General features: G+C 69.5%; 185 protein-coding genes, 1 tRNA gene, 1 pseudogene and 1 riboswitch (2 of these 188 running past the window's edge). Of the genes and pseudogenes, 77 read left to right on the forward strand and 110 right to left on the reverse strand.

Features of this window, described 5'->3' with window-relative positions:
• From thiI to ACOGXI_RS04720, 27 genes are all read right to left on the reverse strand, one after another.
• Positions 1-1,372, reverse strand: the 5' portion of a protein-coding gene (gene thiI, locus ACOGXI_RS04590) for a tRNA uracil 4-sulfurtransferase ThiI (RefSeq protein WP_419937705.1). Its footprint begins 116 nt before the window's first position; 1,372 of the gene's 1,488 nt are visible here — the first part of the coding sequence; its start codon is at positions 1,370-1,372; its stop codon lies beyond the left edge, outside the window.
• Positions 1,373-1,378: 6 nt separating this feature from the next.
• A tRNA-Met gene (locus ACOGXI_RS04595) sits at positions 1,379-1,452 on the reverse strand.
• Positions 1,453-1,531: 79 nt separating this feature from the next.
• A complete protein-coding gene (locus ACOGXI_RS04600; protein ID WP_419937706.1) occupies positions 1,532-1,876 on the reverse strand; it encodes an FtsB family cell division protein in 345 nt (114 codons plus the stop codon).
• The gene (eno, locus tag ACOGXI_RS04605) at positions 1,876-3,168 is read right to left on the reverse strand and encodes a phosphopyruvate hydratase (protein WP_419937707.1); all 1,293 of its coding nucleotides are present in this window, start codon (positions 3,166-3,168) and stop codon (positions 1,876-1,878) included. Before eno ends, ACOGXI_RS04600 begins: the two co-directional genes overlap by 1 nt.
• 149 nt (positions 3,169-3,317) lie before the next feature.
• Positions 3,318-4,049: a lysophospholipid acyltransferase family protein gene (locus ACOGXI_RS04610; protein ID WP_419937708.1), complete on the reverse strand. Its 732-nt coding sequence runs from the start codon at positions 4,047-4,049 to the stop codon at positions 3,318-3,320.
• On the reverse strand, positions 4,046-5,059 hold the full coding sequence (thiL, locus tag ACOGXI_RS04615) for a thiamine-phosphate kinase (RefSeq protein WP_419937709.1): 1,014 nt from the start codon (positions 5,057-5,059) through the stop codon (positions 4,046-4,048). The genes ACOGXI_RS04610 and thiL overlap by 4 nt, the downstream gene beginning before the upstream one ends.
• On the reverse strand, positions 5,056-6,591 hold the full coding sequence (locus ACOGXI_RS04620) for an NAD(P)H-hydrate dehydratase (protein WP_419937710.1): 1,536 nt from the start codon (positions 6,589-6,591) through the stop codon (positions 5,056-5,058). Before ACOGXI_RS04620 ends, thiL begins: the two co-directional genes overlap by 4 nt.
• Positions 6,592-6,712: 121 nt before the next feature.
• On the reverse strand, positions 6,713-6,880 hold the full coding sequence (locus tag ACOGXI_RS04625) for a hypothetical protein (RefSeq protein WP_419937711.1): 168 nt from the start codon (positions 6,878-6,880) through the stop codon (positions 6,713-6,715).
• Between the two features lie 60 nt (positions 6,881-6,940).
• Positions 6,941-7,303: a Minf_1886 family protein gene (locus ACOGXI_RS04630; RefSeq protein WP_310780407.1), complete on the reverse strand. Its 363-nt coding sequence runs from the start codon at positions 7,301-7,303 to the stop codon at positions 6,941-6,943.
• 101 nt (positions 7,304-7,404) lie between these two features.
• Positions 7,405-8,709 (reverse strand): serine hydroxymethyltransferase, encoded by a 1,305-nt coding sequence (gene glyA / locus ACOGXI_RS04635; protein WP_419937712.1) that lies wholly within the window; start codon positions 8,707-8,709, stop codon positions 7,405-7,407.
• A complete protein-coding gene (locus ACOGXI_RS04640) occupies positions 8,706-9,899 on the reverse strand; it encodes an acyl-CoA dehydrogenase family protein (RefSeq protein ID WP_419937713.1) in 1,194 nt (397 codons plus the stop codon). Before ACOGXI_RS04640 ends, glyA begins: the two co-directional genes overlap by 4 nt.
• Positions 9,896-10,762 carry a 3-hydroxybutyryl-CoA dehydrogenase gene (locus ACOGXI_RS04645; protein ID WP_419937714.1) on the reverse strand — a complete coding sequence of 289 codons (867 nt, stop codon included), beginning with the start codon at positions 10,760-10,762 and terminating at the stop codon, positions 9,896-9,898. Before ACOGXI_RS04645 ends, ACOGXI_RS04640 begins: the two co-directional genes overlap by 4 nt.
• Positions 10,749-11,660 carry a CPBP family intramembrane glutamic endopeptidase gene (locus ACOGXI_RS04650; RefSeq protein WP_419937715.1) on the reverse strand — a complete coding sequence of 304 codons (912 nt, stop codon included), beginning with the start codon at positions 11,658-11,660 and terminating at the stop codon, positions 10,749-10,751. The genes ACOGXI_RS04645 and ACOGXI_RS04650 overlap by 14 nt, the downstream gene beginning before the upstream one ends.
• Positions 11,657-12,868, reverse strand: coding sequence for a thiolase family protein (locus ACOGXI_RS04655; RefSeq protein WP_419937716.1), 1,212 nt, complete (start codon positions 12,866-12,868; stop codon positions 11,657-11,659). The genes ACOGXI_RS04650 and ACOGXI_RS04655 overlap by 4 nt, the downstream gene beginning before the upstream one ends.
• On the reverse strand, positions 12,865-13,788 hold the full coding sequence (locus ACOGXI_RS04660; RefSeq protein ID WP_419937717.1) for a PolC-type DNA polymerase III: 924 nt from the start codon (positions 13,786-13,788) through the stop codon (positions 12,865-12,867). Before ACOGXI_RS04660 ends, ACOGXI_RS04655 begins: the two co-directional genes overlap by 4 nt.
• On the reverse strand, positions 13,785-14,432 hold the full coding sequence (locus ACOGXI_RS04665; protein ID WP_419937718.1) for a redox-sensing transcriptional repressor Rex: 648 nt from the start codon (positions 14,430-14,432) through the stop codon (positions 13,785-13,787). Before ACOGXI_RS04665 ends, ACOGXI_RS04660 begins: the two co-directional genes overlap by 4 nt.
• Positions 14,433-14,486: 54 nt before the next feature.
• The gene (gene rsmA, locus ACOGXI_RS04670) at positions 14,487-15,323 is read right to left on the reverse strand and encodes a 16S rRNA (adenine(1518)-N(6)/adenine(1519)-N(6))-dimethyltransferase RsmA (RefSeq protein WP_419937719.1); all 837 of its coding nucleotides are present in this window, start codon (positions 15,321-15,323) and stop codon (positions 14,487-14,489) included.
• The gene (locus ACOGXI_RS04675; RefSeq protein WP_419937720.1) at positions 15,320-17,125 is read right to left on the reverse strand and encodes a PP2C family protein-serine/threonine phosphatase; all 1,806 of its coding nucleotides are present in this window, start codon (positions 17,123-17,125) and stop codon (positions 15,320-15,322) included. Before ACOGXI_RS04675 ends, rsmA begins: the two co-directional genes overlap by 4 nt.
• A gap of 53 nt (positions 17,126-17,178) precedes the next feature.
• Positions 17,179-17,511 (reverse strand): STAS domain-containing protein, encoded by a 333-nt coding sequence (locus tag ACOGXI_RS04680; RefSeq protein WP_419937721.1) that lies wholly within the window; start codon positions 17,509-17,511, stop codon positions 17,179-17,181.
• Positions 17,508-18,362: a phosphate acyltransferase gene (locus ACOGXI_RS04685; RefSeq protein ID WP_419937722.1), complete on the reverse strand. Its 855-nt coding sequence runs from the start codon at positions 18,360-18,362 to the stop codon at positions 17,508-17,510. The genes ACOGXI_RS04680 and ACOGXI_RS04685 overlap by 4 nt, the downstream gene beginning before the upstream one ends.
• Positions 18,363-18,860: a pantetheine-phosphate adenylyltransferase gene (gene coaD, locus ACOGXI_RS04690; protein ID WP_419937723.1), complete on the reverse strand. Its 498-nt coding sequence runs from the start codon at positions 18,858-18,860 to the stop codon at positions 18,363-18,365.
• A 35-nt stretch (positions 18,861-18,895) separates the two neighbouring features.
• Positions 18,896-19,471 carry a 16S rRNA (guanine(966)-N(2))-methyltransferase RsmD gene (rsmD, locus tag ACOGXI_RS04695; RefSeq protein ID WP_419937724.1) on the reverse strand — a complete coding sequence of 192 codons (576 nt, stop codon included), beginning with the start codon at positions 19,469-19,471 and terminating at the stop codon, positions 18,896-18,898.
• A 13-nt stretch (positions 19,472-19,484) separates the two neighbouring features.
• Positions 19,485-20,204 carry a zinc ribbon domain-containing protein gene (locus ACOGXI_RS04700; RefSeq protein ID WP_419937725.1) on the reverse strand — a complete coding sequence of 240 codons (720 nt, stop codon included), beginning with the start codon at positions 20,202-20,204 and terminating at the stop codon, positions 19,485-19,487.
• 17 nt (positions 20,205-20,221) lie between these two features.
• A complete protein-coding gene (gene dnaG / locus ACOGXI_RS04705) occupies positions 20,222-22,027 on the reverse strand; it encodes a DNA primase (RefSeq protein WP_419937726.1) in 1,806 nt (601 codons plus the stop codon).
• 60 nt (positions 22,028-22,087) lie between these two features.
• The gene (locus tag ACOGXI_RS04710; protein WP_419937727.1) at positions 22,088-24,484 is read right to left on the reverse strand and encodes an endonuclease MutS2; all 2,397 of its coding nucleotides are present in this window, start codon (positions 24,482-24,484) and stop codon (positions 22,088-22,090) included.
• 5 nt (positions 24,485-24,489) lie between these two features.
• Entirely contained in the window at positions 24,490-24,825 is a 336-nt protein-coding gene (locus ACOGXI_RS04715; RefSeq protein WP_419937728.1) for an HIT domain-containing protein, read from the reverse strand.
• Positions 24,822-25,664 (reverse strand): RsmE family RNA methyltransferase, encoded by an 843-nt coding sequence (locus tag ACOGXI_RS04720; RefSeq protein ID WP_419937729.1) that lies wholly within the window; start codon positions 25,662-25,664, stop codon positions 24,822-24,824. The genes ACOGXI_RS04715 and ACOGXI_RS04720 overlap by 4 nt, the downstream gene beginning before the upstream one ends.
• A 197-nt stretch (positions 25,665-25,861) precedes the next feature.
• Between ACOGXI_RS04720 and tkt the strand changes: the two genes are divergently transcribed.
• The 3 genes from tkt to tal are packed head-to-tail and all read left to right on the forward strand — an operon-like array spanning position 25,862 to position 29,571.
• Entirely contained in the window at positions 25,862-27,922 is a 2,061-nt protein-coding gene (gene tkt / locus ACOGXI_RS04725) for a transketolase (protein WP_419937730.1), read from the forward strand.
• Complete coding sequence (rpiB, locus tag ACOGXI_RS04730) at positions 27,919-28,380, forward strand: ribose 5-phosphate isomerase B (protein WP_419937731.1); 462 nt, start codon at positions 27,919-27,921, stop codon at positions 28,378-28,380. The genes tkt and rpiB overlap by 4 nt, the downstream gene beginning before the upstream one ends.
• A 39-nt stretch (positions 28,381-28,419) precedes the next feature.
• A complete protein-coding gene (gene tal / locus ACOGXI_RS04735) occupies positions 28,420-29,571 on the forward strand; it encodes a transaldolase (RefSeq protein ID WP_419937732.1) in 1,152 nt (383 codons plus the stop codon).
• On the opposite strand, the gene dnaJ is transcribed toward tal, so the two are convergent.
• From dnaJ to rpmE, 16 genes are all read right to left on the reverse strand, one after another.
• Positions 29,561-30,730: a molecular chaperone DnaJ gene (dnaJ, locus tag ACOGXI_RS04740; protein WP_419937733.1), complete on the reverse strand. Its 1,170-nt coding sequence runs from the start codon at positions 30,728-30,730 to the stop codon at positions 29,561-29,563. The genes tal and dnaJ overlap by 11 nt on opposite strands.
• Entirely contained in the window at positions 30,727-31,770 is a 1,044-nt protein-coding gene (hrcA, locus tag ACOGXI_RS04745; protein ID WP_419937734.1) for a heat-inducible transcriptional repressor HrcA, read from the reverse strand. The genes dnaJ and hrcA overlap by 4 nt, the downstream gene beginning before the upstream one ends.
• A complete protein-coding gene (hemW, locus tag ACOGXI_RS04750; protein ID WP_419937735.1) occupies positions 31,767-32,921 on the reverse strand; it encodes a radical SAM family heme chaperone HemW in 1,155 nt (384 codons plus the stop codon). Before hemW ends, hrcA begins: the two co-directional genes overlap by 4 nt.
• A complete protein-coding gene (gene dprA, locus ACOGXI_RS04755; protein ID WP_419937736.1) occupies positions 32,921-34,135 on the reverse strand; it encodes a DNA-processing protein DprA in 1,215 nt (404 codons plus the stop codon). Before dprA ends, hemW begins: the two co-directional genes overlap by 1 nt.
• The gene (gene obgE / locus ACOGXI_RS04760; protein ID WP_419937737.1) at positions 34,132-35,178 is read right to left on the reverse strand and encodes a GTPase ObgE; all 1,047 of its coding nucleotides are present in this window, start codon (positions 35,176-35,178) and stop codon (positions 34,132-34,134) included. The genes dprA and obgE overlap by 4 nt, the downstream gene beginning before the upstream one ends.
• On the reverse strand, positions 35,163-36,158 hold the full coding sequence (locus ACOGXI_RS04765) for an asparaginase (RefSeq protein ID WP_419937738.1): 996 nt from the start codon (positions 36,156-36,158) through the stop codon (positions 35,163-35,165). The genes obgE and ACOGXI_RS04765 overlap by 16 nt, the downstream gene beginning before the upstream one ends.
• Entirely contained in the window at positions 36,158-36,847 is a 690-nt protein-coding gene (locus tag ACOGXI_RS04770) for a TIGR04282 family arsenosugar biosynthesis glycosyltransferase (RefSeq protein WP_419937739.1), read from the reverse strand. The genes ACOGXI_RS04765 and ACOGXI_RS04770 overlap by 1 nt, the downstream gene beginning before the upstream one ends.
• Before the next feature lie 31 nt (positions 36,848-36,878).
• Positions 36,879-37,325 carry a hypothetical protein gene (locus ACOGXI_RS04775; RefSeq protein ID WP_419937740.1) on the reverse strand — a complete coding sequence of 149 codons (447 nt, stop codon included), beginning with the start codon at positions 37,323-37,325 and terminating at the stop codon, positions 36,879-36,881.
• Between the two features lie 81 nt (positions 37,326-37,406).
• Entirely contained in the window at positions 37,407-39,089 is a 1,683-nt protein-coding gene (locus ACOGXI_RS04780; protein WP_419937741.1) for a S41 family peptidase, read from the reverse strand.
• 85 nt (positions 39,090-39,174) lie between these two features.
• A complete protein-coding gene (gene tmk / locus ACOGXI_RS04785; protein ID WP_419937742.1) occupies positions 39,175-39,855 on the reverse strand; it encodes a dTMP kinase in 681 nt (226 codons plus the stop codon).
• A 12-nt stretch (positions 39,856-39,867) separates the two neighbouring features.
• On the reverse strand, positions 39,868-41,193 hold the full coding sequence (locus ACOGXI_RS04790) for an inositol-3-phosphate synthase (RefSeq protein WP_419940158.1): 1,326 nt from the start codon (positions 41,191-41,193) through the stop codon (positions 39,868-39,870).
• A gap of 38 nt (positions 41,194-41,231) precedes the next feature.
• Entirely contained in the window at positions 41,232-41,888 is a 657-nt protein-coding gene (locus ACOGXI_RS04795; protein WP_419937743.1) for a CDP-alcohol phosphatidyltransferase family protein, read from the reverse strand.
• Positions 41,885-42,253, reverse strand: a complete 369-nt coding sequence (locus ACOGXI_RS04800; RefSeq protein ID WP_419937744.1) for a YlbF family regulator — start codon at positions 42,251-42,253, stop codon at positions 41,885-41,887. Before ACOGXI_RS04800 ends, ACOGXI_RS04795 begins: the two co-directional genes overlap by 4 nt.
• 182 nt (positions 42,254-42,435) lie before the next feature.
• Positions 42,436-43,353 (reverse strand): peptide chain release factor N(5)-glutamine methyltransferase, encoded by a 918-nt coding sequence (gene prmC, locus ACOGXI_RS04805; RefSeq protein WP_419937745.1) that lies wholly within the window; start codon positions 43,351-43,353, stop codon positions 42,436-42,438.
• Positions 43,353-44,438, reverse strand: coding sequence for a peptide chain release factor 1 (gene prfA, locus ACOGXI_RS04810; RefSeq protein WP_419937746.1), 1,086 nt, complete (start codon positions 44,436-44,438; stop codon positions 43,353-43,355). The genes prmC and prfA overlap by 1 nt, the downstream gene beginning before the upstream one ends.
• Before the next feature lie 106 nt (positions 44,439-44,544).
• Positions 44,545-44,835, reverse strand: a complete 291-nt coding sequence (rpmE, locus tag ACOGXI_RS04815; protein WP_419937747.1) for a 50S ribosomal protein L31 — start codon at positions 44,833-44,835, stop codon at positions 44,545-44,547.
• Between the two features lie 162 nt (positions 44,836-44,997).
• Here rpmE and ACOGXI_RS04820 point away from each other — a divergent pair, with 162 nt between their 5' ends.
• On the forward strand, positions 44,998-45,495 hold the full coding sequence (locus ACOGXI_RS04820; protein ID WP_419937748.1) for a DinB family protein: 498 nt from the start codon (positions 44,998-45,000) through the stop codon (positions 45,493-45,495).
• Positions 45,496-45,685: 190 nt separating this feature from the next.
• On the opposite strand, the gene ACOGXI_RS04825 is transcribed toward ACOGXI_RS04820, so the two are convergent.
• The 3 genes from ACOGXI_RS04825 to ACOGXI_RS04835 all read right to left on the reverse strand — a co-directional run bounded on the left by ACOGXI_RS04825 (position 45,686) and on the right by ACOGXI_RS04835 (position 50,565).
• Positions 45,686-47,008, reverse strand: coding sequence for an IS1182 family transposase (locus ACOGXI_RS04825; protein ID WP_419937292.1), 1,323 nt, complete (start codon positions 47,006-47,008; stop codon positions 45,686-45,688).
• A 132-nt stretch (positions 47,009-47,140) separates the two neighbouring features.
• Entirely contained in the window at positions 47,141-49,660 is a 2,520-nt protein-coding gene (locus ACOGXI_RS04830) for a penicillin acylase family protein (protein ID WP_419937749.1), read from the reverse strand.
• 62 nt (positions 49,661-49,722) lie between these two features.
• On the reverse strand, positions 49,723-50,565 hold the full coding sequence (locus ACOGXI_RS04835; protein WP_419937750.1) for a Ku protein: 843 nt from the start codon (positions 50,563-50,565) through the stop codon (positions 49,723-49,725).
• Positions 50,566-50,755: 190 nt separating this feature from the next.
• Between ACOGXI_RS04835 and ligD the strand changes: the two genes are divergently transcribed.
• Positions 50,756-53,338 carry a DNA ligase D gene (gene ligD, locus ACOGXI_RS04840; RefSeq protein ID WP_419937751.1) on the forward strand — a complete coding sequence of 861 codons (2,583 nt, stop codon included), beginning with the start codon at positions 50,756-50,758 and terminating at the stop codon, positions 53,336-53,338.
• The gene (locus tag ACOGXI_RS04845) at positions 53,335-54,519 is read left to right on the forward strand and encodes a pyridoxal phosphate-dependent aminotransferase (protein WP_419937752.1); all 1,185 of its coding nucleotides are present in this window, start codon (positions 53,335-53,337) and stop codon (positions 54,517-54,519) included. The genes ligD and ACOGXI_RS04845 overlap by 4 nt, the downstream gene beginning before the upstream one ends.
• A 107-nt stretch (positions 54,520-54,626) precedes the next feature.
• Here ACOGXI_RS04845 and ACOGXI_RS04850 read toward each other — a convergent pair whose 3' ends face one another.
• Genes ACOGXI_RS04850 through ACOGXI_RS04860 form a run of 3 tightly spaced genes read right to left on the reverse strand, consistent with a single transcriptional unit; the run spans position 54,627 to position 59,462 of the window.
• A complete protein-coding gene (locus ACOGXI_RS04850) occupies positions 54,627-55,406 on the reverse strand; it encodes a glutaminyl-peptide cyclotransferase (RefSeq protein WP_419937753.1) in 780 nt (259 codons plus the stop codon).
• A gap of 10 nt (positions 55,407-55,416) precedes the next feature.
• The gene (locus ACOGXI_RS04855) at positions 55,417-57,363 is read right to left on the reverse strand and encodes an FAD-binding protein (RefSeq protein ID WP_419937754.1); all 1,947 of its coding nucleotides are present in this window, start codon (positions 57,361-57,363) and stop codon (positions 55,417-55,419) included.
• Positions 57,360-59,462, reverse strand: coding sequence for a prolyl oligopeptidase family serine peptidase (locus ACOGXI_RS04860; RefSeq protein WP_419937755.1), 2,103 nt, complete (start codon positions 59,460-59,462; stop codon positions 57,360-57,362). The genes ACOGXI_RS04855 and ACOGXI_RS04860 overlap by 4 nt, the downstream gene beginning before the upstream one ends.
• Positions 59,463-59,550: 88 nt before the next feature.
• Between ACOGXI_RS04860 and mtnA the strand changes: the two genes are divergently transcribed.
• Positions 59,551-60,648 (forward strand): S-methyl-5-thioribose-1-phosphate isomerase, encoded by a 1,098-nt coding sequence (gene mtnA / locus ACOGXI_RS04865; RefSeq protein WP_419937756.1) that lies wholly within the window; start codon positions 59,551-59,553, stop codon positions 60,646-60,648.
• Between the two features lie 168 nt (positions 60,649-60,816).
• Positions 60,817-61,740 carry a restriction endonuclease gene (locus ACOGXI_RS04870; RefSeq protein WP_419937757.1) on the forward strand — a complete coding sequence of 308 codons (924 nt, stop codon included), beginning with the start codon at positions 60,817-60,819 and terminating at the stop codon, positions 61,738-61,740.
• Between the two features lie 17 nt (positions 61,741-61,757).
• Here ACOGXI_RS04870 and ACOGXI_RS04875 read toward each other — a convergent pair whose 3' ends face one another.
• Positions 61,758-62,672, reverse strand: coding sequence for a RelA/SpoT domain-containing protein (locus ACOGXI_RS04875; RefSeq protein ID WP_419937758.1), 915 nt, complete (start codon positions 62,670-62,672; stop codon positions 61,758-61,760).
• A gap of 267 nt (positions 62,673-62,939) precedes the next feature.
• On the reverse strand, positions 62,940-63,494 hold the full coding sequence (locus ACOGXI_RS04880; protein WP_419937759.1) for a DinB family protein: 555 nt from the start codon (positions 63,492-63,494) through the stop codon (positions 62,940-62,942).
• Between the two features lie 203 nt (positions 63,495-63,697).
• On the opposite strand from ACOGXI_RS04880, the gene ACOGXI_RS04885 reads away from it, so the two are divergent.
• On the forward strand, positions 63,698-64,606 hold the full coding sequence (locus ACOGXI_RS04885) for a hypothetical protein (protein WP_419937760.1): 909 nt from the start codon (positions 63,698-63,700) through the stop codon (positions 64,604-64,606).
• Positions 64,607-64,614: 8 nt separating this feature from the next.
• Here the strand turns inward: ACOGXI_RS04885 and ACOGXI_RS04890 are convergent, their stop codons facing one another.
• Positions 64,615-65,013: a type II toxin-antitoxin system VapC family toxin gene (locus ACOGXI_RS04890; RefSeq protein WP_419937761.1), complete on the reverse strand. Its 399-nt coding sequence runs from the start codon at positions 65,011-65,013 to the stop codon at positions 64,615-64,617.
• A complete protein-coding gene (locus ACOGXI_RS04895; RefSeq protein WP_419937762.1) occupies positions 65,010-65,294 on the reverse strand; it encodes a type II toxin-antitoxin system Phd/YefM family antitoxin in 285 nt (94 codons plus the stop codon). Before ACOGXI_RS04895 ends, ACOGXI_RS04890 begins: the two co-directional genes overlap by 4 nt.
• 205 nt (positions 65,295-65,499) lie before the next feature.
• On the opposite strand from ACOGXI_RS04895, the gene ACOGXI_RS04900 reads away from it, so the two are divergent.
• Entirely contained in the window at positions 65,500-66,453 is a 954-nt protein-coding gene (locus ACOGXI_RS04900; protein ID WP_419937763.1) for an aldo/keto reductase, read from the forward strand.
• 73 nt (positions 66,454-66,526) lie between these two features.
• On the opposite strand, the gene ACOGXI_RS04905 is transcribed toward ACOGXI_RS04900, so the two are convergent.
• From ACOGXI_RS04905 to ACOGXI_RS04915, 3 genes are all read right to left on the reverse strand, one after another.
• Complete coding sequence (locus tag ACOGXI_RS04905) at positions 66,527-69,799, reverse strand: WD40/YVTN/BNR-like repeat-containing protein (RefSeq protein WP_419937764.1); 3,273 nt, start codon at positions 69,797-69,799, stop codon at positions 66,527-66,529.
• 88 nt (positions 69,800-69,887) lie between these two features.
• A complete protein-coding gene (locus ACOGXI_RS04910) occupies positions 69,888-70,295 on the reverse strand; it encodes a Bor family protein (RefSeq protein WP_419937765.1) in 408 nt (135 codons plus the stop codon).
• A 74-nt stretch (positions 70,296-70,369) separates the two neighbouring features.
• Positions 70,370-71,587 carry a hypothetical protein gene (locus ACOGXI_RS04915; RefSeq protein WP_419937766.1) on the reverse strand — a complete coding sequence of 406 codons (1,218 nt, stop codon included), beginning with the start codon at positions 71,585-71,587 and terminating at the stop codon, positions 70,370-70,372.
• Positions 71,588-71,798: 211 nt separating this feature from the next.
• On the opposite strand from ACOGXI_RS04915, the gene pheA reads away from it, so the two are divergent.
• Positions 71,799-72,677, forward strand: coding sequence for a prephenate dehydratase (gene pheA / locus ACOGXI_RS04920; protein ID WP_419937767.1), 879 nt, complete (start codon positions 71,799-71,801; stop codon positions 72,675-72,677).
• Positions 72,678-72,689: 12 nt separating this feature from the next.
• Here the strand turns inward: pheA and ACOGXI_RS04925 are convergent, their stop codons facing one another.
• Genes ACOGXI_RS04925 through metH form a run of 4 tightly spaced genes read right to left on the reverse strand, consistent with a single transcriptional unit; the run spans position 72,690 to position 80,739 of the window.
• A complete protein-coding gene (locus ACOGXI_RS04925; protein WP_419937768.1) occupies positions 72,690-74,072 on the reverse strand; it encodes an amidase in 1,383 nt (460 codons plus the stop codon).
• A gap of 13 nt (positions 74,073-74,085) precedes the next feature.
• Positions 74,086-75,051, reverse strand: a complete 966-nt coding sequence (locus ACOGXI_RS04930; RefSeq protein ID WP_419937769.1) for an outer membrane protein — start codon at positions 75,049-75,051, stop codon at positions 74,086-74,088.
• Entirely contained in the window at positions 75,023-76,945 is a 1,923-nt protein-coding gene (locus ACOGXI_RS04935) for a bifunctional homocysteine S-methyltransferase/methylenetetrahydrofolate reductase (protein WP_419937770.1), read from the reverse strand. Before ACOGXI_RS04935 ends, ACOGXI_RS04930 begins: the two co-directional genes overlap by 29 nt.
• A complete protein-coding gene (gene metH / locus ACOGXI_RS04940; RefSeq protein ID WP_419937771.1) occupies positions 76,942-80,739 on the reverse strand; it encodes a methionine synthase in 3,798 nt (1,265 codons plus the stop codon). Before metH ends, ACOGXI_RS04935 begins: the two co-directional genes overlap by 4 nt.
• Before the next feature lie 38 nt (positions 80,740-80,777).
• Positions 80,778-80,851: riboswitch (SAM riboswitch) on the reverse strand.
• A gap of 94 nt (positions 80,852-80,945) precedes the next feature.
• Here metH and ACOGXI_RS04945 point away from each other — a divergent pair.
• The 7 genes from ACOGXI_RS04945 (at position 80,946) to ACOGXI_RS04975 (ending at position 89,959) form a co-directional block, all read left to right on the forward strand.
• A complete protein-coding gene (locus ACOGXI_RS04945) occupies positions 80,946-83,741 on the forward strand; it encodes a DUF5916 domain-containing protein (RefSeq protein ID WP_419937772.1) in 2,796 nt (931 codons plus the stop codon).
• 145 nt (positions 83,742-83,886) lie between these two features.
• Positions 83,887-85,041, forward strand: coding sequence for an o-succinylbenzoate synthase (menC, locus tag ACOGXI_RS04950; RefSeq protein WP_419937773.1), 1,155 nt, complete (start codon positions 83,887-83,889; stop codon positions 85,039-85,041).
• Positions 85,038-85,850 (forward strand): GNAT family N-acetyltransferase, encoded by an 813-nt coding sequence (locus ACOGXI_RS04955; RefSeq protein WP_419937774.1) that lies wholly within the window; start codon positions 85,038-85,040, stop codon positions 85,848-85,850. The genes menC and ACOGXI_RS04955 overlap by 4 nt, the downstream gene beginning before the upstream one ends.
• A 4-nt stretch (positions 85,851-85,854) precedes the next feature.
• Positions 85,855-87,981 (forward strand): S9 family peptidase, encoded by a 2,127-nt coding sequence (locus ACOGXI_RS04960; protein ID WP_419937775.1) that lies wholly within the window; start codon positions 85,855-85,857, stop codon positions 87,979-87,981.
• On the forward strand, positions 87,978-88,757 hold the full coding sequence (locus ACOGXI_RS04965) for an SDR family NAD(P)-dependent oxidoreductase (RefSeq protein ID WP_419937776.1): 780 nt from the start codon (positions 87,978-87,980) through the stop codon (positions 88,755-88,757). The genes ACOGXI_RS04960 and ACOGXI_RS04965 overlap by 4 nt, the downstream gene beginning before the upstream one ends.
• A gap of 158 nt (positions 88,758-88,915) precedes the next feature.
• The gene (locus tag ACOGXI_RS04970; RefSeq protein WP_419937777.1) at positions 88,916-89,494 is read left to right on the forward strand and encodes a PadR family transcriptional regulator; all 579 of its coding nucleotides are present in this window, start codon (positions 88,916-88,918) and stop codon (positions 89,492-89,494) included.
• Positions 89,495-89,497: 3 nt separating this feature from the next.
• Positions 89,498-89,959 (forward strand): hypothetical protein, encoded by a 462-nt coding sequence (locus tag ACOGXI_RS04975; RefSeq protein WP_419937778.1) that lies wholly within the window; start codon positions 89,498-89,500, stop codon positions 89,957-89,959.
• On the opposite strand, the gene ACOGXI_RS04980 is transcribed toward ACOGXI_RS04975, so the two are convergent.
• Entirely contained in the window at positions 89,956-91,653 is a 1,698-nt protein-coding gene (locus tag ACOGXI_RS04980) for an alanine/glycine:cation symporter family protein (protein ID WP_419937779.1), read from the reverse strand. The two genes, ACOGXI_RS04975 and ACOGXI_RS04980, sit on opposite strands and share 4 nt — an antisense overlap.
• A gap of 273 nt (positions 91,654-91,926) precedes the next feature.
• Here ACOGXI_RS04980 and ACOGXI_RS04985 point away from each other — a divergent pair.
• Both ACOGXI_RS04985 and glgP read left to right on the forward strand, forming a co-directional pair.
• Positions 91,927-92,091: pseudogene (locus ACOGXI_RS04985) on the forward strand (DUF3417 domain-containing protein); the annotation flags it as partial.
• Between the two features lie 113 nt (positions 92,092-92,204).
• A complete protein-coding gene (glgP, locus tag ACOGXI_RS04990; protein ID WP_419937780.1) occupies positions 92,205-94,061 on the forward strand; it encodes an alpha-glucan family phosphorylase in 1,857 nt (618 codons plus the stop codon).
• A gap of 27 nt (positions 94,062-94,088) precedes the next feature.
• Here the strand turns inward: glgP and ACOGXI_RS04995 are convergent, their stop codons facing one another.
• From ACOGXI_RS04995 to ACOGXI_RS05015, 5 genes are read right to left on the reverse strand one after another with little or no spacing between them, the layout of a single operon-like run.
• On the reverse strand, positions 94,089-94,841 hold the full coding sequence (locus ACOGXI_RS04995; RefSeq protein WP_419937781.1) for an alpha/beta hydrolase-fold protein: 753 nt from the start codon (positions 94,839-94,841) through the stop codon (positions 94,089-94,091).
• Positions 94,838-96,133 carry an ATP-grasp domain-containing protein gene (locus ACOGXI_RS05000; protein ID WP_419937782.1) on the reverse strand — a complete coding sequence of 432 codons (1,296 nt, stop codon included), beginning with the start codon at positions 96,131-96,133 and terminating at the stop codon, positions 94,838-94,840. The genes ACOGXI_RS04995 and ACOGXI_RS05000 overlap by 4 nt, the downstream gene beginning before the upstream one ends.
• On the reverse strand, positions 96,130-97,326 hold the full coding sequence (locus ACOGXI_RS05005) for an alpha/beta hydrolase (protein ID WP_419937783.1): 1,197 nt from the start codon (positions 97,324-97,326) through the stop codon (positions 96,130-96,132). The genes ACOGXI_RS05000 and ACOGXI_RS05005 overlap by 4 nt, the downstream gene beginning before the upstream one ends.
• 7 nt (positions 97,327-97,333) lie before the next feature.
• Positions 97,334-98,329, reverse strand: a complete 996-nt coding sequence (locus ACOGXI_RS05010; protein WP_419937784.1) for a hypothetical protein — start codon at positions 98,327-98,329, stop codon at positions 97,334-97,336.
• Positions 98,326-99,549: an ATP-grasp domain-containing protein gene (locus ACOGXI_RS05015; protein WP_419937785.1), complete on the reverse strand. Its 1,224-nt coding sequence runs from the start codon at positions 99,547-99,549 to the stop codon at positions 98,326-98,328. Before ACOGXI_RS05015 ends, ACOGXI_RS05010 begins: the two co-directional genes overlap by 4 nt.
• A 123-nt stretch (positions 99,550-99,672) precedes the next feature.
• On the opposite strand from ACOGXI_RS05015, the gene ACOGXI_RS05020 reads away from it, so the two are divergent.
• Both ACOGXI_RS05020 and ACOGXI_RS05025 read left to right on the forward strand, forming a co-directional pair.
• Positions 99,673-100,896 carry an ATP-grasp domain-containing protein gene (locus ACOGXI_RS05020; protein ID WP_419937786.1) on the forward strand — a complete coding sequence of 408 codons (1,224 nt, stop codon included), beginning with the start codon at positions 99,673-99,675 and terminating at the stop codon, positions 100,894-100,896.
• On the forward strand, positions 100,893-102,110 hold the full coding sequence (locus ACOGXI_RS05025) for an ATP-grasp domain-containing protein (protein ID WP_419937787.1): 1,218 nt from the start codon (positions 100,893-100,895) through the stop codon (positions 102,108-102,110). Before ACOGXI_RS05020 ends, ACOGXI_RS05025 begins: the two co-directional genes overlap by 4 nt.
• On the opposite strand, the gene glgB is transcribed toward ACOGXI_RS05025, so the two are convergent.
• On the reverse strand, positions 102,098-104,044 hold the full coding sequence (gene glgB / locus ACOGXI_RS05030; RefSeq protein ID WP_419937788.1) for a 1,4-alpha-glucan branching protein GlgB: 1,947 nt from the start codon (positions 104,042-104,044) through the stop codon (positions 102,098-102,100). The two genes, ACOGXI_RS05025 and glgB, sit on opposite strands and share 13 nt — an antisense overlap.
• Positions 104,045-104,202: 158 nt before the next feature.
• Between glgB and ACOGXI_RS05035 the strand changes: the two genes are divergently transcribed.
• From ACOGXI_RS05035 to ACOGXI_RS05080, 10 genes are all read left to right on the forward strand, one after another.
• Positions 104,203-105,714: a glycogen synthase gene (locus tag ACOGXI_RS05035; protein WP_419937789.1), complete on the forward strand. Its 1,512-nt coding sequence runs from the start codon at positions 104,203-104,205 to the stop codon at positions 105,712-105,714.
• A gap of 14 nt (positions 105,715-105,728) precedes the next feature.
• Complete coding sequence (locus ACOGXI_RS05040) at positions 105,729-107,141, forward strand: DUF3536 domain-containing protein (protein WP_419937790.1); 1,413 nt, start codon at positions 105,729-105,731, stop codon at positions 107,139-107,141.
• A complete protein-coding gene (locus tag ACOGXI_RS05045; RefSeq protein WP_419937791.1) occupies positions 107,138-109,123 on the forward strand; it encodes an alpha-amylase/4-alpha-glucanotransferase domain-containing protein in 1,986 nt (661 codons plus the stop codon). The genes ACOGXI_RS05040 and ACOGXI_RS05045 overlap by 4 nt, the downstream gene beginning before the upstream one ends.
• A complete protein-coding gene (locus tag ACOGXI_RS05050) occupies positions 109,120-110,526 on the forward strand; it encodes a hypothetical protein (RefSeq protein WP_419937792.1) in 1,407 nt (468 codons plus the stop codon). The genes ACOGXI_RS05045 and ACOGXI_RS05050 overlap by 4 nt, the downstream gene beginning before the upstream one ends.
• A gap of 2 nt (positions 110,527-110,528) precedes the next feature.
• Complete coding sequence (locus tag ACOGXI_RS05055) at positions 110,529-111,026, forward strand: DinB family protein (RefSeq protein ID WP_419937793.1); 498 nt, start codon at positions 110,529-110,531, stop codon at positions 111,024-111,026.
• Positions 111,027-111,091: 65 nt separating this feature from the next.
• Positions 111,092-111,997, forward strand: a complete 906-nt coding sequence (locus tag ACOGXI_RS05060; RefSeq protein ID WP_419937794.1) for a hypothetical protein — start codon at positions 111,092-111,094, stop codon at positions 111,995-111,997.
• On the forward strand, positions 111,994-112,650 hold the full coding sequence (locus ACOGXI_RS05065; protein ID WP_419937795.1) for a hypothetical protein: 657 nt from the start codon (positions 111,994-111,996) through the stop codon (positions 112,648-112,650). The genes ACOGXI_RS05060 and ACOGXI_RS05065 overlap by 4 nt, the downstream gene beginning before the upstream one ends.
• Positions 112,647-113,912, forward strand: a complete 1,266-nt coding sequence (locus ACOGXI_RS05070) for a DUF4350 domain-containing protein (protein WP_419937796.1) — start codon at positions 112,647-112,649, stop codon at positions 113,910-113,912. The genes ACOGXI_RS05065 and ACOGXI_RS05070 overlap by 4 nt, the downstream gene beginning before the upstream one ends.
• Positions 113,909-114,856, forward strand: coding sequence for an AAA family ATPase (locus ACOGXI_RS05075; RefSeq protein ID WP_419937797.1), 948 nt, complete (start codon positions 113,909-113,911; stop codon positions 114,854-114,856). The genes ACOGXI_RS05070 and ACOGXI_RS05075 overlap by 4 nt, the downstream gene beginning before the upstream one ends.
• A gap of 11 nt (positions 114,857-114,867) precedes the next feature.
• On the forward strand, positions 114,868-116,175 hold the full coding sequence (locus ACOGXI_RS05080) for a DUF58 domain-containing protein (RefSeq protein ID WP_419937798.1): 1,308 nt from the start codon (positions 114,868-114,870) through the stop codon (positions 116,173-116,175).
• On the opposite strand, the gene ACOGXI_RS05085 is transcribed toward ACOGXI_RS05080, so the two are convergent.
• From ACOGXI_RS05085 to ACOGXI_RS05120, 8 genes are all read right to left on the reverse strand, one after another.
• Positions 116,153-117,910: a stage II sporulation protein M gene (locus tag ACOGXI_RS05085; RefSeq protein ID WP_419937799.1), complete on the reverse strand. Its 1,758-nt coding sequence runs from the start codon at positions 117,908-117,910 to the stop codon at positions 116,153-116,155. The two genes, ACOGXI_RS05080 and ACOGXI_RS05085, sit on opposite strands and share 23 nt — an antisense overlap.
• Positions 117,903-118,973 carry a hypothetical protein gene (locus ACOGXI_RS05090; protein ID WP_419937800.1) on the reverse strand — a complete coding sequence of 357 codons (1,071 nt, stop codon included), beginning with the start codon at positions 118,971-118,973 and terminating at the stop codon, positions 117,903-117,905. The genes ACOGXI_RS05085 and ACOGXI_RS05090 overlap by 8 nt, the downstream gene beginning before the upstream one ends.
• A 330-nt stretch (positions 118,974-119,303) precedes the next feature.
• Positions 119,304-120,137, reverse strand: a complete 834-nt coding sequence (locus ACOGXI_RS05095; protein WP_419937801.1) for a hypothetical protein — start codon at positions 120,135-120,137, stop codon at positions 119,304-119,306.
• Entirely contained in the window at positions 120,134-121,069 is a 936-nt protein-coding gene (locus ACOGXI_RS05100; RefSeq protein WP_419937802.1) for an ABC transporter ATP-binding protein, read from the reverse strand. The genes ACOGXI_RS05095 and ACOGXI_RS05100 overlap by 4 nt, the downstream gene beginning before the upstream one ends.
• On the reverse strand, positions 121,066-121,356 hold the full coding sequence (locus ACOGXI_RS05105) for a hypothetical protein (RefSeq protein WP_419937803.1): 291 nt from the start codon (positions 121,354-121,356) through the stop codon (positions 121,066-121,068). Before ACOGXI_RS05105 ends, ACOGXI_RS05100 begins: the two co-directional genes overlap by 4 nt.
• 117 nt (positions 121,357-121,473) lie before the next feature.
• A complete protein-coding gene (locus tag ACOGXI_RS05110; protein WP_419937804.1) occupies positions 121,474-123,537 on the reverse strand; it encodes a M1 family metallopeptidase in 2,064 nt (687 codons plus the stop codon).
• Between the two features lie 64 nt (positions 123,538-123,601).
• Positions 123,602-124,132, reverse strand: a complete 531-nt coding sequence (locus ACOGXI_RS05115; RefSeq protein ID WP_419937805.1) for a DUF418 domain-containing protein — start codon at positions 124,130-124,132, stop codon at positions 123,602-123,604.
• An 81-nt stretch (positions 124,133-124,213) separates the two neighbouring features.
• A complete protein-coding gene (locus ACOGXI_RS05120) occupies positions 124,214-124,915 on the reverse strand; it encodes a DUF418 domain-containing protein (RefSeq protein WP_419937806.1) in 702 nt (233 codons plus the stop codon).
• An 80-nt stretch (positions 124,916-124,995) separates the two neighbouring features.
• Between ACOGXI_RS05120 and ACOGXI_RS05125 the strand changes: the two genes are divergently transcribed.
• The 3 genes from ACOGXI_RS05125 to ACOGXI_RS05135 are packed head-to-tail and all read left to right on the forward strand — an operon-like array spanning position 124,996 to position 129,241.
• A complete protein-coding gene (locus tag ACOGXI_RS05125) occupies positions 124,996-127,176 on the forward strand; it encodes a prolyl oligopeptidase family serine peptidase (RefSeq protein ID WP_419937807.1) in 2,181 nt (726 codons plus the stop codon).
• A gap of 23 nt (positions 127,177-127,199) precedes the next feature.
• Complete coding sequence (locus ACOGXI_RS05130; protein WP_419937808.1) at positions 127,200-128,033, forward strand: SprT-like family protein; 834 nt, start codon at positions 127,200-127,202, stop codon at positions 128,031-128,033.
• Entirely contained in the window at positions 128,030-129,241 is a 1,212-nt protein-coding gene (locus ACOGXI_RS05135; protein ID WP_419937809.1) for a winged helix-turn-helix domain-containing protein, read from the forward strand. Before ACOGXI_RS05130 ends, ACOGXI_RS05135 begins: the two co-directional genes overlap by 4 nt.
• A gap of 26 nt (positions 129,242-129,267) precedes the next feature.
• Here ACOGXI_RS05135 and ACOGXI_RS05140 read toward each other — a convergent pair whose 3' ends face one another.
• A complete protein-coding gene (locus ACOGXI_RS05140; RefSeq protein WP_419937810.1) occupies positions 129,268-130,530 on the reverse strand; it encodes an amino acid ABC transporter substrate-binding protein in 1,263 nt (420 codons plus the stop codon).
• A 169-nt stretch (positions 130,531-130,699) separates the two neighbouring features.
• On the opposite strand from ACOGXI_RS05140, the gene ACOGXI_RS05145 reads away from it, so the two are divergent.
• Together ACOGXI_RS05145 and lhgO are read left to right on the forward strand one after the other, a co-directional pair.
• Complete coding sequence (locus ACOGXI_RS05145) at positions 130,700-130,885, forward strand: hypothetical protein (RefSeq protein WP_419937811.1); 186 nt, start codon at positions 130,700-130,702, stop codon at positions 130,883-130,885.
• Positions 130,882-132,081 carry an L-2-hydroxyglutarate oxidase gene (lhgO, locus tag ACOGXI_RS05150; RefSeq protein ID WP_419937812.1) on the forward strand — a complete coding sequence of 400 codons (1,200 nt, stop codon included), beginning with the start codon at positions 130,882-130,884 and terminating at the stop codon, positions 132,079-132,081. The genes ACOGXI_RS05145 and lhgO overlap by 4 nt, the downstream gene beginning before the upstream one ends.
• Positions 132,082-132,250: 169 nt before the next feature.
• On the opposite strand, the gene ACOGXI_RS05155 is transcribed toward lhgO, so the two are convergent.
• Positions 132,251-133,033 carry a class II aldolase/adducin family protein gene (locus ACOGXI_RS05155; RefSeq protein ID WP_419937813.1) on the reverse strand — a complete coding sequence of 261 codons (783 nt, stop codon included), beginning with the start codon at positions 133,031-133,033 and terminating at the stop codon, positions 132,251-132,253.
• A 221-nt stretch (positions 133,034-133,254) separates the two neighbouring features.
• On the opposite strand from ACOGXI_RS05155, the gene ACOGXI_RS05160 reads away from it, so the two are divergent.
• Positions 133,255-134,229: a YpdA family putative bacillithiol disulfide reductase gene (locus tag ACOGXI_RS05160; RefSeq protein WP_419937814.1), complete on the forward strand. Its 975-nt coding sequence runs from the start codon at positions 133,255-133,257 to the stop codon at positions 134,227-134,229.
• Between the two features lie 76 nt (positions 134,230-134,305).
• On the opposite strand, the gene ACOGXI_RS05165 is transcribed toward ACOGXI_RS05160, so the two are convergent.
• Positions 134,306-135,739 (reverse strand): amidohydrolase family protein, encoded by a 1,434-nt coding sequence (locus tag ACOGXI_RS05165; protein ID WP_419937815.1) that lies wholly within the window; start codon positions 135,737-135,739, stop codon positions 134,306-134,308.
• A 151-nt stretch (positions 135,740-135,890) separates the two neighbouring features.
• On the opposite strand from ACOGXI_RS05165, the gene ACOGXI_RS05170 reads away from it, so the two are divergent.
• Entirely contained in the window at positions 135,891-137,270 is a 1,380-nt protein-coding gene (locus ACOGXI_RS05170; RefSeq protein ID WP_419937816.1) for a M24 family metallopeptidase, read from the forward strand.
• Positions 137,271-137,582: 312 nt separating this feature from the next.
• On the opposite strand, the gene ACOGXI_RS05175 is transcribed toward ACOGXI_RS05170, so the two are convergent.
• From ACOGXI_RS05175 to ACOGXI_RS05185, 3 genes are all read right to left on the reverse strand, one after another.
• The gene (locus ACOGXI_RS05175; RefSeq protein WP_419937817.1) at positions 137,583-137,855 is read right to left on the reverse strand and encodes a hypothetical protein; all 273 of its coding nucleotides are present in this window, start codon (positions 137,853-137,855) and stop codon (positions 137,583-137,585) included.
• Positions 137,848-139,083 (reverse strand): CaiB/BaiF CoA transferase family protein, encoded by a 1,236-nt coding sequence (locus ACOGXI_RS05180; RefSeq protein WP_419937818.1) that lies wholly within the window; start codon positions 139,081-139,083, stop codon positions 137,848-137,850. Before ACOGXI_RS05180 ends, ACOGXI_RS05175 begins: the two co-directional genes overlap by 8 nt.
• Before the next feature lie 79 nt (positions 139,084-139,162).
• The gene (locus tag ACOGXI_RS05185) at positions 139,163-141,181 is read right to left on the reverse strand and encodes a prolyl oligopeptidase family serine peptidase (RefSeq protein WP_419937819.1); all 2,019 of its coding nucleotides are present in this window, start codon (positions 141,179-141,181) and stop codon (positions 139,163-139,165) included.
• A gap of 170 nt (positions 141,182-141,351) precedes the next feature.
• On the opposite strand from ACOGXI_RS05185, the gene ACOGXI_RS05190 reads away from it, so the two are divergent.
• Positions 141,352-143,073 carry an N-acyl-D-amino-acid deacylase family protein gene (locus ACOGXI_RS05190; RefSeq protein ID WP_419937820.1) on the forward strand — a complete coding sequence of 574 codons (1,722 nt, stop codon included), beginning with the start codon at positions 141,352-141,354 and terminating at the stop codon, positions 143,071-143,073.
• Here the strand turns inward: ACOGXI_RS05190 and ACOGXI_RS05195 are convergent.
• Entirely contained in the window at positions 143,070-143,507 is a 438-nt protein-coding gene (locus ACOGXI_RS05195; RefSeq protein WP_419937821.1) for a type II toxin-antitoxin system VapC family toxin, read from the reverse strand. The two genes, ACOGXI_RS05190 and ACOGXI_RS05195, sit on opposite strands and share 4 nt — an antisense overlap.
• The gene (locus ACOGXI_RS05200; protein ID WP_419937822.1) at positions 143,488-143,742 is read right to left on the reverse strand and encodes a type II toxin-antitoxin system Phd/YefM family antitoxin; all 255 of its coding nucleotides are present in this window, start codon (positions 143,740-143,742) and stop codon (positions 143,488-143,490) included. The genes ACOGXI_RS05195 and ACOGXI_RS05200 overlap by 20 nt, the downstream gene beginning before the upstream one ends.
• A gap of 198 nt (positions 143,743-143,940) precedes the next feature.
• Here ACOGXI_RS05200 and ACOGXI_RS05205 point away from each other — a divergent pair, with 198 nt between their 5' ends.
• The 6 genes from ACOGXI_RS05205 to ACOGXI_RS05230 all read left to right on the forward strand — a co-directional run bounded on the left by ACOGXI_RS05205 (position 143,941) and on the right by ACOGXI_RS05230 (position 149,558).
• A complete protein-coding gene (locus ACOGXI_RS05205) occupies positions 143,941-144,240 on the forward strand; it encodes a type II toxin-antitoxin system Phd/YefM family antitoxin (RefSeq protein WP_419937823.1) in 300 nt (99 codons plus the stop codon).
• A complete protein-coding gene (locus ACOGXI_RS05210) occupies positions 144,237-144,656 on the forward strand; it encodes a type II toxin-antitoxin system VapC family toxin (protein ID WP_419937824.1) in 420 nt (139 codons plus the stop codon). Before ACOGXI_RS05205 ends, ACOGXI_RS05210 begins: the two co-directional genes overlap by 4 nt.
• Positions 144,657-144,749: 93 nt before the next feature.
• A complete protein-coding gene (locus ACOGXI_RS05215; protein ID WP_419937825.1) occupies positions 144,750-146,876 on the forward strand; it encodes a PQQ-dependent dehydrogenase, methanol/ethanol family in 2,127 nt (708 codons plus the stop codon).
• Between the two features lie 64 nt (positions 146,877-146,940).
• Entirely contained in the window at positions 146,941-147,387 is a 447-nt protein-coding gene (locus tag ACOGXI_RS05220; protein WP_419937826.1) for a RidA family protein, read from the forward strand.
• A gap of 42 nt (positions 147,388-147,429) precedes the next feature.
• Positions 147,430-148,362: a Kdo hydroxylase family protein gene (locus tag ACOGXI_RS05225; protein WP_419940159.1), complete on the forward strand. Its 933-nt coding sequence runs from the start codon at positions 147,430-147,432 to the stop codon at positions 148,360-148,362.
• A complete protein-coding gene (locus ACOGXI_RS05230; protein ID WP_419937827.1) occupies positions 148,359-149,558 on the forward strand; it encodes an HIT domain-containing protein in 1,200 nt (399 codons plus the stop codon). The genes ACOGXI_RS05225 and ACOGXI_RS05230 overlap by 4 nt, the downstream gene beginning before the upstream one ends.
• 475 nt (positions 149,559-150,033) lie before the next feature.
• Here ACOGXI_RS05230 and ggt (ACOGXI_RS05235) read toward each other — a convergent pair whose 3' ends face one another.
• Genes ggt (ACOGXI_RS05235) through ACOGXI_RS05250 form a run of 4 tightly spaced genes read right to left on the reverse strand, consistent with a single transcriptional unit; the run spans position 150,034 to position 154,506 of the window.
• On the reverse strand, positions 150,034-151,881 hold the full coding sequence (ggt, locus tag ACOGXI_RS05235; RefSeq protein ID WP_419937828.1) for a gamma-glutamyltransferase: 1,848 nt from the start codon (positions 151,879-151,881) through the stop codon (positions 150,034-150,036).
• Positions 151,882-152,520 (reverse strand): thymidine kinase, encoded by a 639-nt coding sequence (locus ACOGXI_RS05240; RefSeq protein ID WP_419937829.1) that lies wholly within the window; start codon positions 152,518-152,520, stop codon positions 151,882-151,884. It lies immediately after the preceding gene.
• A 3-nt stretch (positions 152,521-152,523) separates the two neighbouring features.
• Complete coding sequence (locus tag ACOGXI_RS05245; RefSeq protein ID WP_419937830.1) at positions 152,524-153,195, reverse strand: hypothetical protein; 672 nt, start codon at positions 153,193-153,195, stop codon at positions 152,524-152,526.
• A 15-nt stretch (positions 153,196-153,210) separates the two neighbouring features.
• Positions 153,211-154,506 (reverse strand): pyridoxal phosphate-dependent decarboxylase family protein, encoded by a 1,296-nt coding sequence (locus ACOGXI_RS05250; protein WP_419937831.1) that lies wholly within the window; start codon positions 154,504-154,506, stop codon positions 153,211-153,213.
• Between the two features lie 238 nt (positions 154,507-154,744).
• Between ACOGXI_RS05250 and ACOGXI_RS05255 the strand changes: the two genes are divergently transcribed.
• Positions 154,745-156,196, forward strand: a complete 1,452-nt coding sequence (locus ACOGXI_RS05255; protein ID WP_419937832.1) for a sodium:solute symporter family transporter — start codon at positions 154,745-154,747, stop codon at positions 156,194-156,196.
• Here ACOGXI_RS05255 and ACOGXI_RS05260 read toward each other — a convergent pair.
• From ACOGXI_RS05260 to ACOGXI_RS05280, 5 genes are all read right to left on the reverse strand, one after another.
• A complete protein-coding gene (locus ACOGXI_RS05260; protein WP_419937833.1) occupies positions 156,186-156,665 on the reverse strand; it encodes an NUDIX domain-containing protein in 480 nt (159 codons plus the stop codon). The genes ACOGXI_RS05255 and ACOGXI_RS05260 overlap by 11 nt on opposite strands.
• Positions 156,662-159,169, reverse strand: a complete 2,508-nt coding sequence (locus ACOGXI_RS05265) for a CehA/McbA family metallohydrolase (protein WP_419937834.1) — start codon at positions 159,167-159,169, stop codon at positions 156,662-156,664. The genes ACOGXI_RS05260 and ACOGXI_RS05265 overlap by 4 nt, the downstream gene beginning before the upstream one ends.
• Before the next feature lie 63 nt (positions 159,170-159,232).
• Positions 159,233-162,253, reverse strand: a complete 3,021-nt coding sequence (locus ACOGXI_RS05270; protein WP_419937835.1) for an Ig-like domain-containing protein — start codon at positions 162,251-162,253, stop codon at positions 159,233-159,235.
• A gap of 249 nt (positions 162,254-162,502) precedes the next feature.
• On the reverse strand, positions 162,503-165,763 hold the full coding sequence (locus ACOGXI_RS05275) for a leucine-rich repeat domain-containing protein (protein WP_419937836.1): 3,261 nt from the start codon (positions 165,761-165,763) through the stop codon (positions 162,503-162,505).
• A 106-nt stretch (positions 165,764-165,869) separates the two neighbouring features.
• Positions 165,870-167,891 carry a prolyl oligopeptidase family serine peptidase gene (locus ACOGXI_RS05280; protein WP_419937837.1) on the reverse strand — a complete coding sequence of 674 codons (2,022 nt, stop codon included), beginning with the start codon at positions 167,889-167,891 and terminating at the stop codon, positions 165,870-165,872.
• Between the two features lie 163 nt (positions 167,892-168,054).
• Here ACOGXI_RS05280 and ACOGXI_RS05285 point away from each other — a divergent pair, with 163 nt between their 5' ends.
• The 5 genes from ACOGXI_RS05285 (at position 168,055) to ACOGXI_RS05305 (ending at position 175,064) form a co-directional block, all read left to right on the forward strand.
• Positions 168,055-168,672: a DUF6962 family protein gene (locus tag ACOGXI_RS05285; RefSeq protein WP_419937838.1), complete on the forward strand. Its 618-nt coding sequence runs from the start codon at positions 168,055-168,057 to the stop codon at positions 168,670-168,672.
• A gap of 29 nt (positions 168,673-168,701) precedes the next feature.
• Positions 168,702-170,741 carry a S9 family peptidase gene (locus tag ACOGXI_RS05290; RefSeq protein ID WP_419937839.1) on the forward strand — a complete coding sequence of 680 codons (2,040 nt, stop codon included), beginning with the start codon at positions 168,702-168,704 and terminating at the stop codon, positions 170,739-170,741.
• Between the two features lie 134 nt (positions 170,742-170,875).
• Positions 170,876-171,646 carry a c-type cytochrome gene (locus tag ACOGXI_RS05295; RefSeq protein ID WP_419937840.1) on the forward strand — a complete coding sequence of 257 codons (771 nt, stop codon included), beginning with the start codon at positions 170,876-170,878 and terminating at the stop codon, positions 171,644-171,646.
• Entirely contained in the window at positions 171,643-173,277 is a 1,635-nt protein-coding gene (locus tag ACOGXI_RS05300; RefSeq protein ID WP_419937841.1) for a pyrroloquinoline quinone-dependent dehydrogenase, read from the forward strand. Before ACOGXI_RS05295 ends, ACOGXI_RS05300 begins: the two co-directional genes overlap by 4 nt.
• A 41-nt stretch (positions 173,278-173,318) precedes the next feature.
• On the forward strand, positions 173,319-175,064 hold the full coding sequence (locus tag ACOGXI_RS05305; RefSeq protein ID WP_419937842.1) for a serine hydrolase: 1,746 nt from the start codon (positions 173,319-173,321) through the stop codon (positions 175,062-175,064).
• A 28-nt stretch (positions 175,065-175,092) separates the two neighbouring features.
• Here ACOGXI_RS05305 and ACOGXI_RS05310 read toward each other — a convergent pair whose 3' ends face one another.
• From ACOGXI_RS05310 to ACOGXI_RS05340, 7 genes are all read right to left on the reverse strand, one after another.
• Complete coding sequence (locus tag ACOGXI_RS05310) at positions 175,093-175,299, reverse strand: hypothetical protein (RefSeq protein WP_419937843.1); 207 nt, start codon at positions 175,297-175,299, stop codon at positions 175,093-175,095.
• A 106-nt stretch (positions 175,300-175,405) separates the two neighbouring features.
• The gene (locus ACOGXI_RS05315; RefSeq protein WP_419937844.1) at positions 175,406-177,343 is read right to left on the reverse strand and encodes a prolyl oligopeptidase family serine peptidase; all 1,938 of its coding nucleotides are present in this window, start codon (positions 177,341-177,343) and stop codon (positions 175,406-175,408) included.
• Between the two features lie 29 nt (positions 177,344-177,372).
• Positions 177,373-179,127 carry an N-acyl-D-amino-acid deacylase family protein gene (locus ACOGXI_RS05320; RefSeq protein ID WP_419937845.1) on the reverse strand — a complete coding sequence of 585 codons (1,755 nt, stop codon included), beginning with the start codon at positions 179,125-179,127 and terminating at the stop codon, positions 177,373-177,375.
• The gene (locus ACOGXI_RS05325; RefSeq protein WP_419937846.1) at positions 179,124-181,091 is read right to left on the reverse strand and encodes a prolyl oligopeptidase family serine peptidase; all 1,968 of its coding nucleotides are present in this window, start codon (positions 181,089-181,091) and stop codon (positions 179,124-179,126) included. The genes ACOGXI_RS05320 and ACOGXI_RS05325 overlap by 4 nt, the downstream gene beginning before the upstream one ends.
• A gap of 32 nt (positions 181,092-181,123) precedes the next feature.
• Positions 181,124-181,687: a hypothetical protein gene (locus tag ACOGXI_RS05330; protein ID WP_419937847.1), complete on the reverse strand. Its 564-nt coding sequence runs from the start codon at positions 181,685-181,687 to the stop codon at positions 181,124-181,126.
• A complete protein-coding gene (locus ACOGXI_RS05335; protein ID WP_419937848.1) occupies positions 181,684-183,501 on the reverse strand; it encodes a M66 family metalloprotease in 1,818 nt (605 codons plus the stop codon). The genes ACOGXI_RS05330 and ACOGXI_RS05335 overlap by 4 nt, the downstream gene beginning before the upstream one ends.
• Before the next feature lie 61 nt (positions 183,502-183,562).
• Positions 183,563-184,576, reverse strand: a complete 1,014-nt coding sequence (locus tag ACOGXI_RS05340) for a M14 family zinc carboxypeptidase (protein WP_419937849.1) — start codon at positions 184,574-184,576, stop codon at positions 183,563-183,565.
• A 179-nt stretch (positions 184,577-184,755) separates the two neighbouring features.
• Here ACOGXI_RS05340 and ACOGXI_RS05345 point away from each other — a divergent pair, with 179 nt between their 5' ends.
• Both ACOGXI_RS05345 and ACOGXI_RS05350 read left to right on the forward strand, forming a co-directional pair.
• Positions 184,756-185,343, forward strand: coding sequence for a hypothetical protein (locus ACOGXI_RS05345; protein WP_419937850.1), 588 nt, complete (start codon positions 184,756-184,758; stop codon positions 185,341-185,343).
• Between the two features lie 113 nt (positions 185,344-185,456).
• Positions 185,457-186,680 carry an IS110 family transposase gene (locus tag ACOGXI_RS05350; protein ID WP_419937851.1) on the forward strand — a complete coding sequence of 408 codons (1,224 nt, stop codon included), beginning with the start codon at positions 185,457-185,459 and terminating at the stop codon, positions 186,678-186,680.
• Here ACOGXI_RS05350 and ACOGXI_RS05355 read toward each other — a convergent pair.
• Both ACOGXI_RS05355 and ACOGXI_RS05360 read right to left on the reverse strand, forming a co-directional pair.
• Complete coding sequence (locus ACOGXI_RS05355) at positions 186,640-190,290, reverse strand: UvrD-helicase domain-containing protein (protein WP_419937852.1); 3,651 nt, start codon at positions 190,288-190,290, stop codon at positions 186,640-186,642. The two genes, ACOGXI_RS05350 and ACOGXI_RS05355, sit on opposite strands and share 41 nt — an antisense overlap.
• Complete coding sequence (locus ACOGXI_RS05360; protein ID WP_419937853.1) at positions 190,287-193,451, reverse strand: PD-(D/E)XK nuclease family protein; 3,165 nt, start codon at positions 193,449-193,451, stop codon at positions 190,287-190,289. The genes ACOGXI_RS05355 and ACOGXI_RS05360 overlap by 4 nt, the downstream gene beginning before the upstream one ends.
• Positions 193,452-193,575: 124 nt before the next feature.
• On the opposite strand from ACOGXI_RS05360, the gene ACOGXI_RS05365 reads away from it, so the two are divergent.
• From ACOGXI_RS05365 to ACOGXI_RS05375, 3 genes are all read left to right on the forward strand, one after another.
• Positions 193,576-195,000: an amidohydrolase family protein gene (locus tag ACOGXI_RS05365; RefSeq protein WP_419937854.1), complete on the forward strand. Its 1,425-nt coding sequence runs from the start codon at positions 193,576-193,578 to the stop codon at positions 194,998-195,000.
• Between the two features lie 21 nt (positions 195,001-195,021).
• Entirely contained in the window at positions 195,022-196,251 is a 1,230-nt protein-coding gene (locus ACOGXI_RS05370) for a CapA family protein (protein ID WP_419937855.1), read from the forward strand.
• A 159-nt stretch (positions 196,252-196,410) separates the two neighbouring features.
• A complete protein-coding gene (locus ACOGXI_RS05375; protein ID WP_419937856.1) occupies positions 196,411-198,081 on the forward strand; it encodes a serine hydrolase domain-containing protein in 1,671 nt (556 codons plus the stop codon).
• 50 nt (positions 198,082-198,131) lie between these two features.
• Here ACOGXI_RS05375 and ACOGXI_RS05380 read toward each other — a convergent pair whose 3' ends face one another.
• A complete protein-coding gene (locus tag ACOGXI_RS05380; protein ID WP_419937857.1) occupies positions 198,132-199,127 on the reverse strand; it encodes an NADPH:quinone reductase in 996 nt (331 codons plus the stop codon).
• A 207-nt stretch (positions 199,128-199,334) separates the two neighbouring features.
• Here ACOGXI_RS05380 and ACOGXI_RS05385 point away from each other — a divergent pair, with 207 nt between their 5' ends.
• Genes ACOGXI_RS05385 through ACOGXI_RS05400 form a run of 4 tightly spaced genes read left to right on the forward strand, consistent with a single transcriptional unit; the run spans position 199,335 to position 202,714 of the window.
• Positions 199,335-200,120: an SDR family NAD(P)-dependent oxidoreductase gene (locus ACOGXI_RS05385; RefSeq protein WP_419937858.1), complete on the forward strand. Its 786-nt coding sequence runs from the start codon at positions 199,335-199,337 to the stop codon at positions 200,118-200,120.
• Positions 200,120-200,491 (forward strand): dihydroneopterin aldolase, encoded by a 372-nt coding sequence (gene folB, locus ACOGXI_RS05390; RefSeq protein ID WP_419937859.1) that lies wholly within the window; start codon positions 200,120-200,122, stop codon positions 200,489-200,491. The genes ACOGXI_RS05385 and folB overlap by 1 nt, the downstream gene beginning before the upstream one ends.
• Positions 200,488-200,997: a 2-amino-4-hydroxy-6-hydroxymethyldihydropteridine diphosphokinase gene (folK, locus tag ACOGXI_RS05395; RefSeq protein ID WP_419937860.1), complete on the forward strand. Its 510-nt coding sequence runs from the start codon at positions 200,488-200,490 to the stop codon at positions 200,995-200,997. Before folB ends, folK begins: the two co-directional genes overlap by 4 nt.
• Positions 200,998-201,025: 28 nt before the next feature.
• On the forward strand, positions 201,026-202,714 hold the full coding sequence (locus ACOGXI_RS05400; protein ID WP_419937861.1) for a hypothetical protein: 1,689 nt from the start codon (positions 201,026-201,028) through the stop codon (positions 202,712-202,714).
• Between the two features lie 8 nt (positions 202,715-202,722).
• Here ACOGXI_RS05400 and ACOGXI_RS05405 read toward each other — a convergent pair whose 3' ends face one another.
• Complete coding sequence (locus tag ACOGXI_RS05405) at positions 202,723-203,244, reverse strand: hypothetical protein (protein ID WP_419937862.1); 522 nt, start codon at positions 203,242-203,244, stop codon at positions 202,723-202,725.
• Positions 203,245-203,425: 181 nt separating this feature from the next.
• On the opposite strand from ACOGXI_RS05405, the gene ACOGXI_RS05410 reads away from it, so the two are divergent.
• The 6 genes from ACOGXI_RS05410 (at position 203,426) to ACOGXI_RS05435 (ending at position 211,250) form a co-directional block, all read left to right on the forward strand.
• Positions 203,426-204,337, forward strand: coding sequence for a DUF3810 family protein (locus ACOGXI_RS05410; RefSeq protein ID WP_419937863.1), 912 nt, complete (start codon positions 203,426-203,428; stop codon positions 204,335-204,337).
• On the forward strand, positions 204,334-206,286 hold the full coding sequence (locus tag ACOGXI_RS05415) for a cation:proton antiporter (protein ID WP_419937864.1): 1,953 nt from the start codon (positions 204,334-204,336) through the stop codon (positions 206,284-206,286). Before ACOGXI_RS05410 ends, ACOGXI_RS05415 begins: the two co-directional genes overlap by 4 nt.
• The gene (locus tag ACOGXI_RS05420) at positions 206,283-207,449 is read left to right on the forward strand and encodes a pyridoxal phosphate-dependent aminotransferase (RefSeq protein WP_419937865.1); all 1,167 of its coding nucleotides are present in this window, start codon (positions 206,283-206,285) and stop codon (positions 207,447-207,449) included. Before ACOGXI_RS05415 ends, ACOGXI_RS05420 begins: the two co-directional genes overlap by 4 nt.
• Positions 207,446-209,299 carry a DUF4153 domain-containing protein gene (locus tag ACOGXI_RS05425; RefSeq protein ID WP_419937866.1) on the forward strand — a complete coding sequence of 618 codons (1,854 nt, stop codon included), beginning with the start codon at positions 207,446-207,448 and terminating at the stop codon, positions 209,297-209,299. Before ACOGXI_RS05420 ends, ACOGXI_RS05425 begins: the two co-directional genes overlap by 4 nt.
• A gap of 119 nt (positions 209,300-209,418) precedes the next feature.
• Positions 209,419-210,090: a hypothetical protein gene (locus tag ACOGXI_RS05430; protein WP_419937867.1), complete on the forward strand. Its 672-nt coding sequence runs from the start codon at positions 209,419-209,421 to the stop codon at positions 210,088-210,090.
• A 35-nt stretch (positions 210,091-210,125) separates the two neighbouring features.
• Entirely contained in the window at positions 210,126-211,250 is a 1,125-nt protein-coding gene (locus ACOGXI_RS05435) for a hypothetical protein (protein WP_419937868.1), read from the forward strand.
• Here ACOGXI_RS05435 and ACOGXI_RS05440 read toward each other — a convergent pair.
• Positions 211,213-212,856, reverse strand: coding sequence for an amidohydrolase (locus ACOGXI_RS05440; RefSeq protein ID WP_419937869.1), 1,644 nt, complete (start codon positions 212,854-212,856; stop codon positions 211,213-211,215). The two genes, ACOGXI_RS05435 and ACOGXI_RS05440, sit on opposite strands and share 38 nt — an antisense overlap.
• 346 nt (positions 212,857-213,202) lie before the next feature.
• Between ACOGXI_RS05440 and ACOGXI_RS05445 the strand changes: the two genes are divergently transcribed.
• Both ACOGXI_RS05445 and ACOGXI_RS05450 read left to right on the forward strand, forming a co-directional pair.
• Positions 213,203-213,823 (forward strand): hypothetical protein, encoded by a 621-nt coding sequence (locus tag ACOGXI_RS05445; protein ID WP_419937870.1) that lies wholly within the window; start codon positions 213,203-213,205, stop codon positions 213,821-213,823.
• 114 nt (positions 213,824-213,937) lie between these two features.
• Positions 213,938-215,008: a PA0069 family radical SAM protein gene (locus ACOGXI_RS05450; RefSeq protein WP_419937871.1), complete on the forward strand. Its 1,071-nt coding sequence runs from the start codon at positions 213,938-213,940 to the stop codon at positions 215,006-215,008.
• A 16-nt stretch (positions 215,009-215,024) separates the two neighbouring features.
• Here the strand turns inward: ACOGXI_RS05450 and ACOGXI_RS05455 are convergent, their stop codons facing one another.
• Both ACOGXI_RS05455 and ACOGXI_RS05460 read right to left on the reverse strand, forming a co-directional pair.
• The gene (locus tag ACOGXI_RS05455; protein ID WP_419937872.1) at positions 215,025-215,993 is read right to left on the reverse strand and encodes a PDZ domain-containing protein; all 969 of its coding nucleotides are present in this window, start codon (positions 215,991-215,993) and stop codon (positions 215,025-215,027) included.
• A 108-nt stretch (positions 215,994-216,101) separates the two neighbouring features.
• Positions 216,102-216,947: a prohibitin family protein gene (locus ACOGXI_RS05460; protein WP_419937873.1), complete on the reverse strand. Its 846-nt coding sequence runs from the start codon at positions 216,945-216,947 to the stop codon at positions 216,102-216,104.
• A gap of 191 nt (positions 216,948-217,138) precedes the next feature.
• Here ACOGXI_RS05460 and ACOGXI_RS05465 point away from each other — a divergent pair, with 191 nt between their 5' ends.
• The gene (locus ACOGXI_RS05465) at positions 217,139-218,803 is read left to right on the forward strand and encodes an N-acyl-D-amino-acid deacylase family protein (RefSeq protein WP_419940160.1); all 1,665 of its coding nucleotides are present in this window, start codon (positions 217,139-217,141) and stop codon (positions 218,801-218,803) included.
• 49 nt (positions 218,804-218,852) lie between these two features.
• On the opposite strand, the gene ggt (ACOGXI_RS05470) is transcribed toward ACOGXI_RS05465, so the two are convergent.
• Positions 218,853-220,589: a gamma-glutamyltransferase gene (gene ggt / locus ACOGXI_RS05470; RefSeq protein ID WP_419937874.1), complete on the reverse strand. Its 1,737-nt coding sequence runs from the start codon at positions 220,587-220,589 to the stop codon at positions 218,853-218,855.
• Positions 220,590-220,714: 125 nt separating this feature from the next.
• Positions 220,715-221,584 carry a cyclase family protein gene (locus ACOGXI_RS05475; protein WP_419937875.1) on the reverse strand — a complete coding sequence of 290 codons (870 nt, stop codon included), beginning with the start codon at positions 221,582-221,584 and terminating at the stop codon, positions 220,715-220,717.
• 100 nt (positions 221,585-221,684) lie between these two features.
• Here ACOGXI_RS05475 and ACOGXI_RS05480 point away from each other — a divergent pair, with 100 nt between their 5' ends.
• The 7 genes from ACOGXI_RS05480 to ACOGXI_RS05510 all read left to right on the forward strand — a co-directional run bounded on the left by ACOGXI_RS05480 (position 221,685) and on the right by ACOGXI_RS05510 (position 227,114).
• Positions 221,685-222,569, forward strand: coding sequence for a DMT family transporter (locus tag ACOGXI_RS05480; RefSeq protein ID WP_419937876.1), 885 nt, complete (start codon positions 221,685-221,687; stop codon positions 222,567-222,569).
• Positions 222,570-222,648: 79 nt separating this feature from the next.
• Positions 222,649-223,230 carry an RNA polymerase sigma factor gene (locus tag ACOGXI_RS05485; protein ID WP_419937877.1) on the forward strand — a complete coding sequence of 194 codons (582 nt, stop codon included), beginning with the start codon at positions 222,649-222,651 and terminating at the stop codon, positions 223,228-223,230.
• A gap of 8 nt (positions 223,231-223,238) precedes the next feature.
• On the forward strand, positions 223,239-224,003 hold the full coding sequence (locus ACOGXI_RS05490) for a zf-HC2 domain-containing protein (RefSeq protein ID WP_419937878.1): 765 nt from the start codon (positions 223,239-223,241) through the stop codon (positions 224,001-224,003).
• Positions 224,003-224,854: a DUF4097 family beta strand repeat-containing protein gene (locus tag ACOGXI_RS05495; protein ID WP_419937879.1), complete on the forward strand. Its 852-nt coding sequence runs from the start codon at positions 224,003-224,005 to the stop codon at positions 224,852-224,854. Before ACOGXI_RS05490 ends, ACOGXI_RS05495 begins: the two co-directional genes overlap by 1 nt.
• Before the next feature lie 87 nt (positions 224,855-224,941).
• Positions 224,942-225,682 carry a DUF4097 family beta strand repeat-containing protein gene (locus ACOGXI_RS05500; protein WP_419937880.1) on the forward strand — a complete coding sequence of 247 codons (741 nt, stop codon included), beginning with the start codon at positions 224,942-224,944 and terminating at the stop codon, positions 225,680-225,682.
• A 98-nt stretch (positions 225,683-225,780) separates the two neighbouring features.
• Entirely contained in the window at positions 225,781-226,356 is a 576-nt protein-coding gene (locus ACOGXI_RS05505) for a PadR family transcriptional regulator (RefSeq protein WP_419937881.1), read from the forward strand.
• Complete coding sequence (locus ACOGXI_RS05510; RefSeq protein WP_419937882.1) at positions 226,353-227,114, forward strand: hypothetical protein; 762 nt, start codon at positions 226,353-226,355, stop codon at positions 227,112-227,114. Before ACOGXI_RS05505 ends, ACOGXI_RS05510 begins: the two co-directional genes overlap by 4 nt.
• Positions 227,115-227,122: 8 nt before the next feature.
• On the opposite strand, the gene ACOGXI_RS05515 is transcribed toward ACOGXI_RS05510, so the two are convergent.
• Positions 227,123-228,775 carry an amidase gene (locus tag ACOGXI_RS05515; RefSeq protein ID WP_419937883.1) on the reverse strand — a complete coding sequence of 551 codons (1,653 nt, stop codon included), beginning with the start codon at positions 228,773-228,775 and terminating at the stop codon, positions 227,123-227,125.
• 108 nt (positions 228,776-228,883) lie between these two features.
• Positions 228,884-230,686: the 3' portion of a sialidase gene (locus ACOGXI_RS05520; protein ID WP_419937884.1), read on the reverse strand. 1,419 nt of this gene lie beyond the right edge of the window; 1,803 of the gene's 3,222 nt are visible here — the last part of the coding sequence; its start codon lies off the right edge, out of view — the gene reads right to left on this strand; its stop codon occupies positions 228,884-228,886.

The following is a 230,686-nucleotide window of genomic DNA, read 5'->3' on the forward strand; positions in this document are numbered from 1 at the left end:
CGCCCTCGGTACAGCAGAGCACGTACGTCGCGTCGCGATCGAGTTCGCCGAAGCCCCGCTCGAGTTGCGGCAGATCGCGGAGGGTCGCGCCCGGCCAGTGCCAGGCCTCGAACGCGGCGCTGGAGCGGGTGTCGAGGATGACCGCTCCGTCGGGCACCTCCGTCACGTACAGGGACGCTCCGACCATCGATTCCGGGCGCAGCGCCCGCACATCGTGCACGGTCGCGCCGGCGACCGCCTCGACCAGTTCCTCGAAACCCACGGCCGACTCCTGCGTCTCGGCGGCCTCCGGCGACGACGCGGTGACCGGTCGGTGCGGCACGAGGTCGCAGTACTCGCGCACCCGGGCGGACAGGTCGTGGGTGCCGATCTCCCGCGCCCGGTCGAGGATCTCCTCCTTGTGGAATCCGAGCAGGGGCCGGAGCACCGGAAGGGAGGAGGCGTTCTCGATCGCTCGGAGATTGCTGAGCGTCTGCGAGGAGACCTGCCCGACCGACTCGCCCGTGACGATCGCCTCGGCCCCGATGCGCTCCCCGATCTCCGCGGCCGCCCGATACATCATCCGCTTGAGGACGACCTGGAGGTATGCGGGCTTGGCGCGGGCCCGCATCGCCTCGACGACCGGGCCGAACTCGAGCACATGCAGCCGGGGCCGCGTCCCGTAGCTCCAGCGGTCCGCCAGCACCTTCGTCACCTCCACGACCATCCGCTCGTACGCGCTCCCGCCGAGATTGCAGAAGACGTAGTCGAGCCGAATCCCCCGGCGCAGCGCCATCCAGGCGGCGACGGCCGAATCGAAGCCGCCGGAGATGAGACCGAGCGCGTGTCCCTGGACTCCGAGCGGCAGGCCCGACGGTCCCGGAATCCTGTCCTCGTGGAAGAAAACCCGGTCATCGCGAACCTCGACGAACACGGTGATGTCCGGATCTCCGAGGTCGACGGTGGCCCCGGGGTTGAGGGCCGCCCCCAGGCGCTGTTGGATATCCGAGGAGGAAAAGCCGTGGGAACCGGAGCGGCGCGCCCGCACCGCATAGCTCCGGCCACGCACGGACTTGGCGAAGAGGGCCGTGCCCGTGGCGACGATCGTGTCGAAGTCCGCCTCGCACTCGCCGGCCAGCACGGAACAACTGGACACACCGAAGGTCCGCAGGAGCGGGTCGAGAAAGGCCGGATCCGGGCCCTCGATGTGGAAGCGGCTCCAGCCGGACTGGAGCACGGCGTCGATCCCCTCGGCATCGAACGCGTCGCGCAGGTTGGCCGCGAGCCGATTCTGGAAGCGCGACCGCGTCCGGCGCGCCTTGGTCGAGAGCTCGCCGGAGAACCGTACAAGGGCCCGAACGGGCCCGGCTCCGAGTTCGTGTTGCGCCGCCATATCGAGTGGCAGGGGGGGGATTTGAACCCCCGACCCAGGGCTTATGAGTCCCTTGCTCTACCAGGCTGAGCTACCCTGCCATGCTTGTGGGTCCGCTATCCTACACGTCGTGGCGCGCGGGGCAAGCCGCCCGCCCCGACGTATCCGACCGGTACGACGCTAGGGCACGTTCGCCTGCGGGGGCGTCACGAAAGGCGGATCCTCAAGGTCGCCCAACTCGACGAACCGCACCAGGATCTCTCGGGGACGGACGAACCCGTACCGTTCCCGCGCGACGCGCTCGATCGCCCAGGAGTTCGACACGAGACTGTCGCCCCAGGCCCGAATCGACGCGAGTTCGTCTTCGCGCACCGTCATCTCCGCCCTCCGCGACTCGATCTCCCTCTCGAGCCGGACCAGGCCCGCCCGCGTGTATTCTCCGCCCACCATCCAGTAGTAACCCGCTCCGATCAGGGCGATGAACGTGATGGTCCGCGTGAGCCGACGGTTGGCCGCCTCCGCCATCATCGGCCTCCGTACACGGCGGACCCCGGATAGGTCGCCCTCGGTCCGAGCCGTTCTTCGATCCGCAGCAACTGATTGTACTTCGCGACGCGTTCCGACCGGCAGGCGCTGCCCGTCTTGATCTGTCCGGCGTTCGTGGCCACTGCGAGGTCCGCGATGAACGTGTCGGACGTCTCCCCCGAGCGGTGCGAGATGACCACGCCGAAGTTCGCCTCCGCGGCCATCCGGATCGCATCCAGCGTCTCGCTCACGGTCCCGATCTGATTGAGCTTGATGAGGATCGCGTTCCCGGTCCCGCCCTCGATGCCGCGCGCCAGACGATCGACGTTGGTCACGAAGAGGTCGTCCCCGACGAGCTGGGCGCGGTCTCCGACCCGGGACGTGAGGGCTGCCCAACCCTCCCAGTCGTCTTCGTGGAGCCCGTCTTCGATCGAGACGATGGGATACGCGTCAAGCCAGTCCTCGTAGAGCGACACGAGGCCCTGCGCGTCGAATTCTCCGGCCTCACCGGCGCTCTCGAGCCGGTACACGCCGGCTTTCGCATCGTAGAATTCCGACGCGGCGCAATCGAGAGAGAGCGCGACCTCCGCTCCGGGCTCGTAACCGGCATCGACGATCGCGGCCATAATGAGGTTCAGAGCCTCGCGGTTCGAGGACAGGTCCGGGGCCACCCCGCCCTCGTCCCCGACGGCGGTCGCATACCCGGCATCCGACAGTCGGCGCTTCAGCGCGTGGAACACCTCCACGCCGACCCTGAGACCGTCGGAGAAACTCCGCGCGCCGAGCGGCAGAATCATGAACTCCTGTATGTCGACCGTGTTGTTGGCGTGCACGCCCCCGTTGAGGATATTCAGCATCGGGACCGGGAGGACGCGCGGATCTCCGGCGCCGAGATGTCGGAACAGGGGCGTCCCCGCCGAGGCCGCGGCCGCGCGCGCCGCCGCCATGGAGACCGCAAGGATCGCGTTCGCCCCGAGGCGACCCTTGTTCGGCGTGCCGTCGAGCGCGATGAGCGCGGAGTCGAGCCCGCGCTGGTCCGAGGCGTCGCGGCCTCGCACCGCGGCCGCGATCTCCCCGTTGACGTGCGCGACCGCACGTAGCACGCCCTTGCCGTCGTAGCGGGCGCGGTCAGGGTCGCGCAGTTCGGCCGCTTCGTGCTCTCCCGTCGATGCGCCGCTCGGTACGGCGGCGCGGCCGACCGCGCCGCTCTCGAGATGCACGTCGGCCTCGACCGTGGGGTTGCCGCGCGAATCGATGATCTCGCGGCCCACAATCCGGACGATGGCCGTCACGGAACGCGTCGGCTTCGGTGATGTTTGGGGCGGTTCATGCAGGCGTGTCCCCTCCCCCCGGCGATCGCGACGATCGCATCTTCTTCCACCCGCGTCCGAAGATAGGGCCCCGCGGCCCGGGAACAAGTCGCGCGCGGACGACCCGCAAGCTACCCGGACGCGCCGCCGCCGGATCCCCGTTCCGGGAGCATCGCCTCGATCGCGGTGCGGGTCTTGCGCATCAACGTCCTCCGGTCGGCCGGCTCCGCTCCCTCCGGTCGAATCGCCGGTCCCAGCCGGACCGTGATCGAACCGGGCCTCACGCGCTTCGCCCCGGGCGGATAGACGTGTCGGCCGCCATCGATCGCCGCGGGAACCAGGGACGCCGGCGTCTCCAGGGCGAGGGCGAAGGAACCGCGCAGGAAACGCCCCAGTTGGCCGTCACGCGACCGGGTCCCCTCCGGAAACAGCACGAGAGTCAACTGCTCGGCCCCCATCCGGTCGCTTGCCTCCCGAAGCGTTTCCCTCGCGCTGCGGGCGCGGTCGCGGTCGATGAGCACGTGCCCCGCGGAACGCATCCCCACCGAGAGCATCGGAATGTTCGCCAACTCCCGCTTCGCGATGAAGCGCACGGACACGGGGAGGCCCGCGATGAGCGCCCAGATGTCGAAATACGACTGGTGGTTCGCGGCGATGACCTGGGTCCCGGACGGGTGGAGATGCTCGAGGCCGTGGACCGTGACGCGCACACCCGCGGCCGCAAGCACGGAGCGAGCCCAGCCGCGGTTGGCCCGATCCATCCACACCCGGCCGCCGCCGACGAGGCCGGCGATGGCCGCGAGGGCCCCGAAGAAGATCGTTGAGAGCACGAGCGTGACGTAGAAGAACGCCGTCCTGATCAACGCCCGACCTCGAAATGGTCGAACCCGGCGGGGAGCGCCGGATCCGACCGTCCGGTCACGGTCAGCCCCCGCCCTTCGCGCGCGCTCCCGACGCGTGTGAGCGGGAGATGGAAGGCGTCGGCGAATGCCCGCTCCGTCCCGTGCATGGCGCCGGCCGGAACGGCGAAGAGCAGTTCGTAGTCCTCGCCGCCGGCAAGGAGGAGGCGTTCCCCGGCCGGCGCCTGACGAAAGCCGTCGAGGGCGGGCGCGGCCGGGAGGCGATCCGCCTCGATTTCCAGGGCGACTCCGGAAGCCGCCGCAAGATGTTGCGCATCCCGCGCCATACCGTCCGAAAGGTCGATCGCCGCGTGGATCCCGACTCGGTCCCGGAGCCACAAGGCCTCCTCGATCCTGGGGCACGGGCGTTCGAACGCCCGACGAGCCCCGGGGTCGGGCTCCAGCCCCCGCTCCAGATCGCGCAGGGCCGCCGCGGCCCCGCCGAGTTCGCCGGTCACCCACAACTCGTCACCCGGACGCACCCCGCGCCGCGTCGCCGGGGCCGTCGCGTGACCGAGCACGGTGACGTCGAGAAAAGCGGGCCCCGGCGACGCGACGAGGTCGCCGCCGAGGACCTCCGCACCGGCCCGGCCGGCGATCTCTCCCACGCCCCGTCCCAGGGCCGCGGCGATCTCGACGTCCAGTTCGGGGGGCAGGGCCGCCGCCACGACGAGGCCGACAGGGGTCGCGGCCATGGCCGCGAGGTCGCTCAGCGCCGACGCGGCCGCACGGTACCCGATCGTTTCCCACGTCATCCATTCGCGGCGAAAGTGCACCCCCTCCACGCTCGCGTCGCAGCTCACCACGACCTGCGCGCCATCCGGAGGACGAAAGGCCGCCGCGTCATCCCCGACCGGCAACGTGACGGTGGCGGCCGGGTCCGCACGGCGGCTCTTCGCGCCCGCTCCGTCGAGGAACGCCCGAATGCGCGCCGTTTCCGGCCCCTCCGCGAGCGCCGGACCGGTGAAGTTCACCCGGCGCGGTCCCCGCTTGCGGCGGCCGGCACCGCCGGGAGGGCGAGGTTGACGCCCGCCCAGGCTCCGGACCGGAGGCTTCCCAGCGCCCGGCGCGCGTCCGGCAGCGCGTCCGGCACGTCCGCCGCGGACCCGCCGATCTCGTCCACGCCGCGCAGAATGGCGAGAGCGGTGAGCGTCAGGGCGGCGGACGCGGCGTCGGCGGGGCGGAGGCCGGACGCCAGGCAGGCGCCGCAGACGCCGGTCAGCACGTCGCCCATGCCGCCGCTCGCGAACGCCGGGCTCACGAGCGTGGTCGCGCGCAGATCACCTCCCGGCCGCGCCACCCAGGTCGGTGCGCCCTTGAGCAGGACGGTCGCCCGCGTCGCATCGGCCAGCCGCCGGGCCGCCGCCGGCGCATCCTCGCGGACCTCGCCGATGGACGCGCCGAGCAAGCGGGCCATCTCGCCGGGATGCGGCGTCAGGAGGACGGATCGGCCCGGAGCCGGTGGGCCGAGCGGCGCGGCGGCCTCCGCTGCTTCCGCTGCTCCCGGCGAGAGCACGTTCAGAGCGTCGGCATCGAGGACCAGCGGGACGGGCGCGCTCTCCAGCACGCGCCGCACCAGCCTTGCCCGCTCCGGCGCCGTTCCCAGGCCCGGTCCCACCGCAAGCGCGCCCGCCCAGTCCAGCGCCGACTGCACCGCCTCGGGTGCGGACCAGTCCACGAAGACGGCCTCGGGCACGCTGGCCTGCACGATCTCCCGGTTCTCCGGGGCACTCACGACGCGGACGATGCCGACCCCCGCCCGGATCGCGGCGCGGGCCGCAAGCACCACGGCGCCGGCCATGCCCCGCTCTCCTCCGACGATCGCGAGATAGCCCGCGTCGCCCTTGTGACCATCGGCGGGCCGCACCCCGAGCAGGCTGGCCACCCATGCCGCCGTCACCGCCCGGGCCGACGGCGGCGGGTCCGGCCGCGGAAAGCCAATCTCCACCGAAACCAGGTCGCCGATGCGCTCGCGGGCCGGGAAACTCAGAAGGCCGGTCTTCGGCCATCCGAACGTGACGGTGAGGTCGGCCCGAATCGCGGCACCCGGCACGCGGCCCGTCGTAAAGTCCACCCCGCTGGGACCATCGGCGGAGACCACGGTGACTCCGGCGGCATTCACGCGTTCGATCACCGCCGCCTGGAGCGGGCGGGGCGCCGTCGTCAGGCCCGTCCCCAGAATGCCGTCGATGACGGTGTCGGCCGCGGCGAGTTCCCGATCCAGCGCTTCGATCGGCTCGAGAGTCAGTCCCCAGCCCGCGAGAACGTCCGGATCCGGGGCTCGGCTTCCGCACTGGACGAACCCGACGGATCGCCCCCAGGCGGAAAGGGTCCGTCCGGCAACCAGGGCGTCGGCGCCGTTGTGGCCGCTTCCCGCGAGCACCGCGACCCGGCCGGCCGGGAACCGTTCATGCACATGGCGCGCCAGGGCCCGACCCGCGTTCTCGATCAGCGCGCGTTCGGGTATCGCCCCCGATTCGATGGCGACGCGATCGATCTCGGCCATCTCGGCCGCAGTGGGCAGCCACACTTCCCGCGCGGCACAGCGCCACCAGTCCGATGACGGGAAGACGGGAACCCGGGTGGCGGGGCGCCGCGCTGCCTCGGCGGAGTCTCCGCCGGGGAGGCTACTTGTAGGACTGCTGGACGCTGCGTCCGAAGCTGATCTCACCGTTGTCGATCCGGATGTTGAACCCGCAGTCGGGCTTCGAGCAGACCCATGCCTTGTACCGGATCGGCGCCCCGTCGCGTCCGTAGTCCGACAGCGGGAGCAGGACCCCCTTGGTGCAACTCAAGCACTCCGTAAAAGACCCCGAATCGGCCACGCGCTCACCCCTCCCCTTCCAGTTCCTCCCCTACGCGCTCCAGGGGTAGCTGTCCTCAAAAGCTTCGTCGAAGCTGAAGAGCCCCTCGAAGTCCTCTCGCGAATCGTCGGGTTGTTTGATCAGCACTCCACATTCAACCAGCGCGAAGACGATCTCGCCGATGTCCGTCGTGCCATGCACACCCCAATGCTCGAGTACGGTCCTCGCCAGAGGGCCGAACCGCTCCAGCGCGAGTTCCCGGACCGCGTCGGCGACTTCAGCGCCGCTGATGTGACGAGGCAGCTCAAGGCTGGACAACCGGCGCTGGAGGGCGGAGAGCAGGAACAGGTATGCGGCTTCCGTATACCTGGGGTTGCCCTTCCTGATGCCCGTCAGAACGCCCGCTGTGTCCACCTCTTCTCACCTCGTCCCAGGTCCCTTTCCCCGACCGCAATGCGCACTGCCCGCAAGGACATGAACGGCAAAGTTAGACGGGGGAAAAAGTTGGCGTCAAGCTACGCCCTCGCGGCAACGCCGTCATTCTCCGGATAGAGTGGAAAATCCGCACACAGCGCCCGGACCTCGGAATCCACCGCCGCGAGCGTCGCATCATCGCCTGCCGAGCGCAGCGCGCGGTCCATGAGGTCGGCGATTCGCTCCATTTCGTTCTCGCCCATGGATCGGGTCGACAGCGCCGCCGTCCCGATCCTTATGCCGGACGCCACAAAGGGCGAACGGGTCTCGAACGGCACGGTATTCTTGTTGACCGTGATGCCCGCCCGACCCAGGAGAGCCTCCGCATCCCTGCCCGTGAGATCCGTCGTCCGGAGGTCCACGAGGAGCAGGTGCGTATCCGTCCCGCCGGCCACGAGATCGTAGCCGTGTTCGGCGAGCCGCCGTCCCAGGGCGCGGGCGTTGCGCACGACGAGATCCGAGTACTCGCCGAACTCCGGGCGCAGAGCCTCTCCGAGCGTGACCGCCTTCGCGGCGATCACATGCATCAGGGGACCGCCCTGGAGTCCGGGGAACACGGCCTTGTCGACTGCCTTCGCGTGCTCCTCCCGGCACAGGATGAGCCCCCCCCGCGGCCCGCGCAGCGTCTTGTGCGTCGTCGTCGTCACGACATCCGCGTGCGGTACCGGGGACGGGTGGTGCCCGGTCGCCACGAGACCGGCGATGTGCGCCATGTCCACGAGGATGCGGGCGCCGCATTCCGCGGCGATCTCCGCGAAGCGCTCGAAATCGATCCGGCGGGGGTAGGCGCTGGCCCCGGCGATGATGACGGAGGGACGCACGTCCAGCGCCGTCGTTCGGAGGGCGTCGTAGTCGATCGTCCGGTCCGAGGCTCGCACCCCGTAGGGGACGACGCGGTACCAGAGACCCGAGAAGTTGACGTGCGAACCGTGGGTCAGGTGCCCTCCGTGCGAGAGGTCCATCCCGAGGAGCGTCGCCCCCGGTTCGGTGAGCGCCTGGAGCGCCGTCATGTTCGCGCCGGAGCCGCTGTGCGCCTGGACGTTGCTGTGATCCGCCCTGAACAGCCGGCGCGCGCGCTCACGGGCAAGGTTCTCGACCTCGTCCACGAACTCGCAGCCTCCGTAATAGCGGCGCCCGGGATAGCCTTCCGCATACTTGTTCGTCATCACGCAGCCGGTCGCCTCGAGGACCCCCCGGGACACGAAGTTCTCGCTCGCGATCAGCTCGAGACCCGTCCGCTGTCTCTCGAGCTCCCGGTCGATCGAAGCCGCCACCGCGGGATCCGTCTCGCGGAGCGGGCGCGGGTCCAGGGCGCCGATGGCTCTGCCTTCCGCCGTCGCACTCACACGTATCCCCTCTCTCTGTAGAGTTGTCGCGCGATCAGGCTGCGGTGCATTTCGTTGGCTCCCTCGTAGATCTCGGTGACCTTCGCGTCCCGGAACAGACGTTCCACGGGATATTCCCGCGAGTATCCGTAGCCCCCGAACACCTGAACGGCCTCGCGGGCGTTCGTCATCGCGGTCTCACTCGCAAACAGCTTGGCCACGCTGGAGAGGCGGCGCGCCCGCGGGTCTCCCAACGTGTGCGCGGCGGCCGCACGCTCGAGCAGCCCCCGCGCAGCCTCGAGCCGGGTCACCATGTCGCCGAGCTTGAATTCCATCCCCTGGAACTCCCGCAGCGAGCGGTCGAACTGGCGTCGCGTATCCGCGTATTCGAACGCCGCGTCCACCGCGGCCGAGGCGATGCCGAGCGCCTGGGCCGCGATCCCGAGCCGGCCCGCCTCGAGGCCTTCGAGCGCGTAACTGAAGCCCCGGTTTACCTCTCCTACCATAAGTTCTTGCGGCAGAAACACATCCTTCAGAGACAAAGCGACCGTCTCCGACCCTCGCTGACCCATCTTTCTCTCTTTCCGGCCGACCGACAGTCCGTCCGTCCCGGCCGGCACGAGGAAGGCGCTGATGCCGCTCGATCCACGCCGATCCTCCGCCGTGTCCGTCCTGGCGAACATGAGCACCACATCCGCGGACGCGCCGTTCGTCACCCACATCTTCTCGCCGTTGAGAATCCAGCCGCCTTCCGTGGGCACGGCCTGCGTCCGGAGCGCCGAGGCATCCGTGCCGGCGCCGGCTTCGGAGAGCGAAAAGGCGCCGAGCACCTGTCCGCCGGCCATCCGCGGGAGCCACTCGGCCCGCTGCGCCTCGCTTCCCCGGCGGAGGAGAATCGAAGCGGGGAGCGAGTTGTGGATGCTGACGGAGACCGCGACCCCCGCATCTCCCCACGCGAGTTCCTCCAGCACATAGAGGTACGTGACGAGATCGAGCCCGAGACCGTCGTACCGCTCCGGCACCCGCATGGCGAGGAATCCGAGTTCGCCCAGTTCACGGTGGATCTCGGCATCGAAACGATCCTCGTTCGCGTCCCGGGCTTCCGCCGTGGGCCGCAGCCGCTCTTCGGCGAACTGGCGCGCGAGCGTGAGAATCTGCTCCGCCTCGGACGAAAGCTCGAGCGCAGACCAGGAGCGGCGACCGGTCGTCATGCCGAGGTGTAGTCGTAGAAGCCGCGCCCGGTCTTCCGGCCCAGCCTCCCGGCGGCGACGTACTTCGCGAGCAGTGGACACGGGCGGTACTTGGAGTCGCCGAGTTCCGCGTGCAGGACGCGCATGATCGCGAGGCACGTGTCCAGTCCGATGAGGTCTGCAAGCGCGAGCGGTCCCATGGGATGGTTCATGCCGAGCTTCATCACGGTGTCCACCGCCTCGGCCTCCGCCACCCCCTCCAGGAGGCAATACACGGCTTCGTTGATCATCGGCATCAGGATCCGGTTGGCGACGAAACCCGGGTAATCGTTCGCCAGGACCGCCGTCTTCGAGAGCCGCTCGCAAAGGCCGAGCGTAAGGTCGGCCGTGTCGTCGGAGGTCTCGAGTCCCCGGATCACCTCAACCAGACGCATGACGGGCACGGGGTTCATGAAGTGCATCCCGATCACGCGCTTCGGGTCGCCGGCGTGCGAGGCGATGCGGGTGATCGAAATCGAACTCGTGTTCGAGGCGAGGAGCGTTTCCGGACTCACGACGGCGGCCAGTTCCTCGAACAGCCGGAATTTGAGCGTCGGATCCTCGCTGGCGGCCTCGACGACGACTTCCGCGTCTTCGAGCGCCGTCAACGACCGCTCCGTCGCGATCCGTTCGAGTGCGGCCTCGGCCTCTCCGGCGGAGATCCGGTCCCGGCGGACCTGGCGCGCGAGGTTTCGCTCGATGGAGGCGCGGGCCCGGTCGAGCACGTCCGGGGCCACGTCCACGAGGCGGACCTCGACGCCGGCGACTGCGAAGACGTGGGCAATGCCGCTCCCCATCGTACCCGCGCCGACGATTCCGACCCGCGATACCTCAGACGCTCGCATCGATCCTCCCGTAGTTGTCGCCCGCGCCTGCCGCTGTCGTCGACGCCCGGGCGCCGGAGCGGCGTTGCGACCCCACGACGCGCCAGAGCCAGACGGTCGCCAGTGCGGTCACGAACGTGGTCACCAGCCCGCCCTCGGGCCCGAAGGCGCCGCCCGTCCACAGCGCCGGCCCGGAGAGGACGCCTTCGATGCGGCCGGAGACCGGCACGTCGAGTCCGCTCACGGGCAGTCCGCTCACGGCCATGGCCAGGTTCCACCCGAAGTGCACGCCGGTGACGAACCACAGGCTGCCCGAACGCCAGTACGCCACGCCGAGCAACACGCCGGCAAGGGTCAGGTTGACCAGCGCGAGTGGTGTCAACCCCGGGTTGGCGCCGTGCATGAGACCGAACGCCACCGAGGTCGCGACCACGGCGGGGACGGGCCCGAACCGCAGGTGGAGGACGCGGAAGGGATACCCCCGGAAGAGGAGTTCCTCCGTGAACGCGGCCGCCAGAAGGAGAAGGGAGATGGCCCCTCCCGCGAGGACGGGCCCGACGGCCGGCGTTGTCCACGAGACCCAGCCCGGAATGGCCAACGCGAGCATGACGGCGCCGATGATCGCAATGCCCGCCAGCGCGCCGGCGCCGAGTTCGGCAAGGGACGGACGTCCACGGTACAACCCGAGGGCGGACAGGGGACGCCCGTCGATCCGGACGGCCAGCACCCAGGTCGCCGCAAGCGCCGCTGCGAGGACGGGAGTGACATTCCACCAGTCGAGCGCCGTGGCCCCCTGGGCACCCGCAAAGCCGGCGATGCTCGCGGCCGCGAACCCGAACACGAGTCCAAAGGCGATGAAGAGACCGGCGAAGGCGGTCAGCCGCCCGGCCCAGGCCCAGCCTTCGGGCTTCGCGTTCATCGCCGCTCCACGCTCAGGGCGACGGCGTTGCCCCCGCCCAGACACAGGGTGGCCATCCCCCGCTCGACGTCGCGGTCCCGCATGGCGTAGAGGAGCGTCGTGAGGATCTTCGCGCCCGAAGCCCCGATCGGGTGGCCGAGGGCGATCGCCCCGCCGCGGACATTCACGCGATCGAGATCCAGTCCCAGCGCGCGGGCATCCGCCAGACACTGCACGGCGAACGCTTCGTTCATCTCCACGAGTCCGTAGTCGGCGACGACGGTTCCATCGAGCGTCATGAGCTTCCGCACGGCGGCGACGGGCGCGAAGAAGAGATCGCGAGGCGCCGTCGCGCCCACGGAATAGGCCCGGATCCGCCCCAGGATCGGAAGCCCGTGCGCCGTGGCGTACGCTTCGGACGTCACGAGCGTGGCCGCGCCCCCATCGTTGAGCCCGGGCGCGTTTCCGGCCGTCACGCTGGGCTCGGTCACCTCGGGGGGAGCGTCTCCGGCAAAGGCCGGCCTCAGCCTTGCGAGCGCCTCGAGCGACGTGCCGCGCCGCGGAGGCTCGTCCGCCTCGATCGTCACGGTTCCCTTGCGAGTCTCGATGTGGACCGGGACGACCTCCTCGGCGAATTCCCCCTCATCGATCGCGTGGATCGCCTTCTCATGGCTGCCGAGCGCGTAGGCGTCCTGGTCCTCGCGGCTCACGCCCGCCTTGTGGGCCGTGTACTCGGCGTGGCCGCCCATGTGGCAGGTACCGAAGGCGCACCACAGACCGTCGTGTACGAGGCCGTCGACGAGCGACCGGTCCCCGAACTTCACGCCCTCCCGGTATCCCCGGAGGTAATAGGGGGCGTTCGACATCGACTCCATCCCGCCGGCCACCACGGCCCGGGCGTCGCCGGCCTTGATCGCCTGCGCCGCCAGCATGACGGCTTTCAGGCCGGAGCCGCAAACCTTGTTCACGGTCACCGCCGGGACCGTCACGGGCACCCCGCCCCGGATCGCGGCTTGGCGGGCCGGCGCCTGCCCGACGCCTGCCTGCACGACATTCCCCATGATCACATCGTCGATTTCCTCCGGGTCGACCCCGGCCCGGTCGACCGCCGCCGAGATCGCGAGACCGCCGAGATCCGGGGCCGCGAGGGACGAAAGGCCGCCCATGAAGCGGCCCGTGGGGAGCCGCGCCGCGGAGACGATGACCGGGACTCTGTTGTGATCGCTCATGTTCTATGGCTCATGCCGTCGTTCGGGCTGTTATCGCCGTTATCGTGCTGTTCATGCTGTGCGGGATTACGACCCCTCCGCTTGCCGCGCCCGCGCCGCGGAACCGGCCCGAGAGCCTTTCGGAGCGCGGGCCACGTCGTCCAGCCCCGCCGCTCCGCATCCTCGAGCATGCGGACAAGGATGCGGGCCGTCGCGACCGCATCGCCCCGGGCACGGTGCCGTTCGCGGATCTCGATCCCGTAGTAGTCGGCGACCGAGTCCAGGCCTCGACGCTCGAGCCCCGGCAGCAGTCGACGCGCCATGTGGATCGTGCACAGACGAGGTCCGCGCGGGATACCGGCCCCCGCCCGCCGCATCTCGGCACGCAGGAAGCCCCAATCGTACGCCGCGTTATGTGCGACGAAAACCCGGCCACGGAGGTGCTCGCGCACCGGATCGCAGATCTGCGAAAAACTCGGCGCTCCGTGCGTCATTTCCGTGCGGATGCCGGTGAGGCGCGTGATCCACGGCGGAATCGTCACGCCGGCGTCCACGAGCGTCGAATAGCAGCCCCCGATGGCCCCGCGATCCACGTCCACGATCGCGATCTCCACCACCCGGCCATTCTGCCCCGCGACCCCGCCGTTCGTCTCGACATCCACAACCGCGTAGCGGAGGTCGCGCAGCCGCCGGGCCGCCGGCTTCCGGGCCCGCCGTGCCGCCGTGGCCAGCCGCCAGGCATCGCCGCGCTCCCCGTCGCGGGCCACCTCGGGGATCCCTTCGAGCAACTGTGTAACGAGCCGGCGCGCCATGGCCGGCGGACACCCGTGCACCCCGAGGACCTCGGCCGCGAGATCCACCGACGAGCGGGGACCGTCCTCGAGACGACGCAGCGCCTTGCGCACCAGCACCCCCTCGCGCGCGAAGTGCAACCCCGTCACGGGCCGCTCCCGGCACGCCGACCCTCCTCGGACATCAGGTAGCTCAAGCCTTCCAGTTCGAGCACGATGTCCACCGTCCGGATCGGCACCCCGTTCACCTCGGAGAGTTCGATCGGCGCGAAGTTGAGGATCGCCCCCACGCCCGCGCGCTCGAGTTCCGCGGCGATCTCGGCGGCCACCTCCGTGGGGGTCGCGACGACCCCGATCTCCGCCCCGCACTCCGCGATGACCGGCCCGAGGTCCGTCATGGGACGAATCCTGAGCCCGTGGGCCCGCGTCCCGATCTTCGCCTCGTCGACGTCGAAAGCCGCGACGACATCGAATCCGCGCGCTGCCAGCCCGCCGTACCCGAGGAGGGCGGAACCGATCTTCCCGACACCGACCAGCGCGAGCCTCCAACTGCGCGAGAGCCCGAGGATCTTCTCCAGTGCCCGCACGAGTCCCTCGACCGAGTATCCACGCCCGCGTTTCCCGAACGAGCCGAAGTGGCTCAGATCTTTCCGGACCTGGGCCGAGGTGGCCCCGGAAGGCTCAGCAAGCTGCGAACTGGACACGAACTCCGCGCCGGCTCGTTCGAGGTCGCGCAACATGCGGAGATACAGGGAGAGGCGCCGAACCGTCGAATCGGAAATTCTGCCGCTCATGCCCGCCCTTGTGAAAGGTTTCACAAACCAAGATAGGGCCGGACCGCGCTCAACTCAACGCTCCGCGCCACCTCCCTGTCTCGCCTGAAGCGCCGCCGCCAGGCGCACGAAGGTCGGGGGATCCAGCATCTCGGGCCGGACCGCGGGATCGATCGAGAGTTGTGCCAATACCTCCTCCACATCTCCCGCGAAGCTCAGCTCCGGAGCCGTGCGCAGCGTCTTCTGCAGTTGCTTCCGGCGGCGGTTGAAACAGGCGCGCGTCAACGTCCGGAGCGCCGCGCGGTCCACGGCGGCGGCGTCCGGCCGCGGTTCCAGGCGCACCACGGCCGAGTCGACCGCGGGGACGGGCCGGAACGCCTGGCGGCCCACCCGGAAGGCGAGCGAGGCGCCCGCAATCGCCTGCACGCCGACGGAGAGCGCGCCATACGCCTTGATGCCCGGCGGCGCGACGATCCGCTCCGCCACTTCTCTCTGGACCGTGAGCACGATACGGGTGGCCGCCGGATCGAGTCGGAGGAAGGCGAAGACGAGCGGCGACGTGATGTTGTAAGGGACGTTCGACACCACGCGCACCGCAGTGGCCTCCCGCACGAACTCCGAGAGCTCGAGACGAAGTGCGTCACCTTCGACGACATCCACGTCCTGCCGGTCCCCCCAGCGGTCGCGGAGCCCGGCCGCAAGGTCGCGATCCTTCTCGATGAGAATGAGGCGACGGCAACATCCGACGAGGTATTGGCTCAGCTCTCCGTGCCCCGGTCCGACTTCGAGCACGACATCCACGGCCTGCGGGTCGAGTTCCCGCACGATCTTGCGCTGGATGTTCGGGTCGACCAGGAAGTTCTGGCCGAGCGCGCGCTTCGGCCGGGGGCGTTCGGCCTTCCCCGCGGTCACAGCGAAGCCGCGACGGCCGTCCGGTCGTCCAGTCGCATCTCGTCATCGCTGTCCGCGAAGAGTGCGGCCACGAGAACTTCGGGATCGAGATTCCCCCGGTCGATTCGCCTCCGCACGCGGGCATCCGGAGTGTCGAGGGGGTCGCTGAGTTCGGCGAGGCCGTCGGTGAACGCCAACAGCGTTTCGCCCGCGGACGGAACCCTTGCCTGCCGGTAGGACCGGACGGGGGCGACGCCGACCGGGGGATCGAGCGCGCCGAGACGGCGTATCCCGTCGGATCCGAGCAGATACGCGTACGGGTGGCCCGCGTTCGCGTAGCGCAGTTCTCCGCGCCCGGGATCGATGACCCCGTAGAAGAGCGTCATGTACATCTCGGTCGCGTCGAGCGCCGCCCGGAGCTGCCCGTGCATGGCGTCCAGGACGGCCGCGGGTTCGGCCTCGACCCCCGTCGCCAGAACCACCGCACTCAGCGTGCGGGCCATGATGAGGGCGGCGGAGGGGCCATGCGAACTCACGTCGCCGAGCATGACGCCCAGGCATCCGCCGGCGAGCCGGACGAGGTAATAGAAGTCGCCGCCCAGGGAGAGCGCCGGATCGCAGCGGGCGGCGATCCGGCCGAGATCGCGGAAGTCCTCCGGGGGCGGCAGGAGTTTCAGTTGCAGGTCCCGGGCGATTTCCAGCTCGGCCAGTACCCGCTCGCGACGCAACCGTCGCGCGAGGAGCCGCTCCCGCGACTGTTCGCCCTCGGCCACGGCGCCGATCCAGCCCGCGAGCAGCGTCGCGGCGGCATCGCCCCTGCTCGCCGGCTCGTGGACCAGGCGCAGCCGTCCCGCATCGCCCAGCGGCCACGTCTCCCGAACCTCCGGCGGACCGTTCGACTCCTCGTCATTCTCCCAGCTGTCGAACAGCACCTGTGAACCGTCCTCGAACAGTCGGTCGAGCCGAAATCTGAGACCGGTGACGTCCGCGAAGCGCCTCAGGAGAGGTTCGATCCTCACAAGCGGATCCGGCGCACCCCGGAACGAGAGCGTGACCCTGTTGCCGGTCTCGTTGAACGCAACGTCATCCGCAAGCTGCCTCAGAAGGAAGAGGCCGCGGCCCCGGGGCCGGCCGATGCCTTCCGCCGAGACGGGGTCCGGCACGGCATCGGGGTCGAATCCGCTTCCTTCGTCCGAGACCTTCACGCGCAGGCCGTCCGGATACGTTTTCGCCGTCACTCGCACGATGGCGCCGGGACGGTCCCCGCTCCCGTAGAGGATCGCGTTGGCCACGGCCTCGCCGAGCGTGACCCGGAGTCTGAACGCCGTCTCGCCGTCCAGATCGGCGAGGTGTCGACATGCCACGACGACCCTTTCCACCACCGCACGCTGGTAGCGCACGCTCGACGGAAACACGACGCGTATGCGCCCCGACTCGTCGACATCCACGTTCAGGTCGGGCGCTTCGGCGGGCGAGGTGTGTTTCTGCCACACGAGCCCGAGTTCGGCCGCGTTGAGAGGGTAGAAGAGGTAGTCGGTCCAGTCCTCGGCCAGCGCCGAACCCAGACGATCGACCCATGCTCCGTCGATGAGCGCCACGAGAGGCGACGTAGCGCCGAAGCGTCGGTGCAGATACGGCATCGTTGCACGCGGCTCGGCGATGTCCACCAGGACGAGATCCGTCGGGAGCACCGTCAGGGGGCGCCCGAAGAGCCCTCTCACCTCGGGAGGCGGATCGATCTCGGCGGCGGCGTCCGCCACGGCCTGGAGAATGTCCGGCCGGCTGGAAAGGACCAGGATGCGCGCCGGGTCGCCGTCCTTCATGCCAGACTCATGCTTGACTCATCCCGGAACTCATTCCGGCACTGCGACTCGGGTCAGGACTCGCCGAGCGCGGCCGCCCTGGACTCGACGATTTCGAACAGCGAATCCAGTCTGGTCAGGGCGAAGAGACGCTGCAGATCCTCGTTCAGCCCGGCCAGCGTCAGGCGGCCCCCTGCGTCGCGGATGTGCTTGGAGAGACTGACGAGTACCCCCAAGCCGGAGGAATCGATGTAGTCGGCCTCGCTGAAATCGATCACGAAGTCGGTGTCCCCATCGGCGACGCGCGCGAGCACGCGCTCCTTGAATTCGCCGCGGTTGTTGATCGTGAGCTGGCCGCCCACGGCGACGAGGGTACTGGTTCCCAACGTTTCGATCGAAAACGTCATCCTTCGCTCCCGGGTGACATGAGGGCCGTGATGCAAGCGACATCCACGATATCGGAGACGGAGGCGCCGCGGGAGAGGTCGTTCAGCGGCCGTCGCAGTCCTTGAACGATCGGCCCCAGGGCGCGCGCTCCACCGAATCGCTCGAGCAGTTTGTACGCGATGTTCGCAGCGTCGAGGCCGGGAAAGACGAGCAGGTTCGCGCGGCCGGCGACCGGAGATCCGGGAGCCTTCAGCGCCGCGACGTCCGGGACGAGCGCCGCATCGGCCTGCAGTTCCCCGTCCGCCGCGATTTCGGGTCGGCGGCGGCGGAAGTTGTCCAGCGCCTCCCGCACATGCTCGACCGCCGGCCCCGCAGCGGAGCCGAGAGTGGAATACGAGAGAAACGCGACGACCGGTTCCTCTGCCGCAACGGCTCGGTGCGCGTCGCAGGCCGCCGAAGCGCTTTCCGCCATCTGGGCCGGGGTTGGCGCCGGGACGACGGCGGTGTCCGTGAGGGTGAGCACCCGCTCGCCGGGAGCAGGAAAGACCATATGGAACGCGGCGGAGACCGTCTCGACTCCGTCGGCCAGGCCGACGACCCTAAGGCCGGCCCGGATCACGTCCGCGGTCGCATGCACGGCACCCGCCACAACCCCGTCCAGTTCCCCCGCCGCGAGGCGTTGCGCGGCCTTCGCGAGGCCACCCGCGCCGGCGCCGATCTCGACCGGACGCACCCACTTTTCCTCCCGCAGCCGGCGGATCGCCAGCGCGGTGCGGGCCTCGTCCGCCTCCGGAAAGCCGATGCGCCGCTCGAGGGTGGCTGCCCGCGCCCTCAGCCCGTCGATGAAACGGGGCCGGGTCGGCGGCGTCACCTACGCGTCGCGCCCGAACACGCGGTCCATGCGGGCCTTCACGATCGGACTCACGAAGTCCGTTACATCGCCGCCCAGGCGTCCGACTTCGCGGACGAGCGAGGAACTCAGGAACGTGTGGCGCGTGGAGGGGGCCATGAAGAGCACCTCGACTTCGGGCCAGAGCGAGCGGTTCATGAGCGCCATCTGAAACTCGTACTCGAAGTCGCTCACGGCCCGCAGCCCGCGGACGATGATCCGGGCCTTGCGGGAGCGCGCAAAATCCACGAGCAGGCCGGAGAAGGAGGTCGCCTCGACCCTGCGTTCGTCCGCGAACACTTCGCGGATCAGGTCGACGCGTTCCTCGATCTCGAACAGTCCCGACTTGGCCTGTGTGGCCGTCTCCGCCACGGCGACGATCAGCCGGTCCACGACCCCCAGGCTCCTGCGTACGATGTCCTCGTGTCCGACCGTCAGCGGGTCGAAAGACCCCGGGTACACGGCGACGGCATTGTTCATCGAGTTCCCCGTCAGAGCGTTCGTCAGAGTGTTCGTCAGAGTGTTCGGGTTGACGCGCCGGCAGCGGCCCGGAACCGGCTGACGCAGGTGTCACCGTATGCCCGCGTCCAGTCGGCCGCCGCCGCCCACTCGGCGTCGGGACCGTGCTCGACCCACAGCTGCGAGGCAAACGGACGGGCCCGGAAGCGCTCGACCAGGCGTGCGCCGCCGGTGGAAGCATACGGTGGATCGGCCAAAACCAGGTCGAGGGGCGCGCCAGGGCCGGCCGAGTCTGCCGGTTCGTCGAGACGGTCGACCCAAGCGACCGCATCGTCGCGCACCACCCGCGATCGGTCCGCGAGATCCAGCGTCGCGACATTGCGGTGCAGCAGCGCCACCGCCCGGCGGTCCGACTCGACAAAATGGACGTGCGCCGCACCTCGGGACAACGCTTCGATTCCCAGCGCCCCGGAGCCGGAGTAGAGGTCGGCGACCCGGGCGCCATCGACGTCGCCGGCAAGCGCGGAAAACCAGGCCTCCCGCACGCGCTCGGCCGTGGGACGGGTGCGCCGTCCACGGGGGGCGTCGATGAAGCGGCCGCCCAGCTCGCCCGCAATGATGCGAAGCCTCAACTGACGGGGCGCGTCAGACGAGAGACCCCGGGTAGAGGATGATCCCGCAACCTTCGCAGACGGCGAGGTGCCGCCGCGCCCGGATCTCGGCCTGCCGCTGCTTCGGTATCGCCGTGTAGCACCGGCCGCACACCCCGTCGCCGGTGAGTTCGGCAAGCGCCGCCTCGCGCCCTCCCCCACCCGCGGTGCGGTACAGTTGCAGCGCCCGGCGGTCCAGCCGGCTCTCCTGCGTTCTCCGGCTGTCGCCGCAGTGCCGAAGGTCCCCCTCCAGAGTGGCGCGCAGCTCCTCCACGGCGGCGCTCCGTTCCGCCAACTGCGCGGCGGCCTCCCCCAGTTCCGCTTCCGCCGAGTGCAGCGTCTCGCGCGCGGTCTCCACGTCCTGCATCGCGTCGAGTTGGTCATCTTCGGCCGCCCGCAGGTTGCGCCGGGCCGTGTCCGTTTCGCTCCGAACCGCGAGATGCTGCTGCATGTTCGCGACTGCGACGGAGCGCGCCTCGAGACGTTTGAGCGTCGCTCTGCCTGCTTCCACGGCCCGGTGGAATTGTCGCACCCGACCGTCCGCTTCCTCCAGTTCCGCCCGGATCCGCATGACCTGCGACTCCAGCGTCTCCACGGTCTCCCGGAGTTCGGCCACCTCCCGGCCGAAACTCCCGAGTTCATCTTCTATCTTCAGGATCCTGTGATCGATTTCCTGAAGAGCGAGTAACTCCTCGACGATATCGGTCGCTTGCATACTCTCCCCGGCTGTGGTCACTGCGTGGCCGTAGTCTGCCGGCGTCTCGCTTCGGCTGCCGGCATGAAGGCCCCGGACTCGCCCGCGGCACGAAGTTCGCGCACGAGTTCCTGTTTCTCACCCAACAATCGACGTTGCTGCTCCGGCTCCGCAAGCTCGATCGCGCGACCGATCTCCTCGATCCGTTCACGATGCCGTCGATAGAGGAGACGGCGCACCACGGCATCGAATACCCGAGCGGCGTCCGGCAGCTCCCGGTCGGACTCTCGAAGCGCCTTCGCCAATTCCCCCGCGTCGGCGGAGGCGGACGTCCAATCCGGAGAATCGACGCCCTCGTCCGATGCCGCCGACAGGATCTCGAACAGTTCCCGGCCCCGCGGGTCGGACATGTGATCGGGGGCGAGTCCGACGCGCACGGCCTGCCGCACGAGCCCCGGGTCGCGAACGAGCAGAAGAAGAAAATCGTGCTCCGTCCGCGGGGCCGGAGAGGGTCCGCGACCGGGGCGTACCGCGCGGGCGGCCGGGGAATGGCGGCGAAGCCGCGAACTCTCGAGGCGCGCGACCTCGTCCACGAGCGTCTCGCGCCGGATCCCCAGTCCTTCCACCGCCCGGTCCACGTAGATGTCGCGGAGCGCCGGATCGGAGACCGCCCTCAGCGTGCTGAGCAGGCCGTCCACCGCGCGCCGCCGCCCCTCCACCCGGTCGAGGTATCCCTCGCGGCGAAGGATCTGGAGCTTGCGCTCGAGAAGGTCCACGGCATCGTCGAGGAGGTGCCGGATGGCGGCCGGACCGTCCCGGCGGATGAGGGAATCGGGATCTTCGCCGGAAGGGAGCGACACGACCATCGGGTGGATGCCCGCGGCGAGCAGGATGTCTCCGGTTCTGAACGTCGCGCGCAGCCCGGCGAGGTCGCTGTCGTAGAGCAGGTAGGCCCGTTTCGTGTACCGGCCGATGCGGCGCGCCTGGTCCCCGGTGAAGGACGTCCCCAGCCCGGCGACCGCAAAGCCGAGGCCGGCCCGGTGCAGCGAGATGACGTCGGTAAACCCTTCCGCGATCGCGGCGTGGCCTTCGCGCCGCATGGCGTGCCGGGCCCGGTTGAGTCCGTAGAGTTCCTCCCCCTTGTGGAAGACGGGAGATTCGGGCGAGTTGATGTACTTGGGCGCCTCGGAAGAGGCGTCGAGGATGCGGCCACCGAAGCCGACCGGCCGGTCGCGCAGGTCGTGGATCGTGAACATGAGACGCCCGCGAAAACGATCGTACGGCTCCTCGGCTCTCTCGCTCGTTGCAAGAAGCCCGAGTTCGAGCAGCGTCCGCTCCTCGATCCCGTGTCGAGCCGCGGCGGACCGGAGCGCCCGCCACTCGTCGTCCGCGTAGCCGACCCCGAAGTCGAGCGCCTCCTCCAGCGACAGTCCGCGCCCCTGGAGATAGTCGCGCGCGCCGGCCCCGGCGGGTTCGCGCAGCCGCCCCTGGAACCACTCGGCCGCGAACGCGAGCACTCCGCGCAGCGGCGCGTGCGGATCCTCGCGTCGCTCCTCCCGGTCGGGAACCTCTATCCCGACTCTCGCGCCCACGTGGCGCACCGCCTCCGGGAACTCGAACCCGAGATGCTTCATCATGAAGCCGAAGACGTCCCCGCCCTCCCCGCAGACGAAGCACTTGAAGATCTGGCGCTGCGGGTCGACGGCGAAGTTCGGGCCGTCCCCGCCGTGCAGGGGGCAGGGTCCGCGGTAGCTCTTGCCCGATCGTCGAAGCTGGACGTGCTCTCCCACGATCTCGAGAAGGTCCGCCCGTGCGCGGATGTCCTCGACGAGGCCGTCGCTCACCACGAGCCCACCCCCGAGCCGGAGCGCCCCGTCATCCGATGCACCGCGCGCACCCCGCGTTCAATCGAATTCCACGACTGTGACGCCCGTGCCTCCCTCGTTCGATTCACCGGTCCTGAAGAGCCGGATCCGCGGATCCGCGGCCAGCAATTGTCCGACCCTTTCCCTCAGCGCTCCCGTTCCCTTTCCATGAATGACCCTGAGCCACGGGAGATCGCCGACCACGGCCGCATCGACGGCCGGGTTGAGCGTTCCCTCCACCTCGTCGACGCGCAGGCCCCTGAGATCGATCTCCGTGGCGATGCGGAAATCCGGTCGGCTCGGCGACGATCGGCCGGCCTCGCGGACCCCGGCCGACCGGGACGGACGGGTCGACGAACGCGTCTCCGGTGCAGAATGGGGAGTCAGGTCCCGCAGCGGTACCGTCAGCCGCAATTCGCCCACCTCGATGAGGCCGCGATCCTCCCGAATCTCGACGAGGCGCGCCGGCCGGTCGGACGCGTTCCACCGCACGGCATCGCCGGCTCGCACCGTTGGCGCGGCCGATGGAGGCGTGGACTCGCCCAGCGCGCGAACCGCGCGGGAAGACGCCCGGAGGGCCCGTTCGACTTCCCCCCGCGCGGCCCGCTTCGCCTCCCGTCGGCGCGCCTCATCCCCCGTGGCGAATTCGGCCTCGAGACGGGAGATCGCTGCCTCCACCCGCTCTCGCGCCTCGCGCAGCGCCGCCAGCCGCTCCGCCTCCCGGCTGCGAGCGGCGGCGCGCTCGGAATCGGCCAGCGCGGTCTCCCTGGACGCGAGGTCGCGTTCGCGCTCGGCCGTCTTTCCGGCCCGGCGCTCGAGTTGGGCGCGAAGGTCCTCGACCTCGCCCCGGTCGGCTTCGAGGCGGGCGAGGAGCGTGTCCAGCGAGACGTGCTCCGGCCCGAGTCGGTCGCGCGCATCGGCGAGGACGTCTTCGGGGACCCCGAGCCGCGCCGCGATGATGAGTGCGTAGCTGCGGCCGGGCCGATCCCTTACGAGACGGTACGTGGGCTCGAGCCGGGTTCCATCGAACTCCAGCGAGGCGTTCACGGCCGCGGCCTTTTCGTCGCCGAGGCGTTTGAGGTCGCCGAGGTGCGTCGTGGCCACCGTGAGACGCGCCTGCCGAGCCAGCCGCCCCAGCGACGCCGCCGCAAGCGCGCCCCCCTCGGCCGGGTCCGTGGCGCTGCCGATCTCGTCGAAGAGGACGAGGTCCCGGTCTCCCGCCTCGTCCAGAATCTCGGCCAGGTTACGCGCCTGCGCGCCGAAGGTGGAGAGCGATGCCTCGATCGACTGTTCGTCTCCGATGACCGCGAAGAAGCGACGGAAGAAGGGGATCCGGCTCCCGCCGCCGAGCGGCGGCAGGACCCCGCTCTGCGAGAGCGCGGACAGCAGGCCGAGCGTCTTGAGAAACACCGTCTTTCCCCCCGCGTTCGGGCCCGACACGAGGAGGACGCGCTCTCCCGCCGAGAGATCGAGGTCGAACGGGACCGCTCCGCCCGCATCGAGGGCGAGGAGAGGATGACGGGCGCCACGGATGTGGATCCCTTCGGAGGCCGCCTCGACAAAGGCCGGGGGCGATGCGTCCATCTCGCCGGCGAAGAGGGCGCGGGCGCGCAGCGAATCCAACTCCACGAGGGCGGCATACGAGGTGGCGAGGTCGGGCGCGCGGGCGCGCACGGCAGAGGAAAGGTCCCGCAGAATCCGGTCCACCTCGCGAGCCTCGCGGAGTTCCAGTTCGCGGATCTCGTTCATCGCCTCGATGGCGCGCGACGGCTCGACGAACAGGGTCCGGCGGCTGGCGGACGCGTCGTGTACGAGACCGCCCGCGATCCCCTTTCCCTCGCGGCGTACGGGGATGCAGTAGCGGCCGTTCCGGACGGTCACCGAGCCGTCGGGCACGCGAACGCGTTCGGGAAGCGAGCGGGCGTAGCGCGTGAGTTCGTCGACGAGCCGGCCGCGCCGCGTGGCGAGCGCTCGACGAAGGCGCCGAAGCTCCGGAGAGGCTCCGTCCGCGACCCCGCCCGTCGCATCGAAGGTGCGGGCAATCCGCTTCTCGAGGGCCGCCTCCCCCCACAACCGGCTCACGTGCTCCGCCGGGAGGCCATCCGGATCCAGGCGCGCCTCCAGTCGCCGCACGGCGCGAGCGACAGCCATCACCTGTCCGCACGCGAGCAATTGAGGGGGCTCCAGCGCCGCGTCTTCGATCGCGAGCCGCCGGAGGGCCCCGTCCAGCGGCGCGATCGGGTCCAGCACCCACCCGTCTCCGCTCCCGAGAAGCTCTCGAAGTTCGTGCACCGCCGCGAGCGAGCGGCCGGCGGATGCCGCATCCGGAAGCGGCCGGAGCCCGCGCACGGCCGTGCGACCCGCTTCCGACACGGCGCGTTCGCCGACCGCCGCCAGCACACGGTCGAACTCGATCACCCTGAGCGCGTGATCCACGGCAATTACCCCGGCGGCCAGCCCATGCGGCGACCGCCCAGCACGTGGAAGTGCAGGTGCGGAACCGCCTGGCCGCCGTCTTCGCCGACATTCGTGACGATGCGGTACCCGCCGTCCAGCCCCTCCGAGCCCGCGACGGCCGCGCACGCCAGCAGGAGTTGCGTTCCGAGCGGCCCCTCCGACAGCGCCGCGAGGCTCGACACGTGCGCCCGCGGGACGACGAGCGCGTGCACCGGGGCCTGGGGTTCGAGATCCCGGAACGCGACCCATTCGTTGGTCTCGGCGACCATCTCCGCTCCGATCGCCCCCGACGCGATGCCGCAGAACACGCAATCCGTCATGTCATCCCCTCGTCATCTGCCTCGTTTTCGTCGTCCGCCAGCATGGCCGCCGCCGACGCGACGGCGACCACCGCGGCCGTCTCGAACCTCAGTGTCGCCCGGCTCAGGGAAACGGACTCGAAGCCCGCCTCCGAGCAGCGACGCCGCTCCGAACTCGTCAGGCCTCCCTCCGGCCCGACCGCGACGGTCAGCGGGCGCCCGGCAGGTCTCCCCTCCGATCCGCGGGCGACCGCGCCGCCGCGCAGCGGCCGCCCCACCGCGTCAGCGAGCCACCCGGCTCCCTCCTGGCGCCCATAGCGCCCGAACGCCTCCGCGGGCGTCAGGGGGCCTTCCAGCCGGGGGAGCCAACCGCGGCCCGATTGCTTCAGCGCCGCCCTGGCGCGGCCTTCCGCCCTTCGCAGAAAGCCGTCGGAGCGACCGGCATCGGCCACGGAACGCGACCGCTCCCACTCGATCCACGTTATCGTGGCGGCGCCCAGTTCCACGACCTTCTCCACGAGCCACAGGGAACGATCGCGATTCGCCACGGGGGCCCAGAGGTGCAGCGGGAGCGCGGGCTCCGGCGGGAGGGGAGCGAGCAGCCGACAGCTTGCGCGGCGCCGGTCCAGTGCCGCGAGTTCCGCCTCCCAGCGGCTCCCGGCGCCGTCGATAACCACGAGACGACCGCCGCGCCGGATTCGGGCGGCACGGATATGGCCAACTTCATCGCTCGCGAGGCTGGCCCGCGCGCCGGCTTCCAGGCCCGCAAGGCCATCGGCGAAGAACGTCTGCGGCGACGTTCGCGACGACGTCCGCCACCGTATCGATTCCCTGCCCGCGCCGTCTTCTGGATCGCTCACGAGGCGCAACGTATCCGTCGTCGGCGAGCCATCGCCACCAACGTCGCGCGCTTCGCGACGGAGCCTTTTCCGGCGGCGCCTCGAACCCTTATGTTCGCTGCGCCGAAGCGGCCCGCCCAGCACGAGTTGTCTCGCGCGGCCTCCGGCTTCCCGGCATTGGGCCAGCCAAGGGCGATTCAACTCGCGCGAGGGTGCGATTGAACGAGACAAAGACCGCCGAAGCCGTTTCCGGGTCCGCCGCTCCGAGCGTGGGTCCCTCCGTAGAATCCCGGTCCATCGACACGATCCGCACGCTCGCCATGGACGCGGTCCAGCGAGCCGGCTCCGGACACCCCGGCACCGCGATGGCGCTCGCCCCCGTGGCGTACACCCTGTGGATGCGCCACATGCGGTACAGCCCGCGAGATCCCGCCTGGTTCGATCGGGACCGGTTCGTGCTCTCCGCGGGCCACGCGGCGATTCTCCAGTACGCCGTTCTCCACCTGACCGGGTTCGATCTGCCGCTGGAGGAAATCCGCAATTTCCGGCGCGCGGGGAGTTGCACGGCGGGCCATCCGGAGTACGGCCATGTCGACGGCGTCGAGACGACGACGGGCCCCCTGGGCCAGGGCGTCGCGAACTCGGTGGGGATGGCGATCGCCGAAGCGCACCTCGCGGCGGTGTTCAATCGGCCGGGCCACTCGATCATCGATCACCGGACGTACGTCATCTGCAGCGACGGCGACCTCATGGAAGGCGTCTCGTACGAAGCCGCCTCGCTCGCCGGGCACCTGGGACTCGGCAAGCTCCTCTGGCTCTACGACGACAACAAGATCACGATCGATGGCGACATCGATCTCGCCTTTTCCGAGGATGTGCGCGGGCGATTCGAGTCGTTGGGATGGCATGTGCAGTCCGTCGGAGACGCGAACGACGTGGCGGCGCTCGATGCGGCGATCGAAGGCGCGCGGAGCGTGGATGACCGTCCATCCCTGATCATCGTCCGCTCGCACATCGGCTACGGCGCCCCCAACAAGCAGGACACGGCCACCGCGCACGGCGCGCCGCTGGGCGAGGAGGAGATCCGGCTCACCAAGGAGGTATACGGCTGGCCGGCGGAACCTCCATTCCTCGTGCCGGACGCCGTCCGGAGCCACATGGGTCGGCAGATCGCGCGCGGCGAAGCGCTCGCTGCGGAGTGGGGGGAGCGCTTCGAGCGCTATCGCGCGGCGCACCCGAAGCTGGCTGCGGAACTCGAACGCCGCGTCCGGTCGGATCTGCCGGTGGCGTGGGATGAGGATCTGCCGGATTTCGGCCCGGACGACGACACGATCGCCACCAGGGCCGCCTCCGGCCGGATCCTGAGCGCGCTGGCTCCCCGCCTCCCCGAACTCATCGGCGGGAGCGCCGATCTGTCGGGCTCGAACAATACGTTGATCGACTCGCCGAACTTCTCCAGGGAAGCGCCCGAGGGCCGCAACCTGCGGTGGGGCATCCGCGAACACGCGATGGGCTCCATCGCGAACGGACTTGTCCTCCACGGCGGCATCCGACCGTACATCGCCACGTTCTTCACGTTCACCGACTACGCCCGACCGTCGATGCGGCTCGCCGCCCTGATGGGGCTGCCCAACATCTACGTGATGACGCACGACTCGATCGGCCTGGGGGCCGACGGGCCGACGCACCAGCCGATCGAGCACCTCGCCTCCTTCCGGGCGATGCCGGGCGTCGTCGTGCTGCGGCCCGCCGACCCGGAGGAGACCGTTCAGGCGTGGCGCGTCGCGATCGAGCGCGGCTCCGGGCCCACGATTCTCGTGCTCACGCGCCAGAAGGTCCCCCACCTCGAGCGTGCGGCCGGCGCTGCCCGCGACGGGGTGGACCGCGGCGCCTATGTCCTCAGAGCGGAGCCCGGCCCCCTCGAGGTCGTACTCCTCGGCACCGGTTCGGAACTGCAGGTGGCGGTCGAAGCGGCGGAAGCCCTCGAGGCCCGGGGCGTATCGGCGCGCGTGGTCTCGTTTCCGAGCTGGGAACTCTTCCGGGCGCAGCCGCGGGCATACCGGGAAGAAGTCCTCCCGGCGGGGGTTCCGCGGGTCGCGATCGAAGCCGGGGCCACGCTCGGGTGGACGGAGTGGGTGGGGGCGGACGGCGCCGTGATCGGGATCGACCGCTTCGGCCAGTCCGCGTCGGCGGCCGACAACTTCGCCCGCTTCGGGTTCACGGCGGAGGCCCTCGTCGCGCGAGCCCTGGAGGCGCTGGCCGCGGAGCGCCCGGCGTGAAGCTGGCGCTCGGCGCGGACCACGCGGGCGTCGGCTACAAGGACGCGCTCGCCGCGGAGCTTCGCGAAGCGGGCCACGAAATCGTCGACGTCGGCACGCACGGCACGGATTCCGTCGACTACCCCGACTTCGCCGTCGCCGTCGCCGAGCAGGTGGCTCGCGGCGACGTGGAACGGGGCATCGTCATCTGCGGATCCGCCGTGGGCGTCTGTATCGCCGCAAACAAGGTGCCGGGAGTACGGGCGGGCGTCTGCCACGACACGTATTCGGCGGCGCAGGGGGTCGACCACGACGACATGAACGTCCTCTGCATGGGGGAGCGCGTGATCGGGATCGCCCTCGCACGCGCGATCACGGACGCGTTCCTGAGCGCGGCTTTCTCCGCCGAGCCGAGGCATCGACGCCGGCTCCAGAAGGTCCTGGACATCGAAGCTCGACACCTGAAATCGGACACCTGAAATCGGACATCCGAGACACACGACGGGAGGGGAGAAGAGATGAGCGCGCTGCTTCAACTTCAGGAGCACGGCCAGAGCTATTGGCTCGACAACCTCACGCGCGGGATGCTGGTCGACGGAGAGCTGGCTCGCCGGGTCGAGACCGAAGGGTTGAGAGGGGTCACGTCGAACCCCGCGATTTTCCATAACGCCATCACCCGCGGCGCGCAGTACGACGAAGACATCGCCCGGTTCACCGCCGAGGGGCTCGACGTCGAAGATGTCTATGACCGGCTCACGATCGCCGATGTGCGCGGCGCGTGCGATGTCCTGCGGGGCGTGTGGGAGAGCTCCGGAGGGGTCGACGGATATGTTTCCCTCGAAGTTTCCCCCCACCTGGCGAACGATACGGAGGGCACGGTGCGGGAGGCCCGCCGCCTCCACGATGAGGTGGCGCGCGAGAACGTCCTCATCAAGATCCCCGGGACTCCGGCCGGAGTTCCGGCCATCCGGCAGGCGTTGTTCGAAGGCGTGAACGTGAACGTGACGCTCCTCTTCTCCATCGCGGCATACGAGGCGGTCGCCGAAGCGCACACCGAGGCGCTGGAGCAGCGGCTCGACGCGGGTCGCCCCGTCGACGATGTCGCCTCGGTGGCCAGCTTCTTCGTGAGCCGGATCGACGCGCTGACCGACCGGAAGCTCGGCGAGCTGGCCGATGCCCCGGAGGGCGACCCCCCTCGCTGCGAGGCCCTGCTCGGCAAGGCGGCGATCGCCAACGCGAAACTCGCGTACGTCGGCTTCCAGCGACGGCTCGCCACGGACCGCTGGGCCCGTCTCGCAGGGCGCGGCGCCCGTCCGCAACGCATGCTGTGGGCGAGCACGAGCACGAAGAACCCCGCGTATTCCGACGTCAGGTACGTCGAGCCGCTCATCGGCGACCTGACTGTCAACACGCTGCCGGAGAAGACGATCGACGCCTTCCGGAACCACGGGCGCGCAGCCCGCACGCTGACGGAGGGTGTCGACGAAGCCCGGCGCACGATGGCGGAGTTGGCTGCCGTCGGGATCGAGTTGGACGCGGTCACGGGCCAGCTGCTGGCGGAGGGCGTCGAGAAGTTCGCCGTCCCCTTCGATCGGCTTCTCGCGAGCCTCGAGGAACGGATGGCGCGGCAGCCCGCCGCGGCCGTCGCGTCGGCGGCCGCTACGCGGTAAACGCCGCCCTTACTCGCTCCCAGAAGCTCGGATCCTCGCCGCGGCGCGGCTCGGGCGGCGCATCTTCGACCTCCCGCAGCGACTCCAGGATCTCGCGCTGGCGCCGGGACAGTTCGCTCGGCGTCCATGTGTGTACCCGCACCAGCTGGTCCCCGTGCCCGGCGGCCCGCAACCGCGGCATCCCCTGCCCACGAAGTCTCAGGATCTGCCCCGCCTGGATTCCCGCGGGCACCTTGAGCCGGGCCTGTCCGAGGATCGTCGGAACGTCGAGTTCGTCGCCCAGCGCCGCCTGGGAGAACGTGACGGGCAGATCGAGAACGAGGTCATCGCCCCTGCGCTCGAAGCGGTCGTGCGGCTCGACCTCCACTTGCACGATGAGGTCCCCCGGCGGCCCGCCGCGCGGACCCGCATTCCCGCGCCCGCGCAGCTTCAGGTAGTCGTCGGACGAAATACCGGCGGGAATCTCGATGTCGACGGAGCGGTCGACCCGCACATGCCCGGTTCGCCCGCAGTCGCGGCACTCGTCCGCGATCCAGGTGCCCTCCCCGCCGCAGGCGGAACAAGGGCGCACCGAGACGAACTGTCCCAGCATCGAGCGCTGGACCATGCGAATCTCGCCCGCCCCCTGGCACGTCCCGCACGTTGAAGCCGTGCTTCCCGGTTCGGCGCCCGTCGCATCGCAGCGCTCGCACGCATCCAGACCAGAGACGCGGAGCGAGCGCCGGGCCCCCTCCGCCGCCTCTTCCAGCGTGATCGTGACGGAGATCTTGAGGGTCGAGCCGCGCCGCGGCTGGTTCGGGGATCGCGCATCCGCGAACAGGTCGCCGAAGCCGCCGCCTCCGAAGCCGCCCCCCCCGAACTCCCGCATGAACACGTCGAACGCGTCCGAGAAGTCGTTGAACCCGGAGAACGGCGCCTCGCCTCCGCCGCCGCGCCGCACGCCGGCCTCGCCGTATTGGTCGTACAGCTTGCGCTTCCCCGGGTCGCGGAGCACTTCCCACGCCTCCGTCACCTCCTTGAACCGTTCCTCCGCGTCGGATGCGGAATTGCGGTCCGGATGGTACTCCATGGCGAGGCGTCGGTACGCCTTCTTCAACCCGTCCGCGTCGACATCGCGGGAGACGCCGAGCAGCTCGTAGTAGTCGCGGTGTCCGCTCACGGCGTCAGCCGCGTGAGAAGATCGGAGGTCCAGTCGACGATGGAGACGACCTTGTCGTACGGCATGCGCGTGGGCCCGATCACGCCGACCGTGCCCTGCAGGCTGCCGACGACATAGTTGGCCGTGACGATGGTCAGGTCATCGAGCTCGGGCTGGCCGTGCTCGGCTCCGATCGTGACATGCGGACCGTCCGAGCCGCCGCGGTCCCCGAGCACGGAGGCGAGCAGCTCCCGGCGCTCCGTGAGGAGCAGGAGATCGCGCAGGCGCTGGCTCGTCGTAAACTCCGGCTGCTCGGTCAGCGCCGCGGCGCTCCCGAGGTGGATCTCACGCTCGCGGCGGGCCCAATCGAAGATGTCAGGACCGCTGTGCACGAAGATGTTCATCAGTTCCTGGGCGCCGCGGTTGTTGAAACTCAGGTCGCCCAGCCGCTCGTGCAGCGTCGCCTGGATCTCGGAGATGGCGCTGCCCGCCAACCGCTCGTTCAGCGCCCGCGACACCGCCTGGAGCGTCTCCCGCGGCACCCGGGTCGTCACGTCCACGTACACGGTGCGAACCACGCCGGACTCGATCGTGAACACCAGGAGCACCTTCTCGCTCGAAAGCGGCACGAGTTCAAGCCGCTCCAGCGTGGCCGTGGCGAGCGTCGGACCCACCGCGAGGCCGAGTTCTCCCGTAAGCAGGCTGAGGACACGCGCCGCCTTGCCCACGAGATCCTCCACACCGCCCGTGTCGGCGTCCGCGAGTTCGCGTTCGATCGTCGCCCGGTCCCGCTGCCGGATGCTGCCCCAGCGCATGAGCGCGTCGACGTAGTACCGGTAGGCGAGGTCCGTGGGAAGCCGTCCGGCGGAAGTGTAGGGGTGGGTCAGCAGGCCCTTCCTCTCGAGGTCCGCCATCGTGTTGCGAATCGTCGCAGGCGACACGCCGAGCGCGTACTCCTTCCCGATCCGTCGCGAGCCGGCCGGGGCCGCCGTGCGGATGAAGGAGTCGATGACCGCCGCGAGGACGGCCCGTTCGCGCTCTGTCAGTGTTGGCAGGGTCATGCTCTCTCGGCCCCGGCGAGTTCGGCGGCGATCGTGTCCAGGCGGAGCCAGCCTTCGATCGTCGCCATCCAGCGTCCGTTCCGCTTCTCCATCCACCCGGCGTCGGCCCAGTCGTCGAAGCCGAGTCCGCCCGACGAGATCTCGCGCACGGAATCGGGCGTCAATCCGCGATTCGTACGAAGGTCCAGCCAGATCCGTTCCAGTTCCTCCTCTTCCGGCCCCACGCGTTCCCAGCCTTCGAGCGGGCCGCGGCCCTCCTGCAGCGCGCGTTCATACCGGTCCCAGCGGAAGACGTTCCAACTGCGGATCGGCGGGAGGAATCCATGCGCGGACGGGCCGAGGGCAAGATACGACGTTCGGTTCCAGTACGACCAGTTGTGGCGGCACTGCTCTCCCGGCCGGGCGAAGTTGGACACCTCGTACTGCTCATACCCGGCCGCACGCAGGTCGCGCGAAAGGAGTCGGTACTCGCTCGCGTAGCGCTCCTCATCCGGCGCCCCCACCCGGCCCAGGCGGATCCATTCGGCCAACGGCGTGCGAGGTTCCACGGTCAGGCCGTAGAGACTCAGGTGAGACACGTCGAGCGTGGCGACGGCTTCCACCTCCGCCTCCAGGTCTCGCGTCACTTCCGGGGGGAGACCGAAGATGAGGTCCACGCTCACGCGTTCGAATCCGGCGTCGCTCGCCTCCGCGACGGCTTCCGTGGCCCGGCGCCGGTCGTGAAGCCGGCCCAGCCACGTCAGAACCGCATCGTCCAGGGCCTGCACGCCGAGACTCAGGCGGTTCACGCCGGTCGCCCGCCAGCTTGAACCGAGGCGCGCATCGAAGGACGCGGGGTTCGCCTCGGCCGTCCATTCCGTGTGCGCGGGGTCGATGCGGAACCAGGCGGAGATTCGCGAGGCCAACTCTTCCATCCCGGCGGCCCCCATCAGCGAAGGCGTTCCGCCTCCGACAAAGATCGTGTCGAGTGTGTCCCCCGGATCCCATCCGTTGCGCTCGAACCACCAGGCGAGTTCGACCTCGATCGCGGCCAGCCAGCGGGACACCGGCGGGGCGGACGCGCGCTGGACGGAGAAATCGCAGTAGTGACAGCGATGCGCGCAGAATGGAAAGTGCACGTACAGGGAGCGTGGCGGGCGCCGGCCGGACATCAGCGGCCGCCCCGCCGCCGGACGGCGGCGAAGTTCCCTCCCGGCCGGCGCTCGACCCAGCCTTCGAGTTCCAGCTGTCCCAGTCCGCCAAGCACCTTAGCGACGGGCATCTCGAGGCCGACGGCCAGTTCATCCGGCGAGCGCGGTCCCCGAGACAGCGCTCCGAGCAGGCGCCGGTCGCCGGAGGGCCCGTCGACCGCCGGGGCGGAGCCTTCTCCCGATTGCGGCGATTGCGGAAATTCCGGCGATTGCGGCTCGAGGCACAGCCAGCCCAGGGCGTCGAACACGTCCTGCACCCCGGCCACGAGCCCGGCGCCCTGACGGAGGAGGCGAAGGCACCCGGCCGCGCCCGGATCATCGATCCGCCCGGGCACCGCGAGCACCTCACGCCCCAGGTCCAGCGCATGGTCCGCCGTGTTCAGGGCACCGCTCCTTCCACCCGCCTCCACGACGATGACGCCCCGGGCGAGGGCGGCGATCACCCGGTTGCGGCGCGGGAACGCCGAACGCGTCGGGGGCGTCCGCGGCTCGAACTCGCTCAGCAGGATGCCGTGCGAACGCATCCTCCGGTACAGGTCGCGGTTCTCCGGCGGATATTCGCGATCGTGCCCGGTCCCGAGAACCCCGATGGTCGGCCCCCCGGCGTCGAGGGCGCCGGCGTGCGCCGCGGCATCGATGCCGCGCGCCATGCCGCTTACGACCGTCCAGCCCCAGCGTCCGAGTTCCCTTCCCAGGGTGTATGCCGTACGCAGCCCGTAGGACGAAGCCGACCGCGTGCCGACGACCGCGATCGTCCGCTCGGAATCCGGCACCCCGGCGCCACGCTGGAAGAGCACGGGGGGCGGATCGAGGAGATCGCGCAGCCCCGCGGGATATGCGGCCTCCCCACAGCCGGTGTATCCCGCCACGCAGAGCCCTTTCGCCCGCGCTTCGCGCAGGAGCGACCGCGCCCCCCCCTCGCCGGCAGGGCCGAGGGCTCCGGCCGTTCTCGCGACGGGAATCCGCCCGCCCCCGCGGAGCGCGCGCAGCTGGTCCGGCGAGAGGCGGCGCAGCGCCTCGAGCGCCTTCGACGCGCCGCCATGGCGGTCGACCAGACGCCGGACGCGACGCAGCCCGATGCCGGGGGCGCGGGCCAGGACGACGAGCGCCGCCAGTTCCCCATCCATCGCGCGCTCCGCCACCGAACGCTGCCCCGCCGAACGCTTCTCCGTCACGGACGCCACGCTTCGCTGCTCTCGAACGGGTCCGCTTCGGTCTCCTCCGCCGCGACCTCCTTCTCCCTCTTCACGCGCGCCCAGAGACCCTCGAGCGCGCCATCGATGCCGGATCCCGTCACGGCCGAGATCGTGAACTGGCCCCAGCTCCCGGGAGCATCGACCGACACCGGCGGTTGCGGCGCGCCGGGACTCAAATCGGCTTTCGTCAGGAGCACGCAGTGCGAGATGCCGGCCAGCGCCGCGTCATGCGCCCGCAGTTCCTCGCGCAGCAGATCGTACGTCGCCTGCGGATCTTCGTCGTCCAGCGGCACGAGGAGGGCGAGGGTGCGCGTCCGTTCGATGTGCCGCAGGAACTGCGTGCCCAGACCGCGCCCCTCGTGTGCTCCTTCGATGATGCCCGGGATGTCCGCCATCACGAACGAGCGACTCCCGCTCAGGCCCACGACCCCCAGGTTGGGCGTCAGCGTGGAGAAGGGGTACTCCGCGATCCGGGGCTTCGCCGCCGTGACGCGGGCGAGGAGCGTGGACTTCCCCGCGTTGGGCTCCCCTACCAGACCCACGTCGGCGATGAGCTTGAGTTCGAGTTCGACGTGCCGCTCCTCCCCCCACTCCCCCGGTTCCCATTCGCGCGGCGTCTGTCGGGTGGGCGAAGCGAAGCTCGCGTTGCCCCGTCCCCCCCGGCCGCCGCGGGCCACGACGAGTTCATCTCCCTCATCGAGCAGTTCACCGATCCGCTCTCCCGTCTCCACATCGCGCACGAGCGTCCCGAGAGGTACCGGCAGCCGAAGGTCTTCTCCCGAGGCGCCATCCCGGTTCTTCCCCTCCCCGTGACCGGCGCGGCCGGCCTTGTAGTGCTCGCGGTACGAGTAGTCGAGCAACGTGTCGAGTCGGCCATCGGCAACGAGGACGACGCCGCCGCCGTTTCCGCCCCGACCGCCGGCGGGCCCTCCCCGGGGCACCCCCCTCTCGCGCCGGAAGGCGACGGCGCCCGCGCCGCCCGCCCCTCCCGTGACGTGTATTCTCGCTACGTCGACGAACAAGATTCCCCCTCCACCGACAGCACCCCGACCTCGTTCCCGCATGTGTTCCGGACCACCGGGCGAGCGAAACCCTCCAGGTGGACGATCTCCTCGGGCGCCAGCAACGACAGCGTCGCCAGCGCGTGCACGACCGCCGGCCCGAGCGGCCGCGTGGCCCCATCCAGCACCTTGAAGGCCGCGCCCCACGCCCCCTCCGCGCTCGCGAGGCAGAAAACTCCCTCCGCCCCTTCCTTGGCGAGGATCCGACCCGAACTCGCCCGCATCAGGTTCGCCGAGAGCGCCGTGGGACCCGACACCAATGTCGGATGCGTCGTCATCGCGGTCACAACGGACCGCACGGCCGCCTCCGGCGAGGCGCCGACCTCCGCGAACACCCGCGCCATGTCCCGCAGGGTAAGGGCAGGGGTCGGCAGGCCGCAGCCATCCGTCCCCCAGGGCAGGCGTTCGCAATCTTCGCCCAGCCACGCCGAGAGTTCGCGGCGGACCGCGCGCTGCAGCGGGTGCTCCGGTTCCTGGTAGCCCGCCACGGGCCAGCCGCGCGCGACACAGAACGCCAGCAGCGCCGCATGCTGACCCGAACAGTTGTTGTGGATCCTCCCCGGCAGGCGCCCCGCCCGATCCATCCCTCGGGCCGCCCCGTCGTCGAACGGCCGATGCGGCCCGCACGCGAACATCTCCGGCGTCAACTCCGCCGCATCGATCACCGACTGCACGATCGCCAGGTGCCGCGGAGTGCCATGATGGGAGGCGCACGCCAGCGCGAGCGCCTCCGCCCCGAGCCCGAGACGCTCGAACACGCCGTCTCTCACCGCCGGAAGGATCTGGACCGGCTTCATCGACGAACGCCAGAAGGCCGTCAATCGGGGATCGCCGAAGGCGTGACGGCGGCCGGAGGACCCGGTTTCGCGGACGATGCCGTACACGAGATGCGACGATTCCGGCGTCCCGGACCGATCCACCGTGACACGGATCGGTTCCATCACCGCGCCCCTCCGGCCGTCGGCGGCGCGACCCGGGCCCAGGCTCCGGCCGTCGCGCTCCCTTCGGTCAAATCGTCGGCCATGCGGGCCAGGTCGGCCGGACGGTCCACATCGTACCACGGCGGCAACTGCACACAATCGAGCCGCAGCGACGCGGCGCGCGCGCGCGTCCAGGCGAACAGCCCGGACGTCGACCACGGGGCTCCGGCGAAGAGACCACCGGCTCGCGGCCAGGCCGACTCGTGCAGGCCGACCGCGTAGTATCCGCCATCGAGGCTCGGGCCAAGGGCCAGCGGGCTATCCGCCAGGGACTCGAAAGCCCGCACGACGAAATCGGCCGGGAGCGTCGGATGGTCGCTGCCGAGCGCGACCGCGCGATCCGCGCCCTCGTTGAAGACGCAGGCGAACGCCATCTCGAGCCGGTCACCGAGCGAACCTCCGGACTGCAGCCGGATGCGAGCCGCGGGGTACCGGGAACTCAGCCGCTCCAGAGCCCCCGGACGATCGGGGACCCACAACTCCACGGCCACCCCGTCCGGCGCGAGCTTCATGGCGTCATCGAGGAACGCCTCGTACAGGACGGCGCTCCCCTCTCCCGTCAGCTCGGGATGGAGGCGCGTCTTGACGTAGCCCGGCTCGGGCAGGCGGCCGAAGACGAGGAGTCTTCGACGCGAACGCTCTCGGTTCAAGGCGGGGTTCAGGCGCGCACCGACCCGCCGTTTAGCGGGTGTTGACCTCGATCACTCCGCCCTCGGCGCCCGGCCTCTGGTAGCGGACCGGAACCATGCTCTGGTGATACAGCCGGATCGACACGATCTCCTCCGCGGGGATCCGCCGCAGCGTGGTGACCGCGTCGTTCAGGTTGAAATCGCCATCCACGACCAGCAGCGGCACGTAGTAGTCCTGCGTCTGCCGCCCGAACAGATTGGAGCTGTCGTTGCCTCCCCGGAAGCCGATCCGGTCTTCGAAGATGATGAGTTCCCGGTGATGGGTGAGCGCCTCGTAGGCCGAGCGATACCCGGCGTCGCGGATCTCGCTGCCGGTGATGATGAGCCGGCTGTACGTGCCGGGGCGAGGGTTGCTGGCGCACGCCGCTACCGCCATCAGAGCCGCCATAAGAGCCATCGTGGTTGCCATCACGGCCGACCGTCGCGTGCGCTGTCTCATAACTCGTCTCCTCCCATCCTGAATCTCCCGCCGGCGCGATGCCCTGTCCTCGGCGCCGACACGAGGTGTTTCGCGGAACGCCTAGCGATCCCCGTCGGACTCCCCGCTCTCCGCGTCCGCGCCGTCCGCACCATCCGCCCCATCCGCGCCCCGCTCCTCGGCGACGCGCGCCGCAACCGTGAGCAGCGCATCCGGCGAATCCGCCTGCATCAGGAGGTCCATTGCGACCTGTATCTGCGCATCACGGACGACCCGGCTGCGGAGCTGGGGTACCTCCCCGAACTCCGCGCCGGCCAGCTCATCCGCGATGAGCCAGTCGACATAGGTTTGCGACTGGTCGAAGAGTTCCCTCTCGATCTCGGCCCCCGCGGCCACGAGCGCCGTCCAGACTTCCTCCCGCATCCCCTGCGTGACGGAGAACCCTTCGTCGAAATCGTAGTCGTTCGAGTACTCGACCGCCCACCGGAAGACGACGTTCCGCGGGATCGCCCCGGAGCGCGTCGCGAGACGCCGCAGTTCCTGTTCCTCGGTCGAAAGCGTATCGCGGTAGACGACCAGGTCCGGCGTAATCCCGCCGCCTCCGTACACCGTCCGGCCGCCCGTCGTGCTGAACTCCTCCCGGTCTCCCGGCTCCGACCGCGCCGCGACCGGTTCCCCGGAAATCGCCACGGCGCTCGCGGCCAGGTCGCGGAGCGCGCTCTCGCGGTCGAAGTCCTTCGTGATGGAGCGGCCGGCCGGCGTGTACCAGCGGGCCGTCGTGACCTTCATGCTGTTGTTCCCGGAGAGCCGGTACAGCGTCTGCACGGATCCCTTGCCGAACGTCGTCGTGCCGACGACGACGGCGCGGTCGTGGTCCTGGAGCGCGCCGGCCACGATCTCGGACGCGCTCGCGCTGAGGCCATCCACGACGACGACGAGGGGAATGTCGGCGTAGCGGTCCTCGGAGGAGGCGCGGAACAGGTAGTTCTGCTCGTCCAGCCGGGACCGAGTTTCCACCACGGACTTGCCACGTTCCAGGAAGAGATCCGTGACATCGATTCCCGCCGGCAGCAGGCCGCCGGGGTTCCGCCGCAGGTCCAGGATCAGTCCGCCGGCCCCTTCCTCGACGAGGCGGTCCAGCGTCGCGACCAGTTCCTCCTTCGCCTCGCGGCTGAAGCCGCGCAGCGTCACGTAGCCGACATCGCCGTCCAGGACGAAGCCCTGCGCCTGCGCCACCTGGATGACGTCGCGCACGATACGAATCGCAAGCGGCCGGTCCACGCCGACTCTCGCGATCGTGATGTCGACCGGCGCCCCCCTCTCACCCCGCAGGGTGTCCACGGCTTTGTCCACCGACCACCCCTCGGCGGATTCGCCCTCGACCTCGATGATGCGGTCGCCGACCTCGAGTCCCTCGCGGACGGCCGGCGAGTTCGGGAGCACCTGAACGACGGTGATCCAGTCGTCCTTCACGTCGATGCGGACGCCGAGTCCACCGTAGTTGCCCGTCGTGGTGAAACGAAGATCCTCGGAATCCCGGGGTTCGAGGAACGTGGTGTACGGGTCGCCCAGATTATCCAGCATCCCGTCGATCGCCATGCGATACAACTCGTCGGACGAGATCTCGTCGACGAATTGGGCGGAGATCAGGCGGTGGATCTCATCCAGGAGCCGGCGGCTTTCTCCGCCGCTCGCGTCCCCGCTCTGATTTATGAGCCAGCCGCCGGTCGCAAGGGCGATGGCGCCGACCAGCACTCCCGTCGTCCAGGATCGCTGCATTCTCATGCATCCTCCGTGGTGGCAAGCCCGTATCGCGCCGGGCTCCGTTCGAGCGGCACGCCGCCGCTACCGTCAATGTCACACCGCACCGTCAAAGAGGAAAGTTCGCCGCTGCGAAGCGGTCCGGGGACCTCTCCTCCAGCAGCGCCAGAATCCGGGCTTCCACCTCATCCGGCGTCCCGGAGCCGTCGACGAGCACGATCCTCTCGTCTTCGGCCGCCAGTTCTCGATACCCTTCCCGCACGCGCTCGCGGAACGATCGCTTCTCGAGTTCGATGCGGTCCGGAGCGGGCCCGAAGAAGGCCAACTGGCCGGGGTCGTCCTCGTCCTGCCATTGGCGACCCAGGCCCACCTTCACGGGTACGTCGAGCACAAGGTAAAGATCCGGAAGGAGGCCACCCGTCGCGGCGCGGGTGACCCGCTCGATCGTCTTCGCGTCGACTCCGCGCGCCCACCCCTGGTAGACCCGCGTGGACAGCTCGAAGCGGTCGCAGAGGACGACCTCGCCACGCTCCAGCGCGGGCCGGATCACCTCCTCGACATGAGCGCGGCGGGACGCCGAAAACAGGAGCAACTCGGCAATCCCGTCGAGCCGCAACTCCGGCCGGTCGAGGAGCACGCTCCGAATCGCCTCCGCCGCCGCCGTGCCGCCGGGTTCCCGCGTCACCGTGTGCGGCGCGCCGCACGCGGACAGCCGCTCGGCCAGCCGGCCGATCTGGAGCGATTTTCCCGCCCCCTCCGGTCCCTCGAATACGAGGAAGCAGCCGTTCATTCAGCCCTTCATTCAGTCGTAGTACTCCACGCCGAGGTGGGTGATCTGCTCCTCCCCCATCAGCCAGCGCAACGTGTTCTTGAGTTTCCAGTGCTGGATGAAGATGTCGTGTTCCGGATACAGGTCCGGAGCGGTCTGCGGCGCCTTGAAGTAGAAGGACAGCCATTCCTGGACCCCCGACAGTTCGGAGCGCGCCGCGAGGTCGAGAAAGAGCGCCAGATCCAACACAATGGGGGCGGCCAGAATGGAGTCGCGGCACAGAAAGTCGATCTTGATCTGCATGCCGTACCCCATCCAGCCGAATATGTCGAGATTGTCCCAGCCTTCCTTGTTGTCGCCCCGGGGCGGATAGTAGTTGATGCGGACCTTGTGATACATGTCCCCATAGAGGTCCGGGTACATGTCCGGCTGCAGGATATATTCGAGCGCCCCGAGTTTCGACTCTTCCTTCGTCTTGAAACTCTCCGGGTCGTCGAGCACCTCGCCGTCCCGGTTGCCGAGGATGTTCGTCGAGAACCAGCCGTTGAGGCCGAGCATGCGCGCCTTGAGGCCGGGAGCCAGAATCGTCTTCATCAGCGTCTGGCCGGTCTTGAAGTCCTTGCCCGCGATCGCGACGCCCCGTTCGGCGGCGAGCGCGAGCAGCGCGGGGATGTCGCAGGTCAGGTTCGGCGCCCCGTTCGCGAACGGCACCCCCTCCATGAGCGCGGCCCACGCATAGAGCATCGAAGGCGCGATGTCGGGGTGGTTCTCCTCCATCGCGCGCTCGAAGGAGGCCACGCTGTCGTGCGCCGGACTCGCCTTCATGAAGATTTCGGTCGAAGCCGCCCACACCATCACGAGACGGTCGCAGCCGTTCTCCGCCTTGAACCGGCGGATGTCCTCGCGGAGTTGCTCGGCAAGCTCCCGCTTGTTCGCGCCCGTCTTCACGTTCGAGCCGTCGAGCTTCTTCACGTAGGCGCGGTCGAAGGCGGCCGGCATCGGCTCGATTCCGCGCATGAAGTCCGCGAGCGGATCGACATCCTCGGGCCGGAGGACGCCGCATACCTTGGCGGACTTGTAGGCGTTGTCGGGAATCGGATCCCACGCGCCGAAGACGAGATCGTCGAGTCCGGCCAGCGGCACGAAGTCGCGGATGAGCGGGGTTCGGTTCTCCGTTCGCTTCCCGAGCCGGATCGTGTTCATCTGCGTGAGCGATCCGATGGGCCGGTTCCGCCCCCGGCGCGCCGCCTCCACGCCCGCGATAAAGGTGGTCGAGACCGCCCCGAGCCCTACGAGGAGAACGCCGAGCGTTCCTTCGGCGGGGGCAATGGTTGCAGGTGATCTATCCGAATCCACGATGCCGGTTCACTCCGTGTCTGGTTCAGTTCGTGTCTGGTTCAGTTCGACTGCCGGGGCGGCTCGCCGTCGGGCCGCGTATTCCGGTACACCCACCAGATCCGCTGGAAGGCGGTCAGGTTGGTGAGGATCGCGAGCACGATGATCACGACCCTGAGGACGAGACCCTGGTGCCCGAACATGGTCGTCTCGCCGAAGATGAGCGCCGCGAAGCCGATCAGGATGACCCGTTCCGGCCGCTGCATGAGCCCGACGTGGCAGGCGATGCCGAGCGCCTCGGCCCGGGCGCGGGTGTAGCTGATCATCAGCGAGCCGGCCAGCGCGAGCACGATCCAGTAGATCATCCCCACGTCGCCCAGTTCGAGACGGTAGTCGTTGTACAGGGAGAGGAGTCCCAGGTAGACGACGATCTCGGACAGCCGGTCGAGGGTGGAGTCGTAGAAGGCCCCGAAGGACGAGGCCAGACCCGTGCGGCGCGCGACCGTGCCGTCGAAGAGGTCGAACACGCCGCCGAGGAGGACGAGGAAGCCGGCCGTGCTCACATGGTGCTGATGAAAGAAGTAGCCGGAACTGCAGGTGATGATGAAACCGAGCGTGCTGATGACGTTGGGGTGGACGCGGCGTCGCGTGAGCCACGCCATGGCCGGCTCGAAGATCGCGCGCAGCGCGCGTTCCCCCAGGTCGCGAGCCGCTCTCATGTCGGGAGGATGATCCTGCTTTCCTCGCCCTTCCGGACCCCCTCCCCGATCGCCCGGTCCACCCGCTCCATGAGCTTCTCGAAGTTCGCCTGGGAGGAGACGAGGGCCTGGTAGCGGGTGTTCGTCTGGATCTTCTCCTGCAGTTCGGCGAACTCCCGTTCCTGCTCCTCGCTCGGCTGCTCGCCGCGGCCGACTTCTTCCATGAGCGTGCTCTGCAGGTCGCGCATCCGGTTGAGCAGTTCCGTCGCGTCACGGTCCTCGTCGATCTCGCGGCGGGCCGCGCGCAGGTAGGCGTATTCGGGCAACTGGGAGATGATGCGCCCCACCTCCTGCGCCTTCTCCAGCATGCGGTCTCGTTCGTCCATGTCTCCGGCTCGAAACGGAAGTCGGGAAGCACCCCGGGCCGACGCGTCGGGCCGGCGGCGGGCGGAGGCTCGAATCGTCCGCGCCTTGACCGCTCGCCATCCGCGGGCCGAGGCCGATGATTCGACGCCCGAGTATAACCCGGCCCCGACCCCCACGCGACTTGAACGAGCCGGCGACGCGACTAGCCGGAAACGGCCTTCCGCGCGCTCGCAAAGCGGGGACGGCCGGCAAGGTCCATCCCGATGCGGCCGCCGGAGAGCGATGCTTGAGCCTCAAGGAGATGGAGGACGGCGGAGCCCTGCGACATCCCGATCTCGAGAAACAGCGCGCCGCGTTCACGGAGCCGTGCCGCGGCGACGGACACCACGGTTCGAATCACGCCCAGTCCGTCTTCTCCGCCATCGAGTGCGACACGGGGCTCGTGATCCCGGACGACGGGGTCGAGATCGGTCCATTCCGGGGACGTGACGTAGGGTGGATTGGAGATGACGAGGTCGAAACGTTCGTCCGGAGCGAGCGCGGACCGAATGTCGGGCGCGCAGAGGCGCAGTTCGAGCCCCTCTGCCCCCTCCACGCCCGCACGGCGGGCGTTCGCGCGGGCCAGGTCGAGGGCGTCCTCCGACACGTCGAGCCCGACGACGCGCGTGGCGATGCCCTCGTCGAGGAGCGCGATCGCGATGGCGCCCGAACCAACGCCGATGTCGAGGGCGTCCACGGGCGTCCCCCGGTCGCGATGCCAGGCGGCGACGAGGTCGAGCAACTGCTCGGTCTCGGGACGCGGGATGAGGGCGCGGCCATCCGACACGAGGCGCACACGCCGGAAGTCGACCGTGCCCTCGATGTGCTGGAGCGGCTGCCCCTCGAGACGCCGGGAGACCGCGCGCGCCACCGACGCCGCACCGGCCGGATCGACCCGCTCCCCGCCGGAGACGCCGAGTTCGCTCCGCGACAGGTCGAGCGCCGCCGCCACGAGCCGCTCGGCCTCGACCCGCGGGGTCTCGAGCCCGGCCAGCTCGAGTTCGCGCCGCACGCCCTGCACGATCTCGCGGCGCGTCGGACCCGCCGGGCGGCGTCCCGCCCCACCCGGCGGCGGTTCCATCACCCGCCCTCCGCCGCCATCCGCTCCTCCGTCCCGGCCAGCCGCAGCGCCTCCACGATCTCGTTCAGGTCCCCGGCGAGGATCGCCTCGAGCCGGTGGCTCGTGAGGTGAATCCGGTGGTCCGTCACCCGGTTCTGCGGGAAGTTGTACGTCCGGATCTTCATGGAGCGGTCGCCCGTCCCCACCTGGGTGCGCCGCTCGCGGGCCCGTTCCGCCTCCTGCTCGGCGACCATCCGGTCGAGCAGCCGGCTGCGCAGCACCTTCAGCGCCCGCGCCTTGTTCTTGTACTGCGACTTCTCGTCCTGGCACGACACCACGAGCCCCGTCGGCCCGTGCGTGATCCGCACCGCGGAGTCGGTGGTGTTCACGGACTGTCCGCCCGGGCCGGAAGAACGAAACACGTCGATCTTGAGGTCCGCGGGATCGATCTCGAGGTCCACTTCCTCGGCTTCCGGGAGGACGGCCACCGTCGCCGCCGACGTATGCACCCGACCCTGGCTCTCCGTCTCGGGCACGCGCTGGACGCGGTGGACGCCGGACTCGTAGCGAAGACGGCCGTAGGCGTCGGATCCGCGCACGACGAAGACGATCTCCTTGAGGCCGCCCAACACGCCCTCGCTCGTGCTCACGAGTTCCACGTCCCAGCCGGACTCCGCGGCGAAGCGCGCATACATTCGGTAGAGGTCCGCGGCGAAGAGCGCGGCTTCGTCGCCACCCGTCCCGGCGCGGATCTCCACCACGGCGGGACGGTCGTCCAGCGGGTCCTTCGGGACGAGGAGGTGACGAAGCTCGTCCCGGGCGGCCTCGCGCTCGGCCTCCAATTCGGCGACCTCGGCCGCGGCCAGTTCCGCCAGTTCTCCGCCGGATTCCGCGGCGACTTCCCGCGCCTGCCGCAGATCGTCGAGGAGCTTGAAGTGGCGCTCCGCCGCGCGCGCCAGCGGCTCCAGCCCCGAGTGTTCGCGCGCCAGGTCGCGCAGGAGGGCCATGTCCGACAGCACCTCGGGCTCCGCCAGCCGGCGCGCCAGCGTTTCGTATCGCTCGGCGGCGGCGCGCAGGCGATCCTCGAGCGTGTCCCGATCCGACATCGTTCGTTCCCTACATGAAAACGGGGTCCGCGAGGAACCCCGTCATTTGAGCTTGCATTTCAGCTTGCCGTAGAGCTGGCAGTGCCGTGCGCCGGACGGCTCCGGCTCAGGCATCCGCCACCACTGCCTCCGCCTCTTCCGGCGCTTCCTCCTGCGCCTCTCCCCGCGCCGTCTCCTCCTTCGCGCCGCCGCGGGCCTTCCCGTCGCCGTACTTCGCGATGAAGCGCTCCACCCGGCCCGCGGTGTCGACGAGCTTCTGCCGCCCAGTGAAGAAGGGGTGGCAGTGCGAACAGATCTCGACGTGGATCTCGCCCACGGTCGAGGAGGTTTCCGTGTCCCGGCCGCACGCACAGGTGATCTTCGCGGGTGCGTACTCCGGATGTATGCCTGCCTTCATGTCTTCCCCACGTGCTGGGTCTCTGCTTCCCGGCGAAGCCGTCTTCTGCGGAACAGCCAAATAATCTAGCCGGAGCGGGGCGGCCGCTGCAAACGGGCGACGAGCCCGCGCCCGTGCCGCCGGGATCGTGCGTCCGGCGTTCTCGGCGGGTAGACTCCCGCCATGACCCTGGACGCGCTGACCGCACTTCTCGATTTTCACTACTGGGCCCGCGACGGAACGCTCGACGCCGTCGAGCGGATCTCGCCCGAGGATTTCCGCCGGAACCTGGGGAGCAGCTTCGGCTCCATCCGCGACACGCTCACCCACGTCGTATCGGCCGAATGGGTCTGGTGTTCACGCTGGCGGGGACACTTCCCGACGGAGCATCTGCCCGCTGCCGGCTTCGAGACGGTGGGCGACATTCGCGCGCGCTGGCTGGCGGAAGAGGCGCGCGTCCGCCGCTTCGTCGAGGCACTCGGCCCCGAGGACATCGACCGCGTGATGGACTACCGGTTCTTCGATGGCGAACCGATGCGTGCGGTCTTCTGGCACATGCTGCAGCACGTCGTCAACCACGCGACCTACCACCGCGGACAGGTGACGACGATGCTGCGCCAGCTCGGCGCCGAGCCGCCCCGGAACCAGGGCCTCATCGGCTTCTATCTCGAGCAGGCCTAGGAGCCTGCGCCGCAGGAGCGCGGCGGAAGCGATCGGATGCCGCCCGCGGGGTCCCGCGAGCCGAAGTATCGGTCGTTTTCCGGGCGGGAACGCGTTGTTGGCGGGGAGACGGCCCGGCGGGCGGCGTTCGGGCGGGGTCGCGGACCCCTTCTTGTGCCCCGGGGAACGCCCGACACGGGTTTCCGGCCCCTCACGCGGCCCGAAGGATGTGGAGGCGCCGCACGTTGAGCGCCAGACACACGAGATCCCACTCGCCGCGCACGTTCTCCAGGCCCCTCATGCTGAACCGCCGGAACCCCATCGCCTCCTTGATCCACCCGATGGGAGCCTCCGCGATCCACTTGCGCTTCGCGTACACCGCCCGGCCCTCCGGAGTCTTCAGCCTCTTCGCCATGCGCGCCCTCGCCGGGCACGTCTCCGGGTCGGGCTCCGCGGCCGCCCCGCCCTCCCGGCCCAGCGCCACGTAGCCGTCGATCCCCCGCGCATCCAGAGCCGCCAGGTCCTCCTCGTTCGAGTAGCCCGCGTCGGCCAGCACCTCGCCCGGCGTCTCCCCCAACCGCCCGGACACCTCGTCAACCCGTTCCACCAACTGCCCCTGGTCGCTCGCGTTGTCGGTCACCTCCGCCCCCAACACCAGCTGGCTCTCGCCGTCGACCACCGCCTGCGCGTTGTAGCACTGCTGGTAGCCCTCCGTGCTCGTCCGCATGATCCGGCTCTCCGGATCCGTGAAGTTCGTCTGCGAGTCCGCCTCCGGCTCCCCGTAGTCCAGCTTGTACGGACTCCCCCCCTTCGGGTTGCGATCCCACTCCGGCTCCCGGCCCCGCGCGTCGTCGCGCTCGCGGGCCTCCGCCTCCAGACGAGCCTGCGCCGCCCGGATCGCCGCCAGCCGGTCCTCCCGCCGCTTCAACTCCTTCGGCAGCTCGTCGCCCCGAACGTCCTCCCCGTGCCGCTCGTCCTCCTCCGCGTCGGCCGCCTCCGCACGCGCCAGCAACTCCGCGATCTCCGCCTCCAGGCGCGCCTCCTCCGGACCCATCCGCCCGTAGCTCATCGCCTTCCGCTTGCTCGCGTTCGCCCGAACCTTCGTCCCGTCCACCGCCACCCGGCCCAACCCCGCCAGACCCAGTTCCCGCGCCAGAAGCACCACCTCCGCGAACAACGCACCGAACGCCTTCAGGTTCCTCTTCCGGAACTCGCACAGCGTCCGGTGCGCCGGAAAGTTCCCCGCCGCCAGCATCCTGAGCGGCACGTCCTCCTCCAGCTTCCGCGCCAGCTTCCGAGACGAAAACACCCCCGTCGCGTACCCGTACACCAGCACCTTCACCATCATCCGCGGATCGTACGGACTCCGCCGCCGCCCGTCCCCCTCGTAACGCGCGTAGAAAGCCGACAGGTCCGCCGCGTCCACCAGATCGCTCACATGATGCGCCAAGTGCCCCGCCGGCACCCACTCACGAAGATCCTGAGGCAGCAGCAACTGCTGGTCCGGATCGTACGGACGGAACCTCGTCCTCATCCTCTCCGGATCGTACGGTAGAGACCTCGCACTCATCGCCAACTCCCCGCGCCGAACGTGAACCCGTCACAGCACGGCATCACCATAGCCAGCCGAACCGCGCCGCACCATCGGCTTCTACGGCGCAAGCTCCTAGTTGGGCGTCAGCATCACCCGGTCGGCGACCGCGGCTTCGACTCGCTCCCGCGAGTAGTAGAGCGGGAAGAAGCGGTCCTTCGCCCAGCCCTCGAACAGGTTCCGGTACATCGGGTCGTCCGGGTCTCCCCCCTGTCCCGGCGTGTTCGTGAACACGGCCGTGTCCCAATCGCCCGCCTCGGCGATGATCCGGAAGGAGGGGCCCGACGTCTGGTTGTCCCCGCCTCCCGTCTGGTTCACGGTGAAGCCGTTGCCGCCGCGCGGGAGCGGTCCGACCTCGAGGCGCGCGCGCATTTCCGCGTTCACGATCCCGGACAGCGGGTGCCGGAACCGTGCGTGCTTGAAGCGCACGTCGCCGTAGCGCCAAGGGTCGCCGCCGAAGCGATCCTCCAATCCGTCCAGGGCGTCGGCCAGCGTGCGGGAGAGGAAGGCGTCGCGACCCGCCACCGGATCCCCGTCTCCGAGCGCCGCGAACCAGGCCGGGGGCGAGCCGAGCCAGTCGATGATCTTCTTCATGGACAGACGACCGAGCGACGCGCGGACTTCGGCGGGGACGACGAGCGGCACCATCTGTCGCTGAATCTCACGCTCCCAGGAGACGTAGATCGCCGCCTCGCGGGACTCCGGGGCCAGCGCGAAGTCCCAGTTGAGCAGGTCGCCCCGTGCCGCTTCCGCCCCCGGGGGCAGGTCGACGCCGCGCAGCATCGGCACGAGCGAGCGGGCGGGGAGCGACACGTAGTCGGTCGCCAACTGCATCATCTCCGACATCGTGAAGCGCCGGCCGGTCGCCAAGACCTCGTCGATGCGGGCGCTCCGGAACGGATCGCTCCAACTCCAGCCGACCGCGTCGCGGTGCTCGTAGCCGGGCGGCACGAGGTTCTGGTTGGCCGTCGACCAGAACCCCTTCTCCGGATTGAACACGTGCGGCTTGTGTCGGATCTCGAGGTAGCCGTCCCACTCGTAGCGGCCGTCCCCCGGCACCGGGACGAGGCCCGACCAGTTGCGGCGGATGGGCGCGATCCCCACGGACTGCCAGCCGATGTTCCCGTCCACGTCGGCCCACACCATGTTCTCGCCGGGGATGTTCGAGTAGTTGCAGGCGTCCCGGAACTCTTCCCACGTCTTCGCCTGGTTCATGCGCAGGCTGGCGAGGTACGGCGCGCCGCCGATCTCCATCCACCCGGCGCGCACCGCGTAGGCGAGGCCGTTGTCCCGATCCTCGTACACGACGGGTCCGTGCCGCGTGTACCGGTGCCGGACGCGCTCGGCCTCCCGCCCTTCGACCGGGATCTCGTCGTCGATGACCCGCATCGCCTCCCAGGCGCCGCGGTACCAGTAGCGGTCGGGGTCGTCCGGATGGGTTCGGTAGACGTAGAGGTCTTCGGCGTCCGTCTGGAAGACGGTGAGTCCCCACGCTCCATGCCCGTTGTGCCCGATCGAGATGCCCGGGAGGACCGGCTCACCTCCGCCGATCACGTTCCATCCCGGTCCGACGAGGTGGACGAGGTAGCGCAGCGACGGGGCCGCCTGCACCCGGTGCGGGTCGTTCGCCATCAGCGCGTGTCCGCTCAGCGTGCGGCTCCCCGCCACGACCCAGTTGTTGCTTCCCGTCCCCATCTGCTCCGCCTCGAGGCGTTCCGCCTCGTACGTTTCCGCCTCGGCTTCCGCTTGGAGCGTCTGCGGGGCGAAGGCCTCCGCGTCCGAGGCGGTGGCGCGGAAGCGGGGTTCGATGTCCTCGGGCCGGAACCGGATGGGCCCGCGGAAGGCGCGGTACACGTCGAGGATCTCGGGCCGCAGGAGCGAGCCGTCGATCGCGGGGTCGAGATCGATGTCCGGCTCCCCCGGGTGGAAGTAGGAGACTTCCCTCACCTTCTCCGGCCCCACCGCCGCGACGGCGATCCCCAGATCGAGTTCCTGCCCGATGTTCATGAGCAGGCCCTGGTGGCGGGAGATGACGACCTCCGGCGTCCACGGCTGCGGCCGGATCCCCAGCATCTCGAACTCGACCGGCAGGAGGCCGGGGTCGCGCTCCGTCTCGGCGATGTACGCGTTGATGCCGTCCGTGAAGGCCCGGATGATCTCGGCGCCGCGCGGGTGATAGTGGTTCAGTTCCGCCTCGAGATCGCCGCGGAACCGGAACAGCCGGGCGCCGCGGTCGCGCTCCAGCTCACGGGGACCGAGGATTTCGGCAACCGTGCCCGTGGCCTGGCGGCGCCAGACTTCGAACTGGAAGAGGCGGTCCCGCGCCGCGCTGTACCCCTGCGCGAAGAAGAGGTCGTGCTCCGTCTCGGCGTAAATGTGGCTGACACCCCACAGGTCCTTGAGGATCTCGACTCCGGCCTCGAGCCCGGTGACCCGCAGGGTCTCCGTGTCGACCGCATCGACGGCGGCGATCCGATCCGGGACGCCGGCCCGTAGGTCGTCGACGGTCGGTGCGCCGGGCAGGTGTGCGCCGGAACTCCGGAGGACCGGCAGCAGGAGGATGAGCGCGAACAGGGCGACGGATCGAACCCGCATCGGATTCTCCTTGGGTAGTCTTCTCTCGTGACTCCGGCGTGAGTCCGGTCTCGCAGGTCCGCCTACGACCCGGTGGCTTTCTTCTTCTCGGGCTCGCCCTTCGCCTGGTCATCGGCCCCGGCCTCCGTCTCCTCGGTGCCGGAGACGCTCGCGCGCAGGGCGGCCATGAGGTCGATGACCTGCGCCGTCGTTTCCTCCTCCGCGGGCGCGGCGATCTCGGTGCCGTCGGCGACCTTCCGCTCGATCGCCTCGAGCATGCGCTGTCCGACCTCATCCTCGTACTTTGACGGATCAAAGCTCTCCGAGGCGATCTGCTCGATCAACTGGACGGCGAGCCCGAGTTCCGCATCGGCGACCTCGCCCTCTCCCGACGGCACGTCGGCGATGTCCCGCACCTCGTGCGCGTAGTGCAGTTGTTCCAGCACGAGGTGATCTCCGACCGGCCGCACCAGGACGAGATACTGCTTGCCGCGCGCCGCATACTTCGCGAGCGCGGCCCAGCCCGTCTTCATCATCGCCGCCCCGAGCAGGCGGTAGGCCTTGTCCCCCCCCCGCGCGGGCCCGAGGTAGTACGTCTTCCCGATATACGCCCGCTCGACCTGGTCCAGCGGCACGAATTCGACGATCTCGATCGCCCGCGTCGCCGCCGTCTCGAGTGCCTTCAGTTCCTCCGGCTTGAACGTCACGTACTGGTCCTTCGCGAACTGATAGCCCCTCACGAGATCGCCGCGGGGGATCGGCTCCCCGGTCTTCGCGTCCACGTACTGCTGCTTCACGCGGGCCCCGTCGGGGGAGAGGAAGTTGAAGCGGACTTTCTGCGAGTTCTCGGCGGACGAATAGAGCTGGCACGGGATCGAAACGAGCCCGAACGAGATCGTCGCCGTTGCGATGGGTCGAGGTGACATCCTGTGCCTCTCCGTGTGCGCGCCGAACCGCCGGCGCGATGCCGGCTCCGGCGCCGGCCCCAATCCCGGCCCCGATGCCGGCCCCCCGGCGTGATGCCGGACGGGGGGGCGGAATAATAGGTTGCGGCCGGGATTGTCGCACAGAGCGGGAGCGACGCGAAGCGGGCAGCGACAGGGGGCGCCTGCAGGCATGCCACCAGAAAAACTCGAGGAATACCGGGACAAGCGCGCGTCCGAGCGCACGCCGGAGCCCTTCGGCGGGGCGCCCGGGACGGGGCTCGGCGTGTTCGTGGTCCAACTGCACGCGGCGACCCGGCGGCACTACGACCTTCGCCTCGAGATCGGGGGCGTCCTCGTCTCATGGGCGGTGCCGAAGGGCATCTCCGCCGATCCCGCCGACAAGAAGCTCGCGGTCCACGTCGAGGATCATCCGGTCGAATACATCGAGTTCGAGGGCGTGATTCCGGCCGGCGAGTACGGCGGGGGCGAGATGATCGTGTGGGACATCGGTCGCTGCATCATGCTCGAGGACCCGGAGGATGGACTGGAGACGGGCAAGCTCCTGTTCGAGCTTCGGGGCCACAAACTCAAGGGCGTGTGGACGCTCGTGCGGCTGGAGAAGGGGGAGACGGGAAAGGAATGGCTGCTCATCCGCGAGCGGCGCGGCGGGCACCCGATTCTCGAGGACGGGTCGCTCCCGGAGAGTTCCATCCTGTCCGGGCTCACGGTCGAGCAGATGGCGGAGCGGGAGCGCGGCTGGTACCCGGGAGAAGATCTGACCGCGGCCCTCGCGGAGGCGGGGGCGCACGAGGCGCCGGTCGACCCCGCCGACATCCGGTTCATGCTCGCCACCCCTCGCGAGGACGCGTTCGACGACCCCGCGTGGCACTTCGAACTCAAGCTGGACGGCTACCGCATGCTGGCCTCGGCGGTCGAGGGCGGGGCGAGTCTCCTGACGCGCAACGGACACGACGCGCTCCCCACCTTCCCCGACATCGCGCGCTCCCTGCGCAAGCTCCCCTACCGGCGGGTCGTGCTGGACGGCGAGGTTGTCGTCCACGACGCGGCGGGATACCCAAGCTTCCGGCGCCTGCAGAAGCGCGCCCGGCTCTCGCGTTCGATCGACATCCGGCGGGCCTCCTTCGAGGCGCCGGCGAGCTTCTACGCCTTCGACCTCCTCGCGTTCGACGGCCGCGACCTGCGCGACCTTCCGCTCGCCGAGCGGCGCCGCTTCCTGCGCGACGTGGTGCCGGAAGCGGGTCCGATCCGCTTCAGCGAGCACTTCGAGGGGTGCGGGGAGGCCCTGCTCGGGCAGGTTCAGGGGATGGGTCTGGAGGGGATCATGGCCAAGCGCGCCGACTCGCGGTACCTCGGAGGCCGCTCCCCCGACTGGCGGAAGATCCACGCGGCGCGCCGGAACCGCTTCATCATCGTCGGCTTCACGAGCCCGGCCAGTTCGCGGACGGGCTTCGGGGCCCTCCACCTGGGCGCCTACGGTCCGGCCGACTCCGCGCCGGAAGCGCCCACCGGTGACGACGACCTCGCCCTCCACTACGTCGGCCGCGTCGGGACGGGCTTCGACGACAAGACGCTTACAGTCCTCCATGCCCGGCTCGACGACCTTAAATCGGATGGGCCCGCGTTCGTGACTCCGGCTCCGGCGGGAGACGAACACACCTGGGTCGAGCCCCGGCTCGTCGCCGAGATCCGCTACAAGGAAGTCACCGAGGGCGGCCTCCTCCGGCACGCCGTCTTCGTCGAAGTCGCGGACGTGCTCCCCACGGACTGCCGGCTTCCCCGGGACCCGCGCGCGGCGCTGACCGATCCCGTGCGCGTGGACACCTCTCCCCCGCCGGTCGAGGAACTGCCGCTCTCGAATCTCGACAAGGTCTTCTGGCCCGGGGAGGGGTACACGAAGGGGGACCTGATCGCGTATTACGGCGACATCGCGCCGTGGCTGCTGAAGTTCCTGAAGGACCGGCCCCTCGTGCTGACGCGGTACCCGGACGGGATCGACGGGAAATCCTTCTTCCAGAAGAACGCGCCCGGATTCCAGCCCGAATGGGTGCGCACGGAAGCGATCCGGAGCAAGGGGTCCGGGCGGGACATCCACTACTTCATCGCCGACGACCCCGCGACGCTCGTGTTCGTGGCGAATCTGGGCGCCATCCCTCTTCACGTGTGGGCGAGCCGCATCGGGAGCCTGGACCGCCCCGACTGGTGCCTTCTCGACCTCGACCCGAAGCACAAGCGCGACGACGAGGAAGTGTACGCGCCGTTCGGGGATGTGGTGGAAGTCGCGCGGACGATCGGCGAGTTGTGCGAGGAGATCGGACTGCCGAGCTATCCCAAGACGAGCGGATCTTCGGGGATCCATGTGATGATCCCGCTCGGCGGACAACTCGACTACGAGCAGTCGCGCACGCTCGCGCTCCTGCTCGCGAAGACGGTGGCGGCGGAGATTCCCGAGCGGGCCACGATCGTGCGGAACCCGGCGGGACGAGACGGCAAGATCTATATCGACTACGTCCAGAACGGCCGCGGACGGCTCGTGGTGGCGCCCTATTCCGTGCGGCCGCGGGCGGGAGCCACGGTGTCCGCGCCGCTCCGCTGGGCCGAGGTGGGACAGGGGCTCTCGATGGAGGACTTCACGATCCGGACGATGCCCGGGCGGGCCCGGGATCTGGACGCCGATCCGCTCCTGGGCGTGTTGTCGGACGAGCCCGACCTCATGGCGGCACTCGACGCCCTGCAGCGGAAGTTGGGCGGGTGAGCGCCGCGGAGGGCGGCGCGCGCACACCGCCCGGGCGGCTGTCCGGGATCCCGGGGTTCGACATCGACGGGGTGGCGCGGGCGGCGGAGCACGGCTCCGGCATCCTCCGGCTCGAGAACCTCGACACCGACCTGCGCCCGCCCGCGGCGGCGGTGGCCGCCACCCGCGCGGCGCTCGAATCGCCGGCCGCCAACAGCTACCTGCCCTTCACGGGCCGGGCTGAGCTCCGCGCGGCGGCCGCCCGGCACGTCGGCCGACTCGCCGGGCGCGAATACGACCCCGACCGGGAGTGCGTGATCACGGCGGGCGGCACGGAGGGCCTGTTCAACGCCCTGCTCGCCACGGTGGATCCGGGCGACGAAGTGGTTGTCACCGACCCCACGTACGCCGGCATGCTCCAGCGCGTGCGGCTGGCCGGCGCGGTCCCGCGGCTCGCGCCCTGGGCCTTCGATCGCACGGAGGGCTGGCGCCTCGACCTCGACGCCCTTGCCGGATGCGTCGGCCCCCGGACCCGGGCGCTCTTCATCATGAACCCGTCCATGCCGTCCGGCGGCGTGCTCGACGCTGGCGACTGGGCGGTCGTGGCGGAGCTCTGCCAGCGCCACGACCTGTGGCTCCTCTACAACGCGGCGATGGAACGGATCCTCTACGACGGCCGCCCGTACGTGCATCCGGCGTCGCTCTCCGGAATGCGCGAGCGGACGCTCACGATCGGCTCGGTCTCCAAGGAGCACCGCATGATCGGCTGGCGCGTGGGCTGGGTGGCGGGACCGGCCGCGGTCCTTGCCGCTGTTGCCAAAGTCGGGATCTACAATGTCGTGACGGGCGTCGGGATCGGGCAGCCCGGCGCGCTGGCGGCGCTGGCCGCTGGAGACGAAGCCGAGGATGTGGCCGCGAGCGTGGCGCGCTGGGAGCGACGGCGCGACGCGGTGATCGAGGCGCTGCGGGACTACCCCGTTCGGTCCCCCGGCGGCGGCTGGTCGCTCCTCGTGGACACGCGGCCTCTGGGTCTCACGGCCCGTGAACTCTCGAATCGGCTCCTGGCAAGGGCCGGCGTCGCCGCGACACCCATGGACGCCTGGGGCGGCCCCGGCGCGGAGTACCAACTCCGCCTCGTGTTCAGCAACGAACCGGTCTTTCGCCTCCAAAGCCTCCGAGATCGCTTCGCAGGCGTCCTGTAGCTACCTCTCAAGCCGTTTCGTAGCGCCTGACATGGATGGCCCCCTGGCTGGATCCCGACGAAGTCGACGAGGGGCCCAGTCTCATCGCTTTCGGCCTGCGACATGAGCTAATCGTCGAGGCGGAGGGCGAGCAGCTTGGGCCAGAGCTTGCCGGTCACGAGGAAGACGCCGGTCTCGGGGACGTAGGCGATGCCGTTGAGCACCGCGTCGATGTCGCCCGCCCGACGGGCATCGAGGGGGACGCTCGAGAGGTCGATCTCGCCGAGGACCTCGCCGGTGGCCTTGTCGATGCGGACGATGACGTCGGTCTGGTAGACGTTGGCGTAGATCCAGTCGTCCACACATTCCAGTTCGTTCAGCCGGTTTTGCGGCGACCCGTTGCGCGTGACCTCGACCGTCGCCAGCACCGTGAAGTCCTGCGGGTTCCGGCGTTCGAGCGCGTTCGACCCGTCGGACATCCACAGCGCCTCGCCGTCGTAGCAGAGTCCCCACCCGTCGCCGTCGTAGGTGAACTCCCGGAGCACCGCGAAGGTCTCGAGGTCGTAGACGAGAGCCCGGCCCGCCTTCCACGTGAGCTGCACGAGTTCGGAGCCGACGCGCGCCAGACCCTCCCCGAACAGCGCCGAATCCACCGCCACGCGTGCCTGGACCTCTCCCGTCGGCACGTCGACCCGGCGCACGCTCGACTCGCCGTAGCGGCCCGTGCTCTCGAAGAGGTGCCCGTCGTGGAAGAGGAGGCCCTGCGTGTACGCCGCGGGATCGTGCGGGAACGTGCCCAGCATCTCGTAGTCGATGGACGGGACGGTCGAGGACGCGCAGCCCGCCAGCGCGCCGAGCGCAAGCGTCCACAGGCCGCGGTAACCGGCTCGCCGCGGCGGCTGAGGCATCACCGGAGCATCAGATGAGATCGAGGACGGTCTCGACGGCTCGACGGCCCTCGGCGGACGCGCCGGTCCAGTTCTGGTGCCCCCGCAATTCGGAATGCCCGACCGCCACGCGGCCGAACGGCTCGCGGATCACGTCGGGCGGCGCCGGCCGGCCGTCGCGTCCGAAGAAGAAGCCGGGGCCGGGCGCCACGTAGGCGTGCCCCCAGCGATTGAGCACGAGGCCGGCGATATCCTCCGCCGGATCGAAGCCCCCCTCCGCGAAAAGCTCGACCATCTGCGCCCGCAGCCGTCTCTCGTACTCGGTGAAGGAGGTGCTGAGCATCTCCGTGCGGCCCGTCATCCCCTGGTCCGCCGGCGATGTGCCGGGTGACTCGTACGTGATGTAGAAGGTCAGCATCGTGGGGTGATCCGGCGCGTGGACCGGCCGGTAGTCTCCCGCGTACATGGGCCGCCGGATGTTGCACGAGAAGCCGAGATCGCCCTCGTAGAAACAGCCGGCGATGCCCAGGCGGTCGAGGAAGCGCCAGTTCCGGAGCGCCACGTTCGCGACGAGGATCGGCCCGTGGCGGAAGCTCTCGTAGGCGGCGCGGTGCCCGTCGGGGAGGTCCGCCGCGATGTGGCGGTTCATCCATCCCCCGCTCGCGAGCACGACCCCGTCCGCCTCGACGGAGTACGCTCGGCCGTCGTGGACGTAGGTGACCCGCACGCGACCGTCCCCGGTCCCCGCATGGCGCACGTCGATCACGGTGCACGCCAGGCGAAGGCGCACGGGCTGGTCCGGGCGGTCGAGGGCCCCGAAATCGATCGGTCTGTTCAGCACGTCCCCGAGCGCGAGTTCGCCGGCGATCCCGTCCGGCACGATGTCCTTCACGAAATACCGCGCGATCCCCGCGTTCCCGCCGGGAAAAGAGTGGAAGGTCATGCCGTCGTAGCGGGAGGGGAGCCCGAAGCCGGGGAGGTCGAAGTGCATCCCCCACCAGGCCGAGATCGCGTCGCAACCGAGTCCGATGATGCTGGCGAGGATCGGGTCCACGTACGCCGTCACCTCGGGCGGCAGGCCGAGCACGTCCTCGTAGTAGGCCTTGAGCGTCATGCCGTCGAGCCACGGCCCGGGATTGTCCGGCCCCCCCGGCGCGTCCGGGGGCACATGGTCCGCGACGCGGGCCTTGCGCCAGCGCTCGAAGCCTTCGCGCACCTGCGGCGTCCACGGCGCGCGGGAGGTATCTCCGAACAGGCCGTTGACCCAGCCGCCCGCCCCGCCCGACCAGCCCGGGCGTCCGCCGCGGCGCGTTCCGCCGAAGTAGTGCCCGATGGAGAACTGGTCCTGCACCCAGTGCATGAATCCGTAGTTCTCGAACGGAGCCTTCACCTGTCCGGCGTCCGGCGCGTACTCGAACTCGCGCGGGATGCCCAGCGTCGTGAAGTAGTCGTCCGGCTCCCCCGTGGGCGGACGCACGCCGAAGTCGTTCGAGCCCTGCGGCCCGGCCAGCCGCACGCCATCGACCATGATGTCGTTCCGCTTGGCCTCGCCGCCGAACACCGGGTGGTTCTCGATGACGAGACAGCGGCCCGCCGGCCGGTGCCGCTTGAAGTGGTGCGCGGCGGAAAGGCCCGCGAGCCCGCCGCCCACGATCACGACGTCGAAGCGCTCCCCGGTGTCCGTCACCTCCCCGCCCGGCGCCCGCCCGTCACGAACCCAGTGCGCCGAGCGCACCACCTCCGGCGTGTTCCCGTGCGAGGACGCGTAGTCCCCGACCCCTCCGGGCCCGTACCAGTCCGGCCCGAGCGCGTCGGACCACGGCTCGGAGGCCAGCCCCGGGACGGCGCCGCCGCTCCCGTCCGCCGAGCCGCCCGTCCCGCATCCGATGAGCGCGGAACCCGCGATCCCGGCCCCCGCCAACTGGACGAAGTCGCGGCGCGTGATCTCCCGGTCGAGCCCGAGTTCGCGGTCCTTCACTGCGTCGTCGTCCCGCCGGTGCGGTAGCGCTCGAACCAGGCGAGGATGTGCTGCACCTTGCTGATCAATCCGCTCGGACGAGCCCCAATGCTGTGGTTCGCCTCCGGAATCCGCACGAGCACCGACGGCACCTTCTGAATCCGCAGCGCCTGGTAGAACTGCTCGGACTCCGACATCGGCGTCCGCCAGTCGACCTCCCCCGTGATCAGCATCGTCGGCGTCGTCACGTTCGCGATGTGATGGACCGGCGATCGCTCCATGTAGTGCTCGAGGTTGTCCCACGGCGCGCCCGGGAACCAGTAATTCATGCCGCTCGAGCCGCCCATGTCCGCCGTCAGGACCCAGCTGTACCAGTTGATGACGGGCTTCTGCGACGCGGCCGCCGCGAAGCGATCCGTGTGGGTCACGATCCAGGCCGTGAGCACGCCGCCCCCGGATCCGCCGGTGACGAACAACTGGTCTTCGTCGATGTATCCGCGCGAAATCACTTCATCGACGCCCGACATCAGATCGTCGAAGTCGTGGCTCGGATAGGCGTGGTGGATCTCGTTGCCGAAGTCCTCGCCGTAACTCGTGCTCCCGCGGGGGTTCGTGTAGAGGACGACATACCCCGCCGAGGCGAACAACTGGACTTCCGCGCTGAAGCGGTCTCCGTAGTTGGCGAACGGCCCGCCGTGGATCTCGAGCACGAGCGGATACTTGCGGCTCGGGTCGAAGTCGGGCGGCTTCACGATCCAGCCCTGAATATCGAGCCCGTCGTGTGAGGACTTGTACCAGACTTCCTCGGTTTCCCCGATCGCCTTCTGCGCGAAGAGATCCTCGTTCAGATGCGTGAGCCGCTGCCAGTCGCCGTTCCGGTTCGTCACGGCAAGATCCGCTGGATGGTCCGGGGTCCCGTAGGTAAAGGCGAAGTGGTCGTTCGAGGAGGCAGTGAAGGCGCCGCCTCCGTAGGGACGACCGATGGACAGACCCTGAACGCTGGAAACGATGTCCGTCACGGTCCCGTCGAGGTCGACGTGGGCGAGTCGCGTGTTCCCCTCGGTGTCGTACTGGAAGAACAGCCCCTCCCCGTCGCTCGCCCAGTGCAGATTCCCGATCGAGCGGTCGAGGTCGTCGGCGATGAGACGCGAACCGGACCCGTTCCGGCTCATCACGTAGAGCTTCGACACCTGGTGGCCGAGGTAACGATCATCGTAGCCGGTGTGGGCGATCATGCTGCCGTCGGGCGACACCGTCGGGCTCGAATCGGGCCCGCGGCGGTCGGTCAGTTGTCGCACCGCGCCGTCGGCCACGGAGAACTCGAAGATCTCGGAGTCCCGCACGTACTCCCAGTCGTCGCGCCGGGTGGCCGAAATGAGCAGGTGCTGCGAATCGGGCGTCCACGCGGGCGTCCCGCCGTGGTTGTAGGGGCCGTGCGTGACCTGGCGGGGCGTCCCGCCCTCGACCGGCAGGACGAACACATGGGAGTAGCCGACGGGCAGGAAACCCTGGCTGTCCGAGCGGTAGTAGAGCCGCTCATAGGTCGTCGCGGGTGGCGCCCACGTCGCGCCTTCGGGCTTGGCCGGCATCTGCGCGAAGGGCGGCGGCGTGTCCGGAACGAACATGCTGAAGGCGATCATGCGCCCGTCGGGGGACCAGGAGAGCCCGCCCGGGCCTCGCTCCAGTTGCGTGAGCAGGGCCGTCTGTCCGGTGTCCATCCAGCGCAGGTAGAGCTGCGACTTGCCGTGCTCGTCGCTCGCGACGTAGAGGAGCCGCGTGCCGTCCGGCGACCAGCGCGGAGAGGAGAAATTGCTCTGCCCGGTGAGAAGCGGTCGGTGATTCGAACCGTCGTAGTCGACGATCCAGAGGTTGCTCCGCTGGCGGTCCGTCATGATGTCCATGGAGGAGCGCGCGTAGACGACCCGGGAACCGTCCGGCGAAATCCGTGGATCGCCGGCGACTTCCAGTTCGAATACGTCCGCGGGGCCGAAGTGGTCCGGATCCCGCTCCTGCGCGGCGAGTGGCGCGACGGGGGCGAGGATGGCGAGCGCGAGCGTGGCGGTCGCGACCTTGAGAGCGACCGGGGAGCCGACGACCCTGTGTTCTCGTGACGGCGTCATGATTCCTCCTGGACAGCATTCGATCTCTGCGGGACGTCCCGTAGCAGCCAAGGTAGCGCCTTTCCCGCCGCCGGATAGGTTGCGCGGCATGAACGATCGCGAGTTTTCGGTCCCGGAAACGATCCGCTGGGCCCCGGCGGGCCTGAGCGCCCTGATCCTCGACCAGACGCTGCTTCCCGGCGTCCATGAGGAGAAGGAGCTCTCCACCCTCGAAGACTTCATTGAGGCGATCCGGAGCCTGCGTGTGCGGGGTGCGCCGCTCATCGGGATCACGGCCGCGATCGGCCTCGCGGCCCTGGCCCGGCGGTCCGCCGCCGAAGGCGTCTCGGCGCAGGAACTGCGGACGCGGTTCGCCGGCTGGGCCGAACGCCTCGAGGACGCACGGCCGACAGCGGTCAACCTCGTGTGGGCCAGCCGCCGCCTGCGAGCCCGACTGGAGGCGGCCACCGGGGACGCCGGAGAGCTGGCCGCGGCCCTCGTGGCGGAAGCCGACGCCATCCACGAGGAAGACCGCCGCATGTGCCGCGCGATCGGGGAGCACGCCTCTACCCTCCTCACGGGCGGCGAGGCCGTGATCACGCATTGCAACGCGGGATCGCTCGCCACGGGCGGCATCGGGACGGCCCTCGCCCCGGTCTACGTCGCGGCGGAGACCGGTCGCCGCGTCCGCGTGTTCGCCGACGAGACCCGGCCCCTGCTCCAGGGGAGCCGCCTGACCGCCTGGGAGCTTTCCCGCGCCGGGATTGACGTCACGGTGCTGGCCGACAACATGGCCGGGTCGCTCTTCGCCACGACGCCGCCGGACATCGCCTTCGTCGGCTCCGACCGCATCGCGGCCAACGGCGACGTGGCGAACAAGATCGGCACGTATCCCCTCGCCGTGCTGGCCCACCGCCACGGCGTCCCGTTCTACGTGCTCGCGCCGACCTCCACCGTCGACCTCGGGACACCGACCGGCGCCGACATCCCGATCGAACACCGGGACCCGGACGAGGTCCGCCGCGGCTTCGGCCCCCTCCTCGCCCCCGAGGCGGCCGACGTCTACAGCCCCGCGTTCGACATCACGCCGCACGACCTCGTGACCGGCATCATCACCGAGCGCGGCATCCACCGCCCGCCCTACACGAAGTCCCTCGCCGCGGCCGTCGGCCAGGCGGAAGCTGAGCGACGGCGGCAAAGCGGATGACGGGACGACGAAACGCCGATTATCGATGGTGCGAGTGTTCGGAAGCACGGCCGCGACCGTCGATTCGGCTGGAAGAGTTGGCCTCGGTAACTCCGGGCACTAGATCGCGGGATTCTCGAACTCCGTCGGAACTGAGAACCGGACAGCAAGAACAAAGGACCCAAACCCATGAGCGTGCCTGACTTTCAATCGTTGATGCTGCCCGTCCTCACGGCGCTCTCGCATGGACAACCAACCACGGTCTCAGAGATTCGGAAGCAGGTTGCGATCGCCGAAAAGCTCTCGGCCGACGACATACAACAGTTGCTTCCGAGCGGTCGACAAGCGGTGTTCGCCAACCGTATCGCCTGGGCGCTGGTTCACATGCAGCGAGCCGGCTTGGTTGCGCGCGTCAGCCGCGGTGTTTACGAGCGCACGAGAACTGGGGACGAACTCCTGCGTAGTAAGCCAAGCCGGATCGATATGAAAGCGCTTAGAGAGTATCCGTCGTATGCCCAGTGGAGAACAACGGAGCGAGAAACGAGTTCCACGGGAGAGAAGCTTGAGCAATCAACGGAAGAAGCCACCCCCGAGGAAATCCTGGATCAGGCGGCCAAAGCGCTGGACCACGCACTGGAGGCGGAGGTGCTCGATCGAGTGCGAAACGCGGAGCCGGGTTTTCTCGAACAGGTGATCGTGGATCTTCTCGTAGCTATGGGATACGGCGGTGGCGATGGAGCCATGGGACAGGTGACGGGCGGCTCGGGAGACGGTGGTATTGACGGAAAGATCCGTGAGGATGCGCTCGGCTTGGATGAGCTCTGTCTCCAGGCCAAGAAATACGCGGCCAGCAACGCGGTTGGCGCTTCGGATCTTCGCAACTTCGCTGGCGCTATAGCGGCCGCAGGTACGACCAAGGGTGTGTTCGTCACGACTTCCGACTTCACCAGAGCCGCCAGGGAGTTCGTTAGCCTGAGCCCTACGCGCATCGTACTGATCAATGGACCAGACCTGGCGCGGTTCATGGTCGAACACGGTATTGGGGTACGCCTCAAACGGACGCTCGCGATCAGGCGGATAGATGAGGACTACTTTCGGCCGGACGACGAATGAGTCCACTACCGTCACGGCTACCGCCTGTGCAGAGGGTGTCCGGGCAAGTGTACCTGTCGCCGCGTCGCGAGGTCGAGTTCCTTGATGAACAGATCCGTATCGAACAGGTAGTTCGGGTAGGCCGCACGCAAGTTTGCCCCGGAGTCCATCGCGACGAGGACGACCTCGGCGCCATCGATCCCGCGGATCTCTTCTTCTCGCTCTTCGTATAGTTTGGCGGCTCCGGCCAGTCGCGACTTTCTGAAACCCGAGACTGTCATGGATCGTTCATCGGGCCTTCGCTCGAGAAGAAAATAGTGGCAGTGGGACGGAAGGCGCTCGGGAGCATAGCTGATGAACGTTCGATAATCGTCAAGCGTGCCGACCACGTTGAGATCGGTCGCGAGCCGTACCAACGAGTCGCGTAGAGTCACCGGGTCCGACGGGGTTTCCGGGACCACAGGAGAGCGCTCCTTTATGGCCAGCCACGAGCCTGCCAGCGCAAAGAACCGCAACCAGCCCGCGTTCCCTTCACTGGACTTGAGCGCTTGGTCCTTGATGGCGCCGGCCGTCTCCACCGCGGTCGCCCAGGCGTGCTGGAGCTTTGAACGGAGTTGGATCTCGACCTGGAGTCCGTTGTAGGTCTCGTTTCTGTCGCTTCGATAACGGTATACCAGATGAATGCCACGGTAGCCGGACGATTTGGGCCACTGGATATAATCCACTTCCCGGATGAGTTTGTGTTTCATCTTCGAGCGATGGTGTGCACTCCACAGTTCGCGAACCGCGACGGGGCTGCCGACGATCGCACGACAACCAGCGATGTCCTGCATCCGGGACAACTTCATCCCGGGAAACCGTCGGAGCTTGGCGATCGTGGCGGGTGCCCGCTTCAGGCGCTGTGAGACGATGGCTTGGGATTCTCTGCTCCTGGTCCGTCGCAGCAGGCCCATCTGTATCGTGTTGAGCGGAAAGCTGTGCGCGGCGCGCCAGTTGTTCAGGACCGCGAGTTCGTGTCGGGTGTCCGGCTCGCCGCGCCCGCTACTCACCCATCCCGTGGCGGCCAGTTTCTCCCCGGCGCGGTCGACTTCGCTTCGCGTGTAGAGCGGTTGAATCCAGTCCATGATGCTGGGAGGCCATCTCCGTATGTTCGCTCTCGCCACCGTGTGACGACGTCCCCGTCGCAGGGTTCAGTCCGTCCTGGCCGTATCGCGATGCCGCTACCGGTCGTGGCGCAGGATGGGGAGGTAGGCCTTCCAGGGACCGACCTCGTTCTCGAACCGGTGCGCGACGACCCGCGCGATCTGGGCGATGTGGTTGAGGTCGTGGACGGCCCAGGTGGTGAGCAGTTGCCGCAGCGTGACCTCGCCCAGTTCCGGGTGAAGGCCGCCCGCATCCAGATCGGCCTCGCCTTCGACCACTTCCCCGAGCGCCGCGAGTCCGGTCTCGCGCAGGGTCTCGAATTCGGTCAGCAGTTCATCCAGCGTGCGGCCGCGAGTGCGCTCGACGTGCGCGAAGCGGTCGAAGGGCGGAAACGCCCGTTCGCGGCCGTGTGCCAGAATCCACCGCGCCCGCGGAATCCAGTCGTCGATCTCGCCCTGAACGAGATGTCCCAACACGCTGAAGGGGCTGAACGTCCCTTCCCCCTCATCCGCGTGCAGGAGACCGGGCGGCAGGTCCTCGAGTAGCACGCGCACCGTCCCCGGCGTCCGCGAGAGGAGGGTGAGGATCTCCTCCGCCAACTGCTCATCGCTCACGACAATTTCTTCCGTCACGGTCTTCCGTCACCCGGTTTCTCCGCCAAATGTCGCCCGGACCACACGGGGCTCCGCCTGCGTTGCCGACGCGCCGGCCCGCGACCCGAAACGGAACGCGACCTCCGCGGCTTTGCAACGGGGCTCCGCCTGCGCATCCTCTCCCGGTCCGTGAACCGGCCCGAAACGGGAACCACCAACGTCCGAGCCAGGATCTTGCCGTCGTGAGCGAACCGCCAGTCCATACGGAAACGTCGTCCCGGAGCCGCTTCGTCCGGCGGTTGCGGGGAGACAAGCCGACGATGACGGTCGAACTCCGGCCGCCTCGCAGCGGACTCACGCGCGGCGGGGCGATGGACATGTGGATCGACCTCTCCCATGCCATCCGGGGTCTCGCGGCGCGCGACGCGTTCCTCATGCTCACGGACAGCGCCGTGGGCGAGGAGGAGGAGGAGAACCTCCAGCACCTCACCGCCAACCTCGCGAACGAGGTGGACCCGTGGCGGGTCGTACCCTTCCTCACCTGCCTCCACCCGCTCGACTACTGCCTGCGCTACGTCGACCGCGCGCGAGCCCGCGGCGTCGAGAGCGTGACCGTGACCGGCGGAGACAAGGTGCGAGGGGTCGAGCGCTGCCTCCCCCACGGGTATCAGCTTCGACGGAGATTCCGGGAGCGGGCGCCGCGCCTGTCACTCGGGGGCTGGGTCAACCTGCACCGTCCCATCGCCGAACAGATCGGCTTCGCCACGGACCCGGAGTACCAGGCGGACTACTACCTCACGCAGGTCGTCTCACACCACGACCTGGCGCTGGCGGAGGGTTGGCTGGAGAGCGCGGAACGAGAGGGCCTCGCGATCCCCGGCTCATTCGGCGTCTTCTACTATCGGAATGGCCGTCGCAGCGTACTCGAACGGCTGTCGCGGTTCTTCCCGGTTCCGGTCGAGGCGGTGGCTTCGGCTTTCGAGGCGGGGGTCACGGCGGATCGTCACTGCGCGGAGACCATCATCGCGCTTCGGCGCGCCGGCGCCGCACACGTCTATCTGTGCAACCTCGCCCCGCACCGCGCCGCCACCCAGTTCAACCGCGTCATGGCCGAGGTCGCCCGGCTGGAAGCGCATGGTGGCCGAGCCTGAAATCCGCCTTACTCGGTCGCGTCGATCCGGCTCAGCTTGCCGGGCCAGTCGAGGATGCGCCGATCCGCTGTGAGCAATTCGTGTCCCTCGAGGGCCGTGGCGACGATCAATCGGTCGGCAGGATCCCCATGAAGCTCCGGAAGTACGCCTGCTCGAATGCCAATCACGCCGCTGACCGGGATTTCAACGAGGCCTTGAGCGAGAAGGTCGCGACGCAGGGCCTCCGGATCCATGAGGACATCGAGCCGTCCGCTGTGGATCCGCATGGCAATCTCCCAGAACGAGATGGCGGAGACCGCGGCACGCCGCCGGGGCAAGGCGCGCTCGACCACCCGGCGGGCACGCCGACCGAGCCGACGGTCTCCGCGCCCGTGCCACACCAAGACATGTGTGTCGAGCAGGATCAAAAGAGATCCTCCCCTTCGTCATCCCCGATGTCCCACCACTCTCTGGGCATGGGCCCCACAATATCGCCGCGGATCCGGATCACATCGCGATACCGTCCGAACAGGGTCTCCGGCCTCTCGGTACATGGGACGAGCTTCGACACGGGGCGGCCGTTCTTCGTGATGACGATCTCCTCGCCGGTCTCGGCGACCTCATCCATGAGTCTGAGACATTTCGCCTTGAACTCCGATGCCTTGATGGTCCGCGGCCCACCCGCGGGCCGCTCGTGGTCTGCTTCCATCCGTCCGCTCCGAGCATGTCCGACGTCTTCAACGGACTCTCAATAGAACCATGGTCATGACCATGGTCAACGTGTTCTCCGACCCGGCGCCCGAGAGGGGGCAGCGGTTGGGCCGCGTAAGGTGTTACCCGACCGTCGGGCCTGTCCGGCATGCCTGATGCGACAGTTACACGACAGTCCAACTCCAGCACGAGGAAACTTGAAGATGGTCACTCGACGCGACTGGCTCCGTTCGACCGCCGCCGCGGGCGCCGCCCTCTCCCTGAACCCCCGCATCCTGCGCGCCTTCCAGGGCCAGGAGATGATCACGCGGCCCGTTCCCTCCACCGGAGAGGAACTGCCGATCGTCGGCCTCGGGAGTTCCGCGACCTTCCAGCGCGTGGCGCGCGGTGACGACGTGACGCAGCTCGAGGGGGTGATGCAGGCGCTCGTCGATGGCGGCGGCTCCGTGTTCGACACCGCTCCCGGCTACGGCTCCTCCGAGGAGGTGGCGGGGGACATCTGCCAGAGGCTCGGCATCTCCGATCGCGTCTTCTGGGCGACCAAGGTGAACGTGGCCGGGCGGGGCGGCGGTTCCGCGGATCCGGACGCGGCGCGGGCCCAGATCGAGCGCTCGTTCGAGTACTTCGGCGTTCCCGTCATCGACCTCATCCAGGTCCACAACCTGGGAGATCCGCCGGTACAACTGGGGATTCTCGAAGAGCTGAAGGCGGCCGGGCGAGTCCGCTACATCGGGATCACGAGCACGAGCGCGCGACGGTACCCGGTGCTTGCGCAGGTGATGCGGGATTACCCCCTCGACTTCATCGGTGTCGACTACGCGGTCGACAATCTGGGCGCGGCCGAGGAGATCCTGCCGCTCGCGGCGGAACGGGAGATCGGCGTGCTCGTGTACGTGCCGTTCGGGCGCACCCGGCTGTGGTCGCGCGTGGGGGACCGCGAGGTGCCCGAGTGGGGGAGCGAGTTCGACGCCCATTCGTGGGCCCAGTTCTTCATCAAGTTCGCCGCCGCGCACCCCGCCGTGACCGTGGTCACGCCCGCGACGAGCCGCGCGGAACACATGGTGGACAACCTCGGCGGCGGCATGGGGCGCCTCCCGGACGAGGATCAGCAGCAGCGCATGGTCGAGTACGTGAGCCAGCTCCCCGAGGCCGGCTGATCACCCTGCCGCCGACCGCTTGAGCGGAGGCCCGGGGCGTTCCCGCGGGAACGTCGCCCGGGCCTCCAGCGGTTTACGAGACGAGTTCGACCGTTTCGTCGGCGGGATCGACCGGGGCGAGTCCGAGACGCTCCAGTTCGCGGTTCACCGCGGCCAGTTCCACCCGCCACACGTCATCGAGGCGGGTCGTGTGGCCCTCGAGTTCGGCCACCATGATCCCGAACACCTCGTACATCCCGCTCCCGGGCCGGCCGTCGCCGCGCTCCGACATCGAGAGCAGGTTCGCGAGCCGGTTGTTCACGCGGATCGGGAAGTTCAGCGGATCCTGGTTGCTGCGGTTCCGCACCTGGTAGATGTCCCCCTCCACCGCGGAAGCCGCCGTTCGCAGCGCGCCCGCGGCCTCCGCCAGCGCGGCGTCGTCCGAGGCTTCCAGCCGGTCGTCAAGCTGCGACTTCACCCGCCGGATGGCGATCACGGCCGAGTTGGCCTCGTCCACCCGCGCCCGGATCCGCATCCCGAACTCGAACTGCTCCTGGAGATCCTCGTCCGTCACGCCCTCGATCCAGGGGTGGCGGGCAACCTCGATCTCCGTCGTCCGCACCGTGCCATCGGCCGTCAGCCGCACGGTGTACGTCCCCGGCGGCACGGCCGGCGCCATCGTGCGCACGCCCCACAGGATCATGCCGGGGAAGGTCGCGGCGGGCGCGACTCGCAGGTCCCACTGGAGCATGTTGAGCCCCGCCTCGGCCGGCAGCGCGGGTCCGGCCCAACGGTCGCGGGCCGGGGTCGGCGCTGCCTCGCCCTCAGTCTCGCCCTCCCCCTCGCCCTCCACAGCCGTCGAATCGCCTTCGGCGGACGGGTCCGGGCGCGCAGCCGGCTCGTAGGTGCGCAGCACGGTGCCCGACGCATCGAGAATCTCGAGCCGGGCCTCCTCCGGCGCCTCCCGGAACCACCACGAGAGCGTCGCCCCGTTGGCGGAGCGGTGCGCGGGGGCCGGGTCGAACAGCGCGACCGCCTCCTCCGTCAGCCCGGAGCGCGCCTGCCGCAGGGGCGCCAGGTTGTCGAGCACCCAGAACCCGCGGCCGTGGCTCGCGATCGCCAGTTCGTTGTGCTCCACGATGACGTCCGAGACCGGCAGGTCCGGGAACCCCGGGTTCAACTCCTGCCAGTTCGCCCCGTCGTCGTACGACACGTACATGCCGTGCTGCGTCCCGGCGTACAGCAACCCCTGCCGGTTCGGGTCTTCGCGGACGGCATGCACGTAGGCGTCGTCCCGGATCCCGCCCACGATCTTCGTCCACGTCGCCCCGTAGTCGTCCGTCTTCCAGATGTAGGGCGAGAGGTCGTTCAGGAGCGGCTTGCGCACGGAGACGTAGGCCCGCCCCGCGTCGAACGCCGAGGCGTCGATCTGGCTCACGCGCCCGAAGTCCGGCATGTCCGGCGGCGTCACGTCCGTCCACGTCGCGCCGCCGTCCCGCGTCACGTGCACGAGGCCGTCGTCCGACCCCGCCCAGATCACGTCGATGTCCACCTTCCCCGGCCCGACCGAGAAGATGGTGGCGTAGACCTCCGGTCCATTCATGTCCCCGGTGATCGGCCCGCCGGAATGGCCGAGCGTCATCGGGTCGGCGCGCGTGAGGTCGCCGCTGATCGCCTCCCAGTCGTCACCCCCGTTCGTCGTCTTCCACAGCCGGTTCGAGGACGTGTAGAGGACGTTCGGGTCGAGAGGAGAGAAGATGATGGGGAACGTCCACTGCCAGCGTTCCACCATCTCGCTCGCCGGCTCGCCCGAGTAGAACCACGGGTAGGGGTTCACCTCGCGCGAGGTGCCGAGGCGCCGGTTGAAGCGGTCGATGTAGCGCCCGTTGTTCGTTCCCGAGAAGAAGACGTCGAGGTCCCGGGGGTCCGGCGCGATGTAGCCCGGCTCCCCGCCCCCGGCACGGTACGCGACCTCCATGGAGCCCTCCGTGATGCTCGCCGGCTGACCGCCGAACGGAGGCGCCTGGCCGAAGCCGAGCCGGTTCGCGTTCCAGGCTGATGGCAGACACAGCGTGCTGTTGTCCTGCTGCGAGCCGCAGACATGGAAGGGCACGTGGGCCGTGGTCACGCCGTGGTAGAACTGCGCGGTCGAGAACTCCTGGTCCGTCCAGTGCTGCCCCGTGTCGAAGCTGACCGCCCCGCCGCCGTCGTTGGCCACGATGAGGTGGGCGGGGTCCTCCGGGCTGATCCAGAAGTCGTGGAAGTCCCCGTGCGTCCCGTTGTTGATGACCTCGTACGTCTCGCCGCCGTCGGTCGAGTGGAAGAGCGAGGTGTTCTGCACGTACACGACATCGGGGTCGTGGTGGTCGGCGAACACGTGCGTGTAGTAGAAGGCGCGCTGCCGAATGCGGCGCTCGTCGTTGACCAGTTCCCACGTGTCGCCGCCGTCGTCGCTGCGGAAGAGGCCCCCGTCCGCGTGCTCGAACAGGGCGAAGACGCGCCCGGAGTTCGCGCTCGAGACGGCGAGGCCGATCCGCCCCACGACCCCCTCCGCCGGCATGCCGGGGTTCCGCGTGATCTCCGTCCACGTGTCGCCCCCGTCGGTGCTCTTGAACATCCCGCTCCCGGGACCGCCCGAGGACATCGTGTATTCCTTGCGGAAGGCCTCCCAGAGCGCCGCGTAGATGACGTCCGGGTCATTGCGGTCGAGGGCGATGTCCACCGCCCCCGTGCGCTCGTCGCGGAAGAGGATGCGCGCCCAGGTGTCGCCCCCATCCGTGCTGCGGAACAGGCCGCGCTCCTCGCTCGGCGCGCCGTATTTTCCGAACGACGCGACATAGACGATGTTCGGGTCCGTGGGATGGATGCGGATCTTGGCGATGCCGTGCGACTCGGAGAATCCGACGTGCTCCCACGTCTCGCCGGCGTCGCGGCTCCGGTACACGCCATCCCCCGGCATGATGTTGCCGCGGATGCACGTCTCGCCGGTCCCGATGAAGACGAGGTCCGGATCGGTCTCCGAGACGGCGACCGCCCCGACGGAGGCAGAGGTGATCTTGAAGTCGGTGACCGGGAACCAGTTTTCTCCGCCGTCGGTCGTCTTCCACAGTCCCCCGCCGGTGGCGCCGAAGTAGCCCTCCAGCGGCCGCCCCACGACGCCGCTCGTCGCAATGGAGCGCCCTCCCCGGTCGGGACCAAGGTTGCGCCAGCGGTACCCCGCCAGGAACGCGGAATCCAGCGTGACCGCCCCGGGGGCGATTTCCTGCGCGGTCAACGCGGCGGGCCCGGCGGGACGCGGCAGCGGTGTGAGGAGTGCGAAGAGGGCGAGCGCCAGCAACACGGAGATGCGACGCGGGATGCGGTTCATGGCGAGGCTCCGTACCTGATCGTCGACGACGGCAGATGATTGTCCGTCGAAGATAGGCGCGGATCGAGGCGCGGCGGAAGGCGGCCCGTCAGCCTCCGCCGGAACCGTTGGAGCGCTTGTTCGGCCCGTCCGGGGCCAGCGAAGGCGAGCCGGGAGCTTCGTCATGCTCCGATTCCGTCTCCTCCGTCTCCTCCATCTCTTCGGCGCTCCCACACGTCACGACGATTTCCATGGGCGAGTAGATGCCGAGGGTGAGCGTCGAAACGAGCCCGTTCAGGAAGGAGATTCGCGTTTCGACCATCGCCACCCCGCCCTCGCCACACCCCGGCTCGGCGTCCACGGAGTCCGGCGGCACGAGGCCGCCGACCCAACTGTCCGCCCATTTGTCTTCGACCTTTCGGGGCCCGGGGTCGATGCCGGTCTTCACCACCGCGTGGTAACTGGCACAGCCCGTGAACAGCGAGACTGCGGCAATGGTCGTGATGATGCGGATCATGGCAACCGCCCTTGTGGAGGTTCGAGTGGTGCGTCGGTCAACTCGGAGACGATCGGCAGGATCCGGAAGTCACGCTACTTCGTCGAGTTGTCGGTCGCACCGGGAAGCGGTCGATCACGGCGAGTGGGCGTGATGAGTTCGTACATGGCGACCGACTCGATATCCAGAACGTCGCCGCGGACGCCGAGGATGTAATCCGCCCCGAACTCGTAGATGTCCAGGCCCGGAACCGGCGCGAAGTGGCAGAAGAAGTCACCGCCGGGCTCGAAGACGAGCCAACCCGTCATCTCCCGCGGGCGGGGATAGCGTCTCACCCAGATACGCCCGTCACGACCGACCTGGACGGAAGAAGCAGCGGGAAAGCGGTCCGCGACCGGACGGTCGTCACTGATGAGCGCCCTGTCCTCTGGCCGCAAGCGCTCGGCACCGGCGCGTTGCCGCCGTTGCACGTACTGCTCGCGCCACGCCCGAACGTCGTCGCGAGACACATCGCGGGCCTCGTCGAGCCAGCGGATGATACGCCGCAGATGAAACTGCTCGTCATGGATTCGGACCTCGGGATCCCGGCCTGGAGCGATCGCGATCGTCGCGCCTTCGGCGTCAACGTCGGGTTGGCCGTCAAAGACGGGACTGAAGTAGAACCTCGGCACATCGCGCGCGGAGCCGTACCGTCGGCCGGGGAGCGTCGCCAAGGTACGGATGAGATCCCCATCCGGCCCGTGAGCCTCAATGAAGATCCTTCTCGGGGTCCGAAAATCGGTCTCCTGCTCCCGGTCTTCCCGCACGTTTACCGAGGCTCCGTTCGACAACACGCCGCCTCCCCGACTTGGATTCTGATACAACGGGTTCAGGTTGACGAGCCGAACGAACTCTCCCTCGGGGGAGAAGACGTGGAATCGCTGCGGGCGGTAATCACCGACCTGAATTGTGTCTCCGGGAAGAGCCCACAAGAACCATGGGTTACGGAATTCGCCCGGTCCCTCACCCCGTCCGCCCATCGATCGCAGGAACTCGCCGTCCGCGCTGAAGATGCGGACGCGCTGGTCGCGCCGGTCGATCGCGGCCACGGACCCGTCCGCGAGGCGAGCCATTCCGCGCAGGTTATAGAATTCGTAGCGCTCGTCGCCGAACGCCTCACCCACCGAGAGAGAGGGTTCCGAGCCCACGGTGCAGCGCCGATCCGATCGCAGCGGATCGCTCGTGACGATGGTCACGCCGGCACTATCCACGGCTGAAATGCGCTGCGCCTCCGCGTCGCGCGGACAGAGTCCAGGCACAAGCACGCCGATCATTGCGATGCCTCTCCACGAGAAGCGATGCGCGCTGGCGCTTGTCTTCATCCCAAAGCTCCTCATTCCCTTCTGCGGACGATCAACAAGTACCCTCATCGTCCACCTAACCTCGGGTCCCGGAGTCCGCAGCGCACCTGAGCCCCACGCCGCATTCCGCGGCGGGCACGTATGTTGTCGGATGACGACACCAGCGGCGGAGGACCGAAGCGTGTTGGATCTGACCAGACGGATACGCACGGAACAGGCAAAGGGGAAACGGGCAAGAGTGGGGTATCTGGGCCCTCCCGGGACGTTCAGCGAGCAGGCGGCGATGCGTTACAATCGCATGGCGCGTCACGTCGCGTTCGGGGATATCGCGGGTGTCGTCCGGGCCGCGGAAGCGGGGGAAGTGGACGAGGCCATCGTCCCGCTGGAGAACAGCACGGAGGGCGCCGTCACGCTGACGACGGACCTCCTCGTCCACCAGACGGACCTCCGGATCCGCCACGAAGTCATCCTCCCGATCCAGCACTGCCTGCTGACGGAGGGCGTCGTCGGTCTCGATGAGGTGAGGGTCGTCTATTCGCATCCGCAGGCCCTCGCCCAGTGCCGGAAGTACCTGGCGCGTCATCTTCCGCAGGCGGAACCCGTGGCTTCGTTGAGCACGGTGAGGGCCGTTCAGGACATGAAGATAGATGGGCCGGGGGCGGCGGCCATATCGAGCTGGCGGGCGGCCGAGATCCTCGGCGCCTTCGTGTGCGCGACCCCCATCGAGGACTCCCCGGGGAACCGCACCCGGTTCGTCGTGCTGGCGCCCGAGGATCACCGGTCCACGGGAAGGGACAAGACATCGATCTGCTTCGACTTCTCGGCGGACGGTCCGGGGACGCTCTACCTCTCGCTCGGCGAGTTGGCGAACCGGCGGATCAACATGCTCAAGATCGAATCGCGCCCCGCGAAGAGTAGCCTCGGGCGGTACATCTTCCTCATCGACTTCGAGGGGCACCGCACCGACCCGGTCGTAGCGGAAGCCCTCGCCTGCATCAGGAAGCGCGCATCGTCGTTCAAGATTCTGGGCTCCTATCCGCGGGCCTCCGAACCGGCCCGGTAACGTCCGGGTCCGCTATCGGGAGACCCTCGGCGGCATGCCCAGGCGATCCAGGTTCGTCCCGAGGACTCCCTCGATCGCGGCCGCCTCGGCCAGGAGTTTGAGATCCCCGCCGGACGGTCCCATCAACTGCAGACCGGCGGGCATGCCCTCTCCGTCCAGCCCGGCCGGAAGCGAGATCGCGCACATGTCGAGCATGCTGGCGGGGCAGGTGCCGGAGAGCATGGCGCGGTTGGCCTTCCGGTAGGCGTCGAGCCGGGCGAGGGCGGCGAGCGGCGGCGGCGAGATCGGGAGCGTGGGCGCCGCGAGGAGATCGATCCGCTCGGCGGCAAGGCGGTCGTGCATGCGGGCCGAGAGTCCGCGGCGGTGCTGGTGCGCGGCGATATACTCGAGCGCGGGCACGCCGGCCGCCGCTTCCAGCCGAGTGCCGATGATCGGATCCAGGAGCGGCATCCAGTCGGGCAACTCGCGCTTGAGGAACTCCACGAACTCGGGCTGGACGATGGGTCCGGAAAGGTAGCGCTCCCCCGCTTCGTCCAACTCGGGAGCCTCGAGTTCGAGCACATCCGCGCCGGCGGCGCGAAGCTCTTGCAGCGCACGCTCGACGGTGGCCGCGATCCCGGAGTCCGCATCCGTCCACAGCCGGGAAGCGGGGACGCCGATCCTCAGCCCCGAGACGCCTTCCGGGGTCGGGGCATCCGGCTCGTCCTCGGATCGCGCGGACGGGTCGATGGCGCGGAAGGCGTAGCGCAGGTCCTCCACGGTGTGCGCGAGCAGCCCCACGGTGTCGAGTGAGGTGCTGAGGGGAACGACGCCCGTCGTCGGCCAGCGGCCCGTCGTGGGACGGAAGCCGACGACTCCGGTCGCCGAAGCGGGGATGCGGATCGAGCCCCCCGTGTCCGTGCCGAGGGCGATCCGGGCCGACCCTTCCCACAGACTTACCCCGGCGCCCGCGGACGAGCCGCCGGGGGCCCGGTGCTCGACCGGATCCCACGGATTCACGGGCGTCCCCGTGTTGGGGTTCAGTCCGACCCCGCCGAAAGCGAACTCGACCGTGTGCGTCTTGCCGGTGAACATGGCGCCCATCCGGCGCAGCGACGTCACGAGGAAACCTTCGGACCAGGCGGGGAGCGCTCGTCTGGTCCCGGCGCGCAGCGCGTATCCTTCGAGGCCGTACAGATCCTTGACGGAGACCGCGACACCGGCGAGAGGACCCGGGTCCCGGCTGCGCGAGACCGCATCATCGATGGCGTCGGCCTGCCGCCGCAGCGCCCCGGCATCGAACGCGATGTACGCGTTCAGATCGCTGGCCTCGTGGCGGCGGATCGCCGCCTCGGCCTCGCGCCGCGCTCCCCCGCGACCCGCTCGGACGTCCTCCGCGACGCGCCGGATGGGCACGCGAGTCACTGCGCTACGGCCGAACCTTCATGTTGGCGCTCACCGCCCAGTACCCCAGCCGGGCGAAATCCAGCGTCGAGACGAAGGGTGTCACGGCGTCCGCATGCACCGGCGCGTGGCTCCGGATGGTCGTCCACTGCGTGTCCACGCTCACGTCCGGAGTCTGCATCCAGCGGCCCTTCAGACCGATGGAAACCTGGTCGGAGAGAGCGTAGTCCACGCCGGCCAGAAGCTGGAATCCAAAGCCGATTTCGGACACATCCGCCGTCAACTCGCTCACGGTTCCCGCCGCGGCGCGTTGCCAGTCGGGCGAGGCGCCGGGCTCGGCGCGCGATCCGCCGAAGACCTCGAGGTAGCCCTCCGCGATCGACTTGCGGGCAAAGCCGAGGTAATGGCGGTAGGCGACCTGTGAGAGTCCCCCTCCCACCCCGACGTAGGGCGTCAGGCGGCTTCCGGTCGGCAGCGAGTAGGTGAGGTTGGCGAACAGCTGCCGGCCGCGGAACTCGGAGATATCTCCCCACGGCGGCCGGTCCGGGCTCCACTCCGTCTCCTTCCCCGTGATCGCGGCGCCCGACTGCGTACCGAGCGTCAGGAGCGTGTTGTGGATGACCTGGTGCCGCTGGAACGCTTCCACCTCGATGTTCAGCGGCCCGAGGGTGTAACCGACAGCGAGGCTGCCGCCGAGTCCCGGCTCCGGGTCGTACGAGTACAGGCCGCCCAACTCGGAGCCCGCGAGGCAGCCCGCGTCCCTGGGCGCATCGGCCAGATTGGGGTACAGCAGCCGGTCGCAACGGGTGGCGCTGTTCGGCCCGGACAGCGTCGACTCCGTTTCGGCTCCCTGCACGAAGCCCACACCCATGGACACGTAGAACCCGCGCGAACTCTGAGCGGAGAGCGTCGAGCCCCCCGCCAGCATGGCCGTGGCGAAGAACGCCGCAGCCGCGAGGATTCTACCCCTGGTCGATTCTGTATCCAGCATGATTCTCCACTCTCTCTTCGGTTAGCCTGCCTTTGGCTGGTCTGCCTTCGGCCTGGTCTGCCAATACGGCGGCGGCGCGGTCGACTTGGTGACCCGGGGTGCTGACCAGGGCGCCGGCAACATGACGCCGAACCGCTTCCAGCACCTCCCGGGCGACCGCCACGCCTTCCTCCGCAGCGGCTTCGGTTCCTCGCTCCTGCGCCCGCGCCATCCGGTCCAGCACCGCCGGGGGCACGTCGACGCCCGGCACTTCATGCGCCAGAAACTCGGCGTTCTCCAGCGACAGCGGGGGCCAGAGCCCCACGAGCAGCGGCACGCCGAAGTCCTCGATCTCGCGCGCGAAGGCGAGAAACCTCTCCGCGTCGAAGATGGGCTGGGTGACGGCGAAATCCGCGCCCGCCTCGGCCTTCCAGGCGAAGCGCCGGATCTCCTCCTCCGGGTCGACGGCTCCCGGATTCACGGCGACCCCCTTCACGAACGGGGTCGGGGCGCCGATCGAACTCCCTCCCGGATCGAGCCCGAGGTTCAGCTGCCGCACGACGTTGGTGAGTCCGATGCTGTCGATGTCGTACACGCCGCCCGTGTCGTAGGGTCCGCCCCGCGGGGGGTCGCCGGTGATGAGGAAGACGTTGCGGAGACCGGCCGCGGCGGCGCCGAGGAGGTCGCTCAGCATGCCGAGCATGTTGCGGTCGCGGCAGCCGTAGTGCGGGACGGTTTCCATGCCGAGTTCGCGTTCGATGACGATCGCGGCGGGGAGCGAGGCGATGCGGCTCCTGTGCGCGGGGCCGTCGACGATGTGGACGGTGTGCACGCCGGCGTCGCGGAGGCGGCCGGCGCCCGCCAGCAGTTCGCCCGGATCCCACCCGTGGGGCGGCGTCAACTCCACCGCCCGGACGAACTCGCCGCGCGCGAGACGGCGGCCGAGGGCCGAGCGATCGGCGAGCGGAGGCGGCTCGGCCGCCGCCTGGCCAACCTCGTCGCCGCGCGAGGAGACGGACACGCGAGCCGGCCCGGGTCCGCGGGTCCCGAGCAGCGTCGCGGTCAGGCGCGTGTGTTCGGGCGACGTGCCGCAGCACCCTCCCACGAAGCGGGCGCCCGCCTCCGCCATCCGCCGGGCGTAGCGGGCCATGTACTCCGGACTCGCGAGGTACATCTTCCGGTCCCCGATGTCGCGCGGCAGTCCCGCGTTGGGCAACGCGGACACCGGGCGCGATGTGGCCGCCGCCATGCGTTCCACGCCGAACAGCATGGAGGAGGGACCGACCGAGCAGTTGAGGCCGATGACGTCCGCACCGGCCTGCTCCAGCGCCGCCGCCGCGGCTTCGATCGTGGCGCCGTATTCCGTGTGGCCCGCGTCGCCGAACGTCATCTGCGCGAAGACCGGCGCGGCGCCCGCCACCGTCCGCACCGCCCGCACCGCCTGCAGCAGTTCGTCGAGATCGGAGAACGTCTCGAGCATGAAACCGTCGACGCCGCCTTCCGCGAGCGCGGCGACCTGCCGCCCGAAGAGGTCGGCCGCCTCGTCCACCGAGGTGGGGCCCCAGGGTTCGATGCGAATCCCGAGCGGGCCGACCGCTCCCAGGACTTCGGCGCGCTCCCCGGCCGCCTGCCGGGCCAGGCGCGCGGCCGTCACGTTGATCTCGTGCGCGGACGGCTCGAGGCCGAACGGTTCCAGTTTGACGGGGTTCGCGCCGAAGGTGTTCGTCTCGATGAGTTGCGCCCCCGCCCGCACGTAGTCGGCGTGGACGCCCAGCACGAGGTCGGGCTCCGAGAGGTTCAGTTCGTCGTAGCACTGATTCACGAACACGCCGCTCTCGTACAGCACGGTCCCCATCGCGCCGTCGATCAGGTGGACCTCGTCTCCCCCGATCCACTCCCGCAGCCGGTCGCTCATGCCGTGGCCTCAAGTGCCGGATCCCGGTCGTACCCGAGGTTGGGCGACAGACGGCGCTCCGCCTCGGCAAGAGAGATGCCGCTGCGCGCGGCGTAGTCCTCCACCTGGTCGAGCCCGATGCGGCCCAGACCGAAGTACCGGGCCTCCGGCCTCGCGAAGTACCACCCGGACACGGAGGCGGCGGGGTGCATGGCGTAGTTCTCCGTAAGGCGGATCCCGACACGACGCTCCACGTCGAGCAGGTCGAACAGAAGCGCCTTCTGCGAGTGGTCGGGACACGCCGGATAACCGGGGGCCGGGCGGATCCCGACGTAGCGCTCCGCGATCCGGGCCTCGTTGTCCAGCGCTTCCTCCCGGGCGTACCCCCAGAGTTCCGTCCGCACGAGCTCGTGCAGGCGTTCGGCCAGCGCCTCGGCCAGCCGGTCGGCGAGCGACTTTGCGAGGAGGCTCTGGTAGTCGTCGGCGGCCGCCTCGAAACGGGCGCAGAGTGCCTCCAGGCCGATCCCGGCCGTCACGGCGAAGGCGCCGCTCCAGTCGGTGGCCCCGGCCGTCTCGGGCAGGACGAAATCGGCCAGGCTGACGTTCGCGCCCGACGAGCGATCCATCTGCTGCCGGAGGTGCGGAACCCGCAGCAACTCGCCTCGGGCGCCCTCCAGCGAGCCCTCCGGAGAGTTCTCCGGGGAGAAGAAAACGAGATCATCCCCCCGCGCGCTGGCCGGAAACAGTCCCGCGATCGCTCGCGCCGTCAGGGATCCGTCTTCGAGAATCTCGTCGAGCAGCCGTCGGGCATCGTCGTACAGCGCCCGCGCCGCCGCACCTCGTTCGGGGTGGTCGAGCAGCCCGGGGAAGCGACCCTTCATCTCCCAGGTCTGGAAGAACGGGGTCCAGTCGATGTATTCGACCAGTTCCTCCAGCGGGAATGGATCGTACACGTGCACTCCGGGTTTCCGCGGGGGCGGCACCGTCACGGCCGCATCCACCGAAAGCCGGTTCGCGCGGGCTCGCCCGAGCGTCGCGAGCGGGCGCCTCCCTCCCCGGTACTCGGCGCGCAGGCGCCGGTATTCGGCGCGCGTCTGCTCCACGAAGTCGGCCCCGCCGCCATCTCCCAGGAGCTTCCGCATGACTCCGACCGCCCGCGAAGCGTCGAGCACATGCACGGTCGCCCCCGAGTACCGCTCCTCGATCTTGACCGCGGTGTGCTTCCGCGAAGTCGTCGCGCCTCCGATGAGGAGAGGCACCGCGAACTCCTGCCGTTCCATCTCGCTCGCCACCCGCACCATCTCGTCCAGCGACGGCGTGATCAGGCCGCTGAGCCCGATCACGTCCACGTCATGGGCCCGCGCCTCCGTCAGGATGCGGTCCGGGGGGACCATGACGCCGAGATCCACGGTGTCGTAGCCGTTACACTGCAGGACGACGCCGACGATGTTCTTCCCGATGTCGTGGACGTCTCCCTTCACCGTCGCGAGGAGGATCGTCCCCTTCCCCTTCCGGGCCGCCCCGGCGGAGCCGGAGTTCGTGCCCGCCGCGGAGGACGCCCGTGCCGCCTTCTCGGCCTCCAGGTGCGGGACGAGGAAGGCGACCGCCCGCTTCATCACGCGCGCCGACTTCACGACCTGCGGCAGGAACATGCGCCCGCTCCCGAACAGGTCGCCGACCCGGTTCATCCCGGCCATGAGCGGCCCCTCGATGACCTCGAGCGCCTTGCCGAACAGGAGGCGGGCCTCCTCGGCGTCCTCCTCGATGTGCTCGACGATCCCCTCCACGAGGGCGTGCTCGAGCCGCGCCTCGACATCCTGCGAGCGCCAGGCGTCGTCCACCCGGGTCTCGATTCCCTCGTCGCGAATCCGGCCCGCGAGGTCCGTCAGCCGCTCCGTCGCGTCGGGCCTGCGGGCGAGGAGGACATCCTCCACCGCTTCGAGCAGTTCCGGGTCGATGTCGTCGTAGAGGGGGAGCCGCCCCGCGTTCACGATCCCCATGTCGAGTCCGGCCGCGATCGCCTGATACAGGAAGGCCGTGTGCATCGCCTCCCGCACGGCATCGTTCCCCCGATAGGAGAAGGAGATGTTGCTGATGCCGCCGCTCGTCATCGCGCCGGGGAGTTCGCGCTTGATCCGGCGGACGGATTCGATGAAGGCGACCCCGTACTCGTCGTGCTCCGCGATGCCCGTCCCCACGGCGAAGACGTTGGGGTCGAAGATGATCTCCCCGGGGCGGAAGCCGGCGCCGAGGAGGAGGCGGTAGGCGCGGGCGCAGATCTCCAGCTTGCGGTCCACCGTGTCCGCCTGCCCCTGTTCGTCGAAGGCCATGACGATGACGCCGGCCCCGTAGCGGCGGATGCGGGCCGCCTGCTCGAGAAACGCCTCCTCCCCCTCCTTGAGCGAAATCGAGTTCACGACCGCCCTCCCCTGCGTACACTTCAGCCCCGCTTCGATGACCTCCCAGCGCGAGGAGTCGATGACGGTCGGGACGCGGGCGATGTCGGGTTCCGCCGCGATGAGGTTCAGGAAGCGCGTCATCGCGGCTTCGGAGTCGAGGAGACCCTCGTCCATGTTCACGTCGAGGAATTGCGCGCCGTTCAGCACCTGGTCGCGCGCGACCTCGACCGCTTCGTCGAAATCGTCGTCGCGGATCAGCCGCGCGAAGCGGGCCGAACCCGTGACGTTCGTGCGCTCGCCGATGTTCACGAACAGCGTGTCGGGCCGGATCGCCAGCGGCTCCAGACCCGAGAACCGGGGCAGCGGCTCGAGCGCGGGAATCGGTCGCGGGGTCGCGCCTTCGATGCGCTCCGCGATGGCCCGGATGTGTTCCGGCTCCGTCCCGCAGCAGCCGCCGACGAGGTTGAGGAGCCCGCGGTCCGCGAAGTTGCCGAGCAGTCCGGACACGTGATCGGGCGTGTCGTCGTAACCGCCGAACTCGTTCGGGAGACCCGCGTTGGGGTGGCAGCTCACGGGGACGTCGGCCACGGCCGAGAGTTCCGCCACGTAAGGCTCGAGTTCCTCGGCTCCGAGCGCGCAGTTGAGACCGACGAAGAGGGGGTCCGCATGACGGATGGAGAGCCAGAACGCCTCGACCGTCTGCCCGGAGAGCGTGCGTCCCGACAGGTCCGTGATCGTCCCGGACACGGCGATGGGCAGCGCTTCGCCGACCTCCGCGCCGAGTTCGAGGATGCCGTAGATCGCGGCCTTCGCGTTGAGCGTGTCGAACACGGTCTCGACGAGCAGCACGTCGGCGCCGCCCTCCAGCAGCCCCTCCGCCTGGGCGCGGTACGCTTCGGCCAGTTCGTCGAACGTGACGGCGCGGAAGGCGGGGTTCTCCACGTCCGGCGAGAGGGACGCGGTCCGGTTCGTCGGACCCAGGCTCCCGAGTACGAAGCGGGGGCGGGTCGGATCATCGCGCGTGAAGTCGTCGGCGGCCCGGCGAGCGAGCCGTGCGGCCGCCACGTTGAGTTCGCGGATCAACCCCTCGTTGCCGTGCGCGGGAGAGATGCCGTAGTCCGCCTGGGAGATGGCCTGGGCATTGAAGGTGTTCGTCGTGATGAAATCGGCCCCTGCCTCCAGGTAGCCCCGGTGGAGGGACGCGATCTCGTCGGGACGCGTGAGGCACAGCACATCGTGGTTCCCGAACAGAGGCTGCGGATGATCCGCGAGCGGACCCCCGCGGTAGTCCGCCTCGGCGAGGTCCAGCCGCTGGATCATCGTACCCGTGCCGCCATCCATCAGGAGGATGCGCCGGTTGAGCGCCTCCCGAATCTGTGCGACCCGTCTTTCTCTGCCTTCTCGGCCTTCGGACACCGCGTTCACCTCAAAAAAAAGCCCGGCCGCCAAAGAATCGCGCCCGGAGCGTGGCTCTTTAGCGATTGTTTTGCGTGGCTGCAATCCGCCTCAAATCACCACGTCCGGATTCCCCGGCGGTGTCCAAACTAGTGCCCTTCGAACCCCGGGGAAACTTGGATCGGACTCCATTAAACGATGAGGCGGGAGAACGTGTCTGGCCTTACATGCAAAACTGGCGTCTGGCGGGCCGCGCGGTGTTCCTCCCCGCGGCTCTCGCAATAAATGGGGTGGGGTGGGGGCTTTCCGGGCAGGAGACGCTCTCGCCGCCCGAAGGGCCGGAGGCGACCGTCTTCAGGGGCGGCGTGGCGCCGGTGGCCGTGGAGGCCGTGCGCCGCGAGGGCGCGCTCTCGATCGACGGCCGGCTCGACGACCCGGCCTGGCAGCCGGCTCCCATCATCACCGACTTCGTCCAGGGCGTGCCGCTGGAGGGCGGGGAGCCATCCCAGCCGACCGAGGTCCGGGTCGTGTTCGACGACGGCGCGATCTACGTCGCCGCCCGCATGTACGAGGACGACCCGGGCGTGATCCGCGCGCGCCTCACCCGCCGGGATGAACGGGGCTCCTTCGATTCCTTCAAGCTCTCGCTCGATCCCAACCGGGACGGTCTGACCGGCTACGAGTTCGAGGTCAGCGCCGCCGGCGCGGAGACCGACCGGTACCTGTTCGGCGACACGCAGGAGGACACGAATTGGGACGCGATCTGGGACTCCGGCGTCCAGGTCGACGACCAGGGGTGGACGGTCGAGATGAGGATCCCGCTTTCCCAGATCCGCTACGAAGCCCGTCCCGGCCTGCAAACGTGGGGGATCAACTTCGAGCGGCGGCGCCTCGAGACGAACGAGACCGACTACTTCGCCCTTCAGTCGCGCACCGCCCGGGGGCGGGTCAGCCAGTTCGGCACGATCGACGGACTGCATCTCCCGCAGTCGAGCCGCAGGTTCGAGGTGCGGCCCTTCGCCGTGTCCCAGTACCACACCGCGCCCGCGACGGCGGGGAACCCCCTGTTCGACGGCAGCGAGATGGAACCCCGCGGCGGCCTGGACATCAGCATGGGGATCGGCTCCGCATTCAGCCTCGATGCGACCGTCTACCCCGACTTCGGCCAGGTCGAGGTGGACCCCGAGGTCATCAACCTCACGGCGTTCGAGACCTTCTTCCCGGAGAAGCGCCCGTTCTTCGTGCGGGACGCGCAGATCTTCACCTTCGCCGGCTCGCGCGGCGGACGCTTCGGCGGCGGCAAGGCCCTCTTCTTCAGCCGGCGGATCGGTCGCGAGCCGCGGGGATCCGGACCTTACGAGGCCGACTACCGCGAGACGCCGCATCTGACGTCGATCCTCGGAGCCGCGAAGCTGACCGGCCGCACGACCAGCGGTCTTTCGGTCGGGGCGCTCGCGGCGGTGACCGGGCAGGAGCGCGGGCAGGCGTACTTCGCACAGGCCGATTCCCTGGGCCGGTTCGTGGCCGAGCCGCAGGCCGAGCACGCCGTCGTCCGGCTCCAGCAGGATTTCCGCGGCGGCGCGAGCAAGGTCGGTGTCATCGGCACCGGGTTGAAGCGGGAACTGCCGGGCGACGGATCGTTCGATTTCCTCCCCTCCGAGGCGTTCAGTTTCGGGCTCGATTTTGAGCATCAGTGGGGCGGACGCCGCGGCCGCGATTATCGTCTGTGGGGCTTCTACTCGGGCAGCCTCGTGCAGGGGTCGACCGAGGCGCTCGCGCGCGTGCAGCGGAGTCCGATCCATTACTTCCAGCGCCCGGACGCCACGTATCTCTCGGTGGACTCCACCGCCACGTCGATCTTCGGGAGCGACTGGCGCGTGCAACTCGAGAAGGAGGGCGAGCACTGGACGTGGGGCACGTGGGCCGGCCAGCAGACCCCCGGCTTCGAGGTCAACGACTTCGGCTTCCTGACCTCCGGTGAGCGGCTCGACGTGGGAGCCCGCATCGGATACCGGGAGATCCGACCGGGCAACCTTTTCCGCAACTACAACATAAGCCTCTTCACCTACCACAACTTCCGTCATTCGCTGCTCGAAAAGGTGCGGGGTCCGGACCACTTCCGCCGGTCCTACGACACGGGCGCCGCGTGGATGAGCGGAAGGTTCACCTTCCTGAACAACTGGGGGCTCAACCTCAACTTCTCGTACTCGCCGGAATCCCAATCCGACACGCAGACCCGCGGCGGTCCGTTGATGACCGAACCCGCGGAGTTCAACGTCCGGATGGACGCGAACACGGATCGGAGCCGATCGCTCCACGTGTCGCCGCGTTTCTCCTACCGCGTCGCGGCGCAGGGACGCGGGCACGATTTCAACACGGGTCTGAACATCTCCTACCGGCCGCTCCCGAACTGGCGGTTTTCGCTGGGCCCGAACTACACGGACCGGCGGGACGCGGCGCAGTACGTGACGCGCTCGGACGTGCTGGACTTCGCGCCGACGTACGGCACGCGGTACCTGTTCGGGGATCTCCGCCGGACGGGGTTCTCGATGGAGACCCGGCTGAACGTGTCCTTCACGCCCGACCTCAGCCTCCAGCTCTATGCGCAGCCGCTGCTCTCCGCGGGCGACTACCTCGGCTATCGACAGCTCGAAGCCCCCGGATCGTTCGACTTCGTCGAATACGGCGAGGGGCAGGCCCATCGCTTCAACGGCGTCGTCACCGGATGCACGGACGGGACGACGTGCGCCTTCGGCGGCTCGCGCTACTTCGACTTCGACGGGGACGGCACGCTGGACTACTCCACCCGTGACCGCGACTTCAACATCCGTTCGCTGCGAGGCAACGCGGTGTTCCGCTGGGAATACCGCCCGGGCTCCGAACTCTTCCTCGTGTGGCAGCACGCGCGCCGCGACAGCGTCCTGCTCGGCAACTTCGACCTCAATCGAGACCTCGAGGGACTGTTCCTCGCGCCCGCTGAGAACGTGTTCATCGTGAAGGTGAGCCACTACCTCTCGATCTGACTCTCCAGCCGACTCTGCAACTGGCCGGTCCCGCCAGGCTCGCATTCTGGCGCGACCGGTGTCGTAACGGCTAACGTCCCGCCTCCTGATGGGGTCCTGCCGCGGGGTCGACGCCGACCCCGCCCACCGCGCGGAGACGAACGCCTTGCCGACGAGCCCTCTGTGCCTGACGGAAGTCACGCTGCGGGAGATCGAACTCCCGCTCCGGGAGCGGTTCATCATCTCATCCGGATGGGTCGAGAACCGCCGGATCCTGCTCCTCGAACTGCGCGACGAGAGCGGGGCCACGGCCTGGTCGGAGTGCGTGTGCGGGGAGCAGCCGAACTATTCTCCCGAGACCGTGGACACCGCGCGGCTGGCGTTGCGGCGCTGGCTCCTGCCGCGGGTGCTGGGACGGAAACTCAAGGGTCCGGAGACGGTCAAGCCCCTTCTGGATGAGGGCGTACAGGGCCACCCGATGGCCAAGGCCGCGATCGAGATGGGCATCTGGGGACTCGCCGCGGAGACGTCGGGCGTCTCGCTCTCCCGGCTCGCCGGCGGGACCCGGGACCGGGTGGCGACGGGCATCTCGCTCGGCCTCCAGCCTTCTCCCGCCGCGCTCGTCGAGAAGGCGCGGCAGGCGGTCGACCAGGGCTACGGGAAGGTCAAGCTCAAGATCTGCCCGGAGAAGGACATCGAATACGTCGGGGCGGTGCGTGAAGCGCTCGGGCCCGCCCGCGCGCTCGCGGTCGACGCGAACGCCGCGTACACGCTGGAGGACGCGGATCGCCTCGCGGAACTCGATGCGTTCGGCCTGATCATGATCGAGCAGCCGCTGGCGGCGGGCGACCTCGTGCGCCACGCCCGGCTCCAGGAGCGGCTCGCCACGCCCATCTGTCTGGACGAGTCGATCGTGGACCCCGCTTCGTGCGAGGACATGCTGGCGCTCGGCAGCGGGCGGATCGTGAACATCAAGCCGGGCCGCGTCGGCGGGTTCCGGAACTCCCGCGAGATCCACGACATTTCGGCCAGGGCCGGGGTCCCGGTCTGGTGCGGCGGCATGCTGGAGAGCGGGATCGGCCGGGCCTACAACGTCGCGCTCGCCTCGCTGCCGAACTTCGGGCTTCCGGGCGACCTGTCGCCGAGCGCCCGGTACTGGGAACGCGACATCGTCGTCCCCGAGTGGACGATGAGCGCGGACGGCCTCGTGACGGTGCCGCGCGACCGGCCGGGTCTGGGCGTGGAAGTGGACATCGAGCGTGTGGAGGCGCTCACGCGGCGCAGCGAGACGTTCGCCGCCGGCGTCCGCGTCCCGGCGTGACGGAGTTCCGGGCTATCGAGACCCTCGAGGAGTGGCGTGCCTGCGTGCGCCTGCAGGAGACGACGTGGGGGAAGGGATTCTCCGACATCGTGCCTGCCTCCGTGCTTCAGGTATCGCGGAAGATCGGCGGCTTCACCGGAGGAGCGTTCAAGGACGGACGCATGATCGGCTTCGTCTATTCCCTCCTGGGGCGGTTCGAGGGCATCGCGTCTCACTGGTCCCACATGCTCGCCGTCGAACCTTCCGCGCGCGGGCGCGGGCTGGGCCGCGACCTGAAGCTCTTTCAGCGGAAGTCTGTCCGCTCGGACGGCATCCGCACCATCTTCTGGACGTACGATCCGATGGTCGCGCGCAACGCACACTTGAATCTGAACCGGCTCGGCGCGACGGTGCTGCGCTACGCGCCGAACATGTACGGCTCGGATACGGGGAGCCCCTTGCACGGCGGCGGCGAGACCGACCGGTTCATCGTGCGCTGGGATCTCGACGGCCCGGAGACCCGTCGGGCCCTCGATGAGGGATCCCGGCGCTCGGCCCGGCGGCTCCACGCACCGCTTCCGGACCCGGCGTGCGTCTTCCCCCGGCCGGGGGGAGACGGCGCGGCGGACGGCGAACCGCCCCGGGGGGACGAGGTTTTCGTCGAGATCCCGGCGGACGTCGAATCGCTGCCCCATGACGGGTCGCTCGTGCGGTGGCGCGAAACGGTGCGGGACGCGTTCCTGGCCTATCTCAGGAGGGGATATGCGGTGGAGAGCCTTGTCAGAAGTCCCTCGGCGAATCGGTGCTTCTATGTCCTGCGCCGGAACTGATGCCGTGAGCCCGGCGGTCGCCGCGTCCACCGGGCGGGTGTGGGCCGCGGGCATCCTGGGGCTCCTCGCTCCGCTCGTTCCGTCCGCGGCTGCGGCCCAGAGCCCGTATTCCGTCGAGGACATCCTCTCGGCGCCCTTCGCCACGGATCTCATCGCCGCCCCGGCCGGGGCCGCTTTCGCCTGGGTCCGATACGACCGGGGCGTCCGCAACCTCTGGGTCGCCGAGGGCCCGGAGTACGTGGGGCGCCAGCTCACGAACTGGACCGAGGACGATGGCCAAGACCTGTCCCAGCTCCGGTTCACGCCCGACGGCCGTCAGGTCGTCTTCGTGCGGGGAGGCGGGCCGAATCGGTCGGGCGAGATCCCGAACCCGCGCTCCGATCCCGAACCGGCGACGCAGATGGTGTGGGTCGCCGGGCTCGACGGAACCTCACGGCCGCTCGCCGAAGGGAGTTCCCCGGTTGTCGCGCCGGACGGACGCACGCTCGCGTTCCTCAACCGCGGCCAGATTTTCACGCTTACGCTCGATGGCTCGGCGGCGCCCGGTCCACTCCTCCGCATCCGCGGGAGCGCGAGCTCGCCGGTGTGGTCCCCCGACGGCGACCGGCTGGCTTTCGTGAGCAACCGCGGGGATCACGCGTTCGTCGGCATCTTCTCGCTGGACGATCGATCCGTCCGCTACCTGGATCCGAGCCTGGATCGCGACGGCAGCCCGACCTGGGCGCCGGACGGCTCGGCGGTCGCGTTCATCCGGATTCCGAACGAGGGCGGGCGGCTTCCCTTTGTGCCCGTCCGCAGCGCCCTGCCCTGGTCGATCCAGGTGGCGGATCCCGTGACGGGAGAAACGCGCGAGGTGTGGCGCGCACCGGCCGGCCGCGGGAGCGCGTTCCAGGCCATGACCGGACCTTCCCTGATCTGGCTCGCGTCGGGTCGGCTCGTGTTCCCGTGGGAACGCGAGGGCTGGCACCACCTGTACTCGGTTCCCGTCGCCGGCGGCCCCGCCACGCACCTCACGCCGGGCGAGTTCGAGGTCGAGTCCGTGCTCCCGTCTCCCGACGGAGCGTCCGTGTACTACGCTTCGAACGCGGGCGACATCGATCGCCGACACGTGTGGCGGGTGAGCGCCGAGGGCCCGCCCGAAGCGCTGACGTCGGGGAACGGCATCGAGTGGAACCCCGCGGTCACCCCCGGCGGCGTGCTCGGATACCTCGCCTCCGACGGCCGGACGCCGGCCCACGCCGAAGTGGAGAGCGGGGGAGAGAGACGACCGTTCGTCGGCGGATTCATGCCGGACGCCTTCCCCTTCGAGAGCCTCGTGGAACCGCAACAGGTGACGTTCGAATCGGAGGACGGACTCCTGATCCACGGGCAACTCTTCCTGCCGCCGACGTCGGTGGAGGGGGGACGCCACCCGGCCGCGGTCTTCTTCCACGGCGGGTCGCGGCGGCAGATGCTGCTCGGCTGGCACTACATGCGCTATTACCACAACGCGTACGCATTGAACCAGTACCTCGCGAGCCGGGGCTACGTCGTCCTCTCGGTGAACTACCGCAGCGGCATCGGCTACGGGCTGGAGTTCAGGGAGGCGCTGAACTACGGCGCTCGCGGCGCGAGCGAGTACCGCGATGTCGTCGCGGCGGCGCGCTTCCTCGCGGAACGGGATGATGTGGACGCGACGCGGGTCGGGCTCTGGGGCGGCTCCTACGGCGGCTACCTCACGGCGCTCGGCCTCGCGAGAAATTCCGATCTCTTCGCGGCGGGCGTCGACGTTCACGGCGTCCACGACTGGAACATGGTCATCCGGAATTTCGTGCCGTCCTACGAGCCGGAGACGCGCGAGGCCTTCGCGCGGCTCGCGTTCGAGTCCTCGCCGATGGCGTGGATCGACGGCTGGCGTTCCCCGGTGCTGCTGATCCACGGCGACGACGACCGCAACGTGCCGTTCTCGGAGTCCGTGAACCTCATCGAGTCGCTGCGGAAGCGGGGCGTCGAGGTCGAGCAACTCGTCTTCCCCGACGAGGTCCACGGTTTCCTCCTGCATCGGAACTGGGTCACCGCCTTCGAGCGGTCGGCCGAATTCATGGACGCACACCTGCGAGGAACGCCGGCCGCGGGAGGCGCCAGGCCGTGACCCCCCGCATCGCGGGACAGCTGGCGCTCGTCACGGGCGCGAGTTCGGGGATCGGCGAGGCCATCGCCCGCCGCCTGGCCGGTGAAGGCGCGAACCTCGTGCTCTGGGCGCGCCGGGCGGAGCGGCTCACTCGCCTGGCGGAGGAGATCGCGGCGCAGAGCAGGGTCACCGTGGACACGGGCGTCGTCGATGTGCGCGACTACGACTTGGTCCGCGGGGAGGCGGAGCGGCTCATCGCCGCGCTCGGCGCCCCCGACATCCTCGTCAACAACGCGGGTCTCGCCGCGGGCATGGCGCTGGTTCACGACGCCGATGTCGACGACTGGGACCGGATGATCGACACGAACGTGAAGGGGCTGCTCTATGTGACGCGCGCCTTCCTCCCCGCCATGGTCGAGCGCGATTCGGGCCAGGTCGTCAACATCGGAAGCATCGCCGGCCGGCAGGTCTACCCCGGCGGGAGCGTCTACGCCGCCTCCAAGTACGCCGTGCAGGCGATCACCGAAGGGACGAACCTCGACGTCCTGGGCACCGGCGTCCGCGTGTCGGGCGTCCACCCGGGTCTCGTCGAAACGGAATTCGCGCTCGTGCGCTTCAAGGGCGACGAGGGCCGCGCGCGAGCCGTCTACAAGGGGATGGAGCCGCTCACCGGGGCGGACGTGGCCGAGGTCGTGTCCTACGTCCTCAACGCCCCGCCCCACATCAACGTGGCCGACGTCGTCCTGTTCGCGAAGGCCCAGGGAAGCGTACACCACATCCACCGCGACGGGCGCTGAACGTCGCCCGAGTCGGCGGGCTCCACGTCGCCTGCTCCGAGCCCCCGCAGCTCCGCGAGTCTTCTTCCCTGCATCGGTCCTGCGCCAGCCTTGCACCGTTTCGATATATCGGATACTATTTCGATATATCGAGACCGGTCGGATGCGGGAGGGGATAGATGTTCACGAGCAAGGATGGATTCGGCGCCTGGGCGAACTGCTGCGGCCCGGGCGTTTTTCGTTTCGGAGGGACATTCGGGGGCACCCGTCGCGTGGTTCGGAAGGGGGAGTTGAAGTTCGTCCTCCTCCGCCTCCTCTCGGACGAACCCATGCATGGCTACGAGCTGATGCGGCGGCTGGAGGAGGAGTCCGGCGGCCTCTACACGCCGAGTCCGGGTTCCGTCTACCCTACCCTGCAGTTGCTCGAGGACCAGGGGTACGTGTCCTCGACGCAGGGCGACGGGAAGCGCGTCTACCGGCTGACATCCGAGGGTCGCGACTTCCTCCGGGAACACCGGTCCCGGACCCGCGACATCTTCGGCCGCTTCGTCAACATGGGCGAACGCTTCACGGGATCCGCGATGCGCGATGTGACGCGCTCGTTCATCCACCTCGCGCAGGTGAGCTTCGAGTGCGCGACCGGCGGACAGGGTGACCCCGAGACGCTCGCGAGGGTCAAGTCGATCCTGGACCGCGCGGCGCGCGAGATCGAGAGCGCGTGGCCGGAGCCCGGGGCCGCAGCCTCACGGGAGGGTTGAGCGATGTTCGAGATCGTCTTCCTGGGAGGCATCGTCGCCGTCATCTACCGCAGGCGTGTGCGCGCCGGCGACTGGAGCCGGGGGGATTTCCACCGCCTCCTCGTTGGCCTCGGTCGAGCGGTGAGCCGTGCGGTGGCCGCGGTCTTGAAATCATGGCCCGGTCTTCTGCGACAGTGCGCCGCCGACATGAAGAGCCTCGTGCGGGACGTGACGGGCGCCGTCCGGATCGGGACCCGGAGACCGCGCGCCATCCGCGTTCGGCACTCCCGGCTCGAAGCGCCGGCGGCGGATGTCCCCGCGCCGACCGAAGCCCCGACGGGAGCGGAGAGCCGAATCGTCTCCCGGCTCCAGCGTCGCTATGTCGCGGGCAGGATCAGCTTCTCCGAGTACGTGGAGGGAGTCCGGCGCCTCCGAAACGACGGCGCCGGACTTCAGCGTCTGGGCGGCAAGGCCCCGCCGCACTAGCCCTTGCGGTGCCTCTCCCACGGACTGCGCGTGAAGTAGGACTCCGTCATCTCCCTGATCTGAGGCGCGAGGAAGATCAGCGCGATCAGGTTCGGGATGATGACGATGGCCAGGAAGATGTCCCCGAGCGACCACACCACGGCGAGCGGAAGCACCGCGCCGATGAAGTGCATCGCGACGAACACGAGCTTGTACGGGATGATCGCGCTCTGCCCGAACAGGTAGTTCGCGCAGCGGTCGCCGTAGTAGCTCCATGAGATCGCCGTCGAGATCGCGAACAGGAAGACGGAGAAGATCACGATGTAGTGGCCCCAGTCGCCGAGCGGCGCCAGACCGCGCTGGAAGCCCATCTGCGTCAGGGGCGCGCCCGTCTCGTAGGCCTGTCCGTAGAGGACGGCCAGTTCCCGCCCGTCGTCGGCGATCGCGACGGTTCGCGCCGGATCGACGGCCCCGCTGAACGGCTGCGTCTGCGCCTCATCCTCGAACAGTTGCGGCACGGATACCTCGTGCCACGCGAGGTGCGGCTCGCTCGTCACGCCCGGCCGTCCGAGCGTGTAGCGGATCGTCCCCGTGGGCTCCGTGGGCACCGAGCTTCCGCCCTCGTCGAGCACCACGTAGCTGATGTCCCCGCCCCCGAGTTGGATCGCGGTCGGAACCTGCGAGTTCCAGGCGCCGGTCATGATGATGACGAGCGCGGTCATCGTGACGATGACGATCGTGTCGATGAAGGGCTCGAGCAGCGCGACCACGCCCTCGGAGACCGGCTCGTCGGTCTTGGCGGCCGCGTGCGCGATCGGCGCGGAGCCCTGCCCCGCCTCGTTCGAGAAGAGCCCGCGCCGCACCCCCCACATGAGGGTGACGAGGAAGGCGCCGACACCGGTGCCCGCCACGCCGGCGGTCGGGTTGAAGGCTTCGCGGAAGATGATCGCGAAGGTCTCCGGCACCTGACCGAGGTTGAGGATGATGATGATCATGGCGGCGGTCACGTAGACGATCGCCATGAACGGAGCCAGGATGCTCGTCACGCGGCCGATGCGCTTGATCCCGCCCAGAATCACGAGCGCCACGATCGTCGAAGTGACGAGGCCCGTGACCCACGTCGCGATCCCGAACTCGGCCCGCATCGCGTCCGCCACCGTGTTGGCCTGGTTGGCGTTCCCCGTCATGAACGCCGTGAGACCCAGCATCACCGCGAAGAACGCCGCCACCGGCTTCCAGCGCGGCCCGAGCCCCTTCTCGATGTAGTACATCGGTCCGCCCGACACCGTCCCGCTGTACTTCGCCGACGACTCGTCGACCTCGCGGTATTTCTGCGCAAGCGTGACTTCGCTGTACTTCGTCGCCATGCCGAGGAAGGCGGTCATCCACATCCAGAACAGCGCCCCCGGCCCCCCGAGGTGGATGGCGATCGCGGCGCCCGCGATGTTTCCGATGCCCACCGTGGCGCTGAGCGCGGTCGTCAGCGCCTGGAAGTGCGACACGTCGCCCGGGTCGTTCGGGTCGTCGTATCGGCCCGTGGCCACCGCGACCCCGTGCGCGAACTTGCGGATCTGCGGCAGGCCCAGCCGGAGAGTGAGGTAGGTCCCGATGCCGAGGAGAAGCAGGACCTGAAGCGTCAGGCGCTCTCCTCCGATCGTGATCCCGAACTGCGCGACGTTGCGGTCGAGCCAGTCTACGATTGTGGCGAAGTCCATGCGCTGTCCCCGTTAGCGGCGAGTGTGAGGGAGGTGGCTGAGTTTGGCCCCGTGCCGCTGAGGCTGCAACGGGTGGAGTTTGCGGAGGGAAGGATCGGGGTCGCCGAAGAGAGGATGTTCGGAGTCGGCGACGGGGTGTGTCGCGCACGTCACGGTGCGGTAACTTCGTTCGCGCTCCGGGAGCCCCGGAGCCCCGCTGCGCCCCAACCCGGCCGTGACGAGAACCCCCGAGGAAACAAGGAGACAGAGAGGGACGTGGGTCCGGAAAACAAGATGCCCGGCCGCCTCGGGCGGCTGTGGGAACTCGCCAACGACCTGTCGTGGACCTGGAACCGGGAGGCCCCGGCCCTCTTCCGGGCCATCGATCCGCCGCTATGGCGCCGCACGCGGCACAACCCCGTGGCGCTGCTGCGAACCGTCGGAGCCGAGCGCCTTCGCGGTCTGGCCGAAGATGCCGGCTTCCTCCGGAGATACGACGCGGCGCTGGGCGCCCGGCGTGACGCCGCCCGACCTGGTTCGGCACGCGCTACCCCGCGCTCCGCGATCTCCCGGTGGCGTACTTCTGCGCGGAATTCGCGCTGCACGAATCCATCCCCATCTACTCCGGGGGGCTCGGCGTGCTCGCGGGGGACCATCTCAAGGCGGCCTCGGAACTCGGCGTCCCCCTCGTCGGCGTCGGGCTGATGTACGCGCACGGCTACTTCGACCAGACGCTGGGACCGGACGGCTGGCAGGAAGATGCGGACGACCCGCTCGACCCCGACCTGACGCCGCTGGAGCGGTTGCACGGCACGGATGGCGTCCCCTGGCTCGCTTCGATCCGCGGCGGAGGACGCCGCATCCGGATCGGGGCCTGGAGGCTGCGCGTCGGGCGCGTCTCCCTGTATCTCCTCGACACGGACCTCGAGGAGAACGACCCCGCGGACCGGGGTCTCTCCCACCAACTCTACGCCGGCGGCGCGGACCACCGGCTGCGGCAGGAAGCGATCCTCGGCGTCGGAGGCGTGCGCGTGCTCGCCGCGCTCGGGATCGATCCCGGGGCGTGGCACGCGAACGAGGGCCACGCGGCGTTCATGATGGTCGAGCGCGTGCGCCGGCTGATGCAGGACGGCCGCTCCTTCGCGGCGGCGGTGTCGCGGGTCCGCGCCTCGACCGTTTTCACCACCCATACCCCCGTCTCCGCGGGTCACGATGTGTTCTCCCACGCGCAGATGCGGGAATGGATCGGCGAGACGTTCTGGGAAGAGATCCCTCACCGCGAGGAGTTGCTCGCGCTCGGGCTCCACCCGGACGACGGGACGCAGGACAGGTTTCACATGACGGCGGCGGCGATCCGCCTGTCGCGGCGAGTGAACGGCGTTTCCGCGCGGCACGGGCGCGTGAGCCGGGAGATCTGGCGCGGCCTCTGGGAAGGCCGGGCAGTCGGAGAGGTGCCGATCCGGCATGTGACGAACGGCGTCCACCTCGCCACGTGGATGAGCGACGACATCGCGCGCCTGCTGGACGAATGGCTGCCGGCCGAGTGGCGGTGCCTCCCGGGCGACGAAGCCATGTGGCGCGCGGTCCGCGACGTTCCGGTGGAGGCGCTGTGGCGCGTGCGACGCCGGCTGAAGCTCCGGCTCCTGGACCTGATGCGCGACGAGGCCCGGCGCCGGTGGCCGGACCATTGGCCGGAATCGGCCCACCTCGCCGGAGCCGGCACGCTGATGAGCCCCGGGCCGCTCACGATCGGCTTCGCGCGGCGGTTCGCAACCTACAAGCGGGCAGATCTCATCTTCCGCGACCCCGACCGTCTCCTGGCGCTGCTTTCGGACCCCGCCCGCCCCGTGCAGCTGATTTTCGCGGGAAAGGCGCACCCCCGGGACGACGACGGCAAGCGCGTCCTCCAGCGCGTGTACGAGCGTACGCGCGATCCGGAGTTCGAGGGGAGGATCGCCCTCATCGAGAACTACGGACTCCATACGGCACATGGTCTCGTCGAGGGCGTCGACCTGTGGCTCAACCTCCCCCGGATCCCGCTGGAAGCGAGCGGGACGAGCGGGATGAAGGCGGCGCTCAACGGCGTCCCCCAACTCGCGACCACGGACGGCTGGTGGGAGGAGGGGTTCGACGGAGACAACGGGTGGATCATCCCTCCCGCGCCGGCCGGGGCGAGCGAGGAGGAGGTGGACGAGCACGACGCCGAACACCTGTTCCGGCTCCTGGAGGAGGACGTCATCCCGCTCTACTACGACCGCACCGGCGCGGATGGCGCGGACGGCGCGGACGACGTCCCGGCGGGCTGGCTCGCACATGCGCGGCGCGCGATCGAGGTGGCCGGCGCGCGATTCACGGCCGGCCGCATGGTGCGGGACTACACGCGCGACTACTACGTCCCGGCGCTGCGAGATTCGCGCGGAGACGACTGAGCGCCGCTCCAGGGAGCGAACGCGGCTCTAGGTGACGGGGAGCAACTCGTCCAGGTAGCGGAGGAGCATGTGGCGCCATGTGGGCCAGTCGTGGTGCCACTCTTCGCCCCAGTCGTCCATCCGGTTCGGCACGCCTTTCCGCCCGAGGAGCGAGGCCGCGCGCCAGGACTCGCCGATGTCCTCCGCCCGCCCGCGCCCGGAGGCGAGGAGGACGAAGCGTTCCCGCAGACGGTCGAGCGTCTCGCCCGCGAGTTGCGGCAGATGGTGCACGGGGGAGGCGCGGTAGAAGTCTCCCGTCGCGCTCGCTTCGATCCCCGTCTCGTGTTTCAGGAAGCGCTGGAGGTCGTACGTGCCGCTCATGCACAACGCGTGTGAGAACGCGTCGGGAAAGCGGCACACCATGGCCAGCGCGTTGAACGCCCCGATCGAGGAACCCGCGACGATGACCTCGATCCCGGGATCGTTGCAGTCTTCCCGGATCATGGGGACGAACTCGCGGTAGACGAACTCCTGAAACCGGTTGAGGACCGTCATGCGGTGCTCGGGGGTCCCCTCCCCGCCGAGCATGACGCGGCCCGCGACGCTGTCGCACGAATAGACCTTGAGCCGTCCGTCCGTCAGGTAGTCCGCGACCGTGTCGATGACGAGGAAGCGCTCGATCTCCTCCGCATCCCCTCCCGCGGTGGGAAACATGAGGAAGGGGACGCCGACCTCGCCCCAGCGGGCGACGTTCACCTCCTGGCCGAGGCGGTCGGACCGCCAGCTTCGGTTGATCTTCATGAGGCGAGAATCGGCACGGCGCCGGGGGGTTCCTCGCGGCGGGCCGCCTGTATGCGATCGAAGAAGAGCGCGGTGAACTCTTCGACTTCGTGGTCGGGGTAGAGCGATGCCACCTTCGCGCGCACCGCGTCGCGGGCGGCTTCGCCGCCGAAGAACTCGTGCGCTATCTCGTCGAGTTCCGCGAGATGGGTGTCGCAGAACTCCACGAAGCGGTCGGTCTCGAACCGCGCCTCCGCGATCGCGGCGCACGCCCGGACCCTCTCTCCCACCGACATCCCGGGGCGGCAGGCATCGAAGAACGGCTGCCAGTCGAGGTTGATGCGCATCTTGCGCCGCGTCGCCGCGCAGAAGAGAGACCAGCGGAGGTTCGCCTTGATGAGCCACGGAAAATGGTAGTGGAGCGACGTGACCTGCGAGTCCGGACAGGGGTTGGCGAAGTCGATCGGCACCCACTGCCCGCCGTTGCGCAGGACCTCGCACGAGTTGAAATCCCAACCGAAGAAGGCGTTGATCGTGAGCGTCGTGTCCCGGATCGCGCCGGTGTCGGCGGGCTCGAGGTGATCGCGCTCGACGGTGTAGCGGTCGTGCGCGGGGGCCTCGGGATCGTAGAGGACGGCGCGCGTCTGGGGCCCCAGCCCGATGCAGCGGACGAAGCGATCGTGCGCCACCCCCTGCTGAAGGTGCATGACGAACTTGCCGCTCTCGTCGTAGGCGGCGCCGAGCGCCTCGTCGTCCTCGATCCGCGACACGCCGCGCCAGCCTCCGCCGTCGTAGGGCTTCATGAACGCGGGATAGCCCAGGTCGTGCGCCACGGCGGGAAGATCGAACAGCCGCGCGTAGCGCTTCAGGGTGACCGCCAAGTCGTCCTGCGGGTCGTAGGACTTGGGCGGGATGAGCCATGTCCGCGGAACCGGGAGACCCAGCCTCATCATCGCGCAGTAGGTGGAGTGCTTCTCCATCGACTGGACGCTCCACGGATTGTTGAACACGTAGAGCCCGTCCATGATCACGGACTTCTTGATCCATTCTCGCGTCGGAAAATACCAGTGCGTGAGGCGGTCGATGACGATGTCGTATTTCCCCTTCTGCTGCAGGTCGAAGGGCTCGATCGTGACATCCTCGAGATGGAACCGGATCGTGCCGTCGGACGACGGGATCCGGGGGTTCAGCCGCTCCAGGATCGCGCGGTAGGCGATGGGCCAGCAGAGGTCCGCCCCGAGCGAGAGGCCGATGCGGCGCGTGACCTCGGGCGCCGGGGCCGGTGGGGGCGCGGAGGCCGCAGGGACGGTCATTCGTACACCATCCAGAGGGGACCCGGGAAGAGCCACGACAGGCCCTCGCGCAGCCGGTCGCGCCAGTTCTCCCAGTTGTGGCCATCGCGCGACTCGACGAAGCGCACGTCGGCGCCGCCGCGCCGGAGGGCGGGGATCAGGGCTCGATTCTCCGAGACGAGCGGTTCGTAGACGCCCACGGAGACGAAGACCTTCTGCGCGACGGCGGTCGGCGCGTCCCGGTACGCGTTCATCATCTCGACGATGCGGTCGAAGACGGGGCCGCTCTCGCTGGCGCCGATGTCCGTGAACAGGAACGAGCCGGACTGCAGCAGGAGGCGGCCGAAGCGGCCCGGGTGTTCGAGCGCGGCGTGGAAGGAGGCGACCGCACCGAGACTCGCGCCCATGAGACCGCGCGACTCCGGCTCCGGGAGGAGCGGGTAGTCGCGCTCGAGGCGCGGCAACAGTTCCTTGACGACGAACCGCGCGTGCGCCGGATCTGCCGAATACTCCGACATGCGGTCGCCGGGATGCAGCAACGCGACGATCATCCGCGGGATCTCGAAGCGGCCTATCAACTGGTCGAACACCGCGCGCAGGCTGGCGTACTCGAGGTAGTCCGCGCCGTCGTGGACGACGAGCAGCGGGTAGCTGCGGTTCGCACGGAACGCCGCCGGACGGTACACCGTGACGTGCCGGGCGGAATCGAGCGCCTCGCTCTCGACCACGAGTTCGTCGATCGCGCCGCGGGGGGCTTCCTCGCTCTCACGAGCCCAGCCGGGGATCTCGTAGCCGCGTGCCTGCACGACGGAGTTCGCGCCGAACGGATCGCGGGCGCGGTGCGGATTCAGCGGATCCTCGATCCACTCCGCGCGGCCGTGGGCGAGCACCTCGATCTTGTACTCCACCCGCGACTCATCGGGGAGTTCGAGGGTGTAGCACCAGAGATCCGTTCCGTCCAGGCGGCGGAAGGGCGCCGAGGTCTGGAGTCCGCGCACCCAGTGCCGGAGGCGGACGGCGTCCGCGGGACCCCGATACACGAAAGTGTAGAGGGGCGGCTCGGAGAGCGGGAACTCGTTGGCCTCGAGGAAGGCGTCCACCGCGGCCGCCGCACCGGGACCCGGGACGAGCTGCCTCTCGAGCGCCGCGATGGCCGGCGAACGCGGCATGGACAGGTCGTGCCCCTGTTCGCGGAGGTTGGGGTCGAATCGCATGGCCGGACTACGCTGCCGCGCGGAAAAGGACCCGGCGGCCCGCCAGGTCGAGACGCTCGACGCCGTCCCCGCCGCTCCAGCCGTCGCCGTCCCGGTCGAGGCGGCGGCCCGGGTCGAGGAGGACGCAGGATGCCGGGGCGAAGCGGGCCGCGAGCCGCGCGCTGCGCGTCCGGTCGTCCAGCGCCAGGCGGGCCGAGGCGTGGGGAAGCGCGACGATCCCCGCGGCAAGCCCGAATCCCGCATCGAACACCTCGGGGTTCCCCTCCCCCCAGGGCGGCCGATCGTGAAAGAGGACGATGCGCTCCGTCAGCACCATCGCGCCGGCCGAGCGGGCGATCACGGTGCGGCTTCCGAGGAGTTCCCGTCCGCCGAAGAGACGCAGCCGGCTGAGGAGATTCGAGACGTGCCCGCCCTCGAGGAGGATCGCCTCCGCCCCCTCGAGACGCGCGTCTACCTCCCGTCGCTGCGATCGCACGGCGTCGCGCTCGCCGGGCGCCATGCGCCGTTCGAACGCCGAGCGAATCTCGACCACGCGGTCGAGATGGCGCGCATCGAGGCGCCGAATCGCTTCGAAGGCCTCATCCCGTTCCTCGGCGAGCACCGTCTCGTCGCCTCGCAGGTCGGCCAGCCGCCGATGCGCCTCGATGAGACGGTGGAGCCGCAGGTTGTAGGCGCGCCGCAGCGCCCTGAGCCGGTCGCGGCTCGCCCGGTGCGCCCGCGCGAGTTCCGCGTCCGCTTCGGCGATCCGGTCGGAGCGCCGATAGAGTTCAAGGTCCACGACGCGGTCGGCGAGGCGGGGATCGACCAGGCCTTCGTTCGCCTCGCGGTCCCGCCACCCTGCCGTGACGGCCGCGATCCGCGCGCCCGGCGACAGCGCTCCCTCGGCCTCCAGTTCCCGGACCACGTCCCGGAGCGTGAGGCCGCCTCCTCGCGGACCCAGGAGGACGAGCGGCGACCGGGACGCGGCGCCGTCGGCCGTCCGACGCCTTCTCGACGCCCTCATGCGGCGCGCACCCGCACCCACCGCCCCACGGCGTCGAGCATCGCGCGGAGTTCGTCGTAGTCCGGGTGCCGCAGGCGGAGCCAGGCGTTCGCCATGTATCCGGCCTCCACCGGTTGGGTGGGCGTGCCGGGCGGCGGCAGGTGCGTGTCGATGATCCACTCTCCGAAACGGGCTTCCACCTTCTCCAGACCCTCGTACCCCGCGATCCGTCCATCGTTTTCGGGCCGCAACGTCACGATCCCCGCGGAGTACCGGCGCGACGCGTCCTGCGATTTGCGGCCGTGCACGAGGCAGGCCGCCCACTCGCGGTACACGTCCATTTCGTTCGCCGCTCCATACAGGTCCCAGGCCCGCACGCCGGGGGGACGACAACCGATCTCGGAGAACTTGAGCCCCTTGTCGCCGAAGAACCATTCCATGTGGGTCGCCGAGGTCCCGATCTCGAGCGCATCGATGACCCGCCGCCCCAGTTCCCTGACTTCGGCGTATGCATCGGCGGTGTCGATCCGGTTCGTGGCGATGAACTGGGGCGACACGTCACGGGTCCGCATGGCCTCGAGCACGTTCGGGTAGTAGTGGGTCATGAAGTCGTGGACCACCGTGCCGCCCACCGTCAGCGTGTCGTAGAAGGCCTCGTGTCCGTCGACGAACTCCTCGACGGCCACTTCGGCTCCATGCCCCACGCCGAGGCGCGGGAGCAACGCCGCGAGTTGGGCCTCGTCGTCGACGCGATACGTGCCCGAGGCGCCGGCCCCGGCGCGAGGCTTGACGATGAGCGGATAGCCGACCCGTCCGCCGAAACGCACGATCTCCTCCGCGTCGCCTCCACCCATGGACTGCGCCGTCGTGATCCCCGCATCGCGAAGGGCGTCCTTCATGGCCGGCTTGTCGCGGCACAGGTGCGCGGTGAGCACGGAGGTCCCGGCCAGCCCCGCGGCTTCCCGCACACGGGCGGCCGGGAGGATGTGGGCTTCGACCGTGGCCTCGAGGCGATCCACGGGCCGCCGCCGGTGGATCTCGTGAAGCGCGTGTGCGAGCGCGCCCTCGTCGCACACGGAACCGACCTGCTCGTAGCAGGTGAGCCACCGGTGCAGGTCGGCGCCCAGCGCTTCCGGCGGGGCTTCGCCCACCGCGGACACTTCCGCGCCGATCTCGTGCAGGCCGCGCACGAAGTCCTTCTGGTTCCCGGGGAACAGGGGTTCAACGAATACGACGTGCATGCTTCGCCAACGACTCGCGGGGAAAACTTCACTTTGGGGGCTCGACATAGTACAGTCCCTGCTCTCGAACGCCAGCCCGTCCGGCGGCGGCCGGCCGGCCCGCCACGGCAACCTGGAAGATCCATGCCCAACGTCGCATTCGTCGCCCCGTTCTATCTTCCCACCACGCTGCGCTTTCTGGAAGCCGCCGCGGGGCTCGCCGACGTGCGCCTCGGGGTCGTGACGCAGGAGCCGCTCGAGCGAACGCCGGCCTCGCTGCGGCGGGGGGTCGCGTCGCACGTCCGGGTCGAGGACGCCCTGTCGGCGGAGGGAATTCACAGCGGGCTGCGCCGGCTCTCCGCGGAACTCGGCGGGATCGACCGCCTCCTGGGCGCGCTCGAGGAACTTCAGGTCCCGCTCGGGGAGCTGCGCGACGCGCTGGGAATCGCGGGCATGGGCGCGGCCGCCGCGGACAACTTTCGCGACAAGTCACGCATGAAGGACGTGCTCCGGGCGCACGGTCTGCCCTGTGCCCGACACGCGCTGGTCCGCGGCGAGGGCGAGGCGACCGCCTTCTCGGATGCTGCCGGCTTCCCGCTCATCGTGAAGCCGCCGGCCGGTTCCGGCGCCCGCGGCACGTTCCGCGTGGAAACGCCGGCGCAGTTGCGCACGGCGATCGCCATGTCCGGGCCGAGCGCGGAGCGGCCGACGCTCATCGAGGAGTTCGTCGTCGGCGAGGAACACTCCTTCGACGCGGTCTCGGTCGGCGGGCACGTCGTCTGGCATTCGATCAACCACTACCTGCCCTCGCCCCTCGAGGTGCTGCGCGAGCCGTGGATCCAGTGGTGCGTCCTCCTTCCGCGGGAGGTCGATTCGCCCCGGTACGAGGAGATCCGGCGCGTCGCGGGACCCGCGCTCGATGCGCTCGGGATGGAGACGGGGCTGAGCCACATGGAGTGGTTCCGGCGGCCCGACGGCTCGGTGGCGATCTCCGAAGTCGGAGCCCGGCCGCCGGGCGCCCAGTTCGTCACGCTGATCTCCCAGGCGCACGACTTCGACCTCTACCGTGCCTGGGCCCATCTCCTGGTCTTCGATGAATTCGATCCCCCGCCCCGCCCCTACGCGGCCGGCGCGGCCTATCTCCGGGGACAGGGCCGGGGCCCCGTGCGACGGGTGGCCGGCATCGAGGAGATCGCGAGGGACCTCGGGCCGCTGTGCGTCGAGTGGCGCCTCCCCCGCACGGGACAGGCGCAGAGCGCGTCGTACGAGGGAGAGGGCTACATCATCGTCCGCCACCCGCGCACCGAGGTCGTCGAGGAGGCGCTGGGGCGCATCATCACCGAGGTAAGGGTGGAGTTGAGTACATGAACGTGCTGATGATTTCGCCGGGGTACCCGGCCGAGATGACGTACTTCACGCGCGGGCTCGCGGTAGTGGGCGCGAACGTCATCGGCCTGGGCGATCAGCCCGGGTCGGCGCTGCCCGAGATCGCCCGGAAGAGCGTGTCCACCCACCTGCAGGTGAGATCGCTGGCGGATGAGGCGGACGTGATGCGGCAGGTCGCCGCGCTCGCCGCGAGAACCCGGATCGACCGCGTGGAGTGTCTCTGGGAACCCTTCATGATCCTCGCGGCGCGGCTGAGGGAGATGCTGGAGTTGCCCGGGCCGACCGTCGAGCAGACGCTCCCCTTCCGCGACAAGGAAGTGATGAAGGACGTCCTCGACGGGGCCGGGATCCGGACGCCGCGCCACGGGAGGGCCACGAGCAACGCCGAGTGCCGCGAGGTCGCGGAGCGCGTCGGATTCCCGCTCATCGTGAAACCCGTCGACGGCGCCGGCTCGGCCGACACCCATCGCGTCGATTCGGCGCGGGAGCTGGAGCGGATCCTTCCCGCCCTCCGGCACGTCCCGCAGGTCACGGTCGAGGAGTTCATCGAGGGCGAGGACATGACGTTCGACACGGTCACCGTCGGAGGGGTCGTCGCGCACTACAACATCTGCCGCTACTGGCCCCGCGCGCTCGAGTCGAAGACGCACGAGTGGCTCAGCCCCATCACGTATGCGCTGCGCGACGTGGAGGCGGACGACCTGGCCGTCGGACGCGAGATGGGCTTCGCCGTGCTCGCCGCGCTCGGATTCGAGACCGGCTACACGCACATGGAGTGGTACCGGACGGCGGACGGGGAAGCCGTGTTCGGCGAGATCGCCGCGAGGCCTCCGGGCGTGCGGACGGTCGATCTGATCAACTTCGCGAGCGACATCGACACCTATCGCGGGTGGGCCGAAGGGGTCGTGCACGCGAAGTGGTCGCAGCCGGTGGAACGGAAGTACAACGCGTGCTGGATCGTCAAGCGGGCGCGCGGGCAGGGCCGGATCCAGCGCATCGAAGGGCTCGCCCCGCTGCTCCAGGAGTACGGCGAGCGGGTGTGCAGCCTGGATCTGCTCCCGGTCGGGTCACCCCGGCGGAACTGGCAGGCCACGCTCGTATCCGACGGGATGATCTTCCTCCGCCACCCGGACCTCGAGACGCTGGAGACGATCGCCGGCGAGTTCGCGACGCGGCTGCAACTCTACGCGGCCTGATCCCCTTCACCCGACCCTTCCGAGCGCGTGAGCACGAGAAACCCCAGCGGCGGGAGATCGACCGGGACCGAGGCGGGACGTCCATGGCGGGGCGCCTCCTCGGCGCTCGGCGGCAGTGCGGTGCGCCCGCCCCCCCCGAAGGCCGGATCGCCGCTGTCCAGCAGGACGCGGTAGGGTCCGGCTTCGGGAAGTGCGACCCGGTAGTGCGGCCACGCGGTGGCGGAGAAATTCGCCACCACGACGAGACACCCCTCCCACTCCGGCCGCCAGCGCACGTAGCTCAGCACGCTGTGCCGGGCATCGTGTACGTCGAGCCACTCGAACCCTTCCGGCGCGTGGTCGAGCGCGTGTAGCGCTGGTTCTTCCGCATACAGGCGGTTCAGCGCGCGCACCCAGCGCCGGAGCCCGCGATGCGACCGGTACGCCGGGTTCGATGATGCATCCGGAAGACTCCAGTCCAGCTCACGGTCTTCGTGCCATTCCCGCCGCTCCCCGATCTCCCCTCCCATGAAGAGGAGTTTGGCTCCCGGGTGCGTCCACATGTAGCCGAGGAGGAGGCGGAGACCGGCGAACTTCTCCTCTTCCGTCCCCGGCATCTTCTCTACGAGAGAACGCTTGAGGTGAACCACTTCATCGTGCGACAGGGGAAGGAGATATCGTTCCGTGTGGGCGTAGTGAAGAGAGAACGTCAGGCGCCGGTGCAGGTGCGGCCGCCGCTCCGGCGGGGCGGCCAGGACCCGGAGCGTGTCGTTCATCCACCCCATGTTCCACTTGAAGTCGAACCCGAGCCCGCCCTCGTCCACCGGCGCCGTCACGCCCGGCCACGCGCTGCTCTCCTCCGCGAACAGGAGGACGCCGGGGAAATCCCGGTGGACCGTCTCCGAGAGCCCTTTGAGGAAGGCGATCGCGCCGAGGTTCTCCCGTCCCCCGAGTTCGTTCGGCTCCCAGTCGCCCTCGTCCCGCGAATAGTCCAGGTGGAGCATCGACGCCACCGCATCGACGCGCAGGCCGTCCACGTGGTAGCGCTCGATCCAGTAGCGGGCGCTCGAGAGGAGGAATGAGACGACCTCCGGCCGGCTGAAATCGAAGGCGAGCGTGCCCCAATCCGGATGCACGGCCCGCGATTCCTCCCCCATCTCGTAGAGCGGCGCGCCGTCGAACGTCCTCAGGCCGTGGAGGTCGGGGCCGAAGTGGCCCGGCACCCAGTCGAGCACGACGCCCAGCCCCAGGCGGTGGGCTTCATCCACGAAGTGCGCGAAGTCCTCCGGAGGCCCGTAGCGGGAAGTGGGAGCGAAATATCCGACCGTCTGATACCCCCAACTCCCGTCATACGGGTGCTCCATGACGGGGAGGAGTTCGATGTGCGTGAAACCCAGGTCGGCGGCGTAGGGCAGCAATTCCCGGGCGAGCGCGCGATACCCCGGCCACGAGCCGTCCGCGTTGCGGCGCCAGGAACCGGGATGGACCTCGTAGATGGAGATGGGGACGCCGGGGGCCGCGCGTTCCCGACGTGCCTCGACCCACGCCGCATCCGTCCAGTCGTACGGGCCGGTCGACCGGACCCGCGACGCCGTGCCCGGCCTGACCTCGGCGGCGCGTCCGAGGGGATCCGCCTTGTCGACCGGGCCGGAGGGCGGGGCCACCGCGCCGTCGGTCCCGGAAGCTACCCGAAACTTGTACAGGTCTCCGGGCCCGACGCCGGGGAGAAAGCGTTCCCACACGCCGGCGTCTCCCACCGGAGACATGTGATGCGCCTCTCCGTCCCAATCGTTGAACGAGCCCACGACGCTGACCCGGCGGGCGCGCGGGGCCCAGACGGCGAACCGCGTACCCGCCTCTCCGCCGCGCTCGCACGGGTGCGCGCCGAGGAGGTCGTGGAGCGTGGACTCCCGTCCCGCATGGAACGCCTCGAAGTCGGACGCCTTCAGAGGCAACGAAGGGTCGCGCGCCGGGGTTTGGAGAGGTCCGGGCGGGCCGCTAGCTTTTTTGTGTTCGATCTGCCACCTCATCACGGTGCGTCGCGCGTCCGTCCGGACCGGGCGCCGTCCCTTGCAGCCACACACTCGCCACTTCGCGACGAAGTATGAGCCGCATGCCTACAATCGCCAAGCCAGCGCCGGCACGACCGCGGACGGGGGTCAAGCCCCCGGAGGAACTCGCCGTCGTGCATCTCGTCGCCGAGTACTGGCCGTACGCCCGTACGGGCGGCCTCGCGGAGGCGGTGCGGGGCATCGCCACCTTCCAGGCCGCCCAAGGCACCCCCGTCACGGTGTTCATGCCGCTCTACCGGTCGGTGCGTGAGGCCTTCCCGGACCTGGAGCCGATTGCGGACAGCTTCCACGTGCGCGTGGGCCGTCGGGTGGAGGAGGTCCGGATTCTCCAGCATCCCGGCCCGCGCCGGAACCCGCGGGTGCTCTTCGTCGACCATCCCGGGTGCTTCGACCGCGATGGGATCTACGGGGACGACGGGGCGGATTACGAGGACAACCCGCTGCGCTTCGCGCTCTACAACCTCGCGGCGCTCCAGATTCTGCCGGAACTCGCCAACGTGCCCGTCGTCGTCCACGCGCACGACTGGCATGCGGCCCTCGCCCCCGTCTTCCTGCGCACGCGGTTCGCGGGACGCGAGGCGCATGACCGCATGGCGGCCGTCCTCTCCATTCACAACGCCGGCTACCAGGGACTTCAGCGGCCGGAGGTGCTCGATGAGATCGGGCTTCCGCGCGAACTGTTTCACTGGCGCCGCATGGAGTTCTACGGCCACCTGAACCTGCTCAAGGGGGGCCTCGTGTTCGCGGACTACGCGACGACCGTGAGTCCCACGCACGCGGTCGAGCTTCGGACCGCGGCCGGAGGGTTCGGTCTCCACGGTTCGTTCATCGAGATGGGCGACCGCTTCCTCGGAATCCTGAACGGAGTCGATCTGGAAGTCTGGAATCCCGGAACGGACGAGGAGATCGCCGCGACGTTCTCGAGCGCGGATCTGGCCGGGAAAGCCGTGTGCAAGCGGGCGCTGCAGCGGGAGTACTTCCTGGCCGAGGCGCCGCGCGAACCGCTGTACGGGATGACCGCGCGGCTCGTCGGGCAGAAGGGGCTCGACCTGCTCATCGACGGCGGGCCCCTGGAGCGGGCCCAAGGCCAGTTCATCTTTCTCGGCCAGGGCGAGGAACGGTACGAGACGGCGCTGCGTGAGTTGGCCGGGCGGTATCCCGACCGGATCGCCGTGGACACCGAGTTCACCGAACCCAAGGAGCACCGGCTCCTGGCGGGCATCGACCTCCTCCTGATGCCGTCGCTCTACGAACCTTGCGGCCTCACGCAGATGCGGGCGCAGCTTTACGGCGTGCTCCCGGTCGCGCGGCGCGTCGGGGGGCTGGCCGACACCATCGAGGACCAGGTCACGGGCTTCCTGTTCGACGGATACACGCCGGAAGATCTCGAGGTCGCGCTCGGGCGGGCGGCCGCGCTGTACGCGGGGAGTGCGGAGGCGTGGAACGAGCATGTGGTTCAGGCCATGACCCGCGATTTCGGCTGGGCAGGGAGCGCGGCCCGCTACCTGGACGTGTACCGGCGCGCGCTCGCCGCGCACGCTCCGGACGACTGAACCCGTCGTCGGCCGTGGATCGCGCCACGGTGGTCCTGCACGGCCATTTCTACCAGCCGCCGCGGGAGGACCCGTGGACGGACCGGATCCGCAGCGAGCCGAGCGCGGCCCCGTTCGGGAACTGGAACGAACGGATCACCGCCGAATGCTACGAACCCCTGGCGCGGGCGGGGGCGTTCGAGTGGCTGAGCTTCGACCTCGGCCCGACGCTCGCGCGCTGGCTCGAGGGAGAGCGCCCGGACGTCCACGAGGGCTTCGTCCGCGGGGACCGGGCGAGCCGCGAACGGCTGGGCTACGGCAACGCGCTGGCCCAACCCTACCACCACATCATCCTTCCGCTCGCCTCCCGCCGCGAGAAGGAGACGGAGGTGCGCTGGGGGATGGCCGACTTCGAGCGGCGCTTCGGGCGGCGCGCCGACGGCATGTGGCTCCCGGAGACGGCGGTCGACACGGCCACGCTCGAGGTGCTGGCGGCGGAGGGCGTGGCTTTCACGATCCTGGCTCCGCACCAGGTCGCGGACGTCCCGGACGGCGGGGCGGGGCGGATCCGGCTCGGCGGGGGCCGCGAGATCGCGATCTTCGTCTACGAGGGCGAACTCTCGCACGGCGTGGCGTTCGGGGCTCTGCTCGATGGTCGTGACGCGTGGTTCGAGGCGCTCCGTTCGGCGGCGGGCCGCGGGGCTTCCGTCGTCGCGCTGGCGGCGGATGGCGAGACGTTCGGACACCACCACCGGGGCGCCGACCGCACGCTCATGCGGGTGATCTCCCGCGCCCGCGAGAGCGGAGAAGTGGAGATCGGAAACTTCGCATCGGCGCTCGCCGGCGGCGGCGAACTGCCGTTCGTGACCCTGGAGGCGCCCACCTCCTGGAGTTGCGCGCACGGCGTGGAGCGATGGCGCTCGGAGTGCGGGTGCCGAATGGCGCCTCACCTGGATTCGCGGCAGCAGTGGCGGGCGCCGCTGCGCGAGGCGCTGGAGACGCTCGCCGCCGGCTTGGATGAGGCCTGCGCGACCCTCGCGCCGGGCCGGTTGGCGGAGCCCCGGCAGGCGCTGGCAGCGCTGGGCGGCGCCCTCGGCGACCCTTCGGGGCTGGCGGACTTCGCCGCCGGAGCTGCCCGCGAGGACTGCGGGGACGAGGCCCTCGCCCTCCTTGAACTCGCCCGCGACCGGGCGGCGATGTTCACCTCGTGCGCTTGGTTCTTCGACGATGTGGCGGGGATCGAGGCCAAGCAGGTGCTCGGCTACGCGGCGCACGCCCTCGACCGCCTGCACGGGCTCGCGCCGGAGCGCGCGGAGGCCTTGGAGGCCGCTTTCGTCGCGGACCTCGCGAGGGCCCCGGCCAACGACGCCGACATCGGGAACGCGGCGGAGGTGTACGAGCGCGAGTTCAGGTCGGGCGCCGACGTCCGGGTCCCGGCGGACGCGTGAGTCGAGACCCGCTGCGCTTCGCGTTCGCGATCCACCTTCACCAGCCGGTGGGGAACTTCGACCATGTGTTCGAGGACCACCTGACGGGGGTGTACCGGCCCCTCCTCGAGGCCCTCCATGCACACGGCACATATCCGATCTCGCTGCACCTTTCCGGCCCGCTCCTCGACTGGCTCGAGGACGGCGCACCGGAGTTTCTCGATGACCTCGGGGCGCGGGCGGCGCACGGCGACATCGAGTTCCTCGCCTCCGGGCGGTACGAGCCCATCCTCGCCGCGCTCCCGGCGGAGGACCGAGTGGAACAGGTCGAGTGGATGCGGGCGGACCTCCGCAGCCGGTTCGGGGGCGAGGCCACCGGCCTGTGGCTTACGGAACGCGTGTGGGAACCCGACCTCGCCGCCGATCTGGCGCGGGCGGGAATCGAATACACTCTCCTCGACGACCGTCATTTCCTCGCCTGCGGACTCGAGCGCGAGGAACTCGACGGCGCCTTCACGACGGAGAGCGGCGGGGAGCGGCTCCGCCTTCTTCCGATCGACGAGCGGCTCCGGTACCTGATCCCGTTTCGGCCCTCGAATGAGATCGCGGACTTCTTCGCCGAGCTGCGGCGGGCCGGGCAGCGTCAAGTCGTTCTCGGCGACGATGGCGAGAAGTTCGGCGGCTGGCCGGACACCCGCGACTGGGTGTACGGCGGCTGGATGGACGCGTTCCTCGAGGCGCTGAACGCGGGCCGCGAGCGGGGCGAAGTGGAGCTGGTCACGACGCGCGAGGCGGCCTCCGGTCCGAGCGTCGGGCTCGTCTATCCCGCGACGGGTGCGTACCGCGAGATGGAGGAATGGACGCTTCCCCGCCCCGCCGCGCGGCGCCTGGCGCGGCTCGTCGCCACGACATCCGACGGTGGAGGCGTCGACCCGCTGATCCGCGGCGGACACTGGAAGGGGTTCCTGCGTCGATACCCCGAGTCGAACCGCATGCACAAGATGGCGCTCCGCCTCTCCGCGCTGTGCCGGGATCGCGGCGGGCCGCCCGAGGCCCGGCGCGCCATCGCGCGGGCGCAGTGCAACGACGCGTATTGGCATGGCGTGTTCGGCGGGGTCTACCTTCCACACCTGCGGCAGGCGATCTGGCGCGAACTCGCCGCCGCCGAACAGAGGTTGCGCGAGGAAGAAGGCATCGCTTTCGAGATTCTCGACTTCGACCTGGACGGCCATGACGAGATCTGGATCCACTCAGCCCGGAGTTCCATCGTGATCAGCCCCGCCCGCGGCGGCGCGATCGAGATTCTCACGATCTTCCGGGACGGCGTGAACTACGTCGACGTCCTCTCCCGCCGCCTCGAGGCCTACCACCGGGACCCCTCGGAATCCGGCGTGAGGCGCGCGGGAGTCGGAGCCGTGCCCCGTGGGGCGCGCACCCGGAGCGATGGCGTCGCGTCGGTCCACGACCGGGCATCCGAAGCCCCGGTCGCGCCCGCACCGGACGGCATCCCGCTGGCCTTGCTGCAGGAGATCGCCGTCGCGCCACCGAACGGCCCGGGGACGCGGGAACGGTCCGTCATCGCGGATTGGCGGCCGCACCCGTTCCGACTCGTGAAGGAACCCGCCGCGGAGGCCGGCCGAATCCGTCTTCACCTGCGGTCCGAAGACGGTTTTCCCCGCCTCGACAAGGAACTCGAAATCCACGACGATGGCCGGATCGAGGCGACACTCGACTGGAGCGCGGCCGACCTCCCTGCCGACAGCGTGGTCGTCACCCGGCTGCCGCTCGCACACCCGATGCGGGTCGAGCCGGGGGCAACCGAGGGCCCGTGTGCGCCGCGGGAATCGCGGACGCGGATCGTCACGCTGGCTCGGTCCGAACGGGGCTTCGAGGAAGTCGACCAGGGAGAACTCATCGAACTCGCGTGGCCGGCATCGGCCGGAACGGCGCGCGTCAGCCTGACGCCCGAAGTCGGCCCCGGCGCCGCCGCAGGTCCGGAATGAGCCGAGCGCGACGGCTCGATCCGCGGTGGTTCGTTTCTCCGGCCGTCTTTCTCGCCGTCACGGCCGTCGCGTGCGGAGAAGCCGATCCCGCCGATCCCGGCGGGCCCACCGAGACCGGACCGGCGTCGATCGTCGTTCTCACGGGTGCGGATCAGCGCGGCGTTCCGGCGCGCGCGCCGGCCGAAACCGTCACGGTTCGGGTGCTCGACGCCGACGGACGTCCCGTCGCCGGAAGCTCCGTCGCCTTCCGACCCGAGCCCGGCCACGGAAGCACGGATCCGGCTTCGACCGTCGCGGACGCCAACGGGGAGGCGGCGACGACGTGGACGCTCGGGGCCACTCCCGGCGCCCAGCGCCTCGCGGTCTCGGCCGGCCGGGCCGAGGCCACCGTTCGCGCCGAGGCGATCGATCTCGATGCCGAACTCGATGCGCTGTTCGCGCCCGCCTCGGCGGCGGTGGTGGACGCCGTGCGAGCCGACTGGGCCCAGCGCGACGTTTCCGCGGCGGGGGTCTCGGTCGAACTGACCGAGGAGCTGGCGTTCGGGGAGTCGACGGCCACGCTGCGGATCGTCTCCCACGTCGTGGCGGGCGCCCGCCACTTCGGCGCGATTATCGTGCCGGACGGCGCGGCCCCCGAGACCCTGCCCCTGCTGATGTACTCCCACGGGGGCGACAGCGGGGTATCGGTCGACGACATCGACATCGTGACGCTGGCGCTGGGAGAGTTGAGCCATCGCTTCGTCTACGCGATCCCCTCGTTCCGCAGCGAGCCTCTCCGCTACGCTGGCCGGAGCTGGGTGTCGGAGGGCCCCTCGAGTCACTGGGATTACGACGTCGATGACGCGCTCGCACTCGCGAACGTCGTGTTCGAGACGACGCCCGAGGTCCGGCCGGACGCGATTCACATCCTCGGCGGCAGCCGGGGGGCCGGCGTCGCGCTGCTCGCGGGAGCCCGCGACGAGCGGGTGGACCGCATCGTGGCGTTCTTCGGACCGACGGACTTCTTCGACGAATGGATCCGGGTCATCGCGTGGAAGACCGCGCTCGACGGCCCCTGGGACCTGCCCGGTCTCATCCACCTCGACTCCACCGTCGTGCAGCCGCTGGTGCGGGGCACGCTGTCCACGCCCGAGGCGCGCCTCGAACTCGTGCGTCGGTCGTCCGTCCTCTTTGCCGCCGATCTCCCCGCCGTCCAGGTGCATCACGGCACGGCGGACTTCGTCGTGCCCGTGAGCCAGGCGGAGTCGCTGATGCGAACGATGGCGGCCCTCGGCCGCACATCTCCCGACTTCGAGGCGTTCATCTACGAGGGAGGCGGACACGACTTCCTCTCCCTGCCCGGAGCCATCCCCCGCGCGATCGAGTTCATGTCGCAGGCACTGCAGCCGAAAGGAAACCGCTGAGGATGAGGACCCGTATCGCCCACACGACCGAGATCTTCGAAGCCGCGCGTAAACCGCTGTTCACGGTGCTCGACGGAATCTCGCGCGAGGATCTCGACTGGCAGCCCGCGGACGGGATGCGCGGCGTCGGCAAGATCTGCCGGCACATGTACCGCGTGGATGTCTGGTTCCTGAAGCAACTCGGCATCACGCCCGTAATCGAACAGGATGCCCCGGGGCCGGCGGAGGAGATCGCCGCGCGCATGCGCACGATCCAGGAACAGATCCTCGCCGAGGTGGACGCGTGCGAGAGCGACGCGGATCTCGTCGCGGAGCGTACATCTCCGGACGGAAAGATGACGTTGAGGCTGGGGGCGACCGTCATCCATATCGCCCAGCACTATCTCTACCACTTGGCCCAGGTCACGTACCTGCGCCGCATCCGCGACCGGGAGTGGTCCGCACCGCTGGACGAATGGGAGACCGCCACCCACATCATCGAGGACAGGATTCTGGAGTAGCCGGGACCCGATCCACCGACTCCGAGCACCGACTCCGACCACCGACTCCGAACGGGGAGGCCGGGATGTCCGTCATACCACAGAGGCCCCTGGGGTTCGGGGAGATACTGGACGGCGCCATCCAGTTCTACCGGCGCGACTTCGGACTCTACTTCCTCATCGCCCTCGTGGGCGCCCTCCCCGGGTACGCGATGCTGCTCGCCCTCGGGACGCCCGGTACGGGCCTCGACCCCTCGGGCACGCCGGCGGTCGGCGAACTCGGATTCGACCTGGCGATCCTGTTGCCGGCGACGGCGCTCTCGTGGGTGGGGACGCTCGCGGTCGCCGTCGCCATGTGCGCCCGGATGGAGGGAGGTGCGGCTTCGCTGGAGAGCGCGTACCGCGGAGCGCTCCGCCCCTTTCCGAGCGCGGCCGGAGGGCACCTGCTCGCCCTGCTGATCGCGGTCCTGGCGGGCGTGGTCGTCATGATCCCGGTCACGATCGTGGGGGCCGCCGCGATCGCAGCCCTGGGCAACCTCGTCGTCGGGCTGACCGTCTTCGGGTTCGTGGGTCTTGTGGGCGCCCTCGTGGTGCTGGCGCTCTGGTTCCGTATCTCGTTCGCGATCTTTCCGGCCGTGCTCATGGAGGGTCGGGCCGCTCCGGAGGCGGTGCGCCGCTCGCTGAAACTCGGGAAGGGGGCCTGGTTCCGGATCCTGGGTGTCATGCTCGTCGTCTGGATCATCCGCGAGGGCCCCTCCTTCGGCGCGTTCGCTCTCTTCGGAGGCTTCGAGATGTTCACGTCGCCCACGACGGCGGGCACGGTGAGCGGCGGCCTTCAGGCAGTACAGAACACGCTGGATCTGCTGATCGGGTCGTTCACCAAGCCCTTCCTCGTGGCGACGGTGTTCTTCCTCTACCACGACCGGCGGGTGCGTCTGGAAGCCGCTGACCTGGAGACTGCCGCGGCCGCGATGGCGACGGACGGACGGTGATCGTCCAGGAGCGCGTCGCCGAACCCCTCCCGTTGCCGGACGAGATGTCCGACGCGCTGCGGGAGATCCTCGCCGGACCGGACTTCGTTTCCCCGGCCCCCTCCGCACGACAGCAGATCTACGAGTGGATCGCCAGGACGCTCTCCGATGCATGGGATTGGCTGCGTCGATTCCTGTTCGACGAGGGAGGCGGGCTCATGGAGATGCTGGCCGTCCTCGTCGTCCTGGCCGCGCTCATCGCGCTGGGGGCGGTGGCCCTGCGCCATGGGCCGCAGTGGGTGCACAGGGTGCGGGAGAGGGCGGACGAGGGTCTGGAGAACGATCGCGCGCCCGCCTCGGCGCGAGAGTGGTTCGGCCTCGCCCGGATGCGGGCGGGCGAGGGAGCGCTCCGGCCCGCCGCGAGCGCGCTCTACCAGGGTTTCCTCCTCACACTCGATGAGCAGGGCACGGTGGCGTTCCACTCGTCGAAGACGCCCGGCGACTACGCTCTCGAGATGGACACCCGCACCGGCCGCAACTTCATCCGTCACTTCCAGGGACTCTCCTTCGGTCAGGAGACGCCCACCCGCGCGGGCTATGCGGCGCTGGAGGACCTCGCGCGGGACGCGGGCTGCCCGACATCCGCGTCGGGTGAGGAGGCCGACCCATCGTGAGCGGGATCGGCAGGTTCAGGACGTTCGCGTGGGTCGGTGCGATCGCGCTGGGAGCGGGCCTCGCCGCGTACCTCGCGCGGCCGGCGGGACGCGCGGCGCTCGACGTGAAGCGAAGTTCCTTCCGGACGACGCCGGACGGGGTGGCCGCGTTCGCCCGCGGGCTCGAACGATTCGGGCGCCCGACGGCGCCCCGCCTCACGCCCCTGGCCGACGCCGATCCGGTCCCCGGCGCGCTCGTGCTCCTCTCGCCCGCCGTCGTCCCGAGCCCCGTCGAGGTACACGCCCTCCTCGAGCGCGTCCGCCGCGGCGGCACGCTTGTGTACGCACCACGCCTCTTCCCCGCCATTACCAGCGCGTTGAGGATCACGCCGCTGATGGACTCACTCGGCATCGCGTTTCGCGTGCCCCGGCCGGGCGACCTGGACCAGCCGGAGTGGGTCGCCCACTCCCTGACCGACAGCCTGCCGGCGCCGCGGGCTCCACGCCGCGCGATACGGTGGATGACATCGCGCGAACTGCGGGAGCGCCGGGACGCTGCACTGCACGAGCCGGACCCCTCCGATGAGACGATCATGCCGTCCCCGACTCCCCTCCAGGGGCTCCTCACGGTAGGGGACGACGAGGATCGGAGGTGGACCGGCGCAGGCCTCATCCCCGTCGGCGACGGACATGTCATCGTCCTCAGCGATGCGGAGCCGCTCTCGAACGGCCGCGTCGCCGACGACCCCCTGGCGCTCGTCGTCATGCGCGCCGTTCTCACCTACGCGACGCCCGCCGACACGGTCTTCTTCGCCGAGTTCCACCAGGGCATCCGTGGCTATGAGAGCACGGCGAGGCGGTGGGCGGGTTTCGTCTTCGGCTCCGCCCAGGGACGAACGCTCCTCCAACTCCTCCTCGCCGCGTTCGTAGCGCTCGCGTGCGCGGGGCTGCGCTTCGGCGCTCCGACGACGGCCGCGGCTCCTCCGGACCGCGAACGGAGATCGCCTCTCGAACACGTCTCCGCCCTCGGCGACCTGTACGAGAAAGCGCGCGCCAGGCGGACGGCCGCCCTCCTCCTCCTGGCGCGGCTGGCCCGCAGCGTACGCCGCCCGCCGCCGCGGGACGTTGGCGAAGCCCGGGCGCTGATCGATGAACTGGAGACGCGGCGGGGAGAGCAGGCGGCTCTGACCCGCATCCGGCGCGGCTTGCGCGCCGATCCGGTGGACCTGACGATGGTCGCCGCCGGAATCGACGACCACCTCGGACGAAGGGCGGAGTCATGACGACGCACGATGCGGCGCTGCGTCTGCTGGGCGACATCGAGAAGGTGATCCTGGGCCAGGAGGCCGTCCTCAGACAGCTCATGATCACGCTCCTCGCTCGTGGCCATGCGCTCCTCGAGGGCGTGCCGGGGACGGCCAAGACGCTTTCCGTGCGGGCCCTCGCCCGCGGGCTGGGGCTCGACTTCGGCCGCGTCCAGTTCACACCCGATCTCATGCCCACGGATCTCGTCGGCGTGAGCGTGCTGGACGAGACGCAGCGGAACTTCCGCTACCGGCCGGGTCCCGTGTTCACCGACCTCCTCCTTGCCGACGAGATCAACCGCGCGCCGCCCAAGACCCAGGCGGCGCTGCTCGAAGCGTTGGAGGAGCGCCAGGTCACCGTCGACGGCGCCACGCGCGCCCTGCCCGCGCCGTTCACGGTCTTCGCGACCCAGAACCCGGTCGAGTACGAAGGGACCTATCCGCTCCCCGAAGCGCAGGTCGACCGCTTCCTGATGAAGATCGTGATCGACTATCCGCCGGAGGTAGCGGAGCGGGCGATCCTCGACCGCCACGAGGCGGGGTTCCGGGCGGACGATGAAACCACGTACTCGATGGGCGAACCGCTGACGCGCGAGGCGCTCCTCGAGGCGCGTGACGCGGTGGACGGCGTGCACATGGACGAGAGGGTGCGGCGCTACGTGACCGGGATCGTGCGCGCGACGCGGGACGACCAGGCGTTCGCGCTGGGGGCGAGTCCCCGCGCCGGCGTGGCCCTCTTCCAGGCATCGAGGGCCGAAGCGTTTCTGCACGGCCGGGACTTCGTCACGCCGGATGATGTGAAGTCGCTTTCGTTCCCCGTGCTTCGGCATCGCGTCGTGTTGACCGCCGAGGCGGAGGTCGAAGGACGCTCTTCCGACGACGAACTGCGGGCGCTCCTCGAGACGCTGGAGGCGCCCCGATAGTCCGCATCGCGGTGGTCCCGAGCGGGCGGACACTTTGGCTGCTGGGGCTGACGTCGTTCGTCTTCCTGTTCTCGGCGGCGGCCGCCGTGGCGGCAGACGCCGTCATCCTCCTCCTGGCCTGGATCGACGGCCGGCGGACACGGCCTCCATCGGCCTCCCGCACGGTGCCGCGGATCGCCGCGCTCGGGGAGATCACCGACGTCCGGATCGAGGTGCGCAACCCGACGAAACGGCGGCTCTCCGTCCTCCTCACCGACGACCTCGATCCCTCCCTCCGCCGCCTCCCCGGAGCTGACGGAAGCGAACCCTGGGAGGCGGGCGTCCGGCTGGACGTGCCCGCCGCTTCGGCCGTACGCACGCATTACAGGCTGCGGCCCCGCACGCGCGGTTTTCTCGCGATGGGGGCGATTCATCTGCGCACGCGCTCGCCGTGGGGATTCGCGTGGCGACGTTCCATCGTGGAGGCGGCGCACACGCTTCAGGTGCAGCCCGGCATCCGGAGCCTGCTGCGGGACCGCAGCGGCCACGCGCTCCGGCGCGGCCTGCGCACGGCCGGTTCGCGCCGCAGCCGGCAGTGGGGCGACGGCCGCGAGTTCGAGAGCCTGCGCGACTACGCCGTGGGGGACGATCCCCGCATCGTCGACTGGAAGGCCTCGGCGAAGCGCCGGCGGTTCGTCGTCCGCAACTACGAGGCGGAACGCAGCCAGAACGTCGTCCTCGCGATCGATGCGGGGCGCCACATGCGCGAGCGGCTCGGGGACCGGGAGCGGGTGGACTTCGCCCTCGCGGCCGGCATGATGCTCGCCAACCGCGCGCAAAGCTTCGGGGACCGCGTCGGAACCGTGGTGTTCGACGACGAGATCCGGCATCTGTCGCCGCCCCGCCGGTCCGACCCGGCGGCGCTGGCCCGGGTCTTCGCCGGCGTGGAAACCCGGCCGGTGGAGCCCAACTACCCGCTCGCGCTCGCCACCCTGAGCCGGACGTTCCGCAAGCGGTCGCTCGTCATCCTCTTCTGCGATGTGATCGACGAGGCCGTCTCGAAGGCGCTCGTGACCTCGCTGGCGCGGATCGGACGGGCGCACCTGCCGCTGGCCGTCGCCATCCGCAACCCGGCGCTCGAAGCGGCCGCGACGCAGCCCGCCCGCGAGGACGCCGCGGTCTTCCACCGCGCCGCCGCGGAGGAACTCGTGCAGTCGCGCGCCACGACGCTTCAGGTCATGCGCCAGTCGGGGATTCTCGTCGTGGACACGCCGCCCGGCGACGCTCTCGTGCGCACGCTGGACAAGTACGTCGAGATCAAGGAGCGGGGACTGCTCTGATCTCCCCTCGCGGATCGTCGGGGCGCCGGCCGGCGAGACCGAAGTACGCGGCGAGCAGGAGGGCGGTGGCGCCTCCGAAGGTGAACTTCGCCACGGCCGGTAGTCCGGACGGCGAGTAGAACCCCTCCACGAGCCCCGCCACGATCAGCAGCAACACCGCCCCGCCCACGAGCGAGAGGAAGGCGCGCCCGCGCTCCCGCAGCGCCTCCCGACGCGTGCGCCGTCCGGGAACGAGGAGTGCCGACCCCAGTCCCAACCCCGCCCCGCCGGCCAGGCAGATGGCGGTGAGTTCCATCACGCCGTGCGGGAAGACGAAGGCGAGAATCACCCCCAGGACCTCGTTGTTCGCGTACAGCCCGAACGCGGCCCCGAGCAGCACGCCGTTGAAGACGAGGATCAGTACCGTGCCCGCGCCGGCAAGCAACCCGGCGGCGAACGCGAAGAAACTCACGCCGATGTTGTTCGTCACCAGAGCGGAAGAGAGAGCCGGCCGCTCGGCGCCGTCGACTTCAATGTAGGAAGCGTTGATGTCCCCGCGGGCGGTGTTCTCGGCTCTCGCCAGCATCCCCGCCGGCATGATCGCGCGCGCACGCGCGGGACGATCCCGGACGGCCGCGTACGAGGCCAGCATGGGACCGAAAAGAAGCAGGGCCGCGAGGAGTACCGGCCGGTGATGGCGCCGCACCGCCCGCGGCAGTTCGCGCGCGATCCAGCGGCCGAGCGGGACCGCCGCCCTTCCCTTCGCGCGATAAAGGAGGTTGTGCCCGGCCCCGGCCCACCGTTCCACCGCCTCCAGCAGCCCCGGAGAGGCGCCATAGGTTCGCGCGCGCGCCAGGTCCGCCGTCACCCCGCGATACAGGCGTCCGAACGCGCGGACCTCCCCCTCGCTGAACCGATCCAGCCCGCCGGCGCGCCCCTTCTCGACCAGGTCCGTGTAAGTGGCCCAGGCCTCGCGGCGCTCCCGCGCCATGGCCGCGGCCTGGAGACTCGCCCCGCCCTGGCGCGCGGCGTGCCGTGGAGCCTCCTCGTCATGTAGTCGGAGGAGGTGTGTATCGGGAGCCGCCTCGGGGTCCACGCCGTCCCGGCCGGCGGCCGGTCGCACCGCGTCCCAGACGGAGGCGGCCACGCGGCCCCGGACGTCCGGTTCCAGCCCGGCTCGCCGTGCCACGTAACCCGCCACCAGCGCGAACTGTTCGACGGAAAGTCGCGGACGCCCCACGCGGCCGGTCGTCGCCGGCTCGTCCCCGAACATCTCACCGCCCCCCGTGTCCCGGACGACGATCGTGCCGGCGACGAGGTCTCCAAGGCGCTGCGCCCGGCGGTTGAACAGGATGGACGCGGCCCCGGCCATCCCCGTCGCCGCCGGCTGCAGATCCACGATCCGGATCAGGTTGCGGAGCACCGCCCCCTGGAACGAGAGCGGCTCCCCGCCGTCGTGCAGCACCCGCAGCCCCACCGCGCGTTTCCCGGGCGTGCGTCCGTCCCACACCGCTTCGAAGAAGAGGAAGTACCCCCACACGGCGAAGAAGCTGACGATGTAGAGCACGGCCCGTCCGAGCCCGCCCGTGTACCGGAAGACCAGCGCCACGACCAGCATGGCCACCACGATGATGGCCAGATCGAGCGCGAGAGCGGCCGCGCGCGACCCCAGATCCGCGAGCTGGTACTCGAGTTTGACGTGCTCCGGCGTCTCCAGCGCGATCCGGCGGTGGAGCCCCGTCCGCGTGTCACGCATCACGCACACTCAACCTGGATCCCCGAACGGTTCCGTACTTCTCGAAGAAGGCGTCGGTCCCGGCCGGGAGCAGGAGTCGGTCCGCGATCGCCGCGATCTCTTCCGCCTCTTGCCATGCCTGTTCCAGCATCCAAAGCTCGCCCTCCAGCGCTCGCCGTTCCTGCTCCTCGTGCAGGGCCATTTCCAGCGCCAGTCGCGTGGGCTTGCGCATGTTCGTGACGAATCCCGGGGGGCTCTCCCGATCGACGTCCGGGTTGCCTCTTACCGCCCGGGCGACGTAACGACCCGCATGACCCTGGGCCTCGATCTCGGCCACGGCATCCTGAATCGTACGCCGTGTGCCGCCATTCGCGTTGACCACCGGCAGCACCGCCGCCGCGACCTTCCGGGCGTCTTCGCCCATGAACGACGCGCGCGGGGCTTCGTGGAACGGACTCATACCCTGGCGGATATCGACTGTGAATCCGGTCTCGTCATCGGCGGGCAGCATACGAATCGAGCGAACGTTGCGCTCCGTGAATTTGACGACCGTCCCCGGACCGACGGGGCTCCCGCCAGCCTCTGCACCCCCGACAGCCTCTTCGCCCCCGATCCCGACCTTGGCAACCGGGCGGGTTGCGGTCACGAACAAAAGGACCCAGACGCCACCGCTGGCGATGGCGCCCGGCAAGTTCACGAACGCGAGACCAGCCGCCACGCTCCCCACGAGGGCCAACTGCCAGTTTCGCATCCGCTTCCGGAACTGGTCGCCGTAGCGCCATGCAGCGAACTCCCCTCGGGGCGGTCTCCCGATGCGAACCAACTCCAGGCCCTCACGATGGCGGGCGAGGCCGATCTGGTCGGTGGACGCCCGCAGCGGCGTAGCGCGAAAGAGGCGCTCGCACGTTTCGACCGCCTCCCATCGTTCCTCGAGCGGCGTGAGATTCCAGCGCCGGCATTTCCGGCACACCACCCACAGCCGGCCCCTGGCCGCATCAAACGCGAGCCGGCGTCCCACCGGGAAGGTCTCGACGACCTCGTTGGACCCCAGTGGCCTCTTGCAGAACAGGCACGTGCTATACACGGCTCGCCGCTAGGTCCCGTTACGCGTCTCGCGTAAGCCGATCAAGCGGAGTAACTCGAGCGCGGCGAACTGCATGGCCCAAGCCGTGAGGACAAGACCCGCCAAGCTCCAAAAAAACGCGCCCTGGACCTTGGGAAGCCAAAACCACATGGGGAACACCAGGGATCCCGCCCAGACGACCCAAAAGACGACGATCCCTCGCTTTGTCACGTCGCGGTAGCGCTTCCACCTGTACGCCGGCTGCCACATCGCTACCTCCTTGGTCACGCCTTGGACCCACCTCGGAAACGCCACGCTGGAACCGCTACCCCGCGGGCGCAAGGGGCGGAATCAGAGATCCCGGCGGCGGAACGAGATGAAGGCAATGCCGACCAGGACCACCGTCCAGGCGGCGGCCGTGACCAGGTGCCAGGCGGGGTCGACCGCGGCGGGCGGCGTTCGACCCGCCGCCTCGACGGCGGCGGCGTACCGCTCGTAGGCGGGTGCGTCGTAGTTGCGGAACTCGAGGAGCGGGAGGCCGTTCGTAAACGGCAGGTAGTCGAGCCAGCCGGTGTAGTCCGGCAGGAAGCGGCGGACGAGCCCGGGCAGCATCCCGGACTCGATCGGGCCGATCCAGAGGAACCACACCGCCAGCGCCGCTCCGGTCTTGCGGATCAGGAGCGACAGAAGGAAAGCGAGCGCGCCCACGCTCAGAAACGCGAGCCCGAGCCCTCCGGCCGCCTGAAAGACGGACAGCGGGACGAGCGGCCCCTGCGCGGCCGCGAAATCGGTCCGAATCAGCGCGAGCACCGTCGGGATCAGGACGTGGACCCCGATGAAGGCGAGCCCCACGATGGGCGGCAGGAGCGACTTGCCCCAGAACCACTGGGACTTGGAGAGGCCGTCGATCACGTTCTGCCGCGCGGTTCGCCAACCGAATTCGGTCGCCGACAGCAACACGAGCGTGAGAGCGGCGAAGATCACCAGCATGGCCGATTCATCCCCGAATACGGCGGCCCAGATGTCCGGGAGCCGAAAACCCTCGCTGCGCTCCCAGAACGGCTGGGCGTGGTTCATCAACGTGAACAACGCGTAGAAACCGAGGGCGATCCAGAAGGCGACCCGCTTCCTCGCCTTGAACCACTCGTTGCGCAGCAGCACGCCGAACGCTCGAGCGCCCTTCATTGGACTTCTCCGAACCCCTCGGGGGTGCCCGTGATCTCCATGAAGGCGTCCTCCAGCGATTGCCGCTCCAGCGACAGGTGCGAGGCGTAGATCCCCCGCCCGGCGAGAAAGCGGTTCAATTCGGAGAGCGCGTCGCCCCCGATCTGCACCAGGACGCGGCCATCCTCGACCCGCGCACGGCCCGCGCCCTCGAACTCCGCCACGGCCTGCCGGAGCGTCTCCATGTCCCCATCGGCGCCCACCGCGGCCACCGTTCCGGCGGAGGTGAGTTCGTCCACGCTTCCCTCGCGGACGAGGCGGCCGGTCTCGATGATCGCGACGTGCGTGCAGGTGCGCTCCACCTCGTGCAGCATGTGGCTCGAGAGGAAGATCGTCTTCCCGCGGCTGGCCAGTTCGCGGATGATGTCGCGGATCTCCCGCTGCCCCGCCGGATCGAGCCCGTTGGCCGGCTCGTCGAGGATGATGAGTTCCGGGTCGCCGATCATCGTGGCCGCCAGGGCGAGTCGCTGCTTCATGCCCAGCGAGCACGCCTTGAACTTCGTCTTCCGGCGCGAGGTCAGGCCCACGATTTCGAGCACTTCGGCGATGTCCGCCTCACCGCTCCCCTTCACTCGGGCCACCACCCGCAGGTTGTCCCGGCAACTCAGGTAGGGGTAGAAGTTGGGATATTCGAGCGTGGCGCCGATCCGCTGGCGTGCGGCGTGCAACTCGGCGGGCGTCTCCCCGCCGAACAGCCGGAAGGAACCGCCGGTCGGGTTGATGATCCCGAGGAGCATCCCGATCGTCGTCGTCTTGCCGCTCCCGTTCGGCCCAAGGAAACCGTACACCTGTCCCGCTTCCACCTGCACGGAGAGCTGGTCGACCGCGAGCGTTCCGTCGCCCCGCAGCGCCCCATATCGCTTGGACAGCCCCTCGGTCTCGATAATCATCATTGGGAGTCCCGTGGCGTTCCGCCGGCGGCGCGCTCTTCCAGTTGCCGCCGGAACAGTTCCGCCTCCGCGAGCTGATCCACGAGTTCGCCCCGTTCCCGGCTCTCGCCTTCAAGCTGCTCGACACGCTCCGTCAGCCGGGCGATCGTCTCTCGCTCCCGCTTCCGCGGCCCGAGCGCTTCCGCCAGGTCCTTCACCAGCGGCCGCAGGGCGAAGTGCGTCGCCATCGCGAGGACCGGGATGCCGATGGTGAAGAAGATCGCGACGACCGCGATGACCATGTCCTCCATGTCTCCCCCCCGCGCATGCGCTTCATGTGCGCTTCATGCGGCATCAGAACGGACGGCGTGGCACGGTGGTTTCGCGAGGGCGGGACGGCCGGTCCCGTCACGGGGCGGGAGGCGGCGCTATCGGGGAGGCCGGCGGCCGACGATGCCCCGGCCCCACACGTTGTTCCCGCGGTTCACGTCGGGCATCGCGCCGTCCGGGTCGATCTGGACGTTGCGCACAACCCCGCCGAGCACCTCCAGCACATAGGTGCCGTCCACCTGCCACGCGTCGACCGGCACGTCAAATCGCTGCTCGTCCCCGCCCTGGTAGAGGATCCGCGCCTCGAGCGGCATCGGGATGCCTCCACGATTCTCGAACACGACCCGGGTCGTGTCCCCCACACGGGTCACGGAGGCGATCGCCTGGTCGAGGATCGCGTCCTCGTAGATCCAGCCCCTGAAGAACCAGTCGAGGTCCTGCCCCGACACATCTTCCAGCGTGCGGATGAAGTCGGCCGGCTGCGGGTGCTTGTACGCCCAGCGCCGGATGTATTCCCGGAAGCCTTCGTCGAACACTTCGGGCCCGAGCACCTCCTCGCGCAGGAGGACGAGCACCGCGGCCGGCTTGTTGTACGCGAGAACCCCGATCTCCGCTTCCGGAATGCTGTCGGCCGGCGTGTACACGGCGTGGCTCGGGGTGCGGGTGTCCGTCGCGATCTGGGTCGGGGACATGAGTTGGCCCAGGATCGGCTCCCCGCCGGCGAATTCGATGCCGGAATAGTAGTTGATGAAGGTATTGAAGCCCTCATCCATCCAGGCGTACCGCCGCTCGTCGGATCCCACGATCATCGGGAACCACGTATGTCCGATCTCGTGGTCCGTAACGGAGAAGAGGAAGGCGCCGCGGGACCGCCACGAACAGAAGACGATCATGGGGTATTCCATCCCGAGCGCGAGGCCCGCCACGTTGATGGCGACGGGATACGGATAGCGCAGCCACTGTTCCGAATAATACTGGACGCTGTGGCGGAGATACTCCGTGGAGCGTTCCCAGCCGCTGCTCGCGGGTCCGCCGATGCTCTCCTCCGGGTAGGCGGACATGATGAGGACGTCCTCCCAGCCGGCCGCGTCCCAGACGAAGCGGTCGGAGGCGGCCCACGCGAAGTCGCGCACGTTCTCCGCGCGGAAGCGCCAGGTGAGCGGGGCGTCGCCGGGTGGCCGCGTGCGATCCTCCCCGGCTTCATCCGGCGTGATGATGTGGACCGTCTCCTCGGAGAGGCGCGCCTCCGCGAGCCGCTCGCGCTGCATCGGCGTGAGGACTTCCTCGGGATTGAGGAGTTCTCCCGTAGCGACGACGACGAAGTCCCGCGGGACGGTCAGCTCGACATCGAAGTCGCCGTATTCGAGATACCACTCGCCCTGCCCCAGGAAGGGGGACTGGTTCCACCCGTTCACGTCGTCGTAGGTGAAGACGCGGGGGTACCACTGCGCCAGTTGGTAGATGATCCCGCCCCGGATGTCGAGTTGCCCCATGCGGTCGCCGCCCGTCTCCGGGATCTCGAACGCGAAGTCGATCTCGACCTCGACCCGGCTTCCGCCCGGAGGGAGGGGCTCGCCGAGGAGGATCTCCATCATCGTGTCCTCGGTCCGGTACTCCGGGATCGTCGCCTCGCCCTCGAAGTCGGCGCGGACCCCCGAGATCACGAAACCGCCGTCCTTGAAGAAGCCGCCGTGGCGAACCTCCCCCTCCAGTTCTTCCGCCCTCAGCGCCCCGTAGCTGGTTTCGCGGAAGAGGTTCTGGTCGAGCTGAACCCAGAGGCTCGTGAGCGAATCGGGACTGTTGTTCGTGTAGGTGATGCGTTCCGTGCCTTCGATGCGATCATCGACGAGGGCGGCGCGGATGTGGTAGTCGGCCCGCTGCTGCCAATAGGCCTCGCCGGGGGCGCCGGCGGCATCCCGAAACTCGCCGGGCTCGGGCAGATCGAGGGGTTCGAAGGCGCCGGCCGGATCGAAGATCCTGCGCAGAGAATCGCGGCGCGCGAGTTCGGCCGCCTCCGCCGCCTCCCGGGCTTCCCGGTCATCTTCCTGCGCCGCCAGCCCGCCGTACGGCGACGGATGGGACAACCGCGGCAGAACCGGCGTGAGCAGCGCGGCCAGCATCACGGCGGAGAATGTGCGGGCCCCCGGGCCAATCACTCTCATCGAATCTCCCTGTTCGGTGCTGCGTTCATGGCCACGTTCGTCGCCACGCTCATCGCGGTTTTGCTCACGCGATTCTCATCGGTTGTCGCCGCCCGTAGGAAAGGGTACGCCACAACCACTCCAGGGGTCCGAAGCGGAACCGGGCGAGCCACCACGGCGACCACGCCAGCTGGAGCGTCCAGACCGCCACGACGATGCCGATACACGCCGCGCTTCCGACGCGCTCGAACAGGCCCAGCCCGTGGCCGTAGAAGATGAGCGTACACAGCACGCTCTGGGCGATGTAGTTCGTGAACGCCATGCGGCCGACCGCCGCCAGACGCGCCCGGGCGCGAGCCAGACGCTCGCTCCGGGCCAGCAGCATGATCATCCCCACGTAGCCCAGAAAGACACCGACGGAGCCGATGTAGTTGAAGAGGTGACCCTGGAACTTCGCCTGCTCCCACGCGAAGTCGACCGCGACCCGGTACCAGATCCCGGCGGCGACGATGGGGAGCCCCGCGCCGAACCCCCACGCGACCATCCGGCGGTAGAAGGCGGCGGACCGTCGGGCGGAGAGCACGCCGAGCTTGTACAGGGCCATCCCCACGAGCATCAGCCCGCCGGCTCGCCACAGGAGGTAGCCCGGGAACGCGACCGTCTCGACGAGAAACGCGTAGGACGCGCGGACCGGGAGCTACGCCGCCCAGCCGCCGCGCATGGCTTCGATTTCGGCGGCGAGCGCGGCCGGAGAGGGCGCCCACTCGGCGGCGAGAGCCACCTTTTCCTCGATGGGCCAGTACGGAATCGACCAGTCGGCGAGGGCCATGACGAACACGACGACTCCGACCGCGACGCCGCCGGCCCACAGCAGCCGGCGGGGCGCCCAGTCGCGGCACCCGTACAGGATGAAGCCGCAGAGGGCGTAGGGCACGAGGATGTCGCCGTGCCAGATGCCGTAGGCGTGAAGGAGTCCGATCACGAGAAGCCAGAACTGGCGGCGGTAGTGCAGTCGGCCGCCCGCGACGCCGCGACGAGCCAGCCGCTCGCCCATCATCGCGATCCCCGCGCCGAACAGCATGGAGAAGATCGAGATGAACTTCGTGTCCGCGAACAGGTTCACGGCGGCCCAGATCCAGAAGTCGACACCGGTCCAGGAGTCGACGCCGGCGAATCCGCCGACGGAGCCCGCGGCCGGAGCCACCGATGGGTTGGCGTACGCCGCCCCGACCCGGGCGAAGCTCCAGATGTTGACGATGAGGATCCCCAGCAGCGCAAAGCCCCGGAGGGCATCGATCGCGTGGATTCGCTCGGCGTCCGCCACCGGAGCGGCGACCCGCGGCGCCGATCGCGTTTCGGGCAGCGTTTCGCGCAGCGCTTGGGACGGCGTTTCGGACATGGCACCCCTGTTCGTAATGTTGGACCGGCCATCCGATCCGCGAGCGCGTCACCGCGCCAAGATAACCGAGAGGTGCCGACATGTCCGGCTTTTCGACCACTGCGTTCCCGCGCCTTCCCCGCCGAGTGTCCGGATTCCCGGGTCTCGTCCTCGCCGCGAGCCTGCTCTTGCCCCTTCCCGCATGGGCGCAAGCGGACGCCGCACCGGCCGAGGCCGGGTGGACGCCGGCGCTGAGCATGCAGTACCGCGCGGTCTCCGGGACCGCGATCTCCCCCGACGGCTCCCGCGTCGCCTACGTCGTGCGCGAGCCGCTGATGGAAGGACCGCAGTCGGAGTATCTGAGTCACATCTGGATGACCGATGCGGACGGGACGAGGGCCGCGCAGTGGACGCGCGGGGAGGCGTCGGCGGGGTCGCCGCAGTTTTCGCCCGATGGCGCCTGGTTGAGCTTCACCTCCGGCCGCGACGGAGAGGGCGAGGCGGGCAGCCAGGTGTGGGCATTGCCGATGGCGGGCGGTGAGGCGCGGCAGCTCACGAAGGCGGAGGGCTCGGTGGGGAGCTACCGCTGGTCGCCCGACGGGACACGGATCGCCTTCCTCATGCGGGATCCGCCGACCGCGGAGGAGAAGAAGGCGAGAGAGGAAAAGCGGGACGTCATCCTCGTGGACCGCGACTACAAGTACTCGCACCTGTACGTGACCGCCATCGACCCGGAGTCGGACGAGCCCGCGGCCCCCGTTCGGCTCACCGCCGGGGATTTCCATGTCACCGGCTTCGGCTGGGCCCCGGACGGGGGGCGGATCGTGTTCGCACACCAGGCCGACCCCCGCATCAACACGGGGCGCCTGAGCGGAGACCTCTCCACCACGACGGTCCCGGACGCCGCGCAGATCGCCGACATCCTGGCCGCGCGAGGTGCCGGCGGAGATGGCGACGAAGACCCGGCCGAAGGCGCGGACGCCGATCCGCCCGCGGTCGGGGAGGTCGCGCTCCTTGTGGGCGGGGCGGGGATCGAACGGAGCCCGCATTGGTCGCCGGACGGCGCCTGGATCGCCTACGTGTCGACGGGCGACCAGCCGGAGCCGATCGGACTGGGCGACGTGTACGTCATGCCGGCCGCGGGAGGCGAGGCGCGCCGACTGGACACGCCGAACCGGAGCGCGTCCCTGCTGGGCTGGTCGGGTGACTCCTCGGAGTTGCTGCTCCTCGAGTCGCTCGGCACGCGCCGGCACGTGCTGGCCGTTCCGGCCGACGGCGGGGAGATGCGCTTCATCTCGTACGGCGACGGCGTGGCGGGGTCCGTCGCGCTCAATGGCGACGCGAACCGCATGGCCTTCACCTGGCAGACGACCGAAGAACCGTGGGACGTCTTCGTCTCGCCCACGAACGGGTACGCGCCTACGCGGGTCACGGACCTTCATGCCGCCGTGCCGCAACCTGATATGGGACGGACGCAACTCGTCTCCTGGACCTCCACCGAAGGGTTCGAAATCGAGGGCCTCCTCACCTATCCCGTCGGCTACGAGGAAGGGGAGCGCGTGCCCCTGATCCTGAACGTGCACGGCGGGCCGGCGGGCGTGTACAGCCAGAGCTTCACGGGCAGCCCCGCCGCGTACATGCTGCAGTACTTCGCCCAGGAGGGCTTCGCGATCCTCCGCCCGAATCCCCGCGGCTCCACCGGCTACGGGAAGGACTTCCGCTACGCCAACTTCCAGGACTGGGGCTACGGCGACTTCCGCGACCTCATGTCGGGCGTCGACCACGCGATCGAGATGGGGGTGGCGGACCCGGACCGTCTCCTTCTCATGGGCTGGAGCTACGGCGGTTATATGACCTCGTGGGCCGTCACGCAGACGGACCGCTTCGTGGCGGCGAGCATGGGGGCCGGACTCCCGAACCTGATTTCGATGACGACGACGACGGACATCCAGGACTACCTCGTCGGACATATGGGCGTCGAGTTCTGGGAGGACTACGAACGCTACGAGCGGCACTCGGCCATGTACCACATCGCGAATGTCGTGACGCCGACGCAGGTGATTCACGGGGCGGAGGACCTGCGCGTCCCGTTCACGCAGGGACAGGAGTTCTACCGCGCCCTCGACCGCCGCGGCGTGCCGACGGAGATGGTCGTGTACCCGCGGACGCCGCACGGGCCGCGCGAGCCCAAGTTCGTGATGGACGTGTCGGAACGGATCCTGACCTGGTTCCGGAAGCACCTGGGATCGGAAGCCGTGGCGGCCGAGGACGAGAGCCGCTGAACCGCCGGGGCGCCGCCCCCTCCGTGCCGACCGAGGCGCTCTCCCGGCTCCTGCTCAGCCGGGAGCCGGGAGAGACCGCCGTTCGCGCGTGGACGGACGAGATCGCGGGCGATCTCCTCGGCGGGTCTTCGCACGTCCGCGAACCGAACTTCGCGAAGATCGGCCCGGACGATCTCGCAGCCCTGTTCGCTGGCTACGACGGGCGCTTTCTGGACGGTCTGTGCGGACGGATCCTGGGGCCGGACACCCTCGCCTTCCGGCTTTCCGGGCGGATGACGCGCGCGGGGGGCAAGACCACGCGTTTCGAACGCCGAGGTCGCGCCCCGCGGTTCGAGATCGCGGTCGCCACCTCGATCCTGTTCGACGGGTTCGGGGAGGACGACCGGGATGTGACGGCCTGCGGGCTTCCCTGCCGAAACCGGCTCGAGGCTCTGCAGCGGATCTTCGAACACGAACTCGTGCACCTCGCGGAGCTGCTGTGCTGGGGTGAGAGTCACTGCGGAAGACGACGCTTCCAGGGGATCGCGAGGCGGCTCTTTCTCCACCGGGCGCACACCCACCAACTCATCACCCGCTCCGAGCGCGCCGCCCGGGAAGGGATCGTGGTGGGCGCGCGCGTCGCTTTCCTCTTTCGCGGCCAACTCCTGGCGGGACGCGTGAACCGGATCACCAAACGCGCCACCGTGCTCGTGGAGGACAGGCGGGCCCCGCGCTGGTGCGACGGACGCCGCTACGCCCGCTACTACGTGCCCCTCGGCAGACTCCGACTCGTCGACCCGGAGGCGGGGGTCGGACCGGAAGCGGGGGTCGGACCGGAGGCGGGCGCCGAGCCGGAACCGCGCCGGGGGCGGGCGTGACCGGACCCCGCCGGAGCCGCCCGAAGTTCACGCGGGAGGCGGCGGTTCGATTGTGGCTGCACCGCCAGGGACTCACCCGGCCCCGCGGGTCGACCCCACTCGACGCGGCGGCCTTCGTCGACCACCTGGAACGGACGGGGGCTCTTCAACTCGACAGCGTGAACGTCGTGGACCGCGCCCACTACCTGACCCTCTGGAGCCGCTTCGGCCCGTACGACCGCTCGAAGGTGGATCGGTGGGTGTACGGAGATCGTCTCGCGTACGAGTACTGGGGGCACGAAGCCTCGGTCCTTCCCATCTCCCATCTCCCTCTCGGACGGAGGCGCATGCGACGCTTCCCTCCCGAGAGCTGGTCGGGACGCGCGTGGTGGGACCGATACGCGACCTCGACGGCGTCGAAGCGGCGAGTGCTGCGGCGGCTGCGCGCGGAAGGACCTCTGGAGAGCGTCGACTTCCAGCCGCGGCCGGGCGAACGCGAGGAGAAGACCGACTCGCTTGCGTGGCGCCTGAAGGAGGACAAGCGCTCGCTCAAGCTGCTGTGGCACGACGGACGCGTCGCCGTGACGGGCCGGCGCCACTTCCGCTGCATCTACGATGTGGCGGAACGGGTCTACCCGGACGGGCCCGCCGCGACGCTGGCGGAATACCACGACAGCTGGCTCCTCACCGGGCTCTCCGGCTGTGGCATCGCGCCGGAGCGGCACCTCGTCAACTACTTCACCGGACCGGAACTCAACGCGGCGGAGCGGCGCCGGGTCATCGCCCGCAACCTGCGCAAGAAGCGGATCGTCGAGGTCGACGTGGAGGGATTGCGGGGGCCGTGCTACGCCCTGCCCGAACACCTGGGCGGCATCGACGGACTCCCGGAGCCCGCGGGGACGACGCTCATCTGTCCCTTCGACTCGCTGCTCTGGCAGCGGAAGCGCGCCGCGGAACTCCTCGACTTCCACTACACCGTCGAGATCTACGTCCCCGCCGCGAAGCGGAAGTACGGCTACTACGTCCTGCCCATCCTGCACGACGGCCGCCTCGTGGGCCGACTCGATCCAAAGCTTCACCGCGACCGCGGCGTGCTCGAAATCCGGGCGCTCCACCTCGAGCCCGGCCTCGCCCCGACCGCCCGTTTCGGGACCGCGCTGAACGACGCCATCGCCGACCTCGCCGACTTCCTCGGCGCGACCGACGTCGTCATGCCGCCGAGCGCCTGAGTCCAGGTGGGGTGACCCGGACCGAATCAGCCGGCCACGCAGGCCTCGGCCTCGGCCATCGACAGTGGATAGATGACGCGCTGCGCCAAGCCTCCCTGGCCGTCCTCCTGCCATTGAATCTGAAGGCGGACGAGCCGCCGCTGGCTGCCCGAGCCGGGGTCGCCCAACCCGACGACGCCGTAGGGGCCGAGCACCGTCTCGGCGTCGGAGCGAAACAGGAAGTCTCGAATCGCCGCATCCCGGACCTCGCCGGTCGCGGCCACGGAGGCGTTCACGGCCTGCGCCAGCAAATCCACGGTGCCGAAGCCGGCCGCGGCCGTGTAGCCGGCAGGCTCCCCGTAGGTCTCGTTGAAGCGCCGCACGAAGGTCGCGTTGTCCGCGAGGAGCCCCGACGTCCGCAGGGTGGGAAGCCACGGCGTGTTCCCGATCATGCAGCGGGCCAGCTCGCCGACCCGGCCGGGGAAAGAGGGCTCCGCCGGCCCGGCGGCCCAGCTCATGAGCATGGGCGCGTACCCGACCTCGGCCGCGGCGCGCGTGAACGCGATCGCGTCGTCGGTGTAGCCGCCGCCCAGAAACAGATCGGCCCGGAGGTCTCGGGCGCGGGCCGATAGCTCCGCGTGATCCGCGCCGCCGGGCGGGTACTTCTCGTCCATCACGAGCCGGAGGCCATGTTGGGCGACCGCCGCGCGCACGCCCTCCGCCGCCGAGACGGGGAACCGCGAGTCCTCGTACGCCATGGCCACCGTCTCGGCCCCCTTTTGCGCGGCGACGATGGCGGCGCCCGCGAGGTTGTCCCGGGCGGGGTTCAGCATCTGCACGGTCCACTGTCGGCCCTTGCCCTCCCAGATCGCGGAGGACGAGGCGAGACCGGCGACCAGCGGGCGGCCCGCCGCCTCGACGACCGGCGCCACCGCGTCCGTAATCGAGCTCGCGTAGGGTCCGATGAGGAGGTCGATCGAATCGGTGTCGGCCAACTCCCGGTAGATCTCCGCCGCCGCACGCGGGTCGGAGCCATCGTCGCGCAGGATCAGGCGCACCTTCCGACCATCGATCCCGCCCGCCTCGTTGAGCATCTCGATCGCGAGGCGGTAGCCCTTCTCCATGCGTCCGCCATCCTCGCGCAAGCCTCCCGTCGCGGGGTAGGTGCCCGCCACCGTGAGCGGCGGCGGCGGTTCCCCGTCCGAAGGGGATGCGGCATCTCCGCCGCAACCCGCGGCCACCAGCCCCGACACGACCGCGACTGCCCAAACCGCCGCGCCGCGTAGGGCACGCTCGCGCTTCTTCGGCATTCTGCTCCTCTTGCCGTGGTGGATTCCCGAACCGGGGAACGGAGTGCCCGGCCCCGAGCCGACGTTCGTGCCGGGCGGGTGGCCGGGTAGGTGAACTTGGGGGCTGGACCTCGCCCTGCCGCCGATCTTAGCGTGGGAGGTAAACGAGCGCACATCGCGGAGGCGGATCATGAGGCAGCGGTTTGACGGGGGTTCCCGGACGCGGCGCGGCGCGCCGGCCGGCGACTACTTCCACGGCGGTCCGCGCCGCTGGGACTCGACGGACGATCCGGAGTGGCGGATGCTCGCCGCATGGGTCCGCGGCGAGACCCCCGAGTGCGTGGTCGGAGCGGAGGCTGACGCCGGAAGCGGATGACGAAACCGCTCGACATCGCCGTCATCGGCGGCGGGATCGTCGGGCTCGCCGCGGCCGACGCCCTCCGCCGGACCCGGCCCGACCTTGCCCTCACCGTCCTCGAGAAGGAGCCGGAGGTCGCGGCGCACCAGACGGGGCGCAACAGCGGCGTCATCCATGCGGGGCTGTACTACGCGCCGGGCTCGCTCAAGGCGCGGCTGTGCACGGAGGGGGCCGAGCGGCTGTTTCGCTACTGCGCGGAGCGAGGCATTCGGACCACGCGCACCGGCAAGGTCGTCGTCGCCACGTCGCGCGACCAACTCGGCGCCCTCGCCGAACTCGAGCGGCGCGGGACGGCGAACGGCGTCGCCATGCAGCGCATCGGCCCCGGCGGAATCGCCGAGATCGAACCGCACGCGCGCGGCGTCGAGGCGCTCCACGTGCCGGCCACCGGGGCGGTCGACTTCGGTGACGTGGCGCGAGCCTTCGCGGCGGATCTTTCCCGCGCGGGCCACCGCGTCCGGACCGGCTTCGAGGTGCGGGAAGCCCGCCGCTCCGGGCACCGCATCGTGCTCGCCGGCCCCCCGGGCGACATCGCGGCCAGAGTCGTCGTCAACTGCGCCGGGCTGCACGTCGACCGCGTGATGCGGCTCCTCGGGCAGGAACCCGATCTCAAGATCCTCCCCTTCCGGGGCGAGTATCGGGGCCTGTCCAAAACGGCCGCGGGGCTCGTGCGGGGCCACATCTACCCGGTCCCAGACCCCCGGCTCCCCCACCTGGGCGTCCACTTCACCCGGAACGTGGCCGGGCGCGTGGAACTCGGACCGAACGCGGTCTGGGCCTGGGGCCGGGAGGCGTACGGGCGCCTCTCCGGGCGGCTTCCCGACGCCCTGGAGGCGCTGAGCTATCGCGGGTTCCGGCGTCTGGCGCGGGCCCACTGGCGCACCGCCGTCGAGGAGCAGTGGCGCTCGCTGGACCGGCGCTCGGTCGTGCGGAAGGCGCGCGCCCTGCTGCCCGAACTCGAAGTGCACGACCTCGAGAGTTGGCGCTCCGGGATCCGGGCGCAGGCCGTGGACACGGACGGCGCCCTGGTCCACGACTTCGTGATTCGGGAAGGGCCCGGCGTCGTGAACGTGCTCAACGCCCCCTCCCCCGCGGCGACCGCCTGCCTGGCCATCGGAGACCACATCGCGGAGCGCGCCCTCCGGCAGGTCTGACCGGCCTCGACCGGACGTCCGCGATTGCCGGGCCAAGCAGGTCAGCGGTCGAATCGGACGGCCCCGGCACGAACCAACCCTTCGCCGGACAGGTCAGCAGGTGGTCGACGAGGCCGTGGTTCACCCCCGCGGCTCGGGGGCGGCGAGACGGGTGGCGGATCCCCTCGGGTCAAGCAGCGTAGTCCTCGCCTTCCGCGTCGAGTACTTCCTTCATGCCTTCGAGGTAGCCGGCTTCGCCCGCCGACTCGACGGACATGTCGGCGTTGTGCTGCGCGGCCTCGACCGGGATGGGACGGATCTTCCGGCCCGTCTGGAGCGCGAGCATCTCGTTCATGCAGGCGCGCTCGAGTTGGTACAGCCACAACATCGCCTTTTCGATCGTGTCGCCGACCATGAGCACGCCGTGGTTCGCGAGGAACAGGACCCGCTTGTCGCCGAGGGCTTCGACCATGCGCCCGCCCTCGTCCGCCTCCGTGACGATTCCCTCGTACCCGAAGTACGCGCAGTTCCCGTAGAAGACCGCCGCGTTCTGGCTCCCGCGCTCGCCCAGCCTCCATCCGTCGATGGAGGCGAGCGCCGTGCTGTACGGCGCGTGAATGTGGAGCGCGCACATGATGTCGGGCCGCGCGCGCTGGACGGGTTCGTGAATCGCCCACGCGCTCACGTTCAGCCGCCCTTCCCCGCCCACGGGACGCCCGTCCGGCCCGACCTCGACGAGGCTGCTGGCCGTCACGCGGGAGAAGTGCGTCTGCCCCGGCGTGATGAGGAGATGACCCGGCCTGCCCGGCACCTTGCAACTGAGGTGATTCCATGTGCCCTCGTGCATGTTCTCGTGCACGATGACCCGATGGACCGCCGCGAAGTCGATGCGCGCCTGTCGGATCGCGGCTTCGTCGATGCCGTCCCCCGCCTGGGACGAAATGGGAGCGAATGCGGTCTCGACCGTGCTCATCGCCTGCCTCCTGATGCCTCCTGAAGAACGGATCCTGGAACCTCGACCAACCTCTCAAGCTCCACTGGCCGGATCAAGCGGTGCGACGCTCTCCCGGTTCCCCGTTCCCGGCTCAGAGATTACCATCCCGCGCTCACCAATCCTCCTGAGAAGCGCGGGTGACAGTGCCGGCGACGCCAGACCCTATCTCCGAGTCGGAATCGGTTTCGGAACCGCTCGACGTGATCATCGTCGGGGCCGGCCCGTGCGGGCTGGCCGTGGCGGTCGCCGTGAAGGAGCGCGGGCTGCGTTACGCGATCCTCGACCGGGGGTGCATCACCGAGTCGCTGACCCACTATCCCTCCTACATGACGTTCTTCTCCACGGCGGAACGGCTGGAGATCGGGGACGTCCCCTTCACGATCCCCGAGCCGAAACCCACGCGGCGCGACGCCCTCGCCTATTACCGGCATGTCGTCGCCCACCACGGCATCGCGGTACGCCAGTACGAGGAGGTGACGGGGATCGAGCGGCTCAGCGACGCGTTCACCGTCCGCACCCGCACCCGTGACGGACGGGAGGACTGCCTCGCGTCCCGGGCCGTGGTCGTCGCCACGGGGGGCTTCGGTGAGCCGAACCGGCTCGGGTTCGAGGGCGAGGATCGGCGCCGCCGGGTCATCCACTACTACAAGGAGCCGTTCCCCTTCTTCGACCAGGACGTACTCGTCGTGGGCGGCGGAAACTCGGCGGTGGAAGCGGCGCTGGAGCTGTACCGCAACGGCGTGCGCGTTCGCATGGTGCACTTCGCGGACACGCTGGACCCCGGGGTCAAGCCGTGGGTGCGCCCGGACATCGAGAACCGCATCGAGAGCGGCGAGATCCCGATGCACTGGAGATCCCGCGTCGCCCGCCTCGGCACGGGGACTGCCACCATCGTCGAGGAGGCGTCGGGCGAGGAGACCGAAGTCGCGAACGACTGGGTACTCGCGATGACGGGCTGGCGACCGGACGCGGCGCTGCTCGCGGGCCTGGACGTCGAGACGGATCCGGACACGGGGATTCCGGCGCACGACCCGGCGACGATGGAAACGACGGCGCCGGGCGTCTACATCGCGGGCGTGATCGCCGCCGGCTACAACGCGAACAAGATCTTCATCGAGAATGGCCGCGAGCACGGCGCCCTCATCGCCGCCCATGTCACGCACGGCCGCCGCTGATCCCGGACTCCGAACTCTTCAGAGATACGTTCTTGAGCAATTGTGCTCGGTAACGTACCCCACCTGACTCCTCAACTCAGTCGTTGGGTTTCAGGGCGCTGATGATGGGAGCAACCGGCAAGGCGTCGAGGTCGACCCGCTGCCCGTCCTTGATCACGGTATGGATCGACCGGTAGTTGCGGGCGGCCTCCAGCGGATTCGCGTCGAGGATGACGAGGTCCGCGACCATCCCCGGCTGTAGCGAGCCGATCTCGTCGTCGAGTTCGTAGGCGCGCGCGATGTGGCTCGTGGCCGACCGCAGGATCTCCATCGGCGCCATCCCCAGTTCCTCGAGCGCGGCGAGCGCGTTGAAGTGGCCCTCTCCCAGCTTCGTCCGCTGATCCACAGTGTCCGAGGCGATCGTGGCGGACTCCGCCAGCAGCACCGGATGCTTGATGCCCGCGTCCGTTGAAAGCAGCATCGAGACGCCCGCCTCGATCATCCGCGCCTGGTTCTCGCGGCCGACCACCATGTACGGCGTGAGCGTCCCGTCCGGGTTGTGCTCCTGCAGCGCCTCCAGGCGTCGCTGCGTGATCGGGAGCACCGAGACGGCGATGTCGCGTTCGACGAGTTTCCGCATCGTCTCCATCGGAATCGGCACGACGGGACCGGAGATGTCGCCGTGCGTGATGATGTCGACCCCGGCCTCGATCGCCATGTCGAGGCTCTCGACGGAGGTCGTGTGCGTCTGGACCGTCATGCCCGCCCGGTGTCCTTCCTCCACGATCACGCGCTGCACGCGCTCGGAGAAGGAGATGAAGTACATCTCCACATGGCTGCTGGAACCGTACTTGAGGAAGTCGACGCCCGTCCCCGTGTACTCGCGGATCGCCGCGCGCACGGAATCCGGCGTCATCCACATGAGGTCGCGGCCCGTCCCCCGTTCCCACGCTTCGTTCGTGCGGTTCACGAAGGCCTGGCTCACGTGGGCCGCCGCTTCGCCGCGGAAATCCCGGGAGAGAGGACCGTCGAAGCCGATGATGTTGCCGGCGAAGTAGATCCGGCTGCCGGGCGCCTCTCCCGCGTTGATCATGTCGCGCGCCTTCGCCAGCGGATCCAGCGGCCCCCAGGTGTCGAAGACGGTCGTCTGTCCAGACTTGAGCGTGAGTTGCGCGGCTTCCAGCACGATCTCGTGATAGCGGCCCTCGTACTTGATGAGCGTCTCGAGACCGAGATTCAGGTAGAGGTGGAGGTTCGCGTCCATCAACCCGGGGATGACGTACTTCCCCCGCGCGTCGATGGCCGACGTTCCCGCGGGAACGTCCACCGCGCCCGCCGGACCCACCGCGGTGATCCGCCCGTCCATCATCACGACGACGCCGTCTTCGAGGGGCGCCTCCGCCAGCGGGTCGATGATGGTTGCTCCGGTGACCGCGAGCGCTTGTCCCGCGGCGGTCGAAGGACCTGTGCCCCCGGCGAGGGCGAGTGCCAGCGCCAAGGCTGTCCCGAGCCTCGTGAGCTTACGGATCATGTGTCCCTCCCTGCGTAGCCGCGGGTTGTCCTCAGGCAGTTCCGAAGACTACACGGGCGATCTTCCGGGAAGAAGAGAGCCGGCGTGCCTTGAACGGCGACGACCCGCGGCCGAGGATGGGGCGACGCTCGATACCCATGGAGGTCCGGACATGAAGACGATCACGATGCTCGCCGCTCTAACGCTGTCCGTCGGCGGAGTGCCTCAGCTCTCGCTCACGCCGGTGGAGGCGCAGACGCGGGACTACCGACCGGAGCGCCCGTTCGGGACGCTTCGGGAGCAGGCGCGGACGCAGCAGGCGTGGCTGGCGGAGCGGCTCGAGACGAACCTGCCCATGCTCATGCGGAAGCACGGCGTGGACATGTGGGTCATCACAATGCGGGAGTACAACGAGGATCCCGTCTTCCCGGCCCTCGTCTCCCCGACGACTTTCGCGGCCCGCCGGCGGACCATCTACATCTTCCACGACCGCGGACCGGAACATGGCGTCGAACGCCTCGCCCTCGGCGGAAGCTCGCAGGGAGGCGTGTATGAAGCCGTGCGCGCCACGGCCACCGCCCCGGACGGAAGGCAGGCGGAACTGTGGGGCGCGGACCAGTGGGACCTCTTCGCCGACATGGTTCGCGAGCGCGACCCGCGGCGGATCGCCGTCAACATCTCGCACGACCACAACTTCGCCGACGGACTCTCGGCCGGTGAGTGGGAGCAGATGGAGGCCGCGCTCGGGGCGGATCTCGCGACCCGCGTCGTCCGTGAACCGCTGCTGGCGATCGAGTACCTCGCCATGCGCGTGCCCTCGATGACGCCGGTCTACCGCCGGATCCAGGCGGTGGTGCACGAGATCATCGGCACGGCGTTCTCCGAAGTCGTCATCATGCCCGGCCGGACCACGACCGCCGATGTCGTCTGGTGGATGCGTCAGCGCGTGCACGACCTGGGGCTCGACTCCTGGTTCCAGCCCTCGGTGTCGGTGCAGCGGCGCGGCGTCGACATGGGCGGCGTGACCGATCCGGTGATCGAGCGGGGCGACGTGCTCCACTGCGACTTCGGACTCGTCGCCCTCGGACTCGCGACGGACACGCAGCACATGGCCTACGTCCTCCGGGAAGGCGAGACGGAAGCTCCCGCCGGTCTGCGACAGGCACTGGCAAATTCGAACCGCCTGCAGGACATCCTCCTCGAGGAGACGAAGGTCGGACGCACCGGAAACGAGATCCTCGCATCAGTCCTCGAAAAGATGCGCGCGGAGGGGCTGAACGGGACGATGTACACCCACCCGATCGGGGACCACGGCCACGGCGCGGGGCCACTGATCGGCCTCTGGGACTACCAGACGGGCGTTCCCGGGCGAGGCGATCCGCCTGTCATCCCGGGCATGTGGTTCTCGACCGAGCTCCAGGTGACGAGCCCGGTCGCGGAGTGGGACGGCCAGCTGGTGCGGATGGCGCAGGAGGAAGAGGCTGAGGTCACGCTCGACGGCGAGATCCGCTGGATGCTCCGCCGTCAGACCGAACTGCACTTGATCCGCTAATCAGTCGCAGATCCGCGTACTCCTCTCTCGTGGCTTGGCAGATCGCGCACGGGTTCGGCTTCGGAGATCGTGAAGTCGCCGCAGGTGAGCATCGCTGCCCCGTGCGCCCGTTCCCGCGATTCGAGCACCCAATCGATGCCGAAGGCGCAGCAATGTGGCGCGACCGCAGCCAAGAGCGCGTCCTTGGCGTGTTTCGAGACCTCCTGAAGCAGGCGCACAGCCCAACCCATCGCGGACGCTCGTCCCGCGAGCCGGGCCGCCCTCTCCGCCCCGGCGTATCTCAGGTTCCACGTCACTACGGGATCGGACAGCTTATTCCGCCTGTTGTCTCACGCACAGGTCGTACATGTCGTTGATCGTCTCGTCGGAAGCCGGCCCCAAGAGCTTGCCGAGGCGCCAGCCGAGGTTGTCCCACGTGAGTTCCTTGAGCGCCGACCCGCCATAATCGGCACCGCTCGCCGCTTTCCTCCACCCGATCCTAAAGCGAGCGCGTCGATGACCCGTGGCGTCGGGATTCGTGTCTCGATCATCGAAGTCGAAGCTGAGTCCGCAGATCGTCGGGATCCCGGTGCCTTCGTCATCCATGAGCCGACTCCGTACCGATCACGGCTTCCTCCGTCAGACGCGAGACATCCGCGTCGGACAGGTCGAGCACGTCGGTCAAGATCTGTCGGGTGTCGCGGCCCAGTGTCGGCGCGGGGTTCAACGGGACATCCGGGGCGTCGGAGGTGAGCAGCGGGGTGCGGACGAACTGGAGTTCTCCGAGTCCGTCGTAGTCCACGGCGACCCGCACGCCCCGCGCCTCGAGTTGAGGACACTCGAGCAGGTCCTCGGAGGTCTGGACCGGCCCGGCGGGGACGCCCACTTCCTGTAGCCGTCGTACCGCCTCATCGCGGGTCAGTTCGGCGAATACGGGCCGGACGACCTCGTCGAGGAGGGCGCGGTGCTCGGTGCGCAGGTCGGGGGAGGCCAGACGGGGATCGTCCAGCAGGTCGGGGCGTCCCAGCATGCGGCAGAACCGGCGCCACATGATGTCGTCGGGGATCGTGAAGGCGACGTAGCCGTCGCTCACCGGCATCGGCCCGCGCGGATAGAAGCCGGGCGGATCGCCCCGCCGCGGCCGCGCCCCCGTGTTCGCCGCGAGCGAGATCATGCGCTCGTTCAGCGACAGCACGCTGTCGTACATGGCGGAGTCCACGAACTGGCCCTTCCCCGTTACGCTGCGCCGGTAGAGCGCCATCGTGACGCCGTACGCCGCGGCCATCCCCGCGTAGAGGTCCGGCATCCCGTAGATCGACGGCGAGGGCGGCTTGTCGGCGAAGCCGATCATGTGCATCACGCCCCCCATCGCCTCCGCCACGACGTCGAACGAGGGCCAGTCGCCGTACGGGCCCTCGCGCCCGGGCAGTCGCCCGAACCCCGACACGGCGGCGTACACGAGTCCCGGGTTCACTTCGGCGAGCGCCTCGTAGCCGAGCTCCATCCGGTCGACGGACCCCGGTCGCAGGTTCTCCACCACCACGTCCGACTTCGCCACGAGAGCCCGGTACAGATCGCGCCCTTCGTCGCTCTTGAGGTTGAGCGCGAGGGATTTCTTGTTCCGGTTGTAGGCCATGAATCCGACGCCCATGCGGACGCCGTTCCGCTCCACGAACGGAGGGATGGACCGGCGCGGATCCCCCAGGCCCGGGCGCTCGATCTTGATGATTTCCGCCCCCGCGTCGGCGAGCAGCAGCGAGCAGTAGGGGGCGGACATGTATTGTTCGAGCGCGATCACGCGCACGCCCGCCAGCGGCCGACCGGAGTCGGTCATGGGTGAATCTCCCGGGTTCGAAGGGTCAGGTGTGGGTCCAGTGCGGGTCCGGTGTGCGTCCGGTGAGCGGCTGGCGGGGTCAGCTCGTCGCCGCCACCGCCCGATACTTATCGAACCAGGCCACGATGTTCGCAATCTTGGCCATGAGCTGGCTCGGGCGGCGGCTCATGTCGTGCGAGGCGCCCGGCAGCCGGATCACGGCCGTGTCGATCCCCCGCAGCTTGAGCGCGTGGAACATCTGGTACGACTCGGACAGCGGAGTCCGAAGGTCCTCCTCTCCCGTGATGATCATCGTGGGCGTGTTCACGTTTCCCACGAGGGAGATGGGAGAGAACTCCCAGTAGGCCTCGGGGTTCTCCCACGGCAGGCCCTCGTAGCGGCTGTGGTAGTAGCCGTACCAGTTGTCCGCCGTGAGCGTCTTGCTGATCCAGTTGACGACGGGTTTCTGGGCGACCGCGGCACGGAAGCGGTCCGTCTTGCCGACGATCCAGGCCGTCATGATGCCGCCGGCGCTCCCGCCGGTGACGAAGAGGTTGTCCTGATCGATGTAGCCCCGGTCGATCACGGCGTCGACCCCGGAGATGAGGTCGTCGTAGTCCTGCCCCGGATAGTTGTGATAGAGGAGGTCCGCGAACTCCTCGCCGTAGCTCGTGCTCCCGCGCGGGTTCGCGTAGAGGACGACGTAGCCGGCCGCGGCGAGAAGCTGCATCTCCGCCGAGAAGCGGTCTCCGTAGTTGGAGACCGGACCGCCGTGGATCTCGAGGATGAGGGGATAGCGCCGACCCGGATCGAAGTCGGGCGGCTTCACGATCCACCCCTGGATGGGACGCCCATCGAACGACGAATCCCACCAGATCTCCTCGACCTCGCCGAGTTGACGGTTCGCGAGCAGGTCCTCGTTCAGCGAGGTGATGCGACGCACGCCGCGACCCCTCGCCCCCACCGCAACCTCGCCGGGAGATTCGGGACGGGTCTGGTTGAGCGCGAAGCTCCCATCGTCGGCCACGCTGAAGGAGCCGCCGCCGTAGGGACGCCCGTAGGACGTGCCCCCCAGATCCTCGGCCAGCACCTCGAGGTCGCCGGCGAGCGTGGCGAAGCCGACCTTCGAGTTCCCCTCGTCGTCGTACTGGAAGTAGATCCCGCTCCCGTCGGAAGCCCATACCGGGTTCGACACGCTGCGGTCGAGGTCGCCCGTGAGCACGCGCTGCCCGCTCCCGTCCAGGTTCATCACCTGCAGCCGGCTCACCTGGTAGGTGCGGGTGCGGTCCTCGTAGCCCGTGAACGCGATCCGCCTCCCATCGGGAGAGACGGCCGGACTCCGGTCGGGTCCGGGGCGGTCGGTGAGGGGGCGCACTTCGCCGGTGGCGATCGAGACGATGTAGAGTTCGGAATTGCGGTAATCGTGAACCCAGTCCTCGTTGCGGTTCGACGAGAAGACGAGGTGCCGGCCATCGGGGGTCCACGCGGCGGGGCTCTGGTGCTGGAAGTCGCCGGACGTGACCTGCGTGGGCGTGCCGCCCTCGACCGGGACGATGAAGATGTGGTCGTACCCGAAGTCGAGATAGCCGACGCCGTCCTGCCGATTCTTGAAACGGTCCTCCATGATGGGAGGATCGGCCCACTCCGCCCCGGCGGGCGGCTTCGGCGGCGGGGCGAGGCTCGGCGGCGCGTAGGGAACGAGCTTGTTGAACGCGAGCTGGCGCCCATCCGGCGACCAGCGGAGCCCGCGCGGCGACTCGATGAGTTGCGTGAGCGTCGCCTCCTCGCCCGTGTCCATCCAGCGCACATGGATCTGGCCGTCCGCCGTGTACGCGATGCGGGTGCCGTCGGGCGACCAGCGCGGGGAACCGCCCGTCCCGATCCGCCGGTGATCCGACCCGTCGGCGTGCATGATCCACAGCTCGGATTTCTTCGCGTCCCGCATGATGTCCATCGACGTGCGGACATAGACGACCTGGCTTCCGTCGGGCGAGATCCGGGGGTCCACGGCGTATTCGATCTCGAACACGTCCATCGGCTGGAAGTGGCCCTGCGCGGCCACCTGATCGGCGCTCAGCGCGACTGCGAGCAGGACAAGGACAATTTTCGTCGTACGCATCTTCGACTCCCGGGATCGGACGGAAGGTGGCACCGGAAACATATCTCCCCGATTCGACCTGTGGGCAACCGTTGCGTTATCGTCCGCCTCGTCGGCGTCTGCCTCCAACGTTGCGACATTCTCCCGGGGTCATACACATGATTCGGTTTACCGTACGATGCGCCGCCCTCGTGGCTACGAGTGCCGCCCTCGCGGCGGGCGCCCTCTCATTCCGGCTTTCCGCGCAGGAATACGACATCCTCATCCGGAACGGGCGCGTGATCGACGGCACGGGGAATCCGTGGTTCGCGGCGGATATCGCCATTGCCGGCGACCGGATCGTCCGGATCGGGAGGCTCGGCGACGCGACGGCGCGGCGGGTCGTGGACGCGGCGGGGATGTACGTCTCGCCGGGGTTCATCGACCTGCACTCGCACGCCGACCGGGCCATGACCTCCGAGCACCTGGAGGCGCGGCGGGCGAAGAGCCTGAACAGCCAGGGGCTCACGACGGTCATCGGCGGACCCGACGGCCGCAATCAGACGTGGCCGCTCAGCGCGGAGATCGCCGCGCTGCGTTCGCAGGGACACGCCATGAACTTCGTCCCCATGGTCGGCCACAGCTCGGTGCGCGGCGAAGTGATGGGCGACGACTACGAGCGCCCGGCGACGGAGGAGGAGATCGCCCGCATGCAGGCGCTCGTGCGCGAGGGCATGGAGTCGGGGGCGTGGGGACTGGGAGCCGGCGTCGAGTACCGCCCCGCCCGCTTCAGCACGCCGGAGGAGATCGTCGCCCTCGCCGAGGCCGTGGCCCCTTACGGCGGCTTCTACGTCGCGCACCAGCGCAGCGAGGCGGCCATGCCGCTGTGGGAACTGCCGAGTACGGTGAGCGACTGGCCCGTGGACGGGAACCAGGGGCTGGCGGAGACCGTGAGCATCGCCCGCGAGACGGGGATCCGCGTCGTGGCGAGCCACCACAAGGCGCGGGGGCGCTCCAGCTTCGGCCGTTCGGGGCAGGACACGCTGGTCGTGAACCGGGCGCGCGAGGAGGGGCTCGAAGTCTATCTCGACGTCTACCCCTACGAGACGTTCGGCGGGGGCGCCCGGCCCATGATCCCGCGCTGGAGTCTGGTGCACGACACGGTCGACACGAGCGGCGGGAGAGACAGCCCCGTCTACAGCGGCGAAGGGATGTTCGACGACGCCCGGGCGCACCTGCAGCGCCGCTGGGCGGACCCGGAACTCCGGGGTCTCATCGCCCGCGACATCGAGTGGATCGTCGACCACAACGGGGGTCCGGACCGCGTGGTCGTGGTGGGCTATCCCGATTCGACCTACGTGGGCCGGACGCTGGAGGAACTGGGCCGACGCCTGGGCGTCACCTATCAGGAAGCCGTCGTTCACATGGCGCTGGAGGGATATCCCGACGTCCTCGGCGGGGCCTGGACGCGCGGCTACGGGATTCACGACGCGGACATCATCAACTACTACCGGCAGGACTACACGGCGACGGCGTCGGACGCGGCGGTGAGCGGGGTCGAGGGCGTGCCCGAATTCGCCTCGCGGCCCGGCGCGCACCCCCGCCATTTCGGCGCCTTCACGCGCAAGATCGCCCGCTACGTGAAGGACCTGAAGGCGATCACGCTGCCCTTCGCGGTGCGCTCGATGACGGGACTGCCGGCGCGGATCATCGGGCTGGAGGACCGCGGCTTCCTGCGCGAGGGCTACAAGGCGGACCTCGTCGTGTTCGACCTCGCGCGTCTCCGGGACCGGGCCACCGTGCTCGAGCCGGACCTCTTCAGCGAGGGCGTCGACTACGTGATGGTGAACGGGGTGTTCACGGTCGACGGCGGCGGGTTCACGGACGCGCTCCCCGGAGAGGTCATCCTGCGTCCGCGGAACTCCACGAATTAGTCGCCCGGCCCGGGCACCATTTCGAACCCGGCTTGCACGAAGTGCCGATCCGTGGTCAGAGCCCGGCGGAGCCCAAGTTCTCTCATGATCACGAAGCTCGTGCAGTCCGTGTACGAGAAATCCGTGTCACTCCACTGGAAGAACCAGCTTCTCGCTTTCTCGGCGCGCACGGGATCGATCCGTTCCCATCGAACGCGCGTGGTCGTGTCGACCTGTGCCCACCACTTGACCGCTGCGCTCAGCCCAAGCCGCACTCGGATCAGCGTCAGGGTCTCATCCATGACATAGTCCGTGGAGACGAGGATGCCGCCGTCCCGCAGGAGGGCGTCGCGCGTACGCCGGCTGGACTCGTGCATGGCATCCCCCTCATCGGCCATCGCCATCCAGCCCGCTGTATCGACGAACAGCACCGATTCAGGGACCAGGTGCGCCATAGAGGATCCGGTCGTGGTCCGCCGCCACGAGTCCGTCGCTCGATCTCCCCACGGCCGGGGCCCCATAGAGCGGATCCGTCTCGGCCGGGCCGAGATCGAAGCCCGCGTCTACGGGCACGATGCGAAATGCCGGGCGGCTCCGGTAAAGCACCGTGAATTTCTCGCCTGCTCGCACGCGGTCGACGATGCGTTTCATTTCGTGTCTGAGCGTCTTCACGTTGATCGTGGTGGACACGGTCTGTCCTCCCTTCGATGATCCGAAGATAAACTCAAGATAATCTTTCTACGTTCGCCGTGCCACACCCGACGGTCATTGGCGGACCCGATGGCCGCAATCAGATGGCCCGTGGACGGGAACCAGGGGCGGCGGAGACCGACGCTAATCCGATGTGCGACGCTTGATAGGCAACATCCATATGGCTAGATTGGCCACATGAGACGAGCCAGCGTCAGCGAAGCGAAGAACGCCCTCAGCGGACTGCTGGGCGACGTGCGTCGCGGGGAAGCCGTGTTGATCACGCATCGCGGGAAGCCCGTTGCGCGAATCGAACCCTGCCGCGGGGACGACCTGGGCGCCGACCAGGGGGCCGCGGAACTCGTGCGCCGCGGAGTCGCGGCTCCTCCTCGCACCCCTCTCGATGTCGAACGCTTCCTGAAAGCTCCCCTCGTACGGCTCACCGCCGGAGCCAGCGCCAGTGAGCTGATCGTGGCAGAGCGCCGAGACGCCCGGTGAAATACTGGGATTCATCTGCACTGGTGTCGCTTATCGTGGAAGAACCCCGCAGCACCGAGCGTCGAGCGGCGATCCGGCGCGATCCGGCCATTGTGACGTGGTGGGGGAGTCGAGTGGAGTGCGCGTCCGCCTTGAACCGCCTACGGCGGGATCGCCGTTTCGAAGTCGGCGAACTCGATCGGGGTCTTGAGCAACTGCGGCGGCTGGCGGCAAGCTGGCTGGAGATCGAGCCGATGGAGCAGGTACGCAACCGCGCGATCAGACTGCTTCGGCTTCACCCGTTGCGGGCGGCAGATGCGCTGCAGCTGGCGGCGGCGCTGACCGCCGCGTCCGAAGATCCGGAGCGGCTCGATCTCGTCAGCAGCGATGATCGGCTCTCCGCCGCGGCGCAGCGCGAGGGATTCAGGGTTCTTTGAACTGGCCGTGACCGGCGACATCGGACAGTGTAAGATCGTACATCATTCGGGTTGAGCCCCACCTCCACCCGCCCTTCACCACCGGAGAGGCCCATGCGCACGCGACTCCACGCCCTGCTGCTCCTCCTTCCGGCCGCCGCCTGCACCGCGGACGCACCGCCGCCCGAGCCTTCAAGCGTGCAGAGCGCCGGCGATGTAACCGACGCGGTGCTCGTGGCCGCGCGCCCGGACGGCAACTGGCTCACGTACGGCGGCAACTACGCGGAGGACCGCTTCAGCACGCTCGAGGAGATCACGCGGGACAACGTCGACGAACTCGGCCTCGCGTGGACGTACGACATGGAGCTGCGGGGCGGGGTCGAGGCGACGCCGCTCGTCGTGGGCGGCATCATGTACATCAGTGCGCCGTGGAGCGTCGTGCACGCCATCGACACGCGGACCGGAGAGCGCCTGTGGCGGCACGACCCCGGCGTTCCGCGCATCCGCGGACGTCTCGCCTGCTGCGGCGTGGTGAACCGCGGCGTCGCGCTCTATGAGGGCAAGGTCATCGTGGGCACGATCGACGGCCGGCTCATCGCCCTCGACGCCGAGAGCGGCGACGTCGTGTGGGAGACGCTCACCATCGACCCGAACGAGGCCTACACGATCACGGGCGCGGTCCGCGTCGTGCAGGGACTCGCGATCATCGGGAACGGCGGGGCCGAGTACGGCGTCCGGGGCTACGTGTCAGCATACGACGCGGACGACGGTGAACTCGTGTGGCGCACCTACACGGTGCCGGGGAACCCGGCCGACGGGTTCGAATCCGAAGCCATGGAGATGGCGGCGGAGACGTGGAGCGGCGAGTGGTGGGTCGCCGGAGGCGGCGGCACGGCGTGGGACTCGATCATCTACGATCCCGACCTCGATCTCCTCTACGTCGGGACCGGCAACGGTTCCCCCTGGTCCCGGAACCTCCGGAGCCCCGGCGGCGGCGACAACCTCTTCCTCGCCTCCATCCTCGCGCTCCGCCCCCGGACGGGCGAGTACGTGTGGCACTTTCAGACGACGCCCGGCGACCACTGGGACTACACGGCGGTCCAGCCCATGACGCTCGCGGATCTCGAGTTCGACGGGCGGATGCGGCGCGTCATCATGCAGGCGCCGAAGAACGGCTTCTTCTACGTCCTCGACGCGGAGACGGGCGAGTTCCTCTCCGGCCAGGAATACATCGTGCAGAACTGGGCGGAGGGACTCGATCTCGAGACGGGCCGCCCGACGGACCGCCCGGAGGCCGTGCACGCCGAGGTGTGGACCCTCATTACGCCTGCCGCACTCGGGGGCCACAACTGGCAACCGCAGTCCTTCAATCCCGGGACGGGGCTCATGTATCTCCCGATCCAGGAGGGGTGGGTCGAGCGCAGCGAGCCGCCGGACTGGGTGTACACGGACCTCGAGATCGAGGACCACAGCTTCGGGCCGAGGGTGAACAACGTCGGCCACATGAGCCGGTACGGGGCGCGCGACGACGCCGGCTTCCTCGTCGCATGGGACCCGAAGGCGCAGGAGGCCCGGTGGTCCGTCCCCCTCCTCGGTTACTGGAACGGCGGGACGATGACGACGACGACCGGACTCGTCTTCCAGGGCGGCGGCGATGGCCGCTTCGTCGCCTACGACGCGGAAAACGGCGAGCCGTTGTGGGAGGTCTCGACCGGCCTCGGGATCCTCGGCGGTCCCGTAACCTACCTGGTCGACGGGCGCCAGCACGTGACGGTGTCGGCCGGCTGGGGCGGCTCGCGCGGCCGGAGCGGGGCGCCGTACGGCGACGCCGCCAACTACGAGCAGCGGGGCCGCGTCTTCACCTTCGTGCTCGGCGGCGCCGGGGAAATGCCGGAGCCGCGGCGCAAGCGGCCGGTCAGCGTGCCCGCTGTCGCCGCCGACCTGCCCGCCGACGAGGCCTCGCTCGCGAGCGGGGGCGAACTCTACAGGCAGTACTGCCGGCACTGTCACGGGGCCGGCGGCGGCTCGGAGGGCGCGATGCCGAACCTCCAGCGCGCGACGGACATCGTGCACCGCAATTTCGAGGACATCGTCCTGGGCGGCAGCCGGGAACCGCAGGGGATGCCGTCGTACGAGGGGCTCATTGACGCCGATCAACTGCGCCTGATCCAGGCCTACATTGTTTCGCAGGCGCGGGAGACGCTCTCCACCGACGAAGAGGAGGCAGGGGGCGCGAACTGAGCGTCACATTGCACTTCAACCTGAGCTTCAACCTGCACTTCAACGAATGAGAGGAACCCACGCTATGAAGCGCTTCATCATGATTTCACTTCTTGCCACCGGAGGTTTCGCGGCCATGGCTCCCGATCTTTCGGCCCAGCGTGAGTACATCAACCCTCGCCACGCGAGCGAGGAGGGCGTCCTCCCCTTCAGCGGCGCGGTCTGGGTGGGCGACCTGCTCTTCGTGTCGGGGTCGCTCGGCCTCGTCGATGGCCGTCCGCCGAACGACGCCGCCGAGGAGGCCCGGCTCGTCATGGAAGCGATCAAGAACACCGTGGAGGAGGCAGGGATCACGATGGACGACCTCGTCTCCGTGCAGGTGTTCTGCTCCGACGTCGATCTCTACGACGTCTTCAACAAGGTCTACCGGACCTATTTCACGGAGAACTTCCCGGCGCGCGCCTTCCTCGGCTCCGGCCCCCTGCTCTTCGGGGCGCGGTTCGAGGTGATGGCGATCGGCTCCCGCAACTGAGCCGGGGCACCTGAGGCGGGGCACCTGAGGCGGGAGCGGGATCTGCTCACCGAAGCGGGGTCCCCGGGAGGTCCCCGGCCCGATCTCGCCGATGCGCTGGAGCGGGGAGAGATCGTCTTCTTCCGCGCGTGTCCGGTGGAACTGCCGCCGGATCGCGACCTGGAGCGACTGCGAGCGGAGCTTCCGCGCCAACTGAAGGCGAAGAACGTCAGCTACCACCCGGAGAGCGGGCGTCTCCGCGGCGTGGCGGCGGGCGGAGGGCTGCGGGACGCCGTTCTCGATACTCTCACCGCGCACGGCGCCGGGGTGCGCGCCTTCCTGCGGGAGTGCATGCCCGCGCTCACCGAGGGGTGGACCGTGGGGACGACGAGCTTCCGTCCGATCCAGGAACGCGGCCGCGGCCTCTCCGCGCACGCGAGCAACGAACGGATCCACTTCGATGCCGGCGCCTACGGGGCGACCGACGGGGACCGCATCCTCCGTTTCTTCGTCAACGTGAACCCCGATGAGGACCGCGTGTGGTGCACGAAGGGGACCTTTCCCGACATCTTCGCGCGCTACGGGGCCGAGGCGGGCGTGACGGACGGCGGCTTGCTCGAGAGGGGGCCCGTGGACCGTCTCCGCGGGCACCTGCTGCGGGGGATCGCGAGGGCGGGGCTCGGTGAGGCGGTGCTCGCGGACTCCAGTCCGTACGACCGGCTCATGCGGCGTTTCCACAACTACATGAAGGACACGCCGTCCTTCCAGGCGCGGGACGACACATGGCGGGAGGTCCGTTTCCCGCCCTTCTCGGCATGGATGGCCCTCACCGACATGGTGAGCCACGCGAGCCTGTCCGGGCAGCACGCCCTCGTCGACACGTTCATCCTGCGGCTCGCCGCCTGCCGTCGCCCCGAACTTGCCCCCATCAACATCCTGCGCGGGCGCGGGGAAGACGCCCGAGTTCAGGGCACTTCGAGCGCAGGCGGCCGATGAACCGTGCCATCGCCGTCGACTGGTCTGGAGCGAAGTCCGGAGAACGGTCCAAGATCTGGCTGGCTGAGGTTCGTGACGGACGCCTGACCCGCCTGGAATCGGGGCGTGACCGTAGCGCGCTGGTCGCGCATCTGACCGATGCTGCCCGTGCGGATCCCGAGGTCGTGGTCGGGCTGGACTTTGCGTTCGCCTTCCCCCGCTGGTTCGTGGAGGAACTGGGCGCGACATCGATAGGGGAGATTTGGGACCTCGCCGCCGAGCGCGGTGAAGAATGGCTAAGCAGTTGCGCACCCCCGTTCTGGGGAAGGCCGGGAAGGCGCAGACCGAAGCTGCGCGAACATCTTCGGCGCACGGAACAGGACGCCTCGGCGGTGAAGGATTCGAATCCCAAAAGCGTCTTCCAGATCGGCGGCGTCGGTGCCGTTGGCACAGGTTCGATTAGAGGCATGCGTCACCTGGCGAGGCTGCATACCGAGGGCTTCTCCATCTGGCCCTTTCACGAAGCAAGAGCTCCCGTCGTGATCGAGATCTATCCGCGGCTGCTTACCGGTCCGGTGAAGAAGTCCGACTATGCAGCGCGTGAGACGTACCTCGCTCAGGGGTTTCCGGAAATCAATGATGGATTCGCACGCAAGGCCGCTTCCTCCGAGGACGCGTTCGACGCGGCGGTATCAGCCATGGTGATGAGCCGGCACCTGGACGAGATCTCAACTCTTGCTGCAGCCCGGGATTCCACGGAGCTGATCGAGGGCCGGATTTGGTGGCCTCGAGAGATCCGGGAGGCTGCCCCCAACGACCGGCGCGGCGTTGTCCGAAAGGCGGGCTGTTCGTTCTGCGACGTGCCCGGGGACTCCGTGGTAGCCGAATCGCGGGATGCCGTGGCCATTCGTGACCGTTACCCCGTGAGTACCGGACACACGCTCGTGATCCCGAAGACTCACGCAGAGACGCTGTTCGGCCCGAGTGTCGAAATCCAGGCTGACATATGGCGTCTCGTGGCCAGGGTGAGGGATGAACTTCGGTCAGAGTTCAACCCCGACGGCTTCAATATCGGGGTCAACGAGGGACAGGCAGCCGGACAGACGGTGGAACATGCGCACGTGCATGTCATCCCGCGTTTCAACGGGGACGTGGAGGATCCGAGAGGCGGCATTCGCTGGATCCTGCCCGAGGGCGCCGCGTATTGGGATCGATGAGCGAGCCGAAGCCACCCACGGCGGAAGGGCAGCTCGCGTTTCTCCGGTCTCTCCAGCGCCTCCTCGACGAGGGCAGCTTCACGTCCAGCTACAAGTTCGCGCTGCTCCATGCGATCGCCGATCTATGCGTCATCAAAGGGCGTCCTGAGCCAGAACACGGGCCTCCAGGCACTGCGAAAGCGACATCAAGTCGCGCGGAGAGGTCGACCATTTCATCGAGGAGCACCTCGAACGATGGATCGAGCGGAACCGTAAGTGCCGGGATGAACTGGAAGCAGGGTTCGATCAGCGCAAGGCCCTCCACGACTGGGCGGTGAGTCGGCGGATCGCTCACTGGGCCTATGGGCAAGTACACAGGGCGGGAGGACAGGTATGGGTGCAGGCCAGGGAGCGGAGGCCCCTTTCGGACGGCTGGCGGAGGATCCTGGTCGCCGCCGACCACGCCGCGTAGCCGACGGCATGCTCCCCCGGGCCATCACCAGCCGATGGCGTAGGCGACGCGGCGGGGATCCGCGCCCGCCATGAGGGCCCCGGTCGCGGCATCGAAGGTGATGCCCTGAATGCTGCCGAAGGCGTATCCGGGCGCAAGCTCCACGGTGTATCCCAACCCCTCGAGCGTCTCGACCACGTCGTCCGGCAGTCGATCCTCGAGACGGAAACGGACCTCGGCTCCGGGCAGGTAGAAGTTCGGCTCCGCGCTCAGGGCGAAGCGGGGCGCCGCGATGGCCTCCTGGATCGGCATCCCGAAGTCGAGGAGGTTCACGAGCACCTGGAACTGGGTCTGTCCGATGGTCTCGCCTCCCGGCGTCCCCAGCGCCGCATGGAACCGCCCGTCCCTGAGCACGATGATGGGGGAGTTGTTGAGGATCGGAATCTGCCCGCCCCGGACGTAGTTCACGTGGTCGGGGTACGGCGATGTCGAACCGATGCGGGACCCGTTGTTGAAGGTCAGGCCGGTGTTGCCGACGACGACTCCCGTGCCGAAGGCACCGCCGTGCGTGGGCGTGGCGGCGACGACGTTGCCGAACCGGTCGGCGATGGAAAAGCTCGTCGTGCTCCCCGCGTATGATCGCTCGGCGAGATGGCCTCGTCCGGGCTCGGGCTCCGCCTCTCCCGCCGCGCGCGCCCCTGATCGGAATTCGTCGACCCGCACGGGATTCCCGGCTCCCGGGTACGCCATCACGCGGGACGGGTCGATGAGGGATCGCCGGGCCGCCGCGTAGTTCTTGGAGAGCAACTCGTCGAGAGGCACATCGACCAGGGCGGGATCGGCCGCATAGGCGTAGACATCGGCCTTCGCGACCTTGATCGCCTCCGACAGAAGATGGATGGTCTCCGCGCTGCCGGCGCCGAGGGCCCGCAGGTCGAACCCTTCGACAAGGTTCAACTGCATCGTGACCTCCAGCCCTCCGCGCGACGTCGGCGGGCTGGTGTACACATCGTATCCCCGGTAGGCGGTGTGGAGCGGCTCCGCCCAGATGGGCTCGTAGCGCCCGAAGTCCTCCATGGTGAAGTCGCCGCCGTTGTCCCGGTAGAAGCGGGCCATCTCCTCGGCGATGTCGCCCCGGTAGAAGCGGTCGAAGGCGGCCCGGAACGCGTCCGACCGCGTCTTGCCGGCCGCGAGGGCCGCCTGCTCGGCCTCGACCACTTTCCGCAGGGTGTTCGCGAGATCTGGCATCCGGAACGTCTCGCCGGGCTCGGGCACCCTGCCTAGAGGGAGGAACATCCGCCGGCTCGACGGGAAGCTCTCGAAGAGATCCCTGTGAGACTCGATTGCCGCCACCACGGACGCTTCGATGGGATGGCCGTTCTCGGCGTAGTCGATGGCCGGGGCGAGCACCTGGGCCAGGCTCATGGTGCCGAAGCGGTCCAGAAGGGCGATCCATCCCCCGAAGAGGCCGGGGACGACGCCCGCGCGAATCCCCTTGTTCAGCTCGTCGGCCTCAAGGCTCGCGGGGTCGACGGCCAGGGGGGCGGCGCCCGTGGCGCCCAGCGAGTACACACGGTCGGAGACTCTGTCGTAGAGGGTCACGAACCCGTTCCCCGCCATCCCGGACATCTGCGGCCGTACGACGTTCAGCGTGGCCAGGGTCGCGACGGCGGCATCGGCGGCGTTCCCCCCGGCCATGAGCGTGCGAAGACCCGCCATGGACGCCAGAGGGTGGCCCGCCGTCACCAGGCCGTTCGGGCCCGGCACCGCAGGTCGGTGCGCCGGCCGCTCAGGGTACTGCTCCGCGGTCCGCTGCCCGGCTGTGACCTCCAGCGGCAGGATGAGCAGAGAGATCGCGAACAGCGTGATGCTCGTCCAGCTGTGGGTCTTCATCTAGGTCCCCTTCCATTCATCGGTGCGGCGTCTCGGCAACAGCTCCCTCTGGGCCCGACCTCGCTCCGGCACGTCGTGGCAACGGCGGCAGCGCGCCTCGTACGATTCGGCGCCCCCCACCTGGATCGTCGGTCCCTCCGCGGGCGCCGGCTCGCCGTCGATGAGGCGCTGGTTCCTCGTCGCCGGATCGCCGCACACGACGCAAATCGCGTGGAGCTTGTCGATGCGCTCCGCGCGCGCCAGGAGCGGCCCCATGGGACCGAAGGGCTCGCCGCGGAAATCCATGTCCGTGCCGGCCACGATCACGCGCATCCCGGCGTCCGCCAGTGCATCGGCCACCTCGCAGATGCCGTCATCCAGAAACTGGGCCTCGTCGATGGCGACGACCTGCGTCGACGGGCGGACCTTCCCGGCCACCTGCACGGAGGTGGACACGGGCTCGGCGTCGATCTTCCGGCCGTCGTGGGACGAGATCTGGAACTGGCCGCCGTAGCGGTCGTCGAGGTGGGACTTGAAGAGCTGAACGCGCCGCCCGGCGATGAGGGCGCGCCGCACGCGTCGGATCAACTCCTCGGACTTCCCGCTGAACATCACGCCGGCGACCACCTCGATCCATCCGTGTCTCGCTCTGTGAAACATCGATCAAAAGCCAAGCATGCCGTAGTTGCCGTCCAGGATCAGGCGAATGGAGACGTACAGGCCGAACATCGGACACAACACCCATACCGCGTTCGTCGCGCCCACGTAGGCGTAGAACTCGCCCCGGCCGATACGGCGGTGCTCGCCGGCGACGAAGAAGCTGACCCAGTACAGCGACGACACGTAGACCCACTGCCAGAACAGGCCGACCCCGACGATGCCGGCCACGACGGCGGGCAGAACTGCGACGCTGAACGCCGCATAGAGCACCAGGGTCGGGAGCGGTGTCGCGAACCCGTTGGCGATGTCGGCATTGAAGCCGAAGGTCCGGCGATCCGTGTAGGCCGGATCGACCGTCGAGTACGTGGCCCACACATCCGCCCAGACCGTCGGGGACAGGCATCGTCGCAACGGTACGCGGGTGGAAAGGAACTCGCCGGCGGGTATGCGGCCGGTCTCCCGCCGCCGTTCGCGCCAGTGCCCGGCGCGCCGCTCGATGTAGTCGCGCCGGAGGAAGAGACACGCCTCCCAGTAGCAGATCAGCAGGTTGGTCGAGAAGAACAGGCTGAACAGACCATGGATGGCGTTGAGGTCCCCGTGCACGAAGTACCGGGTACCGATCCCGAGGAGCGTCAGGAGTGCGACGACCAGCGCCGCCAGCAGGCCGGCCGGCATCCGGAACCTCCCTGTCTAGTAGGTGCCGTCCACGAAGGTGTCGTGGAGGCGGTCGCGCCGGGCGATGGCCACGCACTCCGCGAGATCGGAAAGGTATTCGCCGAGCACCGGCGTGTGCACGGAGGTGATGGGTTGGTGGATGGCGGGCGGCACCCGGTGCTGCCCCATCATCCAGCCGCGCTCGTTCATGAGTCTTGCGACTGCGAAGATGTTGAACGGCTCGCCGGGATCGACGTCGTAGCGGAAGAGATTCGTGTCCCCTTCGGGTTCGAACACGTAGAGGCCGTCGATCTCCCTGACTCCTTCGATCGCCGCGTGGGTCGTCTCCATGATCCCGCGCACGATCTTCCGGTAACCCTCCCGGCCCAGGTGCCGGAGCATGGTCCACGCGCAGGCCACGGCGCCGCCCGGACGCGATCCCTGGGCGGTGGCGGAGGCGTAGGTGCCGCCGGCGAGATCGCGGACGACATACCTTGCGTACTCGAGATCGTTGCCATCGGCGAAGAGCACGAGCGAGGCGCTCTTCTGCGCGAAACCGAACTTGTGGAGGTCGGCCGACAGACTGGACACGCCCGGCACGGAGAGATCGAAGTCGGGAACCGGATAGCCGAGTTCCCGCGCAAAGGGTGAGATGAAGCCGCCGTAGCAGGCATCCGAGTGCAGGCGGACCCCCGTTTCGAGGGCGAGTTCGCCGAGTTCGCGCATCGGGTCGATGAGCCCGTAGTAGATGGTCGGGGCCCCGGCATAGATGAAGATCGAAGCCTCATCGATGGCGTCGCGAATGGCATCGACATCGGCCCGATAGTCGGACCGGCAATCCACGTACTTCATGTCGAGCTCGAGGATCTGGGCCGCCTTGTCGACGGAAGGGTGCCGGCTGTAGGCGGCGACGATGTTGAGCCGGCCCAGGTCAGGGCGCGCCTCCCGCTTCATCTCCCGCGCGACCTTCACGGCCTGGAAGATGCTCTCCGTGCCGCCGGAGGTGAACTGGCCCGCGGCGCCCTCGGGCGCGTTGAAGAGGTCGAGGCCCATCTGGACGACCTCTTCCTCCATGGCCCCGACGCTGGGAAAAGACCCCCCACCCGAGAGGGCGTTCTCCACCGAGTAGATCGCGTGTGACGCGTCCTGCACCCGCTTCAGGTCTTCGTCCACGTAGTAGACGAGGTACGGGACGCGGCCGTTCTTCCAGTCGTAGTCGATCGCCTTCCGGCCGAGCAGTTCGCTCTCGAGCGTCTCCCAGTCGGTTCCCTGCTCGGGGAGTCGCTTACGGGTCCGGACTTCGGGACTCAGGGTACTCGTTGCCTGTGCCACTTCGATGCCCTCCGTCGAACGGTGGTGGCCGACCGTGGCCGACCGGTGCCGGCCGGTGCCGACCTTTGAAATCCAACCTTGTGCGAGGGGATTGGCGGGGCAACGCACAGGGCGCGGACCGACCCGGGGCCTGGAGCCGGGGCTTGTCTGCGGAAGCGAGGTCCAATCAGATACCGGGTCCGCGAACCGCCGAGACCGGACCCGAGACCGCCCCCCGCACCCGAGACCCGAGAAGCGAATGGCCTGGCTGCAGACACACTGGATCGCGGTGGCTCTCCTCGCCCTATACGGCGCCTTGCTCGTGCGGCACGCGATCGAGGGCCGCCGCGGGACGAAGGGACAGGCGGACTACTACGTCGGAGGGCGGTCGATGGGCGGCGTCGTGCTCGGCCTCTCCTTCTTCGCGACCTACTCGAGCACGAACAGCTTCGTCGGTTTCTCGGGCCAAGCGTACACCTACGGGGCGCCGTGGCTCCTGCTCGCGCCCGCCGTCGTCGTCTTCTCGCTCTCGGCCTGGATCTGGGTCGCGCCGAGGCTGCGCGCCTTCACCGGGGCGGTGGACTCGGTCACGCTCGCCGACTACGTGGGGTTCCGCTTCGAGAGTCGGGCGGCGCGCGTCCTGGCGGCGGTCATCGTGATCTTCGCCAGCTTCCTGTACATGATCGCGGTCTTCAAGGGGATCGGAAATCTGCTCGAGATCTTCCTCGACATCCCCTACAGGGGCGCGATCGGGTTCGTGTTCCTCGTCGTCGTCCTCTACACGGCGGTGGGCGGGTTCATCTCGGTCGTGAAGACGGATGCGGTTCAGGGGATCGTGATGTCCATCGCGGCCGTCCTCCTCTTTTGGGGTACGCTGAACAGCGCCGGGGGGCTGGGGGCCATCGACGCGATCCGCGCGGCGCCGGCCACGTCGGAACTCTTTCGGTGGGACGCGGCCATGCCGTTCCCGGTCCTCGTCGGGATCATCGTGGCGGGGACGCTCAAGTTCATCGTCGATCCGAGACAGCTGTCGCGCTTCTATGCGCTCGCCGATCCGACCGCGGTGCGGCGCGGACTCATCGTTTCCACGATCGCGTTCCTGGGCGTGTACACGCTCCTGCTCCCGATCGGGCTCTATGCCCACGCGGTGATCGGCAGCGGGCTCGCGGAATCGGATCTCGTCGTGCCGACGCTGCTCGGGGATGCGGGGATCCTGCCGGCGCTCCCGGCGGCGTTCATCCTCGTGGCCATGCTCGCGGCGGCGATGTCGTCGCTGGACAGCGTGCTGCTCGTGATGGCTTCGACCTGGGAGCGGGACGTGATCTCGCTCTTCCGCCCGCACGCGGATGAGGGACGCGCCGTGGCGCATACGCGGTTCTGGGTCGCGCTGTTCGCGATCATCACAGCCTGGCTCGCGCTCAACCCGCCGGGGAGCATCGTCACCCTGACCGCGTTCTCCGGCGGCCTCTATGCGGCCTGCTTCTTCCCGGCCGTGGTGCTCGGCCTGCTCTGGCGGCGCGGTACGGGCGCGGGGGCCGTCGCCTCGCTCGTGACCGGATGCGTGGTGCTGCTGTGCTGGGACTGGGTCCCGTTCTCCGAAGCCGTGCACGAGGTGTTCCCCGCGATGGCGCTCTCGCTCGCGGCCTACGTGGCCTGCGGCCTCGCGGCCCCGCCGCTCGCCGCGGCACGGCGCCTCGACATCAAGCTCTGACGCGGCCCCGGCCGTCCGTCGCGAGGGCGAGGGCGAGACGGCAGCACAGCGACCCCCGCTCCGCCCCGCCCCGGAGTTCGACCGGCGGCTTCCAGCCCCACTCGGAATACTGGGTGACGCCGGCGACGGATTGGGGTACGCGGGGCTCGCCCGCCGCGATCCGGGCCGCGTGCAGGCGCATCTCGAGCCGATAGCCCGGGCGGTCGACGTGGCCCTCGCTCAGGCAGCCGAGGTCCTCCGCCTCCACGCCGAGTTTCTCGCGGCCGATGCGCCGGACGAGCGCCTCGTCCATCTCCCCCTCGGCATGCGAGCCCGCGGGGAGGCCCCACACGCCGGGAAGATCGGGATCGTCCTCGGGGCGGCGCACGAGCAGCCACCGGGGCGCCTCGCCGGCGGACCCCGGATCCTCGATCACGAGGGCGATCGCGGGACGCGCCGGGCGTCTCCCGGGGCCGCCGTCGCCCGTCATCGCGCGGCCAGCGCCTCCAGCCGTTCGCGCGCGGCGTCGAAGCGGCCGAGGAGGTTGGGGATGTCCGTGCCGCCGTAACCCGCGATCAGCCTGAGGCGCGCCACGCCCAGGATCGCGAGGAGTTCGCCGACCGCGGCTCGGCGGGCTGCGGGGTCGGAACTGCCGACACTCCCGATCCATACGGGCGCCGTGTGCGCGAACGGATAGTTCGCCATCATCGGCCAGCGGGCGGGGCCGCCGACGGCGCGCGCGGCGACCCATCCCCCTTCCGGCAGCGTCAGGTCGCCCTCGAGGCGGCGCGAGCCGGGGCCGCCCAGCCCCTCTCCGCTCCAGGCCACCTCGCCGTTCACCAACACCTCGATCCGATCCACTTCCGTGGCGGTCGCAACATCGAGCGACCAGGAGACGTCGCCGGCGGACACGACACGGCCCGGCCCCGCCCCGCCGACGCTGAACTCGAGGAACGGTCCGTTGGTCACGAAGGTGCGGCCGCTGCGGAGCGCGTCCATGTAGCTCGACCAGTTCTCCACGGTCCCCGTCTGCGCGTACACGCGCGACGTGCCGATGGCCATCGTGCGGTAGAAGTTGTTCATCACATCGGTCCCGGCCGAGGGTACGATCGGGATTCCCGCATTCAGCAGCAGGTGCCAGATCTGCGAGGTGAGGACCTCGTCGCTCCACAGGCAGACGATCTCGAGCGCGTCCAGATCCCCCAGCACCGCGTCGGGGACGAGTTCGACCGGCACGCTGCCGTAGAGGTCGGCGATCGATGCCTCCGCCCAGGGTGTGGGGCGCGCCATGCCCCGGGTACTCACCGGGTGCACGTAGTACTGGAAGCCTCCCTGGGCCCGGGCATGGCGCAGCGGCTCGGCGTTCGCGCGGTCGTCCGATCCGTAGACCTGGTAGCCGGGTCCCCACACCCAGGGCCAGAACAGGTCGTCGATCTCGATCAGGCCGAGGTGTCCCAGGAAGTGGGAACGGACCTCCTGCCCGAAGCGGATGAAGGGCGGGCCGCCCGAGTGCCGCCACGTCCACAGATCCTGGTCTTCGAACCGGTTGTGGAGGTTCGCGAGGAGCGGCGTCGCGAAGTCCAGCGCCTCGCCGAGCATCATGGGCGTCAGGTCGTCGGGCGAGAGGTCGTACGGGCCGCCGTAGTTGAGGTGAAAATGATGTTCGCCGGAGCTCCACCCACTCGCGCGAGCGTCCCAAACCGGGGACAGCACGACTTCGATCTCCGCGGCGCCGGACGCGGCGGCCACCTGTACCGTCGTCGACGATTCGGGCGTCGCGAGCCCCTGAACGGCCGAGACCCTGACGTCGCCGACCGGGACGGTGAGTTCGATCACTCCCGGAGAATAGAAGAAGACGCGGCCGCTCTGCCCGTCGAACCGCGCGGCGGGACCGTCCGGGACCAGCGGGTGCCCGGCGCCGTCCACGACCGCGAGCCGGGCCGCCACCGGAGCGCCGCCCTCCTCGGTCACCGTCCGTATCCGCAGGCTCGCCGTCGCGGCGCCCCAGTCCCAGGCCGTCACCTCTACCGCTTCGACGGGACCGCCGGCGGCTCTGACGCGCTTGAGATTCAGCCGTTCCCGGTCGTCGGCCTCGGCGAAGTAGACCCACTCGCCCGATGGGCCCCAGGCGGGCGTGAGCGGCAGGCCGCCCGAGGCCAGCAGGATGGATGGCCCGGGGTCCGCCACGTTGAGAAGCCGGAGGTCCCACCCCTCCTGGGTCGGCCAGTTGACCGCAACGGTCGATCCATCGGGACTCAGGGCGGGCCGCGCCATGGACGCGATGCTCCCCTCGATGAGCGTCCGCGGCTCCGGAGAGTCGCCCGTACGCACGACGACACGATCGCGGCCGCCGCCCTTCCACAGGTACACGAGCGCGCGTTCGCCGGGCTGGGGCTTCAGTTCGATCCCCGGCGCACTGGTGACCGGGCGCCGCTCGTCGCTCTCGATGTCGACCGCCCACAGATCCAGGGCCCCGGCCTCCGACTCGGCCGACGAATAGAAGATCTTCGTCCCGTCGGCGGAAAACGCGGGGTCGAGTTCGAGGCCGGGACTGTCGACGCGGCCCAGTTCCGCCCCGCCGTTCGCGGCGACCCAGACGATCTCGGTGTCCTCGGTATCGTCGCGCACGAAGGCGACGAGTTCTCCGTCCGGAGACCATGCGGGCCGCGCGTCGATCCCCCCGCCGCGGGTCAGCCGCCACGCCACGCCGCTCGCGAGGTCCATGACCCAGATCCAGCCGTGCGAGGCGAACGCCACGCGCTCCCCATCCGGCGAGGGGGCCGGATCGATGGGCCCCGCCGTGAGCACGGGAAGTTCGTAGCCCTCGAGGTACACATGGTGGCCGTACCCGGCGACCTTCGGGTAACGGTGCGTCCACTGCGCGTCCCCGCCCACGGGCGACAGCGCGAGTCCGAATACGGCGGCGCCGACCGGCAGGAAGAACGGAATGCGGCGGGGCGAGGCCGAAGACGGGAAAGTCGATTGCGATCGCATGCGCGCTACCTCCTCACGGGGATGTCCAGATCCGGACGAGACCCTGAAGTGAAGAAGCTGGAGTCAGCGCCGCCACGCCGCCATGTCGGGGAGCCCGTGGCTGATCATGATTTCGAGGCCGGGCTCGGGAGCTTGCGCCTCCGCCGCGCCACGGGCGAGCGAACCGGCCGGCAGATGCCGGAAGATCGCGCGTACCTGACCCGTCCCCGGCTCCCGCACGATCGCCATCGGAGGTTCGCTCCCGCTCGTCATTTCCGCGGTCCCGCCCGGCCCGGAGAGGGAGAGGCTCGCCAATTCCGCCGGCCACGCCTCCTCCACCGGAAGGGCGAAGACGAAGCTCGAGCTTCCATCGCCATCGGCGATCTCCGGCATAGCGAAGCTCAGCGAGAACAGCTCGCTCCCGTCGGCGCGCGCGCCCCGCAGCGCGTAGTCGCCGGCGGCGGCGGGCACGACCGGCGGCGCGTGGATGACGAAGGCGGGATCGAGCCGGGGCGTCCCGTCCGCCGCGACCTGTCCGGAGACGAGGAGCGACCGCGTCGCCGCGGCCGGGACACGGGCGGGCGAACCCTCGTCCGAAAGCCGGTAGCGCAGGGAGTTCGTGAAGTAGTAGTCGCTGATCCACTCGGGCGGGCAGTAGCTCATGAGGTCCGCCCAGTCCGGGGGCACGAGCGACCCGCCGTCGCGGGGATCGTACCCCCAGGCGCCGATCGCGGCGTTGGGCCAGGGGAAGGTGGGATCCGGACCCGCCGCGTTCCCGCAGTCCGCGTGGCGCAGGTTGAAGTTGTGTCCGAGTTCGTGGGCGATCGTGGACTCGCTGAGCTCCGACACGCTCGTCTTGCCGCCGATCCAGGCGACGCCCGCGGATCCCTCGAGGTCGGGCATCAGCCCCTTCCAGTGGCCGGTGCCTCCCTCGATGGCCCGGATTCGCGAGACTTCGCTCAGAACGGCAAACGCGTCATTGAAGTCCAGCCGTACCGGTCGGTACCTCGTGATCTCGAAGGCGCCGACCGGGAGCAGGTGGTTCGTCTGCCAGAGGATCTCGTGGTCGGGATGGATCTCCGCGACGAGCATCGAGGCGGCGGGGTCGTTGTCCCCGGCCCAGATGAACGGGATCAAGGTGATTTCGAGGGTCGGCATGGCCCAGACGTCCACCGCCGTCCGTCCGGTCTCCGGGATGCGTCGTGCGACGCCCAGCCCCGGATCGAGAGTACCGTCGGGATCGATCTCGACGACCATCTCCAGTCCGGGCCGGATCACGTCGCCGGGGATCTCCGCGTTCGCCGACAGGTCCAGTTCGCCCTCCCGCACCTCGGCCGGGATCGCGGAGGAACCGGCCGGAATGTCCACCACATGCACTTCCACGCCTTCCAGGAAGAACGTGGCCCGGACCGGCGGCATCGTCGCGGTGGTCTGTGGTTCGGTCGTGACGAATACGCGGAGCAGCGCGCGCTCCCCCGCGACGAGGGGGACGGGGTAGTCTCGCGACTGCACCGCCTGCGTCAGGTAGGCGTCGGCGGCGCCTCCCGCCCCGCAGCGCCGGATGCGCCGTTTCAGGATGGACTCGAGCCAATCCCGAAAGGCGGGCTCGTCCGGCGCGCATAGTGCGGTGCCGCCCGCCAGGAATGCCTCGAGACCGAGCGCGGTGAACGTCGCGGGGACAGGGCCCGCAAGCTCGGGATTGTTCTGCAGGTGCAGTTCATCGAGCCTGGACAGGCGACCGAGTTCCGGTGGCAGGGTGGCCGCGAACATGTTGTCCGACAGGGAGAGCTGTTCGAGGCGCGCGAGTCGGCCGAGCTGCGGAGGGAGCGGGCCGGAGAAGCGGTTCCGGTTGAGGTCCAGGTACCGCAGCCGCGCGAGTTCGCCCAGCTCCGGCGGGATGGGACCTTCGAGCCGGTTCGCGGTGAGGTCCAGCCACTCCAGGCGAATCAGGGCTCCGAGTTCGGGCGGGATCGGTCCTTCGAGCAGGTTGTTCCGGGCCCAGAGCAGGCGAAGGTCGACGAGATTCCCGAACTCGGAGGGGATGGCGCCGACGAGCTGGTTGTCGTGCAGGAACAGGCGTTCAAGCTTCTCCAGATTCCCGAGCTCCCGAGGGATCCCGCCCCTGAAGTCGTTCCCGTTCAGCTCCAGCCGGCGGAGTTCGGTGAGCTCGCCCAACTCCTGCGGGATGGGGCCCCTAATCTGGTTGCCGTCGAACCGCAGCTGTCTCAGATGCGGGAACCTCCCGATGCGTGAGGGGATCTGTCCCGACAGGCGGTTGCTGAACAGATGGATGCCACTGACCCTCCCCGACTCGTCGACCTGGATGCCCCACCAGGTATCGAGCGGCGCATCCGTCAGCCAGTTCGTCGAGTTGCGCCACCCCGGTCCGCCCAAGGCCTCGTAGAGCACCGCCAGGTCCGCGCGTTCCTCGTTGCAGGCCAGCTCCTCTCCCTCGCGTGACGGGATGGCGGACAGCCACTCGCGAAACGCCTCGTCGCTCAGCGTGCACAGCATCGTGCCGCCGTAGTGGAGTTGCCGCAGGCCGAGGCGCGAGAGCGACAGCGGCAGCGGGCCCGCGAGGGCGTTTCCGTCCACCCTCAGCTCGGTGAGAAACGCGAGGTCCCCTAGGCTTTCCGGAAGTTGCCCGCGGAGGCCGTTCTCGCTGAGGCGAAGCGCCACGACCCGGCCCTCCGCGCTGGCCTCGACGCCGTACCAGTCGCCGAGCGACGCGTCGCTCCCCCAATTGCCCCTTGCGGTCCAGTCGTTTCCGTCCGTTGCGCCGTGCAGGTCCAGGAGCGGCGAGCGATCCTGGCTCTGGATCGTGAGAGGCGCGGACGCACTTGCGGCCCCGGAGGTCGCGGTGACGCTCGCCCGTCCTTCCCTGAGGCCCGTCACGAGCCCGGTGGCATCGACGGTGGCAATTGCGGGATCCGCGCTCATCCAACTCACCGGGGCCCCCGAGATGACTCGTGCACGTTCATCCCGGACGCGCGCCGTCATGCGCACCGTGTCTCCCGCAACGACCACGACGGAGTCCGGCTCCAGCGTCACCGCCGCCGCCCGCGGCGCTGCGGGCGCGGGAGGTGGAGGCGGAGGCGGCGTCACGCCTTCGCCGCAGGAGAGTAGTGCGAGGATGGCCCCCAAGGCTCCCGTCGAGCGACCCGCGCCGACGCGAGCGGTGTCAAGGCGTTGTCCGGCAGCTTGGCGGCCGGGCTTCACGGCGTCCCCCTCAGGTGCAGCAACCTGGTCAACAATGAGTGTCGCGGACGAAGATCGGGCATCGCGCGCCCCACCCGAAACAGAGGCCTGACGGTCGAGCTTACCGCGTGCCCGACCGCCAGGTTCAGGCTGGAATCAGCGCCGCCAGTCCGACGCGCCGGGGAGTCCGCTGCTCACCATCACTTCGAGCCCCGGCGCCGGAGCGCGATCCTCCGCCGAACTCAGAGCGAGCGGGCCCGCCGGCAGGTCACGGAAGATGGCCCGGACCTGGCCCGTCTGCGGATCGCGCAGGATCGCCACCGGAGACTCGCTCCCCTCCCTCATCTCGACGCTGCCGTCCGGCCCGGAGAGCACGAGGGTCGCCAACTCCGTCTCCCACGCGGGCTCCACGGGCAGCGCGAAAGCGAAACCGGAACGTCCATCGCCGTCCCACATCTCCGCCATGCCGAAGCTCAGCGAGAACAGTTCTCCGCCGTCCGCGCGCCGCCCGCTCAACCGCCACGGTCCGCCCGCGGTGGGCACGACCGGCCGCGTGTCGACGACGAAGGCGGGATCGAGCCACGGATCTCCGTCCGCCGTGACGCCGCCGGACACGAGGAGCGTCCGCGAAGCCGACGGCGTCTCCCACACCTCGAGCGGGTCCTGGAGGCGGAAGCGCAGCGCGTTCGTGAAGTAGTAGTCGCTGATCCATGTGGGGTCGCAGTAGCTCATGAAGTCCGCCCGCTCCGGAGGCACGAGCGACCCGCCGTCGCGCGGATCCCACCCCCACACGCCGCTCCGCGCGTTGTCGTGCGGGAACGACGGGTCCGCGCCCGCCGGATCGCCGCAGTCCGCGTGCCTGAGGCTGAGGTTGTGTCCGAGTTCGTGCGCGATCGTCTCCGGGTTCAGGTTCGAGACGCTGGTCTTCCCCCGCCACAGGAGGCTGTCCGGTCCGAATGGCAGCCACGCGACGCCCCCGGCGCCCTCGGGATCCGGGATGAGGCCCATCCAGTGGCCGACCCCGTCCTCCATGAGCCGGATGGTCCCGACGTCTCCCAGGATCTCGAAGATGTCGTTCGTGTTGACGGTCACGCTGGCATGCTGCGTGATCTCCATGTCGCCCACGGGGAGGTAATGGTTCGACTGCCAGAAGATCTCGTCGTCCCGGTCCGCGTTGGCGACGACCGTCACGGCCTCGTGGTTGTTGTCGACGGTCGAGACGAACGGGATCAGGGTCCAGAGCAAGGGGGGTACGGCCCTCACGTCAACGGCCGCGCGTCCCGTCTCCGGGATGCGCTTCGACACGCCCAGATTCGGGTCGAGCGTGCCGTCCGGGTCGACCTCGACGACCATCTCCAGCCCCGGCTGGATCGCCTCCGGCGGGATCACCGCGTGCGCCGAGAGGCCGAGTTCGCCCTCCTGCACTTCCGTCGGAATGACGGACGAGCCGGCGGGGATGTCCTCCACGTGCACCTCCGCGCCGTCCACGAAGAACGTGGCCCGCACCGGCGGGATCATCGCCCCGGTCTCCTCTTCGGACGTCACGAACACGCGCAGGAGCGCCTCCCTGCCGGCCACGAGCGGGACGGGGAACTCGCGCGACTGCGCCGCCTGGATCAGGTAGGCCTCCGCGTGGGCTTCCGCCCCGCATGGCTGGATGCGGTACTTCAGGAGGGCGGTTTCCAGCCACGCGCGGAAGGCGGGGGTCTGCGGCATGCACAGTCCGGTGCCGGACGCGATCAGCTCGAAGACCTCTTCGAGTTGGGTCAGGCTCTCGGGCAGGGGCCCGGACAGGTCCGGGTTGTCCTGGACCCACACGCGGTACAGTCGGCTGGCGTCGCCGAGTTCCGGCGGCAGCGGACCCGACAGCCGGTTGTTATCCGCGAGGAGGAACCTGAGACCGTCGATCTGCCCGAGTGCGGCGGGGAGGGGTCCCTCGATCATGTTGTCCGAGACCCAGATCGAGAACAGTCTGTCGAGCTCACCGAGCCATGCGGGCAGGGGCTCCGACAACTGGTTGCCGTAGAGCCGAATCGCACGGAGTTCCCGGAGTGCCACCAAGCTCTCGGGCAAACCGCCCTCGATGTTGGTGTCCGTAATGCGGAGGACCCTTAGTTCGGTGAGCTTCCCGAACTCCTCGGGGATGGTACCGTCGAAACGGGCCTCGTACAGTTGGAGTGCGAGGAGGCTGGCGAGGTTGCCCAGTTCCGGCGGGATGGGGCCGGACATCTGGTTTCCGCCCATCCAGAGGGTATCGAGGTTGACGAGGTTTCCGATCTCGGGCGGGATCGGGCCGGTGAAGTTGTTCCCGTCGATGTCCATCCGCCGCAGCTCGGTGAGTTGGCCGATTTCCGGCGGGACCTCGCCGTCGAGTTGGTTGTAGTCCAGGCGCAACCGCCGCAGGTGCGGGAAGTACTGGATCTCCGGAGGAATCTCGCCCCGGAGGTTGTTGTCCTGCATCACGATCTGAGTGACCCGCCCCGTGGAATCGACCGCGATGCCGAACCAGGTCTCGAGCGGGGCGTCGGTCCCCCAGTTGTCCGATTCCGTCCAGCTCTCTCCGCCCATGGCTTCGTAGAGCTTCATGAGGTCCGACCGTTCCTCGTTGCAGGCGAGGAACTCGCCGTCGCGCGTCGGAACCGCGTTAAGCCACGCCTGAAATCCCTCGTCCCGCACCGTGCACAGCGTAGTGCCGCCGTAGTTGAGCGTCTCTATGCCCAACTCCGAGAGAGAAACCGGGATGGGACCGGAGAGCGCCTCGTTTCCGTCCACAATCAGCTCGGTGAGGAGGGCCAGGCTGCCGAGATCCTCCGGAAGCTGACCGTTCAGACCGTTCTCGCTCAGGTCGATCGCCGTCACGCGCGAGTTCGCATCCGCCGTCACCCCATACCAGCTCCCGATCGCCGCGTCGGTCCCCCAGCCCTCGTTATTCGTCCATTCGCCCCCGCGCGTGCCGACGTAAAGGTCCATGAGCGTCGCGCGATCCACGCTTTGCACCGCCAGGGGGGCCGTGGCCGAGACGGATCCCGAAGTCGCGGTCAGGCTCACGTTCCCCTCCTTCAGGCCGGTCACGAGCCCGTCTCGCCCGGTTCCGGCGACCGTCGCGACCGCCGGATCGCTGCTGGCCCACGTCACCGCGGCATCGGAGATCAACTGCGCCCGGTCATTGAAGACGCTGGCCCGCACGTGGACCGTGTCCCCCGCCACGACCGCGACCTCGGCCGGTTCCAGCGTGACGCTCGCCGCCACGGGCGCCGGCGGCGGAGGGGGTGGCCCCGCGGTGGGCGGAGGCGCCGTCGTGTCGTCCCCTCCACAGGAGAGGACGGCCAGACCGAGAAAGCCGAGCACCGCGGAACGCGAGACTCGGGAGCGAGAAAAGTCGGAGCTTCCGGAGGTGGTGCGAGTGCGCTTCGCCATGGGCTTGCCTTGCGTCTTGTCTTGGGACGGCGCCGACGGTCAGGGACCGGCGAGTCGCTACCGTGCGGCACCCCCGGGTGAGCCTGCGGACAGAACCGGTATTCCTCTAATCTAGAGACGTGCCGCCGGGTTGGCATCCTCCGAGATGCTCGTCGAAAAAGACCCGGAGCCGGCTGTACATGTCAACCGAGTTGGCGGGGTCCCGGAAACCGTGGCCCTCGGGGTACGTCCTGGATTCGAACTCCTTGCCGAGCGCTTCGAGCCGCTCGACCGCGAGTTCGAAGTTCTCGAACGGGGCGCGGACATCGAATTCTCCGTGCATGATGAGGACGGGAGCCGCGATGCGGTCCATCCGGTCGAGCGTCTCGCTCTTCGCGTAGATCTCCGGCCGCTCCTCAGGCGTTCCGCCGTGCCCCGTGACCGTGAAGATCTTCCCCAGGCGGTCCGCGTAGGGCAGGGTCAGCGATTCGGAGTAGATGCCGCGCATGGGGACGGCCGCATCGAACTTGTCCGGTGTGCGCGTGATCGCGGACATGGACTGCATGCCTCCGTAGCTCCCGCCGTAGATGCCCACGCGCCCGTTGACGTACGGCTGGCGGCGCAGCCAGTCCGCCGCGGCGCCCGGGTCTTTCGACTGGTCGTTCAGCCAGTCCTCGACCGACAGGTCCTGAAACTCGCGCCCGAAGCCGGACCCGCCGCGATAGTTGATGGCGAGCACGACGAACCCCTCGTTCGCGAGGTACTGCTCCACGAGGTTCGTCCCCTGCGTGTAGGAGTTCGTCCCGCCCCCGTGGACCTGGACGAGGGCCGGGCAGGCGGGCGGGTCGGCGCCGGCCGGGAGCGCGGCCCGGATCGCCGGCGGCAGGTAGAGGAACCCCTGGATGTACAGGCCGTCGAAGGAGCGGAAGGAGATTTCCGCGGGCCGTTGGACGCCTTCGAAGTGCGGCGAAAAGTCCGTCAGGCGCGCCGGGGTCCCGCCGGCGAGGTCGAGGAGCCAGGCTTCCCTGCCCTCCGTCGCCGCATCCCGCGTGAACACGGCGCGGCGGCCGTCCGGCGTCGCGTGCAGGGACGACCAGGACCCGCCGACATTCGTGACCCGCGTGGCGACGCCGCCCCCGGCGGGGACGGACCACAGGTCGAAGGCGCCGCGCTGCTGGTACGGGAAGTAGATGCGCTCGCCGTCGCCGGACCAGAAGGGGTCGAAGCGCATGATCGCGTCCGTCGCGTAGACCTGCATGTCGAGCGGCGCTTCCCGGACGACTCGAGGCGCCGTTCCCGACAGGTCGAGGTCGATCCGGTACAGGTACGCGAGATCCTCGTACCAGTATTCGTCCTTGGACGTCCCCATCAGGACGAGGCTCGATCCGCCCGGCGACCAGACGGGGCTGGAGGAGGCCATGAGCGAAGCGGAAACCCGGTGCGCATCGCCGGACGCCACGCCGACGAGCCACACATCATCGTGCCACCAGTCGGCCCGGTTGGAGATGTACGCGATCCACCGGCCGTCCGGCGACCACATGGGACTGAAGCGGCTGTCGTCGGCCTCCGCGGCGCCGGACGTCAGTTGCCGGGGGGGCGTCGCCCCGGCCGCGTCCACGAGCCAGATGTCCTGGGAGCCGGACGCCGTGGAGTAGAAGGCGAGCGTCTCGCCGTCCGGCGACCATGACGGGGCCCGCAGGCCGCGCGCGCCTTCCACCACCACCCGGCCCGGCTCTCCGGCCCCGGCCGAGGCGACGAGGAGGTTTCCCGCCGCGGTGTAGGCCAGCCGCTCTCCGTCCGGCGACCACGTCTGCGCCCGGCCGGCGACCCGGGAAGTCGCGGCTGCTCCCTCGGCGGCCGCCACCTCCGCCGCCGTCGACGCCGGAGCCGGAGCGGGGACAAGGTGGATCCCGCGTCCGCCCGTTCCCTCGATGGGTCCGGCCACGGCGAGCATGGATCCGTCGGGCGAGAGCACGGCGCGTCCGGCGCCCCCCGCAGCGGCAAAGATGTTCTCCAGCGTGAGCGGGACCCGGCCTTCGTCCACCCCGGCGCCGCCGGGCGACGAGCAGCCCATGGCGAGGACGGCGAGGAGCCCCATGACGGCGCGCGGCACATCGCGCTTTCGGGCGGATTGCGGAGATCCGGGCACGGCTCCTCCTGCTTCGCATGACGTGCCGGGGCGCGCTTCCGCTCCGTGAACCGGCGGAGGCACGGTGTCGCATGAGTTTCGCATGAGTATTGCCCCGGACGATGGTTCGACAATACCGATCAGAGCAGGAAAAACCCATTCCGCGACCGGAGGCCGAGGCACTTTGACCGAACCTGCCGTCACGCTGACCGACTACGGACTCACCCTGCTCTGCGCCGTTCTGGTCTGGCGGGCCCGCTCGCGCGTCAGGGCCGACCTGCGCCCGTGGGCGATGGGACTCTTCGCCGGCTCCGGCGCCGCGGCCCTGTTCGGCGGCACGGTCCACGGCTTCTTCGGGGACCCCGCGACCCTCGGCTACCGCATCCTCTGGCCGGCCACGATCCTCACCGTGGGGGCTACGGGACTCGCCGCCTGGGGCCTGGGCGCGCGAGTCGATGGCCAGCCGGCGGGTACGCGGTGGATCACCAGACTCGCCGGCCTCGCCTACGTCGCCTACGTCGCCATCGTGCTGGCGGGGTGGCAGGCCTTCGTCGTCGCGGTGGCGTTCTATCTGCCCGCCGTCATCTATCTCACGGTGCGCTTCGCGCGGGCCTACCGTCGCCGGCCCACCACAAGCCGGCGGCGGGCGCTGATCGGCTTCGGGCTCACCTTCGCGGCGGCGGCCATCCAGCAGCTTCAAATTCCGATCCACCCGGTCTGGTTCGACCACAACGCGCTGTACCACGTCGTGCAGGCGGCGGCGTTCATCCTGCTCTATCAGGGCATCAGCGGCGAAGAGTAACGATGCTCTTCCAACGTCAGGGGTGTGCCATGCGTGACGTCATCTTTTCCGGCTCGCGGGTTCTCGCCGCGGGTTCCGTTCTTTCCCTCGTCCTCTCCACCGGATTGTTCGCCCAGGAGAGCCGCCCGATGACGGTCGAGGATGTCCTCGCCCTCAAGAGCCTGTCGCAGGTCTCCGTAAGCCCGGACGGACAGTGGGTGGCCTACGTCGTCACGGAACGGGATATGGGAGAAGACCGCCAGGAGACGGACGTGTGGGTCGTTCCGGCGGCGGGCGGCCCCGCGGACGTCCGTCAGCTCACCTTCCGCGCCGGATCCGACGATTCACCGGTCTGGCACCCGTCGGGAGAATGGCTCGCCTTCGCCTCGGACCGGGAAGGGGTGAGGCAGATCCATGGCATCCGGCCCGACGGCGGCGAGGCGTGGCAGGTGACGTCCCACGAGACCTCGGTCGGGAGCTTCCGCTTCGCGCCCAACGGCCAGCGCCTCGGCTTCGTGGCGAGCCCGCCCGCGACGGAGGCGGATCGCGAACTCGAAGAGGTGCGCGGCCGCCCGATCGTCCGGGATTCGGTCTACACCGACCAGTGGTCGCACCTCTACGTCGCCGAACTCGAGGACGATGTGGCCGCCGAGGCAATGAGATGGTCGCCGGACGGTCTCCACGTGGTGTCGTTCGTATGGGCCCCCGACTCGCGAGCCGTCGCGTTCGGCGCGCGCTCGTCGCCCGTGCTGAGGACGACCTACTACGGGGCGACGTACGTCCAGGAGGGCGCGGAAGCGGAGGCCCGGAGCGTCACCTCCATGGCGGGCGGGGAGAATCCGGTGGCGTGGGACGACGAGTCGGGACTCATCGTGTCCGGGACGGGACAACTCCTCGGAACCTTCAATCGACAACTGTGGCGGGTGCCGTTCGGCGCGGACGGCGGCGCGCTGGACCCTGTTTCGCTCACGGCCGACCTGGACGCGAACGCGAACCTCGTCCACATCGATGGCGCGCGACTCATCGTCTCCGCGGCCCGGCGCACCGGAGCCGCCGTGTACCGCATCCCCCTCGCCGACGGCGCCGCGGCCGGCCCGCCAAGCGATCTCACCGATGGCCGGCACTACTACTCCGGCGCCTCCGTCTCGGCCGACGGAAGCACGATGGCGTTCACAGCCGAGGACGGCGGCGCCCCACCCGACATCTTCGTCACCTCGACGGCGGACTTCCGGCCCGAGCGCCTGACCGACCTGAACCCGCAGGTGGCCGACCTCGCGCTCGGCGACCAGCGCGTCGAATCGTGGCCTTCGCGGGCCGGGGGAGAGGAAATCGAGGGCGTGCTCACGCTCCCCGTCGGGTACGAGGAGGGGGACCGCGTCCCTATGGTCCTCGTGATCCACGGCGGCCCGTCCGGCATCTCATCGGACCGCTTCAACGCCACGCGCGGCGCCTACCCGGTGCAGGTGTACGCGGGCATGGGGTTCGCCGTCCTGCAGCCGAACTACCGGGGTTCGAGCGGTTACGGCGAGCGTTTTCGGGGGCTCAACCGCGGCGACATCTCCGGCCGCGACTGGGTGGACATCGACTCCGGAGTGGACGCCATGGTCGAGCGCGGGATCGCGGATCCCGACCGGCTCGCCGTCAGCGGCTGGAGTTTCGGCGGACACCACACCTACTGGGGGATCACGCAGACCGACCGCTTCAAGGCGGCGAGCGCCGGCGCCGGCGCGAACGACCTCATCTCCATGTACTCGCAGACGGACATCCCGGAGTTCTACCACACCTATCTGGGTCCGAAGCCGTGGGAGGACTGGGATCTCTACGAGGAGCGCTCCGCGTACCGCCATGTTGAAAACGTGACGACACCGCTCCTGATCCAGGTGGGGGAGCGGGACGAGAGGGTGCCCGCCGAACAGAGCATCCAGTTCTTCGAGGCCGTCCGCGCCATCGGCAAAGCGCCGACGAGTCTCGTCCTGTATCCGGATCAACCGCACGGCGTTAGATCCCCTCGCCTCCAGCGCGATCTCATGTCCAGGAACGTCGAATGGCTCACGCGCTGGGTCCTGGAACCGGAGGCGCTGGTTCCGTGACGCCCCGCCGGGCCGCTACGTTGATTACCGGCATGAAGGGACGCCTGCGGAGGAGGAGGGTCATGCGATGCCCCCGTCGATGTTTCCGTCGATGCCCCCGTCCGGGTCTGTACGGGCTTGCGCTCGCGGCAAGCATGCTCGCCGGGGCCGGTCAGGCCGCGGCCCAGGAGGAGCCCGAGGTCACCGAAGCCGGTCTCGCGCGCGGTGAGATGTTCTACCAGGCCCACTGCGGCCGGTGCCACGGCATGCTCGGCCAGGGCGGCGAAGGGCCGAGCCTGGCGCGCCCCACCCTGCCCCGCGCGCCGGACCACGCGTCGCTCGTGCGGGTGATCCGCCGCGGGATCCCCGGTACGGGCATGCCCGGGACGAGATCCAACCTGGTATCGGACCTGGAGGTCGACCTCATGGCCGCCTACGTCCGCACGCTGGGGCAGGACGCCGTCGTGGAGGTCGCGGGGGACGCCGCGCGCGGGCAGGAGGTGTTCGCCGCCGCCGGGGACTGCTACTCCTGCCATGTCGTCGACGGCCGCGGGACGGGGATCGGGCCTGAACTCACGGGCATCGGAGTTCGGCGCGGCGCCGATTACCTCTACGCGTCCCTGCGGACGCCCGAATCGGAGTTGCCGGTCTCCAGGCGAGGCATCCTGCGGGGATTCAGGGGATACCTGCCGGTCCGCGCGGTCACGCGCGAGGGCCGCGTCATCACGGGCATGCGCGTGAACGAGGACGCCTTCACGATCCAGTTGCGGTCGATCTCCGGCCGCACCGTCTCGCTTCGCAAGGAAGACCTCGTGGAACTCGAGAAACAGTTCGATCACTCGCTGATGCCCGCCGTGGAGGAGATGACGGAAGCGGACATCGACGACCTCGTCGCCTTCCTGGCGGACCTCGGAGGGGGATCATGAAACGGCGAACACCGCTTCCCATGGCCACTCCGGCCGTCACGGTCTCCGGGCTCGCCGCGGGGGCTCTCCTGTGCAGCGCCGCCCTCGCGGGCGTGGCCGCGCAGGTATCGTTCGAGCGCCTCGTGAACGCGGACGACGAGCCGCACAACTGGTTCACGTATTCGGGCAACTACGCGTCCCACCGCTTCTCCGCGCTCGACCGGATCCACCGCGGCAACGTCGGGGACCTCAAGGTGATCTGGGCCTACCAGATGAGCGGCGGGCTCATCGAGACGACGCCGGTCGTGGTCGACGGCGTGATGTACGTGACGGAACCGCCGAGCAACGTGAGCGCGCTCGACGCGCGCACCGGCCGCCGCCTGTGGCACTGGTCCGCCAATGTCCCGGCTTCGACGAAGAACATCGGCTTTCCGCGCGTGAACCGTGGCGTCGCGATCCTTGACGAGACCGTGTTCGTGGGCACGCTCGACGCCCGACTCGTCGCCCTCGATGCCCGGTCCGGCTCCGTCCGCTGGGAAGTGGACGTGGCGGACAACGATCTCGGCTTCTCGATCACCCTCGCTCCGCTCGCCCTCGACGGGAAGGTGATCGTCGGCATGTCGGGAGCCGAGGCCGGCGCCAACGGGTTCATCGACGCCTACGACGCCGAGACCGGCGAACTCCTCTGGCGGACCTACACGATCCCGAGCCCCGGCGAGCCGGGGAGCGAGACGTGGGGCGGCGACAGCTGGGAGCACGGGGGCGGCTCGACGTGGCTCACCGGCTCCTACGACCCGGAACTCGACCTCCTGTACTGGCCGACCGGCAACCCCGCCCCCGACTGGAACGGGGATGCGCGTCCCGGCGACAACCTGTACACGAACTGCATCCTCGCCCTCGACCCCGACACCGGAGAGATGCAGTGGTACTTCCAGTACACCCCGCACGACACGCACGACTGGGACGCGACGGAGATCCAGGTGCTCGTCGACGCGGAGTGGGAGGGAGAGCCGCGCAAGCTGCTCGTCACGGCGAACCGGAACGCCTTCTACTACGTGCTCGACCGCGAAACCGGCGAGTTTCTGCACGGGGTGGAGTACTCGAAGCAGACCTGGGCCGAGGGTCTCGACGAGAACGGCCGGCCGATCGTGATTCCGGGCACCGAACCGACCGAGGAGGGCAACCTCGTCTGGCCCAGCCTCCAGGGGTCCGCGAACTGGTTCAGCCCCTCGTACAGCCCGGACACCGGCCTCTTCTACCAGGCGACCCGGATCATGGGCGCCATCTACTACAAGGCGGAGGTCGAATACGAGCCGGGGCAACCGTTCCTCGGCGGCGGCGAGCAGGCCCTCTCGGGAGACGACGCGAGTGGCGCGGTCAAGGCGCTCGACGTGCTCACCGGAGAACTGCGGTGGGAGTTCCCCCTGCTCTCTCCGCCGTGGGCGGGCGTGATGGCCACGCGGGGCGGCCTCGTCTTCGGCGGAAGCAACGAGGGCAACATCTTCGCCCTCGACGCGGAGACGGGGGAGGCGTTGTGGGATTTCCAGGCCGGCGCCGGCGTCCGCACCAACCCCATGTCGTTCGAAGTGGACGGCGAACAGCGCGTCGCGACCGCCGCGGGCGGCGTCCTGTGGGTATTCGGACTCCCATAGCGGACATGGATCGAACGGCGTGACTTGAGCAGGAGGACGTAATGACATTCCCGAACCATTTTTTCGTGCGGCGACTGCACCGGTGCTTCGCGCGGACCGCGGCCCTTCTGGGAGCCGCCATCCTGCTAGCGGCCCCCGCCACCCAGGGTCAATCACGCTTCCCCCCTCCCCCGACGACCGAGGAGATCGACGCGTGGGTCGAGGACGCCATGGCGCGGTGGGAAGTGCCCGGACTGGGCCTGGCCATCGTGCACGAAGGCGAGAGCTATCTGTCCGCCGGCTACGGCGTGCGCGAACAGGGGAGGCCGGAGCGCGTCAACGGGGGGACGCTGTTCAGCATCGGCTCCTGCTCGAAGGCGTTCGGGGCCGCCACGATCGCCTCTCTGGTCGAAGAGGGGAAACTGCGCTGGGACGACCGCATCACGGACCACATCCCGTGGTTCCGTCTCCACGACCCGTGGACGACGCGCGAGATCCGCGTGCGCGACATCGTGACGCACCGTGTCGGAACCGGGAGCAACCAGCCGCTGCGCCCGCTCGTCACGGACAGGCGAGACTATCTCATGCGCATCCCCCATACCGATGCGGACCACGCTTTCCGTGACCGCTACGGATACACGAACGACATGTTCGTGCTCACGGGCCACCTGGTGGAGACCCTCTCGGGGACGGATTGGGACTCCTATGCGCGGGAGAAGCTCTGGAGTCCGCTGGGGATGACGACGACGACGGCGCGCATGGCGCCCGCGAACGCGAGCCCGAACCACGCCGAACCGCACGCGATCATCGAGCGCAGGTTCATCGGGAACGCGGCCACCACGGGAATGCCGCTGGAGCCCGTGCCCTGGCAGTACGTCGAGAACGTCACCGTGCCCTCGGGCGGCGTGATCACGTCGGCGGACGAGATCACCGAATGGATGCGGTTCCACGTCGGCACCCACCCGACTCCGCCGCTCTCCCGATCATCCGTCCAACTCATGCACGCGCCGCACACCGTCATCCGGAACCCGAGCAGCTGGATGCCCTTCGAAGGGCCGGGCGCGTACGCGATGGGCTGGTCGACGGGGAGGTTCGGGGACGTTACGGGCGTAGGCCACGGAGGGAACGCGCTGGGGTTCAACTGCTCGATCGCGCTGGCGCCGGAACAGGGCTTCGGCGTGTGGGCGACGACGAACCGGAACTCCGAGCTTCCGTGGGTGCTCACGAAGTGGGCGATGGCGCGTTTCGTGGGCACGGAGGAACTCCGAAGCCGCGACTGGCACGCGGAATTCGAACAGAGTGTCGCCGAGGGGAACCGCCGGATCTTCGAGGCGGAGGAGGCGCGGCAGGCGGCCCGGCTCGACCAGGGTCCGTCGGTGCCGCTCGAGGCCTACGTCGGGACCTACCGCAACGGTTACGCCGGTGAACTGCGCATTCGCCTGACGGACGAAGCGATCCCGCCGCTCATGCCCGCCGAGGGCCGGCTGGGCCGGTGGGACGGGACACCGGGCGTGCACGAGCGTCCGGCCGCGAGCGCCTCGGCAGGCGCCGAACGCAACGGGATGAGTAACGGAGCGGGCAACGGGTCGGCGAACGGAGCCGGCGAAGCGACCGGCGTACTGCGGCTCGTGGCCGAGTTCGATGGCCGTGAACGTCCGGTGCGGATGCCTCTCGAGCACTGGCACGTCGACCGCTTCGACATGTGGTTCGGCGACGTCCGGATCGGCGTCTCGTTCATGCTCGACGACACCGCCCGCGTGACGGGCGTCGAGATGGACTACTACGGCCGCTTCGAACGGGTGCCCTGACGCGTGGCTTGACGCGTGGCTTGATCGGTCAGCGGACGTACAGTCGGTTCGCGTAGCTGTACGCGGTGACCGCCGACACGATGTGGCAGATCCAGCCCAGCGTGCCGCCGGTTCCGAGCCACAGGCCGGGGGTCACGACCAACCAGAAAAGTCCGCGCAGGAATTTGCCGTTGTACCACTGGCCGACGCCCGGTACCAGGAAGCTCAGTACGGCGGCTGTCAATGGGTTCTTCACCTGTCTCCTCCCCAAACATCGTCCGGATTTCTCGACCGGCGCGGCAACGCCCGCGCCGTGACTTCCTACGGGGGGCCGGCGGCAGTGGTTTCCGGACCGGCGGGATTCAGCCCGTGGCGCAGGCGCCGAGGTGCCGGGTGAAGAACTCCTCCAGGCGCGACCAGGTGTCGACACGATTGTCCGGGTTCCGGAAACCGTGCGCTTCGTCCGGGTACGTCTTCACCTCGACGCTCTTGCCGAGCCGCTCGAATTCGGCCACGGCGTTCTCGAAGTTCTGGATCGGCACGCGGCGGTCGAGTTCCCCGTGCATGAGGAGAACGGGAGCCGTGATGTCGCCGATGCGCGACACGACGTTGCTCTTGGCGTACGTGTCGGGGCGCTCCTCGGGCGTGCCGCCGTGTCCCGTGATGGAGAAGATCTTTCCCAGCCGGTCCGTGTACTCGAGCGTGTTCAGCTTCGAGTAGGCGCCACGCATGGGGACGGCCGCGTCGAACCTGTCCGGGGTCAGACTGATCGCGGACAGCGACATGCTGCCCCCATAGCTGCCGCCGTAGATCCCCACCTTCCCGTTCACATAGGGGAGCGTGCGCAGGAAATCGGCCGCCGCCCCCGCATCCCTCGCCTGGTCCCAGAGCCAGTCCTCGACGGAGAGGTCCTGGAACTCGCGCCCGAAGCCCGATCCCCCGCGGTAGTTGATCGCGAGCACCACGAACCCCTTCGAAGCGAGGTACTGTTCGGTGAGGTTCAGGCCCTGCTGGTAGGAATTCGTCCCGCCTCCGTGCACCTGAACGAGCGCCGGACAGGTGGCGCCTTCCTCCAGTTGCGGCGGGCGATAGAGGAAACCCTGGATCCGGAGCCCATCGAAGCTGGGGAAGGCGATCTCCCGGGGCGCCGCGACGGTCCGCCAGGATGGCGAGAACGAGGTGAGGCGCTCCGGGATGCCGCCGACCAGGTCCACGGCGTACGCTTCCCCTCCCCGCGTCGGCGACGAGTGGACGAAGGCGAGGGTCCCGGCGCCCGCCGTGTGGCTGACGCTGGAGATCGTCCCCTCCATGTGCGTGACACGCGTGGCCACGCCACCGGTGGCGGGCACCGCCCACACGTTGACGGTCCCGCGTTCGAGGTAGGGGAAATAGATGAACGCGCCGTCCGCCGACCACGACGGGGCGTGCCGCATCGCCGCGTCGGTCGCATGGACCTGCATGTCCACAATGCGCTCGGAGGCCCCGGCGCCCGCCTCGAGATCCTCGATCACGTAGATGTAGGAGAGGTCCTCGTACCAGTACTCGTCCTTTGCGGTGCCGAACACGGCGATCCGGTCGCCCTCCGGCGACCACACGGGGGTGGACATCGCCATCAGCGTGCGGGCGAGTTGCCGGCGGTCTCCCGTCTCGACGTCGACGAGCCAGAGGTCGTCGTGCCAGTAGTCGGAAGCGTTCGACACGTAGAGGATCTCGCGGCCGTCCGGACGCCAGGCGGGCGCGAAGCGCGGATCGTCGAGCGCCATCGCGGCCTCCGTCAGCTGGCGCGGCGGGGCCGAGCCGTCGGCCGGCACGAGCCAGATGTCCTGGTGGCCGCTCGCCGTCGAGTAGAAGGCGATCATCCGCCCATCCGGCGAGAAGACGGGCGCCCGCACGCCCTCCATTGCCTCCATCGCGGGGCGCGCTTCGACGTCGCCGACGTCCGCCACCCGGATTTGGCCGCCCGCCGCGAAAGCGATCCGGTCGCCGCCCGGCGACCAGGCCGCGTTCGAGCCCTGAAGCCAGAAGCGCGGCGGTCCGAAGCCGCCTCCCTCGCCGCGCGCGGCGAGATACAGCCCCGCACCCTCGGGCCCCGAGCCGGAGATCGCGAGGTAACCTCCGTCCGGCGAGATGGAGACGCCGCGCGCGCCCGTATTGTTGCGGTGGATGTTGTCGAGGGTGAGGTCCAGCGCCATCGGCGCGCCGCCGCCCGGCGCCGCATCGCCGGGCGCCCCGCACGCCGCCGCAAGCAGGATCAGAGAGACGATCCACGAAGTACCGACAAGCCGATTCGCGTCCTTCACGCCGCCCCCTTCGCCGTTGTCGGGTGCTGTCAGTCCGGCATCTGTTCGCTCGTGGCCGCCGCCTTCGATCCCGGGCGGCGCAGTACCTCGCCCGGAAGCGCGTCCGTCGGCGCCCCGCCGTCCACGACGAACTCGCCGTTCACGAGGACGTGCGTCATCCCCTCCTGGAAGACGAACGGGTCCAGGTAGGTGGCCTCGGTTCGGATGGTCTCAGGGTCGAAGACGACGACATCCGCCTTCATCCCCGTCGCGAGCCGGCCGCGGTCGGACAGACGAAGGATCTGGGCCGCGAGACCCGTCAGCGAGCGGATCGCATGCGGGAGCGTGATCGTCCCCCGCGTCATTACATGCTCGCGGATCAGACGCCCGGACGTCCCGTACTGGCCGGGGTGCACGGCCGGGTTGTCACGGATGTCGGGCCGGTCTCCGCCGCGGTCCAGAGTGACCGCCGTGTAGTCCTGCACCATCCACTCGATGATGTCCTCGGTCCCCACCGCTTGCGCCATCCACAAGACGCCTCCCGGCCGGTCGAACCCGTTCATCTGCAGCCAGATCGCCGTCTCGAACGGCGTCTCCCCGCGCTCCGAGGCCAATTCCGCCAGCGTCTTCCCGATCAGTGATCTGTCGGGGAAGTCCGTGATCAGGAGGTTCTCCGGCCCCCCCTGGCGGATCATCTCGTACTCCGCGTCGCGCCGGATCATCTCCCTCGTGGCGGGATCCGCGAGCCGGTCCCGGAGGTTGGCCCGCATGTCCCCGTATTCGACGGGTGGAAAGTCGTCCGCCATGCTCTGCCCCGGCACCTCTCCGTCAATGAGCGCCCAGCGCGGCATGAGCGTGACGTAGGCGGAGTAACCCTCGTAGGAGTGCATGTTGAGGTAGACCGGGTGGCCGTCCTCCCACATGTCGTTGATGAGCTGGGTCGTGACTTTGCTCATCCCCCATTCCCGCGGGCCCTTGGGGTGGATGTGGTCGACCATCACCGGTATCCCCGCCGCGCGGCCGATGGTGAGGATCTCCATGATCGCGTCCATCCACGAGACATGACGCTGCGTGGGGTGGTCCATGTGGCTCGGCAGCTGCCACTTCGGATACCGGCCCTGACTCCTCATGTGGGCCTGGAAGTGACCACCATAGGGCGCGACCTCCTTCGCCAGTTCGAGCACCTCCTCCTCGGAGGAATACCGCATTGGGTTGTACTCGAGTCCGGTCGATAGTCCGAACGCGCCCTCCTCCATCCCCTGTCGGACGAGCGCCCGCATGCGGTCGATCTCCGAGGGCGTGGCATAGCGCATCACCTCTTCCGGCGCCGTCCCCATCACCATGTTCCGGATGATCCCGTGCGGGACGAGAAGGGCCAGGTTGAGCGCCGTGCCCGCGGCCTCGAGGAGTTCGCGCTCCCGCTCGAGCGGCCAAAGCGGCTCGCTCGCGCCGAAGTTGAAGCCATCCGTGTTGATGACGGCCGTCGTGAAGCCCTGGGTCGTGTAGTTGGGGAGCGTGCCGTACCCGTCGAGGATGTCGGGCTCGATGTGCTCGTGGAGCGCGATGAAACCGGGCGTGACGTATTTTCCCGCCGCGTTCACGACCCGATCCGCCGTCGCGCCGCGCAGGTCGCCGACCGCGACGATCTCGTCGCCCCGGATCCCGATGTCGGCGAGAAACCACGGGTTCCCCGAGCCGTCGAGCACGCGCCCATCCCGGATGAGGACATCGTACGTCTGCGCGGACGCCGGGAAAGCCGCGAGGAGAACGGCGACGGCTGTCAGGACCGGCATTCGGAATCTCATGGCGCGGACTCCCTGTCGAGCCTCAGATGGCGGGTGAAGAGCGCGTCCATACGCTCGAGGATGTCCCGGACCGTCGCCTTGTAGCGTCTCAGGCTGTGGTCCTCATCCGGATACTCGATGTAGGTGAGGAGGTTCTCCTTCCCCGCGTCCCGCATGCGCTCGGCCCACACCTGCGATTGACGCGGAGGGACCGCGGCATCCCTGAGTCCCTGCAGGAGCAACTGCGGGACCTGCACGTTGTCGACGAAGTTGACGGGCGATCTCTCCTCGTATTCCTCCGGAATCTCCTCGTACGGCCCGCCGAACTCCGACCGTTCGCGGCGAGGGGTACGGCTCGCCGTCCAGTGCCGGCCCGAGGCGGCGAAGCGGTCATTGGCCAGGAGCCGCCACTCGGAGACCGGCGCCCGGATCACCTGCGCCTGGAAGGCGTCCGGCGCCTTCGTGGCGATGACGAGGCTCATGTAGCCGCCGCCCGACCCGCCCCATGTCGCCTTCCGCGTCATGTCGACGTAGCCGAGTCCTTCGAGGAAGGGGAGGACGTTCATCACGTCCTGGAACTCGACGCCGCCGTAATCCGCGATGTGCAGATCGTGGAACCCCTGGCCGAAGCCGCGGCTACCGCGCGGGTTGGGGGCCACGACGACGAACCCGCGCTGGATCCAGTACTGCCGCATCATCTCGAACGAGTGGTTCCATTGCCCGGGGTGGCCGTGCAGGCGGACGATCACCGGGTAGGTGCGTGACGGATCGAAGTCCCGGGGACGGTAGAGGAGCGTCGGGATGGGCAGGTTGTCGGGCCCCGGGTAGTTGACCTCCTCCGCTTCGCTCAGCCGCGCAGGGTCGATCCGTCCCATCGAGTACGTGACCTGGATCGGGCGTTCGCCCTCCGCCCCAGCCTTCCACGCGGTCTTCCAGATGTCCGGGGTGCGCGTATCCGACTGCTCGATCCACGCAAGTTCGTCGCCGTCGGGCGAGAAACGAGGCTGCGAGCGCCGCCCCTTCCCTGCCGTGATCTCATGAGCCACCCCCGTTCCGTCCGCCGGGGCGACGACGACCTGGTTCGAGAAACCGGATGCGTCGGAGCGGGTGAACGCGAGCCAGCGTCCGTCGGGAGACCAGGAGACGCCGCCGTGCTCACGCTCCTCGTACGTGACTGGCGTGACATCGCCGCTCGCGACCTCGACCACGGCGACCTGGGCCCAACCGCTGCGCGCATTCGTGAACGCGAGCCGCGTCCCATCCGGAGACCAGGCGAAGCCGCCGTTGCCGCCCCCGATCGCCGGGTCCACCACGACGCGACGCTCGGTGCCGTCGAGTCCCCGGATCCGGATGTCGCCCGCGCTTGAGAAGGCGATGGAACGACCGTCCGGCGAGAAGCGGGGCGACGTCTCGTTCACATCGCCCCGCGTGAAGAGTCGGGGCCAAGCCGTCGCATCGTCGAGGTCACGGAGGAAGATCCGGGGGCCCGCCGGCGTGCGGACCTGGTAGGCCACGGTGCGGCCGTCCGCCGAGAGCGTCGGCGCGGTCTCGATCACGGCGTCGTTGAAGGTGACCGGCCTCGGCTCGCCCCCCGATGGCGAGGCGGGCAGGCGCCAGAGGTTGTCGTAGCCCTGATAGTACTTCGCCGAGACGAAGACGAGTTCTTCGCCCGAAGGGGATACCTGAAGGCTCTGGGCGGGCTCCGGGCGGACACCCGGCGGCGGCCAGCCCAAGCGCTCCGGACCGGAGCCGTCCGACCCCACGCGGAAGATGGCCCGCGTGCCGGACGCGTCGGCGTTGGACGTGTAGAAGATGTGCTCGCCGTTCACCGACCACGCGAACTCTCCGACGCGGGAGACGGTCAGCCAGTCATCGAGCGACTGGGCATGGCTTCGGGGGACGGCGCCGGCGAGCACGGTCAGGACGGCCGCCGTCGCATGGAAGCGGCGGCGCGGGGCGCGGGACCGGCGGTGTGGGCGACCCATCCGAGCCTCCGGGATCTGTGGGAAAGACAAAGCTAATCGAATACGAATACGACGCCCAGATCGAAGCCGAGCGCAACGGCGCGGTCGTTACTCGACGGAGTGTTGGCCGACATGCGACGCCACGACACGCCCGGCCCGATACGCAGGCGGCCGAGGCGAAGGCGGAGTCCGGCGCCCGCCTCCAGACCGGGACCCGGCTGCGGGGTCTCCCCCTCCGTCCCGACGCGCGTTGTGCCGTAGAGGACGCCGACCCGGCCCCACAGCCAGCCTTGCGACAACTCCGCACCGAGAGCGGCGTGCCGGCCGGTGACCATCGGCTCTCTCCCGCGGCAGAACCCCTCCCCGCAGCCGAAGGCGGTCCGGACATACCCCGCCGTGATGGCGACTCGAGGGCGCAGCTGCCTCGCAATCCGGATTTCGTGCGACAGGGCGGGAGCCCATTCGAGACCCGCGGCGGTGGAGGTGTGATTCCCGACTGTCAGGCCGCTCCGCACCTCCACGGAGGTCTGCGCGGCGGCGGCGCGCCCGGCGACCGCCATGCCGGCGGACACGCTCAGCGCCACGGCGAGGCTGGCGCGGAGCCACGATCCCTTCATTGCCGAGGCCGCGAGGTCCCGTCGCGCGGGACTCCATCGCTGACCATGAACTCCATGCCCTCCGCCCACGGAGGCGCCTCCCGCGGGTCGCGCACGATACCGCGAAGACGACGCGTGCCGGGGTCCAGGACCAGGGCCGCCGCGCGACCTCCCGAACGCTCGATCCCGACGGCCCCTCCCGGACCGGACAGCCGGACCCGGTCCAGTCCATCCGGGCCGCCCCAGCGGCTCTCGTAGGGAAGCGCGAAGGCGAACTGTCCCCCCCCGTACTCCACTTCGTCCGGTTTGAAGGAGAAGGCGAACAGGGACCGGCCAGCCGTGTCGAACCCCTCCAGTCGATAGGGACCCTCCTCGGCCGGCGGCGTCGGGGGCGCGTCGATGACGAAGGCGGGCTCCAGCAGCAGATCCGCTGCGCCGGCGTTCCCCCAGAGGAGCAGCGTCGGCTGCGGCGTCGGCTCGGGAGCCACGCCCCGCAGGATCAGCGATTCGTGCTCGCGCCGGAACTCCAACGCCTTGATGAAATGATAGTCGCTGATCCAGCTCGGGTCGCAGTACGTCATCAGGTCCCAATACTCGGTGGGATCGACCATTTGCGTGTTCCCGCGCCGCGTCTCGTATCCGAAGACTCCGATCGAGCCGTCTTCGTACGGGAAGTCCGGATCGGGGTTCACGGCCACGCCGCAGGGAGCATGTCGGAGCCCCATGTTGTGCCCCAGCTCGTGGGCGAACGTGTCGAGATCGAGTATGCCCACTCCGATCGGCCGCCCGATGTAGCCCAGCCCCTTGAAGGGGGCGTCCGGAGGCGCCGCGAGGGCAGCGTAGTAGTAGTCCCGCCGTCGCTCCGTGAGCCGGAGCACGCTGATCTCGCGCAGAAGCCCCAACCAGCCTGCCGCGGTCGTGAGGTCCGCCGACGTGCGATAGGGCTCGCGTACCGTCAGTTCCAGTTCAGCGATGGGGAGGATGGAGCGCACGAAGGTGATCCCGGGGCTCGTCGGCGTCATCCCCTCGGTCCAGGTCAGCGCCGCCTCGCTCTCCCCCGTGTGCAACACCGGCACCACCGTCAGGTGCATTGGAGGTACTGCCAGCACATCCAGCCTCAAGCGTCCTTCCGCCGGCACACGCCGGCCGCTTCCCTGGACCGTCGGCACGAGACCATCCGGATCCAGTTCCACGACGAGTTCGGCGCCGGGCTGGAGGACCCACCCGGGGACCACTCCGTTGAAAGACCGGTCCAACCTGCTCTCATCGGGCGCCGTGGGAATCCGGTCCATCGCGGGATCCAGTCGCATCTCATGGGTCGGGGCGCCGTCTTCGTAGAAGGTCGCCAGCGGGCGGGGCCGATAGAAGCTCGTCTTGTCGCCCGTGACGAAGACTCGAAGGAGCGCTGAGCGGCCCGCGATCAAAGGGATGTCTCCCTCCAGCGTCTGGACCGCCTGAGTCAGATGCACGGCGGCCGCCTCGATCTTCACGCTGGCGGGGTTCACCCTCACCCATGCTCCGGCCTGCAGGCTCGCCACCTCCGCGGTAACCCGCGTCTCATGGCCGCCCTCGAGGCCGATGACCTCCCCATCCGCATCGACCGCCGCGACGGACGGATCGGACACGGACCAGCGGGGCGGCGCCCAGGCCGGGATGCGGCTGAAGGCCGCACCGCTCTCGTCCAGCACCCGAGCCCGATACCGGACGGCCTCGCCCTCGAGAACGATGGCATCGGCAGGGAGAAGCTCGAGCGTGCCCGGCACCCGCTCGGGTTGCGATGCCAGGTCGCTGCAGCCGGCCGCCGCGAGGATCGGGAGTAGAAGTCGCCTGTTCACGCCGATCACCTTGTTCTTCGGCCCCCGCACAGGCAACCCGGACGTCGGGCGCCTCGCGACGTCAGCCCGCGGGAGCGCGCGTTTGACGCAGTCCCGCGGCGATGAACGTCCATTGCAGCGTCATCTGGTCGCGCACCGGCATGGGGACGAGCCCGTGCTTCCTCGCATCTGCGGAGATGGCGTCCGGCGCGGCCCCCGCGGAAAGATCGCTCCTCCAGCCGTCGAGCCGTCTCTTCCAGCGCTCGGCGACCGGATCCGGCGGGCCCGGCCTGTCTCCCGCGCCGGGGAGGATGAAGAGCGGCATCTCGGAGACAAGGGTGAGCGTGTCGCGGCCGAGGGAGCGCATCGTTTCCATCGAACTCGGCCAGAAGCGGGACGCGGTCGCCGGGTCGCCGAGGGCTTCGAAGTGGGCGGCCATGAGTTTCGAGTCGGGCCGCGAGGCGAACCCCCGCTCGAAGCGGAAAAAGCCCTTCTCCCCGTGACGCTCGACGTCGTGCAGCGAGTAGCCGAGAGCCTGTGCGCGCTCACGGCATGCGGCCTTCAGCGCCTCGCAACGATCCTCCCAGGCGCGATCGATGAGGAAGAAGGGGCCGGCGGCGAACCCCATGCCGTGCAGGGAGGCGTGCAGCGCAAACGGTCGGTCGCAGGTGCGCCACCAGTCGTAGGCCGCCCGATTCTCGGGCCGCGCTCCGGGATCGGCGTCGTCGCGCGGGAAGCCGAATTCGACATCGTCGCCCGGCAGTTCCCGCACCTTGCCCGCCAGGTACCGTCCGAGATCGTACGCTTTCGCGTCGGGATCCTGCCACGGGGCGTTGCGGATCTCGCCATCGGGGTTGATGTGCGGGATGATCCACCACTGATAGCGGGTGAGCATCGGATCCTCCGCGTCGAGTGCCGCCAGGCAGCCTGCGAGACGACGCAGGAGGCGCGGACCCACCGGTTCGTCGGCGTGGCAGCCGCCGAGCAGGCTCACGGCCTCGGGCCCTCGGCCGAAGCGGAAACCCGTGATCGGCCGACCCTCGCGAGACGACCCGAGCACGCACCCGAGACCTGCGGCGATGTCCGGGGAAGCCATGATCCGGTCGAACCTTCCTGTCGGCAGCGTTTCGATCGGACTCTCCTTTCGACCGGCTGATTCGGTCCCGATTTCCGGTCGTGCCGGGGTTGGGCCGTGCCCTCCGTGACCCTACATTGGGGTCCCCTTCCGCGTCACCTCGCGGTGGGAGTACGCCGGAACCCGGAGTCCGCTCGAAGATGATGGACGTCTTGATCCCGATCGTCGTTCTGGGGCCGATGCTGGCGGCGCTGGGCGGTCTTGCGGTCGGCTGGTGGATGCGCGGCCGACAGATCGCCGGAAGAGAACTGACGCTCAAGCGTCGATTCGACAACCGCCTGTCCGCCATCGAGCAGGACGCACGGCAGGTGCTGGAGCGTGCGCGGCTCGAATCCGAGGCGGCGCGCCGAAAGGTCGAGGCGGAGCGGGACCACCTGTACGCCCGCCTCTCGAAGCTGGATCCCCAGGGGAGCGGGATGGCGGAACCGTCGCGACGCACCCGCCGCTCGCGGACGCGCAAAGGTCGCAGGCGCAATGCGCGTCCGGCGGCTGCGGAAGGGGCGCGCGCGCGGGCCTCGGGTGAGAGTGACGATCTGACGCGCATCAAGGGGATCGGCCCCACGTTCGAGGCACGGTTGAACGAAATGGGCTATCGAACGTACCTCGACCTGGCGCGATGGACTTCCGAAGACCTCGACACTCTCGGCAAGGGGCTCGGAGCACGGATCCGGCTCAAGGAGTGGTCCGACCGGGCAGCCGAACTCCACCGCCGGAAGTACGACACCTAGAAAGTATGGAAGGGCCGGCCGCCCGCCGGATACCGTGGGTTAGCGCCCCGGTGTTCGGAGGTGCCAGCGCCACATGCGATGCAAGAGATCGCAACGGACAGGAGACCGGCCCCATGGATGAGCAGAGCAAGGTGTACGTCGGGATGGACGTTCACAAGGACACGGTGATGGTGGCGGTGCTTCCGGAGGGAGCGCCGGAGCCGACGGTGGTGAAGCGGCTGCCGAACGAGCCAGGGCGGCTCAAGCGGTGGCTGGCGCGCGTATCGCGGCAGGGGGAGATCCGGGCCTGCTACGAGGCGAGCGGCGCGGGTTACGTACTGGAGCGGGCGCTCCGGGACTGGGGACACCGGTGCGAGATCGTGGCGCCGTCGCTGATTCCCCGGCGCCCGGGGGATCGCCGCAAGCACGACCGGAAGGACGCGACGGAGTTGGCGCGGCTGTACCGGGCGGGGGAGTTGGTGGCGATACGGGTCCCGTCGGAGACGGAGGAGCGGGTGCGGGACCTGGTGCGCTGCCGGGAGGTGTTTCAGCGGGAGATCCTGAAGTCGCGGCACTACATCCTGAAGTTCCTGGCGCGGCGGGGGCTGGTGTACCGGGAGGGGGCGAACTGGACGGGCAGGCATGTGACGTGGCTGCGCGCCCTTCAGCGTGACGAGGCGCTGGAGGCGGAGGACCGGCTCGTCTTCGGCGAGTACCTGGCGCTGTTCGACTACAAGCTGGGCCGTCGGGAGGAGTTGGACCGCCGGATCGAGGCGTTGGCGCTGGAGCCGGCGTACCGGGAGGCGGTGGGGCGGCTGTGCTGCCTGCGGGGGATCTCGACGCACGCGGCGATGGTGCTGGCGACGGAGATCGGGGACTTCCGGCGCTTCGAGAACCCGGGCAAGCTGATGGCCTACGTAGGGCTGGTGCCGAGCGAGCACTCCAGCGGGGCGAGCCGGCGGCAGGGGGCGATCACCAAGGCGGGCAACAGCCGGGTGCGGCATGTGCTGGTGCAGGCGGCGTGGAGCTACCGGTTCCCGCCCAGGCGGGGACCGGCGCTGAGCCGCCGGCAGCGGGGCCAGGCTCCGGAGGTCGTGGCGCACAGCTGGAAGGCGCAGCACCGGCTTCACAAGGTGTTCACCCGGCTGGCGTTCAGGAGGAACGGCCAGATCGCCGCGGTGGCGGTGGCGCGGGAGTTGGCCGGCTTCGTGTGGGCCATCATGCGGAATCCGGAGGAGACCGCCCCGGGCTTTTGCCACGGGCTGCTGGACCCGCCGCTCGAACGCCGCGGCGCCCCCGGCATGGGCCTGCCGGCTCCTACAGGGCCAGCACGATCCCTCGGGTCGGTTCTCCGCTGACCCGCCCGATGGCCTCGACGTAGCAGGCGACCTGCACCTCGTATTCCGTGCGCGGCCCCGCGCGCCGGCGGTCCGTCTTGTAGTCGACGACGGTCCAGCGCGGGCCGGCGTCGGTGACCTCGCGGAAGGCGAGGTCCGCGACCCCTTCGACGATGGTCGCGCCCCGCTCCCGATCCCGCTCCCGATCCCCCTCCGGCGCCGCGGTATCCTCGACGTGGTAGACCGGGACTTCGCGATGGACCGCGCCCGGCGCCGAGGCCAGGGCGGCCCGCGCCCGGTCGAGCACTTCGTGTTCCAGTGCGCGCGCCGCCAGAGCCGTCGCCGCGGTGATTTCCGTCACGGGACTTCCCAGCGTCCGGCCCAGAGTTCCGGCCAGTCCTTCGACCGCGCCGGAGTCGGCGTCGAGGGGAACCTCGGCGAGTATGCGGTGGACGAGATCGCCGAAACGCTCGCCTCCCGGACGCCCCGCCCCGTCCGGCCCCTCGGCTTCCGGCCGTGGCACGTCGACCCAGGCGACACGCATGTCGGAGTGGGGCGCGTCGCCGGTTTCGGCAGCTTCACGGGCGCGACGCGCGATCGCCCCGGCCGTTGTGACCGACATCGCCCGGCTCGCCCCCGCCTCCAGCCTCGCCGCGCGAGACGCCTGCCACTCCCGGTGCGCGCCGCGCCCCGCCTCGACATCCAGCGTGGGTTGTTCCTCTCTCTCGACCTCGAGCAATCGGCGCTGGCGATCGCCCGCGCGCGGATCTGCGTCGAGGTCGAGCGCGGCCGGGTCCCACCACACGACGTCCGTTCCCGCCTCAGCGGCATGCAGCCCCGGCGCAACGGAGTCGCGCGGCGTGGGACGCTGACCGCCCTTCCCATCCGGGCGGTCGAGAACGGACTCGTCGCGGAAAGCCGGAACTCCCAGGCCCTCGGCGGAGGACGGCCCTCGGCGCGCCCCGCGGGGCGGGTACACCGCCGGATTCAGTGACTCGAGCCACCACTCGCCGTCCTCTCCGGAGAATCCCCCGCCCCCATCGCGGCCGTCTCCGAGGGCCGGCACCACGAGCAGATCGCGCGCCCGCGTGGCCGCCACGTACGCGAGCCGGTCCGCCTCGGCCATCTCGCGGCGTCGCTCGATCCCGGCGTTGTCCAGGATGTCGCGCGGGGTCGCGCCGCAGAGGCGCTGGGCCCAGAGGCGCCGGGTGGCGTCCATGTGGCGCGACGGCGGGTCGTGCGCCGCGGGGCAGGTCATGTCCGCCAGGATGACGACCGGGAACTCGAGACCCTTGGCCTTGTGGACCGTCATCATCCTCACGCCCTCGGTCCCTTCCTCCACGATCGGCGCCTCCTCGGACTGCCCGCGTTCGGCTTCGTCCTCGAGGCGGTCGAGAAACGCCCGAAAGGAAGGGCTGCCCCGGCGCTCGAACGCGCGCGCCCGGTCGACGAGCCGGAGGACGTTGGCCAGCGCCTGCTCGCCCGTCGGCCAGATCGCGATGCCCGCGTGGGCGCGCGCCGCCGAGAGCAGGCGCCGGACCGTCTCCGGAATCGAGCGCCGGTTCCGGTGCCGGTGGAGATCGCCGAGGAGCCCGAGCACCGCCGCCACGTCCCGCAGTTCAGGCTTCAAAGCCGTTCCGCCGCCGTTCGGGCCGTCATGCCGGTTTCCGCCGTCCGGCTCCCACCCGGCGAGCGGATGCAGCGGGCCCGCGTCGACGCCGAACTCGAACAGCGCGCGATCGCCGAGCGAGAAGAGTGGACCCCGGAGGGCAGCATAGACCGCCAGCCGATCGTCCGGCCACTCGATGGCCGTGAGCGCGTTCCGGACGGCAAGCACCTCCTCGCGATCGTGGTACGAGCGGCCGCCGACCAGCACGTGCGGAATGGCGCGGGCCTCGAGCGCACGCACATAGGGGCGCGTCACGTCCTCTCCCCACTTCTGAAAGCGACGGAAGAGGAGGCAGATGTGGCGGGCCTCGACCGGGACGGGTTCCTCCGGACGCTCCCGTTCCGTCACGACCCATCCCGACTCGTGGACCAGCCAGCGCACCATCTCGCCGACCGCGACGGGGAGGGATGCCTCGATCTCCAATCCCCGGATCTTTCCGAAGCGTCCGTACGGTTCCGGGACGGGCAGGGCGATGACGGCGGGCTGGCTTTCGGTGTCCGCCCGGAAGCGCTCGAGGGGGACGTATGCCGCCTGGCTGCCGTCCTCGCTCCCCTTCATGCGCGTCTCGAAGGCCCCGTTCACGGCGGCCTGCAGGCGGGGCTGCGACCGAAAGCTCGTGGAGAGATGCAGCACCCGGGCATCCACCCCCTCCAAGCGGCTCTTGGTCCGCTCGTACAGCGTCACGTCCGCCCGGCGAAAGCGGTAGATCGACTGCTTCGGATCGCCGACGACGAAGAGCTTGCCGCGCGCGGGCACGACGCGCTCCGGCCGCGTCTCTTCCGGGTCTTCGCCGCACAGGAGGAGGAGGATCTCGACCTGCAGCGGATCGGTGTCCTGGAATTCGTCGACGAAAAACCGCGTGAAGCGTTGCCGGTAGTGCTTCCGGATCTCCGCATCGTTGCGGAGGAGGTCGCGCGCCCGGATCAGGAGGTCGACGAAGTCGAGGCACCCGTCGCGCCGCTTGACCCTCTCGTATCGCTCCGTCACGGGCCAGAGTTCGTCCCGGAGGTACGCCGCCAGATCCGCATCGGCCGTCGCCAGGATCCCCTCGACTTCCGTTCGAACCTCGTCGCGGCGCGCGACGACGTCGGCCTTCGCGAGTCCACCCCCGAAATCCCGCGAGCGGAAGCCGCGCCAGAACCAGCCGCGCCAGCGGGCGCGCACGAAGGGCCGCAGCCAGGCTTCCAGGTAGTCGTAGTCGCGTCCGCGCGTCTTCTCCCTCAATTCGATTTCGCCCACGCCGCGTTCGACGTGGCGCAGGTTCTTCGTGAGAAAGTCGTCCGGGCGCGAGGCCAGCCGGGCGAAGGCCGCAAGTTCCCGCAGGAGGTCGAGCGCGCGGTCGAGTTCAGCCTCCCGGTCCCACTCGGGCCGGGACCACGGGGCGTCGAAGTCGCGCTGATCCACGAGGCTGCCGGCCGCCGCCCGCAGGGCCGCGCGCGGACCGCCCGAATTCCGCGGATAGTGACGGCGCAGCGCCCTTCTCACGCCGGGGCCGGGGTCCGCCAGCGCGCCCTCGAACCAGCCCTCGAAGGCGCCATCGAGGAGACGCCCCGCTTCGTCCTCCGCCGCGACGCGAAACGCCGGGTCGACGCCGGCCTCGATCGGACGCTCGCGCAGCAGGTCGGCGCAGAAGCCATGGATCGTACCGATGTGGGCCAGTTCCAGGTGGCCGAGCGCGCGCGAGAGATGCTCGCGGGCTTCCCCGTCCTCCTCGTCGACCCGGGCCTCCTCGATCGCGGCCCGCAGCCGGAGCTTCATTTCGCCGGCCGCCTTCTCGGTGAAGGTGACCGCGACGATGTCCTCCAGCGTGCCCAGACCGTGTCGCAGCACCTCGACGATCCGGCCCGTGAGCGCCGTCGTCTTTCCCGTCCCCGCCGCCGCTTCGACGAAGAGCGTGTCTTCGAGGTCGTTCCGGATCGCATCGCGGGCCGCCTGGTCGGCGAGTCTGACGGACCGGGTCACGGGTACTCCCTCAGGCGCCGCAGGTCGACCGGCGGGGGCTTCCGACGGGTGCGGAGTTCCTCGTCGGGCCCGCAGACCTGCCGGTAGTCGCACCAGCGGCAGGCGTCCTCCCGCGGAAGGGCCGGAAAACTTCCGGCCTCGAAGGCCCCGCTCACGATCTCGCTCAGGACCCCCGCCGCTTCGAGCGCCCTGTCGTCGAGCGGCACCACGTGGTCCCGGAACTCGCCATCCGCCGTGCAGTAGTAGAGCCGGCCCGATTCCACGCGCTGTCCCGGGAACAGCCTCTGGGCGGCGAGCGCGTAGAGGACCGGCTGCAGGAGTTCGCCTCCCTGGATCGTCGCTCCCGCCTTCGCCCGGTGCCGGCCGGTCTTGTGGTCCGTGACCCGCAGGACGCCGGCCGGCGTCCGTTCGATCAGGTCGATCGCGCCGCGGAGCTTCAGTCCGACTTCCAGCTCCACCGGCTCCGCCACGGAGTGCGCGTCGCGGTTGGGATCCCGGGGGAGCCCGAAGGAGAGCTCGAAGCGCCACGGTTCGAAGGGCGACCGGCTGTCGCTCTCGCGCTGCAGCCACTCCCGCAGGTCCTGCCGGATCGCTTCAATGCCGTCATCCCAGACCCGGTCGATCGCCGGCACGAGACGGTCGCGGAAGTCGCCCGCCACCTTCTCGAGCACCTCCTCGAGGAGTTCGGAAACCCGCGCGGCGTTCTCCGGCCCCACCGGAAGGAGGGGCCGGTCCCCGGTGCTTTCGGCCTGGAGCCGGGTCAGGAGTTCGAACTGGACCTGGTGCACGAGCGAGCCGCGTTGAAGCGGGTCGAGCGCCTCGATCCCGACCGGTTCCTCGCGCGGGCGCAGGCCCTGAATCGCCTGGAGGTAGAAGCGGTACGGACACGCTGCGAAGTGCTGCAGCGCCGTAGCCGAGTACGGACGCGCGTCGGGCGACTGCTCCGCAAGCGCTTCCGCCGCCCGCTCGGAGAGCTGTACGAGTCCGTCGGCCCACGTCCAGCGCGGCACCTCCCAGCGGTAGGCGCGGAAGCGGAGGGCACGCGCGAGGTGAGGGTTCGAGTGGAGGAGATGACCTGCGGCCTTCACGGCGCGTTCTCCGCGGAGATCGTGCTTGTCGAGTTCGTCGAGCACGGCGAGGTCGTACTCGGCTTCGTCGATCGCCTGCGCGCGGGATTTCGGCGCCGGCCACCCGATCCGCGCATCGGAGACCTCCTCCGCCCGCTGTGCAAGTTCCTCGAAGCCGGGCAGCCGGCCCTCCGCGGCGCGAAGCGCCTCGAGTGCATAGAAGGAGGGGACGCGGGGCCGGGTCTTCATGGCGTCGATGCGCGGGTAGGAGAGGACGATCTGCCTACGCGCCGCCCCGACCGCGAGTCTGAAGGCGAGCCGCTCCCGCCGAACGCGGTCGCGGTTCGTCGCGAGCCGGCCGGGCGCCAGCCGGCGCCGCATCTCATCCAGCAGGATCGGGTCTTCCCCGATCTTCGGAGGAAACACGCGCTCGGCCATGCCGGGGACGAACACGACATCGAAGACGAGCCCCCGCGCCGCATCGATGGGCCCGATGAACACGCGGCCGTAGCGGTTCGCGGGCGGAGGCTCGGCGATCTCCAGGAGTCGGGGCGTGAGCGCGCGCAGGACCTCGTCCAGCTTCACCGGACCCAGAGGCCCCATCGGCGCGAGGTCCGACAACGCGGCGAGCACGCTGCCGGGCCGCCGAAGCGAGCGGGTGGCAAGGGGGGCGAGCGCGCCCAGCCAGCTCTCCCAACCGGCCTCCGACGGCAGCCCGGACAGCTCCGACAGCAACGGCAGCGCATACTCCCGGAGAGAGGCGAGATCGGCGAGCGTCCCGTCGACCCACGCGAGGCGCGGGTTTTCGGCGTCCTCCGCCTCCAGCGCGGCGCGCTTGAATGCGAGTTCCGCGGCGTGACCATCGAGTCGCCGCTCCCAGCGATCCAGACCGCCGACCACGGCCGCGTCGACGAGCAACCGCTCCCAGCGCCGCGGCACCCGCTCCGCGCCAGCACCTGCGTCAGCTCCCGCATCCGGAACCTCGCCGATCGAGACGTACTCCGAGAAGCGAAGCGCCGAGTAGTCCTCGATCCGGCAACGGAGAAGGGCCAGAAAGGCCCGGCCCGCCGGGTCGGGGCGCCGGAGGCCGCGCGCGAACCAGGGCCGGATTCCCGCGCGATTGAGCGCTTCCTCCAGGTATGGCCGATAGTCTTCGGGCTGCCGGAGCAGGATCGCGCACCGATCGAATGGCGTTCCTGTTTCGGCAAGCGCGGCGAGCCTCCGGGCGATCTCCACGGCTTCCCGGCCCTCGCCCGGAGCGGAGAATACGGTGACCGCATCGTCCGCCCCGGATTCGGACGGGGCCGGACCGAAGAGGTGCGAGTGAAGGCGCCCGATCGCCCCGGTCACGGCCCCGTCGGTCGGCGGGGGATCGGATCGGCGCGCGCCCGCCTCTTCCAGCGCCCGCAGTGTGCGGTCATCCCCCTCGGGCACGGTCGCAAGCAGATCGGGGCCCCGCCCGATGAGCGCCGCGACGAACCGCCCTTCCAGTTCCGTCCAGATCCGCGCGTCCAGAACCAGGAAGCCGTCGTCCACTCCCCGCCGCCGGGACTCCGGGTCGCGGAGCGCCGACAGCGCGGCCTTGAACACGCCGGCCTGATCCGCCAGCCCGGCCGTCCGCCATTCCGCCTCGACCGCTTCGGAAAAGGCGGCGAGGTCCGGGTCGACGGCGGCCATCTCCGACGGCGTGACGCCCGCCATGCGGAGCGCATCCACGGCTCGTCCCATGGCGCGAATGAAGCCGGGCGTGTCCGACACCGCCGCCAGGCGCCCGAGTTTCCGCCGATCCAGCCCCACGAGCGCCCGTGCCACGATGGCGTCGCGAGCCACGGCGTCTCCTATCGCCCTCCCATCGTCAGCGAGTCGCGAGAGCGCGAGGTCGCCGGCCAGGAGACGCAGCGTGGTGCGGCGCCAGCCCATCGCGGCCCCGGCCGTCCGGGCTCCGCGCAAGAGCAACTCGTGGGGCCCCGACAGCGTCTCGCCAATGACCGTCACGCCCGCCGCAGCCCGTTGCCCGCCGAGCCATTTCCGCGCGGCGTCGAAGCGCGCGGCGGCGGTGGGGGAGACGATGAAGCGGGCGGAGGGAGCGGGCATGGACACAACCTATCGCCGCGGACGCAACGCGCTATCAACGCGACCGACCCCACGCCGCGTGAACCGCCGCGTGAACCGTGCACCGCCTTGACGCCGCCGAGTGCCGTGGACGATCCTCAGAGCTATGGCCGCCATCGACCGCCGCGACTTCGTGCGGGGCGCCGCGCTGGCTGGCGCCGGGCTCACGCTCGGCTGCGGCGGAGACGCCCGGCGGGCGGAACGGGCGCCGGCGACCGGCGACCCGCCCGGGACGGCTCCCCCGCTGCTCATCGACCGGGCCGGCGTCTTCGACGCCCGGGCCGGCGCCATGCGCCCGAACACGAGCGTCCTCGTCCGGGCCGGCCGCATCGAAGCCGTCGCTCCCGCCGCCGAGTTGAACGCCGATTCCGACGCCGCCGCGGGCGCGACGCGCATCGACGGCGCCGGCCTCTTCGTCCTCCCCGGGCTCATCGACGCGCACGTTCACGTCACCCACATCCTCTACCAGTCGCACATGACCGGCGACGAGGTCCTCCCCTTCTACCTCGGTCACGGGGTGACCTCGATCCGGAGCACGGGAGACAACGTCCCCGCCCAGCGTCTCATCGAGCGCTACGCCGACGACCACCCGGAGATCGCGCCGAACGTCTTCCGCTGCAGCTTCCTCATCGACGGCAACCCGCCCTGGCATCCCGACATCGGCTGGCATCTGGCGAGTCCCGCCGATGTGGACCCCTTCGTGGCGGACATGGCGGCGTGGGGCGTGAAGACGCTCAAGATCTACGTGGGCGCCGCGCGGGAGGTCGGGCGCCGCGTGATCGAAGCCGGCCACGAGCACGGCCTCGTCGTGAGCGGACACCTTCTCGACTATCACACGGCGGACGCCGTCCGTGACGGAATCGACTGCATCGAGCACATCTACACCGTGTCCAACTTCCTCCTCGACGACCCCGACGACCGCCATTCGATCAACCTCGACTCCGACGAGGCGCGCCGGCTCGTCGATCTCATCGCCGAGCACGGCACGCGCGTGGACCCGACGCTCATGGTCTTCTGGGGCACGCTCCTCTTCATGGACCTCCCGGAGGTGTACGGGCACCCCGACCATGACCCCATGCCCGCCCGCCTCAAGACGTTCTGGGACGAGGACCGGCAGCGGCGAAGCCTGGACTGGGGCGCGGCGCCCGTTTCCGTGCGCGAGGGAACGTGGGAGAAATACCTGCGGCTGACCGGCATGCTCCACGACGCCGGGGTGCAGTTGCTCGTCGGGACCGACGCGCCGGAACCGCAAGTTGCGCCGGGCGCCTCCCTCCACCACGAGATGGAGTTCCTCGTCGAAGCCGGCATGCCCGCGCGAGAGGTTCTGTCCGCCGCGACGCTCGAGAACGCGCGGATTCTGAAGGAGGACGGGAACCGCGGCGCCATCGAGGCGGGGCTGGAGGCCGACCTCGTGCTTCTGGACGCGGATCCTCTCGATGACATCCGCAACACGAGGCGCATCCGGACCGTCGTGCGCGCCGGACGCGCGCTCGACCCCACCGTGATCCTGGCCGCGGCACCGACCGAGTAGTCCTGCAACGGGAGACGCCAGATGCCCACATTCCGGGAATACACCTTCCGCACACTCCTCGCGGCGGGCTGCGCGTCGGCAGCCGCGGCACCCCAACCTCTTCCCGGCCAGGAGATTACGATCCTCGCGGTCGGAGACATCGAATGGTCTCGGACGACGAAGGCTCCGGGGATGTACTACGACGCCGCCCCGGCCGGCCGCAGCAACGTCCTCTGGCACCGGGACGACGGCTGGATCCGCGTCCCGTATGCCGCGACTCCGGAGGCCCGCGACGTTCTCGAGGCAGCGCTCGACACGACCCTGATCACGGAAGAGGCGCACCACCTTCGCGCCCATCACTACGACCTTTCCTTCGAAGATGGGCAGGAAGAGGCGCGCTATCCGTTTCACGGCACGGCGGATCTCCTGCGTGACGCGGACATCGCCTTCGCCAACCTGGAGACGCCGCTCTCGGACGATGCCCGCTGGAGCGGGGCCTTCCGCACCCCCTCGGCTTTCGCCGACGCCCTCGCCTGGGCAGGGATCGACATCGTGGCGACGGCCAACAACCACTCGCTCGACGCCGAGGGGGAAGGGCTGCTCGACACGATCGACCACCTGCGCCGGGCGGGAGTCGGTCACGCCGGGACGGGACGCGACCTCGCCGATGCCCGGCGCCCGTACATCGTCGAGCGCGGCGGACTCCGGGTCGCGTTTCTCGCCTACGCCCAGTTCGTGAACGACGGGGGATCCTCCTTCGCCACGCCCAGCCAGTCGGGCGTCGTCCCCATGGACCCGCTCCTGATTCGGGAAGACATCGCCCGCGTGCGCGACCGCGTCGATTTCGTCGCGGTGAGCTTCCACTGGGGGATCGAGAACAGCCAGGACGTGCACCCGGGAATGCGAGCGTTCGCGCACGAGGTCCTCGACGCGGGGGCCGACGCCATCCTCGGACATCATCCCCACGTCCCGCGCGGGATCGAGGTTCGCGACGGCAAGCCGATCGTCTATTCGATGGGGAACTTCATCTTCGGGCACGGGCACGACTACTGGATGGACAACATCGCGGTCCGCCTGCACATGGGGGCGGAAGGCGCCACGCGGCTGGACATCCTCCCCATCGCCGGGCGCGGAGACGCCCTGTCCCAGCCGTATCTCCTCGAAGGTGAAGCGGCCCGCACCCTGCTGGAGGACATCCGCGCGCGCTCGGCCGATTTGGGGACCACAGTGCGCATCGAGGCGAACGCCGGGGTCATCGATATCGTGCGCTGAGATCCGGCCGCGCATGGGAGCGCGGAGCCTGCCGCGGCGACGGGCTCGCTCGCCGGACCTCGACGGGGAGGGTGCGGGAACCGACATTGCACTTTCGGCAGCGCAGACAGCGTCGGCCGGTGACGAGGCGAGTGCCGGCAATCAGTCAGGAGGAAGACGGTGAAGACACGGCTCTGGACACTCATCCTTCCCCTCTCCGCAGGGCTGGCCTGCGCGGAAGCGCCCCCGGAAGACTCGCCCGGTGGCGCGGTCGAACTCGCGGCGCTCGACGCAGTATTCGCGGACTACAGCGCTGCGGACGGCCCCGGGTGCGCCTTCGCGGTCTCGCGGGATGGGCAGCAGGTCATGGCCCGCGCGTATGGCATGGCGAACCTCGAGTGGGACCTGCCGAACACGCCCGAGACCGTGTTCGAGCCGGGCTCGGTCTCGAAACAGTTCACCGCGGCCGCCACGATTCTGCTGGCGCTGGACGGACGCATCGACCTCGACGACGACATCCGGGAGTACTTCTCCGAGATGCCCGACTACGGCGAGCCCATCACGGTGCGGATGCTCATTCATCATACGAGCGGACTGCGCGACTGGGGATCGGTCGCCGGCATCCACGGCTGGGCGCGGACGACCCGGATCCACACGCACAAGCACGCGCTCGACATCGCGAGCCGCCAGCGCGCCCTCAACTACGAGCCGGGCCGCTACTACTCCTATACGAACACGGGATACAACCTCCAGGCGATGCTCGTGGAGCGGGTAACCGGACAGACCTTCGACGAGTTCTCGCAGGAGCGGATCTTCGAGCCTCTCGGCATGACGAAGACGCAGTGGCGGGACGACTTCACCGAGATCGTGGAGGAGCGCTCGATCGGATACCGGCGCGGCGATGACGGTGAATGGCACATGCTGATGCCGTTCGAGAACGTGCACGGAAATGGCGGTCTGCTCACGACCGTCGGCGACCTTCTTCGCTTCACCCGCAACCTCGACACCGGCGAGGTCGGCGGGCCCGAGTTCATCCGGCTCATGCACGAGCAGGGGATGCTCGATTCGGGTCGGCAGATCAGCTATGCGGGCGGACTCTTCGTCGGCGAATACAAGGGCGTGCGCGAGGTCCAGCATTCCGGAGGAACCGCGGCGTACAGGGGCTTCCTCACCCGCTTCCCGGACCACGGGCTCGCGGTGTCGGTGATGTGCAACGTGGGCGAGGCCAACCCCGGCGGACTCGCCCGCGCGGTGGCCGAACTCTACCTCGGCGACGCGCTCGGCGAGGAAGCGTCGGAAGAGCCGGCGGGCGCGGACGTCGACCCGGCCCGCGTCGCCGCTTTCGCCGGCGGATTCCGCGATACGCGAACGGGTCAGTTCATGGAGTTGACGGCGGACGGCGCCTCCCTCCGCGTGGGAGGGCCGGGCGGGATGTCCCTCGCGGCCGTGAGCGAGACGGAGTTCGCCTCCCCGGCGGGCGTCTCCATCGTCTTCGATGGTCCGGCCGGCAGCGGCGCGAGGCCCGGGGCGACCATGGACACGCCGGTCGCCGACGGCGTGAGGATAGAACCCGTGGACGGGTTCGAGCCCACCGCCGCGGACCTGGCCGCCTACGCGGGCGCCTACCACAGCGACGAGGCGGAAGTGACGTACTGGGTCGAGGTCGAGGACGGCGGCCTCGTATTGAAGGACCGGTACGGGGACGGCCAGTCGCTGGCGCCGGTGTATCGCGACGCGTTCAGGCAGGGAGGCAGCACGTTCATCTTCCGCCGGGACGATACGGGGCGGATCGCGGAGGCGAGCCTCAGCCAGGGACGCGTCTGGGATCTGCGTTTCGAACGAATCCAGTAGAGCCCGGCCGGCTCGCTTGCTCGAGCGGAGCGGAGCCTTGCCGCGGGCTGTCAGATCTCGACGAGGATCTTCCCGTCCGCGCGGCCGGACTCGAGGGCCTCGTGGGCGGACGCCGTCTCCGCGAGAGGAAACGTGGCGGCGACCCGCACCTCGAGTTGTCCGGCCGCGAGCCAGGTCGTGAGATCCCGGACCGCGGCGCGGCGGGCGGCGGAGGGCAGCAGGTATCCCTGCAGGAAGTGAATGCGCAGATCCTTGAAGGCGAGCGGATAGTAGGCGAGCGACAGCTCCGGGCCGGAGGTTGACGAGTACGACGCGATGGCGCCGTTCTCCCGCAGCACCGCGACATCCGTCTCGAGGTTCGCGGCGAGGTCCACCTCGATGATGCGGTGCACGCCTGCCCCATCCGTGAGGTCCAGGACCCGATCGGCGACGTCCTCGCGCCGGTAGTCGATCGCGTGCCGCGCGCCGCCGCCCAGCGCCACTTCGGCCTTGGCGGCGCTGCTCACCGTGGCGATGACCTCGGCGCCGCCCAGAGTGGCGAGTTGAACCGCCAGGTGGCCGACGGCCCCGGCGCCTCCCTGCACCAGGATCCGCTTGCCGCCCACCGGGCCGTCCCCGTACACGGCGTAGTGCGCCGTGCAGCCCGGCACTCCGAGGCCCGCTCCGTCCGCGAAGGATGCACCGTCCGGCAACGGCACGGCCTGTGCGGCCGGCACCGCCGCGTACTCCGCCGCCGTACCGAACGGCCGGCCGCCGCTCTGGGCATTCCACAGCCAGACGCGTTCGCCGACGCGGGCCTCATCCACCCCCTCCACCCCCTTCCCCACCGCGTCGATCGTCCCCGCTCCATCGGAGTGCGGGATGATGCGCGGATGAGGCATCGACAGTCCGATCCAGCCGGCCCGCCGCTTGGTGTCCGACGGATTCACTCCGGAGGCGGCCAGCCGCACCCGGACTTCTCCCGCCGCCGGTACGGGCGCGTCCTGCCGCCCGAAGCGGAGCACGTCCGCCGCCGGCCCGGTTTTCTCGTACCAGATCGCCTTCACGCGCCTTCTCCCGGTGTACGCCCCCGCGCCCGCCGCGGGTGCGCCGCAATGGGGCGCCCGCCGCCTCCGCGTGCAATGCCCCATTCGCGCTCGAAGCTTGTACATTCCGGCTTCCCCGGCGCCGGGCGTCCGGGGAAGCACGCCCCCGGGGACCACCCGCCGGGGGACCCAGCCTCGCCGGGAGATGCTCGTGAACGGAGAGATGCCGTGAGACTCGAGGGCGCCGTCGCACTCGTGACGGGCGGCGCGCGCCGGCTCGGCCGCGCGCTGTCGCTGGGTCTGGCCGAGGCCGGGTGCGACGTCTTCATCCACTACCGGAGTTCCGACGAAGCGGCCGACCGCACGGCGAGCGAGGTGCGGGCCCTGGGGCGCCGCGCCGCGACGGCCGCGGCGGACCTCTCGCTTCCCGAGCAGATCGACGACCTGTTCGAGGCGTTCGACGCGGCGTTCGGGCGTCTCGACATTCTGGTGAACTCCGCGGCGAGCTTCGAGCGCACTCCCTTCGGCGAGGCGACGGTCGCGGAGTGGGACGCCGCGCAGGCGCTCAACCTGCGCGCACCCTTCCTGATGACGCAGCGGGCCGCCGTCCGAATGCGCTCCGTGCCCGGGCGGATCGGAAGCCAGGGGGAACCTCGGGCGCCCGGTGTCATAATCAACATGTCGGACATGGCGGCGATCGCAGCCTGGAAGGGGTTTGCGCCCCACGGGGTCAGCAAGGCGGGGCTTCTGCACCTGACTGCGCTGACGGCCCGCGAACTGGGCGCGGAGGTGCGGGCGAACGCGATCGTTCCCGGCCCGATTCTTCCGCCTCCCGGGGCGACCGCGGAGGACGCGGCGTGGCGGGAGAAGGGCCGCAGGGTCCCGCTCGGGCGGACGGGCGATCCGGAGTACGTGGCCCACGCGGCGCGGTTCCTGGCCGAGAACGACTATGTGACGGGAGCGACGATCCACGTGGATGGCGGCGAACATCTGCTGACGGGAGGGGGAAAGTGATGGCGGGCTCCGATACGGTCATCATCCGCGATCTCCTCGTCCGGGGCATCATCGGAGTCAACGACTGGGAACGCGAGAAGAAACAGGACATCGTGATCAACCTGTCCCTTTCCGTGGACGCGCGGGCCGCGGGCGAGTCCGACGACGTCGCGGACGTGCTGAACTACCGGACGCTGACGAAGCGCGTCATCGCGCACGTCGAAACCGCCGAGCCGTATCTCGTGGAAGCGCTCGCGCACCAGATCGCGCGGATCGCGGTCGTCGATTTCGGCGCGGCGCGGGCAAAGGTCCGCGTGGAGAAGCCCGGCGCGCTGCGCTACGCGCGTTCGGTGGGTGTCGAAGTCGAACGAACGGCGGCGGACTACGCGTGAGCGCCTACCCCCGAACGACGCTCCTCACGCTGGGCTCGAACATCGACCCGGAGCGGCACATGGTCGCGGCCCTCGAAGCGCTCGATGAACTGCTGGGCATCGAGGGAGCCTCGCCCATCTACGAGGCGGACCCCGTCGGGAACGCCGGGATGCCCCGCTTCCTGAACGCCGCGGTGCGCATCACGACCGACCTCTCCCCGGGAGACCTGAAGTTCGAGGTCATCCGGCCGCTGGAGCGCCGCCTCGGACGCATCCGGACCGCGGACCCCAACGCCCCCCGCACGATCGACATCGACATCGCCGCCGTGCAGGGTCTGGTCGTCGACCAGGAAGAGTTGCGGCTCCCGGACCCGGAGATCCTGACGAGGGCGCATCTGGCGGTGCCTCTTGCGGATGTGGCGCCGGGGTTCCGGCATCCCGACCTGGGAATCACGTTGGGTGAAATCGCGGCCCGTTTCCGCGACGAGCCGGGGCTGGCGAGACGCGACGATGTCCGGTGGCCGTGAACCCCGGGCGAACGTACCTTCCGGCCCCATGATTCCGTCCGCGGCCCTCCCGGAAAGGGGGACTCGCCCTGCTCCGTCCCGGGGCGCGAACGTCGTCCGGCTCCTGTGCCTGCTGGGGCTCTTTGCAACGCCCCCGGCGCGGGCGCAGGAGCCCCCATCCGCGACGGAGACGGCGAACGGCGCGGGCGCCATCATCGACACCGTCATCATCACCCGGCGGGACGTGTTTCTCCCCGAGGATGCGGAGAGAAACTTCATTTACCGTCTCGGGAACGGGCTGCACGCGATGACGCATGCCTGGGTGATCCGTCGCGAACTCCTCCTCGGGGCCGGATCGTCGGCCGACTCGTTGCTGACCGCCGAGAGCGAACGCAATCTCCGCCGTCTCGGCCTCTTTCACCGGGTCCGCGTGGACACGGCGCGGCTCGAGGATGGCAAACTGGCGCTGGACGTACGCACGCGCGAAGCGTGGAGCCTGCAGCCCCGATTCACCGGCCGGCTCGCGGCGGACGGCACCGTCACCGGCACCTTCGGCGTCACGGAGATCAACCTCGCCGGCACCGGCAACGCGATGCGCGTGTGGTACGTGCGGGAGACGGACCGCGACGGGATGGACCTGCGACTCACGTCCAACCGGGTGGGGTCGACCCGCCTGTTGGCCAGCGGAACGTGGCAGAACCTGTCGGACCGCGACGTCATTTTGTGGACCGTCGCGAACCCGTTCCGCTCCCTCTCCGACCGCTCCGCGTTCTACTACGAGGGGCGGAGTTTCCAGGGACGAATCCCGCAGTACCGCCGGGACAACCCGGACGAACTCCAGACGACCGAGTGGCGGCGGCGCGCGCTGATCAACCGCTTCACGGGCACGCTCGCCCCGATCGCCAGCGCACGCGGGTTCCTGCGCGTGGGGGCGACGCTCGAGGTCCGCCACGAGGAGCACATGCGGCTGGAGCATCCCGACGTAAATGTCGACAGCCTCTATGCGACCGTTCCGGACTCGGTCTACGGCCTGGTCGGCGGCTTCGTGCGGTGGCGGCGCGCACGGTTCGAGCGCGTGGAGCGCTTCAACGGCTTCGCCGAGGAGGACCAGGACCTGAGCGACGAAGTGTTCGTTTCCGTGAAGCTCGCGCACGAGGCACTCGGGTACGCGTCCACGGGGGTCGGCGCGCGCCTTCGCCTCGCCTCCGGAAGGCGGGCCGGCTCGGCGATCCTCAAGGGCTACGTCGATGGCGGCGGACTGTTCAACTCCGCCGGCCTCGATTCCGGCTACGTGTACGGCAGCGGAACGGCGGCCGTGCGTACGACCGACCGCAATACGACGTTCCTGCGTGCCATCGGCGGAGTCCAGGAGTCGCCCCGGCCCGGATCCGAACACGACATCGGCTTCCAGATCCTCCCCCGCCTGTGGGGACCGCACGCCTTCATCGGTACTCGGACGCTTCAGGCGACGCTGGAACATCGCTCCTATCTCGTCGACAATTTCGTCAATCTGACCGGAATCGGCATAGGCGCCTTCGTCGATTACGGAGGAGCGTGGTATCCCGATCAGGATTCGAGGCTCGGAGGCAACATCGGCGTGACCGTGTTCGGAGGTTCCCCGCTGTCCTCGTTCGCGCAGGTGACGAATCTCAACCTCGGTTACCGCTTCGGCGGAGGGATCGCCGACAGCGAAAGATCGAGGTGGGCGTTCAGCGCCGGCGGCGGCTTACGCTTCTAGCGAGCCTTCTAGGGTAGAAGGATGCCGCCGGCCACGAGGAGTTGCTGTCCCCCCTCGAGTTCGTACCTCGCCTCGACGAAGGGCGTGAACCCGACGAGCGGAAACCGGAAGCCCGCCACGACGTTCAGCCCGAAGAGTCGCTCTTCGGGACCCTCCATCCCGTCCGCTGGGACGGATTCCCACGCCACGTTCACCCCGCCGCCGACATAGGGGACGAGGTTCGTCACATCGGGGAGCGAGATGTCACCGAGAACGTTGAAGTTGAGTTCCCGGTAGTCGTAGTCGCCGCCGGGGTCGCCGAGACCCGAATCGGGGAAAAAGTAGTCGAAGGACCCGGCAACCCGGATGCCGGGAGCGATCCAGGGCAGCGACACCTCCGCCCGCGGGCCGATGCCGAAATCCGCGTCGTCGCCGAAGGTGACCTGGCCCCCGACCTTGATTTCCTGCGCGGCAACCTGCGCGGCAACGGGCATCCCGCCCAGGACGATCCCGAACAGGGCGATGAACGATCCCGGCCTGCCTCGACGCATGTACCCGCCTCCATCTCCCATGCCCGCTCTCATGCCCGCTCTCGCACTGGCTCTCATACTGGCGCTCATACTCGCCAGCGGTCCCGACCTCCGACAGGAGTGGGACGCCGCGCGGGCCCCGACGGTTGCACCCGGCCCGCCGATCCCGAACTTTCGTCCACCGACCCGCGAGCGAGGACCCATGGACAGACTCCGCATCCCCAACCTGGCGACGTACCTCCCGGTCGCCCCTTCCGATCTGCTTCTCGCCGCCCCCGTGGCGGCCCGGGTGCTCTTCGGCCTGAGCCCGGCCGGGCGGGCCGTGCAGGCGGCGGCCCTCGGCGTGTACGCGGGGAGCGCGCTCATCGACTGGGCGGTTCGGGCGGACGCCCGCCGCGTGGACTTCGAGGAGGCCTTCGGCTTCGATCCGCTCTCTCCGCCCCCGGCGTCCGAGGAGGAGCGGAGACAGGACGTCGAAGGTCTGGTGGAGCGGTTGAACGCGAACTACGCCCCGATGGAGACCCCGCGGAAGGAATTGGCGAAACAGGTCGACCTGTGCCTGACCGATTACCTCGCGGAACTCACCGGCCAGCGTCTGGAGACGAGTGCGCAGGTCCGCGAGTTCATGCTCGCGCAGATCATCTTCCCCTTCGCGCTCGGGGCGGCGGACCCCCTGACGGGGGATGTCGCGATCTTCAGGAGCACGGGCATCTTCGAACCCCATGTGATCGCGCACGAGTTCTGCCACCGCAAGGGATACCTGAAGGAAGTCGAGGCGCAGGTCCTCGGCTATTTCGCCCTGGTGCATTCGGGTGAGCCCGTTCTCGAGCAGTCGGCCCACGGCGAGCGGCTGGACCGCCAACTCTGGGTGTTGGCGGAGCGGGAAGCCGCCGCCTACAACGACCTCCTCGCCGACGTCGGACTCCGGGACGAGTTGAAGCAGGCGTTCGCCGTGCGCCACCCGGCGGAGGGCCCGGTCAGCGGCGTCGTGGGTCCGATGATGAAGAACGCCTACAACGCCCGCATGAAGCTCACGGGGCAGAACGGCCTCTCGGACTACGACGAAGGCTTCACGAACTTCATCCTCGCGACCGAGCGAACCGCCACCTCGTGAACCTCCAGGATCCGGCGCTCACGTTCGCCCTCGCCATCACCGCGGGCGTCGTCGCGCAGTCCCTCGCACGACATGTACGCGTACCCGGCATCCTCTTCCTGCTCGCGACCGGCATCCTCCTCGGGCCCGAGGTCGCCAACATCGTGCGGCCCGATACGCTGGGCGAGGGCCTCAACCCCATCGTCGGACTCGCGGTGGCCGTCATCCTCTTCGAGGGGGCGCTGCAACTCAACATCGACCGCCTGCGGCGGGAAGCGCTCACGATCCGTCGGCTGATCACGCTGGGGGCGGTGATCACGATCGCCGGGGCCACCGTCACGGCGATGCTCGCGCTGGGCTGGGACTTCCGGATCGCGCTCCTCTTCGGCGCACTCGTCTCGGTCACGGGTCCGACCGTGATCAACCCGCTCACGCGGCGGATTCGCCTGCGAAACAACCTGCGGACGATCCTCGAGGCGGAGGGCGTGCTCATCGATCCGGTCGGGGCGATCCTCGCGGTCGTCGCGTTCGAGTTGGCGCTCGCGTCGACGGCGGGGGATGTCGGGGCCGGCTTCCTCGGCCTCCTCACGCGCCTGGGCCTCGGCTCCGTCATCGGCGTGGCGGGAGGGTTCATCATCGGCGGACTCCTGAGGATGCGGCGCGCGATCCCCTCGGACCTGCGGAACATCTTCACGCTCGCATGCGTCCTCGCGCTCTACCAGGGTTCGCACGCCATCCTGCCCGAGAGCGGCATCATGACCGTCGCCATCGCCGGACTCGTCGTCGGCAACATGGGGCCCCGGCACGTGCGCGAACTCGTCGAGTTCAAGGAGCAGCTCACATTCCTGCTCGTGGGACTCCTCTTCGTCCTCCTGTCGGCGGCGGTGGACCTCGGCGACGTGCGGGCGCTGGGAGCCGGCGCGGTCGTGACCGTGATCGTGCTCGTCGCCGTCGTCCGCCCCCTCTGCGTTCTCCTCTGCACCTGGGGCGCCGGCCTCCGCCGCAACGAGCAGGCCTTCCTCGCCTGGCTGGCGCCGCGCGGCATCGTCGCCTTCGCCGTTTCTTCGCTGTTCGCGGCGGAACTCGCACACAGCGGGATGGAGACGGAAGGCAACCAGCTGCGAGCGATGGTCTTCCTCGTCATCGCCGTCACCGTCATCGTCCTCGGCGGGACGGGCGGGCTCATGGCGCGTCTGCTGGGGGTAAGGAAACCGTCCAACCACGGGTTCGCGGTCGTCGGGGCCAATCCCGTCGGACGCGCGCTCGCCCGAACCCTGCGCGCCGCCCGCGGCGGGGAGGCGCCGATCGTGCTCATCGACTCGAACCCGACGGAGGCGGGGGCGGCGGAGAGCGACGGCTTCCGCGTGGTGCTCGGCAACGCGAACGAGTCGCGCACGCTCCTGAAAGCGGGGGTCGAATCGCGCCGTGCCGTCGTCGCCCTCACGCCGAACGAAGGCGTGAACCTGCTCATCGCCAAGCGCGTCGAGGAAAGCTGTCCGGGGGTGAGCCGCCTCGTGGCCATCGACCCGCTCACGCCGGGAGTCGGGCCCGAGCAGGTCGACGAGAGCGGTGCCTCGGTACTGTTCGGACTCGGGCTCGACCACGAGCGCTGGGCGCACCACTTCCGGCGCGACCGCGTGGAGATCGAACCTCTCATCTTCGAGGGCGTGGCCGGGTTGCGCGTCTCCCAGATCGAGGCCCTGGCCGACCGCCGGTTCCCTGCCCTCGCCCTCGTGCATCGCCGCGGCCGACGCGAACAACCCGTGTCGAGCGGCACGACGTTGAGATCCGGCGACGTGGTCTGGTTCGGTTGGCTGCGGGCGCAGGCGGAACTCGTGGCGCCGCGGCTCGCCCGGGCCGGATTCCGCCGCCCGGACGCCGAACCCGGGGAGGATGGCGGGGAGACCGCGGAGGAAGACGCCGGCCCCGGTGGCACGTCCCCGGTCGACGGGCCAGATTCGGGCCGATGAAGATCCACACCGCCCGACGCACGCACGGCTTCACGGAATCCGTGATTCGAATGATGACCCGGCTCTCGAACGAACACGGGGCCATCAACCTCTCGCAGGGTTTTCCCGACTTCGAGTCGCCCGACACGTTGAAGATCGGGGCCGCGCGCGCGATCTACGACGACGTGAACCAGTACGCGATCACGTGGGGCGCGAAGCGGTACCGCGACGCGCTCGCCGCGAGCTATCGCGACTGGTACGGGCTCGATGTCGATCCGGAGGCGCACCTCACGATCACGTGCGGGGCGACCGAGGCGATGATGGCCGTGCTCCTGGCGGTCGTGGACCCCGGGGAGGAAGTCATCGTCTTCGAGCCCTTCTACGAGAACTACGGCCCGGACACCACGCTCTGCGACGCGACCCCGGTGTTCGTGCCGCTGACCCCGGAGTGGCAGATCGACTTCGACCGCCTGCGGGCGGCGTTCAGCCACCGGACGCGCGCAATCATCGTGAACACGCCGAACAACCCCACGGGCCGCGTGCTCCGCCGCGACGAACTCGAGAAGATCGCGATCCTGTGCCAGGAGTTCGACGCCTACGCGATCACGGACGAGGTCTACGAGCACATCCTCTACGACGGAGCGCGACACATTCCGATGGCGACGCTCCCCGGCATGCGGGATCGGACGATCACGATCAGCGCCGCCTCGAAGACGTTCGCGGTCACGGGCTGGCGGATGGGGACGATCGTGGCGCACCCGGAGTTGTCTGACGCCATCCGCAAGGTCCACGACTTCCTCACCGTGGGAGCCGCCGCGCCCCTCCAGGAAGGGGTGGCCACCGGCCTCGAGATGCTTCCGCCGTCCTACTATGAAGGGCTCGCCGATGTGTACGGCGCAAAACGGGACCTCTTCTATCCCGCGCTCGTGGAGGCCGGATTCGACTGCCGCAAGCCTGAGGGCGCGTACTACGTGCTCGCGGACTTCTCGGACCTCTCGGATCTGCCGGATGACGAGTTCGCGTTCTGGCTGACGCGCACGATCGGCGTGGCTCCCGTCCCCGGATCCAGTTTCTTTCACAACCCGGAGGATGGGCGGAAGCTCGTGCGGTTCGCGTTCTGCAAGACGGAGGCGCTGCTCGAGCAGGCGGCCGAGCGGCTCGTGACGATCAGAACCCGGGTTTGAAGCTCCCCTCGGTCGAGCGGCTCGCCGCGGCGGCGTGGGCGACCGCGCGACGGTTCCCGGTCGTCCTCGCCTGCGCGGTCGTCGCCGCGATCGCCGCGATGCGGGCGATCAACGCGGAAACGGCGCTCGAGCTGCGCCTCGTAGCCACGGCCAGCCTCGGCCTGCCGCTGCTCACCGGGCTTACCCTGTTCGCGGAGCGGTGGAAGCTCCCCCGGCCGCGGCACTGGGCGCTGCGCGGACTCGGCGTGGCCGTGCTCGCCCTCTACTACTGGCAGTGGCCCAACTGGGGCGAGAACATCGCCGGCCTCCGCCATTTTCACCTGACCGCGACCCTGCATCTGCTCGTCGCCTTCATCGCCTATCTCGGCATCCGCGAGCCGAACGGTTTCTGGCACTTCAACCGCACGCTCTTCTTCCGGTTCGGCCTCGGCGCGATCTACACGGGCGTCCTCTTCGGCGGGCTCGCCATCGCGCTGTTCGGCATCGAGAATCTGTTCAACGTCGACATCGCCGACGAGAACTACGGCCGACTCTTCTTCTTCCTCGGCTTCGTGTTTCAGACGTGGTTCGTGCTCGCGGGCGTGCCGGACGATTTCGAGCAACTGGAACGCCGCGACGACTACCCCGCGGGCCTGCGCGTCTTCGCCCAATACGTGCTCCTCCCGCTCGTCGCCGTATACCTGACCATCCTCACCGCCTACCTCGGGCGCGTCGTCATCACGACGACGTGGCCCAGCGGGTGGATCGGACTTCTCGTCTCCGCCCTCGCCGCCTTCGGCATCCTGTCGCTCCTCCTCGTGCATCCCCGGCGCGGACAGGAGGACCACGCGTGGATCGACACGTACGCCCGCATCTTCTGGATTCTCATCATCCCGTCCATCGTCATGCTCCTGCTCGCCATCGGGCAGCGCATCGAACAGTACGGGATCACCGAGCGCCGGTATCTGCTGCTCCTCCTCGGCATCTGGCTCGCGGGCGCCGCCGTCTTCTACACGGTGACGCGGTCGCGCGAGATCAAGGGGATTCCGCTGACCCTGGCCATCATTGGCGCCGTCACTTTCGTCGGCCCCTGGTCCGCCTACGCGGTGGCCGAACGGAGTCAGACGGGCCGGATCGAGGACCTGCTCTCGACGCACGGCGTCCTGGCCGAAGGCCGGATATCGCCGGCCGTCGTCGAAATTCCGCCCGGGGACTGGCAGCAAATCAACGATGTCCTGCTCTACCTGATTTCGTGGCACGGGACGTCCGCCATCGACGAGTGGTTCGAGGGCGGCGTGGCGACGGTGGATACGATCGGAGACGCGACGGCGGCCTCGCCGAGGGTCGCGGAGGCCGGCCGCCGGGCGACGCTCATCGCGGACCATTTCGGGCTCGCGCCGTCCGAGGGACTGCTCGCGGATCCCTACGGGTTCGTCGACATCTCGCCCCCGGGGGGCCGGAACGCGGCCGTCGCCGTGTCCGGCTTCGAACGGGCCGTCTTCGGGCGAAACCTTCTGGACGGACGCTACCCGTTCGAGGGCGACTCCCTCACCTTCGAGGCCACCCCGGACAGCCTCGGAACCACGATCCGGCTCGGCGGCGGCGAACTGGCCACGGTCTCGTTCGCCGAACTCATTGCGCGCGCCGGACGCTTCGGCGCCACGACGGCGCCCGGAAGGGTGCAACTGCCGCCGGACTCGCTTCGGCTCGACATCTCCGGGGCGGACGTGACGGCTCGCGTCCAGATTACGCTGCTGCGGCTCCGAGACCGCGACGGGGAGCTGCGGCCGACCCGCGCGACCGGCACGTTGCTCCTCACGCGCGGCGAGGATTCCCCGGAGTCCCCGGAGTCCCCCGGCTCCCCTCGGTAGGCGTACAACCGCAGGCGTACAACCTTTCGGAAGGTGTCGCGGTCGTACTGATTGGAACCTGACCCGGCGCTTGCGCGTATGTCTTGATATCGGATACCGCCCCTGCCCCTGGAGCCGACGTGAAGCTGATTCGAAGAGCCGCCACCGCCTTCACCCTCTGGATCTTCGCAATCTGCGTCTGGGCCGCCGTTGCCCACCTCACGAGCCTGCCCGGGCCGGCGAAGGCGAGTACGGCGACCCTGGATCGCGTCGCGGCCGCACTGGAGCGGGCGGATCCACCGGGAGCACTCGGAGGGCCGCAGCGCGCCGCCGCGGCACAGTTGCGGAGGACGGCACACACCGCCGGACGCGTCAACGGCCGTATCGAACGCGTCGTGGGGGGCTGGATCGACGATCTGGGGCATGGCGCGGCCCACAGCCGGCATATCCAAGTCGAATCCCCGATGCACCTCACCCACCCCGGCGGCTGGGTGACGCTCAACGGCGAGCGCCGCATCACGATCAGAATGGACGCGAAGACCGCAGCACGTTCGCGCGCACCCGGCGGGGGCCTGTGGATCGATCGGACCGAGAAGGCTCCGGCCGGGTCGGCCGAGGCGGACCTCCGGCTGCGCGCGGCGCGCCACGGCGAGACATGGTCGCTGAGAGCCGCGGAGGCGCGGTCCGCGCTGGATGAGGCGGCGATCCGGCTGGACATCGATGCCAACCTCGACCGGAAGAAGCTCAAGGAGCGGATCGAGAAGCTGCTCGATCTGCTGGAGGAGCTCCAGAACTTCGAGGGCGGTCGGTAGCTCGCAGGTTTTTCGGGACACGACTCCGGAACCCCATGACGCACCGCGGCGGGCGGGCCGGCGCGGCCGGGATTCTGGCTGCGATCTCCATCGCTGGCGTCTCGCTCACGGGCGTGGTGCCCGCCGCATCCGCTCAGGCGACGCACGCAGGCCACGGCGGGGCGCCGGACGGGGGCCCACCGACCACGTCCACCGCGAGCATCCGGATCGTCGACAATCCGCAGCGGAAGGAACTCGCGATCATCCTGGGTCCGATCGACCTTCCGGCCCGCTCATCCCACCACATGGCCCAGCTGCCCGTGCAGGAAGGCGTCGTTCCCTTCGACCTGACGATCCGGGGGTATCGCACGCACATCATCGATGGCCGGGGCGAGCCGGTGCCGCGAATCGTGCTGCATCACATGAACCTGCTCGACCCGGGACGGCGGGAGCTGTTCCTGCCGATCATGCTGCGCGTGCTCGCGGCGAGCCACGAGACGCGGCCCGTGAGCTTTCCCGGATGGCTGTTCGGCATTCCGATGAAGGGCGGTTCGAGATTCCTCGCGCTCACGATGCTGCACAATCCGACGGACGTGGACTACGAGGGCGTCACGGTCCACCTGACGCTCGAGTACGAGCGCTTCGCCTCCCTGCCCCTCTACCCGGTGGCGCCGTTTCATCTCGACGCGATGTACCCCGAGGTCTCCGCGACGAAAGCCTGGGACCTTCCGCCCGGGCACTCGGTCAAGACATGGGACGCGAGTCCGGCGATCCGCGGGCTCATCATCGGGCTCGGCGGTCACCTCCACGCGCACGCCTCCCGGCTCCGCTTCGAGAACCTGACGACGGGCGAGGTGCTCTACGACATCCGCCCGAAGCTCGATGAGGAGGGGCACGTCGCGGGCATCCCGGCACTCATGCACAGGGGGCGCGGCGTGGGCGCGCTCGTCGTCCCGGAGCACCGGTACCGGATCACCGTCGAGTACCGAAACCCCTTCGATACGGTGATCGAGGACGGGGGCATGGGTTCCATCGCCGGCGCCTTCATCCCGCTGGAGAAGTGGCCCGCGGCGAATCCCCGGGAGGCGTTATTCGCCGCCGACTACGATTGGGTCCTCCACGGCCAGGTCGAACACGGGGCCGTCAGTTCTCCCGGCGGTACTCCGCGCGACCGCCGATGATCGTGTAGTCCACGACGGTCTCCAGTATCTCGTCCGCGGGAATCGTGAGAATGTCCCGGGAAAGGACCGTGATGTCCGCCAGCTTCCCGACCTCGAGCGTCCCCTTGAGGTCCTCCTCGAAGGCGGCGTACGCGTTGGCCCACGTATACGAACGCAGCGCTTCCTCGCGCGTCATCGCCTGCCCCTCGAAGAACGTCCCCCCATCCTCGACCAGGCGCGTGACCGTACAGTGGAAGCTCGCCAGAGGGTCCGAATCCTCCACCGGGGCGTCCGTCCCGTTCGTCACGATCGCTCCGGCCCGCATGAGATCCTGCCACACGTAGGCGCCCGAGCGCGCCCGACCCTCGCCGAGCCGAAGGGTCACCCACGGACCATCGGAGCAGGCGTGGACCCCCTGCATGGAGGCGATGACCCCGAGTTCCGCGAAGCGCGGAATATCCGCCGGGTCGATGTGCTGCGCGTGCTCGATCCTCCAGCGCGGGTCGCTCACGTCCGCGTGGTCCGTGAAGGTGCGCTCGTACAAGTCCAGCACCTCGCGGTTCGCCCGATCCCCGATCGCGTGCGTATTCACCTGATACCCCCGCTCGATCGCCAGCCGCGCGACGCGCTCGATCTCCTCCGGCGGCGTCGTCGGCAGCCCGGTGGACGACGGCATGTCCGCATAGGGCTGGAGGAGCCACGCGCCGTGCGACCCCAGCGCCCCATCCGCAACCTGCTTGATCGACCGCACCGTGAGCCGGTCGCCCCCGTACCCGACCATGTAGTACTCGTCCAGCCGCCCCTCGAGCGTCTCCGCCCCGCCCTGCAGCATCACGTAGAGCCGCACGGGCAGCGCGCCCTCCTCCGCGAGCGTTCGGAGCAGGTCCACCGTCCCGAAGCCGGAACCCGCGTCCTGGAAGCTCGTGACGCCCTTCCGAAGCAGATCCTCGTTCGCGAGGCGTACCTGTTCACGGGCCCGCGCCTCGCGCTCGGCCTCGGAGCGGTTCGCCTCTTCCTCGCCGAACGCCGCCCGCGCCAGGCGCTGCGCGGTCTCCCGCAGGACGCCGGTGGGTCGCCCCGCCGCGTCATGCACGATCTCTCCGCCCGGAGGGTTCGGGGTGTCCGCGTCGATCCCGGCCAACTCGAGCGCTCTCTCGTTCACGAAGGAGGCGTGTCCGCTGGCATGCGTCAGGATGACCGGATTGGCGGGGGTCACCGCGCTGAGGCCGTCGTGGACCGGCTGTCCCTCGACCATCGGATCGGGCGCCGCGCTCCACTTCTCCTGATGCCAGCCCCTGCCGCTGATCCAGGCGCCCGGTTCCGCGCTCGAGGCCGCCTCCCCCACGAGGCTGACGATGTCATCCCAGGTGTCGGCGGTCGTCAGGTCGAGGATCATGCGGGCGTTCCCCAGACCCATGAAATGACCGTGGCCTTCTATGAACCCCGGGATCGCGAGCCGACCCTCGAGGTCGATGACCTCGGTGTCTTCCCCGATCCATCCGGAGACATCGTCGTCCGCCCCGAGCGCCACGATCCGCCCGTCCCTCGACGCGAGGGCGCTGACCGCTTCCCCGCCCTCGCCCGCCAGGGTCGCGATCTTCCCGTTGGTGAGGACGAGTTCAGCCACGCCCGTCGCCGGATCCGCGGCCGCCGCGCCACCCGATTCCGCTGAGTCGCCGGCGTCGGTCGCGCAGGCTGCGAGGGCGAGAAGAAGAAACGATCGGACGAGAACGGACGGTACTTCGCGATGTCGAATCAACTGTCGAACCATGGTGTCCCTGACCTCGATGTGAGCGGTTCGGCTGATCATAGCGGCCCGCCAATGATGGCGCACAGCACGCGCGCGGGATCCTCTCCCTCAGCTACCCGGCCGGAGCCCGCGCGGGTACGTTCCCGAGAGTCCCCGGGGTTGCCGGTCGCTCCGCGGATTTTCCGAAAACGAGGTGGGAGAGGACCGACGTGAGGGGCAGGTGATGGGTAGAACGCGCAACTTTGGAAGGTGGGGGGCCGGTCTCGCGCTGGGCCTCCTCTGCGCCCTTCCGATGTCGGCCGAGGCGCAGATCGGCATCCTCGCGGGCTACAACCGCGACACGCTCGAGGAGTTCCTGCCCGAGAACGGATTCGACCTCACGGACACCACCGGTGGGTATCACGTCGGCGTGTTCCTGAACTTCAATCTCGCCACCTTCTCCCTCCGGCCGGCCCTCATCTACCATCGCATGCCGGCACTCGTCGCCATGGCCGGTGACGAACGGGTCCGGTTCGACATCGACATGGTGGAGATTCCGCTGGATTTCCGCATCCGACTTCCCCTGCCGGTCGTTCAGCCCTATGTGCTGGGCGGGCCCGTCCTGACCTTCCCGTCCAGCACGTTTTCGGGCGTGGACGACCTCCTCACCGCACGCCCCGTTCGTGCGGAGTTCGGAGTCGGCCTCGAACTCGACCTGGGTCTCCGGCTCTGGCCCGAAGTGCGCTACGGATTCGGGATCGGCTCGCTGATGGAGTCCGACGTCGCCATCGGATCCCGAGTGCTCCAGGGCGATGGAGAACCCCGGCACGACACTCTGACCCTCCGCTTGGGCATCAGTTTCTAACAGACCGCATCCCGCAGGATCGGCGGACTTGACCCTTCGACCGCCCATTCACCATTATGGCTCCGGGTTCCCGAATAAATACCGAAATCAGCGGTCCCGAGGATGCGGAGGACAATGCCCGGAGTTTCGGAAGAACGGCGCTCGATTCGCGGGCGTGGGAGCGCGCACAACCCGGCGAACCGCTTCCTTCCTCTCGCGGTTGAGCGGGAGGCCTGGACGCTCGTGTCCGATCCGGATCCGCAGACGGAGATTCTGGTGGACCGCTCCCGCACGATCATCTCCTACAACAACAGTCCGGACCTCGGTTTCGACGCGAGCCTGAACCCGTACCGCGGGTGCGAGACCGGGTGTTCGTACTGCTACGCGCGACCCACGCACGAGTACTTCGGGCTCTCTGCGGGACTCGACTTCGAGAGCCGGATTCTGGTGAAGCCGGAGGCCCCGGCGCTGCTCAGACGCGAACTGGCCTCGCCGCGGTGGAAACCGCAGGTGCTCGTGCTGAGCGGGGTGACGGACCCGTACCAGCCCGTGGAGCGCCGCCTCGGGATCACTCGCCGCTGCCTCGAAGTGCTGGTCGAAGCCCGGAACCCGGTCGGGATCGTGACCAAGCACCACCGGGTGACGCGGGACATCGACCTCCTGCGCGAACTCGCGCGTTACGACGCCGTGCGGGTTCAACTCTCCATCACGACGCTGGATCGCGCGCTGCAGCGAAGGCTGGAGCCGCGGGCCTCGACCCCCGAGCGGCGGCTCGACGCGATCGCGCGCCTGGCGGACGCGGGCATCCCGGTGGGCGTGAACGTGGCGCCCGTGATCCCCGGACTCACGGACCACGAGATCCCCGCCATCGTGGAGGCGGCGGCGCAGGCGGGGGCGGGGCGGGCAATCTACATCATGCTTCGCCTTCCGTTCGGGGTCGCCGCCCTGTTCGAGGACTGGCTGCGGCGGAACTGTCCGGACCGGGCGGACAAGGTGCTCAACCGCATGCGGGAGTTGAGAGGCGGGAGCCTCTATGCGTCGAACTACGGCGAGCGGATGCGCGGGCGCGGCCCGTTCGCCGAACAGGTCGCGCGGCTCTTCTCACTGGCGCGTGCGAAGCACGGAATCGAGCCGCGCGACTACGACCTCGCGGCGGAACACTTCCGACCGCCGCGGGCCGGCCCCCAACTGGGCCTGTTCGACTAGTGTGGCGGCAACGGCGCTAGCCGTCGAGGCCGTCCACGCCCCGCCGCCGCCACCGGAACGGATCCTCCGGTTCCTCCAACTCGACCGTGAGCGTCAGCTCCGCGCCGTCGCGGACGATGCGTACCGACACCTCGCCCGGCTCGACGTCCGCCAGGGCCTCCCGCAGGTCGCCGGGGTCGTCGATGTCCTCGTCGCCGAGTCCGACGATCACGTCGCCCGCCCGCAGGCCGCCCTCCGCGGCCGGCGTATCCTCGTGGACCGAGGTGACGAGGACGCCGCCTTCCACGCCGAAGTACTCCGCGAGCTGGTCGCCCAGGCTCTGCGTGTTGGCGCCGAGCCGCGGGCGCCCCGCCAAGTAGAAGGCGCGACCCATTCCCTCGGCCGCCTCCCGAACCCGTACCTCCATCTCGCGCGCCCGTTCCTGCAACTCGCGCGCCCGCTGCAACTCGCGCGCCCGCTCCCGCGCATCGCGCGAAGACGAGGGGTAGACTCGCGTCAGCTCGACCTGCGGAGACAGGAACGTCAGGCCGCGGGCCCCCGAGAATATGCCCATCCGATCGCCGAGTTCGACGGACACGTCGCGTTCCGCCCCGTCGCGGAGCACTGTCAGATCCACGACACGCCCGGGCGGCGTCTCGCTCACCAACCGTCGAAGTTGTGCGACGCTCTCGACGCGGTCGCCGTTCCAGGCCACGACCACGTCTCCCTCCTCGACGCCGGCCTCGGCCGCCGGTTCGCCATCGATGACGCCGTCGATGTAGACACCGTACGGGCGAGACATCCCGAGCTCCGAGGCGCGATTCCCGTCGACATCCAGGATCTCCACGCCGAGGTACGCGCCACCCCCGGAAAAGGCCACCCGGACCTGTTCGCGCCGCTCGTCCTCATCCTCCTCCTGGGCCGCGACGGGCGCCAGGCTCGCGTACAGCCCGGCGACCAACGCGACCGCAAGCCCGACCGCGAGCGCATCCTTCCAGTTCTTCATGTATCCTCCCCCGGGATCATTCCCCAAGTCGTGAGCTACCGCCTTCGTTTCCTGCCGGGTCGGACACTCCGGGGAGGTCGGCCGGTTGCCCGGCTGTAGCAGCTCCGGCTAGCGGTCCGGCGCGAAGAAGAGCGGGATGCCCCCCTCGGTCGGCGCGATGACCATGTTGTTCTCGCCCTCGCCGATCTTCCCGAGCATCTCCAGGTAGCGCCAGTACAGGTAGCGCTGGCCCGAGATGCCGGCGAGACTCTCCGCGATGATGTCCTGCGCGTCCCGGATACCCTCGGCCTCGGCGCGCTGCTGGTTCGCCTGTTCGACGACGACCTGGGTCTGGTACTCCTCGGACTGCACCTGCTGCTCGCGCGACAGCTTGGCCTCGATCGCCTCCCGGATCGTCTCCGGCGGCACGACCTCGCGCACGAAGAAGTCGGTGATCTCGACCCCGCGCGGATTGAGGCGGCTCGTCATCAGGGCCTCGATGCGGCCGGAGATGCCCGTCCGGTTCGTGGACAGGATGTCGGAGGCCTCGATCTCGGCGATCGCGTCGCGGATGGCGGAGCGGTAGGTGTTGTAGACGAACGAGGCGACCGCGTTCTCATTCCCCACCGTCAGGTAGAGATGGACGACGCTGTCCGCGTTGATCCGGTAGCGATACGCCGCGTCGACGGCGATCTGGAGCTGGTCGGAGGTGAGGGCGTCCAGACGCTCGGCCTGGCCGCCGGCGGGATACTGGACTTCCCGCAGCGGATAGTTCGTCCACGAGCGCAGGATGTTGTGGTGCAGCCCCTGCGTGTAGGGGCGGGACGCGACGGCCCCGGTGACGGGGTTCCGTTTGACCGCCACCTCGTACTCGTCGATGCGGTTGAAGCCGAACACGAGCAGGATGAGTACGAAGAGGATTCCGGCGACCGCAGCCACCGTGCCGATGCGAAGCGATTTCACTGATTGAGCCATTCTCGTCCTCCCTGAAACCGAGACAGTGCCCGCAGGCGGCGAGGCCGCGCGGACGGTATCGTTACGTGGGTTCATTGCAAGGTAAGCGCGCGGTCGCGCCAGTCCCACCTCGCGGGCAGAACCCTGTGGCCGCAGCTACACTCCTGGCGGGAGGATCATTCGTGATTCGACAGATCTTGCGCGCCGCGCTGATGGCGCCGGTCGTTGCGTGGGCCTGCGCGGCGCCGGCGCCCGATTACGACATCCTCATCCGCGCGGGGACGGTCTACGACGGGTCCGGAGACGCCCCGCGCGCCGCGGACGTGGCGATCGCCGGCGACACGATCGCGGGCATCGGCGACTTCGCCTCGGCGTCCGCCGGCCTGACGGTCGACGCGGCCGGGCTCGCGGTGTCCCCCGGCTTCATCAACATGCTCTCGTGGGCGACCGAGTCGCTCATCGTCGATGGCCGTTCGCTGAGCGACATCCGCCAGGGCGTTACGCTCGAGGTGTTCGGCGAGGGCAACTCCATGGGACCGCTGAATCCGGAGATGAAGGCGGACATGCTGGGCCGTCAGGGCGACGTGCGCTTCGAGGTGCCGTGGACGTCGCTCGGGGAGTACCTGGACCACCTCGTGGAACGCGGCGTCGCGACCAACGTCGCCTCCTACATCGGGGCCACGACCGTGCGCGTGCACGAGGTCGGCCACGAGGACCGACCCCCGACGCCCGACGAACTCGGGCGGATGCAGGATCTCGTGCGGGAGGCGATGCGCGAGGGCGCGCTCGGCGTCGGATCGTCGCTCATCTACGCCCCGGCCTTCTACGCCGACACCGATGAACTCATTGCGCTCGCGAGCGCGGCCGGCGAGTTCGGCGGCGGCTACATCTCCCACATGCGGAGCGAGGGGAACCGGCTCATCGAGTCCGTGGACGAACTGATCGCGATCGCCCGGGAAGCCGGCGTGAGAGCGGAGATCTATCACCTGAAGGCCGCCGGGAGCGACAACTGGGCGAAGCTCGGCGAGGTCATCGAGCGCGTGGAGCGGGCGCGGGAGGAGGGACTCGAGATCACGGCCGACATGTACACCTACACGGCCGGCTCGACCGGGCTCGATGCGGCGATGCCGCCGTGGATCCACGAAGGTGGCCACGCCGCGATGATCGAGCGCCTCCGCGACGCCGAAACGCGCGAGCGGATCGCGGCGGAGATGCGGACGCCCACCGATGAGTGGGAGAACCTGCTGCTCGCCGCCGGCTCCCCCGACCGCGCCCTCCTCGTCGGCTTCCGCCAGGATTCCCTCAAGTACCTGACGGGCCGCACGCTCGCCGAGGTGGCGGAGTCGCGGGGCACGGGCATCGAAGAAACCGCGATGGACCTCGTGGTGCAGGACGACAGCCGCGTGGGGACGGTCTATTTCATGATGTCGGAGGACAACGTGCGGCGTCAGATCGCGCTGCCGTGGGTGAGCTTCGGGTCCGACGCGGGATCGCTCGCCCCGGAGGAACCTTTCGTGCGCTCGAGCACGCACCCGCGCGCGTACGGCAACTTCGCGCGGCTGCTCGGCCGGTACGTGCGCGACGAAGGCATCATCCCGCTGGAGGAAGCGGTCCGGAAACTCACGTCGCTGCCGGCCGCCAACCTCAGGCTGGAGGGGCGCGGCCGGCTCGCGCCGGGATATTTCGCCGACGTCGTGATCTTCGACCCCGCCACGATCGCGGACCATGCGACGTTCGAGGAGCCGCACCGGCTGGCGACGGGCGTCCGCGATGTGTTCGTGAACGGCGTGCGGGTGCTTTCAGGGGGCGTGCCGACGGGCGCCACACCCGGGCGCGTGGTCCGGGGCCCGGGGTGGGAGGGCGCTCCCCGGCCGTGACGGGCCAGGAAGGCCCGGAGCCGTCAGCCGTCAGTGTTCCCGCAGCCGGCTAGTTGCCGCGGGCGCCGCCGTCGAAGGCGCGGCTGTCGGAGGCGCCCCAGCGGAGTCCCGTGTCCCAGTCGATGTAGATCCCCATCGCCTGCCCCTGTCCGCCCCGGGTCCGCGTCGCGTGTCCCAAGCCTTCGTAGAGACGCTTCGTGTCGGGCGAGAAGCCCCACTCCTCGAACGAGGTCACGTCGGGCAGCCACTGGTGGTGGATGCGGGGCGACTCGATGGCCCGGCCGAACTGCGACCCGGTCATCCCGTGGTCGACGACGTTCAGCACGACCTGCAGCGTGGTGTTGATGATCGTCCGTCCGCCCGGACTCCCGATCGCGAGCACCGGCCGGCCGTCGCGCGCGACGATCGTCGGCGTCATGCTGGACAGCGGCTGCTTCTCGGGCGCCACGAGATTGGGCGGCGTCCCGATCGTACCGCGTGAATTGGTGCGGCCGGGGACCGCGTTGAAGTCGCCCAGTTCGTTGTTCAGCAGAAAACCCGCGCCGGGGACGACGATGCTGGACCCGTAGCCGAACTCGAGCGTGTACGTGACCGCGACGGCGTTCCCCTCGGCGTCCACCACGGAGTAGTGGGTCGTCTCCTCGCTCTCGTGCAGGAAGGCGCCGTTGAAGGCCGCCGAATCACTCCGGGAGGCGCGCTCCATGTCGATGCTCGCCCTCAGGAGCCCGGCGTATTCCTTGGAGGTCAAACGGTCGATCGGCATCTCCGGATTGAACTTCGGGTCTCCGAGATGGAGCGCCCGGTCCGCGTACGAGCGCCGCATCGACTCGGTGAGCAGGTGCAGGTACAGCGCCGAGTTGTGGCCGATCTCCGCCAGGTCGTATCCCTCGAGGATGTTGAGCATCTCCACGAGCCCCGTGCCGCCCGAACTGGGCGGCGGCATCGAATAGACGTCGTAACCCCGGTACGTCCCGTGGATCGGGGTCAGCTCGTCCGCCTCGTAGCGCGCCAGGTCTTCCTCCGTGATGAGACCTCCGTGCTCGGCCATGAAGTCGGCCAGCAGCTTCGCCGTCCTGCCGCGGTAGAAGCCGTCGTGTCCGTCGCTCCGGATGCGGCGCAGCGTCTCGGCGAGGTCCGGCTGCCGGAAGGTCTCCCCCGGCTCGTACAGGCGGACGCCGTCCTTGAGGAAGGCCTGGCGGGTCGCGTCGTAGAGCGGCCCTGCGCGGCCAGGCAGGGAGCGGAGCCAGTTCTGCATCGCCCACGTGGAGGGCATGCCGTCCTCGGCCAGCCGGATCGCCGGTTCGACGAGATCCGCCCACGGCAGCCGGCCCAGGCGCTGGTGCGCCTTCCACATGCCGGCCACGGTGCCGGGCACCCCGACGGCGAGCAGGCCGATGTGGTTCGAGTTGTCCCGGACTTCGCCGTTTGCGCCCAGGTACATGCGCTCCGTCGCCGCGAGCGCGGCCTTCTCGCGGAAGTTGAACGTCGTCACTTCCCCGTCCGCCCCGTGGTACACGAGGAAACCGCCGCCCCCCACGTTGCCGGCCGAGGGCAGCGTCACGGCCAGCGCAAAGGCCGTGGCCACCGCCGCGTCGACCGCGTTACCGCCCCGGTTCAGAATCTCCTGGCCCGCTTCCGAGGCGAGGTAGTGGCTGCTCACGACCATGCCCCCCCGCGACGGCGCCGCCATGCGGCCCGACTGGGCGGCGAGCGGCGCGAAGACGACCATGGCGAGGGACGCGCACAGGGCGAAAGTTCGGGCGGCGAACGCGTGCTTCCGGGGCATCGGGAGGCCTCCTCCAAGGGTGTCGCGGACAATGTCGCGCAGTCGTGGGCAGACGTCGGGCAATGTCGGGTGACTCCGCGCAGCCGGAAAGAGCGGCCGGAAAGAGCAGCCGGAAGGGAGCCTGGTCAATTCGAGGGCGGCACGAGCGCGACCGCGCGCAGGGGACCGCCCGATCCGCCCGAGATCTTCATCGGGAGGGCGATGACCGTCGCGCCGCGTGCCGGAAGGCGGTCGAGGTTCGTGAGATTCTCGAGACCCGGCGCGTTCGCCGCGGCGACGACCTGGTGTACGATGAAATCGGTGGACGCCCCGTAGTCGATGGAAGCCACATCGGCTCCGAGGGCGGCGGCTCCGCGCTCCTCGACGAGGAGGCGCGCGGCCGCCTCGCCGTAGCTCGGAAAGTGGAGTTGCGAGGCATCCCCGGGCGTGTCGTCGCCGAGGTATGACAGGGCGTCGGGCCAGCGCGCGCTCCATCCCGTACGAAGGAGAACGAGGCTCCCGGGCTCGATCCGGCCGTGCTCCGCCTCGTGCGCCTCGACATCGGCCACGGTCAGCCGATAGTCGGCATCTTCGGCCGCCTGAGCGGCCATATCGATCACGACCGCCGGACCGATGAGCCGCCCGAGCGGGATCGATGCGACGTCCGGCCCTCCCTCGAGGAAATGGATGGGGGCATCGATGTGGGTGCCGCCGTGCTCGGCCGTCGCCAGGGCGTAGGCGGAGTAGAAGTAGCCGCCCTCGGTCTCGCCGAAGGCCAGTTGTTCCAGCGCGAACCCCGCCGTGTCCGTCGGCCAGTACACCGTCTCGTCGCCGAAGGCGTGGCTGAGGTCCACGAGGCTGTAGCCTTCCAGGTCGAGCGGTCCCGGAGCTTCCGCGCCCGAATCCTCCGAGGCGGCGGGTGTGTCGCCAGGCGTCTCCACCCAGACCGAACAGGCCACCGCCGCGCACCCCAGGAGGGCGGCTGCCACCGCACGCGAAAGCTCCGAAATCGCCATGTGCCTTCTCCCTTCCCTCCTTGACCGCCCCGGGCGTGATCCGGGGCGTGGTCCGGGCGTTGAAAGTGGCGACTCGCGGTTGGCGAAGCGAGATTCGCGCATGCGCAGGATCACTCGGGGTCTTCTCGTCGTATTCCTTGCCTCCCTCGGATACGGGGCCCTGCCGATCTTCGCCAAGCTCGCGCTCGCCGCGGGAGTCGACGTCCTGCCGCTGCTGGCGTGGCGCTTCCTGCTCGGGAGCGGCTTGCTGTGGATCTTCGTCGTCGCGACCGGGCGGCCCCGGCCTCCGCGCGGACGACTGACCGGCCTCGTCCTGCTCGGTCTGCTGTACGCATTCAATTCGGTGTGCTACATGCTCGGCCTCGACCGTCTGCCGGCCTCGGTCGCGACGCTGGTCCTGTTCAGCTATCCGGCGATGACCGTGCTCCTGGCGCGGTTCTGGGTCGGCGAGCGGCTGACTCTGCGTCGCATCGCCGCCCTGGTGCTCACGACCATCGGGTGCGCGCTGACCGTCGGAACCGGACTCGGAGGGGGCGATGCGCTGGGCGTGGGACTCGTCATGCTCGCGGTCGTGTTCCTGGCGTCGTGGATCGTGCGGAGCCACGGAGTCTTTGCCGGGCTTCCACCCATCTCTGCCACGGCCACGGTACTGGCCTCCACCGCCGTCGCGATCTCGGTCGCGGGTCTCGCCACGGGGGGAATCGGCGTGCCCCTCGCCCCCACACCGCTTCTCCTGCTGGGCGCGCTCGGCCTCTTCTCGACCGCCATCCCCATCACCGCCTTCCTGATCGGGATCCAGTGGATCGGCCCGGGCAGGGCGGCGACCGCCGCCGCCATGGAGCCCGCCGTGACGCTCGCGCTCGCCGCCGCCGTGCTGGGCGACCGCCTTTCCGCCGGACAGTGGTTCGGCGCCGCGCTCATCCTGGCCGGCGTGATCTCGCTTCGGGTCGAGCCCCGGGCGGATGTCGCCGACGGTCACCCCTGATGCGCGCGCACCTCGCGGCACTCCAACCTTCCGGGCGCAGGGTGCGTCTCAAGATCGAAACAGGAACGCGGACCAGGACGTGATCGAACCGAACGGCAAATCCCGGGAGCATGGGCCGGACGCCGGGGTGGAGGGGCAGCTTTCCGCCGGCGTCGGGGCGGACGTGCGGGCGGCGGCGTTCGGGGATGACGAGGCGTTCGAGCGCATTTACCGCACCCACGTGTCGCGGATCTACGGCCTCGCGTGCCGAATGGCCGGGAGCGAACGGGCGGACGAACTCACGCAGGACGTCTTCGTCCGGGCGTGGGAGAAGCTCGGGACGTTCCGCGGCGAATCGGCTTTCAGTTCGTGGCTGTACCGGCTGGCGGTGAACCTCATGTGCAGCCGGCTGCGAGCCCTGAAGCTGCAGAGGGAACGGGAGACGGCGAACGAGTTTCCGCTGGCGGCGGCCCGGGCGCGACACGACAGCATCGAGATCCGCCTCGACTTCGAGGTCGCTCTCGAACGGCTCCCGGATGGGGCGCGCGAGGTCTTCGTCCTGCACGACATGGAGGGATACAAGCACCGCGAGATCGCGGAGCGGATGGACATCACGGCCGGTACGTCCAAGTCCCAGCTGCACCGGGCGCGGATGATTCTGAGACGGCACCTGGACAGGTAAGTGAGCCGATGACAGATCGAGAACAGCGGAAGGATCGCTTTCGGGACCGTCTTTCAGAGTACATCGACGGCAACCTCGGCGCCGAGGAAGAGGTCCTGGTCGAGCGGCACCTGGAGCGTTGCGAGGACTGCGCCCGGACGCTCGTCGAGCTCGAGGCGGTGGTGGACCGGGCCGCGGGCCTCGGTCCGCGCGAACCCGCCGAGGATCTCTGGCCCGGCATCGCGGCACGGATTGGCGCCCGCTCCGCCGGTGTCGCGGGCGCGGCGCCCGACATCTCCGAAGCGCCGACCCGGCGCAGATCGCCCGCCCGCCGCATCGCGCATTTCGCGCCGCAACTCGCGGCCGGCGTGGCGCTGGTGTGGCTCTCCGCCGCTCTCGTGTGGATGGCCGTGGCGGGGGACGACATCGAGGGGAACCCGGGCACCGCGGGCGCCGTCCCGGGGCTCGGCGCTCCGTCGCTCCTGCCCCCGGCCGTGCGAAGCGTCTCGACGCTGGAATCGACGCTGGAGGACGGCGGGTCGAGCGCCGAGGAATACGCCCGCCTCATCTCCGAACTCGAACGCGTGCTGTTCGACGCGGAGCGGCCGCTGCCGCCGGAGACCGTGGCGCGTATCCGCCGCGCTCTCGTGACGATCGACCGGGCCATCGAGGACGCTCGGGCGGCGCTGCTCGAGCTGCCCGATGACCCCTACATCCGGCAACACATGGAGAACACGATGCGGCGCAAATCGGAGTTCCTTGTCCAGGCCGTACAGCTCGCGGCGACAGACTGATGGCCCCGGCGACGATTTTGCTGGCGGCTCTCGCAGCGACGAACCCCGGCGCGCGCGATACGACGTTCGCGGTGCCCGAGGGCGCGCGCATCGAGATCGAACACCGCGACGGAGATATCCGCGTGATGGGAACGGGCGGCCGGGAGGCGCGGATCGTGCTCGACGACGATGACGGCAGCATTCGCGTGCAATCTTCGGGTGGCACGATTCGGCTCGGCACGAGCCGGGGCGGCGACGGCGCGGACTTCCTCATCTGGCTTCCGGAGGATGTTGACGTGAGCGTGGCCGGACACGAGGGCGACATCACGGTCTCCGGCATCGTCCGTGGCGGGGTGACCGTGAGAACGGCCGACGGAGACGTGGAGATCGACGGGGCCGCCCGCGTCAGCGTCGCCACGCTGGACGGCGCCGTGACGATATCCAACTCCGGGCCCGCGACGGTCAGCGTGACGGACGGCGACGTGTGGCTCGACCGGGTCGCGGGAGAGGTGAGCGTAAGCGGCATCGACGCCGACGTCGTCGTCACGAACGCCGAAACGCGGGCCATCGCGGTCACCGTTGTGGACGGTGACGTCTGGTACGACGGCGCCCTTCAGGCGGACGGCAGCTACTCGCTCAGCACCCACGACGGCGATGTGACGTTCGCCGTCCCGGAGAACGCCGGGGCGCGCATCTCCGTGTCCACCTTCGATGGAGAACTCGTCCCCTCCTTTCCCGTCCAGTTCCGGGGCGGCCGTCTGCGGGGCGGCGAGTTCACGGTCGGGGACGGATCCGCCGCCGTGACGCTGAAGTCGTTCGACGGAGACATCCTCCTCATCCGGCCGGGGGAACGCACCCCCGACCTCGACTAGCTACGAACCCACGAAACCGGGAGCAGCATGATGCGGAATACCGTACGGAATACAGCGCGACCACTCGCCGCGGCAGCGGCCTGGCTGATGATCTGGGGGGCAGCCGAAACGCGGGCCCAGGACTTCGAATGGCAGGGCTCCGTGGATCGCGGAGACGCGGTCACGATCCGGGGCGTGAACGGCTCCATCACGGCGAGCGCCGCGAGCGGCAGCCAGATCCAGGTGCGGGCCACGAAGGAATGGGATGATGACGATCCGGATTCGGTCCGCATCGAGGTGGTCGAGGACTCGCGCGGCGTCCTGATCTGCGCCGTCTACCCGTCGCGGCGCGGGCGGGACCCGAACCGGTGCGGGCGGGGCGACGACTACGAGATGAGCGTCCGGAACAACGACGTGAAGGTACACTTCACGGTAGAGGTTCCGGCCGGCGTCGAACTGGAGGCCCGGAGCGTGAACGGGGGCATCGAGGCGCGCGGCATCGCCGATGAGGTGGAGGCGCGCACGGTGAACGGCGGGATCGCGATCGAAGGCGACGGTCCGGTGTCGGCGGAAACCGTGAACGGATCGATCGAGGCGCGACTGGGAAGCGCACCTTCCGAGGACCTCCGCTTCAAGACCGTGAACGGAGGCATCCAGCTCGTGCTTCCGACCGGGACCAACGCGGACATCGACATCCGGACGGTCAACGGCTCCATCGACACGGATTTCCCGCTCACCATCCGCGGGCGCTGGGGACCGAAATCCGCTTCCGGCGAGATCGGCGCGGGAGGCCCGGAAATCGAGGTGAGCACGGTGAACGGGAGCATCGCCCTCGTCCGCGGAGGCTGAAGCGCGGCGTCCTCGGGCGCTCTCCGCTTGACACCGCTATAACGGTGTTTATATAGTAGGTATATCTACATTGGTATACCGAAAACGAGAGCGCCCCGATGAGCCTCGACCATATCCTGCTGGGTCTGCTGCGCGAGCCGGCAACTGGCTACGACCTTAAGGACGCGTTCCGCGAGGGCGTCGGGCATTTCTGGTCGGCCGAACTCAGCCAGATCTACCCGACCCTCAAGCGGCTCGAGCGGAGGCGGCTGCTCCGCAGCCACTTGGAGCCGTCCCCGAAAGGGCCGAACCGCCGCGTCTACACGCTGACGGAAGAGGGCCGCGCGGAGCTTCTACGCTGGATCTGCGGCGATCCGGTCGTAGGGACGGAACGGTTCGCGTACCTCGCACAGATCTACTTCATGGACACGCTGGGCGACCTCCGGCAGACACGTGCGTTCATGACAGCGCTGCGAGACCACCTGACGCGTTGGCTCGCCGAACTGCGGGCCCTCGAACGGGAGATCGTCGCGGCCCACGGCGGTGCGCCAGAGCGGTACAGCGACGCCGGATTCCATCAGTTCGCGACGTTGCGGATGGGGATCCACTCGATCGGGTCGAAGGTGACGTGGTGCAATGAGACGCTGGCGGCGATCGACCGGCGGCTCGCGTTGCGCCCGGAGCGCGTGTCATGACCCCGCTGCTCGACGTCCTTCTCAAGGCACACGTCGCGGCCGGCTTCGTCGGTCTCGCCGCATTCTGGATCCCCGTGTTCGCCCGCAAGGGAGGTCGCCTGCACGTACGGGCGGGACTCGTCTATACCTGGTGCGCGTACATCGTGACCCTGTCGGCGGTCATCGTGGCGGCGGGGCGTATCGGCACCCATTTGAGTCAGGGTGTCGGAGTGACGGAGCGGCCCGACCTCTACGGCTTCGCCCTGTTCCTCGGCTACCTCGGGGTGACGACGTTCGCCATGGTGCGCCAGGCGATGCGGGTCGTGGCCACGCGCCGGACCCCGGAAGAACTGCGTACCCCGTTCCACGAAGCGCTCGCGTGGGCGTCGATCGCCGGCAGCGTCGTCGTCGTCGCCTTCGCGCTGGGTGTGTGGTCCGACCTCTCGCCGGTGCTGCTGGGGCTGAGCCCGATCGGCCTCTTCACAGGGCGGGGCATGCTGCGGCTCATGCGAACCCCCGGGGCGGAACGCATGGGCTGGTTCTACAGCCACATGGGCTCGATGCTCGGCGGCGGCATCGCCTTCCACACCGCGTTCTTCGTCTTCGGGGCGCAGCGGCTCTTTCCGTACGAGATCGCGGGATCCCTGGGCATCCTGCCCTGGATTCTGCCGGCGGCAATCGGCATTCCGGCCATCGCCGTCTGGACGCGGTTCTACCGGCGGAAGTTCAACCCGGCGGAGCGGAGACCCCGCTCACGACCATCGGCCGCCGGAGCCTGAAGCGGCGTTCAGCCGAGCGTTGCGGCAAAGGTGGGCGCCCTGCGCTGCTGTGTGGCCTGCTCGTAGGCGTAGGCGATCCGGAGCAGCGTGGGCTCCGTCCAGGCCGGCCCGAAGAACGAGACGCCGGCCGGAAGTCCGCGCACGAACCCCATCGGCACCGTGATGTCCGGGTAGCCGGCGATGGCGGCAGGCGCGGCCGACGACCCTCCATCGAGCCTGTCGCCCTTGATGTGGTCGGTCGGCCACGGGAGGTCGCGCGTGGGCGCGACGATCGCATCGAGGTCGTGTTCCCGGGCGAGGCGGTCGATCCCGTCCTCCCGGTTCGCGCGCTGAATCGTGGCCACGGCGTTCCTGTATTCGGGGTCCGTGAGCGGCCCGCGCGCCTGGGAAGCGATCAGGCGCTGCTGCCCGAAATGGGGCATCTCGCGGTCCGCGTTGCGCTCGTTGAACTCGATGACCTCGGCGAGGCTCTTCACCGGCGCGTCCGACCCCAGTCCCTCGAGATACGCGTTGAGGTCGGCCTTGAATTCGTATTCCAGCAGGACGAGCGAGAGCGGGTCGTTCCACGCCGCCGCGTCCATGTTCGCGGGATCGATGATGACCGCGCCCTCCACCCGCATCGCCTCGACCGCCTCGTCGAAGAGCGCGAGCACGCGCGGGTCGAAGCCGGGGAAGCTGCGCACGACGCCGATGCGGGCCCCCTGGAGCCCCGCCGCGTCGAGGAACTGCGTGTAGTCCGTGTGCGCGCGGCCTTCGCTCGCGGCGGTGGCGGGATCTCGCGGGTCGACGCCCGTGCAGGCGCCGAGCAGGGCCGCCGCGTCGCGGACCGTCCGGCACATGGGTCCCGCCGTGTCCTGCGAGTGCGAAATGGGGATGACGCCGGCCCGGCTCCACAGCCCGACCGTCGGCTTGATCCCCACGATCCCGTTGCTCGACGAGGGGCACATGATGGAGCCGCCCGTCTCCGTCCCCACCGTGAGCGCGCACAGGTTGGCCGACGCCGCGACGCCGGAGCCGGAACTCGAGCCGCAGGGGTTCCGGTCGAGCGCGTAGGGGTTCCGGCACTGGCCGCCCCGCGCGCTCCAGCCCGAGGTCGCGCGCACGCCGCGGAAGTAGGCCCACTCGCTGAGGTTCGCCTTGGCAAAAGGTATGGCGCCCGCCTCTCGCAGCCGGGCGGCGATGAACGAGTCCTGCGGCGGGACCGACCCCTCCAGCGCCAGCGACCCCGCGGTCGTCGTCATCCGGTCGTGCGTATCGATGTTGTCCTTGAGCGCGACCGGAATGCCGTGCAACGGGCCGCGGACGCTGCCCGCCGCGCGCTCGGCGTCCAGTTCGTCGGCGATGGCGAGCGCGTCGGGGTTCGTCTCGATGATCGAACGCAGTTCCGGGCCCTGCCCGTCCAGCGCCTCGATGCGTTCCAGGTACATCTCCGCGATGGAGCGGGCCGTGCGCTCGCCCGACGCCATGCTCGCCTGGAGTCCGTCGACCGTCGCCTCGTCCAGTTCGAACGGCGGCACCGCCATCGCGCCGCCCGCATCGCCCTCCGCGCTCCCGGCGGCGACATCGCGCGATCCGCCCTCGGGCGCGCAGCCCGACGCGACGGCAACCGCGCCGAGTCCCCCGGCAACGCCGACCCCGATGAAGCCTCGTCGATCGATCATGGCGTTCCCCTCTCCTAAGCAGCTTTTTCGCGCGTCGTCAGCCATCGCGCCAACCATCGCGCCGAATCCGAAAGACGTTCCCGCGGGAACGTCCCGCGGCGCCGCGGCTCAGAACGCGTCGTCGGTGATGATGAGCATGCCGAGCCCGCGGAGCGTCTCGTTGAGCGCCGCGACGTCCGTCCGCACCAGCTCTTCCAGCTCGGCCAGGTGCGCCTCCAGCGCCTCGTGGAGGATCACCTTCACGTCCATCTCCTGGTCCGTGGGCCGGAAGTCCGCGATCGACAGCGCACCTGTCAGGTAGCCGAGCTTCTGGAGGAGCCGCGCCTCGAAGCGCACCCCGTCCTGTCCCTGCCCCGTGAGCCGCAGGTCGACCATCGTCTCCTGCAGGTCGATCAGCTTCTGCCGCAGGTCGTCCACCGACGCGGAGAGATCCCCGTCCTCCGCGAACCGCGCCAGCGTTCCGAGCTGCACACGCATCGCCTCCACCCGGTGCACCGCCTCGCCCGCCCGCACGACGTCCTCCCGCACCTCGCGGATGAAGGCCAGTTGCTCGGCGATGTCCGCCTCGGTCCCGGCAGAATGCGGGTCCTTGAGTACGGTCAGCGGCTGCTCGTGCGTCTCCCCGTCCGCCGTGAGGCGCACCGTGTACTCCCCCGGCGGCATGAGTATCGAGATCTGCTGCCCGCCGGGCGCCGGCCTTCCCTCCTCGCCCACCTCGATGTGCTCGGCGTACATGGGCGGCGTGAGCATCCGAATCGGCTCGTTGGGTTCATCCCGCAGGTCCCAGTGGATCCGGTTCACACCGGCGCGATTCGGCCCCTCCAGCGTGCGCACCACAGCGCCGTCGCCGTCCAGGATCTCGATCGTCGGGGCCTCCGAAGCCTCCGCCGCGAGCCAGTAGTTGAGCGAGGCGCCGTACTCCGGGTCCTCTCCGATCGTGGGGTCGTCGTACGGGATCGAGGGCGGCGTGATGGGCCGGAAGCGGTACGCGTCGCGCGGCGCGAACAGGTGCGAGGCCGACGCCATCACCTCCGGCGTCATCTGCTGGATCGGCGACAGGTCGTCCAGGATCCAGAACCCGCGCCCGTACGTGCCGACCACGAGGTCGTTGAAGTGCTCCTGAACCACGATCCCCGACACGGGCGCCGCCGGCAGGTTGTTCTGCAGCGGCTGCCAGTCGTCCCCGTCGTTGAAGGAGACGTAGATCGCGTTCTCCGTGCCCACGTAGAGCATCCCCGGCCGCACCGGGTCCTCGACGATGATCTTCGTGTAGCTCAGCATGCTGGGCGGGATCCCGTCGACGATCTTCTCCCACGAGGCGCCGAAGTCGCGCGTCCGGTAGACGTGCGGGTCGCGGATGTTCACCTGGTGGCCGTCCGCCGCGATGTAGGCGGTGCCCGCGTCGTAGCGCGAGGGCGCGATGCTGCGCACGGCGATCCACTCCGGCAGCCCGCCGACGTTGCCCGTCACGTCCGTCCAGTTCGCCCCGTTGTCCCGCGTGATGTGGAGCTTGCCGTCGTTCGTGCCCGCCCAGATCAGGCCCGCCTCGACCGGCGACTCCGCGATGCCGAACACGGTGCCCGCGTACTCCACGCCGATATTGTCGCCCGTGAGCCCGCCCGAGAGCCCCATCCGGCTTTGGTCGTTCAGCGTCAGGTCCGGGCTGATAACGTCCCAACTCTGCCCGCGGTTCCGCGTGCGGTGCACGTGCTGGCTCCCCACGTAGACCGTCTCGTTGTCGTGCGGGGAGATGTGGACCGGCGCGTCCCACACGAAGCGGTAGCGGACGCCGGAGGCCGGCCCGCGGCTCTGCTCCGGCCACACCTCGACGGGCCGGTACTGGCGGCGCTCCTCCTCGTAGCGGACGACGATCCCGCCCACCATCCCCGACCCGGAGGCCGAGGACCACAC

Origin of the sequence: Candidatus Palauibacter sp., assembly GCF_965208055.1 — a bacterium.
GTDB lineage: Bacteria > Gemmatimonadota > Gemmatimonadetes > Palauibacterales > Palauibacteraceae > Palauibacter.

Coding starts and splice junctions, on each gene's coding strand:
- ACOGXI_RS04600 (WP_419937706.1), bottom strand. CDS start 1,876: ATGGCGGAGGCGGCCAACCGTCGGCTCACGCGGACCATCACGTTCATC.
- ACOGXI_RS04620 (WP_419937710.1), bottom strand. CDS start 6,591: ATGGCCGAGATCGATCGCGTCGCCATCGAATCGGGGGCGATACCCGAA.
- ACOGXI_RS04640 (WP_419937713.1), bottom strand. CDS start 9,899: ATGACGACCGGTCGCCGCTCCTGGTCTGCGCTCGAGCTTTCGTCCGAG.
- ACOGXI_RS04645 (WP_419937714.1), bottom strand. CDS start 10,762: ATGCGAGCGTCTGAGGTATCGCGGGTCGGAATCGTCGGCGCGGGTACG.
- ACOGXI_RS04650 (WP_419937715.1), bottom strand. CDS start 11,660: ATGAACGCGAAGCCCGAAGGCTGGGCCTGGGCCGGGCGGCTGACCGCC.
- ACOGXI_RS04655 (WP_419937716.1), bottom strand. CDS start 12,868: ATGAGCGATCACAACAGAGTCCCGGTCATCGTCTCCGCGGCGCGGCTC.
- ACOGXI_RS04665 (WP_419937718.1), bottom strand. CDS start 14,432: ATGAGCGGCAGAATTTCCGATTCGACGGTTCGGCGCCTCTCCCTGTAT.
- ACOGXI_RS04675 (WP_419937720.1), bottom strand. CDS start 17,125: ATGAAGGACGGCGACCCGGCGCGCATCCTGGTCCTTTCCAGCCGGCCG.
- ACOGXI_RS04680 (WP_419937721.1), bottom strand. CDS start 17,511: ATGACGTTTTCGATCGAAACGTTGGGAACCAGTACCCTCGTCGCCGTG.
- coaD (WP_419937723.1), bottom strand. CDS start 18,860: ATGAACAATGCCGTCGCCGTGTACCCGGGGTCTTTCGACCCGCTGACG.
- ACOGXI_RS04700 (WP_419937725.1), bottom strand. CDS start 20,204: ATGCAAGCGACCGATATCGTCGAGGAGTTACTCGCTCTTCAGGAAATC.
- ACOGXI_RS04715 (WP_419937728.1), bottom strand. CDS start 24,825: ATGACGGATTGCGTGTTCTGCGGCATCGCGTCGGGGGCGATCGGAGCG.
- tal (WP_419937732.1), top strand. CDS start 28,420: ATGAGCGCGCTGCTTCAACTTCAGGAGCACGGCCAGAGCTATTGGCTC.
- hrcA (WP_419937734.1), bottom strand. CDS start 31,770: ATGACCCTGCCAACACTGACAGAGCGCGAACGGGCCGTCCTCGCGGCG.
- hemW (WP_419937735.1), bottom strand. CDS start 32,921: ATGTCCGGCCGGCGCCCGCCACGCTCCCTGTACGTGCACTTTCCATTC.
- ACOGXI_RS04765 (WP_419937738.1), bottom strand. CDS start 36,158: ATGGAACCGATCCGTGTCACGGTGGATCGGTCCGGGACGCCGGAATCG.
- ACOGXI_RS04775 (WP_419937740.1), bottom strand. CDS start 37,325: ATGAGACAGCGCACGCGACGGTCGGCCGTGATGGCAACCACGATGGCT.
- ACOGXI_RS04780 (WP_419937741.1), bottom strand. CDS start 39,089: ATGAGAATGCAGCGATCCTGGACGACGGGAGTGCTGGTCGGCGCCATC.
- tmk (WP_419937742.1), bottom strand. CDS start 39,855: ATGAACGGCTGCTTCCTCGTATTCGAGGGACCGGAGGGGGCGGGAAAA.
- ACOGXI_RS04795 (WP_419937743.1), bottom strand. CDS start 41,888: ATGAGAGCGGCTCGCGACCTGGGGGAACGCGCGCTGCGCGCGATCTTC.
- ACOGXI_RS04800 (WP_419937744.1), bottom strand. CDS start 42,253: ATGGACGAACGAGACCGCATGCTGGAGAAGGCGCAGGAGGTGGGGCGC.
- prmC (WP_419937745.1), bottom strand. CDS start 43,353: ATGGAACCGCCGCCGGGTGGGGCGGGACGCCGCCCGGCGGGTCCGACG.
- prfA (WP_419937746.1), bottom strand. CDS start 44,438: ATGTCGGATCGGGACACGCTCGAGGATCGCCTGCGCGCCGCCGCCGAG.
- rpmE (WP_419937747.1), bottom strand. CDS start 44,835: ATGAAGGCAGGCATACATCCGGAGTACGCACCCGCGAAGATCACCTGT.
- ACOGXI_RS04820 (WP_419937748.1), top strand. CDS start 44,998: ATGACCCTGGACGCGCTGACCGCACTTCTCGATTTTCACTACTGGGCC.
- ACOGXI_RS04825 (WP_419937292.1), bottom strand. CDS start 47,008: ATGAGGACGAGGTTCCGTCCGTACGATCCGGACCAGCAGTTGCTGCTG.
- ACOGXI_RS04830 (WP_419937749.1), bottom strand. CDS start 49,660: ATGCGGGTTCGATCCGTCGCCCTGTTCGCGCTCATCCTCCTGCTGCCG.
- ACOGXI_RS04835 (WP_419937750.1), bottom strand. CDS start 50,565: ATGTCACCTCGACCCATCGCAACGGCGACGATCTCGTTCGGGCTCGTT.
- ligD (WP_419937751.1), top strand. CDS start 50,756: ATGCCACCAGAAAAACTCGAGGAATACCGGGACAAGCGCGCGTCCGAG.
- ACOGXI_RS04850 (WP_419937753.1), bottom strand. CDS start 55,406: ATGCCTCAGCCGCCGCGGCGAGCCGGTTACCGCGGCCTGTGGACGCTT.
- ACOGXI_RS04860 (WP_419937755.1), bottom strand. CDS start 59,462: ATGACGCCGTCACGAGAACACAGGGTCGTCGGCTCCCCGGTCGCTCTC.
- mtnA (WP_419937756.1), top strand. CDS start 59,551: ATGAACGATCGCGAGTTTTCGGTCCCGGAAACGATCCGCTGGGCCCCG.
- ACOGXI_RS04870 (WP_419937757.1), top strand. CDS start 60,817: ATGAGCGTGCCTGACTTTCAATCGTTGATGCTGCCCGTCCTCACGGCG.
- ACOGXI_RS04875 (WP_419937758.1), bottom strand. CDS start 62,672: ATGGGCCTGCTGCGACGGACCAGGAGCAGAGAATCCCAAGCCATCGTC.
- ACOGXI_RS04895 (WP_419937762.1), bottom strand. CDS start 65,294: ATGGAAGCAGACCACGAGCGGCCCGCGGGTGGGCCGCGGACCATCAAG.
- ACOGXI_RS04900 (WP_419937763.1), top strand. CDS start 65,500: ATGGTCACTCGACGCGACTGGCTCCGTTCGACCGCCGCCGCGGGCGCC.
- ACOGXI_RS04905 (WP_419937764.1), bottom strand. CDS start 69,799: ATGAACCGCATCCCGCGTCGCATCTCCGTGTTGCTGGCGCTCGCCCTC.
- ACOGXI_RS04910 (WP_419937765.1), bottom strand. CDS start 70,295: ATGATCCGCATCATCACGACCATTGCCGCAGTCTCGCTGTTCACGGGC.
- ACOGXI_RS04915 (WP_419937766.1), bottom strand. CDS start 71,587: ATGATCGGCGTGCTTGTGCCTGGACTCTGTCCGCGCGACGCGGAGGCG.
- ACOGXI_RS04930 (WP_419937769.1), bottom strand. CDS start 75,051: ATGCTGGATACAGAATCGACCAGGGGTAGAATCCTCGCGGCTGCGGCG.
- ACOGXI_RS04935 (WP_419937770.1), bottom strand. CDS start 76,945: ATGAGCGACCGGCTGCGGGAGTGGATCGGGGGAGACGAGGTCCACCTG.
- ACOGXI_RS04945 (WP_419937772.1), top strand. CDS start 80,946: ATGCAAAACTGGCGTCTGGCGGGCCGCGCGGTGTTCCTCCCCGCGGCT.
- ACOGXI_RS04970 (WP_419937777.1), top strand. CDS start 88,916: ATGTTCACGAGCAAGGATGGATTCGGCGCCTGGGCGAACTGCTGCGGC.
- ACOGXI_RS04975 (WP_419937778.1), top strand. CDS start 89,498: ATGTTCGAGATCGTCTTCCTGGGAGGCATCGTCGCCGTCATCTACCGC.
- ACOGXI_RS04980 (WP_419937779.1), bottom strand. CDS start 91,653: ATGGACTTCGCCACAATCGTAGACTGGCTCGACCGCAACGTCGCGCAG.
- ACOGXI_RS04995 (WP_419937781.1), bottom strand. CDS start 94,841: ATGAAGATCAACCGAAGCTGGCGGTCCGACCGCCTCGGCCAGGAGGTG.
- ACOGXI_RS05000 (WP_419937782.1), bottom strand. CDS start 96,133: ATGACCGTCCCTGCGGCCTCCGCGCCCCCACCGGCCCCGGCGCCCGAG.
- ACOGXI_RS05005 (WP_419937783.1), bottom strand. CDS start 97,326: ATGCGATTCGACCCCAACCTCCGCGAACAGGGGCACGACCTGTCCATG.
- ACOGXI_RS05010 (WP_419937784.1), bottom strand. CDS start 98,329: ATGAGGGCGTCGAGAAGGCGTCGGACGGCCGACGGCGCCGCGTCCCGG.
- ACOGXI_RS05015 (WP_419937785.1), bottom strand. CDS start 99,549: ATGCACGTCGTATTCGTTGAACCCCTGTTCCCCGGGAACCAGAAGGAC.
- ACOGXI_RS05020 (WP_419937786.1), top strand. CDS start 99,673: ATGCCCAACGTCGCATTCGTCGCCCCGTTCTATCTTCCCACCACGCTG.
- ACOGXI_RS05025 (WP_419937787.1), top strand. CDS start 100,893: ATGAACGTGCTGATGATTTCGCCGGGGTACCCGGCCGAGATGACGTAC.
- ACOGXI_RS05035 (WP_419937789.1), top strand. CDS start 104,203: ATGCCTACAATCGCCAAGCCAGCGCCGGCACGACCGCGGACGGGGGTC.
- ACOGXI_RS05050 (WP_419937792.1), top strand. CDS start 109,120: ATGAGCCGAGCGCGACGGCTCGATCCGCGGTGGTTCGTTTCTCCGGCC.
- ACOGXI_RS05055 (WP_419937793.1), top strand. CDS start 110,529: ATGAGGACCCGTATCGCCCACACGACCGAGATCTTCGAAGCCGCGCGT.
- ACOGXI_RS05060 (WP_419937794.1), top strand. CDS start 111,092: ATGTCCGTCATACCACAGAGGCCCCTGGGGTTCGGGGAGATACTGGAC.
- ACOGXI_RS05075 (WP_419937797.1), top strand. CDS start 113,909: ATGACGACGCACGATGCGGCGCTGCGTCTGCTGGGCGACATCGAGAAG.
- ACOGXI_RS05085 (WP_419937799.1), bottom strand. CDS start 117,910: ATGCGTGACACGCGGACGGGGCTCCACCGCCGGATCGCGCTGGAGACG.
- ACOGXI_RS05095 (WP_419937801.1), bottom strand. CDS start 120,137: ATGAAGGGCGCTCGAGCGTTCGGCGTGCTGCTGCGCAACGAGTGGTTC.
- ACOGXI_RS05100 (WP_419937802.1), bottom strand. CDS start 121,069: ATGATGATTATCGAGACCGAGGGGCTGTCCAAGCGATATGGGGCGCTG.
- ACOGXI_RS05105 (WP_419937803.1), bottom strand. CDS start 121,356: ATGGAGGACATGGTCATCGCGGTCGTCGCGATCTTCTTCACCATCGGC.
- ACOGXI_RS05110 (WP_419937804.1), bottom strand. CDS start 123,537: ATGAGAGTGATTGGCCCGGGGGCCCGCACATTCTCCGCCGTGATGCTG.
- ACOGXI_RS05115 (WP_419937805.1), bottom strand. CDS start 124,132: ATGCTCGTGGGGATGGCCCTGTACAAGCTCGGCGTGCTCTCCGCCCGA.
- ACOGXI_RS05120 (WP_419937806.1), bottom strand. CDS start 124,915: ATGTCCGAAACGCCGTCCCAAGCGCTGCGCGAAACGCTGCCCGAAACG.
- ACOGXI_RS05125 (WP_419937807.1), top strand. CDS start 124,996: ATGTCCGGCTTTTCGACCACTGCGTTCCCGCGCCTTCCCCGCCGAGTG.
- ACOGXI_RS05140 (WP_419937810.1), bottom strand. CDS start 130,530: ATGCCGAAGAAGCGCGAGCGTGCCCTACGCGGCGCGGCGGTTTGGGCA.
- ACOGXI_RS05145 (WP_419937811.1), top strand. CDS start 130,700: ATGAGGCAGCGGTTTGACGGGGGTTCCCGGACGCGGCGCGGCGCGCCG.
- lhgO (WP_419937812.1), top strand. CDS start 130,882: ATGACGAAACCGCTCGACATCGCCGTCATCGGCGGCGGGATCGTCGGG.
- ACOGXI_RS05155 (WP_419937813.1), bottom strand. CDS start 133,033: ATGAGCACGGTCGAGACCGCATTCGCTCCCATTTCGTCCCAGGCGGGG.
- ACOGXI_RS05165 (WP_419937815.1), bottom strand. CDS start 135,739: ATGATCCGTAAGCTCACGAGGCTCGGGACAGCCTTGGCGCTGGCACTC.
- ACOGXI_RS05170 (WP_419937816.1), top strand. CDS start 135,891: ATGAAGACGATCACGATGCTCGCCGCTCTAACGCTGTCCGTCGGCGGA.
- ACOGXI_RS05175 (WP_419937817.1), bottom strand. CDS start 137,855: ATGGATGACGAAGGCACCGGGATCCCGACGATCTGCGGACTCAGCTTC.
- ACOGXI_RS05180 (WP_419937818.1), bottom strand. CDS start 139,083: ATGACCGACTCCGGTCGGCCGCTGGCGGGCGTGCGCGTGATCGCGCTC.
- ACOGXI_RS05185 (WP_419937819.1), bottom strand. CDS start 141,181: ATGCGTACGACGAAAATTGTCCTTGTCCTGCTCGCAGTCGCGCTGAGC.
- ACOGXI_RS05195 (WP_419937821.1), bottom strand. CDS start 143,507: ATGGCGCACCTGGTCCCTGAATCGGTGCTGTTCGTCGATACAGCGGGC.
- ACOGXI_RS05205 (WP_419937823.1), top strand. CDS start 143,941: ATGAGACGAGCCAGCGTCAGCGAAGCGAAGAACGCCCTCAGCGGACTG.
- ACOGXI_RS05215 (WP_419937825.1), top strand. CDS start 144,750: ATGCGCACGCGACTCCACGCCCTGCTGCTCCTCCTTCCGGCCGCCGCC.
- ACOGXI_RS05220 (WP_419937826.1), top strand. CDS start 146,941: ATGAAGCGCTTCATCATGATTTCACTTCTTGCCACCGGAGGTTTCGCG.
- ACOGXI_RS05230 (WP_419937827.1), top strand. CDS start 148,359: ATGAACCGTGCCATCGCCGTCGACTGGTCTGGAGCGAAGTCCGGAGAA.
- ggt (WP_419937828.1), bottom strand. CDS start 151,881: ATGAAGACCCACAGCTGGACGAGCATCACGCTGTTCGCGATCTCTCTG.
- ACOGXI_RS05240 (WP_419937829.1), bottom strand. CDS start 152,520: ATGTTTCACAGAGCGAGACACGGATGGATCGAGGTGGTCGCCGGCGTG.
- ACOGXI_RS05245 (WP_419937830.1), bottom strand. CDS start 153,195: ATGCCGGCCGGCCTGCTGGCGGCGCTGGTCGTCGCACTCCTGACGCTC.
- ACOGXI_RS05255 (WP_419937832.1), top strand. CDS start 154,745: ATGGCCTGGCTGCAGACACACTGGATCGCGGTGGCTCTCCTCGCCCTA.
- ACOGXI_RS05260 (WP_419937833.1), bottom strand. CDS start 156,665: ATGACGGGCGACGGCGGCCCCGGGAGACGCCCGGCGCGTCCCGCGATC.
- ACOGXI_RS05265 (WP_419937834.1), bottom strand. CDS start 159,169: ATGCGATCGCAATCGACTTTCCCGTCTTCGGCCTCGCCCCGCCGCATT.
- ACOGXI_RS05275 (WP_419937836.1), bottom strand. CDS start 165,763: ATGGCGAAGCGCACTCGCACCACCTCCGGAAGCTCCGACTTTTCTCGC.
- ACOGXI_RS05290 (WP_419937839.1), top strand. CDS start 168,702: ATGCGTGACGTCATCTTTTCCGGCTCGCGGGTTCTCGCCGCGGGTTCC.
- ACOGXI_RS05295 (WP_419937840.1), top strand. CDS start 170,876: ATGCTCGCCGGGGCCGGTCAGGCCGCGGCCCAGGAGGAGCCCGAGGTC.
- ACOGXI_RS05300 (WP_419937841.1), top strand. CDS start 171,643: ATGAAACGGCGAACACCGCTTCCCATGGCCACTCCGGCCGTCACGGTC.
- ACOGXI_RS05305 (WP_419937842.1), top strand. CDS start 173,319: ATGACATTCCCGAACCATTTTTTCGTGCGGCGACTGCACCGGTGCTTC.
- ACOGXI_RS05320 (WP_419937845.1), bottom strand. CDS start 179,127: ATGAGATTCCGAATGCCGGTCCTGACAGCCGTCGCCGTTCTCCTCGCG.
- ACOGXI_RS05325 (WP_419937846.1), bottom strand. CDS start 181,091: ATGGGTCGCCCACACCGCCGGTCCCGCGCCCCGCGCCGCCGCTTCCAT.
- ACOGXI_RS05330 (WP_419937847.1), bottom strand. CDS start 181,687: ATGAAGGGATCGTGGCTCCGCGCCAGCCTCGCCGTGGCGCTGAGCGTG.
- ACOGXI_RS05340 (WP_419937849.1), bottom strand. CDS start 184,576: ATGGCTTCCCCGGACATCGCCGCAGGTCTCGGGTGCGTGCTCGGGTCG.
- ACOGXI_RS05345 (WP_419937850.1), top strand. CDS start 184,756: ATGATGGACGTCTTGATCCCGATCGTCGTTCTGGGGCCGATGCTGGCG.
- ACOGXI_RS05350 (WP_419937851.1), top strand. CDS start 185,457: ATGGATGAGCAGAGCAAGGTGTACGTCGGGATGGACGTTCACAAGGAC.
- ACOGXI_RS05360 (WP_419937853.1), bottom strand. CDS start 193,451: ATGCCCGCTCCCTCCGCCCGCTTCATCGTCTCCCCCACCGCCGCCGCG.
- ACOGXI_RS05365 (WP_419937854.1), top strand. CDS start 193,576: ATGGCCGCCATCGACCGCCGCGACTTCGTGCGGGGCGCCGCGCTGGCT.
- ACOGXI_RS05370 (WP_419937855.1), top strand. CDS start 195,022: ATGCCCACATTCCGGGAATACACCTTCCGCACACTCCTCGCGGCGGGC.
- folB (WP_419937859.1), top strand. CDS start 200,120: ATGGCGGGCTCCGATACGGTCATCATCCGCGATCTCCTCGTCCGGGGC.
- ACOGXI_RS05400 (WP_419937861.1), top strand. CDS start 201,026: ATGATTCCGTCCGCGGCCCTCCCGGAAAGGGGGACTCGCCCTGCTCCG.
- ACOGXI_RS05405 (WP_419937862.1), bottom strand. CDS start 203,244: ATGCGTCGAGGCAGGCCGGGATCGTTCATCGCCCTGTTCGGGATCGTC.
- ACOGXI_RS05410 (WP_419937863.1), top strand. CDS start 203,426: ATGGACAGACTCCGCATCCCCAACCTGGCGACGTACCTCCCGGTCGCC.
- ACOGXI_RS05420 (WP_419937865.1), top strand. CDS start 206,283: ATGAAGATCCACACCGCCCGACGCACGCACGGCTTCACGGAATCCGTG.
- ACOGXI_RS05435 (WP_419937868.1), top strand. CDS start 210,126: ATGACGCACCGCGGCGGGCGGGCCGGCGCGGCCGGGATTCTGGCTGCG.
- ACOGXI_RS05445 (WP_419937870.1), top strand. CDS start 213,203: ATGGGTAGAACGCGCAACTTTGGAAGGTGGGGGGCCGGTCTCGCGCTG.
- ACOGXI_RS05450 (WP_419937871.1), top strand. CDS start 213,938: ATGCCCGGAGTTTCGGAAGAACGGCGCTCGATTCGCGGGCGTGGGAGC.
- ACOGXI_RS05455 (WP_419937872.1), bottom strand. CDS start 215,993: ATGAAGAACTGGAAGGATGCGCTCGCGGTCGGGCTTGCGGTCGCGTTG.
- ACOGXI_RS05460 (WP_419937873.1), bottom strand. CDS start 216,947: ATGGCTCAATCAGTGAAATCGCTTCGCATCGGCACGGTGGCTGCGGTC.
- ACOGXI_RS05465 (WP_419940160.1), top strand. CDS start 217,139: ATGGCGCCGGTCGTTGCGTGGGCCTGCGCGGCGCCGGCGCCCGATTAC.
- ggt (WP_419937874.1), bottom strand. CDS start 220,589: ATGCCCCGGAAGCACGCGTTCGCCGCCCGAACTTTCGCCCTGTGCGCG.
- ACOGXI_RS05475 (WP_419937875.1), bottom strand. CDS start 221,584: ATGGCGATTTCGGAGCTTTCGCGTGCGGTGGCAGCCGCCCTCCTGGGG.
- ACOGXI_RS05480 (WP_419937876.1), top strand. CDS start 221,685: ATGCGCAGGATCACTCGGGGTCTTCTCGTCGTATTCCTTGCCTCCCTC.
- ACOGXI_RS05490 (WP_419937878.1), top strand. CDS start 223,239: ATGACAGATCGAGAACAGCGGAAGGATCGCTTTCGGGACCGTCTTTCA.
- ACOGXI_RS05495 (WP_419937879.1), top strand. CDS start 224,003: ATGGCCCCGGCGACGATTTTGCTGGCGGCTCTCGCAGCGACGAACCCC.
- ACOGXI_RS05500 (WP_419937880.1), top strand. CDS start 224,942: ATGATCTGGGGGGCAGCCGAAACGCGGGCCCAGGACTTCGAATGGCAG.
- ACOGXI_RS05505 (WP_419937881.1), top strand. CDS start 225,781: ATGAGCCTCGACCATATCCTGCTGGGTCTGCTGCGCGAGCCGGCAACT.
- ACOGXI_RS05510 (WP_419937882.1), top strand. CDS start 226,353: ATGACCCCGCTGCTCGACGTCCTTCTCAAGGCACACGTCGCGGCCGGC.
- ACOGXI_RS05515 (WP_419937883.1), bottom strand. CDS start 228,775: ATGATCGATCGACGAGGCTTCATCGGGGTCGGCGTTGCCGGGGGACTC.